The organism is Albimonas donghaensis (genome assembly GCF_900106695.1).
Lineage (GTDB): Bacteria > Pseudomonadota > Alphaproteobacteria > Rhodobacterales > Rhodobacteraceae > Albimonas > Albimonas donghaensis.
In genome coordinates, this window is sequence record NZ_FNMZ01000008.1 from 1 (window position 1) to 182,535 (window position 182,535).

The 182,535-nt window shown below is 71.1% G+C and carries 150 protein-coding genes, 1 tRNA gene and 2 pseudogenes; 64 read left to right on the forward strand and 89 right to left on the reverse strand.

From position 1 onward, the window contains the following. On the reverse strand, positions 1-95 hold a 95-nt coding region (locus BLV24_RS22655; protein WP_018590913.1), incomplete at its 3' end, for a GTP-binding protein. A gap of 210 nt (positions 96-305) precedes the next feature. On the opposite strand from BLV24_RS22655, the gene BLV24_RS17055 reads away from it, so the two are divergent. Continuing rightward, entirely contained in the window at positions 306-716 is a 411-nt protein-coding gene (locus BLV24_RS17055) for a GFA family protein (protein WP_092684040.1), read from the forward strand. Positions 717-841: 125 nt separating this feature from the next. On the opposite strand, the gene BLV24_RS17060 is transcribed toward BLV24_RS17055, so the two are convergent. The 7 genes from BLV24_RS17060 to BLV24_RS17090 all read right to left on the reverse strand — a co-directional run bounded on the left by BLV24_RS17060 (position 842) and on the right by BLV24_RS17090 (position 9,348). Beyond that, a tRNA-Gly gene (locus BLV24_RS17060) sits at positions 842-915 on the reverse strand. A 96-nt stretch (positions 916-1,011) separates the two neighbouring features. Beyond that, complete coding sequence (locus BLV24_RS17065; RefSeq protein WP_092684042.1) at positions 1,012-1,713, reverse strand: orotate phosphoribosyltransferase; 702 nt, start codon at positions 1,711-1,713, stop codon at positions 1,012-1,014. Between the two features lie 216 nt (positions 1,714-1,929). Next, on the reverse strand, positions 1,930-2,922 hold the full coding sequence (locus tag BLV24_RS17070) for a FadR/GntR family transcriptional regulator (protein WP_092684044.1): 993 nt from the start codon (positions 2,920-2,922) through the stop codon (positions 1,930-1,932). Positions 2,923-3,186: 264 nt separating this feature from the next. Further along, positions 3,187-4,566, reverse strand: a complete 1,380-nt coding sequence (locus tag BLV24_RS17075; protein ID WP_092684046.1) for an aspartate aminotransferase family protein — start codon at positions 4,564-4,566, stop codon at positions 3,187-3,189. Positions 4,567-4,978: 412 nt separating this feature from the next. Further along, positions 4,979-6,361, reverse strand: coding sequence for a bifunctional enoyl-CoA hydratase/phosphate acetyltransferase (locus BLV24_RS17080; RefSeq protein ID WP_092684048.1), 1,383 nt, complete (start codon positions 6,359-6,361; stop codon positions 4,979-4,981). 274 nt (positions 6,362-6,635) lie between these two features. Then, complete coding sequence (locus BLV24_RS17085) at positions 6,636-8,171, reverse strand: class I adenylate-forming enzyme family protein (protein ID WP_092684050.1); 1,536 nt, start codon at positions 8,169-8,171, stop codon at positions 6,636-6,638. A 4-nt stretch (positions 8,172-8,175) separates the two neighbouring features. Next, a complete protein-coding gene (locus BLV24_RS17090) occupies positions 8,176-9,348 on the reverse strand; it encodes a thiolase domain-containing protein (protein WP_092684052.1) in 1,173 nt (390 codons plus the stop codon). Between the two features lie 121 nt (positions 9,349-9,469). Between BLV24_RS17090 and BLV24_RS17095 the strand changes: the two genes are divergently transcribed. From BLV24_RS17095 to BLV24_RS17120, 6 genes are all read left to right on the forward strand, one after another. Further along, the gene (locus BLV24_RS17095) at positions 9,470-10,027 is read left to right on the forward strand and encodes a LuxR family transcriptional regulator (RefSeq protein ID WP_092684054.1); all 558 of its coding nucleotides are present in this window, start codon (positions 9,470-9,472) and stop codon (positions 10,025-10,027) included. A 121-nt stretch (positions 10,028-10,148) separates the two neighbouring features. Beyond that, entirely contained in the window at positions 10,149-10,958 is an 810-nt protein-coding gene (locus BLV24_RS17100; RefSeq protein WP_092684055.1) for an enoyl-CoA hydratase, read from the forward strand. 196 nt (positions 10,959-11,154) lie between these two features. Then, a complete protein-coding gene (locus BLV24_RS17105; protein ID WP_092684057.1) occupies positions 11,155-11,898 on the forward strand; it encodes an SDR family NAD(P)-dependent oxidoreductase in 744 nt (247 codons plus the stop codon). 5 nt (positions 11,899-11,903) lie between these two features. Further along, on the forward strand, positions 11,904-12,506 hold the full coding sequence (locus BLV24_RS17110; protein WP_092684309.1) for a 2-hydroxychromene-2-carboxylate isomerase: 603 nt from the start codon (positions 11,904-11,906) through the stop codon (positions 12,504-12,506). Positions 12,507-13,047: 541 nt separating this feature from the next. Then, on the forward strand, positions 13,048-14,337 hold the full coding sequence (locus tag BLV24_RS17115) for an acyl-CoA dehydrogenase family protein (RefSeq protein WP_092684311.1): 1,290 nt from the start codon (positions 13,048-13,050) through the stop codon (positions 14,335-14,337). 290 nt (positions 14,338-14,627) lie between these two features. Further along, a complete protein-coding gene (locus tag BLV24_RS17120) occupies positions 14,628-16,964 on the forward strand; it encodes a CaiB/BaiF CoA-transferase family protein (RefSeq protein ID WP_092684059.1) in 2,337 nt (778 codons plus the stop codon). A 73-nt stretch (positions 16,965-17,037) separates the two neighbouring features. Here the strand turns inward: BLV24_RS17120 and BLV24_RS17125 are convergent, their stop codons facing one another. The 3 genes from BLV24_RS17125 to BLV24_RS17135 all read right to left on the reverse strand — a co-directional run bounded on the left by BLV24_RS17125 (position 17,038) and on the right by BLV24_RS17135 (position 20,045). After that, complete coding sequence (locus BLV24_RS17125) at positions 17,038-17,817, reverse strand: SDR family oxidoreductase (RefSeq protein WP_092684061.1); 780 nt, start codon at positions 17,815-17,817, stop codon at positions 17,038-17,040. Between the two features lie 28 nt (positions 17,818-17,845). Next, positions 17,846-18,625, reverse strand: a complete 780-nt coding sequence (locus BLV24_RS17130) for an SDR family NAD(P)-dependent oxidoreductase (protein ID WP_092684063.1) — start codon at positions 18,623-18,625, stop codon at positions 17,846-17,848. 121 nt (positions 18,626-18,746) lie between these two features. Continuing rightward, a complete protein-coding gene (locus BLV24_RS17135; RefSeq protein ID WP_092684065.1) occupies positions 18,747-20,045 on the reverse strand; it encodes a 3-hydroxyacyl-CoA dehydrogenase in 1,299 nt (432 codons plus the stop codon). 370 nt (positions 20,046-20,415) lie between these two features. On the opposite strand from BLV24_RS17135, the gene BLV24_RS17140 reads away from it, so the two are divergent. Next, entirely contained in the window at positions 20,416-21,510 is a 1,095-nt protein-coding gene (locus BLV24_RS17140; RefSeq protein WP_092684067.1) for a phosphotransferase family protein, read from the forward strand. Positions 21,511-21,556: 46 nt separating this feature from the next. Here the strand turns inward: BLV24_RS17140 and BLV24_RS17145 are convergent, their stop codons facing one another. Next, positions 21,557-22,240: a TetR/AcrR family transcriptional regulator gene (locus BLV24_RS17145; RefSeq protein ID WP_092684069.1), complete on the reverse strand. Its 684-nt coding sequence runs from the start codon at positions 22,238-22,240 to the stop codon at positions 21,557-21,559. 244 nt (positions 22,241-22,484) lie between these two features. Here BLV24_RS17145 and BLV24_RS17150 point away from each other — a divergent pair, with 244 nt between their 5' ends. The 12 genes from BLV24_RS17150 (at position 22,485) to BLV24_RS17205 (ending at position 38,828) form a co-directional block, all read left to right on the forward strand. Further along, positions 22,485-25,841, forward strand: coding sequence for an acetyl-CoA carboxylase family protein (locus tag BLV24_RS17150; protein WP_218133459.1), 3,357 nt, complete (start codon positions 22,485-22,487; stop codon positions 25,839-25,841). A 30-nt stretch (positions 25,842-25,871) separates the two neighbouring features. Beyond that, positions 25,872-26,795 carry an SMP-30/gluconolactonase/LRE family protein gene (locus tag BLV24_RS17155; RefSeq protein ID WP_092684071.1) on the forward strand — a complete coding sequence of 308 codons (924 nt, stop codon included), beginning with the start codon at positions 25,872-25,874 and terminating at the stop codon, positions 26,793-26,795. A gap of 73 nt (positions 26,796-26,868) precedes the next feature. Next, positions 26,869-27,651 (forward strand): SDR family NAD(P)-dependent oxidoreductase, encoded by a 783-nt coding sequence (locus BLV24_RS17160; protein WP_176954795.1) that lies wholly within the window; start codon positions 26,869-26,871, stop codon positions 27,649-27,651. 267 nt (positions 27,652-27,918) lie between these two features. Then, a complete protein-coding gene (locus BLV24_RS17165; RefSeq protein WP_092684075.1) occupies positions 27,919-28,368 on the forward strand; it encodes a (2Fe-2S)-binding protein in 450 nt (149 codons plus the stop codon). A gap of 14 nt (positions 28,369-28,382) precedes the next feature. Next, positions 28,383-30,659, forward strand: a complete 2,277-nt coding sequence (locus BLV24_RS17170; protein WP_092684077.1) for a xanthine dehydrogenase family protein molybdopterin-binding subunit — start codon at positions 28,383-28,385, stop codon at positions 30,657-30,659. Between the two features lie 319 nt (positions 30,660-30,978). Beyond that, positions 30,979-31,374, forward strand: a complete 396-nt coding sequence (locus BLV24_RS17175; RefSeq protein WP_092684079.1) for a (R)-mandelonitrile lyase — start codon at positions 30,979-30,981, stop codon at positions 31,372-31,374. 185 nt (positions 31,375-31,559) lie between these two features. Then, positions 31,560-32,081 carry a nucleoside deaminase gene (locus BLV24_RS17180; RefSeq protein WP_092684081.1) on the forward strand — a complete coding sequence of 174 codons (522 nt, stop codon included), beginning with the start codon at positions 31,560-31,562 and terminating at the stop codon, positions 32,079-32,081. Positions 32,082-32,362: 281 nt separating this feature from the next. After that, entirely contained in the window at positions 32,363-34,816 is a 2,454-nt protein-coding gene (locus tag BLV24_RS17185) for a fatty acid cis/trans isomerase (protein ID WP_245710632.1), read from the forward strand. A gap of 86 nt (positions 34,817-34,902) precedes the next feature. Continuing rightward, entirely contained in the window at positions 34,903-35,949 is a 1,047-nt protein-coding gene (locus tag BLV24_RS17190) for an MlaD family protein (RefSeq protein WP_092684083.1), read from the forward strand. Further along, positions 35,946-36,590, forward strand: a complete 645-nt coding sequence (locus BLV24_RS17195) for a PqiC family protein (RefSeq protein WP_092684086.1) — start codon at positions 35,946-35,948, stop codon at positions 36,588-36,590. The genes BLV24_RS17190 and BLV24_RS17195 overlap by 4 nt, the downstream gene beginning before the upstream one ends. A 260-nt stretch (positions 36,591-36,850) precedes the next feature. Next, positions 36,851-37,975, forward strand: a complete 1,125-nt coding sequence (locus BLV24_RS17200; protein ID WP_176954796.1) for an AI-2E family transporter — start codon at positions 36,851-36,853, stop codon at positions 37,973-37,975. A gap of 121 nt (positions 37,976-38,096) precedes the next feature. Further along, positions 38,097-38,828, forward strand: a complete 732-nt coding sequence (locus BLV24_RS17205) for a potassium channel family protein (RefSeq protein WP_092684090.1) — start codon at positions 38,097-38,099, stop codon at positions 38,826-38,828. Here BLV24_RS17205 and BLV24_RS17210 read toward each other — a convergent pair. The 5 genes from BLV24_RS17210 to BLV24_RS17230 form a co-directional block, all read right to left on the reverse strand. Continuing rightward, a complete protein-coding gene (locus BLV24_RS17210) occupies positions 38,743-39,771 on the reverse strand; it encodes an FUSC family protein (RefSeq protein ID WP_176954797.1) in 1,029 nt (342 codons plus the stop codon). The two genes, BLV24_RS17205 and BLV24_RS17210, sit on opposite strands and share 86 nt — an antisense overlap. Before the next feature lie 55 nt (positions 39,772-39,826). Then, entirely contained in the window at positions 39,827-40,990 is a 1,164-nt protein-coding gene (locus BLV24_RS17215) for an HlyD family secretion protein (RefSeq protein ID WP_092684317.1), read from the reverse strand. Between the two features lie 181 nt (positions 40,991-41,171). Next, entirely contained in the window at positions 41,172-42,764 is a 1,593-nt protein-coding gene (locus BLV24_RS17220) for a xanthine/uracil/vitamin C permease (RefSeq protein WP_092684094.1), read from the reverse strand. A 147-nt stretch (positions 42,765-42,911) separates the two neighbouring features. After that, a complete protein-coding gene (locus tag BLV24_RS17225) occupies positions 42,912-45,743 on the reverse strand; it encodes a molybdopterin-dependent oxidoreductase (protein ID WP_092684096.1) in 2,832 nt (943 codons plus the stop codon). Then, positions 45,740-46,576 carry an FAD binding domain-containing protein gene (locus BLV24_RS17230; protein ID WP_092684099.1) on the reverse strand — a complete coding sequence of 279 codons (837 nt, stop codon included), beginning with the start codon at positions 46,574-46,576 and terminating at the stop codon, positions 45,740-45,742. The genes BLV24_RS17225 and BLV24_RS17230 overlap by 4 nt, the downstream gene beginning before the upstream one ends. Positions 46,577-46,805: 229 nt before the next feature. Between BLV24_RS17230 and BLV24_RS17235 the strand changes: the two genes are divergently transcribed. Then, on the forward strand, positions 46,806-47,831 hold the full coding sequence (locus tag BLV24_RS17235) for a LysR family transcriptional regulator (RefSeq protein WP_176954798.1): 1,026 nt from the start codon (positions 46,806-46,808) through the stop codon (positions 47,829-47,831). A 140-nt stretch (positions 47,832-47,971) separates the two neighbouring features. Here BLV24_RS17235 and BLV24_RS17240 read toward each other — a convergent pair whose 3' ends face one another. From BLV24_RS17240 to BLV24_RS17260, 5 genes are all read right to left on the reverse strand, one after another. Continuing rightward, the gene (locus BLV24_RS17240) at positions 47,972-49,192 is read right to left on the reverse strand and encodes a M20/M25/M40 family metallo-hydrolase (RefSeq protein ID WP_092684103.1); all 1,221 of its coding nucleotides are present in this window, start codon (positions 49,190-49,192) and stop codon (positions 47,972-47,974) included. Continuing rightward, positions 49,189-50,184 (reverse strand): arginase family protein, encoded by a 996-nt coding sequence (locus BLV24_RS17245; protein ID WP_218133460.1) that lies wholly within the window; start codon positions 50,182-50,184, stop codon positions 49,189-49,191. Before BLV24_RS17245 ends, BLV24_RS17240 begins: the two co-directional genes overlap by 4 nt. A 41-nt stretch (positions 50,185-50,225) precedes the next feature. Then, positions 50,226-50,891 (reverse strand): amino acid ABC transporter permease, encoded by a 666-nt coding sequence (locus tag BLV24_RS17250; protein ID WP_092684105.1) that lies wholly within the window; start codon positions 50,889-50,891, stop codon positions 50,226-50,228. A 117-nt stretch (positions 50,892-51,008) separates the two neighbouring features. Beyond that, positions 51,009-51,827 (reverse strand): transporter substrate-binding domain-containing protein, encoded by an 819-nt coding sequence (locus BLV24_RS17255; RefSeq protein ID WP_218133461.1) that lies wholly within the window; start codon positions 51,825-51,827, stop codon positions 51,009-51,011. A 60-nt stretch (positions 51,828-51,887) separates the two neighbouring features. Further along, complete coding sequence (locus BLV24_RS17260; protein WP_092684107.1) at positions 51,888-52,661, reverse strand: amino acid ABC transporter ATP-binding protein; 774 nt, start codon at positions 52,659-52,661, stop codon at positions 51,888-51,890. A 120-nt stretch (positions 52,662-52,781) separates the two neighbouring features. On the opposite strand from BLV24_RS17260, the gene BLV24_RS17265 reads away from it, so the two are divergent. Together BLV24_RS17265 and BLV24_RS17270 are read left to right on the forward strand one after the other, a co-directional pair. Then, a complete protein-coding gene (locus tag BLV24_RS17265; RefSeq protein ID WP_092684109.1) occupies positions 52,782-53,708 on the forward strand; it encodes a LysR family transcriptional regulator in 927 nt (308 codons plus the stop codon). Then, positions 53,705-54,955 (forward strand): M28 family peptidase, encoded by a 1,251-nt coding sequence (locus BLV24_RS17270; RefSeq protein ID WP_092684111.1) that lies wholly within the window; start codon positions 53,705-53,707, stop codon positions 54,953-54,955. The genes BLV24_RS17265 and BLV24_RS17270 overlap by 4 nt, the downstream gene beginning before the upstream one ends. Before the next feature lie 54 nt (positions 54,956-55,009). On the opposite strand, the gene BLV24_RS17275 is transcribed toward BLV24_RS17270, so the two are convergent. The 10 genes from BLV24_RS17275 to BLV24_RS17320 form a co-directional block, all read right to left on the reverse strand. After that, positions 55,010-55,978 (reverse strand): Bug family tripartite tricarboxylate transporter substrate binding protein, encoded by a 969-nt coding sequence (locus tag BLV24_RS17275; RefSeq protein WP_176954799.1) that lies wholly within the window; start codon positions 55,976-55,978, stop codon positions 55,010-55,012. A 124-nt stretch (positions 55,979-56,102) separates the two neighbouring features. Then, a complete protein-coding gene (locus BLV24_RS17280) occupies positions 56,103-57,620 on the reverse strand; it encodes a tripartite tricarboxylate transporter permease (protein WP_092684115.1) in 1,518 nt (505 codons plus the stop codon). Positions 57,621-57,627: 7 nt separating this feature from the next. Beyond that, positions 57,628-58,122, reverse strand: coding sequence for a tripartite tricarboxylate transporter TctB family protein (locus tag BLV24_RS17285; RefSeq protein WP_176954800.1), 495 nt, complete (start codon positions 58,120-58,122; stop codon positions 57,628-57,630). Between the two features lie 746 nt (positions 58,123-58,868). Beyond that, entirely contained in the window at positions 58,869-60,080 is a 1,212-nt protein-coding gene (locus BLV24_RS17290) for a cytochrome P450 (protein WP_092684119.1), read from the reverse strand. A 37-nt stretch (positions 60,081-60,117) separates the two neighbouring features. Further along, entirely contained in the window at positions 60,118-60,882 is a 765-nt protein-coding gene (locus BLV24_RS17295) for an SDR family NAD(P)-dependent oxidoreductase (protein ID WP_092684121.1), read from the reverse strand. Beyond that, positions 60,882-61,595, reverse strand: a complete 714-nt coding sequence (locus BLV24_RS17300; RefSeq protein ID WP_092684123.1) for an ABC transporter ATP-binding protein — start codon at positions 61,593-61,595, stop codon at positions 60,882-60,884. Before BLV24_RS17300 ends, BLV24_RS17295 begins: the two co-directional genes overlap by 1 nt. Next, positions 61,582-62,370, reverse strand: coding sequence for an ABC transporter ATP-binding protein (locus BLV24_RS17305; protein WP_092684125.1), 789 nt, complete (start codon positions 62,368-62,370; stop codon positions 61,582-61,584). Before BLV24_RS17305 ends, BLV24_RS17300 begins: the two co-directional genes overlap by 14 nt. Then, positions 62,367-63,365, reverse strand: coding sequence for a branched-chain amino acid ABC transporter permease (locus BLV24_RS17310; protein ID WP_092684127.1), 999 nt, complete (start codon positions 63,363-63,365; stop codon positions 62,367-62,369). Before BLV24_RS17310 ends, BLV24_RS17305 begins: the two co-directional genes overlap by 4 nt. After that, on the reverse strand, positions 63,362-64,234 hold the full coding sequence (locus tag BLV24_RS17315; protein ID WP_092684129.1) for a branched-chain amino acid ABC transporter permease: 873 nt from the start codon (positions 64,232-64,234) through the stop codon (positions 63,362-63,364). The genes BLV24_RS17310 and BLV24_RS17315 overlap by 4 nt, the downstream gene beginning before the upstream one ends. 5 nt (positions 64,235-64,239) lie before the next feature. Continuing rightward, positions 64,240-65,394, reverse strand: a complete 1,155-nt coding sequence (locus tag BLV24_RS17320) for an ABC transporter substrate-binding protein (RefSeq protein ID WP_176954801.1) — start codon at positions 65,392-65,394, stop codon at positions 64,240-64,242. Between the two features lie 444 nt (positions 65,395-65,838). Between BLV24_RS17320 and BLV24_RS17325 the strand changes: the two genes are divergently transcribed. From BLV24_RS17325 to BLV24_RS17350, 6 genes are all read left to right on the forward strand, one after another. Further along, a complete protein-coding gene (locus BLV24_RS17325; RefSeq protein WP_092684133.1) occupies positions 65,839-66,615 on the forward strand; it encodes an ABC transporter ATP-binding protein in 777 nt (258 codons plus the stop codon). A 115-nt stretch (positions 66,616-66,730) separates the two neighbouring features. Further along, positions 66,731-67,960, forward strand: coding sequence for an amino acid ABC transporter substrate-binding protein (locus BLV24_RS17330; protein WP_092684323.1), 1,230 nt, complete (start codon positions 66,731-66,733; stop codon positions 67,958-67,960). Between the two features lie 120 nt (positions 67,961-68,080). Further along, positions 68,081-68,959: a branched-chain amino acid ABC transporter permease gene (locus BLV24_RS17335; RefSeq protein ID WP_176954802.1), complete on the forward strand. Its 879-nt coding sequence runs from the start codon at positions 68,081-68,083 to the stop codon at positions 68,957-68,959. Next, a complete protein-coding gene (locus tag BLV24_RS17340; RefSeq protein WP_092684137.1) occupies positions 68,956-69,921 on the forward strand; it encodes a branched-chain amino acid ABC transporter permease in 966 nt (321 codons plus the stop codon). The genes BLV24_RS17335 and BLV24_RS17340 overlap by 4 nt, the downstream gene beginning before the upstream one ends. Beyond that, positions 69,918-70,664: an ABC transporter ATP-binding protein gene (locus BLV24_RS17345; RefSeq protein ID WP_092684139.1), complete on the forward strand. Its 747-nt coding sequence runs from the start codon at positions 69,918-69,920 to the stop codon at positions 70,662-70,664. Before BLV24_RS17340 ends, BLV24_RS17345 begins: the two co-directional genes overlap by 4 nt. Further along, positions 70,661-71,515, forward strand: coding sequence for an IclR family transcriptional regulator (locus BLV24_RS17350; RefSeq protein WP_092684141.1), 855 nt, complete (start codon positions 70,661-70,663; stop codon positions 71,513-71,515). The genes BLV24_RS17345 and BLV24_RS17350 overlap by 4 nt, the downstream gene beginning before the upstream one ends. A 112-nt stretch (positions 71,516-71,627) precedes the next feature. Here the strand turns inward: BLV24_RS17350 and BLV24_RS17355 are convergent, their stop codons facing one another. Then, positions 71,628-72,461, reverse strand: coding sequence for a polysaccharide deacetylase family protein (locus BLV24_RS17355; RefSeq protein ID WP_092684143.1), 834 nt, complete (start codon positions 72,459-72,461; stop codon positions 71,628-71,630). Positions 72,462-72,641: 180 nt separating this feature from the next. Between BLV24_RS17355 and BLV24_RS17360 the strand changes: the two genes are divergently transcribed. The 6 genes from BLV24_RS17360 to BLV24_RS17385 all read left to right on the forward strand — a co-directional run bounded on the left by BLV24_RS17360 (position 72,642) and on the right by BLV24_RS17385 (position 90,899). Then, on the forward strand, positions 72,642-74,990 hold the full coding sequence (locus BLV24_RS17360; RefSeq protein WP_245710634.1) for a penicillin acylase family protein: 2,349 nt from the start codon (positions 72,642-72,644) through the stop codon (positions 74,988-74,990). A gap of 6 nt (positions 74,991-74,996) precedes the next feature. Beyond that, complete coding sequence (locus tag BLV24_RS17365) at positions 74,997-77,018, forward strand: hydantoinase/oxoprolinase family protein (protein WP_092684145.1); 2,022 nt, start codon at positions 74,997-74,999, stop codon at positions 77,016-77,018. Further along, positions 77,015-78,694, forward strand: coding sequence for a hydantoinase B/oxoprolinase family protein (locus BLV24_RS17370; RefSeq protein WP_176954803.1), 1,680 nt, complete (start codon positions 77,015-77,017; stop codon positions 78,692-78,694). Before BLV24_RS17365 ends, BLV24_RS17370 begins: the two co-directional genes overlap by 4 nt. A 15-nt stretch (positions 78,695-78,709) precedes the next feature. Continuing rightward, positions 78,710-79,870: a M20 family metallopeptidase gene (locus BLV24_RS17375; protein WP_092684149.1), complete on the forward strand. Its 1,161-nt coding sequence runs from the start codon at positions 78,710-78,712 to the stop codon at positions 79,868-79,870. 65 nt (positions 79,871-79,935) lie between these two features. Further along, positions 79,936-80,700, forward strand: a complete 765-nt coding sequence (locus BLV24_RS17380; protein ID WP_092684151.1) for an SDR family NAD(P)-dependent oxidoreductase — start codon at positions 79,936-79,938, stop codon at positions 80,698-80,700. Positions 80,701-80,942: 242 nt separating this feature from the next. After that, positions 80,943-90,899, forward strand: coding sequence for an autotransporter outer membrane beta-barrel domain-containing protein (locus BLV24_RS17385; protein ID WP_092684153.1), 9,957 nt, complete (start codon positions 80,943-80,945; stop codon positions 90,897-90,899). Between the two features lie 292 nt (positions 90,900-91,191). Here BLV24_RS17385 and BLV24_RS17390 read toward each other — a convergent pair whose 3' ends face one another. The 5 genes from BLV24_RS17390 to BLV24_RS17410 form a co-directional block, all read right to left on the reverse strand. Further along, positions 91,192-92,163 carry an ABC transporter substrate-binding protein gene (locus BLV24_RS17390; protein ID WP_176954804.1) on the reverse strand — a complete coding sequence of 324 codons (972 nt, stop codon included), beginning with the start codon at positions 92,161-92,163 and terminating at the stop codon, positions 91,192-91,194. A 64-nt stretch (positions 92,164-92,227) separates the two neighbouring features. Further along, positions 92,228-93,157, reverse strand: coding sequence for an ABC transporter permease (locus BLV24_RS17395; protein ID WP_245710644.1), 930 nt, complete (start codon positions 93,155-93,157; stop codon positions 92,228-92,230). Positions 93,158-93,279: 122 nt separating this feature from the next. Beyond that, positions 93,280-94,815 carry a sugar ABC transporter ATP-binding protein gene (locus BLV24_RS17400; protein WP_092684159.1) on the reverse strand — a complete coding sequence of 512 codons (1,536 nt, stop codon included), beginning with the start codon at positions 94,813-94,815 and terminating at the stop codon, positions 93,280-93,282. Continuing rightward, the gene (locus BLV24_RS17405) at positions 94,812-95,969 is read right to left on the reverse strand and encodes a Gfo/Idh/MocA family protein (protein WP_092684161.1); all 1,158 of its coding nucleotides are present in this window, start codon (positions 95,967-95,969) and stop codon (positions 94,812-94,814) included. Before BLV24_RS17405 ends, BLV24_RS17400 begins: the two co-directional genes overlap by 4 nt. Continuing rightward, positions 95,966-97,024: a sugar phosphate isomerase/epimerase family protein gene (locus tag BLV24_RS17410; protein ID WP_092684163.1), complete on the reverse strand. Its 1,059-nt coding sequence runs from the start codon at positions 97,022-97,024 to the stop codon at positions 95,966-95,968. The genes BLV24_RS17405 and BLV24_RS17410 overlap by 4 nt, the downstream gene beginning before the upstream one ends. A 170-nt stretch (positions 97,025-97,194) precedes the next feature. Between BLV24_RS17410 and BLV24_RS17415 the strand changes: the two genes are divergently transcribed. After that, positions 97,195-98,247: a LacI family DNA-binding transcriptional regulator gene (locus BLV24_RS17415; protein WP_092684165.1), complete on the forward strand. Its 1,053-nt coding sequence runs from the start codon at positions 97,195-97,197 to the stop codon at positions 98,245-98,247. Positions 98,248-98,352: 105 nt separating this feature from the next. On the opposite strand, the gene BLV24_RS17420 is transcribed toward BLV24_RS17415, so the two are convergent. From BLV24_RS17420 to BLV24_RS17450, 7 genes are all read right to left on the reverse strand, one after another. Beyond that, the gene (locus BLV24_RS17420; RefSeq protein WP_092684167.1) at positions 98,353-99,108 is read right to left on the reverse strand and encodes an ABC transporter ATP-binding protein; all 756 of its coding nucleotides are present in this window, start codon (positions 99,106-99,108) and stop codon (positions 98,353-98,355) included. After that, a complete protein-coding gene (locus BLV24_RS17425) occupies positions 99,105-99,872 on the reverse strand; it encodes an ABC transporter ATP-binding protein (protein ID WP_092684169.1) in 768 nt (255 codons plus the stop codon). Before BLV24_RS17425 ends, BLV24_RS17420 begins: the two co-directional genes overlap by 4 nt. Continuing rightward, entirely contained in the window at positions 99,872-100,666 is a 795-nt protein-coding gene (locus tag BLV24_RS17430; RefSeq protein WP_092684172.1) for an SDR family NAD(P)-dependent oxidoreductase, read from the reverse strand. The genes BLV24_RS17425 and BLV24_RS17430 overlap by 1 nt, the downstream gene beginning before the upstream one ends. Beyond that, complete coding sequence (locus tag BLV24_RS17435) at positions 100,663-101,664, reverse strand: branched-chain amino acid ABC transporter permease (RefSeq protein WP_092684174.1); 1,002 nt, start codon at positions 101,662-101,664, stop codon at positions 100,663-100,665. The genes BLV24_RS17430 and BLV24_RS17435 overlap by 4 nt, the downstream gene beginning before the upstream one ends. Before the next feature lie 2 nt (positions 101,665-101,666). Then, positions 101,667-102,566, reverse strand: a complete 900-nt coding sequence (locus tag BLV24_RS17440; protein ID WP_092684176.1) for a branched-chain amino acid ABC transporter permease — start codon at positions 102,564-102,566, stop codon at positions 101,667-101,669. Positions 102,567-102,706: 140 nt separating this feature from the next. Next, on the reverse strand, positions 102,707-104,005 hold the full coding sequence (locus BLV24_RS17445; protein WP_092684178.1) for an ABC transporter substrate-binding protein: 1,299 nt from the start codon (positions 104,003-104,005) through the stop codon (positions 102,707-102,709). Between the two features lie 246 nt (positions 104,006-104,251). Then, positions 104,252-105,976 (reverse strand): flavin-containing monooxygenase, encoded by a 1,725-nt coding sequence (locus BLV24_RS17450; protein ID WP_143040345.1) that lies wholly within the window; start codon positions 105,974-105,976, stop codon positions 104,252-104,254. 238 nt (positions 105,977-106,214) lie between these two features. Between BLV24_RS17450 and BLV24_RS17455 the strand changes: the two genes are divergently transcribed. The 6 genes from BLV24_RS17455 (at position 106,215) to BLV24_RS17480 (ending at position 115,353) form a co-directional block, all read left to right on the forward strand. Further along, the gene (locus BLV24_RS17455; RefSeq protein WP_092684182.1) at positions 106,215-107,843 is read left to right on the forward strand and encodes an AMP-binding protein; all 1,629 of its coding nucleotides are present in this window, start codon (positions 106,215-106,217) and stop codon (positions 107,841-107,843) included. Beyond that, on the forward strand, positions 107,840-108,436 hold the full coding sequence (locus BLV24_RS17460; RefSeq protein ID WP_092684184.1) for a DsbA family protein: 597 nt from the start codon (positions 107,840-107,842) through the stop codon (positions 108,434-108,436). The genes BLV24_RS17455 and BLV24_RS17460 overlap by 4 nt, the downstream gene beginning before the upstream one ends. A 259-nt stretch (positions 108,437-108,695) precedes the next feature. Next, positions 108,696-109,703, forward strand: coding sequence for a glutathione S-transferase N-terminal domain-containing protein (locus tag BLV24_RS17465; protein ID WP_092684186.1), 1,008 nt, complete (start codon positions 108,696-108,698; stop codon positions 109,701-109,703). A gap of 1,017 nt (positions 109,704-110,720) precedes the next feature. After that, complete coding sequence (locus tag BLV24_RS17470; protein ID WP_092684188.1) at positions 110,721-112,178, forward strand: sigma-54-dependent transcriptional regulator; 1,458 nt, start codon at positions 110,721-110,723, stop codon at positions 112,176-112,178. Positions 112,179-112,211: 33 nt separating this feature from the next. Beyond that, entirely contained in the window at positions 112,212-112,760 is a 549-nt protein-coding gene (locus tag BLV24_RS17475; RefSeq protein ID WP_092684190.1) for a putative pterin-binding protein, read from the forward strand. Positions 112,761-112,839: 79 nt separating this feature from the next. Then, positions 112,840-115,353, forward strand: a complete 2,514-nt coding sequence (locus BLV24_RS17480; RefSeq protein ID WP_143040346.1) for a hybrid sensor histidine kinase/response regulator — start codon at positions 112,840-112,842, stop codon at positions 115,351-115,353. 471 nt (positions 115,354-115,824) lie between these two features. On the opposite strand, the gene BLV24_RS17485 is transcribed toward BLV24_RS17480, so the two are convergent. From BLV24_RS17485 to BLV24_RS17500, 4 genes are all read right to left on the reverse strand, one after another. Further along, positions 115,825-116,592 carry a hypothetical protein gene (locus tag BLV24_RS17485; RefSeq protein WP_143040347.1) on the reverse strand — a complete coding sequence of 256 codons (768 nt, stop codon included), beginning with the start codon at positions 116,590-116,592 and terminating at the stop codon, positions 115,825-115,827. Positions 116,593-117,296: 704 nt separating this feature from the next. Then, entirely contained in the window at positions 117,297-118,040 is a 744-nt protein-coding gene (locus BLV24_RS17490; RefSeq protein WP_092684196.1) for a ribonuclease activity regulator RraA, read from the reverse strand. 18 nt (positions 118,041-118,058) lie between these two features. After that, positions 118,059-118,979 (reverse strand): sugar kinase, encoded by a 921-nt coding sequence (locus tag BLV24_RS17495; protein WP_092684198.1) that lies wholly within the window; start codon positions 118,977-118,979, stop codon positions 118,059-118,061. A gap of 54 nt (positions 118,980-119,033) precedes the next feature. Beyond that, positions 119,034-119,777 (reverse strand): SDR family NAD(P)-dependent oxidoreductase, encoded by a 744-nt coding sequence (locus BLV24_RS17500; RefSeq protein WP_092684327.1) that lies wholly within the window; start codon positions 119,775-119,777, stop codon positions 119,034-119,036. Between the two features lie 232 nt (positions 119,778-120,009). On the opposite strand from BLV24_RS17500, the gene BLV24_RS17505 reads away from it, so the two are divergent. From BLV24_RS17505 to BLV24_RS21720, 5 genes are all read left to right on the forward strand, one after another. Further along, positions 120,010-120,699 carry a GntR family transcriptional regulator gene (locus tag BLV24_RS17505; protein ID WP_092684200.1) on the forward strand — a complete coding sequence of 230 codons (690 nt, stop codon included), beginning with the start codon at positions 120,010-120,012 and terminating at the stop codon, positions 120,697-120,699. A 165-nt stretch (positions 120,700-120,864) separates the two neighbouring features. Beyond that, positions 120,865-121,854 (forward strand): TRAP transporter substrate-binding protein, encoded by a 990-nt coding sequence (locus BLV24_RS17510; RefSeq protein ID WP_092684202.1) that lies wholly within the window; start codon positions 120,865-120,867, stop codon positions 121,852-121,854. 85 nt (positions 121,855-121,939) lie between these two features. After that, entirely contained in the window at positions 121,940-122,482 is a 543-nt protein-coding gene (locus BLV24_RS17515) for a TRAP transporter small permease (protein ID WP_092684204.1), read from the forward strand. Position 122,483: 1 nt separating this feature from the next. Continuing rightward, positions 122,484-123,764 carry a TRAP transporter large permease gene (locus BLV24_RS17520; RefSeq protein WP_092684206.1) on the forward strand — a complete coding sequence of 427 codons (1,281 nt, stop codon included), beginning with the start codon at positions 122,484-122,486 and terminating at the stop codon, positions 123,762-123,764. A gap of 510 nt (positions 123,765-124,274) precedes the next feature. Further along, on the forward strand, positions 124,275-124,622 hold the full coding sequence (locus BLV24_RS21720; RefSeq protein WP_143040348.1) for a hypothetical protein: 348 nt from the start codon (positions 124,275-124,277) through the stop codon (positions 124,620-124,622). A 1,332-nt stretch (positions 124,623-125,954) separates the two neighbouring features. Here the strand turns inward: BLV24_RS21720 and BLV24_RS17530 are convergent. The 20 genes and pseudogenes from BLV24_RS17530 to BLV24_RS17615 all read right to left on the reverse strand — a co-directional run bounded on the left by BLV24_RS17530 (position 125,955) and on the right by BLV24_RS17615 (position 145,651). Continuing rightward, a complete protein-coding gene (locus BLV24_RS17530) occupies positions 125,955-127,472 on the reverse strand; it encodes a tripartite tricarboxylate transporter permease (RefSeq protein ID WP_092684210.1) in 1,518 nt (505 codons plus the stop codon). 65 nt (positions 127,473-127,537) lie between these two features. Beyond that, positions 127,538-128,011, reverse strand: a complete 474-nt coding sequence (locus tag BLV24_RS17535; RefSeq protein ID WP_092684212.1) for a hypothetical protein — start codon at positions 128,009-128,011, stop codon at positions 127,538-127,540. Positions 128,012-128,094: 83 nt separating this feature from the next. Beyond that, positions 128,095-129,090 carry a tripartite tricarboxylate transporter substrate-binding protein gene (locus BLV24_RS17540; protein WP_092684214.1) on the reverse strand — a complete coding sequence of 332 codons (996 nt, stop codon included), beginning with the start codon at positions 129,088-129,090 and terminating at the stop codon, positions 128,095-128,097. 78 nt (positions 129,091-129,168) lie between these two features. Then, complete coding sequence (locus BLV24_RS17545) at positions 129,169-130,059, reverse strand: isocitrate lyase/PEP mutase family protein (RefSeq protein WP_092684216.1); 891 nt, start codon at positions 130,057-130,059, stop codon at positions 129,169-129,171. Between the two features lie 460 nt (positions 130,060-130,519). After that, positions 130,520-131,323 (reverse strand): GntR family transcriptional regulator, encoded by an 804-nt coding sequence (locus BLV24_RS17550; RefSeq protein ID WP_176954805.1) that lies wholly within the window; start codon positions 131,321-131,323, stop codon positions 130,520-130,522. A gap of 255 nt (positions 131,324-131,578) precedes the next feature. After that, the gene (locus BLV24_RS17555) at positions 131,579-132,301 is read right to left on the reverse strand and encodes a transporter substrate-binding domain-containing protein (RefSeq protein WP_092684220.1); all 723 of its coding nucleotides are present in this window, start codon (positions 132,299-132,301) and stop codon (positions 131,579-131,581) included. Between the two features lie 235 nt (positions 132,302-132,536). After that, complete coding sequence (locus tag BLV24_RS17560) at positions 132,537-133,376, reverse strand: nitroreductase family protein (RefSeq protein WP_092684222.1); 840 nt, start codon at positions 133,374-133,376, stop codon at positions 132,537-132,539. After that, entirely contained in the window at positions 133,373-133,771 is a 399-nt protein-coding gene (locus BLV24_RS21725) for a hypothetical protein (protein WP_143040349.1), read from the reverse strand. The genes BLV24_RS17560 and BLV24_RS21725 overlap by 4 nt, the downstream gene beginning before the upstream one ends. An 86-nt stretch (positions 133,772-133,857) precedes the next feature. Next, positions 133,858-134,478: a 3-isopropylmalate dehydratase small subunit gene (gene leuD, locus BLV24_RS17565; RefSeq protein ID WP_092684224.1), complete on the reverse strand. Its 621-nt coding sequence runs from the start codon at positions 134,476-134,478 to the stop codon at positions 133,858-133,860. Positions 134,479-134,492: 14 nt separating this feature from the next. Beyond that, positions 134,493-135,887, reverse strand: coding sequence for a 3-isopropylmalate dehydratase large subunit (gene leuC, locus BLV24_RS17570; RefSeq protein ID WP_092684226.1), 1,395 nt, complete (start codon positions 135,885-135,887; stop codon positions 134,493-134,495). An 86-nt stretch (positions 135,888-135,973) separates the two neighbouring features. After that, complete coding sequence (locus tag BLV24_RS17575) at positions 135,974-136,861, reverse strand: isocitrate lyase/PEP mutase family protein (RefSeq protein WP_092684228.1); 888 nt, start codon at positions 136,859-136,861, stop codon at positions 135,974-135,976. Positions 136,862-136,865: 4 nt separating this feature from the next. Further along, positions 136,866-137,693, reverse strand: coding sequence for a GntR family transcriptional regulator (locus BLV24_RS17580; protein ID WP_092684230.1), 828 nt, complete (start codon positions 137,691-137,693; stop codon positions 136,866-136,868). Further along, entirely contained in the window at positions 137,690-138,481 is a 792-nt protein-coding gene (locus BLV24_RS17585) for an ABC transporter permease (protein WP_092684232.1), read from the reverse strand. Before BLV24_RS17585 ends, BLV24_RS17580 begins: the two co-directional genes overlap by 4 nt. Then, a complete protein-coding gene (locus tag BLV24_RS17590; protein ID WP_092684233.1) occupies positions 138,478-139,227 on the reverse strand; it encodes an ABC transporter permease in 750 nt (249 codons plus the stop codon). Before BLV24_RS17590 ends, BLV24_RS17585 begins: the two co-directional genes overlap by 4 nt. Beyond that, positions 139,224-140,090 carry an ABC transporter ATP-binding protein gene (locus tag BLV24_RS17595; RefSeq protein WP_092684234.1) on the reverse strand — a complete coding sequence of 289 codons (867 nt, stop codon included), beginning with the start codon at positions 140,088-140,090 and terminating at the stop codon, positions 139,224-139,226. The genes BLV24_RS17590 and BLV24_RS17595 overlap by 4 nt, the downstream gene beginning before the upstream one ends. After that, positions 140,087-141,070 (reverse strand): ABC transporter substrate-binding protein, encoded by a 984-nt coding sequence (locus BLV24_RS17600; protein WP_092684236.1) that lies wholly within the window; start codon positions 141,068-141,070, stop codon positions 140,087-140,089. The genes BLV24_RS17595 and BLV24_RS17600 overlap by 4 nt, the downstream gene beginning before the upstream one ends. Before the next feature lie 195 nt (positions 141,071-141,265). After that, on the reverse strand, positions 141,266-141,592 hold the full coding sequence (locus tag BLV24_RS23065; protein WP_483860476.1) for an alpha-amylase family glycosyl hydrolase: 327 nt from the start codon (positions 141,590-141,592) through the stop codon (positions 141,266-141,268). Positions 141,593-141,714: 122 nt separating this feature from the next. Then, positions 141,715-142,367, reverse strand: a pseudogene (locus BLV24_RS22660) (alpha-amylase family glycosyl hydrolase); the annotation flags it as partial. A gap of 108 nt (positions 142,368-142,475) precedes the next feature. Then, positions 142,476-143,210, reverse strand: coding sequence for a dimethylsulfonioproprionate lyase family protein (locus BLV24_RS17610; RefSeq protein ID WP_092684238.1), 735 nt, complete (start codon positions 143,208-143,210; stop codon positions 142,476-142,478). 365 nt (positions 143,211-143,575) lie between these two features. Continuing rightward, on the reverse strand, positions 143,576-145,651 hold the full coding sequence (locus tag BLV24_RS17615; RefSeq protein ID WP_092684240.1) for a catalase: 2,076 nt from the start codon (positions 145,649-145,651) through the stop codon (positions 143,576-143,578). Positions 145,652-146,076: 425 nt separating this feature from the next. Between BLV24_RS17615 and BLV24_RS17620 the strand changes: the two genes are divergently transcribed. Further along, positions 146,077-146,664 carry an exopolysaccharide biosynthesis protein gene (locus tag BLV24_RS17620; RefSeq protein WP_245710638.1) on the forward strand — a complete coding sequence of 196 codons (588 nt, stop codon included), beginning with the start codon at positions 146,077-146,079 and terminating at the stop codon, positions 146,662-146,664. 36 nt (positions 146,665-146,700) lie between these two features. On the opposite strand, the gene BLV24_RS17625 is transcribed toward BLV24_RS17620, so the two are convergent. The 6 genes from BLV24_RS17625 to BLV24_RS17655 form a co-directional block, all read right to left on the reverse strand. Then, entirely contained in the window at positions 146,701-147,822 is a 1,122-nt protein-coding gene (locus BLV24_RS17625; RefSeq protein ID WP_092684242.1) for a c-type cytochrome, read from the reverse strand. After that, the gene (locus tag BLV24_RS17630; protein WP_092684244.1) at positions 147,819-148,478 is read right to left on the reverse strand and encodes a cytochrome c oxidase assembly protein; all 660 of its coding nucleotides are present in this window, start codon (positions 148,476-148,478) and stop codon (positions 147,819-147,821) included. Before BLV24_RS17630 ends, BLV24_RS17625 begins: the two co-directional genes overlap by 4 nt. Next, complete coding sequence (locus tag BLV24_RS17635; RefSeq protein ID WP_092684246.1) at positions 148,475-148,912, reverse strand: hypothetical protein; 438 nt, start codon at positions 148,910-148,912, stop codon at positions 148,475-148,477. Before BLV24_RS17635 ends, BLV24_RS17630 begins: the two co-directional genes overlap by 4 nt. Next, positions 148,909-151,476 carry a cytochrome c oxidase subunit I gene (ctaD, locus tag BLV24_RS17640; RefSeq protein ID WP_092684248.1) on the reverse strand — a complete coding sequence of 856 codons (2,568 nt, stop codon included), beginning with the start codon at positions 151,474-151,476 and terminating at the stop codon, positions 148,909-148,911. The genes BLV24_RS17635 and ctaD overlap by 4 nt, the downstream gene beginning before the upstream one ends. Before the next feature lie 5 nt (positions 151,477-151,481). Then, complete coding sequence (gene coxB, locus BLV24_RS17645) at positions 151,482-152,606, reverse strand: cytochrome c oxidase subunit II (protein ID WP_245710640.1); 1,125 nt, start codon at positions 152,604-152,606, stop codon at positions 151,482-151,484. Between the two features lie 685 nt (positions 152,607-153,291). Next, the gene (locus BLV24_RS17655; protein ID WP_176954806.1) at positions 153,292-154,551 is read right to left on the reverse strand and encodes a cytochrome P450; all 1,260 of its coding nucleotides are present in this window, start codon (positions 154,549-154,551) and stop codon (positions 153,292-153,294) included. 309 nt (positions 154,552-154,860) lie between these two features. On the opposite strand from BLV24_RS17655, the gene BLV24_RS17660 reads away from it, so the two are divergent. Then, positions 154,861-155,904: an SDR family oxidoreductase gene (locus BLV24_RS17660; RefSeq protein WP_092684254.1), complete on the forward strand. Its 1,044-nt coding sequence runs from the start codon at positions 154,861-154,863 to the stop codon at positions 155,902-155,904. Between the two features lie 134 nt (positions 155,905-156,038). Here BLV24_RS17660 and BLV24_RS17665 read toward each other — a convergent pair whose 3' ends face one another. Beyond that, positions 156,039-156,518: a sigma-70 family RNA polymerase sigma factor gene (locus BLV24_RS17665; protein WP_245710642.1), complete on the reverse strand. Its 480-nt coding sequence runs from the start codon at positions 156,516-156,518 to the stop codon at positions 156,039-156,041. 709 nt (positions 156,519-157,227) lie between these two features. Further along, positions 157,228-157,353: a hypothetical protein gene (locus BLV24_RS22915; protein ID WP_281242938.1), complete on the reverse strand. Its 126-nt coding sequence runs from the start codon at positions 157,351-157,353 to the stop codon at positions 157,228-157,230. Positions 157,354-157,649: 296 nt separating this feature from the next. On the opposite strand from BLV24_RS22915, the gene BLV24_RS17670 reads away from it, so the two are divergent. The 3 genes from BLV24_RS17670 to BLV24_RS17680 are packed head-to-tail and all read left to right on the forward strand — an operon-like array spanning position 157,650 to position 161,433. Continuing rightward, complete coding sequence (locus BLV24_RS17670; RefSeq protein ID WP_176954807.1) at positions 157,650-158,378, forward strand: gluconate 2-dehydrogenase subunit 3 family protein; 729 nt, start codon at positions 157,650-157,652, stop codon at positions 158,376-158,378. 44 nt (positions 158,379-158,422) lie between these two features. Continuing rightward, a complete protein-coding gene (locus BLV24_RS17675; RefSeq protein WP_092684260.1) occupies positions 158,423-160,183 on the forward strand; it encodes a GMC family oxidoreductase in 1,761 nt (586 codons plus the stop codon). Next, a complete protein-coding gene (locus BLV24_RS17680; protein WP_092684262.1) occupies positions 160,180-161,433 on the forward strand; it encodes a c-type cytochrome in 1,254 nt (417 codons plus the stop codon). Before BLV24_RS17675 ends, BLV24_RS17680 begins: the two co-directional genes overlap by 4 nt. Before the next feature lie 151 nt (positions 161,434-161,584). On the opposite strand, the gene BLV24_RS17685 is transcribed toward BLV24_RS17680, so the two are convergent. From BLV24_RS17685 to BLV24_RS17730, 11 genes are all read right to left on the reverse strand, one after another. Next, on the reverse strand, positions 161,585-161,821 hold the full coding sequence (locus BLV24_RS17685) for a hypothetical protein (RefSeq protein ID WP_092684265.1): 237 nt from the start codon (positions 161,819-161,821) through the stop codon (positions 161,585-161,587). A gap of 209 nt (positions 161,822-162,030) precedes the next feature. Further along, positions 162,031-162,759 (reverse strand): IS21-like element helper ATPase IstB, encoded by a 729-nt coding sequence (gene istB, locus BLV24_RS17690; RefSeq protein WP_092684267.1) that lies wholly within the window; start codon positions 162,757-162,759, stop codon positions 162,031-162,033. Continuing rightward, entirely contained in the window at positions 162,759-164,258 is a 1,500-nt protein-coding gene (gene istA / locus BLV24_RS17695) for an IS21 family transposase (RefSeq protein WP_092684269.1), read from the reverse strand. The genes istB and istA overlap by 1 nt, the downstream gene beginning before the upstream one ends. Further along, positions 164,153-164,701 carry a Rha family transcriptional regulator gene (locus BLV24_RS17700; protein ID WP_092684271.1) on the reverse strand — a complete coding sequence of 183 codons (549 nt, stop codon included), beginning with the start codon at positions 164,699-164,701 and terminating at the stop codon, positions 164,153-164,155. Before BLV24_RS17700 ends, istA begins: the two co-directional genes overlap by 106 nt. A gap of 438 nt (positions 164,702-165,139) precedes the next feature. Next, complete coding sequence (locus tag BLV24_RS17705; RefSeq protein WP_176954808.1) at positions 165,140-165,988, reverse strand: helix-turn-helix domain-containing protein; 849 nt, start codon at positions 165,986-165,988, stop codon at positions 165,140-165,142. Continuing rightward, entirely contained in the window at positions 165,972-166,103 is a 132-nt protein-coding gene (locus tag BLV24_RS22920) for a hypothetical protein (RefSeq protein WP_281242939.1), read from the reverse strand. Before BLV24_RS22920 ends, BLV24_RS17705 begins: the two co-directional genes overlap by 17 nt. A gap of 215 nt (positions 166,104-166,318) precedes the next feature. Further along, on the reverse strand, positions 166,319-166,513 hold the full coding sequence (locus BLV24_RS17710; protein WP_092684275.1) for a helix-turn-helix transcriptional regulator: 195 nt from the start codon (positions 166,511-166,513) through the stop codon (positions 166,319-166,321). A gap of 442 nt (positions 166,514-166,955) precedes the next feature. Beyond that, positions 166,956-168,410, reverse strand: a complete 1,455-nt coding sequence (locus BLV24_RS17715; RefSeq protein WP_245710643.1) for an aldehyde dehydrogenase family protein — start codon at positions 168,408-168,410, stop codon at positions 166,956-166,958. 2 nt (positions 168,411-168,412) lie between these two features. Continuing rightward, on the reverse strand, positions 168,413-168,781 hold the full coding sequence (locus BLV24_RS17720; RefSeq protein ID WP_092684277.1) for a RidA family protein: 369 nt from the start codon (positions 168,779-168,781) through the stop codon (positions 168,413-168,415). Positions 168,782-168,895: 114 nt separating this feature from the next. Beyond that, entirely contained in the window at positions 168,896-170,284 is a 1,389-nt protein-coding gene (locus tag BLV24_RS17725) for an acetyl-CoA carboxylase biotin carboxylase subunit (protein WP_092684279.1), read from the reverse strand. 179 nt (positions 170,285-170,463) lie between these two features. Then, positions 170,464-171,207, reverse strand: a complete 744-nt coding sequence (locus BLV24_RS17730; RefSeq protein WP_092684281.1) for a helix-turn-helix domain-containing protein — start codon at positions 171,205-171,207, stop codon at positions 170,464-170,466. A gap of 282 nt (positions 171,208-171,489) precedes the next feature. Here BLV24_RS17730 and BLV24_RS17735 point away from each other — a divergent pair, with 282 nt between their 5' ends. The 12 genes and pseudogenes from BLV24_RS17735 to BLV24_RS17790 all read left to right on the forward strand — a co-directional run bounded on the left by BLV24_RS17735 (position 171,490) and on the right by BLV24_RS17790 (position 182,124). Continuing rightward, complete coding sequence (locus BLV24_RS17735) at positions 171,490-172,008, forward strand: MaoC family dehydratase (RefSeq protein ID WP_092684284.1); 519 nt, start codon at positions 171,490-171,492, stop codon at positions 172,006-172,008. Then, positions 172,005-173,171 (forward strand): acyl-CoA dehydrogenase family protein, encoded by a 1,167-nt coding sequence (locus tag BLV24_RS17740; RefSeq protein ID WP_092684286.1) that lies wholly within the window; start codon positions 172,005-172,007, stop codon positions 173,169-173,171. The genes BLV24_RS17735 and BLV24_RS17740 overlap by 4 nt, the downstream gene beginning before the upstream one ends. Before the next feature lie 2 nt (positions 173,172-173,173). Beyond that, positions 173,174-173,665, forward strand: a complete 492-nt coding sequence (locus BLV24_RS17745) for a MaoC family dehydratase (protein ID WP_092684289.1) — start codon at positions 173,174-173,176, stop codon at positions 173,663-173,665. Further along, complete coding sequence (locus BLV24_RS17750; RefSeq protein WP_092684291.1) at positions 173,662-174,927, forward strand: CaiB/BaiF CoA transferase family protein; 1,266 nt, start codon at positions 173,662-173,664, stop codon at positions 174,925-174,927. Before BLV24_RS17745 ends, BLV24_RS17750 begins: the two co-directional genes overlap by 4 nt. Then, positions 174,924-175,859 carry an HpcH/HpaI aldolase/citrate lyase family protein gene (locus BLV24_RS17755; RefSeq protein ID WP_092684293.1) on the forward strand — a complete coding sequence of 312 codons (936 nt, stop codon included), beginning with the start codon at positions 174,924-174,926 and terminating at the stop codon, positions 175,857-175,859. The genes BLV24_RS17750 and BLV24_RS17755 overlap by 4 nt, the downstream gene beginning before the upstream one ends. Positions 175,860-176,029: 170 nt before the next feature. Continuing rightward, on the forward strand, positions 176,030-177,040 hold the full coding sequence (gene dctP / locus BLV24_RS17760; protein ID WP_092684295.1) for a TRAP transporter substrate-binding protein DctP: 1,011 nt from the start codon (positions 176,030-176,032) through the stop codon (positions 177,038-177,040). Between the two features lie 136 nt (positions 177,041-177,176). After that, a complete protein-coding gene (locus tag BLV24_RS17765) occupies positions 177,177-177,674 on the forward strand; it encodes a TRAP transporter small permease (protein ID WP_092684297.1) in 498 nt (165 codons plus the stop codon). After that, a complete protein-coding gene (locus tag BLV24_RS17770) occupies positions 177,674-178,954 on the forward strand; it encodes a TRAP transporter large permease (RefSeq protein WP_092684299.1) in 1,281 nt (426 codons plus the stop codon). The genes BLV24_RS17765 and BLV24_RS17770 overlap by 1 nt, the downstream gene beginning before the upstream one ends. A gap of 43 nt (positions 178,955-178,997) precedes the next feature. After that, complete coding sequence (locus tag BLV24_RS17775) at positions 178,998-179,219, forward strand: acyl-CoA carboxylase biotin carboxyl carrier protein subunit (protein WP_092684301.1); 222 nt, start codon at positions 178,998-179,000, stop codon at positions 179,217-179,219. Further along, on the forward strand, positions 179,216-180,742 hold the full coding sequence (locus BLV24_RS17780; RefSeq protein WP_092684303.1) for an acyl-CoA carboxylase subunit beta: 1,527 nt from the start codon (positions 179,216-179,218) through the stop codon (positions 180,740-180,742). Before BLV24_RS17775 ends, BLV24_RS17780 begins: the two co-directional genes overlap by 4 nt. A 5-nt stretch (positions 180,743-180,747) precedes the next feature. Continuing rightward, entirely contained in the window at positions 180,748-181,176 is a 429-nt protein-coding gene (locus tag BLV24_RS17785) for an acyl-CoA thioesterase (protein ID WP_176954809.1), read from the forward strand. A gap of 175 nt (positions 181,177-181,351) precedes the next feature. Continuing rightward, positions 181,352-182,124 (forward strand): annotated as a pseudogene (locus tag BLV24_RS17790) (IS5 family transposase). A gap of 52 nt (positions 182,125-182,176) precedes the next feature. Here BLV24_RS17790 and BLV24_RS17795 read toward each other — a convergent pair. Then, positions 182,177-182,386 (reverse strand): hypothetical protein, encoded by a 210-nt coding sequence (locus BLV24_RS17795; protein ID WP_092684307.1) that lies wholly within the window; start codon positions 182,384-182,386, stop codon positions 182,177-182,179. Between the last annotated feature and the right edge of the window lie 149 nt (positions 182,387-182,535).

Here is a 182,535-nt window from a genome sequence, read left to right on the forward strand (position 1 = left end):
ATCGCCGCCGTCAGCGTCGTCTTGCCGTGGTCGACGTGACCGATCGTGCCGATGTTCACGTGCGGCTTGTTGCGCTCGAATTTCGCCTTGGCCATCGCGGGTGTCCTCAGTCGTGGCGGGTCTCGCGGCGGACCCTCAGGATTTGACCGCGCCCGCATAGTGCGATTTCGCGGGAGGCGCAACAGGCGCCGGCGCCTCGGGGCGAAATCGCACGCGCGAATTGCGCGCGGCGCGGCGTCATGGTCCGATGCGAAGCGCCGGTATGGCGGACCGCGAAACGCGGCAATGACGGGAGGAGCGACGAAATGACGATTCAGGGCGGATGCTATTGCGGCGCGACGCGCTATGAGGCGGCGGGCGACCCGGTGATGAAGGCGCAGTGCCATTGCCGGGAGTGCCAGTACATCTCGGGCGGCGGGCCGAACTACTTCATGATGATGCCGGAAGACGGATTCTCCTGGACGCAGGGGACGCCGGCGACGTTCACCCGCACGGATATCGAGGGCGCGCGCACCCGCGAATACTGCCCGACCTGCGGCACGCACATGACCACGCGCCTGCCGGGGCGGCCGCTGGTGGTGGTGAAGGTGGGCACGCTGGACGATCCCGCAGGGGCCTATGGCGGGCCGGATCTCGCGATCTTCACCTGCGACTCCCAGCCCTTCCACCAGGCGCCCGAGGGCAAGCCCAGCTTCGACAAGCTGCCGCCCCGCTGAGCGAGCGGGGGCCGGGCGGGCCGGGGGGGGGCGAATGCGCGCGCCTCCGCCCGTCCGGCGAATCGCCGGCCCGCAAGCGCGTTTCGAAATCGATGATGCGCCGAGACCCTCGACGCCGGGGGGGGTGGAGCGGGCGGCGGGAATCGAACCCGCACGTTCAGCTTGGAAGGCTGACAGGCTACCACTACATCACGCCCGCCTCGCGCCCGGACCTACGGCGCGGCGAGGGCTCCGTCAAGAACCCCCGCGCGCCGCGCAGGCCCCCGCCGGACCCGCGACGGGGATCAGTCGGGGTTCAGTCGGGGCCGGCCTTGCCGCCATGGGCCGCCGACCAGGCGTAGGGATCGGCCAGGAACGCGCCGACCTGATCCAGCGTCGCCCGGTCGAACTTGCGCCCCAGGTGATCGCCCGAGCGCGCCAGCGCCAGCACGTCCCGCCAGGAGGCGAGGTTGTGGAGCGTCAGCCCCTCCTTCGCCAGCCCGTCCCGCGCGCCGGGGAAAACGTCGTAGAAGAACAGCACCAGCGTGTCGGTGCACGCGGCCCCGGCCTTCCTCAGCGCCTCGGCGAAGACCAGCTTGGAGCCGCCGTCGGTGGTCAGATCCTCGACCAGCAGCACGTTGGCGCCTTCCTCGAAATAGCCCTCGATCTGGGCGCCCTTGCCGAACCCCTTGGGCTTCTTGCGCACATAGAGCATCGGCAGGCCCATGCGCTCGGCGATCCAGGCGGCGAAGGGGATGCCGGCGGTCTCGCCGCCCGCCACCGCGTCGAACTTCTCCATGCCCGCGTCGCGCATCACCCGCGCGGTGGCGAGATCCATCAGGGTCGAGCGCACCCGGGGGAAGGAGATCAGCTTGCGGCAGTCGATATAGACCGGCGAGGCGAGCCCCGAGGTGAGCTTGAAGGGCTCGTCGGCGCGGAAGTTCACCGCCTCGACCTCCAGCAGCGCGCGCGCGGTCAGCTCGGCGGCGAGTTCGGGGTCGTGGTAGGCGAAGGACATGGCGCGTCTCCGGGGCAGCGGCGCCGGGCGCGGGACCAGGGGCCGGGCCGGGCGGAGGAACGGGGCGGGGGCGGACGGGTCCGCGCCCCTCGGCGTTCCGATTAGCCGTTGAGAGGGGCGGAGGGAAGCCCGTCGGGCCTCCCTTCGGCCGGGAATGGCGCGCCCGGCCCGGTCGCGGGGCGGCGCCCGCGCCGGCGGTCGGCGGGGCGCGGAGCGTCAGCGATCGGGGTCGCCTTCGGAGCCGCCCCCGGCGTCATGGTCCGAGCCGGGGTCCGAGCCGGGGTTCGAGCGGGGCCGGGCGCCCCGGCGCGACGCGTCGTCGGAACCCGCCGAAGGGCCGCTTGCGTCCCTTGAGGAGGGCGGGAGCGAGGACGGGGATAGGGGCGGGGACGGGAATGGGGGCGCGCGCCGGCGGCCCTTCGGAGCGGCGGGCTTGCGCGGCGCGCGGCGCGGCCCGGGCCCGTCCCCCGGCCGCTTGCCGCGGCCGTCGGCGTCGGCGTCGGCGTCGCGCAGCGCGCTTTCCCGCGAGATGGCGTCGAGCTCCCATTCCATCCGCTCGGCCATGTGCAGGAGATGGCCGCGCATGGCGTTGGCGGCGTCCTCGGGATCGCCGGCGGCGATGGCCTCGATCAGCGCGCCGTGATCGGCCGCGCCCAGGGGCCGGCCCTCGTAGCGCGACCATTCGGTGCGCTCGGCGAGGTCGCGCCACTCCGGCGACTCCCGGTGGTCGTCGATGCTCTCGAACGCCGCCAGCAGCGCGGGATTGCGCGCGACGGTCGCCACGGCCCGATGCAGAGCGCCCGACCACAGCTCGGCGTCCTCGCTGTCCGAGGACGCGACCTCGCGCGCGGCCAGCCGGCGCAGCAGGCGCAGATCCCCGGGCGTGGCCCGCATGGCGGCGAGGGCGGCGATTTCGGGCTCCAGCCGCAACCGCGCCTCCAGCTGGGACATGGCGGGGCCGAGCGCCGCGGCGCGGCGCACCGAGTGGATGCCATAGGCGACACCCTGCTTGTTGAGCCAGATCAGGGCTTCGAACTCCAGCACCGCCTGCGCCCGAAGCAACGCGCGCGGCGTCACATGGAGGCGGCGGGCCAGGACCTCGGTCGGCGGCAGGCGCGCGTCGGACCGTTCGGGCGGCGCGCGCAGCACGTCGCGAAGGGCCCGAAGGGCGGTCTGGGCGCTGTCGTCCGGTTTCGGCGTGTCGTTCAATCCAGACCTCCGGCCCCGAGGGCGCAGGAGGATCCCGGCGCGGCCGCGCCCGGGATTCGCGAGCCGCGGCGCGGGGGCCTGCCGGCTCGGTCAGCCCCTGCCCGAACCGGAGCGGTTTCGCGACGGCGCGATTCGAGACTGACGTAGCGCGCAGCCTAGATCAGTTTGACAGGAAATCAATTCTCTCATGAAACTTACGCGCCCGGCCGGCGCGGCGACGGGCGCGGGCCCCGCTTCGGTCCGCTCCCCCCGGTCGGCGGACCGTCACGCGCGCCCTCGGACCCGCCCCAGCGCCCGGCGAACGGCGCCGACGGCGCGCTCGGCGGCCTGCTCGATCTCGGCCTCGGTGCTGATGAAGGCGGGGGCCAGCAACAGGTGATCGCCGCAGCGCGCGGGCGTTCCGTCGGGTTCGATCCATTCCGCGCCGGGCGACGGATAGCAGATCAGCCCGCCCGCCATGCCCTCTGCCCGCACCCGGTCGGCGAGTCCGTCCGAGGCCGGGAACGGCGCCCCCGTGTCCCGGTCGGCGACCAGCTCCACCGCCCGGAACAGGCCGCGCCCGCGGATGTCGCCGACATTGCGGTCCTCGCCCAGCAGGTCGCGCAGCGCGGCGTCGAGATGCGCGCCCAGCGGCGTCACGCGGGCCAGCAGGTCCTCGGCCTCGATGGTCTCCAGCACCGCGAGCGCCCCGGCGCAGGCGAGCGCGTGGGACATGTAGGTGTGGCCATTGGCGAGCCGGGCCGAGCCCGCCCGCATCGCCCCCGCCACCCGGCCGGAGACCAGCACCGCGGAGACCGGCATGAACCCCGCCCCCAGCCCCTTGGCGATGACGATCAGGTCGGGGGCGACGCCCTCCTGCTCGAAGGCGAAATACGTCCCGCAGCGGCCCATGCCGCACATGACCTCGTCGGCGATGAACAGGGCGCCGTCGGCGTCGCAGATCTCGCGGATGCGGGCGAAGTAGCCCGCGGGGGCCGGCGCCGCGCCCAGCGAGGCGCCCGACACCGTCTCCGCCGCGAAGGCCGCGGTGCGGCCGGGGCCGTTGGCGTCGAGCGCGGCCTGCAGGCCCGCGGCGGCGCGGGCGGCGTAGGCGGTCTCGGTCTCTCCCGCCCGGGCGAGCCGATGGGCGAAGGCGGCGGGGGCGCGGGCCACGTCCATCAGCAGCGGCGCGTAGGGCGCGCGGCGCGACGGATGCCCGCCCAGCGCCAGCGCGCCCAGGGTGTTGCCGTGATAGGCCATGTCGCGGGCGACGAAGCGGTCGCGGCCGGGCTCGCCGACCTCCAGCCAGTATTGCCGGGCGAGCTTGATCGCGGCCTCCATCGCCTCGGATCCGGAGCCCAGGAACAGCACCGCGCCGCCGCGGAAGGTTTCTGGCGCGCGGGCCAGCAGCTTTTCGGCCAGCGCCTCGGAGGGGGCGTTGGCGAAGAAGCCGGAATGGGCGTAGGCGAGCCGGCCGGCCTGGTCGCGGATGGCCTCCAGGACGCGGGGATGGTTGTGGCCGAGGCAGGACACCGCCGCCCCGCCCGAGGCGTCGAGCCAGCGCCGTCCGGAGGCGTCGGCGATCCACACGCCCTCGCCGGCCTCGGCGAGCGGCAGGGAGGCGTCGAGCACCCGGTGCATGACCGGGGAGAGGGAGGCGTTCATGGGCGGGCTCCGGGCGCGGTTGAGGGCGCGGCTACGGGCGCAGCCTGCGGCGCGTCTCCCTGCGGGTCAACGGGGCGCCGCGGCAGGGGGCGGGGCCGGAGCCGGGGTCGGGACTCGCGCCCCGAGGGCGCCTCGCCCGCCCGCCGGCCCCGTCGGAATCAGGGCTCGACGGCCTGCGAAAGCGACCACGCCATGCGCCTCGATCAGACTGCGAAGGTGAATGAGCGGAAAGCGCGCCCCGGGGGACACCGATCATCCGGCATTCCGGACCTGCATCCCCGCCATGCCCTCCCCCGTCCGACATGGCGCGCGCCCGGGCCAGCGTCCAGGCCGACGGGCGGGCCGGCGGGCGGGCGATGCGGCCCGCAGGGACGCGAGTCCCGACCCCGGCCCGCCCCCCCGGCCCCTCAACTCACCGGTTCCCCGCCGACCAGGCCCGGCACAAGGCCGCCACCGCGCAGCTCGCCAGCCGCGCCTCCGGCCCGTCGGCCCTGGAGGTCAGCACCACCGGCGCCCGCGCCCCGAGCACCACCCCCGCCGCCTCGGCATGGGCGATATAGGCCAGCTCCTTGGCGATCATGTTGCCCGCATCGAGATTCGGCGCGATCAGCGCATCCGCCCGCCCCGCCACCATCGACTTGATCCCCTTGGTCCGCGCAGCCCCCAGATCCACCGCGTTGTCCATCGCCAGCGGTCCGTCCACCAGCCCGCCGGTGATCTGCCCCCGCTCCGCCATCTTCGACAGCAGCGCCGCATCCATGCTCGACGGGATCGCCGGGTTCACCAGCTCCACCGCCGAGAGCACGCCGACCTTGGGAACCTCGATCCCGATGGCCCGCGCGCAGTCGATGGCGTTGCGCACGATGTCGGCCTTGGTCTCCAGGTCCGGCGCGATGTTGATCGCCGCGTCCGAGATCAGCAGCGGGCGCCCCAGCCCCGGCACGTCCATCACGAACACATGGGTCAGCCGGCGCCCCGCCCGCAGCCCGTGGGTCCGGTCGAGAATCGCCCGGAGCAGGTGATCGGTATGCAGGTTCCCCTTCATCAGCGCCTCGGCCCGGCCCTCGCGCACCAGGGCCACGGCGGCTTCGGCCGCATGCTCCTCGGTGTCGGCGGCCACGATCTCGTAGGCGCCGAGATCCGCGCCCAGCTCCGAGGCCGCCTCGGCGATCTTCGTCGGGTCGCCCACCAGGATCGGGCGGATCAGCCCGGCCTCCGCCGCCTCCAGCGCGCCGGCCAGCGCCGACACGCCCCCCGCCGCCGCCACCGCGATGGAGACCGAGCCCAGCGCCCGCGCCTGCGCGATAAGCCGGTCGAAATGCATATGGCGCTGCACGGTGAGGCCGGGGATCTCGGTCTCCGCGAAGCGCAGCTTCTTCAACGGCGCGCGGGCCACCGCCTCGCCGGTCAGCAGGCGGGCCCCGTCGGCGGGACGCGACACCGAGACCGCGAAGCGCACCCGGCCCTCGCCCAGTTTCTCCAGCACCTCGACCTCGGCGCGCAGCTCCTCTCCGGCGCAGGCCCGGCCCTCGAAGCGCAGGTCCAGCCGCTCCAGCGCCACACCGGGCCCCGGCAGCCGCCAGCCCAGCAGGGCCGAGATCAGCGAGGCCACCCAGAGGCTCGGCGCCTCCGCCTCCGCCACCCCGTCGCCATCCCCGTCCCGGTCGGCGAGATGCAGCGGATTGTGGTTGCCCGAGCAATGGGCGAAGGCGAAGAGGTCGTCCGCGGCGCAGAGCCGGGTCAGCCCGGCGGTCGCGCCCGGCTCGATCTCGTCATAGGTCAGGTTCTCGCGCATCGCGCCGGTCCCTCGCGTCCAGAACGCCGTCTAGCGGCGCCGCGGCGCAGACTGCCGCATCGCCGCGCGGGACGCGATGACCAAGGTCGGGCCGCGACGATTCAGGCGACCCGGCGGGCGTGGGCACGGGGTGGGGAAGCGGGCCTTCCGGTCGCCTTCGACCCTCAGCGCCGCGTCTCTCGCCCGGCCCGCCTTCGGGGCGGAGAGGCGTCAGGCCGCCTCGACGATGTCCTCCGGCGTTCCGAGGCGCCGGGCGCGCAGCCCCTCCGCCGCGTCATGACGTGTCACCATCTTCCGCAGCCAGCAGGGCGCGCAGTTCGGTCTTCAGCACCTTGCCGTAGCTGTTCTTGGGCAGCGCCTCGACCAGCCGATACGCCTTCGGGCGCTTGAACCCGGCGATACGGCCGCGGCACCAGGCGTCCAGAGCCTCGGAGGCGCAGGCCGCTCCCGGAACGGGCGCGACGAACGCCACCACCGCCTCCCCCCATTCGGGGTCGGGGCGGCCGACGACGGCGACCTCGAACACCTCCGGATGGGTCAGCAGCGCCTCCTCCACCTCGCGCGGGTAGATGTTGGTCCCGCCCGAGATGATCACGTCCTTCGAGCGGTCGGTCAGCGTCAGGAACCCGTCGGCCGAGAGCCGCCCGAGATCCCCGGTCATCAGCCAGCCGTCGCGCAGGGTCTCGGCGGTCGCCTCCGGGTTCCGCCAGTAGCCGAGCATGACGGTGGGCGCGCGCACGGCGATCTCCCCGGCCTCGCCGGGCGGCAGGGGGCGGCGGTCCGGGCCGAGGATCGCCAGTTCGGCGCAGGCCTGCGCCTGCCCCACCGAATCCCGGCGCGCCCGCCAGTCCGGATGGGTTTCGTCCGCCACCAGGTCCCGCGACAGGGCGGTGATGGTCATCGGGCTTTCGCCCTGGCCGTAGATCTGCACGAAGCGGGGGCCGAGGACGTCCAGCGCCTCGTCGATATCGGCGCCGTACATCGGGCCGCCGCCATAGACCACGGTGCGCAGGCCGGTTCCGTCCCAGCCCTGCGCCCGCGCCGCGGCGGTCAGGCGCTTGATCATCGTCGGCGCCGCGAAGAAGCACAGGTTCCCGGGGGCGCCCGCCAGCCGGATGATCTCCGCCGGATCGAAGCCGCGGCTGTCGGGGACCAGATGCGCCGCCGCCGCCCGGATATAGGCCAGCGCGTAGAGCCCCGCCCCATGGGACATCGGCGCGGCGTAGAGCGACACGTCCCCGGGCAGGATGCGGTCCACGTCGGTCCCGAAGCACAGGGTCATGTGCATCAGGTTGGCATGCGAAAGCATCACCCCCTTGGGCCGCCCCGTGGTGCCCGACGTGTAGAACAGCCAGGCCAGCGCCTCGCCCGGCAAGGCCTCGGGCGCGGGGAGGGGGGCGTCCGGGGCCAGTCCCGGCGCGATCATCGACGCGTAGTCCGGGCCGTCGACGGCGAGTTCCGGACAGGGCGCGTCGGGCACGGAGGCGCCGTCATCCGTAAGCGCCAGCGCCGCGCCGGAATGATCGAGGATCCACGCGGCCTCGGCCGGGTGCAGCTTGCAGTTGACCGGCACGGCCGCCGCGCCGATCCACCAGCAGGCGTGAAGGATCTCGAGGTATTCCGGCCGGTTGGCGAGGAAGATCGCCACGCGGTCCCCCTTGCCTACGCCGCGCGCGGCCAGCCCCGCGCCCAGCGCCGCCGCCCGCGCCGTCAGTCCGCGGTAATCCGAGAACAGCCGGTCGCCCGCATGGATCGCCGGGCGACCCGGCCAGGCCAGCGCCGACTGGCGCAGCCAGGTCGCGAGGTTCATCGGCTCAGGCCCGGTCGGCGGCCAGCACGGTGGCGTAATTGGCCACCGCCGCCCCGCCCATGTTGAACAGCAGGCCGGTCTCGGCGCCCTTGCGCTGCATGTCGCCGGCCCGCCCGGTCAACTGCCGGAAACCCAGCGCGTGCATCGACACGCCCGTCGCCCCCACCGGGTGCCCCTTGGCCTTCAGCCCGCCGGAGAGGTTCACGGGCGTCGCCCCCACCGCCATCACCACGCCCTCGGCCAGCGCGTCGCCGCCCCGACCCGCGGGGGCGAGGCCCATGGCCTCGTAGATCAGCAGCTCGGCGATGGTGAAGCAGTCATGCACCTCGGCGAAGTCGAGATCCGCCACGGTGATCCCCGCCGCCGCATAGGCCTGGGCGATGGCGCGGGCCGGGCCCTCGAATTTCAGGAAATCGCGGCGCGACATGGGCAGGAAGTCCGAGACATGCTCGGCCGCCGCCACCCGAACCCGGCGCGGCGCGTCGGCGGCCGCATCCTCGGCCTGCAGCACGATCGCCGCCGCCCCGTCGGTGATCAGCGAGCAGTCCGACAGCCGCAGCGGCGGCGCGATCAGCGGATTCTTGTCGGTCACCGTGGCGCAGGCCTCGACGCTCATCTCCCGGTGCATCTGGGCGAGCGGGTTCCTCATCGCGTTGCCGTGGTTCTTCGAGGCGATGCGCGCCATGTCCCCCAGCGGATCGCGATGCCGGTCCGCGTAGCCCTGCGCGGCCAGACCGAAGACCTGAGGGAAGCTCAGCGCGGCCTCGGCGGGGTCGTTCTGGTAGCCGGCGCCGGCCAGCGCCGCGGTCACGTCGGGCGTGGGCCGGTGGGTCATCTTCTCGGCCCCCACCACCAGCACCGTGCGCGCCCGCCCGGCCCGGATCGCGTTCATGCCCGCATGGATCGCCGCGGCGCCCGAGGCGCAGGCGTTCTCGCAGCGCGCCGCCGGGGTGAAGCGCAGGTCCGGATGCGCCTGGTGGATCAGCGAGGAGGCGAAGCCGTCCGAGGCCAGCCCCGAATTGAAATGCCCGAGAAACACCGCGTCGATCTCCGAGGGGGGGACCTGCGCCTCCTCCATCGCCTCGCGGGCGGCCTCGACGATCAGGTCTTCGAGGCTGTCGGGCAGGCGCCCGAATTTCGTGTGGCCGCTGCCGGTGATGTGGATCGCGTCGCCCATGGCGTTTCTCCCTCCGCCGCGCCCTCCCGGCGCGTTTCGGCAGCGAATGTCGCGCCTCTGGCGCGCCACCGCCATGCGTGGGACTACGTAGAGACCTACGCGTTCGTCACGGAGCCCCGATATGGCCGATCCCGAGCTCGCCGCCCTCGCCTTCCGCGCCGCGCCGCTGGCGATGATGGCGCTGGGGGACCGCCGCATCCTCGCCGCCAACGCCGCCGCCGCGCGGCTGTTCGGCTGGCCGGAGGCGGAGCTGACCGGGCGGTCGGTGCGCCTGCTCTACCCCTCCGCCGGCGACTTCCGCGCGACGGGGGAGCGCTGGCTGAGCGTCCTGCGCTCCCGCCCCGATCACGTCGACGAACGCTTCATGCAGGCCCGCGACGGAGAGGTGTTCTGGACCCGCGTGCGCGGCCGCACCCTGACGCCGGAGAACCCGTTCGAACGCTCGGTCTGGACCTTCGAGCGGCTGGAGACCGGCGGCGCAGGCGGCGGCCCCTCGACCCTCACCGCGCGGGAGCGCGAGATCGCCGCCCATGTCGTCAACGGCCGCACCAGCAAGGAGATCGCCCGCGCGCTCGCCATCTCTCACCGCACGGTGGAGGTTCACCGGGCCGCCATCCTGCGCAAGCTGGACGCCAGGAACGCCGCCGAACTGGTGACGCGGATCGTCGTCGCCGGGTAGGCCGCCCGCCCGCCGCTCCGCCTGCCGTGGACGTCACGTCCCGACTTGACCGCCCCGCGCCGCCCCCCGAGGGTGAGCGCGGAAACGGGGCCGCGCGCCCCGGCGACAGGAGGAGCCCCCGATGACCACCCCCGAGACCCCCGCCGAGACCCCCGAGACCCCGCAGGCGATCGTCGAACGCGACGGCGCGGTGATGTGGATCACCCTGTCCAACCCGGCGAAGAAAAACGCCATCAACGGCGCCATGTACAAGGGCGTGGCCGACGCGCTGGCCTCCGCCGACGCCGACCCGGCCATCGCCGTGGCCGTCATCAAGGGCGCGGGCGAGGTGTTCACGTCGGGCAACGACGTCTCCGACTTCACCGCCCGCAAGCCGGGCGAGCCGTCGCCGGCCTTCGTCTTCCTCGACGCCATCTCGACCTTCGGCAAGCCGCTGATCGCGCAGGTCGACGGGCTGGCCATCGGGGTCGGCTGCACCATGCTGCTGCATTGCGACCTGGTCTACGCCTCGGACCGGGCGCGGCTGCAGCTGCCCTTCGTCAATCTCGGGCTGGTGCCGGAGGCCGCGTCCTCGCTGCTGCTGCCCCGTCTCGCGGGCCATGCCAAGGCCGCCGAACTGATGATGTTCGGGGAGATGTTCCCGGCCTCCGAGGGCAAGGAGGTCGGCATCGTCAACGCGGTCCTGCCCGCCGAGGCGCTCGCCGCCCATGTGGCCGAGCGCGCCGCGGCGCTCGCCGCCCGTCCGCGGGCCGCGATGAAGCTGACCAAGGCCCTGCTGCGCGATCTGCCCGCCGACCGGATCAAGGCCCGCATGGCGGAGGAAGGCGCGATCTTCGCCAAGTGCATCGCCGGGCCGGAATTCCGCGAGGCCGCCACGGCGTTCCGCGAAAAGCGCGCGCCCGACTTCAGCCGGATCGCGGCGGAGAGCTGAGGGGCGGACGGCTGAGGGACGGGGGGCTGAGGGGCGGGCGCCCCGGCGCCCTTTCCCTCCGCCGCCTTTCCTTTTCTTTGCATTCCATTTCGGAACGCTCTACCCGTTGGAAAAGCCGCCCGCCCCGCGCGGGCGGCGTCCATATCGAACCGGAGGCCGGCCCCGCGTCGCGACCCCCGGCGCAAAGGGGAGAGTCATGCAGCCTCGCAACGCCTCCGTCGCCGTCGTCGGCGCCGGCAGCTTCATCGGCGCCGCCATCGCCCGGCGCTTCGCCCAAGAGGGATTCGCCGTGCATCTGGGCCGGCGCGGCGGCGACAAGCTCGCCCCCCTGATCGCCGAGATCGAGGCCGAGGGCGGCCGCGCCACCGGCCGCAGCCTGGACGCCCGCGACCCCGAGGACCTCGCCGCCTTCCTGGACGAGGCCGAAGCCATCGCCCCGCTGGAGGTCTGCATCTTCAACATCGGCGGCAATGTCAGCTTCCCGCTGACCGAGACCACCGACCGCGTGTTCCGCAAGGTCTGGGAAATGGGCTGCTTCGCCGGCTTCGTCACGGCGCGGGAGGCTGCGCGGATCATGGTCCCGCGCGAACGCGGCGCGATCTTCTTCACCGGGGCCACGGCGTCCCGGCGCGGGGGCTCGGGCTTTTCGGCCTTCGCCGCCGCGAAGTTCGGCCTGCGCGCCGTCGCCCAGTCCGCGGCGCGGGAGCTGGGGCCGAAGCATATCCACGTCGCTCACCTGGTCATCGACGCCGGCGTGGACACCGATTTCGTGCGGGAGCGCATCGCCGCCCGCGAGGGGCGGGAGGCGCTCGCCGCCCTGCCGCCGGGACGGCTGATGAACCCCGCCTCGGTCGCCGAGACCTACTGGGCCCTCTATTCCCAGTCCGAGGACGCCTGGTCCTTCGAGACCGAGATCCGTCCCTTCGCGGAGAAATGGTGACCCCCATGACACCCATCGAGTTCCTGTTCGATTTCGGCAGCCCCAACGCCTATTTCTGCCACCGCGTCATCCCCGGCCTCGCGGCGCGGGAGGGGGCGCGCTTCGACTACGTTCCGATCCTGCTCGGGGGCGTGTTCAAGGCCACCGGCAACGTCTCGCCGATGCAGGCCTTCGCCGGCGTTCCGGCCAAGCTCGCCTATTCGAGCCGCGAGATGGAGCGTTTCGCGCGCCTTCACGGCCTGACCGCGTATCGCCGCAACCCGCATTTCCCGGTCAACACGCTGGGCGTCATGCGCGGGGCCTTCGCGGCCCGCCGGACGGGCGTGTTCGAGGCCTATGTCGACGCGGTCTACGCCGCGATGTGGGAGCAGGGGCTGAAGATGGACGATCCGGACGTGGTCGTCGCGGCGCTCGACGCGGCGGGGCTGGACGGGGCCGGGCTGATGACGCTGGCCCAGACGCCGGAAGTGAAGGCCGAACTGGTCGCCAGCACCACGGCGGCGGTGGAGCGGGGCTGCTTCGGCTCCCCCACCTTCTTCGTGGGCGAGGAGATGTGGTTCGGCAAGGAGCACCTGCCCGACGTCGTCCGCTTCGCCCGCGAGGCCTGACGCCGACGGCGACGGCGACGGCCCTGACCCGGCGCCCGATCCCGGGCGGGCGGACGGGAGGGCAGGCGGGCGGACGGGCGGGCGGGCAGGCGGTGACATTCCCGCGCGTATGTCCCGCTTGCGCGACTCCCCGGGATCAAGCAGGGTTCCCCCACGATCCGCGCCCGCGGACCGACGCTCGCGCCTCGACGCAAGCAATGGCGCCCGCGGGACCGCTTATGGTCGAAACGCCCCCCAGCCGTCCCGGCCGCTTGACCGGAGGGCCGCTTGGGCTTAACAATCCTGACAACAGTCAGGTCAAGCGCGGCGCACCCAACGACGCCGCGTGATCGGGAGGATTGGGAATGTCGCTCGGGTTCGGCCTGCAAGGTCCGACCATCTCCGCCGCGCGCGCCGCCATGACGGCGCGCGCCGGCCGGCCGAGCCGCCGTTCCCCCTGCGCCTTCCGGTCCAAGCCGAATTCGACCTTCGCCGCCCCCACGCGGGCGCCCCGCCGTTCACCCTGGAAGGACCGCACATGACGATGTCGCCGCATGACGAAATGAACAACCTGACGATGTCCGAGAAGGCCAAGCCGCTTCTCGACGCCGTGGTCAAGCATATCCGTGACAATTGCGACCCGGCGCTGGAGGAATACGAGCGCCTGGGCGCCAACCGCGCCGAGCGCTGGGGTTATGGCGAAGGCCAGCTCGAGATCCTCGAGGGTCTGAAGAACAAGGCCAAGGAAGCCGGCCTGTGGAACTTCTTCCTGCCCAACGCCGAAACCGGCGAGGGCCTGTCCAACCTCGACTACGCCTTCATCGCCGCCGAGCTGGGCAAGAACCCGCTGGCCTCGCAGTCGATGAACTGCTCCGCCCCCGACACCGGCAACATGGAAGTGCTGGAGCGGGTCGGCACCCCCGAGCAGAAAGAGCAGTGGCTCAAGCCCCTGCTGGCCGGCGAGATCCGCTCGGCCTTCGCGATGACCGAGCCCGACGTCGCCTCCTCGGACGCCCGCAATGTCGGCACCCGCGCGGTGCTGGAGAACGGCGAGTGGGTGATCAACGGCGAGAAGTATTACATCTCCGGCGCCGGCGACCCGCGCTGCAAGATCATGATCACCATGGTCAAGACCTCGCCCGACGCCGAGCCGTTCCGCCAGCAGTCCCAGATCCTGGTGCCCATCGACACCCCCGGCGTCGAGATCGTCGGCCCGATGTGCGTGTTCGGCCATGACGACGCGCCCCACGGCCACATGCAGATCCGCTTCAAGGACGTCCGCGTGCCGGAGAGCAACATGCTCTGGGGCGAGGGCCGCGGCTTCGAGATCTCGCAGCTTCGCCTCGGCCCGGGCCGCATCCATCACTGCATGCGCTCGATCGGGGCCGCCGAGAAGGCGCTCGACCTGATGATCGCCCGCGGTCTGTCCCGCGAGGCCTTCGGCAAGAAGATCATCGACCTGGGCAAGAACATGGAGACCATCTCCCGTTCGCGCATCGAGATCGAGGCCTGCCGCCTGATGGTGCTCAAGGCCGCCAAGGCCATGGACGTGCTGGGCAACAAGGAGGCCCGCGTCTGGGTGTCGATGGTCAAGGCCATGGTGCCCGAGAAGGCGTGCAAGATCATCGACGACGCCATGCAGGTCCACGGCGCCACCGGCGTGTCGCAGTGGTCGCCGCTGTCGGGGATGTACACCAAGCAGCGCACCCTGCGCCTGGCCGACGGCCCGGACGAGGTGCATCACGCGGTGGTCGCGCGCGCCGAGGTCAAGGACTTCCGGAACTCCAACGACCGCCAGGCGGCGATGGCCGACGCCACCAACCGCGGCTCGCGGATGTTCGACGGGCCGTGATTTCGGCCTCCGGCGAATGAGACGACGGGGCGCCCCACCGGGCGCCCCGTTCGCGTTTCGGGCCGCGTCGGCGGGCGCCGGCGGGCCTCGGCGCCGGGAGCGCGAAAAGCGCGACGTCCTACGCAACCCTTATTGTCCTTGCGTCCTGACAACCGTCAGAGCACCATGCCCCTGCGCGAAAAGCGCCCGCCGGACGCAAGCGACAGGCGACCGGAAAGGCATGCAACGACGAATGGGAGGGCCGGCGCCTTGCGGGAACGCCGCGGCGCGCGGGCCGGAAAGGTGACGACATGACGGACGCGACCGGACCGCTCGCGGGGTATCGCGCGACCGAGATCGCCGGCGGCGTCGGCGGCGCCTGGACGGGACGGCTGCTGGCCGCGCTCGGCGCCGACGTGGCGCGGCTGGAGCCCGAAGGCGGCGACCCGCTGCGCCGACGGCGCGAGGACCCGGACGCCCCGGAAACCGAAGGCCTGCTCCACGCCTGGCTCTCGCAAGGCAAACGGTCGCTGGACGCGGCCGGGCTCGATGAGGCCGTCGCCGCTTCCGACCTGCTGATCCTGGGCGAGGACGCCCCCCGCGCGCCGATCAACGCCCGCCCGCGTCACGCCACGCTGGACCTGAGCTGGTTCGGCCCCCGCGGCCCCCGCGGGGCCTGGCGGGGCGCGGATCTCGCCGTCCAGGCGCTGACCGGCATGATCCACCCCTGCGGCCCGGAGGACGGCCCGCCCCTGCCGCTCGGCGACCTTCAGGCGGCGATGATCGGCGGGGTGGCGGCCGCCACGGCGGGGCTCGCCGCGCTCTACGCCGGGCGGACGCACAGGCTTTGCGAGGTCTCGATCCTCGAATCCTGCCTGGTGCTCTCGGATCTTCAGATCAACGACGCCCAGTCGCTCGACCGCCCCTGCCCGCGCAACGGGGTCAACCGCTTCCACCCGACCTGCCCGGTCTCGATCCACCGCTGCAAGACCGGCTGGCTGGGCGTGACCTGCATCACCGCCGCGCAATGGGCGGGCCTGTGCGAGATGCTGGAACGCCCCGACCTGGCCACCGACCCGCGCATGGCGACGATCCACACCCGGTCCGAGCATTCGGACGAGATCGAGGCCGCCATCGACGCCGTGCTTCCCGGCAGGTCCGCCGAGGACTGGGCCGCGCTGGGCCGCGAGCTGAAAGTCCCCTGCGTGGTGGTGCCCGACGCCGGCGGCCTGCTGAGCCATCCGGTCTTCGCCACGCGCGGCACGTTCGCCAGGATCGACGGGCGCGAGGACGCGACCGGCCCGGCCTCTCCCTTGCGGGTCGAGGCGCCGGGCGGGCCGGGAACGGGAACCCCGCCGCAGGGCGCCGCGGACCCTCTGGCGCCGCTCTCGGGCCTGCGGATCGCGGATTTCTCCATGGGCTGGGCGGGGCCGCTGGCCACGAGGATCCTCGCGGATCTCGGGGCCGAGGTCATCAAGATCGAGGCCGGACGCTATCCCGACTGGTGGCGCGGCACGCTGTGGGACGCGGACTCCATCGCCGCCGCGCAATACGAGACCTCGCGCCGCTTCTCCGCGGTGAACCGCAACAAGGCCAGCGTCTCCTTCGACCTGACGACGGAAGAGGGCAAGGCCCTGGCCCGGGCGCTGGTCGCGGCCTCCGACGCGGTGGTGGAGAACCACGCCGCCGGGGTCATGCCGCGGCTGGGCATGGGCTGGGAGCAGCTGAGCGCCGGGCGCGAGGATCTGGTGATGCTGTCGATGTCGGCCTTCGGGTCCGGCAACCTGTGGTCCGACACGCGGGCCTATGGCTCGACCCTTGAACAGGGCTCGGGCCTGCCGAGCTTCCGCGGCGCGCCGGACGGGCCGCCGACCATGGGCCATATCGCCTATGGCGACCCGGTCGGGGGCATTCACGGGGCGGCCTGCCTCCTGGCGGCGCTGATCCATCGCAAGCGCACGGGCCTGGGCCAGTGGATGAATGTCAGCCAGTGCGAATGCCTGCTGCCCTTCACCGCGCCGGCGGTGCTGTCGCGCTCGGTCACCGGGCGGGAGCCGCCGAGGCCCGGCATGCGTCATGCCGCGATGGCGCCGCACGGGATCTATCCGGCCGCCGGCGAGGACGCCTGGATCGCCATCGCCGCGCCCGACGACGCCGCATGGCGGGCGCTGGCGAAGGCCATCGGGCGCCCGGACCTGGCCGAGGCGCATCCCGATTTCGCCGCGCGCCGCCGGGCAACGGCGGAGATCGACGCGGCGATTGCGGCGGCCTCCGCCGGGCGGGAGGCCGAGGCGATGGCCGTCGCCCTGCAAGCCGCCGGCGTGGTCGCGGCGCCGGTTCTGAAGCCCGAGCAGGTGATCGAGGACCCGCATCTCGACGCCTGCGGGACCTATGTGGACGTGCTCCGCGCCCATGTCGCGCCGCAGCGGCAGTTCGCGCTGTCCTGGACGGTGGACGGAGCGCGGACCCGGCTGCGCGGACCCGCGCCCCTGCTGGGGGCCGACACGCAGGATGTGCTGACCCGCGTGCTGGGCCGCGATCCGGGCGACTACGATGCGCTGACCGCCAGCGGCGTCATCAGCCTGCGTCCCACCGCCCTGCGCAGCGCCGCGCCGGCCAGGACCCCCGAGCCGGCCGCCGGAGGCTGAGCCCCGCCCGAAACGCGACCGCCCGCCGCCGGGAGCTCCGGCGGCGGGCGGCGCGCAGGTCGGCGATGTCGGCTCAGCCGGCCCTGGCCAGCGGGTTGAATCGCCGGTTCAGCTTGCGCATCCCGCCCAGCCAGCGGTCGTAATCCGCGGTCTTGCGGCGCATGTATTCCAGCACCTCCGGATGCGGGAGCACGAGGAACGTCTCCGCCTCGATCGCCTTGAGGCAGGCCTCCGCCACCGGCTCGGGCTCGATCAGACCGTTGACCGCGGCGACCCCGTCCTCCTTGCCCTTGATCATGTTGGTGTTCACCGCCTGCGGGCACAGGACCGAGACCTTGATCCCCTGATCCCCATAGGTCAGCGAGATCCATTCCGCGAAGGCCACCGCGGCATGTTTGGTCACGGCGTAGGGGGCCGAGCCGACCTGGCTCAGCAGACCCGCCGCCGAGGCGGTGTTGAGGAAATAGCCCCCGCCCCGCGCGATCATCCGCGGCGCCAGGTGACGCGCGGCCCAAATATGGGCCATCACGTTGATCTCCCAGATCTTCTGCCAGGCGGCATCCTCCACTTCCGGGCCGCCGCGCATGGAGATGCCGGCATTGCAGCAATAGAGGTCGATGGGGCCGATCTCGGTCTCCACCTTCTCGATCAGGGCGCCGGTCGCGGCCTCGTCGGCCACGTCGAGCCGCAGGCCCACGCCCCCGACCTCGGCCGCGGTCTGCTTCGCGCCCAGCTCGTCGAGATCCACGCAGACGACGGTTTTCGCCCCCGCCTGCGCGAAACGCTGCGCCAGCGCCCGCCCGATGCCTCCGGCCGCGCCGGTGACCACGACGATCCTGTCTTTCACGTCCATGACGGTCTCCTCCCGTGTCGCGGGGCCTTCAGGCCCACATGTTGGTGCCGCCGCAGACGGTCAGCGCCTGCCCGGTCATGTATTTGCTGGCGTCCGAGGCGAGGAACACCGCCACGCCGCCGAAATCGTCCGCCTGGCCCAGCCGGCGCAGGGGGATCTGGGAATTGGCGCGGGCCTCGGCCTCCGGGTTGTCCCACAGGGCCTTGGCGAAGTCGGTGCGGATCAGGCCCGGACAGATGGCGTTGGCGCGCACGCCCTGCGGCCCGAATTCATCCGCCAGGTTCCGCACCAGCCCGATCAGCGCCAGCTTGGAGATGCCGTAGAGCCCCAGCGTCGAGGACGGCTTGAACGCCCCCACGGAGGAGGTGAACATCATCGAGCCCCCCCCGCGCGCGATCATGTCGCCCACCACCAGCCGCGCCAGCCACAGGTTGGACTGCACGTTGGTGGCCATGGTCTTCTCATAGGCCACGTCGGGGATCTCGGAGATCTTGCCGTAGTGGATGTTCACCCCGGCGTTGCCGACCACGATGTCCACCGGGCCGGAAAGCTCCCGCGTCTTCGCGACCAGCGCCTCAAGCTCCGCGTGCCGGCCGGCGTTCGCGGCCACCGCATGAACCCGGTCGGCGCCGATATCGGCGTTGATCTCGGCCGCCGCGGCGTCGAGCTGGTCCTGCTTGCGCGAGCTGATCACCACCGTCGCGCCATGGGCGGCGAGCGCGTGCGCCATCGCCCGGCCCATGCCCTTGGAGGCGCCGGTCAGCAGCGCGGTCTTGCCGGTGAGATCGAAAAGGGTCGTGTCGACCATGAGCATTCCTCCCATATGGCCCGCGACCCGCCGCGTTTCGCGGTCGCTCCCCGTGCGGCGGGGAGGGGTCGTCGGGGAGCCGGGAGGGGACGGCGCGCCCCCTCCCCGTGTCTTCAGGCGATCACTTGCCGCCGGTCTTCAGCCCGCCGAGGTCGAGATCCACGAAGCGCCCGCCCTCGGCGGCCAGCTTCTTCAGGGTCTCGGCCGGGGCGAAATCGGGATCGTCGGCGCCCAGCTTCTCCATCCGGGCCAGCACCGCCTTGGGGCCGACCATGTCGCCGTACCAGATCGGGCCGCCCTTGTCGGAGGGCCAGCCGTAGCCCGACAGCCAGATCACATCGATGTCGGACGGCCGCTGGGCCTTGTTGTCCTCCAGGATCTTCACCGCCTCGTTGATCATCGGGAAGATGCAGGTCTCGGTGATCTCGTCGCGGGACATGGAGGACGGCTCGGCCCCGGTGACCTCGGCGATCACCTTGGCGGTGACGTCGGAGGGGCTGCCCTTGCGGGCCTCGTCATAGTCGTAATAGCCGGCGCCGGTCTTCTGCCCGCGGCGGTCCATCTCGCACAGCGCGTCGCGGATCGGGTTGGCGGTGGTCGCGCCCTTGGACCAGCCGATATCGAGCCCCGCGAGGTCCGACATCTGGTAGGGCCCCATCTTGAACCCGAACGCGTTCAGCGCCGCGTCCACGTCCCAGGGCATGACGCCCTTCCAGACCAGCTTGTTGGCCTGCACCTGGCGGGCGCGCAGGATGCGGTTGCCCACGAAGCCGGGGCAGACGCCGACCAGGGCGGCGACCTTGTTGATCTTCTTCGCCAGTTCCATGGACGTGGCCACGACCTCGTCCGAGGTCTCGTCCGCGCGCACGATCTCCAGCAGTTTCATGACGTTGGCGGGGGAGAAGAAGTGCAGCCCGATGACGTCGCCGGGGCGCGAGGTGACGGCCGCGATGGCGTCGATGTCCAGGCCCGACGTGTTGGTGGCCAGGATCGCGCCGGGTTTGCAGATCCGGTCGAGGTCCTTGAAGATGGTCTTCTTCAGTTCGAGATCCTCGAACACCGCCTCGATCACCAGATCCACCTCGCCCAGCGCCTCGAGCCCGAGCGCCCCGGTGAAGCGGTCCATGCGGGCGTCGACCTCCTCGGGCGGGAAACGGCCGCGATCGGCGGAGCGCTGGTAGTTGGTCCGCACCACCTTGAGGCCGCGGTCCAGCGCCTCCTGCTTCTGCTCGACGATGGTGACGGGGATGCCGGCGGTGGCGAAGTTCATGGCGATGCCGCCGCCCATGGTGCCCGCCCCGATGATCCCGACCGAGCGGATCGGGCGCAGGGACTGGTCATCGGCCAGGCCGGGGGCCACCCAGGCCATGCGGCCGGCCTCGGCGATATAGGCGGCGGTTTGTTCTGCGCTGGCGGTCATCGAACCTCTCCGAATGTCGCGTGGCCCGGGCGGGGCGCGGAGGTGGATCCTCCTTCGGCTCCCGTCGCGGGCTCCTCCCGTACTGACAGTTGTCAGCCCTACGTCAAGCACAGGTCACGGGCAAGACGCTTGCGCGGATCGGAGGCGAGCGGCGCGAGCGGCGAGGCCCCCGGCGCGAGCGATTGACGCAACCGGCGGGCGTGGCTACCGTCCGTCCTGACATTCGTCAGCACGACGAGCGTCAGCACGACGTCCGCAAGCCCGGCGCGCCTCAGACGCCGGCGGCGGGTCGCGGTCCGGTCCGGGCCGCAAGGGAGGAACGACCGATGACCATGACCGCCGCGGCGCCGCGCCGCCGGGGAGGGGCCGCATGAGCGGTTCGCCCTACGCCATCACCGACACGCCCGTGGTGATCGAGCCGCTGCCCGTCCACCGCTTCGACGAGGCCGCGCTGCAGGCCTGGCTGGACCCGCGCCTGCCGGACGGCGCCGCGGGGCTGGAGGTGCGCCAGTTCCAGGGCGGGATGTCGAACCCCACCTTCCTGCTGACCCTGCCGGACGGGACGCGCTATGTGCTGCGCAAGAAACCCCCCGGAAAGCTGCTGCCCCGCGCCCATGCGGTGGACCGCGAATACCGGGTGATGGACGCCCTGCGCGACACGCCGGTCCCGGCGCCGCGCATGGTCGCCTATTGCGACGATCCGGACGTGATCGGCGCCGAGTTCTACGTCATGGCGCATCTTGCGGGCCGCATCATCCCGCCCCCCGCCATGGACCCGGTGGCCCGCGCCGACCGCCCGGCGCTGGCCCACGCGCTGATCGACACGCTGGCCGACCTGCATGGGGTGGATCAGACGGCCGTGGGGCTGGCGGATTTCGGCCGGCCCGAAGGCTATCTCGGCCGCCAGACCGCCCGCTGGGCCACGCAATACGAAGGCGCCAAGTCCGCCCTGCCCGCGGATTTCGACTACGCCCGCTTCGACTGGCTGCGCGACTGGCTGATGGAGCGCGCGCCCGCCGCGGCGGACGAGACCTCGATCGTCCACGGCGATTTCCGGCTGGGCAACATGGTGGTCCACCCGACCGAGCCGCGGATCATCGGCGTGCTGGACTGGGAGCTGGCGACGCTGGGCCATCCGCTGGCCGACCTCGCCTATCTGTGCCTGCCCTGGCGCACGCCGAAGGACCTGCCCGGCGGGGCCGACATGGCGGCGGCGGGCCTGCCCTCGGAGGCGGAGATGGTGGCCCGCTACTGCGCGCGGTCCGGCCGCGCGGGCATTCCGGAATGGCCGCTGTTCCTCGCCTTCGCCTGCTTCCGCTCGGCCGCGATCATCCAGGGCGTGGCGGCGCGGGCGGCGATGGGCAACGTGTCCTCGGCCTCGGCCGACCCGGTGGCGTTCGGCTATCGCGCGCGGCGCATCGCCGAATGCGGCGCCGCGATCGCGCAGGAATTCGACGCCGGCTAAGAACCCGGGAGACGGCGCGCGCCGGGGCGGGGGCGCGCGCCGTCCGTCAGCCGTCCTCGCCCGCGCTTTCGGCCAGCCGGGCCACCATCGCGGCGACGCCCGCGGCGACGACGTCGAGCATCACCTCGTCCTCCACGTCGCGGGTCAGCCAGTCCCGCATCGGGCCGAAGGCGGTCATGAAGATGATCATGTTGGCCATGACCTCGGTGCGCGGATCGCGCTCGGGCAGGCCCACGCGCTCCGCCAGCTCCCCCGACAGGTCCGCGAGCAGCGCCTTGTCGCGCACCCGCATGGCGCGGCGGTCCTCCTCCAACATGTGGGGGACCGAGCGGTAGACCAGCAGCGTGCCCTTGCGCTTCTTCTCCCACGCCTCGCGCAGGTAGCGGCGCAGCACCTCCTCGAACCCGGCCTCGGGCGCGGCGCGCAGCATCTCGGGCAGGGTCGGCACGTCGGGGTTGAACCACAGCTGGTTCAGCAGCCGGCGCAGGATATCGTTCTTGTTGGCGATGTAGTCGTAGATGCTGGCCTGGTTGACCCCGGACTTCGCGCAGATGTCGCGAATCGTGGTCGAGGCGAAGCCCTTCTCAAGGAACAGCTCCAGCGCCGCCTGGCAGATCTGCTCCCGCCGTCGGTGGATGAGGGATTCGTTCTGCACGACCGTCAGCTCGGCTTCCGACAGCGTCGCCGCCGCCGGATCGGGTGTCTCGCCGTCGCCCTGTCCCCTGGCCAATGATCCGCTCCCCTTGTCTGCATCGCCGCGCCCGGCATGACGCCCGACACGCCCGCGGCCGGTTGACCGATCCGCGAGCCGCCCCTACGGTATCCCAAATCCTGACGAATGTCAGCCCGCGTATCATCCGGCGCAAGTCCGGAACCGCGCGAGGATCTCTTGGGAGGAGAAGCGCCATGCATGCGCCCTGTGTCAACCGTTCGACGCCCGTCGGGCGCGAGTTCCCCAGCCCGGCGCTCGCCCTATGAGCGACGCCGCGCAGATGGCCGCGGGAACCGGCCCCGCCTTCGCCCCGCCCCGCCGCCTGCTGATCGCCAATCGCGGCGAGATCGCGCTGCGCATCGCGCGCACGGCGCTCGATCTGGGCGTCACGCCCATCGCCATCGGGCCGCAGGATGACGCGGAAAGCCTGCACATGCTCCGCGCTCCGACGCGCGAAACCCTGCCCGGCCGCGGCGCGCGGGCCTATCTGGACGTGGCGGAGGTGGTCGAGGCCGCCCGCCGCGCCGGCGCCGACGCGGTGCATCCCGGCTACGGCTTCCTGTCGGAGAACGCCGAGTTCGCCGCCGCCGTCGAAGCCGCCGGCATGACCTTCGTCGGCCCCACCCCCGCCGCGCTGGCGCTGCTGGGCGACAAGCTCGCCGCCCGCAGGCGCGCCGCGGAACTGGGCGTGCCGATCCTCGCCGGCGGCGATCTCGCCAATGCGGGAAGCGCCAGCCTCGACGAGGCCCGCGCCTTCTTCGCCGCCCTCCCCCCCGGCGCCGCCATGCTGGTCAAGGCCGTCGCCGGCGGCGGCGGGCGCGGCATGCGCGTGGTCCGCGCCGAGACGGAGGTCGAGGACGCCTGGACCCGCTGCCGCTCCGAGGCCGAGGCCGCTTTCGGGCGCGCCGACGTCTATGTGGAGCGGTTCCTGCCCGCAGCCCGGCATCTCGAAGTCCAGGTGCTCGGCGACGGCACCGGCGCCTGCATCCATTACGGCGAGCGGGAATGCACGCTTCAGCGCCGTCACCAGAAGGTGGTGGAGATCGCGCCCTCCCCCTCGATCACCGAGGACCAGCGCGCCCGCCTCTGCGCCCATGCGCTGAGGCTGGCGCGTTCGGCCGACTATCGCAGCCTGGGCACGTTCGAATTCCTGGTGGCGGCGGAGCCGACCGAAGGCGAGGACGTCTTCTTCATCGAGGCCAACCCCCGCATCCAGGTCGAGCACACGGTGACGGAGGAGATCCACGGCGACGACCTCGTGGCCCGCCAGCTCCGCATCGCCGGCGGCGAGACGCTCGCCGGCATGGGCCTCGCCGACGGCCCCCGCGCGCCGGAGGGCTGCGCCGTGCAGCTTCGCGTGAACATGGAGCGGATGGACGAGACCGCGCAGGCCCTGCCCGCCGGTGGCCGGGTCGCGGTCTATGAGCCGCCTTCGGGCGCCGGGGTGCGGGTGGACGGCTTCGCCTATGCCGGCTACCGGACCTCGCCGCACTATGACAGCCTGCTCGCCAAGGTGATCGTCCATGCGCGCGCCGGCGGCTGGACCGCGGCGCTGGCCCGCGCCGAACGGGCCTTGTCCGAATTCCGGATCGAGGGGGTGGACACCAACCTGCCCTGGCTGCGCGCCCTGCTCGCCCGGCCGGAGGTCGCCGCGGCCTCCGTCACCACCACCTTCATCGAGGCCGAGGCCAGGGCGTTGTTCGACGCCGCCGCCGCCTTCGCCCCCGCCGCCCTGCCCGGCGCCGAGATCGGCGGGCCCCAGGCCGCCGCCGCCGCCGCGGCCATCCCCGAGGGCGCGGTCCCCGTGCCCGCGCCGATGCAGGCGACTGTGGTCACGCTGTCGGTCTCGCCCGGCGATGTCGTGGCCGCGGGTCAGCAGCTCGCCATCCTCGAAGCGATGAAGATGGAGCATGTCGTCTCCGCCCCCGTCGGCGGGGTGGTGCGCGCCATCTTCGGCGCGCCCGGCCAGACCCTGATGGACGCCGAGCCCCTGCTGGCCATCGAGCCCGATCCCGGCGCCGCCGCCGGCGCCGCCGCGGAGGCCGAGATCGACCTCGACCGCATCCGCCCCGACCTGGCCGAAGTCACCGCCCGCCGGGCCTTCGGACAGGACGAAAACCGCCCCGAGGCCGTCGCCAAGCGCCATGGCCGCGGCCATCGCACGGCGCGGGAGAACCTCGCCTCGGTCTGCGATCCGGGCACGTTCCGGGAGTTCGGCGAATTCGCCATCGCCGCCCAGCGCCAGCGCCGCTCGGAAGAGGATCTGATCGCGAACACCACCGGCGACGGGATGCTGACCGGCATCGGCCATGTGAACGGCGCGCAGTTCGGCCCGGAGCTGACGCGCTGCGCCTTCGCGGTGGGCGACTACATGGTGCTGGCCGGCACCCAGGGCCAGCGCCACCACCGCCGGCTGGACCGCATCTGCTCCACCGCCAAGGAGTGGAACCTGCCGCTGGTGTTCTTCGCCGAAGGCGGCGGCGGGCGCCCCGGCGACACCGAGCGCGCCACCTATGCCGGCATCTCCAACGGCACCTTCTCCAAGTTCGCGGAACTGTCGGGACAGGTGCCGGTGGTGGGCATCGTCTCGGGCCGCTGCTTCGCGGGCAACGCCGCCCTGCTGGGCTGCTGCGACGTGATCATCGCGGACGAGTCCTCCAATATCGGCATGGCCGGCCCCGCCATGATCGAGGGCGGGGGCCTGGGCATCTACAAACCAGAGGAGATCGGGCCGATCGACGACCAGTGCGCCAACGGCGTCGTCGACATCCGCGTGAAGGACGAGGAAGAGGCCTGCGAGGTCGCGAAGAAATACCTCTCCTATTTCCAGGGCCCGATCACGGACTGGACCGCCCCCGATCCGCGCCGCGCCCGCCACGTCATCCCCGAGAACCGCCTGCGGGTCTATTCCCCGCAGGACGTGGTGGAGTCGATCGCCGACGAGGGCTCGGTGCTGGAGCTGCGCCGCGAATTCGGCATCGGCATCGTCACCGCCTTCATCCGGATCGAGGGCAAGCCCTTCGGGATCATGGCCAACAATCCCCGCCATATCGGCGGCGCCATCGACGGGCCGGCGGCGGACAAGGCCAGCCGCTTCATGCAGCTCTGCGACGCCTTCGACATCCCGCTGATCTCGCTGTGCGACACGCCCGGCTTCATGGTCGGGCCGGAGGCGGAGCGGACCGGACTGGTGCGCCATGTCTGCCGGATGTTCGTCACGGCGCGGTCCATCTCGGTGCCCCTCTTCGCCGTGGTGCTGCGCAAGTGTTACGGGCTCGGCGCGCAGGGCATGGTCGGGGGCGGGACCTACGACAACTTCTTCACCGTCTCCTGGCCCACCGGCGAATTCGGCCCCATGGGGCTGGAGGGCGCGGTGACGCTGGGCTATCGGCGCGAACTGGACGCGGTCGAGGACCCGGTGGAGAAGAAGGCGCTCTATGACCGGCTGCTCGACGAATATTACCAGCAGGGCAAGGCCATCCGCGTCGCCTCGACGCTGGAGATCGACGCGGTGATCGACCCGGCGGAGACTCGGGCCTGGGTGCTTTCGGGCCTCGGCTCGGTCCGCCTGCGCCCGCCGCTCTCCGGACGCAAGCGGCCCTTCGTGGACACCTGGTAAGCTGGGCGCCGAACAAGGAAGAGGGTGACAATGAACTTCGAGATCGTGACCGAGGGGCTGGAGTTCCCCGAGGGGCCGGTGGCCATGGATGACGGCTCGGTCGTGCTGGTGGAGATCCGGCGCGGCGCCCTCACCCGGGTGCGCCCGGACGGGAGCAAGGAGATCGTGGCGGAGCTGGGCGGAGGGCCGAACGGCGCCGCCATCGGTCCGGACGGCCGGGTCTATGTCTGCAACAACGGCGGCTTCGTGTGGGCCGAGCGCGGGGGGATCAAGGTCCCCGCCGGCACGCCGGACGACTACGCCTCCGGCTCCATCCAGGCGGTGGACCTGGCGACCGGGGCGGTGGAGACGCTCTACACCGAATGCGACGGCATCCCCCTGCGCGGGCCCAACGACATCGTCTTCGATGCGCAGGGCGGCATGTGGTTCACCGATCTCGGCAAGACCATGGCCGAGACCATGCACCACGGCGCGGTCTACCACGCCAAGGCCGACGGCTCCGCCATCAGCCGCCAGCGCTTCCCGCTGATCACCGCCAATGGCTGCGGGCTGTCGCCGGACGGCAAGGTCCTGCATGTGGCGGAGACCCGGACCTCCCGCGTGTGGTCCTTCGACATCACCTCCCCCGGCGTGCTGGCCCCGCCCGAGGGCTTCCGGCCGGGCCGCCTGCTGGCGACGCTGCCGGATTACCAGCTGCTCGACAGTCTCGCGGTCCAGGCGGACGGGGCGGTCTGCGTCGCCACCCTGATGCGCGGCGGGATCAGCATCGTCGACGCGGACACGGGCGAGGTCGAGTTCATCCCGGTCCCGTTCGACCCCCACGACCCCTACATCACCAACATCTGCTTCGGCGGCGCGGACATGCGGGATGCGTGGATCACCTGTTCGGCCTCGGGGCGGCTGGTGAAGACCCGCTGGGCGAAGCCGGGGCTGAGGCTGAACTTCAACGCCTGAGCCGTCCCCCCCGTTGCGCCCGCCCCCGAGCCGTCGCAGGGTCGGGGGCGGTTGCATGACAGGAGGTCAGGGCATGGGCGACAGGCTTGCGGGGCGCAGGGCGCTGATCACCGGCGGCAGCCGCGGCATCGGACTGGCCATCGCCGAGGCCTATGCGGCCGAGGGCGCGGACGTGGTCCTCGCCGCCACCAATCCCGCGAAACTGGAGGAAGCCCGCGCCGCCGTCGCCCCCCATGGCGGTCGGGTCGAGGCGATGGTCTGCGACGTGACCGACCGCGCCGCCTGTTTCGCGCTGGTCGCGAAAGCCGAGACCGCGCTGGGCGGGCTCGACATCCTGGTGAACAGCGCGGGCGTGCATATCCCCAGCGGGTTCCTCGACCAGACGCCCGAAGACTTCTCCCGCACCTTCACGGTCAACGTGGACGGCCCCTTCCACCTGATGCAGGCGGCGCTGCCCGGCATGATCGCGGCGGGCTACGGCAAGATCGTCAACATCGCCTCGACCGCGGGCAAATGGGCCTCGGCCAATCAGGCGGCCTACAACGCCTCCAAGCACGCGGTGGTGGGGCTGACCCGCTGCCTGGCGGTGGAGATGGGCCCGAAGGGCGTGCGGGTGAACGCCATCTGCCCCGGCATCGTGACCACCGACATGGGCGACGCCTTCCTGCCCGCCCATGCCAAAGCCGCCGGAACCACGCCCGAGGCGATCCGCGACGCCGCGCTGAAGCGCGCCGCGCTGGGCCGCTTCATGGGGGCCGACGACGTGGCGCCGCTCGCGGTCTATCTGGCGGCGGCGGAGTCCGACGGGATGACCGGCCAGTCCATCGCGCTCGACGGGGGCATGGTCTTCGTCTGACCCCGCCCGCGCCCGCCCGCGCCCGCCCGCCCCCGCCGAGCCCCGCCGGGGGCGTCGCGCCGGGCCGATCACGATCCGCCGCGGCGGGTGGTTATCCGGCGCGGCCGTGTTATCCTTTCGGTTGAGCCGCGCCGCCTCTTGCGCCGCCGCAGCCAGCCTTCGGCCCCGGCTCACGCTCCGGGACCGCGCCAGCCACGCACAAGAAGCCCCGCGCCCGCGCCTTCGAGCCGGACCGTCCCGACGGGGCCCGCAGGAAGGAGCCCCCAGATGAAGCTGACCGTCAACGGAGAGACCCGCGACCTCGACATCGAGCCCGACACCCCCCTGCTCTGGGCCATTCGCGAGGAGCTGGAGCTGCAAGGCACGAAATACGGCTGCGGCATCGGCATGTGCGGCGCCTGCACGGTGATGATCGACGGGGTCGCGACGCGATCCTGCGTCACCCCGGTCGACGGGCTGGAAAGCGCCGAGATCACCACCATCGAGGCGATCGAGACCGATCCGGTCGGCGCCCGCGTGGTCGAGGCCTGGGTGAAGCACGAGGTCGCCCAGTGCGGCTACTGCCAGTCCGGCCAGGTGATGGCGACCGTGGCGATGCTCAGGGAAAACCCCCGGGCCACCGCCGAGGACGCGGCCTACGCGATCTCCAATCTCTGCCGCTGCGGGACCTACAACGCCATCGACGCGGCGCTCGCCGACCTGACGTCGAAAGCCTGAGGGAGGAGCCCGCCATGCACGATCACGCCCGCCCGACCCCCGACACGCCCTTTCCCGCGGCCCGGACGTCCGACCTGTCCCGGCTCGCCGCCGCCGAAACCGCCCGGATCGAGGCCGCCGCCGGCGCCCCGGTCAAGCTCTCGCGCCGCCTGTTCATGGGCGCCGCCGGCCTGACGCTGGCGGTGGCGCTGGCGCCCCGCGCGTCGCGCGCGCAGGACGCCGCCGGGGCCGCGCCGGGGGCCTCGCTCTCGGCTTTCCTCGACATCCGGCCCGACGGCACGGTCGAACTGCGCTCCCCCTTCGTGGAGGGCGGCCAGGGCATCCACACCGCCATGGCGCAGCTGGTGGCGGAGGAGCTCGACCTCGACATCGCCGCGATGGAGGTGGTCACCGCCCCCGCCGGGACCGACTACCAGATCCTCGGCGGCATGCGCATGACCGGGGGCAGCAGCTCGGTCCGCGGCGGCCACATGACCATGCGCCGTCTGGGCGCCGCCGCCCGGTCCATGCTGATCGACGCCGCCGCCGAAAAACTCGGCGTGCCGGCGGGGGAACTGACCACCCGCCCCGGCGAAGTGGCGCACGAGGCCTCCGGCCGCGCCCTGCCCTATGGCGAACTTGCCGGGGCCGCATCCCTGGGCGAGGTTCCCGCCGACGTGACGCTCAAGCAGGACGGGTTCCGCTATATCGGCGCGCGGGTTCCGCGCATGGACCTGCGCGACAAGTCCACCGGCAAGGCCCGCTACGGCATCGACTCGACCGTGCCCGACATGCTCCACGCCGCCGTGCGCCACGCCCCGCGGCGCGGCATGGCGCCCGAGGCGCCGGCCAACCAGGCCGAGGTCGAGGCCATGCGCGGCGTGCATTCGGTCCATCTCCTGCCCGACGCCGTCGCGGTCTGCGCGGAGCGCTGGTATCTCGCCCGCCGCGCGGTCGAGGCGCTGGAGATCTCCTGGACCGAGGGCGAGGCCGAACGCCCGATGCCCGCGGATTTCTCCTCCGCCGCCTTCCGTCAGGCGCTGGACGCCGCGGATGGCGAAAGCGCCGAGGCGGAGGCGAAAGGCGACGCCCTCGGCGCCCTGGCCGGGGCCGGGACGGTGATCGAGGCCACTTACACCGCCCCGATGCTGGTCCACGGCCAGCTTGAGCCGCCCTCGGCCATCGCCAGCTTCGACGCCGATGGCGGGCTGGAGCTGAACATGCCCAACCAGGCGCCCGAGATGTTCCAGGCCGCCGCCGCCGCCATGACCGGGCTGGCGCCGGAAAAGATCACGGTGGTCTCGCCGGGGCTGGGCGGCTTCTTCGGGCGCCATTTCCCCTATGCCGATTCCAACCCCTGGCCGCAGGCGGTGACGCTGGCCCGGGCCACGGGCCGGCCGGTGAAGGTGCTGTGGACGCGGGAGGAGGAGTTCCTGCGCGACGCCATGCGCCCGGTCGGCCACGCCAAGTTCCGCGCCGCGCTGGATGCGGACGGGATGCCGGTGGCGCTGGCCGCGGACCTGGTGGGCGAGGGGCCGACGGGCCGCTGGTGGGGCGCGCCTCCGGGCAAGGACGGCTCGGCGGTGGAGGGCGTGACGGGCAAGCCCTACGCCATCCCCAACGTGCGGGTCGGGCAGCGTTTCGTCGCGAACCCGGCGGCCATCGGCTACTGGCGTTCGGTCGGGCATTCGATGCACGACTATTTCTACGAGAGCTTCCTCGATGAGCTCGCCCTCGCCGGGGGCAAGGACCCGATGGCCCTGCGCCGGGCGCTTCTGGCCGACAATCCGCGCCTGATCGCCCTGCTCGACGCGGTGGAGACCCTGTCGGGCGGCTGGCGCCCCGGCCCCTACGAGATGGAGGGGACCACGCGGGCCCGCGGGCTGGCCATGGCCTCGCCCTTCGGCTCGGAAGTCGCGACCATCGCCGAGGTCTCGCTCGACGCGGGCCAGGTGCGGGCGCACCGGATCTGGGTGGCGATCGACCCGGGCTCGGCGGTGAACCCCTCGACCATCGAGGCGCAGGTTCGCGGCGCGGTGGCGCTGGGACTGAGCCAGACCCTGCTTGAGGAAGTGGTCTACGAGGGGGGCGAGCCGCTGGCCCGCAACTTCGACATGTACCAGATCCTGAGCCGGGACATGATGCCGGCGGTCGAGGTGGCGATCGTGGAGAGCGGCGCCCCCATGGGCGGGATCGGAGAGCCCGGCCTGCCCGGCGTCGGCGGCGCGGTGGCCAACGCCGCGGCGACGCTGACCGGGGTGCGGGCGCGCGCGACGCCGCTCATCAACGTGGATTTCACGTCGCAGGGCTGACCATCGCCCGGAAGCGGGACCTCGATGGCGAAACCCGGACGGGGCGCGTTCTCCGACGCGCCCCGTGTCATGTCCCGCCGTGTCATGTCCCGCCGTGTCATGTCCCGCCGTGTCATGTCCCGCCGTGTCATGTCCCGCCGTGTCATGTCCCCCCGTGTCATGTCCCCGCGGCGTGTTCCCGTGTCATGTCGAAGATTGCGGGCTGACGCGGGCCCCGGCCGGCGCCATGCTCGGCGCCGATGTCGGCGCGCCCGGCGCGCGCCCAGCCCGACCCCGCCGACGCCCGACCCGAGGCGCCGGCGCCCTGAAAGGACCCCCCATGAAAATCACCCGCGCGGGCGACACGCCCTCCGCCCCCGGCCCGGCCGACTATTTCACCGGAACCGTGCGCGTCGACCGCCTGTTCCAGGCCGAGGAGCCGGGCCGCGCCGGCGGCGCCCATGTCACCTTCGAGCCCGGCGCCCGCACCGCCTGGCACACCCATCCCGCCGGCCAGACCCTGATCGTCACTTTCGGCCGCGGCCGGGTCCAGCGCGAGGGCGGCCCGGTCGAGGAGATCCGGCAGGGCGACGTGGTCTGGTTCCCCGCCGGGGAAAAGCACTGGCACGGCGCCTCTCCCGACACCGCGATGAGCCATATCGCGATCCAGGAGAGCCTCGACGGCGCCGCCGTCACCTGGCTGGAGCAGGTCTCGGACGCCGATTACGGCGCCTGAGCCCCCCGCGAACCCGCATCGGACTGCGGCCCGCGCTTTCCGGCGTTCGCTCGCCCTGCGCGCCCGCGGGCGATCCCGCGGATCGTCAGCCCCGTCGCCGCCCGTTTCTCGAATGCCGGTAGGCGCCGCGCCCGCCCGCCTCGCCGCCCCGCCCGCCTCGCCGCCCCAACCGCTGGAGATGCCGAATGACCGACGCCACGCCCGACGCCGCCCCGAAAACGGAAGCCGACTGGATCGCGGAGGCCGTCGCCCTCTCCGCCACCGCGCTGGATCGACCGGGGACCGAGCCCTTCGGCGCGCTGGTCGTGCGCGACGGCGAGGTCGTGGGCCGCGGGCTGAACCACTCCCGCGCCAACATGGACCCGACCTCGCACGGGGAGACGGAGGCGATCCGCGACGCCTGCCGCAATCTCGGCCGGCTCGACCTGTCGGATTGCGCGCTGTATTCGAGCTGCGAGCCCTGCCCGCTCTGCGTCGCCGCCGCCGGGATCGCGGGGATCGAGCGGATCGGCTTCGCGCTGGGGCTGGGAGAGGCCAACGCGGTGCTCTCCGCCATCCCGCCCTCCATCCGCCCGACCAAGAACGCGGCGAAGCTGCGCGCGATGGCCGGGCGTCCCGCGGGCGAGGGCCCGGGCGGGTTCCAGTCGCCGGTGACCGGCGCGCTGGACATCCTCGAACGCTGGGCGGCCGAACGCGCCAAGGGTTGAGGGCGAGCCCCGGATCGCCGGGGGGGGGAGGGGGGGCGGCGCCTCAAGGGGGGAGGGGGGCGACGCCTCAAGGCGCGCGCTCGACCTGATCGCCTTCGTTCGCCGCGCCTTGACCAGACCTGCGATTTCGCCCTCCGGCAGGCCGATATGGCCGAACCCGCAGGGCTGGCCCCGCCCCCGCCCCTGCCCCCGCCCCCGCCCCGCCCCCGCCGCGCCTTGCTTTTCCGCCGGGCCGCGGTCGATGATGCCGGCCGTTGAGACCCATATGCGGAGCGGCGCGAATGCGGATCCTGCTGGCCCTGTCCACCCTCGCGCTCGTCGCCTGCTCTCCCGACGGCGGCCTCCGCCTGCCGGCCTCCGACCCGCCGCCCCCGCCGCCCGACCTGGCCGCGATGCTGCCGGCCGAGGCCATGTCCCGCCCCGACCCGCAGACCGTCCAGCGCATCGTCGACCGCCGCTGCGTGGTCTGCCATGGCTGCTACGACGCGCCCTGCCAGCTGAAGCTCGCCTCGGCCGAGGGGCTGGTCCGCGGCGCCTCCTCCGAAGACGTCTACGACACCGAGCGGCTGCGCGACGCGCCCCCCACCCGGCTGGGCGTCGACGCGACGGACGAGGCCGGCTGGCGGGCGCTCGGCTTCCATTCGGTGCTGGCGCGGGCCGAGGCCGGGGACCCCGCCTCCTCTCTCATGGCGCGGATGCTGGCGCTGGGGCGGGCGCGGCCCTTCGCGATGAACGCGCCCCTGCCGGACACGGCGGAGATCGGCCGCGACCGCGCCCAGGTCTGCCCGACGCCCGAGACCTTCGCCCGCTACGCCGAGGACAGGCCCTGGGCCGGCATGCCCTTCGCCACCGCGCCCCTGCCCGAGGACGAGTTCGCCGCGCTGGGCGCCTGGTCGCTGGCCGGCGATCCCCTGCCCCCGCGCGCCGGGGCCGTCCCGCCCGCCGCCGCCGCACGGCGCATCGCGGACTGGGAGACGTTCCTCAACGCCCCCGACCCGCGCGCCCGGCTGGTGGCGCGCTATGTGTTCGAGCACCTGTTCCTCGCCCATCTGCATCTGGAGGGCGACGCGCCCGACCGCTTCTTCCGGCTGATCCGGTCCTCGACCCCGCCGGGCGAGCCGCCGCGCCCGATCGCCACCCGCCGCCCCTATGACGACCCCGGCCCGGCCTTCTTCTACCGCATCGTCCCCATCGCCGAGGCGATCACCCACAAGGACCACCTGGTCTACGAGATCGGGCCCGGGCGCATGGACCGCCTGCGCGCCCTGTTCCTCGCCCCCGACTGGCAGGCCGGCCCGGCGCCGGGCTGGGGGGCGAAGGCCGGCGGCGCCCCTTTCGTCACCTTCGCCGCGATCCCGGCCGAGGCGCGCTACCGCTTCCTGCTCGACGACGCGCTGTTCTTCGTGCGCAGCTTCATCCGCGGGCCGGTCTGTCGCGGACAGGTGGCGACCGACGTGATCGAGGACCGCTTCTGGGTGACCTTCCTCGCGCCCGAAGCCGACCTTTCGGTCGCCGATCCGGGCTTTCTGGCGGAGGGGGCGCCGCTGCTCACCGTGCCCGCCGCGGCCAACGACGCGCCGAACTTCCTGCGCCTGCAGCCGCTGCTGCTGAACGGTCATGCCGAATGGCTCGCCTTCCGCGACGCCCGCTACGAAGCCAGCCCCGCGCATGCCGGAGGTTTCGGGCTGGGCGACATCTGGGACGGCGCCGGCGCCGGCGGGCGCGACGGCCCTCCGACCGAGCGGCTGACCGTGTTCCGCAATCACGACAACGCCTCGGTCCTGCCCGGCTTCGTGGGGACCCCGCCCGAGACCGCCTGGGTGCTCGACTACCCGACCTTCGAGCGCATCGTCTACGACCTGGTGACGGGCTACGACGTCTTCGGCTCGGTCGAGACGCAGCTGACCACCCGGCTCTACATGGACCACCTGCGGCGGGAGGCGGAGAACCTGTTCCTCGCCTTCATGCCGGCGGACGCGCGGCGCGGGATCCATGCGGAGTGGTATCGCGGCCCGCTCTCGGACCTGCACGCCTCGGGGCGCGAGCGGCGGCCCGCCGAACGCCTCCCCACCGCGGTGCGCTACGCCACGGACGCCCCCAAGGACGAGCTTCTGGCGCGAATCGAGGCCAGGGGGGAGACGCGGGGGGAAGCGCGGGACGAGGCCGGGGCGCCCGCCGCCCGCCGCGGCGATCCGCTGAACCGTTGCCAGGGCGCGGCCTGCGCCGGCCTGCCGGAGGTCGAGCGGGCGCTGGCCCGCATCGCCGGCGAGGGCGGGGACTGGGTGCGCTGGCTGCCCGACCTGTCGGTGCTGCGGGTTACCGGGGCGCCCAGCGCTCCCGGCGCGCCCGACGCGCCTGACGGGGCGCGGGTCTTCACCCTGTTCCACGACAAGGCCCATACGAATGTCGGCCTGATGCTTGCCGAGACCCTGCGCCGGGAACCGGAGCGCGACCGGCTGACGATCATCGCGGGCCAGGTGGGAAGCTATCCCAACCTGTTCTTCGAGGTCGACGCCGCGGATCTGGGCGGCTTCGTCGCCGAGCTCTCCGCCATGCGGAGCGAGGCCGACTGGCTGGAGGTCGTCGCCCGCCACGGCGTCCGCCGCATGTCGGAAAGGTTCTGGGCGGTCGCCGACGCCCTCACCGACGACATGCTGCGGCGCGATCCGCTCCAGGCCGGGCTGCTGGACCTCAACCGCTATCTGGACCCGAAACCCGCCGCCCTGATCGACTGAGCCGCGCGGCGGCGCCGGCGGGGGTTGGGAAATCGGCGCCGGCTGTGGCATCTTCCGCGGATGTCCGCTCCAGGGGGTCCGCCGCCATGCCGCTCATGTTCCGGGGGATCCGCCGCTCCGCGCCGCCGCCATCGTCCCTGGCCGCGGGTCTCGCGCTGACCGTCGCCGCGCTGGCGGCGCCGGCCGCCCTCGCCCAGGGGACGGGCCCCGACCCGCTGCGCGAGGCGCTGGAGCGTCTGGCGACCAGGGCCGCCGAACCGCTGCTGGACCGCGCCAGCGCCTCCGCCGCGCCGGACCCCGACGCGGCCTTCCCCGAAGGCGTGCCCTTCCTGATCCGGTTCGAGGGCGATCTGCGCGGGCTGGAGGCGGGGGCCCCGGTCACCATCCTAGGCCGCCGCGTCGGCACGGTGCGCGCGGTGGCGCTGGACTACGACCCCGAGGGCGGCGTCTTCGTGGCGCCGGTGCTGATCGACCTCGCCCCCGCCCGCGTCTCCGTCGCCGGCCGCCAGCCGACCACGCCGGAGGCGACGGAGGAGATGGTGGACCTGCTGGTCGCCCGCGGCCTGCGCGCCCGTGTGGCGCCGGCGGGGCTGATGGACCGCACGCCGCGCGTCGAGCTCGCCATCGTCGAGGGCCTGCCCGCCCGCGCCCTGCTTCACGACGGCCCCGCCGCCGAGATCCCCGCCGCCCCGGACCCCGAAGCCGCCCTGCGCGCCGCGCTTGCGGATCTTCTGGAACGGGTGCAGGCCCTGCCGCTGGAGGCCTTCGTGGCCGAGGGGCGCGAGACCCTGGCCGAGGCCCGCGCCCTGCTCACCGGCCCCGAGATCCGCGGCGCCCTGGCCGAGATCGGAACCGCGACGGAGGCCTTCGCGCTCACCGTCGCGGGGCTGGAGGCGCGGCTCGACCCCGCCTTCGAGGAACTGACCGGCGCCGCCCGCGAGGCCCGCGCCGCCGCCGCCCGCGCCGGGGCCACCGCGGCCTCGCTGGACCGCACGGTGGGCGCGCGGGCGCCGATCTGGACCGATGTGGACCAGCTGATGCGGGAGCTGACCGCCTCGGCCCGCGCGATGCGCCAGTTCGCGGAATATCTCGAACGCCACCCCGAGGCGCTGATCACAGGCAAGTCGCAATGACCCGCATGACCTCTTTCCGCTCCCGTTCCGGCCTCCGCCTCGGCGCGCTCGGCCTCGCGCTGATCCTCGCGGGCTGCGGCGCCTCGCCGGAGGCGAAGCGCTACCTGCTGACCTCCGCCGCCGCGCCGGCCCCGGCGGCCGTGGCCTCCGGCCCGCGGGTGATGGTGGCCGAGGCGACGGTGGCGCCCTATTTCGACCGCTCGCAGCTCGTCTCCCGGCCCGACGATTTCCGCGTCGAGTGGGACGAGTTCGAGGTCTGGGCCGAGCCCATCGGCCGCCTGGTCACCGCCAAGCTGGTCGACGATCTCGCCGCGCGCTACGGCCGCGCGCGGGTGATGGCGGCGCGGACGGGACGGGCGCTGGACGCGGATTTCACCGTCGGCGCGGATGTGCTGCGCTTCGACTCGGACGCCGGCGGCGCGGCGGTGGTGGAACTGCGCTGGACCCTCGCCTCCGAACGGCGCGGCTGCCTGGTCGCCACCGACCGGATGCGGGTTTCGCGCGCCTTCGACGCCTCGGACGCGGCCGACGAGACCGCCCCCGACCCCCGCGTGCAGGCCTACAGCGAGGCGATGGAGGAGATCTCCGCCCGCATCGCCGAGGCGATCGAGGCGGCGCGGACCGGCGCCGCCTGCCTCTGACCTCGCAACCCCGGCCCCGCCCCCCCGGCCCCGCAACACCGGCCCCGCAACTCCGACCCCGCACCCCTGGCCCTCCGGCCCCGGTTCCGATCCCGTTCCGCATGGCCCTGTGTCCGCGCGCGCACGGCGATGCGGAACGGCGCCGGCGGATCGTCCCATGCGGACGCGCCGCGCTTCCCAAGCGGCGCCTTACGCGCGATGATGCGCCCGCCGGCCGCGCGACCCAGCGGCTCCTGCGTCAGTCCAGAAGGGCCCGAGTCATGTCCACTCCCGCCGATCCCACCCGCCAGCGCGTCGTCACGCTATCGGTCGACGTGTTCGTCACCCTCGGCGTGCTGGCCCTGTTCATGACCTTCAGCTTCCGGCTGATCGCGCCCTTCGCCTCGATCCTGATCTGGTCGGTGATCCTGGCCGTGGCGCTGGCCCCCGCCTTCGACTGGCTGAACGCCAGGATGGGCGGCAAGCGCGGCCGCACAGCCACCGTGATGGCGCTGGTCGGTCTGGTCATCGTCATCGGCCCGACGGTGATGATCGCCAATTCGCTGATCGACTCGGTCGGCCAGATGGTCGCCCACCTGTCGGACGGCGCGCTGCGCCTGCCGGCCCCGCCCGAGACGGTGCGCGACTGGCCGCTGATCGGCGCCAAGCTGTTCGACATCTGGCGCCAGGCCAGCGTCGACCTGCTGTCGCTGTCGGCGCAGTATGGCCCCAAGATCCGGGATTTCGCCGCCACCCTCGCCGGCGCCGGGGCCGGCGTGATGATCGGCGTGCTGCAATTCGCCGTTTCGGTGATCTTCGCCGCGGTCTTCCTGGCCTGGGCCGGACCGCTGGGCGAAGCCACCGACCGGGTGGCGGGGCGCATCTCGGGGCGCGGGCGGACGATGACCGCCATGGCCTCCAAGACCATTCAGAACGTGTCGCGCGGGGTGATCGGCGTGGCCATCGTGCAGGGCGGGCTCGCGGCCATCGGGATCATCGTGGCGGGGCTGCCGCTGGGCGGCTTCCTCGCCGCGGCGGCGGTGCTGGCCTGCGTCATCCAGATGCCGCCGCTGGTCATCATCCCGCTGATCATCCTGGACTGGGCGATCAACCCGACCCTGCACGCGGTGCTGTTCACCGCCTTCATGCTGCCGGTGCTGTTCCTCGACAACGTGCTCAAGCCGATCCTGATGGCCCGCGGCCTGACCACGCCCATGGTGGTGATCATGATCGGCGTGATCGGCGGCACGCTTTCCATGGGCCTGCTGGGCCTGTTCATCGGTCCGGTGATCCTCGCCCTGTTCTACGAGATGGTGCAGACGTGGATCGCCTATGAGAGCGAGGGGCTCGACCCGGTGGACGAAACCCTGCCCGGCGCCGACGCGCCCCCCACGCAGGCCGGCTGAGCGGCGGCTCCGACGCGCCGGGCGCGGGCTGAGGCCGCGCCCCGGCGCGTCCGCCCGTCTGCTCGTCTCCCCCTCCGCGCCGCCGCCCTGCGCCCGCCTCCCGCGCCCGAGGACCGTCCCCATGATCGCCATCGTCGAGAAGAGCGTCGAGCGCTTCCGCTACCGTCTGCTGCTGGGGCTGGCGGTGGCGCTGCTGCTGGGCCAGCCGCTGCTGCAGGGAACCGAAGCCGGGATGATCGCGCTGGACGCGCTGTTCGCGCTCACCGCCGCGGCGACCGGACTGGTCACCCGCTCGGCCAGCGTGGCGCGGCCGCTGAAAGTCGCCACGCCGGCGCTGTGGCTGGCGCTGCACCTGCTGGCCCGCTTCACCGAGGCCTCCGCGATCGAGGCCATCGCCTTCCTCGCCACCCTGTGGCTGGTGTTCCAGACCGTGTGGCTGACCGTCGAGGCCCTGGTGCGCGAGCGCAAGGCGGATGGCGATGCGCTGGCCGGCGCGGTGTTCGGCTATTTCATGCTGGCGCTGACCTGGTCGCAGCTCTACGCCGCGGCGCTGCTGGTCGATCCCGGCGCGCTGTCGGCGCCCGGCCTGGCGGAAGGGGCCCGGCCGCTGGGCTCGGATCTCGTCTATTACAGCCTGGTGACCCTCACCACGCTGGGCTATGGCGACGTGCTGCCGGTCACGCCGCTGGCGCGCATCCTGGCGGCGGCCGAGGCGGTGCTCGGCGCGCTCTATATCGCGGTGCTGATCGGGCGCATCGCCTCCGATCTCAAGCCTCGCGGGGGGCGGGGCCGGGACGCGTCCGGTCCCGGTGACGACGGATCAGCCGCCGGCCCAGAGGCGCCAGCAGACTGACCGCGCAGAGCGTGTAGAGCGCCCCGACCGCCACCTGCCCCAGCCGCGACAGCGCCGCCACGTCGCCGCCGCCCAGCGTCGGCGACAGGGTCATGCCGTAAAGCACCACGAAGGTGATGAAGCCCGGCATCCACACCGCGGCGAAGCGCGGCCCGCGGCAGACCTGCCAGGCGAAGGCCAGCGAGGCCGCGGCGATCAGCGCGAAGATCAGCACCCCCTGCCCGTGCAGCGAGGCGATGCCGTTCACCGCCACCGCCGCCGCTCCGCCCGCCGCGGTGCCCGCGAGCCGGTCGAAGCTGTCGCGCATCGACGCCTCGATCCCCGGTTGGCGCAGCATGGCCGAGCAGGTGAACAGAACCGGCATCGCCGCCACCCCGTCCGAAGTCAGCCACATATGCACCGGCAGCATGACCAGCGTGGCCAGCGCCGCGCGCCAGGCCAGCGGCAGCCGCTCGACCCCGCTTGCGGGCGGGGGCGGCGGCGCCTTGGCGGCGGCCCCGGCGGGCGCGGGCGGCGGCGGGAACAGCGCGAAGGCCAGGTAGACCATGGCCCCGCCCGACAGGATCGACAGCAGCAGCGACAGCGCGATCCCCGCCGCCGCCACCGTGGACGCCGCCGACAACGAGCCCACCACGATGGTCATGGTCAGCGCCATCGCGCCCAGCGGCGCGGTCTTCGGGTTCAGCGACAGCGCGAAGCACCACAGGTAGAGCACGCCCATCCCCAGCGGATAGGCGCCGGGAATGGAGACGGTGACCGCCGCGATCACCCAGGCCGCGAGCGACGACGCCGCCGCCGCCCCGAACAGCATCCCCACCATCTTCGCCCCCGGCGGGCGCGGCGACAGCGCCAGAAGCTGCAACGCGATCATGGGCGCGAGCGTGGGCAGGTCCGCGCCCCGCAGCGCCTCGATCGCCAGGGAGACGGTGACCCCGAAGGCCATCCGATAGCCGCGCGCGGTCAGCGTCGCGTCGGCGCCTCCCGCAGGCTTCCCCGCCTCACGAGACATAGGTGAGCAGCGCGATCAGCCGGATCCGCGCCCAGGCGATGGCGTCCATCACCGGATTGCCGGCGGCGTAGACGATCACCGCCGCCCGACTGCCGTATCGCGCGCCGCGGGGCAGCTGGTCCTCGTCGAAGCTCAGGATCACCGGGAACCGCTGCGGATCGGTCAGCCAGCCCTGCGAGGCGGTGGACTTGGGCAGCCCCGTCGCCGGGTCCACCGCGTCCGGCGCCACGCCCCAGCCGACCGAGCGCACGGTCGCGCCGAAGATCCGGCCCGGCAGCGCGTCGAGCACCACCTCCGCCCGCTGCCCCTGCTCCAGCACGCCGAGGCTGTTCTCACGCAGGGCGGCGCGCAGCCAGATGTCCTCGGCCGAGATGAAGGTCATCGCGGAGGCGCCGGCCGTCACCGTCTGCCCGATGGCGAGCTGAAGGTTGGTCACCACGCCCATGCCCGGCGCCGTCATCTCGGTGCGCGCGAGGTTGTAGCGCGCGGTCTCCAGGGCGGCGAGCGCGTCCTGGACGGCGGGGTTGCTCTCGCCCTCCGGCCCCAGCTGCTCCTGGGCGCGGCGCAGATCGGCTTCGGCGGCCTGCACGGCGGCCTCGGCCTGTTCGATGGCCGACACCGCCTGGTCCTCGCGGGCCTGCGCATAGACGCCCTTGCGCACCAGTTCCATGATGCGGGCGGTCTGGGCGCGGACGTTCTCGGCATTGGCGCGCGCGCGGTCGAGCTGGGCCTGTGCCGCGTCCACGGCCGCGGTGTTGGCGCCGACCGACTGGCCGGCCTGCTCCAGCCGCGCCTGGGCCTGGGAGACCGCGATCTCGAAGGGCTCCGGGTCGATGGCGAACAGCGCGTCGCCCTGCTGCACGACCTGGTTGTCGACCACGCCGACCCTGTCGACATGGCCGGTCACCTCGGGCGCCACGCGCAGGACGAAGGCCTGCACCTGCGCGTCGCCGGAGAACGGCGTGGTGCGGTCGGCGATGACGAAGTAGAGGAACAGCGCCGCCGCCACGCCCAGCGCCCAGAGCGTCGCGCGGCGCAGCCCGGCGAGCCCTCCGCCGGACTTCTCGGCCGGCGCCTCCGGCCGCCCGTCCGGCCCGGTTCCGCCGCCCGTCGTCTCTCCTCCCGCCGACGCGCCGCCATCGAGCTCGCTCATGCAGGTCCCCTCCTTCGCCGTTTCCATGCCCGCGCCGTCCCGGCGTTCCGCGCCGGCACGATAGCCCAGCGGACGGCGCCCCGAAACGGCATTCGGCCGGCCTCGCCCCCCGCAACGACGAGAGGCCGCGCCGGGGGGACCGGCGCGGCCTCTCTTCAACGGCGCGGCTTGCGCGTCCGGCTTACTCCGCCGGGGCGCGGGAGGGGGCGGGCGCGGGCTCGTCCACCACCGGGTCCCCCCGCTCCCCGGCCCTGTCGCCGAGGACCATCGGATAGATCAGGAAGAACGCCCCGGCGATCAGGTAGCCGCCCGTCGGCCCCTCCAGCGAGGGAAACTGCAGGCTCGCCCCGTGGATGATCCCCACCGAGGACATCGCCGCCCCGGCCAGCGTGAAGCCTGCGGCGACCTTGAACCGGCCGTCGATCAGCGAGGCCACGATCGCCCCCCAGATCAGCCCGGTCAGGATCGCCCCCTGGCTCAGCGCCAGATGCCCCGAGTAATGCGCCCCCTGCTGGAGCAGCGCCGCGGTCAGCGCCGGATCGCCGAGCGAGGGCAGCCCCTCGACCCCCGTCGCCCCCAGCGCGCCGATCAGCGAGCCCCATTTGACGATCAGGAAGTCCGAGACATGCGGCAGCATGGCGAACCCGACCGCCGCCATGTGCTCGGGCCGCACCGACTGGGCGGTGTTGGCGACCAGCGACAGCGCCACGAAGACCAGCACCGGCGCCGCGGCCGCCACCGGCATCAGGTCGCCCAGGAAGGCGAGCAGCCCGAAGATCGCCGCCAGCGGGATCACCACGCCGACCCCGATGATATAGCCCGCATGGGCGCCCATCCGCTTGTAGGCCGGGTGGCCGATATAGGCGGTGGTCGGGAAGGGCGAGCCGAAGAGCGCGCCGATCATGGTGCCGGCGCCGTCGGTCACCTGGCAGAGGGCGACGGGATATTCGTCGCCCGCGGCCTCGGCGCTCTCGACGTTGTTCATGGTCTCGATGAAATTGTAGATCTGCACCGGGATCAGCACCAGGAACAGCTCCGGATTGGCCCAGAGATGCTGGATGCCCGCCACCAGGTCCCCGAAATAGGGCATGGGCGGGTAGAAGCCGAGCCCGTCCGCGCTGATCCTCGACTCGCCCAGGATCATGGCGATGACCACGCCGACCGCCAGCGCCACCAGGCCCGCCGGCATGTCGAAGGGCAGCTTGAACCGCCCCACCAGCCCCCACAGGATGATGGCGAGCGAGGCGAAGCCGATCAGCGGCTGCTCGAACACTTCGGCCAGCGGCACGGCGCCGATATAGACCAGCGCGATCCCGCAGAGCGTGCCGAGCATCCCCGCCCGCGGCGTCACCGCCTTGAGCATCGGGCCGACGATGGCCCCCAGCCCCGCCACGATGCCGCCGATGAAGCCGGCGCCGATGCCCACCTGCCAGGCCAGCATCGGGTCCGAGGTCGCCCAGTAGATCGGGCCGATGACCCCGAAGAGATAGACGAACATCACCGGGGTGGAGATGCCGTAGGGCAGCGCGGTGACATCCCGCCCCGCCCTGGCCGCGGCGCGTCTGGCCAGCAGCGTGTAGATCACGATGCCGAAGACGATGGCCACCGCGGCGCCGGGCAGGATGCGTCCGAAGACGATCTCGGCCGGCATCCCGAACACGAACCGGCAGACGCCCGAAAGCACCAGAAGATTGATCAGGTTGTCGGTGAACAGGGCCCAGAAGGCGCTGTAATCGCTCTTCTCGAACAGCTTGTAGCTATAGCTCGGGGTCAAGTCGGGTCTCCTCGGTCTTCAGGGGGCGGGGCCGTTGGCCGGCCTGTCATTGTCATGCCTGGCGGGTCGGGGTCATGCCTGGCGGGTCGGGGTCATGCCCGGCGGGTCGGGTCGACCGGCGCGCGGCGTTGCGCGCGCCGGGGAAGCTCACTGCGCCGCGACGGCGTCCGCCCCGATCTCCGCCTCCGCCTCCGCCGCCCTCAGCCGCGCGTGCAGCGCATCGGCGAGGAACGGGGTCGCGGTCAGCCGCAGCCCGGTCGCGTCGCGGATGGCGGAGCCGAGCGCGGCGGCGACGGGGTTGTAGGGGCTCTCGGACATCGACTTGGCGCCGAGCGGGCCGATGCGGTCATGGGTGTCGGCGAAATGCACCTCCGTCACCGGCAGGTCGCCCATCGCCGGCAGGTGATAGCCGCGGAAGGCGGGATTGGCGACATGGCCCGCGTCGTCGATCAGCACCCGCTCCCACAGGGCCGCGCCCAGCGCCTGGGCGACCCCGCCCTCGACCTGGCCGCGGCACTGGCGCGGGTTCACCACGAAGCCCGCATCCGCCGCGTGGACCGAGCGCAGGATCCGGATCTCGCCATGGCGCCGATGCACCGCGACCTCGAACCCCTGCACGTTGAAGGCGACGGAACGGGGCGTGCCGTCGGAGCGGCCCTCGGCCGCGAGCCCCTCGAAGACGGAAAGCGGCAGGCTGCGCCCCGCCCCGGTCACGCCATCGGGACCGAGCGCGCAGGCCTCCGGGGCGATCCCCAGCCGGTCCGCCGCGGCCTCGCGCAGGTCCGCGGCCAGCGCCCGGGCGGCGCGCAGGGTGGCGGCGCCGGCGACCACCGTGCCGGTGGAGCCGAAGGCCCCCGAGTCATGCCCCGACGCGTCGGTATCGGACTGGCGCAGGCGGATGCGGTCGGGCGCGGTCCCCAGCGCCTGCGCCGCCACCTGAGCATGGACGGTGGTGGTTCCGTTGCCGAACTCGGCGGTGCCGAAGGCGAGGACATAGTCCCCGTCCTCCACCGCGATCCGGCTTTCGGCGACATGGCCGCGGGGCGGGATGGTGTCGATCATCCCCACCGCCACGCCCCGGCCGATCAGCCAGTCCGCTCCCAACGTGCCCTTGATAAGGTCGCGGGAGGAGCCCTCCCCAGACGGCGCCTCCCGCGTGAGCCCGGCCGCGCTGCAAGCGCCGTTGCCGGACCCCTTGCCGGAGACCCGCTCCCCAGCGGGCGCCCCTCCGGCTGTCTCTTCGGCCACGCCGTCGGCCAGCGCGCGCTCGACGATGTCGAGGCACTGCGCGAGCCCGTAGCTGCCGTATTCCACGTCATGCGGTCCGTCATCCCAGGACGTCATCGCGTCCCCCGGGACCACCACGTTGCGGCGCCGGAAGGCGATGGGGTCGATGCCCAGCGCGCGCGCCAGCTCGTCCATCGCGCTTTCCACCGCGAAATTGGTCTGCGACAGCCCGTAGCCCCGGAACGCGCCCGAGGGCAGCTGGTTGGTGTAGACCGCGAAACCGTCCACCCGCTTGTTGGGGCAGCGATAGAGCGACACCGCCTCCCCCGCCCCGTGGAACAGCACGCCGGGACCATGGTTCCCGTAGGCGCCGGTATTGGAGAGCATCCGCATCTGGATGGCTGTGAGCGTCCCGTCGGACCTCGCGCCCACCTTCACCGTCACCTTCATCGGGTGACGGGTGGAGGTCAGGGTGAACTGCTCGGCCCTCGTCAGCTCCAGCTTCACCGCGCGCCCGGTGCGCAGGACGGCGAGGGCCACGATGTCCTCGACCATCATCTCCTGCTTGCCGCCGAAGCCGCCGCCGACCCGCTCGCAGAACACCCGCACGCCGTCGCGCGGCAGATCGTAAAGCGCGGCCAGCGCGTCGCGGGTCAGGAACGGGGTCTGCGAGGAGGTGCGCAGGACCAGCCGCCCGGCCTCGTCCCGCCAGCCGATGCAGCCATGGGTCTCCAGCTGACCATGGCTGACGCGCTGGCTTTCATAGACGCCTTCGTGGATGGCGTCGGCCTCGGCGAAACCGGCGGCGACGTCGCCGCAGCCGCCATGCAGCTCCGCCACGATGTTGCGGGCGGGGTCGGCGATGCGCGAGGACGCGGGCTTGTCATGGATCACCGGGGCGCCGGGGGCCATGGCGGCCTCCGGGTCGAAGACGGCGGGCAGGATCTCGTAATCCACCGCGATCAGGGCGCGGGCGGCCTCGGCGGCGGCCTCGGTCTCGGCCACCACGGCGGCCACGCGCTGGCCGGCGAAACGGATCACCGGGTCGAGCACGCGGGTGTCGTCCACATCGTCCAGCGGGTTCTCGTGCCGGGCGGTGGAGAAAAGGCGGTCCGGCGCGTCGGCATGGGTGAGGATCGCGATCACGCCCGGCACGGCGGCGGCGGCGGTCGCGTCGATGGCGCGGATCCAGGCCGAGGCGTGAGGGCTCTGCAGGATCTTCATATGGGCGAGGTTCTCGATGGCCGCGTCCATGGTGAAACGCGCCCGCCCGGTCACGATCTCCGGTCCGGCGGGGGCGGGGGCGTCGCGCTCGCAGGTCGGCGCGGGCGCTCCCCGGATCGCGTCGCGAATGGCGCGGTAGCCGGTGCAGCGGCACAGATTGCCCTTGAACAGCCGGTCCGGGTCCGCCCGCTGGCCCTGGTCGAGCGCGGCGGCGGTCATCACCATCCCCGCGGTGCAGAAACCGCACTGGAAGCCCTGCGCGTCGAGGAAACGCTGCTGGGCGGGGTGCAGGTCGTCGCCCTCGGCGAGCCCTTCGATGGTGGTGATCTCCCGCCCCTCGGCGCGGGCGGCGGGCATCAGGCAGGAATGCACGGGCTTGCCGTCCACATGCACGGTGCAGGCGCCGCAATCGCCGGAATCGCAGCCCTTCTTCACTCCGAACCAGCCCTGGTCGCGCAGGAAGGTGCGCAGGCACTGGCCGGGGCGCGGGGTCGCCTCGGCGTCGAGACCGTTGACGCGGAAGGTCATGGGGCGGGCTCCCCCAGCTCGGCCGCGATCTCGGCGGCGAAGTCGAGCGTGACGGCGCGCCGCCAGGCGGGAGCCCCGTGGAGGTCGTCGAACCAGAGACCGGCGGGGATGGCGGCGTCGAGCGCCGCGGCCGCCCGTTCCGGAGCGGGGAGGGTCGGGAAGGCGATCCGGACCGGGCGGCGGACGCCCCCGGTGACGGTCAGGTCGAGCCCGCCGCCGGGCGTGAGCGCGCCGATGGCCAGCGCACCGGTCCGCCCCATCGGTGACAACGAGATCCGCCGGAACGCCGTCCGCCGCCGCAGCCGGTCGGCGGGGATGCGGATGGCGCGCAGCAACTCCCCCCGCGCCAGCGCGTTGGCGCCGGCGTCGCGCACGAAGTCCAGCGCCGCGACCTCCCGCGTCGCGCCATCGCGCCCGAGGATCCGGCAGGTTCCGTCCAGCGCGGCGGTCAGCGAGATCATCGGCCCCGCCGGCAGCGCCAGGCACAGGTTCCCCCCCACCGTCGCCACGTTCCAGATCTTGAAGGAGGCGAGGAAGGCCCGGCAGCATCGCCCGATCAGCGGCGCGGCGGCCCAGTCCGCCGGCGTCTCCAGCGCGTCGAGCTCGGCGATGGTGCAGGTGGCGGCGATCTCCAGGCCGTCGGCATCGATCGTCAGCGGCGTCCAGCCGGCGGCCTCGAGGTCCACCAGGCGGCGCAGGCCCGGTTGCGGTTCGGAGAACAGCCAGGTGCCCCCGGCCAGCCACGCCTCGCCCGCCGCAAGCCGCCCCGCGCGGGCCGCCGCCGCCGCCTCGCCCCGGGGCCGCTCCAAAGCCTCGACGCCGTTCAGATCCATGCGCGCACGTCTCCGTCCTGCGAAAGGCCGGAGCCTTCGCCGTATGGTTTTCAACCGCTTGTTGCGTCAGTCAGGGCCTTCGGACAGAAATGCCCGGAGACCGGCGACGAGACCCGCCGCCTTGAAAAAGACAATAAGCAAGCCTCACGAATTTGAAACATTCAATAAGAGAGCACTATGATGCCGAACCCGCAACACCTGCGCCGCCATGTCCCCAGCGAGAGACGCCATGCACGATAACGACGCCGACCCGGCGCCCGGCCCCGACATCTCGCCGACGGGTCACGATGATGACGGCCGCCCGCGCAAGTCGCCGCTGTCGCCGCTGCTGCTGGCGCGGGTGTTCCACCAGCCGGCCCTGATCTATTTCAACGCGGTCGCCGAACATCTGTCGATCCGCGAGGCGGCGCGGCGGCTCAACGTCTCGTCCTCGGCGGTGTCGCGCCAGATCACCCAGATGGAGGACGCGCTGGGCATCGCCCTGTTCGAACGCGAAACCCGCCGCCTGAAGCTCGCCCCCGCCGGCGAGATCCTGTTCCGCCACACCACCCGCGTCTCCGCCCCGCTGGAATCCGCGGTGGCGGAGCTGGACATGCTCCGCGGGTTGCGCACCGGGCGCGTGCGCATCGCCACGATCGAGAGCGTCGGGCTGTCCTTTCTCCCCGGCCTGATCGCGGATTTCGGGCGACGCCACCCGCGCATCCACCTCGACGTCGCGGTGCTGCCGGGCTCGGAGGTGATCTCGCGCCTCGCGGCGGGGGAGGTGGACGTGGGTTTCGGCTTCATCGCCTCGCCCCCGGCCAAGATCGAGGTGGCGCTGCGCCGCGACGTGCGCATCGGCGCGCTGATGCGGCCGGACCACCCGCTGGCCGACACGCCCCATCTGACCATCGCCGATTGCATTTCGCATCCGCTGGCGGTGGCCAAGCCCGAGATCTCCTTCCGCTCGGTGATCGAGCCGTTCCTGGTGCGGGCCGCCCCCGCCCTGCCCCCGATGGTGGAGGCGGACTCGATCCGGATGCTGGTGGAACTGGCGCGCACCGGCCGCTACGCCTCGGTGATGACCCCGATCGGGGCGCAGGGGGAGATCGCCTCGGGCGCCCTGCGGTTCAGGCGGCTGGAGGATGCGGGCCTGCCGACCAACCGCTTCGCGTTGATGGTCGGGGCGGGCGGCGGGCTGCGTTTCGCCCCGGCCGCGTTCTTCGAACACGCCAAGCTTTTCCTCTCGACCATCGAGCTGCCCGGCGCGGTCTGAGGGGCGGAGCCGCCGTTTTCACGGACGCAGGCAGGGAAAGCCGGCGCGGCGCCGGGTTTCCCGCGGTGATGCCGAGGGCCGCCGCCGCGCCACGCCCCGCCGCGTGACCGCGGTCGGCGCCGGCCCGGCGGGGCCCGCGATCAGTCGCGCAGGAAGCCGGCGGCGGAAGCGGCGATGGCGGCGGCGAGCGCGGGAAGCTCGTCCACCGCCAGCGCCTCGTCCGGGGCGCCGAGATTGCGCGGGGTCAGGCCCATCGCCACCGTGTCGAACCCCGCGCGCCGCCACAGCCGCGCGTCGGAGCCGCCGATCCGCCCGTCGAACCAGGCGGCGCCCAGCTCCTCCCACGCCCCCGTCAGGCAGGCCGAGGCGACGGCGCTCGTCGACGGGGTCCAGGTCGGCTCATAGCGGCGCACGATCTCCAGCCCCAGCCGATGCGGCGCGAGCAGGCGGCGCGCCTCGGCCTCCACCTCCGCGCAGGTCAGCCCCACGGGGATGCGCACGTCGCAGGCGGCGCGGGCGGTCTCGGGCACCAGGTTGGCGGAGACCCCGGCCTCGATCCGCCCGAGATTGACCGTCAGGCGGCGCAGGGTCCGGCGCGGCTCGGCCCCGTCGGCGCCGGGGACCGCCGCGGCGGCGTCCAGCACGCGGGCGGCCTCCTCCGGCTCCCGCGGGGGCATCGCCTCCAGTCCGCGCAGGGCCCGCAGCCCGTCCAGCAGCCGGTCCGCGGCGTTGTCGCCGGCATGGACATGCGCGCCATGGGCGGCCCGGCCCTCGGCCGAAAGCTCCAGCCACAGCATCCCCTTTTCGCCGATCCGCACGGCGGAGGCGCCGCCGACATCGGCCACGATCACCCCGTCGCCGCGGGCGCGGGGCAGGTCGTCGATCATCGCCTGGGTTCCCAGCTCGCCCATCCGCTCCTCGTCCCCGCCGAAGACCAGGGCGATCTCGCCGGCGAAAGGGGTGGCGGCGACGGCGCGGGCGGCCTCGATCAGCGCCACCAGCCCACCCTTCATGTCCGCCGAGCCGCGGCCGTAGAGCATCCCGTCCGCGATCTCCCCGCCCAGCGGGTCGAAGCGCCAGCCGGCGCGGTCGCCGATGGGATAGGTGTCGAGATGCCCGTTCAGCACCAGCCGCCGCCCCGGGCGGGCGCCGCGGATGACGGCGAGCAGGTTGGCGACCGGGGCGGTGCGTTCGTGGAACGCGATCTCCACCCCCGGCAGGTCGCCCATCATCTCCGCGCAGGCCCGCGCCATGGGAGCGGTGGCCGAGGGCGGGGTCTGGCTGTCGATGCGCACCAGCGCCTGCGTGGCCTCGGCCATCAGCCCGGCGCGCGCGCGCATTCGGGGGAGAAAGCGGGTCATGCGTCCGCCCCCGAAGCACGCCCCGCGGGCGCGTGGGAGAGCGGCGCGCCGTGCATCCGCCGGGCCTCGCGGATCGCCATCAGGATCTCGAACGTGGTAGCGGCGGCGAGAAAGGCGGTCATGCCGTTCACGTCATGGGGCGGGCTGACGGTGTTGACGTCCGCCGCCACGATGTTCAGGCCCCAGAGCCCGCGGATCAGCGCGAAACCTTCCCGCGCGCTGAGCCCGCCCCAGACCGGCGTGCAGACCCCCGGCGCGCAGGACGGGTCGAAGACGTCCATGTCCCAGCTCAGATAGACCGGGCGGTTCCCCAGCCGGTCCTTCAGCTCGGCGATCACATCCGCCTGCCCGCGCTCCAGAAACTCGGCCAGCGTCAGGGTGTTGTAGCCCAGCGCCCGCGCGTGGTCATGGGCGCCCGCGCAGATGGTCGTGCCCCGCAGGCCGAGATGCCAGGACAGGCCCGGCACGGTCCGCTGCTCCTGCGCCGCATGGGTGAACTGGGTCGAGGGGTCGATGGGATGCGCCGGGTTCACCGGATAGGCGTCGGTATGGCTGTCGACATGCAGCACCGCGATGCCCGGATGCACCCGGCTGACCCCGCGCAGCAGCGGCAGCGAAATCGAGCCGTCGCCGCCGAAGCCCACCGGCGCCGTTCCCTGCCGGGTCAGGCGAAAGACGGCTTCCTCGATGGCGGCGAAGCTTTCCTCGATGCGCGAGGGGGTGCAGATCACGTCGCCCGCGTCGATCACCCCCATCTCGGCGATCACGTCGAGATCGGCGCGCTCGCTGTCATAGCGGCGCACGAGACCGGATTGCGCGCGGATCGCCTCCGGACCCTGCCGCGACCCGATGCGGAAGGCGTGGATCCCGCAGTCGAAGGGACAGCCCAGGATCGCCGCCTGCGCGCGGGAGGCGTCCTGCGAAAAGGGCGCGGACATGAAGGTCTGCGGGCCGCGCAGCAGCGCCGCGTCGGGAAGCTCGGCGAGGGACATGGAGGGCATCCGGCAGGGGAAGACAGGGGGACGGGCGGGGCTCAGCGGCTGGAGAGCCGGCGCTCCCACACCCGGATGGCCATGGCGAGCGGCCAGCAGATCAGGAAATACACCACCGCGATGAAGGTGAAGATCTCCAGCGGCCGGAACATCGAGGACGACAGCTCCATCCCCCGCCGCGTGATCTCGCCGACCGAGATCACCGAGCCCAGCGAGGAATACTTGATCAGCTGCACGAAATTCGCGGCCAGCGGCGGCAGCGTCATGCGCACCGCCTGGGGCAGCGTGACCCGCGTGAAGGTCTGGAAGGGCGACATGCCCAGCACCTGCGCCGCCTCCCGCTGGCCCAGCGGCACGGACTGGATGCCGGCCCGATAGGCCTCGGCGATGAAGGCGGAGGAATAGAGCGACAGCCCGATCACCAGCGCCGTCCAGGCGTCGAGATTGATGCCGAGCGTGATCGGCATGACGTAATAGACCCAGAGCAGCTGCACCAGGATCGGCGTGTTGCGGATGATCTCGCCCACGGTCAGGCCGATCATGCGCAGCGCCCGCCAGCGCGACAGGTCGAGCAGCGCGATGATCAGCCCGCCGACCAGCGCCAGCGCCAGGGTGATGGCCGAAATCAGCAGCGTCTGCTGCAGGCCGCTCATCAGGAAGTCGAAATGGGTGGGGATGACGTCCCACCGGAACTTGTAGTCGCCCATCGTGGCGGGACTCCGTGGCCGGTATGCCGAAGGCGCGGAACCCGCGCGTCAGGGGAGGCGCGGGCCGCCGCCGCGCGGATGGCGCGACGGCGGCCCGCAGGCGTCAGGCGGTCGCGATCAGGGGGCCACGATCGGGCCGAGCGCGTTCTTCTCGGCGAATTTCTCCAGCCGGCCGTCCAGCTTGATGGTCGACACGAAGAGGTTGACGTAGTTCAGCCAGATCTGGTCGCCCTGCGGCACCACGTAGGAATAGGGGGTGGGGCGCAGGTCGCCGTCGGGCTCGATGGTCTGGGCCCAGTCGAACAGCGAGCCGAGCTTCACCGAGGTCGGGTAGTCGGTCATCAGCACCTCGGCCCGGCCGGCGACGACCTCGCCCTCGCGCGAGGCGGGGGGGGCCACGGTGACCAGCTCGGCCTTCTTGAGATAGTCGCGCATGAACGGCTCGATATAGGAGCCGAGGGTCACGACGACGCGCACGCCCTCCTGGTCGATGTCGTCCCAGGTCTGGACCGGGCCGCCGGCCTTCACCACCGCGTAGATCGACGAGATCAGGTAGGGGTCCGAGAACGCCACCGCCTGCGCGCGGGTCAGGGTGGCGCCGATGCCGAACATGCCGATCTCGCATTTGTCGGCCTGCAGGTCGGCGATGAAGGTGCCGAAGGAGCTCTCGACGATCTCCAGCTCGACGCCCAGCTCCCTGGCGAGCTCCTTGGACAGGTCGGCGTCGATGCCCTCGATCTCGCCCGAGGTCGGGCTGCGATAGCTGATCGCGTAGTAGTTCGGATACTGGCAGACGCGCAGCTTGCCCGAGGAGGTCACGCGGTAGAGCCGGCTGTCCTGGCTCTGCGCCTCGGCGGGGGCGGGGACGGACGCGAGGCCGGCGGCGGCGATGGCGCCCGCGAGCGCCGCTTTCGAAAGGGTTTTCATCGTCTTCATGGTCGATCTCCTCTGGGAGGGGGGGAGGGGGGGAGTGCGGCGGTCGGTCTACGGGGGAATTCAGTCCTCGAGCCGCGCGAGAAAGCGGCGCGCGCGTTCGGTCGTCGGCGCGTCGAAGAAGGCGGCCGGGGCGCCTTCCTCCACGATCTCGCCGCCGTCCATGAACACCAGGCGGGTGCAGGCGCGGCGGGCGAAGTTCATCTCGTGGGTGACGGCGAGCATGGTCATGCCCTCCTCCGCCAGCGCGCGCATGACGGCGAGCACCTCGGCCTTCAGCTCGGGGTCGAGCGCCGAGGTCGCCTCGTCGAACAGCATCAGCCGGGGCTTCATGGCCAGCGCGCGGGCGATGGCGACGCGCTGCTGCTGACCGCCCGAGAGCCGGCCGGGGGAGGCGTCGCGCTTCTCGGCCAGGCCGACCTTCTCCAGCAGCGCCTCGGCCTCGGCCACCGCCTGGTCGCGGCCCAGGCCGCGCACCCGCATCGGGGCTTCGATGACGTTGCCCAGCACCGACATGTGCGGCCAGAGATTGAAGTGCTGGAACACCATGCCGATGTCCGAGCGCACCGCGCGGGCGGCCTTGCGCACGGCGCGGCCGTTCTCGCCATCGGCGATCACCGTCCCGTCCATCAGCACCTGGCCGCCGCTCGGCGCCTCCAGCAGCGCCATGGAGCGCAGGAGCGTGGTCTTGCCCGAGCCGGACGGCCCGATCACGCAGACCACTTCGCCGCTGGCGACCCCCATCGAGACGTCGCGCAGCACGGTGTTGTCGCCGAACCGCTTGGAAAGCGCCTTCGTTTCGATCAGAGGCGCGCCGGTTGGCTGGTCGAAAGGCATCCGCGTCATTCCTGCTGGTGATTCCTTACTCATTAACAATCGTTATGCCTTGACCCCACATTGCGATCAAGGATAAAAATTTGGCCTATAGACATGGGCTTAAGTCCATAAGGAGTTGGAATGGTCTTCGATCCCCGCCTGCTGGAGGCGTTTCGCACCGTGGTCGAGGCCGGCTCGGTCACCGCCGCCGCGAAGATGCTCGGCGTCACCCAGCCCGCCGTCAGCGCCCAGATCGCGCGGCTCGAAACCCAGGCCGGGTTCGAGCTGTTCGAGCGCGCCAGCGGCCGGCTGGTCATCACCTTCCGCGGCCGACGCTTCTACGAGGAGATCCGCACCGCGCTCGACGCGCTGGAGCGGCTGGGTCAGGCCGCCCGCGGCATCCGCTCCGGCGAAACCGAGAGCCTGGCGGTGGCGGGCCATCCCTCCGCCTCGATCTCGCTGCTGCCCGAGGTGGTGGCGGAGCTGCGGCGGCGCCGGCCGGACGCGCGGATTTCGCTGATCAACCGCTCGTCGGAAGAAGTCGCCGCGGCTTTCGAGGCCGGCGCCGTGGACCTCGCGGTGGCCGAATGGCCGATCCATGTGCAGGGGGTGGAGCTGCGCCGCCACGCCGCCGATTGCGTGGCCATCGTGCCCGCCGGCCACCCGCTGGCGGCGCGGGACGCGCTGACGCCCGCCGATCTTGCAGCCCATCCGATCGTCGGCATGTCCGACCGCCGACTGATCGGGCACCGGGTGCGGGAACTGTTCCTGGAGGACGGGCTCGGCTACGACCCGGTGATCGTAAGCGAGTTCTTCTCGGCCATCTGCGGACTGGTCGCGGCCGGCGCCGGGGTGGCGATCGTCGACGCCTGGTCGGCGCGCACCTTCGCGCCCATGGGCATCGTCGCCCGCCCCTTCCGCCCTGCCCTGCGCTACGAGATCGGCGTGTTCCGCCGCGCCTCCGCCTCCCCCACGCCGCTGGCCGAAGAGCTGATGGCGCTGATCGAGACGCGGCTCGCCGCGCCCCTCTCTTCCCAATCCGCCCCCGCTCCGGAGACCGACCGATGACCGACGCCCGCTTTATCACCCGCGCTTTCGAGGCGATCTGCGACTGCGGGGGCCGGCTGTGCGGCACGGAGTCGGAGCGCGCGGCGACCGCCCTGCTGCACGACCTGGGGGCCGAGGCCGCCGGCGCCCCGGTCCGGGCCGAGCCCTTCGCCTATCGCGGCTGGCGCCCGCTGTCCTGCGCGCTGGAAACCCCCGCCGGCCCCGTCCCCGCCCATCCGCTGGTGCGCAGCGCGGGCGGCGAGGTGGAGGCCGAAGTCATCGACCTGGGCCGGGGGGAGCCCGAGTCCTTCGCCGCCCATGCCGACGAGATCCGCGGCCGCATCGCGCTGGTCCGGCACGAGCTGATGTTCAACCCCGGCACCCTCCATCGCCGGATCAAGTACCGCGCGGCGGTGGAGGCGGGGGCGGTCGGCTTCCTGATCGCCGGCCCCGCCGCGGGGGGCATGGTCGCCGGCTCCTCCGGCCGCGGCGACGAGCCCGGGATCCCCGCCTTCGGCATCTCTCCCGAGACCGCGGCCGCCTTCGCCCGCACCTCCGCCGGGCGTCCCGTGGCGCGGATGTCGCTGGAGACCGAGGAATTCGACGCGACCGCCGACAACCTGTTCGTCGACCTGCCCGGCGCGGGGCCGGAGACCGTGGTGCTCTGCGCCCATATCGACGGGCACGACCTGGGCGAAAGCGCCATCGACAACGCCGCCGGTCTCGCGGTGGCGCTGGAGGCGGCGCGGCGCATCGCGGCGGACCGGCCCGCGGGCGGGTGGCGGCGCGGGCTGCGGCTCGCCTTCTTCAACGCCGAGGAATGGGCGCTGACCGGCTCGGCGCGCCATCTGGATGGCCTGACGGCGGCGGAGCGGGCGGGGATCTCGCTTTGCGTGAACATCGACTCGCCGGTGGGCGGGGCGGGGCTGGCGGCCCTGACCTGCGGCGCGGCGGGGATCGAGCCGATGCTGCTGCGCGCCGCGGAGGCGCGGGGCGAGACGCTGCGCCTGCACCGCCCCTTCCAGGCCAATTCCGACCACGCCAATTTCGCGCGCGCCGGCATTCCCGGCTTCCGCCTTGTGGCCGGCTTCGGCGAGCATGACGCGGCCGCCCGGCTGGTGCTGACCCCGTTCGACCGTCGCGACCTCGTCTCCGACGCCGCCCTCCGGCGCGCCGCCGACCTGGCCGAGACCATCACCCGCGCCGCCCTCGACGCCAACGACGCCGAGGCCGCGTCCTGGCGGGCCGGGATGATCGAAGCGGACTGACGGGGGGAGACGGGGAAAACAGGGAAGACGGGAGCCCGAAGGCTCCCGCCGGTTTCACTGCTTGGGCACGCCCGCGGTCGCGATCACGTCGGCCCAGCGGTCGATCTCCGCCTCGATGAAGTCGGTCGCCGCGTCGCCCTTCACCAGCAGCAGCGTCGAGCCGTATTTCTCGTAGTAGTTCTTCACCGTGTCCGACCGGATCGCCTTCTCGGCCGCATCCGTGAGGATCTTCATCCGGTCCTCCGGCACCCCGGCGGGAACCATGATCATCGACCATGACCCGGCGGTGGCGTCCGGATACCCGGATTCCGCCAGCGTCGGCGCGTCGGGCAGAATGGCGATCCGCTCCGGCGAGTTCACCGCCAGCACCTTCAGCGTCCCCGCCTCCGCATGCCCCAGCGACGACACCGGATAGTCGAACAGCACGTCCACACGCCCGGCCAGCAGGTCGTTCATCGCGGGCGCCGAGCCCTTGTAGGGCACGTGCAGCCCCTCGATCCCGGCGATGGTCTTGAACAGCTCCATCGACAGATGGGTCGAGGTGCCGACCCCGGCGGAGCCGAAGTTGAGCTCGCCCGGATGGGCCTTGCCGTAGTCCACCAGCTCCTGGATCGTGCTGTAGGGCGCGTCGGCGTAGGTGACCACGGTGTTGACCGAGGCGCCCATGCCGTGCACCGGGGCGAAGTCGGTCAGCGGGTCGTATTTCAGCGCCTTGCGCAGCGACACGTTGGCCGCCATCGTCCCCTGCGTGCCGTAGAGGATGGTGTAGCCGTCGGGCTCGGCGCGGGCCACGTATTCCGTGCCCACCATGCCGCCGGCGCCGGGGCGGTTCTCCACCACCACGGTCTGCCCGAGCTCCTTGCCCAGCACCTCCGCGATGATGCGCGAGCCGGTGTCGGTGATGCCGCCCGGCGTATAGGGCACGACCCAGGTGATCGGCCGATCCGGGAACTGCGCCGCCGCCGGGACGGCCGTCAGACCCGCGACGACGCCGGCCGCGGCAAGTGTTGCGATGATCTTCATGGTCGGTTTCCTCCGCATCGGACCCTTGAGGTCCCTTTCAGGGAGCGGGGCGCCGCGCGGCCTGCGCGCGACTCTCTCCGCTTCGGGGCCCCGCCTTCTGCCGGGCGGGGACTCCAGGCCGCGCTCAGGCGGCGGCCGTCGGCTCCGCGGCCCGCCGGCGCTTCTTCCACGAAGACCGGACGGTGGAGACGACGAGGATCACGGACAGCAGCAGCAGCCCCGCGCTGATCGGCTGGGTGAGGAACACGGTCGCGTCCCCCCGCGCGATCAGCAGCGCGCGGCGGAAATGTTCCTCCATCATCGGGCCGAGCACGAGACCCAGCAGCGCCGGCGCCGCCGGCAGCTGCAGCACCCGCATGCCGTAGCCGATCACGCCGAAGGCGATCACCAGGAACACGTCGAAGGGATTGTTCTGGCTGGAATAGGCGCCGAGGCAGATGAAGAACAGGATGCCGGGATAGAGCACGTGATAGGGGATGGTCAGCATCCGCACCCAGACCCCGATCAGCGGCAGGTTCAGGACCAGCAGCAGCGCGTTGCCGATCCAGAAGCTGGCGATCAGGCCCCAGAACAGCTCGGGGTTGGTGGTCATCACCAGCGGCCCCGGCTGGACCCCGTGGATCAGCAGCGCGCCGAGGATCAGCGCCATGGTGACCGAGCCCGGAATGCCCAGCGCCATGGTCGGGATGAAGGCCGCCTGCGCCGCCGAATTGTTGGCGGATTCCGCCGCGGCCACGCCCTCGATGACGCCCGTGCCGAACTTCTCCGGGTGCTTCGAGACCCGCTTCTCCACCGAATAGGCGATGAAGGACGCGATGGCCGCCCCGGCGCCCGGCAGGATGCCGATCACCGCGCCCAGCCCCGCGCCCCGCCCGATGGGAAAGGCGCTGTCCTTCCAGTCCCTGCGGCTCGGCATCAGCGCCTTCCAGGACACGTCCACCTTCTCGACCTGGGCGCTCTTCTGGCCTTCGGTGAAGTTCCAGAAGATCTCGCCCACGCCGAACATGCCCATGGCCAGCACCACGATGTTCACGCCGTCGAGGAACTCGTCCACCCCGAAGGTGAAGCGGTCATAGCCGGAATTGACGTCGGTCCCCGCCATCCCCACCAGCAGCCCCACCACCACCATGGCGATCCCCTTGATCGGAGAGCCCGCCGACAGGGTCGAGGCCGCGAGCAGCCCCAGGATGGTCATGGAGAAATATTCCGGGCTTCCGAAGGAGGAGGCCACCGCCACCAGCGGCGGCGCGAAGGCCATCATCAGCACGATCGAGAAACAGCCGCCGATGAAGCTGGCGAAGGTGGTCATGGCCAGGGCCACGCCGGCCCTTCCCTGCTTGGCCATCGGGTAGCCGTCGAAGCACACCACAGCCGAGGTCACCGTGCCCGGCAGGTTCAGCAGGATGGCGGCGGTCGAGGACCCGTACATGGTCCCGTAATAGATCCCCGCGAGCATGACGATGGCGTCCACCGGGGTCTGGGTGAAGGTCAGCGGCAGCAGCAGCGAGATCCCGGCCAGCGGCCCGATCCCCGGCAGCACGCCGATGAAGGTGCCGACGGTGACGCCGATCAGGCAGGCGAGCAGGCTGGACCACGACAGGGCGACGCCGAAGCCCAGCGCCATGTTGTCAAGCAGTTCCATTGAAACGTCACTCCGGGAGAAGCTGGATATTGACGGCGCCGTAGAACGCCCAGGCGAGCACGGACATGAAGGCGATGGCGGCGAGCGCGATCCCGGCCAGCGTCTTCGGGCGGAATTTCGGCTCGGCGAAGCCCACCAGCACCACCAGACCGACGATGGCCGCGATGGCGCCCATGCGCTCGACCAGCAGGCCGAAGGCCGCCAGCCCGGCGCAGATCGCGAGGATCGGGCGCCACGGCGCCCTTGGCGCGACGCTCATCGACCGCCGTCCGTCGAAGATCACCGCCACGCCCATCAGCGCCAGGACGATGCCGAGGCACATCGGGAACATGCCCGGCCCCACCTGCCGCAGCGTGCCCAGGCCATAATTGGCCGAGGCGATGGCCGCCGCGATCCCCACCGCGGAGAGCACGCCCCCTCCGACCAGCTCCACCACGTTGAAACCGGCGATCCTCACCGGCTTTCCGTCAGGCTCGCCCATTGCGTCAGGTTCGTCCGTCATCCGTTCCGCTCCCCGAGTTCGGGCGCCTTGCGCGGCGCCGCGTTCTTGCCGGCCTTGCGCGCGCGGCGCGGGATCTTCCGCATCGCGCGCGGTTGCGTGGACCGCCTGGGCGCCGCCTCGCGCCCGGACGCCGAGGCATCTGCGCCGACGCCGGCGCGAACCGGACGCGCTTGTCCGGGAGGGCATGTCCGGGCGGGAATGATCGGGCGAGGGGTCCATGCGGTCATCGGGAGACGGACCGCGTCAGCGCCGCGCGTCCACGCGCGGAACGGCTTCCCATCCGCATGGCATGACGTCCTCCCCTGGCATCGGGCGCCTTCCCGGCCGCTCCGCTTGATTGGTCTCTTTAAAATCCATTTCTACCATTCAGACAACGATTCTACTTAACGGTCAAAACCATTGTCTCGAATTCCGCCCACGCCCGGCGATCGCGCGACGCGCCGTCGCCATGGCGACGGCGCCGCGAGGGCGCGGGAGCGGGGGTTGGGGGCGGGGTGGGGGCGGGCAGGCGCCCGAACGGACGCGGGCGAAACCGCGGGAGAGCGGCGCGCGCACCCGAAGACGCCTCCGCCCGCCACGGGGCCGGCGGCGGGAGAGGGCGCGGACGACTGCGCCGGCTGGACATGGCTGCGGGCCCGCGGGACAGGCGCGGGGACGGCGCCGGACATTTCAAGCGACGGCGGCGTTCGAACCCAGACCGCTCGCGCCCCGACGCATAGGCGCCGGGGCGGCGGCGGGCGGCGGGATCAGGCGGCGTGCAGGCGCAGCGGGAGCGAGGCCAGGGACCGCAGGTTGTTGTTCAACCGCCGCTCCGGCGCGCCGGCGGGCTCGATCCGCGCGACATGGCGGGCGACGGCGCGCAGGGCGGCCTCGCCCTCGGCCTTGGCGATCATCTGCCCGATGCAGCGATGCACGCCCTCGCCCAGCGCCAGGTGAGCGCGGTTGTCCCGGGTCATGTCGAAATCGTCGGGATGCGCGAACGCGGTCTCGTCGCGGTTGGCGCAGGCCAGGATCACCAGGATCTTGGCGTCGGCCTCCAGATCCACGTCGCCGATCCGGACCTCGGCCATGGTCAGGCGGCAGACATTGGGGATCGGCGTCTCGATCCGCATCGCCTCGTCGAAGGCCCCGCGCGCAAGCCTGGGATCGGCGCGCAGCATGTCGAACTGGCCGGGGCGCGCGGACAGGTGCATCAGCGTCGCCGAGATCGTGGCCGCGGTGGTGTCGAGCCCGCCGCGGATGAAGCTGCGGGCCAGCAGGGGGGCGACCTCGGGCTCGATCTCGCCCCGATCGGCGGCCTCGAAGATCTGGGCGCCGAAACCGCCCTCCACCATCGCCTCGCGGGTCATCGACCACTTGAACCAGGCGTCGATTTCGTCGGCGCGGGCCTGGGTGGCGCGATAGCGGGCGTTGAAGGGGCCCTGCCCGTCGAAATTCAGCTCGCCCAGCAGATACAGGTTCTCGGTCCGCTCCGGGCTGTCCTTCAGACCCAGCGCGTCGGGGAAGGTGGAGGCGACGAAGTCCTCCGAGAAATCCTTGACCCCGTCGATCTCGCCGCCCCGCTCCAGCAGGGCGCGCACCTTCTCGTCGGCCACGCGGTCGAACGTCTCCTGCCACGAGCGGATCATGCCGGGCGACAGGATCTTCTGCAGCACCCGGCGCACATGGGAATGCCGGGGCGGGTCGACCTCCACGATGGGCGAGGCGGGGCGCCAGGCCTCGGGGCTGCGGATGTCGCCGAGTCCCGAGCCGCCGGTGGAGGAGAACGTCTCCCAGTCCTTCAGCAGCGGGCGGATCGAGGCGTGACGGCCCATGCAATAGACCCCGTAGCGGGGCAGCCACACCACGTCGCCGGCGGCGCGCAGGGCCTTCCACGTCTCGTGCGGGTCGGCCAGGACCGCGTCCGCATAGGGGTCGATGTCGAGGACGGGCGCGCCGCGTTCCCGGATCTCGGTCATGGGAGCCTCGCTGGGGGTTGGAGGAGCGGTGGAGCGTTCAGAGCAGCCGGCCGCCGTCCACCGGCAGGGCGATGCCGGTGGTGAAGGCGGCGTCGTCGGACAGAAGATAGGTCACCGCGGCCGCGATCTCGACCGGCTTGCCGAAGCGGCCAAGCGGGATGCCCGACAGCATGAACTTCGCGCGCTCCAGCTGCGCGGCCTCGTCGCCGACGATGCGGAAGCTTTCGTCGGTCATCGGGCCTTCGATGGTGCCGGGCGCGATGCAGTTGACCCGGATGTTGTCGGGCGCATGGTTCAGCGCCATGGCCTTGGTCATCAGCGTGATCGCCCCCTTGGAGGCGGAATAGAGCGACAGCGTCGGCGACCCCGCCAGCCCGGCGGTGGAGGAGAACAGCACGATCGCCCCGCCCCCGAGTTCGCGAAGCTGGGGCACGAAGGTCTTGCAGGCCAGCCACGGCCCCTTGACGTTGACCGCGAAGAGCCGGTCGAAATCGGCCTCCTCGTTGTCGATGGCGGCGCCGGCCTTGCCGAGGATGCCGGCGGCGGGCAGCAGGAACTCGGCCGGGCCGAAGGCGGTCCTGGTCTCGTCGGCGAAGCGCGCCAGGTCGGCGGCGGAGGTCGAATTCCCCACCACCTGGATCGCGCCCGGACACAGGGCGGCGGTGTCCGCCAGCCGGTCCGGGTCCATGTCGAACAGCGCCAGCCTGGCGCCCTCGGCCGCCATCTTCGCGGCGATGGCCCGGCCCAGCCCGCCGCCGGCGCCGGTGATCGCCGCCACGCGGCCCTCGAAACGGTCGGTCATCAGTGCGCTCCGCTCAGATAGAAGTCCCGAAGTTCGTCCATTCCCACGCCGTCGTCCACCGCGCGTTCGAAGGCGATGCGGCCGCCGCGGATCACGTAGAGATAATCCGCCACCTCCAGCGCCATGCCCACGTTCTGCTCGACCAGCAGCAGGGTCAGGCCCAGGTCGCGCAGGCTCAGGATCGCCTCGGCGATCTCCTCGACCACACGGGGGGCGAGCGCGGCGGAGGGCTCGTCGAGCAGCAGCATCGTCGGCCGGCTCATCAGCGCGCGGCCGATGGACAGCATCTGCCGCTCGCCCCCCGACAGCATCCCGGCGAGAACCCTGCGGCGCTCCTTCAGGCGGGGAAAGCGGGTGTAGACGCCCTCCAGGTCCGCGGCGACGCCGGCCTTGTCCCGGCGCCGGTGATAGGCGCCCATCATCAGGTTCTCGGCCACCGACATGCCGCCGAAGATCTCCTTGCCCTGCGGGACCAGGGACAGGCCCATGGCGGTGCGATCCTCGGCGGCGACGTCGTTGATGACGCGGCCGTCGAGCGCGACGGTCCCGTCCTGCGGCGTCACCAGCCCGGCGATGGCCTTCAGGCAGGTCGACTTGCCGGTCCCGTTGCCGCCCAGCAGGGCGACCAGACCACCCCTGGGGACCTCCAGCGACAGGCCGTGCAGGATGCGGGTGCGGCCATATCCGGCCACCACGTTCTCAAGCTTGAGCACGGCGCTTCCACCCCCTGCCGATATAGGCCTCGACCACCACCGGATCCTGGGTCACCGCCGCGGGCGGGCCCTCGGCGATCTTCGTGCCGGAGTCCAGCACCACCACCCTGTCGCACAGGTCGCGCACCACGCGCATGTCGTGCTCGACCAGCAGGATCGAGATCCCGAACTCGTCGCGCATCCGGCGGATCAGGGCGATCAGCCGGTCGACATTGGGCGGCGACAGGCCGGCGGCGGGCTCGTCCAGCACGAACAGGCGCGGGTCGGCGATGACCCCGCGAGCCAGCTCCACCATGCGCTGCTGGCCGATGGACAGCGCCGTGACCTTGCGGTCGGCGAACGGGGCGAGGTCGAACCAGCCCAGCAGTTCGCGGGCGCGGGCGCGGACGGCCTCCTCCTCCTCCCGCGCGGGGCGGGCGCCGAGCACGCTTTCCCACATGCTGCGCTTCATCGAGATATGGCGGGCCAGCAGCAGGTTGTCCTCGACCGAGAGCGAGCCGAACAGCCGCAGCATCTGGAAGCTGCGCGCCATGCCCAGCCGCGCGCGGCGCCAGGCGGGCAGCGCGGTGATGTCCCGGCCGTCGAAGCGGAAGGTTCCGGAATCGGCCGGCATCTCCCCCGTCACCATGTTGACCATGGTCGACTTGCCCGAGCCGTTGGGCCCGATCAGCCCCACGATCTCGCCCGCCCCGACGCTAAGGCCGGCGCCGTCGACGGCGGTGACGCCGGCGAAGCGCTTGACCACGCCTTCGACCGACAGGATCGGATCGCTCATGCGCTCGCCTCCGAGGGGTCTTTCGCCGGCGCGCGGCCGGAGGCCGCCTGGTCCCGGCTCTCCCGCGCCTTGCGGATGCGGCCGAGCGCGCCCTCGGGCGCCACGGTCACGCAGACCACCAGCAGCACGCCGAAGATCAGCATCTTGTAGCGCGCAAGCTCTCCGGTCAGTTCGGGCAGGATGGTCAGGGCGATGGCGCCGAGGATCGGGCCCATGAAGGTCCCGCGCCCGCCGACCACCATCATCGCCACCACCATGCACGAGATCCAGATCTGGAAGTCGTCCGGCGTGACCCCCTGCATGGCATGGGCGTTCAGCACCCCCGCCCCGCCCGCGAAGGCCGCCGAGGCGACGAAGGCGGTCAGTTTGGCGAATGTGGTGTTCAGGCCGACGGCGCCGGCCAGCGTCTCGTCCTCGCGCACCGCGACCCATTCGCGGCCCAGGCGCGAATGCACCAGCCGCCAGGCGATGAACACGAAGACCGCCGCCATGACCAGCGCGACCCAGTAGAGATCCCGAAGGCTGGTGACCTCGAACAGGCGGACGCCGAACAGCGTGGTCTCGCCGATCGGCGGCACGGCGAGGCCGTTCTGCCCCCCGGTCAGCGAGTTCCACTGCACCAGGCCGAGATAGACCAGCGTCTGCACGGCGATGGTGACGATGGCCAGGAAGTGCCCCTTGAGCCGCAGCGCCGGCAGCCCCAGCGCGAGGCCGAACAGGCCGGTGACGACGATGCCCGCCGGCAGGTTCATCCAGAAACCGGTTCCGACGTCCCGCGACAGGATGCCGGCGGTGTAGCCGCCGATGCCGTAGAAGGCGCCCTGGGCGAAGCTGAACTGGCCGCAATAGCCGGTGGCGAGGTTCAGCCCCACCGCGAGGATGACGTAGAGCAGCGCCACCATCAGCACGTTGAGCTCATAGCCCCCCAGCAGGAAGGGGGCGGCGACGAAGCCGACCGCGAGGATCGCGAGGGTGATCAGCGCGGCCCGGGTCATGACCGCTCCAGCGACCGGCCGAACAGGCCCTGGGGCCGGAACAGCAGCACCGCGATCACCAGGAGGAAGCCGACGACGTCGCGCAGCCCGTTGGTGAGATAGGCCGAGGTCATCGACTCGATGACCCCCAGCAGCAGCCCGGCGGCGGCCGCGCCCAGCGGGCTGCCCATGCCGCCGATGATGACCACGATGAACGCCTTGAGCACGATCATGTTCCCCACCAGCGGGTGAACCATGTAGACCGCCGACATCATGAAGCCGGCCACGCCCGCCAGCGTCGCGCCCAGCATGAAGGTGATCACCGCGACGCGGCGCACCTTCACGCCGCACAGACGGGCGACGGTCTCGTGCTGGGCCATGGCGCGCAGGGACCGCCCGGTCCAGGTCCAGCGCAGCGCCGCGAACAGCGCGCCGACGATGATCAGCATCGCCGGCGGGATCAGCGCGCGCGGGGCCGGCAGGAACACCGGCCCCAGCTCGATGGCCTTGTAGGCCAGCTCGGTATGCATCAGCTCCGGCTGCGGACCCATGGTCACCATGACCGCGTTCTGCAGCGCCACGGCCAGACCGAAGCTCGCGATGATCGAACTGGTCTGGTCCTGGTTCTTCAGCCCCCGGTGCAGCAGCGCCTCGGCCCCGAGCCCGAGCAGGCAGGACACCGCCGCCACCACCGCCAGCGACGCCGGCAGCGGCAGCCCGAAGGCCGTGCTGGCGGTGATGCCCGCATAGCCGCCCAGCATGTAGAACTCGCCATGGGCGAAGTTGACCACATGCAGGATGCCGAAGATCAGCGTCAGGCCGACGGCCACCAGCACATAGCTGCTGCCGACCACCACGCCGTTCGCGAGATACTGCAGAAACAGGTCCATGGCGATCAGGCGCCCGACAGCGTGCGCTTGCCGTCCTTGATCACCGCGATGAAGTTCTTGAAGTCGACGGACCCGATCTCGTTGTAATCGGCGGTGGTTCCGGCCGGCCCCATGGCGATGGGGAAATCGGCCATGCCGTTGTTCAGGACCTCCTGCACCTTGCGCCCGTCGGACTCGCCCGCCCGCCGCAGCGCCTCGATCCCGATGGAGGTGGAGTCGTAGCCCAGCGCGTTCAGCGTGCCGGCGGAGTGGCCGTATTCGGCCTCGAACGCCTCGCCGAAGGCCTTGCCCTTCTCGTTGGGGGTGGAGGGTTCGTAGAGGGTGGCGACCGCGAAGCCCTCGGAGGCCGGCCCGGCGAGCTTGATGAAGTCGTCCGACACCATCGAGCCCGAGCCCACGAACTGCGTGCGCAGCCCCACGCCCGCCGCCTGGCGCACGATGGTCGCGCCGTCGCCGGCCCAGCCGCCGATATAGACCGCGTCCGGCTTCAGGGTGCGGATGCGGGTCAGCATGGTGGAGAAGTCGGCCTCGCCGACGTTGAAGCTGTCGTTCGACACGATCTCGCCGCCCGCGTCGCTGACGATCCGGGTGACCTGCGCGGCCAGCGTGGTCCCGTAGTTGGAGCTGTCGTGGATGATCGCCACCTTCTTCGCGCCGAAGGTGTTGACGATGGCCATGGCGGTGTCGTGGCCCTGGCCGTTCGAATCCGGCCAGCAGCGGAAGAACCAGGGATCGCCGGGGGTGTTGGCCTCGGTGCCCGCGGCGCCGGTGGAGCCGCCTGACAGCATCGGCACGCCATATTCCTTGGACACCTTGTTCGCCGCCACCACGACCGCGGTCGGGTAGGTGCCGACGATGAAGGGCACGTTCTCGCTTTCGATCAGCTTGCGGACGGCGGTGACGCCCCGGGTGGAGTTGGCCTCGTCATCCTCGATGGCGAGCTCGACGGGCTTGCCGAAGACGCCCCCGGCCGCGTTGGCCTGCTTGATGGCGAATTCGACGCCCTTGAGCACCTGGTGGCCCTCGATAGAGGCGGGGCCGGACAGGGGCAGCATGGCGCCGATCTTCACCGTCCCGCCGCTTTGGGCGCGCAGCAGGGACGGCGTGGCGAGAGCGGCGCCGGTCATGGCGAGGACGGTGCGGCGGGAGAAGTTTGTCATGCGGAAGGCTCCGGCAATTTGCGCCAAGTGCATTTGTGAGCGATGCGACGATATTGAAATAATCTTTTGCGGCCCCGGACGAATGTCAAAGGCGGAGTTGGCTCCAATGTTGAAAAGCGAACATCGCGATCCGGTTCGCCTATTTTTTATCCAATCTTGCCCCGCATTTCGGGCGCAATGCGCATTTTGACTCCATTCACGCCGCTAACGCGCCACGCGGGCGAAAGCCACCTCACGACCACCGGCGCCCCTGGCGCGCGCATCGGGGCGATTCCATCGCCGGCCAGGCCGCGCCTGTTTCGCTGCGCAAGGAGACGGCGAGGAGCCTGCGCGGCGGGCGAGTCGACGCAGCGTTCATCTCGCGCGCTTGACAGGATGGCCTCATCATGGTCGTCTTTTCCGAGACGATCGCATCGAACCGCGATATGACTCCGGAGCATGCCGATGACCGCCGCCTCTTCCTCCAGCGCCCCCGAGACCGAAGCCGCGACCGAAGCGGCGACCGGAGCGCCCCTGCTGGAAGTCCGGGGGCTCGCCTATGATTACGGCCGCGTGACCGCGGTGCAGGACTGCGGCTTCGAGGCCGCCGCCGGGGGCGTCGTGGCGCTGATCGGCGGCAACGGCGCCGGCAAGACCACCACCGTGCAATGCGTCGCCGGCGCCCTGCGCCCGCGCGCCGGAACCATCCGTTTCGACGGCCGCGACATCACCGGCCTGCCCGCCCATGAGGCGGTGGAGCTGGGGCTGGCGCTGGTGCCCGAGGGGCGGCAGGTGTTCCAGCAGCTCACCGTGCACGAGAACCTTCTGGTCGCCGGCCGCGTGCAGCGGGCGCGCGCCGACCTCTCGGCCAATCTCGACAAGGTCTACACGCTGTTCCCGCGGCTGAAGGAACGCCGCGCCCAGAACGCCGGCTCGCTGTCGGGGGGTGAACAGCAGATGCTCGCCATCGGCCGCGGGCTGATGACCGGCCCGCGCCTGCTGATCCTGGACGAGCCGTCGCTGGGCCTGTCCCCGATCCTGGTGACCACGATCTTCCGCCTGATCGGCGCGCTGAACGCCGAGGGCATCACCATCCTGATCGTGGAGCAGAACCTCCACCAGACGCTGACCATGGCGGACCACGCCTACGTGCTGGAGAAGGGCCGCGTCGTCCGCTCCGGCGGCGGGCGCGAGCTGCTGGACGATCCCGCCGTGAAGGCGGCCTATCTGGGCGTCGCCTGAGGCGCCGGCACGCGCCGGCCGGGCGGTTCTCGTCCCGGCCGGCTTTCATCGACCCGGACCAGACCGCTCGCGCCGACGCGGATCGGCGACGCGGCCCCCAACAAGGAGGCGACCCATGGACAGACGCACGCTGCTCAAGACCGGCGCGGCCCTCGCCGCGACCACCGCCCTCGGCGCCCCGCTGGTGGCGCGGGCGCAGGCGAAGACCATCACCTTCGGCGGCTCGATCCCGATGACCGGCAAGGCCGCCGAGACCGGCCTGAACGTGCTGCGCGGCTACGAAGCGGCCGTGAAATACGTCAACGAGGAGATGGGCGGCGTCGAGATCGGCGGCGAGACCTCGATGCTGGAGCTGTCGCTGTTCGACGACGCCTCCGACCCGTCGCGCGCCGCCACGCTGATCCAGCGTCAGGTGGACGAGGGCGTGGGCTTCTTCCTCGGCTCCTTCGGGTCGTCGATCGTGCTGCCCACCTGCTCGATCACCGAAGCCGCGGGCCGGCTGATGGTGCAGGCCGGCGGCGGCTCGGACCAGATCTTCACCCAGGGCCGCAAGCGGGTGTTCGGGATCTTCCCGCGGGCCTCGCGCCAGTTCGTGTCCTCGGTCGACATGCTCAAGGGCCTGTCGCCGGAGGTCGCCACGGTGTCGGTGATCTACACCAACGACCCGTTCTCCAAGTTCCAGGCCGACGGCGCCAAGAAGGAGCTGGAAGCGCGGGGGGTCGAGGTGCTCGACTTCATCGACCTGCCGGCCGAGGTCTCGGACGTCACCAACGTGCTGACCACCATCCGCCAGTCGAATCCCGACGTGCTGATCTGCACCACGCATGACCAGACCTCGATCCTGATCGCGCGGCAGATGGTGTCGACCGACACCAACGTGAAGATGCTCTACCAGACGCTCGGGCCGCAGACCGAGGCCTATGGCAAGGCGCTGGGCAAATACGCCTCCGCCGCCGTGACGCAGGCCTACTGGGACGCCTCCGCGCCCTATGAGGGCGACTATTTCGGCTCGGCCCAGAAGTTCGCGGATTACTATTCCGCCAATTTCGAGCGGCCCATGGCCTATCACATGGCCTCGGGCGCGAGCTGCATCGTCACCTATCTGGAGGCCGCCAAGCAGGCCGGGACGCTGGAGCTGAACGCGGTGCGCGACGCGCTGGCGGCGATCGACTTCGAGTGCTTCTACGGGCGCATCAAGTTCACCGAGGACGGCGACGGCGACCCGTCGCTGCTCGGCCCGATGCTGATGCAGCGGCAGGGCGAGTCCATGGCGATCATCTCGCCCCAGGACGCCGCCACGGCCGAGGCGATCTACCCCGCCCCGGCCTGGTCCGAGCGCGGCTGATCCCGCGCGGGCGGCGGCGCGCGCGCCGCCGCCCGCGCCTCCCCCCCCCCGACCCCGGCGGTTCCCCCCCCGGTCATTCCCCTCGGTCACCCCCCCGGCCATTCCCAACGAAAGCGACCCGTGCTTCTATTCCTGCAGACCACGATCAACGGCCTGGTGCTGGGCGGGATCTATTCGCTCGCCGCGGTCGGGTTCTCGTTGATCTTCGGCGTTATCGGCATCGTGAACCTGACCCACGGGATCTTCGTCATCGCCGGCGCCTATATGGCCATGGCGCTGTTCGCGGCCGCCGGGGTCGATCCGCTGCTCGCCATCCCGCTCATCGGGGCGGTCCTGTTCGCGGTGGGCTACGCCTATCAGCGCACCATCATCGACTGGGCGATTTCGCGCGCTTCGGTCGAGGCGTCGCTGGTGGTGACGTTCGGCATGGCCATGGTGTTCCGCAACCTGCTGCAGCTGTGGTTCGGGCCGGACGTGCAGACCATCACGCCCTCCTACAGCTTCGACAGCGTCGCCATCGGCCCGATCCGGGTGGACATGGTGCGGCTGGCGGCGCTGGGGGCCTCGATGGCGCTGCTGACCGGGCTGACGCTGATGCTTGCGCGCACCCATTTCGGCCGGGCGATGCGGGCCGTCGCCCAGCAACCGCTGGCCGCGTCCCTGTCGGGGCTGAACGTGCGGCGCATCCACGGGCTGACCTTCGGGGTGTCGGCGGCGCTGGCCGGCGCTTCGGGCGCGATCATCGGCATCGTGCAGCCGTTCTCGGCCAGTTCCGAGGTCGCCTGGACGCTCAACGCCTTCATCGTGGTGGTGCTGGGGGGCATCGGCTCGCCCGCCGGGGCGCTGGCGGGGGGGCTCGTGCTCGGGCTGATCAACGCCTACACGGCCACCTATGTCAGCCCGGCGCTGACGCAGGCGATGATGTTCCTGGTGCTGGTCCTGATGCTGCTGCTGCGTCCGCAGGGCATCCTGGGCGCCGCTTACGGAGAATCCCGATGACCCGGCCCCTGGCGCTCCTGCTTCTGGCGGCGGCCGCGGTCGCGACCGCGCTCCTGCCCCAGGCGCTCAGCCCGTTCCATATCCGGGTGCTGCAGTTCTTCTTCTTCGCCGCCGCCACCGCGGTCGCGTGGAACATCCTGGGCGGCTACGCCGGATACTGGAGCTTCGGGCACACGGTCTCGATCGGCATCGGCGCGTTCTCCGCCGCCCATTTCGGGCTGATCTTCGGCCATGGCGCGGGCCCGGCGGGGATGATCCTGCCGGTGCTGGCGGGCGGGGCGATCGCCGGCCTCTTCGCGCTGGTCATCGCCTATCCGCTGCTGCGCCTGCGCGGCACCTATTTCGCCATCGCCATGCTCGGCGTCGGCCAGGTGGTGGCCGAGCTGGCCAACAACCTGCCGGTGTTCCAGGGCGGGATCGGGCTGTTCCTGCCCTCGCCCGTCCCCGATGGCATGGCGCCGGAGCGGTTCTATTACTACGCCTTCGCGGCGCTGCTGGCCCTGTGCCTGGTCATCTCCTGGGCGGTGAAGCGGTCCAAGTTCGGCTACGCCCTGCTGGCGATCCGCGAGGACGAGGACACCGCCCAGATGCTGGGCGTGGCGACGGAGCGCTACAAGATCGCCGCCTTCGTGCTGTCGGCGACGCTGGTCGGGCTGCTGGGGGCGGTCTACGGCTATTCGCTGGGCTATTTCACCACGCCCTCGGTGTTCCGCCTTGATTTCTCGCTGAACATGATCGTATTCGCGCTGATCGGCGGGATCGGCACGCTGTTCGGCCCGGTGATCGGGGCGGCGCTGCTGCTGTTCCTGACGAACGTTCTGCTGTCGGGCTTTCTCGACATCCACCTGATGATCACCGGCGCGCTGGTGGTGGCGGTGATCCTGCTGATGCCGGGCGGGATCCTGCGGGCGGGCGCCACGCTGCCCTGGAAACGCCGCGCCAAGAAGGAGGCCAGCGGATGAGCGAGATCATCCTCGAAGGCGTGGGCGTCACCAAGCGCTTCCGCGGCCTCACCGCCACCGACCATGTGGATTTCGCGGTCCCCAAGGGGTCGATCTACGGGCTGATCGGGCCGAACGGGGCAGGCAAGTCCACCCTGTTCAACCTGGTCACCGGCTACCATCCGCTGAGCGAGGGCAGGATCGTCTTCAAGGGCCGCGACCTGGCCGGGATGCCGATCTACCGGCGCAACCAGTTCGGCATGGCGCGGGCCTTCCAGATCTCCAAGCCCTTCCCCGCCCTGACGGTGCGCGAGAATGTCGGCGTCGGCGCCATGTTCGGCCGCCCCGACCGCGGCGCCCAGGCGGGGCGGGAGACGGACCGCGCGATGGAGATCGCCGGGATCACGCATCTCGCCGCCCGCCGCGCCGACGCGCTGACCGTGGGCGAGCTGCGCAAGCTGGAGATCGCGCGCGCCGTCGCCACCGGCCCCGACCTGCTGCTGGCCGACGAGCCCTGCGCCGGGCTCAACCCGTTCGAAACCGACGAGATGGCGCAATGCCTGCGCAACGTGCGCGACGCCGGCGCGACCGTCTGGCTGGTCGAACATGACATGAAGGCGGTCACGGCGCTGTGCGACCGCATCCTGGTGATCGACGCGGGCAAGCGCCTGGCCGAGGGCACGCCCAGCGAAGTGGTGAATGACCCGGCGGTGATTTCGGCGTATCTGGGCGTTCCCATGGATGAGGACGTCGCGCACGCATGACGAGCCGCCCCAGGTCGACGATCTCCGCTCCGCCGCCGCCCGACCCGGCGCCGCCGGTTTCGGCCGGCCAGCCGCGACGCTTCCCCGAGATCGACGAGCGGCTGCTGCTGCAATCCGTGTCGCGCGCGCTGGACGTGATCGAGGCCTACGCCGCCGCGCCCCGCCCGATGTCGCTGGGCGAGATCGCCGAGGCCTCCGGCATCAACAAGAGCGCGGCCCAGCGCATCGGCCAGACCCTGCTGTCGCGCGGCTATCTCGAGCAGACCGAGCATGGGCGGCTGAAGCTGGGGCGGCAGTTCCTGGACCGCAGCTTCGACTACCTGCGTTCCAACGCGCTGATCGAGCGGGCGACGCCGGTGCTGATCGACCTGCGCAAGACGACCGAGGAGCGGGTGGACCTGTCGCTGTTCGACGCCGACAGCGACAATCTCTCGATCGTCTACGCCGCCCGGATGCAGTCCAAGCGCGAGACCTTCTACGCCACCCTGCCCGGCCGCCGTCAGCCGACCTTCGCCAGTTCCGGGGGGCGGGCCTGTCTTGCGCTGATGAGCGACGCGGAGATCGAGGACGTGCTCGACCGCACCCGGTTCGAGCCGCTGACCCCGCGCACCGAGATCGACCGCGCCCGCGTGCGCGAAGGGATCGAGGCCGCGCGACGCGCAGGCTATGCGCTGATGCTCGAACAGGCGCTGCTGGGGGAGATCGTGCTCGCCGCCGCGATCCGCGACCGCGCGGGCCGCCCTGTCGGGGCGATCCATATCGCCGGCTCGCTGTCGGAATGGACGGAGGAGGCGTTCAGCCGCCGCTTCGCGCCGCTGGCCATGTCGGCGGCGGCGTCCCTGTCCGGCTGACCGGCCGACCGGCTGCCCAGTTTCGGGGCGACCGGGGCGGGCCGTCGGGCGCCCGCCCCGGTCCTGGTTCCAGTCCCGGTCCCGGTCGCGGTCCCGGTCCCGGTCCCGGTCCTCAGACCTTGCCTTCGGCTTCCAGCGCGGCCCAGGCCTCGGCCACTTCGGCGCCGGTGGCGAACCACACGTCGGGGAAGCTGCGCATGAAGGCGATCATCTCGCGCAGCAGCGCGATGCGCGACGGACGCCCGGTGATCTGCGGATGCATCACCAGGTCGAACAGCCCGCCCCAGCGATAGATCTCGCGGAACTCCTCCTTCCACACTTCGAGGATGTGGGAGTTGGTGAAGATCGGCCGCGGGCTGGCGATGGAGAACAGCGCGAAGGGCGCGTCGTCCAGCGACCAGTGCCAGGGCAGTTCGATCGGACCCTTGGAGCCGTCGGGCAGAATGTGCCGATACGGGTTGATGTCATCCATCAGCGAGGTGTCGTAGAGCAGCCCCGCCTTGGCCTGCGTGGTCAGCAGCCCGGACGAGACCTCGCCGGCCGGCGACCGGAAGCCCTTGGGCTTGACCCCGACCTTCTCCAGCGAGGCGAGACCCTTCTCGAACTCCTCGGCCTCCGCGGCCGGATCGTCCGACACCCAGATATGGGAATAGGAGTGGTGGCCGACCTCGTGCCCTTCCTTGAGGATCATCTCGACCTTGTCGGTGTGGTTCTCCACCGTCCAGCCGGGCACGAAGAAGGTGGCGGGGGCCTCTTCCTCGGACAGCATCTCCAGGATCTTGGGCACGCCGACCGTGGCGCCGTATCGGCCCTGGGACAGGACGCCCGGGCGCTGCTTGTTGCGCGCGTCGCGACCGGTCCAGAGCGTTTCGGCATCGAAGTCGAAGGTCAGCATGACGGCGCATTTCGCGCCGCCGGGCCAGGCGATGCTCTTGTCGTGCTTCATGGCGGGCAAGCTCCTTGCATCCTGCCTCGGCGCGCGCAGCAGGTCGGTGCGCGCCGCGGAAACGTCGCGCGGAGCAGGGACCGCGCGGCAGACCGGAATCACGCTAATTCAATTCATTCGTATTGCCTACCACCATATCCGCCTCTAACCTCCCGCCCCATGCGAACGTGAGAGGTCCCCTTGAACAGCCACCATGACCTGCCCGGCCTCGCCGCCGCGGCCGAGATCCGCGTCGACCCCTGGGGGATTCCTCACATCAAGGCCGAGAGCCTGGACGACCTGTTCTTCGCGCAGGGCTTCAACGCCGCGCGGGACCGGCTCTGGCAGATCGACCTCGGCCGCAAGCGCGGGCTGGGGCGGCTGGCGGCCTCCTTCGGTCCCGGCTTCCTGGAGCAGGACAAGGCCGCGCGCGCCTTCCTCTACCGGGGCGACATGGCGGCGGAATGGGCGGCCTATGGCGAGGACGCGCAGCGGATCTGCACCCGCTTCGCGGCCGGCATCAACGCCTATGTCGACGCCGCCCTGGCCGGCGACGCCCCCCTGCCCCCCGAATTCGCGCTGACCGGGACGCGCCCCGAGCGCTGGGACCCGGAGGACGTGGTCCGCATCCGCACCCACGCCCTGACCCGCAACGCCTTGTCGGAGATCCTGCGCGCGCAGGTGCTGGCCAGGTCCGGCGCCGCCGCGGACCTGCTGCGCAAGAACCTCGAACCGCCGGTGGACGCGGGCGAGGCCGGCGCCCCGCTGGAGGAGATCCCGCTGGCGGCGCTGGACCTGTTCCGGCTCGCCGTCGCTCCGGTGACCTTCCCCGAGGCGCGCATGGACTGCCCCCTGGAAGAGGCCGGGCGCTGGCGCCAGGTCGACGAGCTCGAAGGCGTGGTGGCCGACGCCAGCTGGACCGGCTCCAACAACTGGGCGATCTCGGCCGCGCGCACCGCGACCGGGCGGCCGATCATGGCGGGCGATCCGCATCGCGCGCACGGTCTGCCCTCGCTGCGCTACCTGGTGCATCTGACCGCGCCGGGGCTGGACGTGATCGGGGCGGGAGAGCCCTCGATGCCCGGCATCTCCATGGGCCATAACGGCCACGGCGCCTTCACCCAGACCATCTTCGGCACCGATCAGGAGGACGTCTACGTCTACGAGATGGACGCGGACGGCCGTTATCTCGGCCCCGACGGCTGGACCGGGATCCTGCGCGAGGAGGCGACCTTCGAGATCGCCGGCCACGCTCCCCAGACCCACGCGATGGACTACACCGTCCACGGCCCCGTGCTGCTGCGCGACGCGGCCCATGGCCGGCTCTACGCCCTGCGCTCGGTCTGGTTCGAGCCGGGCGCCTGCGCCTATTTCGGCGGGCTGACCACCATGCGCGCCAAGTCGCCCGCCGCGTTCCGCGAGGGGCTGCGCCGCTTCGCGACCCCGTCGCTGAACCACCTGTGGGCCGATGTCGACGGCGCCATCGCCTGGCAGCCGGCCGGCATGGCGCCGGTGCGGCGCAACTGGACCGGGCTGCTGCCCGCCAGGGGCGACGGCTCCAACGAATGGGACGGGTTCCACCCGCTGGAGGCGCTGCCTCATGTGGAGAACCCGGCCAAGGGTTTCCTGCATTCGGCCAACGAATGGAACCTGCCCGAGGACTTCGACCAGTCCGAGACCCAGATCGGGTTCGAATGGCTGGAGAAGGGCCGCGCCACGCGGATCGAGGCGGTGCTCTCGGCCGACGAGGCGCATAGCCTCGCCGCCTCCCGCGCCCTGCAGACCGACGTGGTCTCGCTGCCCAATCTGCGGCTCGCGGCGCTGGCGGCGGGCCTGCCGGAGGACACGCCGGGGCGAGCGCTGCTGGCGGGCTGGGACGGCGCGATGACCATCGACTCGGCCCCCGCGCTGCTGTGCGAATGGTGGTTCGCCAAGCACCTCAAGGCCGGCCTTTTCGCGCTGGTCGCGCCCGACACGCCCCCCGCCCTGTTCGCCCCCGGCGACGTGGAGGGGATCGTCACGCTGCTGGAGACGCCGGACGCGCAGTTCGGCCCCGATCCCGTCGCGGCCCGCGACGCGTTGCTGGCCCGGACGCTGGCGGCCGCCTACGCCTCGGCGCAGGCGGCGTTCGGCGCGGATCCCGCCGGCTGGGAATGGGGGGCGCTGCACCACGCGCTGTTCCCGCATCCCCTGTCGCGGCTGGACGCGTCGCTGGACATCGGGCCGCTGCCCAAGCCCGGCTCGGGGACCACGGTGATGCACGCGGCCTATCGGGCGACGGATTTCCGGGTGATCGGCGGCGCCTCGGTCCGCTTCGTGCTGGATGTCGGCGACTGGGACAACTCGGTCTGCATCAACGCGCCGGGACAGTCGGGGGATCCGGGCTCGCCCCATTACCGCGACCTGACCGGGCCGTGGTCCAGGGGGGATTACGTGCCGTTCCTCTATTCCGACGCCGCGGTGGAGGCGGTGGTCGAAACCCGCATCGCCCTGCGCCCCGCCCCCGCCGCGGGGCCGACCCCGGGCCCGACCCCGCATCCGGAGGCCTGAGCCGCCATGACCGCCGCCCCCACGCCCGCCCCTGACCGCGTGGGGGTCGAGATCGGCGGCACCTTCACCGACCTGGTGATGGCCGCCCCGGACGGGACGCTGTTCACCGGCAAGATCCCCTCCACCCCCGCCGCCCCGGAGACGGCGGTGCTGGGCGTGCTGGAGGCCTCGGGCGTGGACCTGGGCGGGGTGGCGCGGCTCGGCCACGGCTCCACCGTCGCCACCAACGCCCTGCTGACCCGGCGCGGCGCCAAGGCCGGACTGCTGACCACCGCCGGCTTCCGCGACGTGGTGATCATGGGCCGGGCCGACCGCGACCACCACATCTTCGACATGCGCTTCCGCCACCCCGCGCCGCCGATCCGCCGCGCCATGATCCGCGAGGCGCCCGAGCGCATCGGCGTCGACGGCGCGATCCTGGAGCCGCTGGACCTCGAGGCCGCATGGACCGAGGCGCAGGCCCTGATCGACGCCGGGGCCGAGGGCCTGGCCATCTGCCTCCTGCACAGCTGGCGGAATCCGGTCCATGAACAGGCGCTCGCCGACCTGATCCGCGCCCGCGCGCCGGGGATCGCCCTGTCGCTCAGCCACGAGGTCTCGCCCGAGTTCCGCGAATACGAACGCAGCCTGACCACCACGGTCAACGCCTTCGTGGGGCCGGTGGTGGCGCGCTATGTCGACCGGCTGGACGCGGGGCTGAAGGCGCGCGGACATGGCGGCGTGCTGCGCATCATGCAGTCCAACGGCGCGATGATGCCGGCGGCGCTGGCCGGGGCCAACGCGGTGCGGATGCTGCTGTCGGGGCCGGCCGCGGGGATGCGGGCGGCGATGTGGTTCGCGGCGCGCAACGGGATCGCAGACGCGATCACGCTGGACATGGGCGGCACTTCGACCGACGTGGCGCTGGCGCCCGGCCTGACCCCGGCGGTGACGCCCGAAATGAGGATCGACGGCCTGCCGGTGCGCGTGCCCGCGCTCGACATGGCGACGATCGGGGCGGGGGGCGGCTCGGTCGTCTCCGTCGATCCGGGCGGGTTCCTCGCCGTCGGCCCCGACAGCGCCGGCGCCGATCCCGGACCCGCCTGCTACGGCCGCGGCGGAACCCGCCCGACCGTGACCGACGCGCAGGTGGTCGCCGGCGTCCTGCGCCCCGCGCGCTTTTTCGGCGGGCGGATGGACCTGCGCGCGGACCTGGCGTGCGACGCGCTGGGCGCGCTCGGCCTCGGCCCGCCCGAGCATGCGGCGGACATGGCGCTGAGCATGGTCAACGGCGCCATGGCGGCGGCGGTCCGGCTCGTCTCCACCGCACGGGGCGTCGATCCGCGCGGCTTCGCGCTGGTCGCCTATGGCGGGGGCGGACCGCTGCACGCGGCCTCGGTCGCCGAGGAACTGGGCATGGACCGCGTGCTGATCCCGTGGTCGCCGGGCCTCGCCTCCGCCTTCGGGCTGCTGATCGCCGACGTGGCGCTCGATGCCGCGCAAAGCGATCTCGCGCCGCTTTCGGACCGCACGCTGGATGCGGACCGCGCGGCGGCGCTGACCGCCCGCGCCCGGAGGCTGGCGGCGGATGGCGGGCTGGACCCCGACGATTGCGAGATCGAGCTGGGCGTCGACCTGCGCTATCGCGGCCAGGCCTTCGAGCTGACCGTGCGCACCCCGCCCGCCCCGATGGACGCGGACGCCCTGCGCGCCGCCTTCGAGGCGCAGCACCGCCAGCGCTACGGCTACGCCCGCGCGGACCTGGACGTGGAATGCGCCGGCTGGCGGGTGTCGGCGCGGCGCCGCTCCGCCGGGCTGGTGCGCCCGCCCCTGCCCTCCGGCGAGGGCCCGTCGGCCGAGCTGCGCGACGCGACCATCGCCGGCCGGCGCCTGAAGGCCAGCTTCCTGGCGCGCGAGGCGCTGGCCCCCGGCGCGCGGATCGACGGGCCGGCGGTGCTGGAGGAGCCCAGCGCCACCACCCTCGTCCCGCCCGGCTGGTTCGCCCTGTGCCTGCCCACCGGCGACCTGATGCTGGAGCGTCTGCCATGACCACGGGCCATGATCTTTCGCCCGCCCGCCTGATGATCCTCGCCCGCGGGTTGCAGGCGGCGGCGGACGAGATGGGGGCGAACCTGGTCCGCTCCGCCTTCTCGGCGGTGGTGCGCGAGGCGCGGGACTGCTCCTGCGCGCTGCTGGACGCGACCGGGCAGGTGGCCGCGCAGGCGGAGATGATCCCGCTGCAATGCGCCGCCCTCACTTATTCCTTCCGCGCCGCGGCCGAGCAGCTCGACCTGTCCTCCCCGCGCGAGGGGCAGGCGGTGATCCTCAACGATCCCTATTCCGGCGGCCAGCACCTGAACGACATCATCGTCTTCACTCCGATCCTGCATGCGGGGGAGCTGGTGGGCTGGGCGGGCAGCACCGCGCATCACCTCGACATCGGCGGCGGCGCGTCGGGGGTGAACGCCGGGGTGAAGGACCTGATCGGCGAGGGGCTGGTGATCCCGCCCCTGCTGATCGACATGGCGCGCGACTGGAACGGCGGCATGATCGAACGGCTGATCTTCGCCAATATCCGCACCCCCGCCATCGGGCGCGGCGACATGGACGCCCAGTTCGCCGCCAATCATGTGGGCGCGCGCCGGGTGCGCGAGATGGCGGAGCGGTTCGGCGCGGCCGCCGTCCACGCGGCGATGGCGGCCGCGCTCGACTATTCCGAACGGCGGATGCGGGCCGGCATCGCCGCGCTTCCCGACGGCGAGTGGGAGGGCGAGGCCTGGCTGGATTCCGACGGCGCGACCCCCGACGCGCCGCCCGCGAAGATCAAGGCGCGGGTGCGCATCGACGGCGACAGGGCCGAGATCGACTTCGCCGGCTCGGCGCCCGAGGCGCGCTCGATGTTCAACTCCACCTTCGCCTCCTCGATGGCCGCGGCGGTCGCCGCGCTGCGCTCGGCGCTGGGCGATCTGGAAATGCCGGCCAATGACGGCTGCGACCGGCCGGTGACGGTGCGGCTGCCCGAAGGCTCGCTGCTCCACCCTTCGCCGGGCCTGCCGGTGCGGGCGCGGGCGACGGCGGCGTGCCGGGCGCTCGACGCGGTGCATGACGCGCTGGGCAAGGCGGCGCCCGACCGGATCCCCGCCCAGGGCATGAACGCCACCACCGGCTTTTTCCTGTCCCGGCGCAGGCCGGGCGGGGTGGACCTGCATCTCGACATCGTGGGGGGCGGCTGGGGGGCGGCGAAGGACTACGACGCCATCCACGCCACCGACCATGTGCTGTCCTCCTGCCGCCTGACGCCGGTCGAGGCGATCGAACAGGTCGCGCCCTTCCTGCGCATGGAGGCCACGGGCCTGATCCCCGAAAGCTTCGGGGCCGGCCGCTTCATCGGCGGCATGGGGATCTTCCGCCGCTACCGGGTGCTGACCGACGACGTGACGCTCTCGATCTATTCCGACCGCTTCGTCCTGCCGCCGCAGGGCCGCGAGGGCGGTCGCGACGGCGCCCTCGCCCGCCTGACCGTCACCCGCGACGGCGAGGAGACCGCCCTGCCCGGCTTCGGAACCTTCGAGCTGCGCGCCGGCGACGTGGTGGAGCTGCGCCTGCCCGGCGGCGGCGGCTGGGGCGACCCGCGCGACCGCGACCCCGCGGCGCTGGCGCGCGACCTCGCCGACGGGACGATCCTCGACCCCGCGCCCTATCTTCCCCCCGAAACCTCCCCCTGAAGCGGAGCCCGCGCCATGACCCTCCAGCGCCCCGAGACCATCGACCCCGCGCCGCTCATCGCCGGCATCCGCGACTGGGTGGCGATCGAGACCCCGTCCGAACGCCCCGACCTGATCGACCGGCTGCTGGACCTCGTGGAAGCCGGGTTCGAGGGCCTGCCCGTCGAACGCACCCGCTTCCCCGCGACGGAGCGCGGCGGCCAGCTTCTGCTGCGCTACGCCCCGCCGGGCTGCGAGGGCGCGCCGATCACCGTCATGGGCCATGTGGACACGGTCTGGGCGGTGGGAACCCTCGCGCGGCGCCCGATGGAGGAACGCGACGGGCGCCTGCACGGCCCCGGCGTCTTCGACATGAAGGCGGGCAGCTATCTGGGCGCCGAGACCCTGCGCCGGATCGCGGCCGAGGGGCTGGTCCCGCCCCGCCCCCTTCAGGTGCTGCTGACCGGGGACGAGGAGATCGGCTCCCACGCCTCGCGCCCGCTGATCGAGCGTCTGGCGACGGATTCCGCCCTGGTGCTGATCCCCGAGCCCTCCTTCGGCCCGGACATCGCCGTGGTCACCGCCCGCAAGGGCTGGGGGCGGTTCGAGATGCGCGCCCATGGCAGGGCGGCCCATGCGGGGGGGAACCTGTTCGACGGCCGCTCCGCGATCCGCGAGATCGCGCGCCAGATCCTCGACATCGAGGCGCTGACCGACCGCGACGGCGGGCTCAGCTTCAATGTCGGCGTGGTGTCGGGCGGGACCCGTCCCAACGTGGTGCCGGCCGAGGCCGAGGCGCTGATCGACATGCGCGCCGCGACCGTGGCGGATGCCGAGGCCGCCGCCGCGGCGATGCTGGCCCGCGCGCCCTTCGACCCGGACATCCGGCTGGAGGTGACCGGCGGCGTCGACCGCCCGCCCTATGAGCGGACAGAGGCGGTCGCGCGGCTCTACGGCGCGGCGAAGACCCTCGCCGCCTCGCTGGGGATGGGGCTGGGAGAGACCGCCCGCGGCGGCGTGTCGGACGGCAACATCGCCGCCTCCATGGGGGCGCCGGTGCTCGACGGGCTGGGCTGCGGCGGGGCCGGCGCCCATGCCGAGGACGAGCATATCGACCTCGCCACCGTCGCGCCGCGGGCGGCGCTGATGCGCGCCATGATGCTTTCGCCCGACTTCCTCGCCGACGCGGTCGGCTGACGCCCGCCGCTTTCGCCCCGCCCCCGTTCCGCCGCCCTTTCGCCGCCCGATCAAGGAGACCTCCGATGCAGATCCCCCGCAGACTGGACGGCCGCGTGGCCATCGTCACCGGCGCGGCCGGCGGCATCGGGGCGGCGACCGCGGCCCGCCTGATCGCCGAGGGCGCGCAGGTGCTGATCGCCGACCGGCAGGACCAGGTGGCCGAGACCGCCGCGCGCATCGGCGCCCGGTCCCTGACGCTGGACGTCACCGACAAGGACGCGGGCGCGCGGCTCGCCACCGCGGCGCTGGAGGCCTTCGGGCGGATCGACATCCTGTTCAACAACGCCGGCATCGGCGGCTCGAAGCGGCTGGAGGAGTCCGACGACGCGCATCTGGAGCGGTTCCTGGCGGTCAACCTGCTGGCGGTGCTGCGGGTGACGCGCGACGTGCTCCCCCACCTGACCCGGCCCGGCGGCGCGATCATCTCGACCTCCTCGACGCTCGCCTATGTGGGCTATCCGGGCACGGCGGCCTACGCCCCGACCAAGGCGGCGGTGCGCCAGATGACCAACCAGCTCGCGGCCGAGTTGGGGCCCGAGGGGATCCGGGTCAACGCCGTGGCGCCGGGCTGCATCGAAACGCCGATGACGTGGAAGAACGTGCACGAGAACCCGCTTTACCAGCGCAACTTCATCGCCAACGCGCCGCTGCGCCGCTACGGCTCGCCGGACGAGATCGCGTCGGTCGTGGCCTTCCTCGCCTCCGACGACGCGTCCTTCGTCACCGGGCAGACCCTCCTGGTCGACGGCGGCTGGAGCGGCGGGCGCAACCTGCCGCTCGACGGCTGAACGGCCGAGACGCGACAAGTCTTTCCCAGCGCAGCCCGACGAAATCCAAGTTGCGGATCGCAATGCACGATGGATTTCCTCCCGACGCATCGCGCTCTTGTTGCCGAATCGTTGATCCTGCCCAATCGTAAGCGGCGTGCGAGTCTCGAATATCTTGGGGAGTTCGAGGGCTTTCGCGTCGACGCCGCCGCCGCCGCCAAGGCCGCGGGCGCGTCGAGGCGAGCATGGGGGGGAGACATTCGATGCGGTCCAATCATCCGGGCGCCGTGCGCGGCGCGCATGCGCAGACGATCCGCAACCTGCTGATGGGGTCCTGCGCGGCGCCGGCGCTGGCGCTGGCCGCCGCGCCCGCGCTGGCCCAGCAGCCCTCGCCATACGCTTGCACCCCGATCAGCAGCGGCGGCGCCAGCTGCTCGATCCCCGAGGGCGCCTCGACCTCGGGGTTCCAGGAGCTCTACACCGGCGCCGACGGCGTCGACAACCACGACCCCGACGCGCCCACGGCCGCGGGCTATTCGCTGTCCAGCATGGCGACGATCAACCTCTCCGCGGGCCAGTTCGCCACGCTGGGCATCCGGTCCCGCGGCGGGCTGGGCAGCACCGATCCCGACGATGCGGGGCAAAGCGGCGACGGCGGCGCCGTCACGGTGACCAACGCGGCCGAGGGCGTGATCTCGGTCGCGGACCTCACCTTCAACGCGGATGCGGGCGACAGTCTCTCGGTCGGCCTGTGGGATGACGGCGGCGTGATCCACGGCATCTACGCCGCCAGCGTCGGCGGCAACGGCGCCGACGCGCGCGAGCAGACCATCGGCGGCGGCGACGGCGGCCGGGGCGGCGACGGCGGCGAGGCGACGGCGGTCAACCAGGGCTTCGTGGAAGTCGCGCCCTTCGGCGCGCTCGAAGGCGGCGCCGGCCGGGTCGGCGCGATCGCGATGACGGTCACCAGCGCCTCGGGCACCGGCGGGCAGCGCGACGGCACCGACGGCGAGGACCCCCAGGGCGGCGGCGCCGGCGACGCGAAGGCCGTCTACGCGACCAACAGCGGCGTGCTCCAGGTCTGCAGCCCGGCGGGCTGCGCGGGCGACCCGTCGGGGACCGCGCTGAGCACGCTGGCGGCGGGCATCTACGCGGAAAGCATCTCCGGCCACGGCGCCGATCCGACCTCCAGCGGCGGCAATGGCGGCTCGGTCAGCGTGACCAATTCCGGCGAGATCGACGTGGTGACCCCGGTCGATCCCGCCGGGGCGGCCTGGGGCATCCATGCGGCCAGCCATGCGGGCTACGCGGCGATCGACTCCAAGTCCGGCAACGTGCCCGGCGGACCGGGCGGCAGCTCCAAGCATCTGGAGATCGTCCACAGCGGCGCGATCACCGTCAACGCCGGCGATTTCGACACCCCCGTGGCGGACCAGATCGAACGGGTCTGCGCCGACGGCTCCACCTGCCTGGTGGACGAGACCCCAGCGCTGGCCAACCAGTCGGCCGGCATCCTTGCGGTGTCGCTGGGCGCCTGGGCGGGCGCGGGCAAGCTGGGCGCGGATGGCGAGGACGGCGGCGACGGCGGCGACGCCTCCACCAACGCCGACAGCTCCGGCCTGCAGACCACGACCCTCGATCTCCAGGCCGGGTCGAGCGTCGACGTGACCGGCGACAACGTGCTGGGCGTGGCGGTGCTGCTGCAGGGCGGCGGCGGCGGGCGCAGCCAGGCCAACGGCACGAACGGCGGCGACGGCGGCGACACGGCGGGGATCGAGGTGAACGCCCGCGCCACCGGCGCGATCTCCACCGACGGCGACGGCGCCATCGGGCTGATCGCGCGCACGCAGGGCGGCCCCGGCGGACCGGCGCGCAATCCCAGCGGCATTGTCGACTTCACCAACGACGCCGCCGGCCAGGGCGGCGACGCCGGCGACATCGTCCTCTATGGCGACAACCCCGGCAGCCAGAACTTCGCCATCACCACCCGCGGCGACCGCGCCATCGGCGTGGCGCTGCAGAGCCTGTCGGGCAGCGGCGGCGGCGGGTCCGAGGGCTATTCCATCATCTCGACCGGAGAGCTGGACGGCGGGCGCGGCGGCGCGGCCGGGACGGTCAACTTCTCCAACGCCATCTCCATCGACACCGACGGGCGCGGCGCCCATGGCATGGTCCTGCAATCCATCGCCGGCGGCGGCGGCGACCTGAGCGACCAGGGCGGGCTGATCTCGGTCGCCGGGTCGGGCGGCACGGGCGAGCCCGGCGGCGGGGCCCAGTTCTACGCCTATGGCAGCGCGATCCGGACCGCGGGCGACGCCTCCGCGGGGCTGGTGGCGCAGTCCATCGGCGGCGGCGGCGGCGACGTGGTGGGCAGCCTCGCGGGCGACGGCGACCAGGGCGCGTCCTTCGGCGTGTTCTCGGTCGGGGGCCAGGGCGGCGACGGCGGGGCGGGCGGCGAGGTCATCGCGCAGATCAACAGCGAAACCTCGATCACCACGACCGGGCGCTACGCCTATGGCGCGCTGCTGCAATCCGTCGGCGGCGGCGGCGGCAACGGCGGCGATGTGTTCGCGCTGTCCACGCGGCTGCCGGTGGCGGCCGTCGGCGGCGACGGCGCGGTTGCGGGGGACGGCGGATCGGTGTCGTTCTGGTCCGGCGATGACGGCACGGGGACCCAGAGGATCTCCACCGCCGGCGACAACGCGCATGGGCTGCTGGCGCAGTCCATCGGCGGCGGCGGCGGCGCGGGCGGCGACGCGCGGGCGGACAGCTTCGGGCTGGGCGCGCTGTCGGCGGTGGCCATCGCGGGAGGCGGCGAAAGCGGCGGCGCAGGCGGCGCCGTCACGATCCAGGCCGAGGACCTCGCCATCGTCACGCAGGGCATGCACGCCCGGGGCCTGGTCGCCCATTCCCTCGGCGGCGGCGGCGGGGCCGGCGGCTCGGCCAGCGCGGTCGATGTCAGCTTCGGGCTGGCCACCTCGGTCGGGGTCGGCGGCAAGGGCGGGGAAGGCGGCGGCGGCGGGGTCGCCTATCTCAGCCTCGACCAGACCTCGATCACCACCGGCGCGGCCAACGACCCCGAAGGCTCGGTCAACGCCCATGGCCTCGTCGCCCAGTCCATCGGCGGCGGCGGGGGCCTCGGCGGCTCGGGCGCGGCGCTGTCCTATGCCGCGGACCTGCCGATCCCCGAGACCGACGCCAACATCGCCATCGCGGGCGCCGCGGGCGTCGGCGGCGCCGGCGGCTCCGGCGGGGCGGGCGATACGGTCGAGGTCGCCCTGACCGCCGCAGCCATCACCACCCATGGCGACGGCGCGCATGGCGTGCTGGCCCATTCCATCGGCGGCGGCGGCGGCGACGGCGGCGACGGGTCGTCGATGGCCGCGGCCTCCCTCCTGCTCGACAAGATCAAGGAGACCGTCGGCGGCGTCCTGCCCGATAGCGGCGAAAGCGGCGAAGGCGGCGAAGGCGGCGAAGAGGAGGCCGGCGGAGTCAGCATCAACGCCTCGGTCTCGGTGTCGGTCGGCGGCACGGGGGGCTACGGCGGCGCGGGCGGGCTGGTGGATCTCGCCTTCAACTCCGGAACCCTGATCGAGACCTTCGGCCCCAGCGCCGACGCCGCGCTCGGCCAGTCGGTGGGCGGCGGCGGCGGCAATGGCGGCATCGCCTCCCCCAGCACCAAGAAATTCGGCGAGGGCGCGGGCGTGAAGACGTCCATCGCGGTGGGCGGCCGCGGCGCGCTTATCGGCGCCAATGGCGGCGCCCTCTACGCCGACGTCGCCGAAGGGGCCACGCTGCGCACCCATGGCGAAGGCTCGCGCGGGCTGGTCCTGCAGTCCATCGGCGGCGGCGGCGGAACCTCGCAGACCACCTCGGTGTCCTTCACCTCCAAGCTGACCGACGCCATCGTCGCCCAGCTCGGCGGGCTCAAGGCCCCGCGCCTGACGGTCGGCGTGGGCATGACCGGCGGCGCGGGCGGCGCCGGCGGCGTGGTCAGCTGGGCCGACGTGGACGGCGTGATCGAAACCTTCGGCGCCGACGCCGACGGCGTGCTGGCGCAGAGCATCGGCGGCGGCGGCGGGCTCGGCGGCTCCTTCGGCGGCAATGGCGAGGACGAGGAGGGCGAGCGCACGCCCCTGGAATTCGGCCTGGAGCTGCAGGAGATCAAGGAGCAGATCGAGCGTCCCTGGGCGCTGAACGTCAATGTCGGCGGGACCGGCGGGACCGGCGGGCCGGGCGCGAACTTCGCGGTCGACGGCGCCGAAACCAGCAGCCTGAAAATGCCGACCGTCACCGGCTCGGTCATCACCCATGGCGATTTCTCCGACGGGATCGTGCTGCAATCCATCGGCGGCGGCGGCGGCGCGGGCGGCGCGGCGGTCCCGCATGATTCCATCGGCATCCTCGATCTGTCGCTGCGGGTCGGCGGAACCGGCGGTTCCGGCGGCGCCGGCGGCCAGGTGGGGATCCGGCTGGACCAGACCGCGCAGATCTCCACCGACGGGTTCGGCGCGCATGGCGTGCTTCTGCAATCCATTGGCGGCGGCGGCGGCATGGGCGGCTCCGGCTCGCGGCTGATCGCCAACCTGGGCATCGAGGCCGACACCCCGGAGCCGGCCGAGGAGAACACCTCGGAGGTCACCGGCGCGGTCCCCACCAACGACGACGCGGCCTTCGACCTGCTGGACCCCGAAACGCTTTACGGCGACGGGAACGCCTCCCTGCCCGCCGCCGTGGTGCGGCTGGGCATCGGCGCCAGCGGGGCCGGGGGCGCCGGCGCCTCCGCGGCGCGGGCCGAGGCCAACGGCACGGCGGGGAACCTGATCCGCACCGCCGGCTTCAACGCCTTCGGGCTGACCGCGCAGTCGGTCGGCGGCGGCGGCGGCATGGGCGGCGTCGGCACGGCGCCCCTGACCGCGGCCGAAGTCGGGGTCGAGACCATCGACCCCGACGACCGCCAGGCCTTCGCCGACACCTTCAACGCGCTGTTCCGCGGCGCGCATCTCGACTTCATCGCCGGCGGCGACGGGGGCCGCGGCGGGAACGGCTCCTCGGCGGTGGCGCAGGGGGTGTTCGACGTGGCGACCCTCGGCCCGCGCAGCCTCGGCGTGCTGGTGCAATCGGTGGGCGGCGGCGGCGGGGCCGCGGGGATCGAGGGCGCGCGCCTGCTGCGCCAGGGCTCCGACGGGACCAACGGTTCGGGCGGGGCGGTGCGCGCGACGCTCGACGCCGGCGGCGCGGTGTCCACCGCCGGCATCGGTTCGCACGCGGTGGTCACGCAGTCGGTGGCGGGCGGCGGCGGCACGACGCTGGCCTCGCTGGCCTATGGCGCGGCGGTGCGCCGCTACGACCCCGACCTGCCGCCCAGCGAGGCGCTGGATCTGGCCTTCGAGCTCGGCCTCGGCTCCGGCGCCACGGCGGGGAATGGGGTCGGCGGGGTGGCGACGCTCGATCTTTCGGCGGCGATCAACACCACGGGAGACCACGCCTACGGCGCCATCGTGCAATCCATCGGCGCCGGCGGCGGCGTGGTGTCCCTGACGCCCGCCGAGATCGACCGCGAGACGACCACCGCGGTCTCCTCCGGCACGGTGACGCTGGGCACGCATACCGGCTGCGCGAACGTTCCCGATTGCTCGGGCGCCTCGCAGGTCGCGGCGACCCTGCGCGGCGCGGCCCGGATCCAGACCACCGGCGCGGGGTCCCGCGGCGCGGTGGCCCAGACGGTGCAGAGCGGCGGCGGCGTCGCCACGGGCTTCGAGCTTCTGCAGCGCCCCAGCGCGGGCGAGGGCGATGCGGTCTCGGTGACCGTCGGGGTGCAGGGCGGCTTCCCGTTGCGCTACTCCGCCACGCCCTCGACGCTGACCCAGTCGGGAACCGTGACCACGCTGGGCGCGGATGCGGACGGCGTGCTGTTTCAGGTGATCGGCGGCGGCGGCGGGGTGCTCGGCTCCTCGGGCGGCGGCTCCGCCACGGTGGACGGCAACGGCATGGCCGCGGCGCCCGCCGCGATCGACCGGACCGCCGACGCGACGGACTACGAGATGACCATCTCGCTGGGCCACCAGGGCGCCGACGGCGGCGCGCAGGACAACATGGCCGAGGCCACGCTGGGCGGGACGATCACCACCTATGGCGACTTCGCCGAGGCCGCGATCGCGCAGTCGATCAGCGGCGGCGGCGGCGTGGCGGGGCTGTCGCATGACCCGACTTCGGCCGCGCAGGCGGACCTGTCGATCCGGGTCGGGGCCGACGGCATCACCGACGGCGTCAACTCGCTCATGCAGGCCGCGGTGAACTCCAGCGTCCTGACGCCCTTCCTCGACAGCGACCGGCCGGGGGGCGTGCTGACCGCGACCGTGTCCGGGGCGACCTACGCCACCGCCGGCCTCGGCGCCAACGGCGTCGTGGTCCAGCAGCTTCAGGGCGGCGGCGGCATCGCGGCCAGCGGCAGCCGCAGCGTGCGCGCGGTGAAGGAAACCAACGCCCAGGGCGAGGCCCGCCTCGGTCTGACCGTCGGGGGCGACTACGGCGGGGTCGACGGGGGGGCGGATGTGTCGCTGAACGTGGGCGGCGGCGCGACGATCAGCACCGCGGGCGACGCGGCCCTCGGCGTGATCGTGCAGAACATCGTCGGCGGCGGCGGCATCGGCGCCATCGGAAGCTCGGTCCGCGACTCCGACGGCTCGGCCGGCGCCAACCTGATCGACGTGTCGGTGGGCGGGTCCAACACGACCGGCGCGTCCAACAAGGAGACCTTCCAGCAGGGCACGCCGAGCGAATACGACTACCTGCCCCTGTCCGGGGCGACCGAGGTCACCTTCTCGGACGCGGTCATCGTCACCGCCGGAGACCTGTCGACCGGCCTGCTGGCGCAGTCCATCGGCGGCGGCGGCGGCGTGGCGGTCGCGCCGTCCAGCGGGCTGCGCAGCGTGTCGGTGGGCACGACCGGCGGGCAGTTCGGCTATGGCGGCCGGATCGACTTCACGCTGGGCGGCGACGCGGCGGCCGAGACCGCGGTCAGCACCTCCGGCTTCGCCGCGCGCGGGATCGTGGTGCAGTCGATCTCCAACGGCGGCGGCCTGTTCGCGGGCGCCGCGGCCGGGGACGACTGGGCGGTCGACGCGGCCCCGGTGCGGCTGGGAGCCACCGGCGCCACCGAGGGCTATGGCGACATGGTGATCGGCACGGTCTCCGCCCGCGTGTCGACGCAGGGCATGTTCGCCGACGGCGTGGTGATCCAGTCCATCGGCGGCGGCGGCGGGATCGCGGATCTCGCCTCCGACGGGGACGCGCCGGGCGGCGTGAACCTCGCGCTGGGCCAGTCCGCGGGCCAGGGAAATTCGGGCGCGGTCTCCGTGACCCCGACCGCGGACGGGCTGAACAACGGCATCGACACCTCCGGCGACGGCGCCTACGGGCTGGTGGCGCAGTCCATCGGCGGCGGCGGCGGCATCGCCGGGCATCAGGGGTCGACGGCCTCCACCACGCTGACCCTGGGCGCGAGCGCGTCCAGCGGGCCGCAGAACGCCGAGGTCGCGGCGGTCCGCTTCAGCATCGCCAGTCAGCATCCGCTGGTCGGGAACAGCATCGACCATGTGATCACGCTCGGCGACGACGCGCATGGCATCGTCGCGCAATCCATCGGCGGCGGCGGCGGCATCGCGCGCACCGTCGGCGTGGCGAGCGGAGGCGACGCGGCGCTGACGCTGGGCGGAACCGCGCAGGGTCAGCCCGCCAGCGCCGGCGCCGCGGTGGTCGACACCTTCGCCCGCGTGGTCACCGGCGGCGACCGGGCCTTCGGCATCGTGGCCCAGTCCATCGGCGGCGGCGGCGGCATCGCCTCGGCCGGCGCGGCGTCGGAGATCGCCAGCGTGTCGCTCGGCGCCTCGGCGACGGGAAGCGGCGCGCTCGACGGCGGCGACGTGGTGGTGGAGATGGGCAATCCCGACGGCTGCGGCTTCGACGATCTCAGCGCCTGCAGCGGCACCCTGGGCAGGGGCGCGCATGGCGTGATCGCCCAGTCCATCGGCGGCGGCGGCGGCATCGGCGGCGACCTCACCTTCATCAACAGCGTGGCGCTGACCTATGACGACGGAGACGGCTATCTCCCCGATTTCGTGGGCAAGGGCGGCCGCGGCGCATCCGGCGAGGTGGACATCTACATCGGGACCGTCCTGACGACCGACGGCGAGGCCGCATTCGGGGTCATCGCCCAGTCCATCGCCGGCGGCGGCGGGCTGGCGGGATCGCGCCAGGGCTTCTACGCGGGCAAGTCGAGCAGCGCCGACCCCGCCAACAAGGCCGGCCTTGTCAGCGTCCAGGTCGACACGGATTCGGGCGTCATCACCAACGGCGCCACCAGCGTCGCCATCCTGGCCCAGAGCCTGGGCGACGACTTCGCCACCCAGTCCCTGGATATCTATCTGGATGGCATGGTCTCCGGCGGGTCCGGAGATTTCGCGGTCGGCGTGCTCGCCCATGGCGGCAACAGCGACAACCGGATGCATGTCGACGACGACGGCCTGCTGACCGCGCTGTCGGGGTCCGCGTTCAACTATCGCGGCGCCTCCAACGACGCGAACAGCGCCTTCACCATCGTCAATGACGGCACGATCGATGGCCTGGTCGGCGCGCGCTACGCCAACGGAGAGATCTACTACACGGCCGACGGATCGACCCTGACGCAGCTCGCCGGCCCCGCCTCCGCCCGGCTCAGCGCGCCGGCGGCGACGCTGATCAACCGCCGCAGCGGCGTCATCACCGGGGCGACGCGCTACGAAGCCGATGTGACCAACCGCGGCACGCTGATCGTGGGCGACGCGGGGCGGATGGACCGGCTGGCCATCGCCGGCCATTTCGAACAGTCCGACAGCGGCGTGATCCTGGCCGACATCAACCCCACCGCCGGCAAGGGCGACGTGCTCGCCGTGGCGGGGGACGTCCGGCTCGACGGCGCGCTGCGGGTGTCGCCCAGGACGCTGACCGCGGGGGCCGAGCACCGGATCCTCGAGGTCGAGGGCGCCGTGACCGGGCGCTTCGACAGCGTGAGCTCGAACCTGTTCTCCTTCGCGCAGACGGCGGACGAGGACGGCCTGATCCTGCGCGCGGACTCGGCGCGGATCGCCGATGTCGAGGGGCTCGGCGCGTCGGAAGCCGCGGCCGCCGGCTACCTGGAGGACCTGTTCTCGGCCGGCGACGCCGCCTTCGCGCGGTTCTTCGGCCAGCTGGACGAAGCGGCGGGAACCGGCGACCTGGGGTCGGTGCTGAGCGGCATGACCCTGGGCGCGTCCCTGGCCGGCGAGGCCGCGACCTTCGAGCTGGCCCGCGACCGCTTCGACGCCCTTCTGGGCTTCGACGCGCCGGGGGTCCGCGCGGTCGGCGACGCGCGCGGGCGCCTGCGGATGCTGGCCTCGGGCCGCAATCTCGATCAGGACGCCGACGGCGCCGGGGCCGGCTACGAGGGCGAGATCCACACCACCGGCTTCGCGGCCGAGCAGCGGATCTCCGCCGACTGGTCGATCAGCGGCGCGGTGGGCTACGAGAGCACCAATCTCGGCTCCGGCGTCGGGCGCGGATCGGTCGACGGCGGGGCCGGGTTCCTCGGCCTCGGGGCGACGCGGGACATGGGCGCGTTCTCGTTCAGCGCCGCGGCGACGCTGGGCTATGCGGAATTCGACACCGACCGCATGGCCGGGCAGTTCTCCCCCGGCGTGGCAAAGGCGGAGCATTCGGCCCTGAGCCTGGGCGCCCGGCTGCGGGCGTCCTGGACCCGCGACTTCGCCGGCGGCTATCTGCGCCCGATGGTGGACCTCGACCTGATCCATGTCAGTTCCGACGGCTATGTCGAAACCGGGGCCGGCCTGCAGTCCCTGCGCGTGGCGGGAAGCGAGGCCACCGCCTTCGTGGCGACCCCGGCGATCGAGGCCGGGACGACGCGGGCGCTGGGCGAGGGGCTGGGCCTGCGCGCCTGGGCGCGGGCGGGGGTGAGCCTGTCGACGCTCGACGCCTACGACGCCTCGGCGCGGTTCGCCGCGGACGCGTCGGGCCAGCCCGGCTTCTCCAACGCCGTGGCGACGTCGCAGGCGGTGGGCCGGATCGGCGCCGGCGTGTCGCTGCTGCGCGGCGAGACGATGGATGTGGGCCTGCGCTACGAAGGGGCCTTCGCCGACGGCTACGCGGGCCATACCGGCGGGATCAACCTCACGATCCGCTTCTGAGCGCCCGCCCTGCCCTGCCCTGCCCCCGACGGCGGGCGGGGCGGGCGAACCCCGCCGAGACCGGCCGGGCCGCGAACCTCAGGCGGGTTCGGCGGCGGCTCGGGATCCGCGTGTTCGGCGGAGCGTGCGGGCGCGGGCGGAGGATCTCCGGCCCTGCCCTGCCCCGGTCCCCGGTCCCCGGTCCTGAGACGGCCGGGCCCGCGGACCATGCGCCGTCATCGGCCGTCTTGTCGCGCCCGCCCCGTCGACGCGGCGACGGGGCGACGGGGCGGGCGCCGGCTTCGCCCTGCGATCAGAACGGGCTGTCGGGGAAGTAGAACTGCTCCGCGTTCTCGGGCGTGATCCGCTGCGAGCCGATGATGAACCGGCCCGAGACCGGCGTCGCCGACACCAGACCCAGCGCCGTCAGCTCGATCGCCGTGGCGATCTGGGCGGGGGGATAGGTCACGTTCACCGGCAGCATCGGGTCGCCGTCCATGATCCGCTTCACGATCTCCTTCATGCCGGCGCCGCCGACCACCCACATCTCGTCATTGCGGCCGGCCTGGTTGATCGCCTCCAGCACGCCGACGGCCATGTCGTCGTCAGCCGCCCAGACCGCGTCGATGTCCTCGTGCTTGCTCAGGAAATCCTGCATCACGTCGAAGGCGTCGTCGCGGTTCCAGTTGCCGTGCTGCATGTCCAGCACGTTGATGCCGGAGCCCGCGATGGCGGCCTCGAAGGCCTCGACCCGCTCGTTGTCCAGCGTGGTGGGGATGCCGCGCAGGACCACGACGTTGTCGCCCTCGCCCAGGTTCTCGGCGAAATACTCGCCCGCGACGCGGCCGAAACCCGTGTTGTCGCCGGCGACGTAGAGATCCTCGATCCCCGGCACGGACAGGCCGCGGTCAACGACGGTGACCCAGATGCCCTGCGCCTTCACCGCCTGCACGGGGGCGGTCAGGGGCTCGGATTCGAAGGGCAGCACCACCAGCGCGTCGATGTCGCGGGTGGCGACCATGTCCTCGATGTCGTTGACCATCTTGCCGGCGTCGCCGGAAGTGGCGAGCACGAAGCTCAGCGACGGGTAGGTCGTCTCCAGCCGCTTGATCGCCTCGCGGGCGTGGAAGTTCAGCCCGCCCATGAAGCCGTGCGTGGCCGAGGGGATGGCGACCCCGATCACCTGCTTGTCCTGCGCCAGCGCGGCGCCCGCGCCCGCGCCCAGCGTCAAGGCGCCCGCGACGGCGAGGCCCATGCCCGCCTTGAACATATCCCTGCGTAGCATCCGAAATTCCTCCCTGGTGATGGGTCCGGGAGGGTCACCCTCCCGGCGGCCCGTTCGCGACCGATCAGCTGTCGGCCTTCCGCTCCCGCTGCAACACGACGGCGAGAATGACGATCACGCCCTGGATCGCGCCGTTCAGATACGGGCTGACGATCGAGGCGAGGTTCAGGATGTTGTCGATCAGGCTCAGGATCAGCACGCCGACCACCGCGCCCCAGACCCGGCCGAAACCGCCCTTGAGCACGGTGCCGCCGATGATCACCGCGGCGATCGCCTCCAGCTCCCACAACATGCCGGTGCCGCCGGAGGCCGAGCCGAGCCGGGGCACGTACATGATGGTCGCGACGCCCACCAGCAGGCCCAGCAGGGCGTAGGTGGCCATGCGCGTGCCATCCACCCGCACCGCGGACCAGCGCGCCACCTGCTCGTTGGCGCCGATGGCCGCGCAGTGCCGCCCGAACGGGGCGGAGCGCATGGCGAGCTCGCCCAGGATGGCGACCAGCGCGAAGACGATGATCGGCCAGCTGATCCCGAAGGGCCCGTCGTAATAGACCGGGCGGTAGAGCGTGCGCAGCTCGTAGTTCAGCGACAGCGTGCCCCCGTCCGCCAGCCAGGTGGTCAGCGAGCGATAGACGCCCATCGCCCCCAGCGTGACGATGAAGGGCTCGATCCGCACGCGGGCGACCAGCGCGCCGTTGACCAGCCCCGCGGCGAGCCCCGCCAGCAGCGCGACGCCCATGCCCAGCGCGATGGTCAGCACGGAGACGCCCAGCGGCGCCACCAGCGCGTTCATCGCGAGAATGGTGATCGCGGCCGTGAAGGCGGCCATCGAGCCGACCGACAGGTCGATCCCCCCCGCGGTGATGACGAAGGTCATGCCCACCGCGATGATCCCGATGAAGGCCGAACGGGCGAGCACGTTCTGCACGTTGGCCGCCGACAGGAAATTGTCGTTGAGGAACGCCCCCAGCACGATCAGCGCGACCAGCGCCATCAGCGGGCCCAGCACATGCAGACCGAAGCGCCGGCGGGGCTTTCGCACGGGTGCGGTCTCGGCGGGCGCGGTTCCGGAGGGCGTTTCGGCGGTGGGGGGAACGGACGGGGTGGCGGAGGAGGTCATGCGGGCTCGGGCTCCTTTTCGTCGAGGCCCATGGCGAGACGCACGATCGCGTTCTCGGTCGCGGCGTCGCCTTCCAGGGCGCCGGCGATGCGGCCGCGATGCATCACGATCACGCGGCCCGCGAGGCCGATCACCTCGGGCAGTTCGGACGACACCACGATCACGCTCTTGCCCGCGGCGGCGAGCGCGGCGATGAAGGCGTAGATCTGGGCCTTGGCGCCGATGTCGACGCCGCGGGTCGGCTCGTCGATGATCACCACGCCGGGCTCGGCCAGCAGGGTCTTGGCGAGCAGCAGCTTCTGCTGGTTCCCGCCCGAGAGCCCGCCCGCGGTCATGCGCAGGTCGCGCGCGGCGATGGCGAAATCCTCCACCGCCTGCGCCAGCGCCCGCGCCTCGGCGGGCTTGTCGATGCGCAGCCCGGCGCGGGTGAATTTCTCCAGCGCCAGCAGGGTCAGGTTCTCGGCCAGCGGAAAGCCGAGCAGCAGGCCCTTCTCCTTGCGGTCCTCGGTCAGGTAGACCAGCCCCGCCTCGCGCATGGCCCGAGGGTCATCGGGGCGCACGGAGCGGCCGAAAAGCCTGATCTCGCCCGAGGCGGGGCGGAGCCCCGCGAGCCCCTCCATCAATTCCGTGCGCCCGGCGCCGACGAGGCCGGCGAAGCCCAGCACCTCCCCGCGCCGCAGCTCGAAGCTCGCGCCCCTTGCATGGCCGGGCACGTCGAGATCGCGGACCGAAAGCACCACCTCGTCCTGCGGGGCGGCCTTGGGGGGGAACAGGTCCGACAGCTCGCGGCCCACCATCGCCTCGGCCATGGCGTGTTCGGTGAAGCCCGCCGCCGGACGGCTCGCGACCCGGGCGCCGTCGCGCAGCACGGTCACGCGATCGGCGATGCGCGCCACCTCGTCCAGCTTGTGCGAGGTGTAGAGGATCGCGGTCCCCGCCGCGCGCAGCCGGTCGATCTGGGCCAGCAGCAGGTCGGTCTCGCGCGCCGTCAGCACCGCCGTCGGCTCATCCATGATCAGCACGCGGGCGTCGCGGCCCAGCGCCTTGGCGATCTCGACCATCTGGCGTTCGGGCGCGGACAGGTCGCGGCAGCGCAGCCGGGGGTCGACGTCGCAATCGAGCCGGGCCAGCAGGCGGCGGCATTCCTCCTGCATCTCGGCCGCGCGCAGGAAGGGGCCGCGCCGCAGCTCCCGGCCGAGGAAGATGTTCTCCTCCACCGTCAGCGGCATGGCGAGGTTGAATTCCTGGTGGATCAGCACCACGCCCTGCGCCTCGGCCTCGCGATGCGAGGCGAAGACGGTCGGGCGCCCGTCAGCCTCCACCCCGCCGAAGGAAGGGGCGAGGTAGCCCGACAGGATCTTCATCAGCGTGGACTTGCCGGCCCCGTTCTCGCCGATCAGGGCGTGAACCTCGCCGGGGCGCAGGTCGAAATCCACGTCGAACAGCACCTGGTTCGGCCCGAACAGGCGCGAGACCCCGCGGGCCGCGAGCACCGGCACGGCGCCGTCCGACAGGCGCGCGCCCTCGGTCATGACAGGGCCGTCCAGCGGCCGCCCTGCGCCGCGGAGGCGACGCAGGCCTCCACGAAGCGCACGCCGGCGAGCCCGTCGGCCACGTCCGGGAACAGCGTGCCGGCGGGCGGCGCGGCCCCCTCGCGCGCCGCGCGGATGGCGGCGGCGGCCTCGACATAGAGGTTGGCGAAAGCTTCCAGATAGCCCTCCGGATGACCCGGGGGGATGCGTTGCAGCCGGGTCCCGGCCGCGCCGGCGGTGGCGCGGGTCATGAGCCGCGGCGCCTCGCCCAGCCGGGTCGCGGTCAGACGCTCGGGCGTCTCCTGCGACCATTCCAGCCCGCCGGCCTCGCCATAGAGGCGCAGGGTCAGCCGGTTCTCGTTGCCCGGCGCGACCTGGCTGCACCACAGCGCGCCCCGGGCGCCGGAGGCGTAGCGCAGCAGCGCGCGCGCGTCGTCGTCCAGCCGGCGGCCCGGCACGAAGCTGGCGATCTCGGCCGAGACCTCCGACGGCGCCTCGCCCGAAACGAAAGCGGCGAGCTGGAAGGCATGGGTGCCGATGTCGCCCAGCGCGCCGCCGGCGCCGGAGCGGGCGGGATCGGTGCGCCATTCGGCCTGCTTCGAACCCGTTTCCTCCACCGCCGTGGCCAGCCAGTCCTGCACGTATTCCACCTGCACCCCCCGCAGGCGGCCCAGAAAGCCGTCGGCGACCATGGCGCGGGCCTCCCGGATCATCGGGTAGCCGGAATAGTTGTGGGTCAGCACGAAGAGCGCGTCGGAGCTGTCGGCCTCGGCCGCGAGCGTCCCGGCTTCGGCCCCGGTCGCGGTCATCGGCTTGTCGCAGATCACGTGGATGCCGCGGCGCAGGAAGGCGCGGGCGGGGGCGAAATGCAGGTGGTTTGGGGTGACGATGGCCACCGCCTCGATCCCGTCCTCCAGCCGCGCCTCGCGCGTCGCCATCGCCTCGAAGTCGTCGTAGACCCGGTCGGGGGCGAGCCCCAGCGCGGCGCCGCTTTCGCGCGCCCGCTCGGGCGTGGACGAGAGCGCGCCGGCGACCAGCTCGAACTCCCCGTCCATGCGCGCGGCGATGCGATGCACGGCGCCGATGAAGGCGTCCTTGCCGCCGCCGACCATGCCCAGCCGGATCGGCCCGGCGCGTCCGGCGAAACGGCTCATCGGTCGAGCCCCAGCATGGTCCGGTTGGCCTGCGCGTCGGCGCCGCCATCGGCGAAATCGTCGAAGGCGCGGTCGGTGACGCGGATGATGTGGTCGCGCACGAACTGCGCGCCCTCGCGTGCGCCGTCCTCGGGGTGCTTCAGGCAGCACTCCCATTCGACCACCGCCCAGCCATCGAAATCCATCGCCGCGAGCTTCGAGAAGATCGCCCCGAAATCCACCTGCCCGTCGCCCGGCGACCGGAACCGCCCGGCCCGGTCGACCCAGGACTGGAAGCCGCCATAGACGCCCTGCCGGCCGGTCGGATTGAACTCGGCGTCCTTGACGTGAAACATCCCGATGCGTTCGGCGTAGATGTCCAGATGCGCGAGATAGTCCAGGCATTGCAGGATGTAATGGCTCGGATCGTAGAGCATCTTCGCGCGGGGATGCGCGTCGACCCGGTCGAGGAACATCTCGAAGCTGGCGCCGTCATGCAGATCCTCGCCGGGGTGGATCTCGTAGCAGATGTCGACGCCATGCGCCTCGGCATGGTCGAGGATCGGGCGCCAGCGGGCGGCGAGCTCGTCGAAGGCGGCCTCGACCAGCCCCGCCGGGCGCTGCGGCCAGGGGTAGAGATAGGGCCAGGCCAGCGCGCCTGAAAACGCCGCCATCCGGTCGAGCCCGAAATTGCGCGAGGCCTCGATGGTCAGCTTCACCTGGTCCACAGCCCATTCCTGCCGGGCCCTGGGGTTTCCGCGCAGCGCGGCGGGGGCGAAGCCGTCGAAGGCGAGGTCGTAGGCCGGGTGCACGGCGACGAGCTGCCCCTGGATATGGGCCGAAAGCTCGGTGATCGCGACGCCCGCCTCGGCGGCCTGGCCGGCGATCTCGTCGCAATAGTCCCGCGAGGCCGCGGCGCGGGCGAGGTCGAGGAACCGCGCCTCGCCGCTGGGGACCTGCACGCCAGCATAGCCGCAGCCGGCCGCCCAGCGCGTGATCGCGCGCCAGTCGTCGAAAGGCGCCTGCTCGCCGGCGAACTGCGCCAGGAACAGGCCGGGGCCCTGGATGGTCTTCACAAAGCGCCTCCCTGCGCTGAGCGCCGTGCTTCGCGGGGCGATCGTCCCGTGGAATCGACGCTGCAATCGTTTGCACGGGAAGGTCGCCGATCCTGCAAACGATTGCAACACTGGTGTTGGCCGGGCATTGTCCGGAAAGATCAGCGAAAAGGGGGGGCGCGCAGCGGCGGATGGACAGGAAACAGGTCACGATCCAGGACGTCGCGCGGGAGGCGGGCGTCTCCACCGCCACGGTCAGCCGCACGCTCTCCAAGCCGACGGTCGTCGCGAAGCCCACCCGGCAGGCGGTGCTGCGGGCGGTGCAGAAAACCGGCTACCAGGTCAATCACCTGGCCCGGAACCTGCGGCGGGGACGGACCGGCAGCGTGATCGCGCTGGCGCCGAACCTGGCCAACCCGTTCTTCAGCCAGATCCTCGCGGGCATGTCCGAAGTGCTCAGCGCGCGCAATTACGGCCTGCTGATCGCCGACACCCAGATGGGCCCCGATCCGGACGAGCGCCTGCGCCGCTATCTCGCCGCCGGCGCCGCGGACGGGCTGGTCCTGTTCGACGGCAGCCTGTCGCCCGCCGCGCTGGACGTGCCCGGGCGCCCGCCGGTGGTCGCGGCCTGCGAATGGCTGAAGGTGGACCTGCCCTCGATCCGCGTCGACAACGCGATGGGGGCCGAACTGGCGGTGGCGCATCTCGCGGACCTCGGGCACAGCCGGATCGGGCATGTCACCGGCCCCCGCCGCAACGTGCTGGCGCGCACCCGGCTGGCCGGCTGGCGGGACGCGATGACCCGCCGCGGGCTGGACCCGCGCGAGGGCTGGGTCTTCGAGGGCGACTTCTCCATGGACAGCGGGGCGATGGCCGCGCGGCGCTGGCTGGCGGCGCCGGATCGGCCGACGGCGCTGTTCTTCGCCTCCGACGAAATGGCGGTCGGCTTCCTGGGCGAGGCCCGCCGGGCCGACATCCGGGCGCCGCGCGACGTCTCGGTGGTCGGCTTCGACAATATCGAGGTGGCGGCCCATCTGGACCCGCCGCTGACCACGATCCGCCAGCCCCGCACGCTGATCGGCCAGCGCGCCGCGGCCCTGCTGATGGACCTGATCGAAGGCGGCGACGGCGCGGCGTTCGAAAGCATGGTCGAGGTCGATCTCATTCTGCGCGACAGCACCGCCCCGCCGCCGCCGCCCGCCCCGGCCGGGCAGGCGTCCTCGAAAGCCGCCGGCGCGGCCTGAGCGGCGGCGCGTTCGGCGCCGCCATCCCGGCTTCCGCGCCTCCGCGCGGCGCCTTCCCGGTCGCCGGGATCGAGGTTCGCCCGGGGCGCCGGGGCTGCGGGCCGCTCAGATGGACAGGTAGCGGTCGGTGATCTCGCGGTTGGCGCGCAGGCCGTCGATGGTGTCGCGATAGACCACCACGCCCTTGTCGATCACCGCGGCATGGGTGGCGACGTCGAGGCAGAAATGCATGTTCTGCTCCGCCATCAGGATGGTCACGCCCATTTCACGCAGGGTGGCGATCAGCTTGGCGATCTCCACCACGATGATCGGGGCGAGGCCCTCGGAGGGTTCATCCAGCAGCACCAGGTCGGGATTGCCCATCAGGGTGCGGGCGATGGTGAGCATCTGCTGCTCGCCGCCCGAGAGCCGCCCCGCCATGCGGGTTCTCATGCCCGCGAGGATGGGAAAGACGTCGTAGATCCGCTCCAGCGTCCAGTCGCGGGCGCCCTTGGGGCCCGCCTTGGCGCCGATGGTCAGGTTGTCCTCGACCGAGTGCTCCGGGAACACCTGCCGGTCCTCGGGCACATAGCCGATGCCGGCGCGGGCGATGTGATGGGTGGCGACGCCGACAAGTTCGCGCCCCGCCAGCCGGACCGCGCCGCGACGGGGCGGCGCAAGCCCGGCGATGGCCTTGAAGGTGGTGGATTTGCCGGCGCCGTTGCGGCCGAGAAGGGCGACGGTCTCGCCCTCGCCCACCGTCAGCCCGAGACCGAAGAGAACCTGGCTGGCGCCGTAATAGACGTCCAGCGCCTCAACTTCGAGCAGGGCGCGGGTGGTTGCGTCGGCGGGGGCGGGGGCGTGGGGTTCGGTCAGGGTCATCGCGCGTCCTCCGCCACGGCATGGTGGTGGTCTTTTCCGAGATAGGCGTCGATCACGTCCTGGTTGCGCTTGATCTCCTCGGGCGTCCCCTGGGCCAGCACCTTGCCGTAGCTCAGCACGTTGATCTGCTGGGCGATCTGGAAAACGATGTCCATGTCATGCTCGATGAAGATCATGGTGAGGTCCGAGCCCTCCCACAACGCGTGCACCTTCTCGATCATCCGCCAGCGCTCCTCCGCCCCCATCCCGGCGGTGGGCTCGTCGAGCAGCAGCACCTTGGGATCGACCGCCAGCGCCAGCCCGATATCGAGCAGTTTCTGCTCCCCATGCGAGAGATTGCGCGACAGGGCCCCGGCGCGGGACGACAGCCCCAGCGTATCGAGGATCTCGCGCGCGCGGTCGCGGGCGGCGGGCAGCGGGGCGCGGCGGCGCAGGGTGAAAAGCTCGCCCCGGCGCGCGGTGACGGCGGCGATCAGGCTGTCTTCCATGGTCATGTCGGGGAAGATGCTGGCCACCTGGAAGGCCCGGGCCATGCCGCGACGGACGATTTCGAGGCTCGACCGCCCCATCACGTCCTCGCCGTTGAGCACCACGCGGCCGCGGTCGGCGCGGATATGGCCGGAGATCAGGTTGAAGAACGTGGTCTTGCCGGCGCCGTTGGGCCCGATGATCGCGGTCAGCGAACTGGCGGGGAAATCCAGCGTGACGCCGCGCATCGCCTCGACGCCGCCGAAGGACTTGGCGAGATCTTCGATATCGAGCATCAGTTGCCCCGCGCCTCCGGGATCGCCCCATAGGTGGACCAAGACGGGCCGGACAGCCAGCCGCCATCCACCGGAAGCGTCGCCCCGCTGATCGCGGAGGCCGCGTCGGAGCACAGGAACGCCACCGCGGAGGCGATCTCCTCCGGGCGCACCAGACGGCCCATCGGGGTCGCGGTCTCGATCCGCGAGACGTCGCGCTCGCCCTTGTCGATGGCGTCGGCGAGCGCGGGGGTGAGCGTGTAGCCGGGCGAGACCGCGTTGACCCGCACGCCAGAGCGGCCCCATTCGGTGGCGAGGCATTCGGTCATCGAGATCACCGCCGCCTTGGCCGGGGAATAGGCGTGCAGCGGCATCGACCTCATGCCCGCGACCGAGGCGATATTGACGATCGCCCCCGCCCCGCGCACCGACATCCGCCGCCCCCAGGCGACGCAGCAGACCCAGACGCCGCGCTGGTCGACATCCACCACCCGGTCCCATTCGGCCATGGTCAGCGCTTCGGGCGACTGGGGGACCTGGATGACGCCGGCGGAGGTGACGAGAGCCGCCGCCGGCCCCATCTCGGCGTCGAGGCGGGCGGCCAGCGCTTCCACCGCATCCGCGTCGCGCACGTCGAGCGGGGCCGCGACATGGCCCGAGCCGGGGAGGCCGGCCGCCGCCGCCTCGGCGCCGGGGAGGTTCACGTCGACCACCGCGACGCGCGCGCCCTGCTGCGCGAGCAGCGTGCAGCAGGCGGCGCCGATGCCGCTGGCGCCGCCGGTGACGACCACGACGCGGCCCTGGAAATCGTTCATGCTTTCTCTCCCGAAACGGCGGGGGCGGGGTCGGCGGGGGCGTCCCGACGCTCGCGCCGCGACTGGGCCCAGTCGAGCGCGAAATCCGCGATCCCCCGGCGCAGGCCGAGCACGGCGACGACGATGACGATGCCCAGCACCAGCCCGTGATGCTCGGTCCAGCCGGTGATGTAGTGGTTGAGGCCCTGCAGCAGCGCCGCCCCCAGCAGCGGGCCGAGGAACACCCGGCTGCCGCCCAGCATGATCATGAAGATCGCCTGACCCGACATGGTCCAGTAGGCGAATTCCGGATAGGCGCCCGACGCGAAGAGCGCCAGCAGGATCCCCCCGACGGACGCGATGGCGCCGGCCAGCACGAAGGCCAGCAGCTTCGCCCAATAGGTGTTCACCCCGAGAAACACCGCGCGCTCCGGGTTGTCGCGGATCATGCGGAGCGTATGGCCGAAGGGGCTTTGCACGATCTGGCGCAGGATCAGCGCGCAAATCACGAAGACCACCATGCAGAAGGCGTAGAAGGACTCGGGCCCCGAAAGGTCGATCCCCCAGAACACCGGCCGCGGAATGCCGCCCATCAGCCCCTGGTCGCCGCCGGTCAGCGACACCCAGGTCAGGATGATGGAATGGAACATCATCTGGAAGGCCAGCGTCAGGAAGGCGAAGTAGATCTCCTTCAACCTTACGCAGATCGCCCCGATCACCAGCGCCATCAGCGCGGTGAACCCGACCGAGAGCACGAAGGCGACGGGGACCGAGACCTCGCCCGACTGCATCAGGAGCCCGAAGGAATAGGCGCCCGACGCGAAATAGGCGGCGTGTCCGAAACTGACCAGGCCGGTATAGCCGGTCAGCAGGTTCAGCGACAACGCCAGCAGCCCGTAGGCCGCGACGTAGATCAGAAAGTCGTTCAGCCCCGCCCCGCCGCCGAAGGCGGGGATGAGCAGCAGGAACACCAGCGCCGCGGCGCCGAATCCCAGATCGCGGATCAGACCGGCGCCCATGCTCACACCTGCCTCCCGAACAGACCGGAGGGCCGCAGGATCAGCACCAGCGCCATCATCACGAACATCGCCCCGTCGACGAAGAGCGGAAAGCCCAGCGACCCGAAGGACCGCGTCAGCCCGATCAGCAGCGAGGCGACGAAGGCCCCGACGATGGAGCCCATGCCGCCGATGACGGTGACGATGAAGCTCTCGATCAGGATCGACAGCCCCATGCCGGGGGTCAGGGAGCGCACCGGGGCGGCCAGCGCGCCGGCGAGCCCGGCCAGCAGCGACCCGACCCCGAAGACCGAAGCGTAGAGCAGCGAGGTGTTCACCCCCAGCGCCCCCACCATCTGCGGGTTATGCGCCGCGGCCCGCACCAGCTTGCCGAAGCGGGTGCGCGCGATGCCGAGCCACAGGAGCCCGCCGACCACGACCGAAATCCCGATCATGAAGAGGTAATAGGGCGGCACCGGCCCCCCCGCGATGAAGAGCGGGGGCACAGCGAAGCTCTGCGGCATGCCCATCATCCGGTATTCGGCCCCCCAGATGATCTTCACCATGTCGTCGAGGATCAGCACGAAGGCGTAGCAGAGCAGCAGCTGCATCAGCACGTCGCGGCCGTAGATGCGGCTGACGAACAATCGCTCGAATATCGCGCCGAACAGCGCCATGCCCAGCGCCCCGGCGCCCAGCGCGGCGAGGAAGTTGCCAGTCAGCTGATAGGCGGCCAGCGCGAAATAGGCGCCCAGCATGTAGAAGGCGCCATGGGCGAAGTTGATCACCCCCAGCACGCCGAAGATCAGCGACAGGCCCGAGGCGACCAGGAACAGAAGCATCCCGATGATCAGTCCCGTGGACACCTGCGTGACCGCGCAGGCGGGCACGGAGAGACAGCCGAACAGCGCGTCGAGGTCCATGAATTCTTCCCGATGTGGATCTGGCCGATGAGGATCCGGCCGACGAGGGACGAAGCCCCCTGCCCGCCCCGGCGCTCACGGCCGGGACGGGTGGAACAGCGGAAGCGCCGGACCCCGCGAAGGGTCCGGAGGCGGTCAGGTCAAAGGTAGCCCTGACGCTGCTTCCACTCCTTCTCCATGGTCAGGATCTGCTCCCAGTCGCCGCGCTCCCAGTCCTGGAAGCCCTTGGGCTCGGGCCGCGAACGGCCCCAGGCGACGGGGTAGTCGATGATCGTGTGATCCTCGGCCCGCATGGTGATGGTCCCGCTCTCGGTGAACGGGCTGTCGACCGTGGCGCCCGCGACCTCCTGCGCCAGCGCCATGCCGTCGGTGTTCCCGGCCGTCGCGGCCAGCGCCTGGTTGATGAACTGCACGGCGGTGTAAGTCTGCCAGGACCAGTTGGTCGGCTCCGTCTCCGAAATCGCGTCGAAGTCCTTGTAGAAGGCCTTGTTCGCGGCGCTGTCCGGGTAATCGGGGTCGTAGCGGAACACCGAATGCAGACCCTCGGGCAGCTGCTTGAGCGCGTTGACGATCGGCGGATCGGCGAGCCCGCCGGAGAACCACTGCAGCCCGCCGGCGAAGATCTGGTAGAGGTTCGCCTGTTCGAGGAACGACACCAGGTCGCCGCCCCAGAGCGCGGAATAGATCGCATCCGGCTGCACCTGCAGGACGCGGGTGACATAGGCGGTGTAGTCCGGCTCGAACAGCTTGGGCCAGGCTTCGTTGACCACTTCGACGTCCGGGGCGAAGATCGTCAGGTATTCGACGAACTGCGCGGTGTTGTCCCGGCCATAGGCGTAGTCGGGCGAGCAGGTCATCCACTTCATCAGGCCGTTGGCCTTGGCGAGCTCGGCGGCGTATTTGCCGCCCGCGACCGCGTCATGGATGCCCTGGCGAGCGGAGCGGAACGCCGTGGGCTTGCGCAGCTTGGGGTCGGCGGTGAGCGCCGAGGTCTCCGAGCAGGTGTGCAGGCAGAGCACGCCCAGGTCGCCCACCACCTCGTTGACCGCGAAGGAGCCGGACGAGGCCTCGGCGTCGATGATGATCTCGCAGCCCTCGGTGTTGACCAGGTCGCGGGTGACGCGGGCGGCCTCGTCGGGCTGGCCCTTGGAGTCGCGGACCACCAGTTCCACTTCGCGGCCGCCGAAGCCGCCCGACGCGTTGAACTGGTTGACGGCGAGCGTGGCGGCGTCGCGGCTGGACGTGCCGAGGATGGCGACGCGGCCCGACAGGATGGTGGGCATGCCGATGCGCAGCTTGGCGCCGGCGCCGCGGGCGACGAAGGGCGCGCCAAGCGCGGAAACCGCGACGCCGGCCCCGGCGGCGACCAGCAGCTGGCGCCGGGACGGGGTGAGCGATGACTTGGCGAGAGACGGATTCGGGGCGTTGCTTCGGGTCATGAAATCGTTTCCTCCCTGAGGCCGGGCCCGTCGTTATCGCGGTCCCTGGCGCTGCCGCGGAAAGGTTCCGCGGGTCGATCGTTCGGTATCCTGAGCGTTCGAATGCCGCCGGGTCAAGGGTTTATGTGGCGGGTCGCCGCAACCTCCCAACCCATGGAAACCCCGGCGCGCCGCCCATGCCGAAACGGCGCGGCCCCCTTGCGGAGGCCGCGCCGGGCCAGGCGCGATCCGGTCGCCGCGGGGCGGTCAGATGCCCTGGGCGAGCGCCTCGGCGCGGCCGGCTCCGGTCTCGGCGCCGCCGACCATGGCGGTCAGCACCTCGGGCGGCGCGGCCTCGGGATCGGCCGGGCGGTTGCGCGCGAAACCGGCATAACCGGCGGCGGAGACCGCATCGCAGATCTCGCGGAAACGGACCATGCCGCCCGCATAGGGCATGAACACCCGCGGCTTGCCCGGCACGTTGGCGCCCAGATACCACGAATGCCCGGCCTCCGGCAGCAGCGTGGCGTTGGCGGCGTCGTTGACATGGCCCATCCAGGCCTCGGCGGCGGCGGGCTCGGCCTCGATCCGCTCCACGCCCTCGGCGCGCATCGTCTCGATGCAATCCGCGATCCATTCGACATGCTGCTCGATCGGCACGATCATGTTGGCGAGGACCGAGGGGCTGCCCGGCCCGGTGACGGTGAACAGGTTCGGATAGCCCGGAACCGCCACCCCCATCCACGTCCGCGGTCCCGCCGCCCAGTCGTCCTTCAGACGCCGCCCGCCGACGCCCTCGAAGTCGATGGCCAGAAGCGGCCCGGTCATCGCGTCGAAGCCGGTGGCGAAGACGATGACGTCGAGTTCATGGACCTTGCCGGACTCCAGCTCGATCCCCTCCGGAACGATCCGCTTGATCGGGTCGGCGCGCACGTCGATCACCGCGACATGGGGCTTGTTGAAGGTGTCGAAATAGTTGGTGTCGATGGGCGGTCGCTTGGCCGCATAGGGGTGGTCGATGTTCGACAGGACCGCGGCCGTGGCCGGGTCCTTCACGATCTCGCGGATCTTGCCCTTGAGGAACGTCGCCGCGGTGTCGTTGGCGCCCTTGTCGACCAGCAGGTCCCCGAACACCGCCCGGAACCGCAGGCCCCCGATCTCCCACGCCTTTTCATAGCGCTGGGCCAGCGTCTCCGCGTCCTGCTCCGCGGCCTTGTCGGCGGAGATGCGGAACGGATGCGCGTTGGGGGTCGAGCGGACGAGATCCCGGATCTCCTCGAACCGTTCGGTCAGCTCCCGCTTGCGCTCGGGCGACAGCGGGTGGTTGCGGGCGGGGACGGAGTAGTTGGCGGTGCGCTGGAAGACGGTCAGCGTCTTCGCCGTCTCCGCGATCACCGGGGCGGCCTGGATGCCGGTCGACCCGGTGCCGACCTGCCCCACGCGCTTGCCGGCGAAGTCCACGCCCTCATGCGGCCAGCGGCCGGTATGGCGCCATTCGCCCTTGAAGGTCTCCAACCCCGGAATGTCGGGCACGTTGGCCGAGCTGAGGCAGCCGACCGCGGTGATCAGCCACCGGCAGGTCAGCCGCTCGCCCGCCTTCGTGGTCACCGTCCAGAGGTTGGTTTTCTCGTCGAAGGCAGCGGCGGCGACGCGCGTTTCCAGCTGGATGTCCCGGCGCAGGTCGAGATGGTCGGCGACATGGTTGAGATAGGCGCGGATCTCCTCCTGCCCCGGATAGCGCTCGGAATAATCCCAGCTGTCGTGCAGTTCGCGCGAGAAGAAGTAGCGGTAGGAATGGCTTTCGGAATCGCAGCGCGCGCCCGGGTAGCGGTTCCAGTACCAGGTCCCGCCCACGCCGTCGGCGGCCTCCAGCACGCGGGTCTTCAGTCCCAGCCGGTCGCGCAGCAGGTGGAGCTGGTAGAGCCCGGCGAACCCGGCCCCCACGATCAGGGCGTCATAGGACGCGGGCGTTCCGTTGGACGCGGTCTCCATCGGCATTTCCTCCCCATCGCGCCTTTGCGGCGGCTAGTTGCGGTCCCGGCGCGCGGGACTCGCCGCGGAGTGTCGGACAACACCGGCCCGAATTGCAAGTCTCGCTTACGATCCTCCGCGCCGTCCCCCCGGCGCTCGCCCCCCCGCCCCCTCCGGCGTCGCCCATTGCCTCGGGCCGCGCGCGGGGGCAGGCTGGCCGCCTGAAGAGCCCGCGATCAGACGGGCCGGGGAGGAAACGATGGTGGAGCGGCGCGATGCGGCGCTGTCCGCGCCTTGCGTGCTGCGCGAGGCGCTGGAGCGGCGAGCGGGCGCGGAGCCCGATGCGGTCTGCGCGGTGTTCGAGGACGGCGCGGTCTGGACCTGCGCCGGGGCGCTGAGGAAGATCCGCAGGGCGGCGGCGGGATTGCAGCGGCTGGGCGTGCGCCAGGACGACCGGGTTCTGGTGATGATGCCCAATGGCGAGACCGGGCTGCTGGCGATGTTCGCGGCCAACTACATCGGCGCGGTCTCGGCCCCGGTGAACACCGCCTATCGGGGCGGGCTTCTGGCGCATGTGGTGGGCGACGCGGGGGCGGTCGTGGCGGTGGTCCATCCGGCGCTGCTCGACCGGCTGACCACGGAGACGCGCGGGGGGCTCGAAAAGATCATCGTGGCGGGAGAGGCGCCGGCGGGGGTCACGGTCCCCGGGGCGGCGTTGTTCGACCTCTCGGTGTTCGACGCCGACGAGGACCCCGCGCCGCCCCCGCGCCCCATCGCGGCTTGGGACGTGCAGTCGATCATCTACACTTCCGGCACCACCGGCCCGTCGAAAGGCGTGCTCGCCACCTACATGCAGGCCTACACCGCCACCTGCCCGGAGACGTGGAGCTTCAGCCGCCCCGACGACCGCCACCTGCTCCACATGCCGATCTTTCATATCGGCGGGGCGTTTCTGGCGCATATGGCGCTGTGTTCGGGCGGCTCCATCGCGGTGGTCGAGTCGTTCCGCACCGACGATTTCTGGGACGTGATCCGGCGGCTGGAAGTGACCAACGCCTTCCTGCTGGGCGCGATGGCGACGTTCCTGCTCAAACGCCCGCCGGCCCCCGACGACCGCGAGCATCGCCTGCGCGTCGCGGCGATCGTGCCGCTGGGCCAGTCGGGGCCGGCCTTTCACGAACGCTTCGGATGCGACGTCCACACGCTCTTCAACATGACCGAGATCTGCTCGCCCCTGATCTCCGGCCCCAACCCGGCGAAACCGGGGATCTGCGGGCGGCCCCGCCCCGGCGTCGAGATCCGACTGGTCGACTCCCACGACATCGAGGTCCCCGACGGGACGCCGGGCGAGATGATGCTGCGCGCCGATCAGGTCTGGGCGATCACGCCCGGCTATCACAACCGCCCGGAGGCCACCGTCGCCGCCTGGCGCAACGGCTGGTTTCACACCGGCGACGTGTTCGTGAAGGACGCGGACGGCGACTTCCGCTTCGTCGACCGCATCAAGGACGCGATTCGGCGGCGGGGCGAGAACATCTCCTCCTACGAGGTGGAGGTGGAGATCCTCGCCCATCCCGATGTGCGCGAGGCGGCGGTGGTCGCCGTGCCCTCCGAACATGGCGAGGACGAGGTGCTCGCCGTCATCGCCCCCGTCGCCGGGCGGGCGCTGGAGCCGGAGGCGCTGATCGCGTTCCTGCGCCCGCGCCTCGCGCATTTCATGATCCCGCGCTTCGTGCGGGTGCTCGACGCCCTCCCCAAGACCCCGACCGAGAAGGTGGAGAAGCACCGCCTCCGCGCCGAGGGCCTGACCCCCGACTGCTGGGACCGCGAGGCCGCCGGCATCGTCATCCGCCGCGACCGTCTCGCCCCCCCGAGGAGCCCCCAATGAGCCGCCCCGTCATCCGCGCCTACACCGACTACAAAAGCCCCTACGCCTTCGTGGCGCTGGGCCCGACGCTGGAGTTCGCCGCCCGCTGGAACGCGAAGCTGGAATGGCTGCCCTACACGCTGCGCATCGCCGAATATCTCGATGCGGTGGACACGCGCAGCCCGCATAACTGGCGCAAGGTCCGCTACGCCTACATGGACGCGCGGCGCTATGCGAACCTTCAGGGGCTGACGCTGAAGGGGCCGCGCAGGATCTACGACGGCTATTATGCGAATGCCGGGATGCTTTTCACCCAGCGCGCCGGCGGGTTCGACGCCTACCACCGCACGGTCTTCGAAAAGTTCTGGAAGCATGAGCTCGACGTGGACTCCCTCGACGACATCCGCGCCGAGATCGCGGCCGTGGGCGCCGACGCGGACGCCTTCGCGGCCTATGCCGAAGGCCCGGGGCGGGAGGAGCAGTCCCGCATCGTCGCCGAGGCCGAGGACGCCGGCATCTTCGGCGTGCCGAGCTTCGTCCATGAGAGCGAGCTGTTCTGGGGCGGCGACCGGATCTGGATGCTCGAAGACCGGCTGCGCGCCCGGGCCGGCTGACCCCGCCCGACCGCGCGGCGCCTCGCCCCCGCAGGTTGACCCCCGCAGGTTGACCCCTGACAAGCGTCAGGGTATCGATCGGGCTCGGGCTGCGGCGCCGTGCCGGGCGCCGGGCAAGGGGGCGCGCTCGCAGCGCAAGGGCCGGGCGGCGCCCGATGAGCGAGCCGAAGCCGAAGGCGCTCGGCGTCGGGCGCCCGCCCTCTCCCCCGGCGGCGGGGACCGACCCGCCGCCGTCGACCAGACCTGACAGGAGCGTGCCATGACGCTGGAACTGCTGGGAGCGCCCGGCTCCCCCTACACCCGCAAGATGCTGGCGCTGCTGCGCTATCGGCGCATCCCCTACGCGGTGCGCTGGGGCAGCCACCGCCAGCCTTCGCCCGGTCTGCCCGATCCGAAGGTGAAGCTGCTGCCCACGGTCTATTTCCCGACCGCCGACGGTCTGGAGGCGGTCACCGACTCGACCCCCATTCTCCGCCGCCTGGAAGCCGAGCATGACGGACGCTCCGCCCTGCCCGCCGATCCCGCGCTCGCCTTCTTCGACGCGCTCATCGAGGACTACGCGGACGAGTGGCTGACCAAGCCGATGTTCCACTTCCGCTGGGCGCACGAAGCCGACGCGCGCAACGCAGGGCCGCTGCTGGCGTTCTGGCAGGACACGACCCTGTCCGACGCGGAGGGCGAGCGGATCTCCTCCGAACTGACCCGCCGCCAGATCGACCGGCTTCACGTCGTGGGCTCGAACCCGGAGACGGCGGAAACCATCGAGCGGAGCTTCGAGCGGCTGGTGGACCTGCTCGACCGGCGCCTTTCGGTTCAGGGCTTCGTGCTCGGCGCCCGTCCGGCCGCTTCGGATTTCGCGATATTCGGTCAGCTGACCCAGCTGGGCGTGGTCGAGCCGACCTCCGCCGCGATCCTGGGCGCGCGCTCCGGGCGGCTGCGCGCCTGGATCGACCGGGTCGAGGACCTCTCCGGCCTCGCGCCCGCGCCCGACGGATGGCTGAGCGACCTGTCCGCGCTCCGGCCGCTGCTGTCTGAGATCGGGCGGACCTACGCGCCCTTCCTCCTGGCCAACGCCGCGGCGGTGACGGAGGGCGCGGCGGAGGTCCGCGCGGAGATCGACGGGCGCCCCTGGGTGCAGCCCCCCTTCCCCTACCAGGCCAAGTGCCTCGCCACCCTCCGCGAGGCGCACCGCTCCCTTCCGCCCGCCTCGCGCGACGCTGCGGATGCGGCGATGGACGGGACGGGCTGCGAGACCCTTTTCCGTTGATCCAGGCGCCGGCCGGGAGCGGTCGGCGCCCTGCCCCCCCTCAAGGCCTCGCCCATGGAAATCGCGCGGAGCTCCTGTTCGGCGCGGCTTCCGCGGTTCGCCAAGGGGGGGGCGTCACCCGCACGCCTTCAGAACCCGGGCGCATCGGGGAAAACCGGCATGGCTCCGGGTTTCTCTCGGAACGAGACTTCCGATGACCCCGCGTCTCGAAACGAGAAGGCCCCTCGTGCCAGGTTGATTTCTCGACCGGGCGACGCACTCCCCCATTGCATTGAAAAGATACAGAAAAATTTCTTTCCCAATCCCGGCGCCAAGGTTGGCACGAAGGCTGCAATTACTTGGTCAGGCGGGTCGACGGCCGGCCGGCCAGATCGGGAGGGAAGCGGAATAGTTGGAACGATAGCTGCCAGTCACCTGGAAAGCGCGAACGGCGAGACGGTCGGCTTCGCCGCTATCGGCGACAGGTCGGGCGACAGGAACGTCGCCGGAGCGCGCTGACCCAAGGCATCAGGCTGTCCCCGCCGGCGCGCGGGGCGGTCAAACAGGAAAGGCGACTCCGGACCTTACCCCCCCAGCGTCGCCCAGCCCCGGCGTCCCGAAATTCGAAGCGTAGCGTAGTTCTTCTCAGCGTGTGCAGTCAGTATCAGCGTAGCGTCTTGAAACCTGGAGAAGTTCGATTTTCGGAGACGCCGGTTGGCGCCCCGAGGCCCCAGCGTCGCATCGCTCCCCCCCAAGGGCGACGCGCGCCGGGGCCTCACCCCATCGTCAAACGCGCGGCGGGGCCCGGAAGCCATGGCGCCGCGAAGACAGAGTTGCGGGCGACAAGAATACGATGCTCTTATTATAAGAGTTGCTTAAATTGCCGACCGGACGGAGACGCCTGATCGCGAACACTTTCGAAGCATGGAGTTTACTTTCAAGATAATTTGAAAGAGAACTTCATCATTGCGCACAGCCCTTGCGTGAGGCGGCCCGGGCGGGCGCGCGCTTGTCCGACCTGAGCTGAGTGGAGCGGCCATGATCTCCGTTGAACCGCCGTGTCGACGAATACTGGTGGTCGAAGACAGTCCCACCGTCGCCATGCTGTGCCGGGAGCATCTGAGCCGGGCCGGCTACGACGTAACCGTCGTGGAAACCGGGGCGGACTGCCTTGACGCGCTTGAGGCGGCGACTCCCGCGGCGATGCTGCTGGACCTCGGCCTGCCCGACATGAACGGCATCGATCTGCTGCGCGAGGTGAAGCGCCGGGACCTGCGGACAAGCGTGGTGGTCATCACCTCCAACGCGTCGCTGACAAGCGCCGTGGATGCGATGCGATGCGGCGCCTTCGACTACATCGTCAAGCCCTTCGCCGGCGAGCGGATCGTCACCACGGTGCGCAACGCGGCGGAGAAATTCGCGCTTTCCGAAGAGGTCAGAACCTACCGCCAGCAGAAGCCTCGCACAGACTTCGCCGGCATGATCGGCTCCTCCGTGGCGATGCAGTCCGTGTACCGGGTGATTGAAAGCGCCGCCGCGTCGCGCGCCACGGTCTTCATCACCGGGGAAAGCGGGACCGGCAAGGAACTCTGCGCTCACGCGGTCCACAGCGAAAGCCCGCGGGCGAAAGGGCCGTTCGTGGCGATCAACTGCGCCGCGATCCCGCGGGAGCTCATGGAATCCGAGATCTTCGGCCACATGAAGGGCGCCTTCACCAATGCCGGCGCGGACCGGGCCGGCGCGGCGATGCGCGCGGATGGCGGCACGCTGTTCCTGGACGAGATCTGCGAAATGGACCTGGATCTCCAGGCCAAGATCCTGCGGCTGACGCAGAGCGGCACGTTCGAGCGGGTGGGCGCCTCCCGGACCGAATCCGTCGATATCCGCATCGTCTGCGCGACCAATCGCGACCCGTGGGCCGAGGTTCAGGCCGGCCGTTTCCGCGAGGATCTGTTCTACCGCCTGCACGTCCTGCCGCTCGAACTGCCTGCGCTGCGGGACCGGGGCGACGACATCCTCCAGCTCGCCCGCTTCTTCCTTTCGACCATTTCCGGGCAGGAAGGCGCCGCCTGCGAAAGCTTCGCGCCCGACGCCATAGCGCGGCTGCTTTCCCATTCATGGCCCGGCAATGTGCGCGAGCTTGAGAACGCGCTGCATAACGCCGTGGTCCTGAACGCCGCCGAAAAGGAGCTTTCGGCGGCCATGCTGCCCCGTCGCCTGGGCGGATCCGGCGATGGCGCGGCGATCGGCGTTTCGCCCGCGCCCGCCAGGCCGAAAACGGGAGGCGACGCCCCGACCGGGCGTTTGAGTTTCGACTCCGAAACGGAGGTCGTCCCGATGTGGGCCGTCGAACGCGACGCGATCGAACACGCCCTGCGCCTTTGCGACGGCAACGTCCCGCTGGCCGCGGCCCGTCTGCAGATCGGCGTCTCGACGATCTACCGCAAGAAATCCGAATGGGCCAAGTCGAAGGCGCCGCTCGGCGCCGCCGACTGAACCCAGCCCTCTTTCAGACCGGGAGCCGTCTCCATGCCCCAGCCCATCGCAAGCCGCGCCCGCCCCTCCCGTCCGGTCCTGCAGGCCATCGCGGCGATCGCCTTCTTCCTCGCCGGCCCTGCGACGCTCCGGGCGGATGAGGTCTTGCCGGAGCCCGCGGGCGCGGTGCTTCTCACGGTCAGCGGCGTCGCGGCCCGCTCGGCGGGCGAGGACGTGGCGAAGCTGGATCTGGCGATGCTCGAAGCCCTTCCGGTCACCCGCTTCCGAACCTCGACGATCTGGACCGAAGGCGTTTCGGAATTCACCGGAGTCGCGCTTGGCGATCTGCTCACCTACCTGGGCGCCGAGGGGACCCGCATCGAAGCCGTCGCGCTCAACGACTACAAGGTGACGATCCCGTTCTCCGACGCAGTGAAGGAGGGGCCGATCGTCGCCTACCGCGTGGATGGCGCGTTGCTGAAGCGGCGGGAGAAGGGACCGCTCTGGGTCGTCTATCCCTATGACGCGAACCCTGATTACCAGACCGAAGTGATCTATTCGCGCAGCATCTGGCAGCTTGACCGCATCGTGGTCGGCGAGTGAGGGCGCGGAGCGAGCCGACGGCATGAAACGGCGAGGATCGCAGACGCCAGGCCGAAGTCGACGCAACATCGCATTGTCGATGCTGATGGGCGCCGCGATCCTTGTCGGCGCGGCGTTGAGCATCATGCTCGGCGTCCGGGTCTATGCGGAGCTCGCCTACCTCCAGCGGGCGCCGCATGACAACATCCAGTGGACCGTCGCGCAACTCGAGACCGAGATTCTTCGCCTGCGCGTCGCGGCCGGAGAAGCGCTGGCCGGGGACGACGCCCGCCTGGAGGCGCTGCGAAAGCGCTTCGACATCTTCTACAGCCGGGTGACGCTTATCCGGTCCGGGAGCGTCTTCGCGCCTCTGCGGGAAGACGCTGCGGTGTCCGATGCGCTGAACGCGCTGCATGCGTTCCTGATCGAAACGGCGCCGCTGATCGATGGTCCCGACGAGGCCCTGCGCGCCGGCGTGCCCGACCTGATGGCCCAGAGCGACGCGCATCACGCGAAGGTGCGCAGGCTGGCCCTGGCCGGGTTGGAGATGTTCGCGCGCAGTTCCGACGCGTTTCGGCGCGAGTTCGCGTCTCTCGTCCGCCTCACCGCGTTCGCCGCGCTGGTGGTGTTCGTGCTGCTGCTGATCGCGGGGGCGGGGCTGGCCTGGCAGATGCGGCGTTCTCAAAGACGTGCGATCCGGCTTCGCAGCAGCGAAAGGCGGCTCGCCGCCATGGTGAATTCGGCGCTGGACGCGGTGATCATGATCAACCAGCGCGCTGAGATCATCGAGTACAATCCGGCGGCGGAGACGACATTCGGCTTTCGGCGCGACGCGGCCATCGGCCGGTCGCTGATCGATCTGATCATGCCCGAAAGGGATCGCCCCCTGCATCAGGCGCGGATCAGGCGGTTCATCGAGACGGGGGTCAACGAGGTGGTCAACGCCGGCCGGCTGGAGCTGACCGCGCTGAATGCGACGGGCGAGGAGTTCCCCATCGAATACGCCGTCGGCAGTTCCGAGGGCGAGGACGGCCCGATCTTCGTCGTCTATCTTCGCGACGTGACCCGGCAGCGCAGCGCCGAGCAGGATCTGCGCGACGCGCTCGCCCGGGCCGAGGGGGCGGATCGGGCGAAGTCGCATTTCATCTCGGTGATGAGTCACGAGATGCGCACGCCGCTCAACGGGATTCTCGGCGCCGTCGACATGATGCGCGCCTCTTCGCTCGACGAAGGTCAGTCGCGCTATCTGGATCTGATCCTGATGTCCGGCGAGATCCTGCAGCGGCATGTCGAAACGGTGCTCGATATCGGGAGCATCGAGGCCGGAAAGATGCGGATCATCGCCGAGCCTTTCGACCCCGCGGCGCTGGCGCGCGACCTGGCCGAACTGATGTCGGAAGATGCGGGCAAGCGGAACAACAGGCTCACGCTCGACATCGATCCGCAGGTGGAACGGTTGTTCCTGGGGGATTCCCATCGGGTGCGCCAGATCCTGCTCAACATTCTGTCCAACGGCAACAAGTTCACGTCCGGCGGGCAGGTCGCCATCGAGGTCCGGCTGGCCGGCGGGACCGAGGAGGCGCCGGTGATCGAATTCGGCGTGCGCGACGAGGGGATCGGCATCGCCCGGGCGGATCTGCCCAGGCTGTTCGAGGATTTCGTGGTCCTCAGCCCGGCCTACAGCCGCGAGGTCGGGGGCGCCGGTCTCGGCCTCGCCATATGTCGCCGCGTGGTCCATGCGCTTGGGGGCGAGATCGGCGTGGAGACGAACGAGGGCCATGGGAGCCATTTCTGGTTCCGGATCCCCGTATCGCCGGCCGGGCTCCCGCCCTCGGCGCTGGAACCCGCCCGCCCGGTCCTCGCCGCGACCACCGATGGGCTCGCGTCGGTCCTCCTGGTCGAAGACAACGCGATCAGCCGAACCATCGCGGAGGAGATGCTGCGCGCTGCGGGCTGTGAGGTCGTGACCGCGAGAAACGGCCTTGAGGCGATCGGGCAGGCCGAACGGAGGGCATTCGATCTCATCCTCATGGACATCTCGATGCCGGGCATGGACGGGGTGGAGGCCACCCGTCGGATCCGCGAGGGCGAAGGCGCCTCGAAGCGCTCGAAAATCGTGGCGCTGACGGCGCATGCGCTGCCCGAGGAGGTGGAGCGATTCCTGCGCGCCGGAATGCAGGACTGCCTCGTGAAACCTTTGCGGCAGGCGGATCTGCGCAGGTTTCTGGTCAAGCTCGCCTCCGAGGACTTCGACGACCTCCCGACCGCCGACGGCATGGATCAGCGCACGGACATGCCGATGGCAACCGCTCCGTCTCCAAAGCTGGACGCCTCGGCCTTCGCCGCGCTTCAGTCCGAACTTGGCGCCGGAGTCGCCGCTGCTGTCGTAGAGGCGTTCCGCAAGGAACTGGCCGACGCCTATGCCGAGATCCAGGCCGCGATGGCGGCCGGCGACATCGCCACGATGCAACGTCTCGCTCACCAACTGCACGGAGGCGCCGCGTCCATCGGCGCGACGGATCTCGCGATGACGCTGGAAGAGGTGGAGTTGCGCTGCAAGCGAGGCGAGTTGGAGCACGCGCGACGGGCGCTGGGCGCGGTCGGCGGCCTTTGACCTGCGCGCCGGACCGTCCTCGCTTCGGGCTCGCGTTCGACCGTGCCTTCTTCGTGATGGCAGTGGGTTGAACGTGGTGGATCGACAGCGCGGGGGGTGAAGCGCCAACCCGCCCATTGCGGCTGCGGTTCGTCCGCCCCGCCAGGCTGGCGTTCCGCGGCTCCTCGATCCGCTCCGGCGGCGTCCTGCGCCTGCATCGGGCGTTGGACGACGCCCTCGCCTGACCGACGCGGCCGCGAGGCCGATCGGCGATCCGCGCATCGGAAAGGACGGCCGGCGCATCATGTCCTACGGCGCTACAGCGGTTCGCGGCCCACGCCGTCCGGCTTCGGCTCCCCGCGCTGGCCTGCGACCTGACGCGCTTCCGGCGATGCTGGCGACGAAGGCGCCGGCATTCGGCTCGCCACGTTCCAGCGCACCGACAAGGGGGGAGACACAGCCTGGGCTGCGCTCCCCCCTCTGGTTGACCCGCTACGAGGTCCGCCGCCGTTTCGCGAAGCCCAGAAGCCCGAGCGCCGCGACAAGACCCAGCGCGCTGGGCGGAAGCGGCACCGCGGCGCCCATCGCCTCCTCGTTCACATTGAGATACCGCAGCACCGGCCCCGTGACGCTGGTGGTGAGGGACGTGTTGTAGGTGATGCTCGTCACGCCGGAAAAGCCCGTCCCGTCGAAGCGGTATGCCGCGTCGAGACCGTTTGCCACGCCGATGTCGAGGAAGAGCGCATCCAATGCGACCAGCGCGCCGGCGGCGCCCGACTGGGAGGAGGCGTCGCCGTAGATGACCGTGAAGGTCATGCCCGCCAGAACGGTGAGCGCGTTGTCGAACACCAGCTCGACCGTATCGACCGGCGTGTCGAAGCTCAGCGTGAGCGGCGCGCTGCAATCGGTGACGACGAGGGCGGGAGCGTTGCTCCCCGCGCAGACGCCGTCCGCGCCGAGAAGGTTGTTGAGTATGTTCGCGTGTTTGAGCGTATTCTGATAGCTCTCGTCGAAGGGAGGGGCGCCGATCACGACGTCGCCGCCCGAGGTGGACATGGTCACCGTGTTCGAATCCGCGGCGAAAGTCGTGGACTGAACGCCTCCGCCGCCGGTGACCGGAACCGGATCCGCGAAAGCGATCGAAGCCAGATCCAGCTGCGCAGCCGTCGCGTGACCGGCGCTCAGCGCCAGCAACGATGCCGGCAGAACAAGGCTTGAACGCATGGCATTCAAGCAGCTTTCCCAAAATTTCTTACGCACGGACGACTCCTCCGCAGATTTACGCATACTTGAGAACGCTGCCTGTGGTTGCGATCCGGCACAAGCGGAAACTCAACTTATTGGCGATTAAGGGCAATCCTGCGCACAACCCTGACCGTTCGCGCGGGCTGTGTCGGAGAAAGCTTTGTGTATCAATGAAATAATCTGAAAATAAATGCTGAAACGTTACTATTTCGCATGGGTCATTTCGGATGCTGCTCGGGATCCGCGTCGGGTGACGTTTCGAACCTGTCGACGGCGAGGTGAAGAAGGGCGTGAAGCCTGCCGAAAGCCGACGCCCTGACTTCGCGAGGACGCTCCGGGTGAAGTCGGCATGCAGGAACCTCCCACGTCATGAGCGCCATGAGCCGGAACGAACCTGGTGACGGTCGCGGAGACGTCGACGATCCCGCCAGGGCGCGGACGCGCAGGCTTGCGATCCAGAAGCGGCTGGCGGCGAGCTTGAGGGCTGCGAGGCAGGCGCCCGGCCAGACAGGCCGGAGAGCCCCCGCCCGACGCGGACCCGGAGCGGCCCATCCGCCGCTGCCGGACCGAGATCCCGGCGTTGCGTCTGGAAGCGCATCGCGGCGGAGACCCCGCGGCGCTGGCCGAGCTGGCCGACGCCCCGGCCCGCGGCGTGCAGGCATCGGGCCGCCCGGAGACCGGCGCCGCCCGCCTCCGCTGAAGCGGACGGACGGGGCGGATCAGCCCCGGCGCGCCGCCACCCAGGCCTCGAACCGCGCCTGGTTCCCGGGGTCGGTCAGCGGGTAGAGGCCGATCACCGGGCGACCGGCGCGCACCTCTTCGAGGACGAAATCCTCGTAGCTCTCCATCGACACGGCCTCGCGGGCGATGTCGTCGGCCAGCGCGCGGGGGATCACCATCACCCCGTCGCCGTCGCCCACCACGATGTCGCCGGGATAGACCGCCACGCCGCCGCAGCCAATGGGCACGTCGATGTCGATGGCGTGGTGCCGGGTCAGGTTGGTCGGCGCCGACGGACCCGCGGCGAAGACGGGAAGCGACAGCGCCGCCGCCTCCCCCGCATCGCGCACGCCGCCATCGGTGACCACGCCCTCCGCGCCGCGAACCTCCAGCCGGGTCAGCAGGATCGAGCCGGCCGAGGCCGCCGAGGCGTCGCGGCGGCAGTCCATGACCAGGACATGCCCTTCCGGGCAGGTCTCCACCGCCACGCGCTGGGGATGGTCCCGCTCCCGGAAGGCGTCGAGCGGGTCGGTATCCTCACGCGCGGGGATGTGGCGCAGGGTGAAGGCCGGCCCGACCATCCGCGGCCCGCCCGCGCGCAGCGGGCCGACGCCCTGCACATAGGCGTTGCGGAAGCCGCGCTTGAACAGAAGCGTCGCGAGCGAGGCGGTGCTGACCCGCCGAAGCTGGTCCAGCGTCTCGGGCGCCAGCGGGATCTCGGCTGCGGGCTTGGGGTCGGGCATGTCGGGCGAACCTCGTGTTCAGGAGAGCAAGGCGGCGTCGGGCGGCGGCGCGAGCGCCCCGCGCACCGAAATGACGTGACGCGCGAGGGACGAGGCGCGGGCGATCCGCCCGGCCATGTCCTCGCCGGAGTCGAAGCGCGACAGGAACCCGGCGTTGAACGCATCGCCCGCCGCCGTGGTATCGACGACGGAGTCGGCGGGGGGCGTCTCGACCGCCCCGATCTCCTCCCCCGCGGCGTAGAGCACCGGGCCCGGGCCGTCCTTGACCACCACGCACCGCGCGCCCGCGCTCCGGTAACGGTCGAGCACCGCCTGGCCGTCGCGATCGCCGAAATGGGCCGCGTCGTCCTCACGCGATGGCAGGGCGATGTCGCAGACCTGCGCGCCGCGCATGATCCAGGCGCGCATCTCGTCGGCGTCGGACCACAGGGCCGGGCGCAGGTTGGGGTCGAAGGCGACGGTGCGGCCGCGGGCGCGGGCGCGGGACAGCGCGTCGAGCAACGCCTGCCGTCCGGCGCGCGGCAGGATGCCCAGGGTTATGCCCGAGAAGAACAGGAGGTCCGAGGCCTCCATCGCGGCGTCGAGCCGGGCGGGATCCTCGGCGAGGTTCCGCGCGGCGGAGGCCGAGCGCCAGTAGCAGAACCGCCGCTCCGCCCCGTCGAGCACGATCATGTAGAGCCCGATGGACTCCCCCGCCCGGCGCTGGATGAACCTGGTGTCGACGCCGGCCGACCCGATCGCCGAGACCATCGCGTCCGAGGGCGCGTCGTCCCCCGCCGCCGACAGGTAGGCGCAGCCGGCGTCGGGGCGCAGGCGCCGGAAATACCAGGCCGTGTTGTAGGTGTCGCCTGCGTAGTCGAGCCGATAGGCCCTCGGGTCGCGCGGGTCGCCGGCAGGCGACATCTCGGCCATGCATTCGCCGATGGACAGGAAGCGCATAGGGGTCCCTCCGCGCTCGGCCGGCGGCGCGCGCGGCGCCGCCGGCCGAGGAGCTCAGCTGAACAGCGTGCCGCCGTTGATGTCGACATTGGTCCCGGTCATGAACGCCGCGTCCGGGCCGGCGAGGAAGGCGACCAGGCGGGCCACGTCCTCGGACGTGCCTTCGCGGCGCATCGGCGTGGCGCCGGCGACCTTGGCGCGCACCTCGTCGGGGGTGAAGGTGTTGTGGAAGTCGGTGTCGATCATGCCCGGGCACAGCGCGTTGACGCGGATGTCGGGGCCGAGCTCCTTGGCCAGGCCGCGCGTCATCGTCATCACCGCGCCTTTCGAGGCGCCGTAGGCCACCGCGCCGCCGCCGCCGCCGTCGCGCCCGGCCTGACTGGCGATGTTGACGATCGCGCCGGAGGTCATGTGGCGCAGGCAGGCCCGGATCATCAGGAAGGCGCTGGTCACGTTCAGCGCCAGCACCGCGTTCCAATGCTCGGGCTCCATCTCGGCGATGGTCTTGCGCGCGATCAGGCCGCCGGTGTTGTTGACCAGCACGTGAACGCCGCCGAAGGCCTCCGCGGTCGCGTCGGCCAGCGCCTGGGCGTCCTCGGGGCGGGTCAGGTCGCCCCGCATCGCGAAGGCGCGGCCGCCAGCCGCCTTGATCGCCTCGACCGTCGCCTCGGCGCCTTCGGCGCTGGAGTGGTAGTTGATGGCCACGTCGGCGCCGTCGGCGGCCAGCGCCAGCGCGCAGGCCCGCCCGATGTCGCGTCCGCCGCCGGTGACGATCGCCGCTTTGCCGCTCAGTCTCATGTCCTGCTCCCGCATGCTTCTCGGCCCTCGTCGATGCGACGGCCGCTTGGCCGGTCCGTCGGCCGGGTGAGGTCATGGGTGGCCCGAAACCGGGCGCGCGGTCAAGTCTTGAATACAAGATTGAATACAACTAGCCTGAGGCCCGCAGGCGCCGCGGCTCGCGGGCCGGCCCGCGCGCTCTGGAAAACTCCGGCGCCGCCGGCTATCACGCGAGACGATGGGAGACCGCAGCATGGAACGATCGTCCGAGCCCAATGGCCGCAGGAGCAGCGTCGACATGATCGTCGAGCGGCTGCAGGAGGACATATCCTCGATGCGGCTGATGCCGGGCTCGCGCATTTCCGAACCGGACATCGCCGCCCGGTTCGGGGTCTCGCGCCAGCCCGTGCGCGACGCGTTCAGCCGCCTGGAGAGCATGGGCCTGCTGCGCATCCGCCCCCGCAAGGCGACCGAGGTGAAACGCTTTTCGCGCGGCGAGATCGAGAAGTCCCGCTTCGTGCGCGCCGCCGTCGAGATGGAAGTGCTGCGCCGCGCCGCGCGACGCTGCGTTGCGGCGGACGGTCATGAGCTGGACGCCTGCCTGGCCCTGCAGAGAAAGGCCCTGGCGAAGGGCGATCAGCTTGCCTTCGCGCAGCTCGACTACGACTTCCACCGCGCCGTCTGCGGCATCGCCGGCGTCCCGTTCGCCTTCGACGTGATCCACGCGGAGAAGAAGAAGGTGGATCGGCTGTGCATGCTCGCCCTGTCGCGGGAGGACCGGATGCCCCAGCTGATCGACGACCACGCCCGGATCGCCGAAGCGGTCAAGGCCGGCCGCGAAGAAGAGGCGGTCGAGGCGGGGACCGTGCATCTCTCCCGCCTCGACGCCACCATCGAGGCCATCAAGGTCGCCAGCGCCGCCTATTTCGAGGACGAGGACTGAGGCGGACCGACCGGCGCGCGCCGCGCCGCCCCGCCCTTCGCCCGGCAATCTCACGCCGCCGCAAAATTATTCTTGGATACAAGTTGGGATACATGCATGCTGCGGGAGTCGGCGACCACGGGAGGTGGGCGTTTCGCCGGCGGAACATTCGCAGGGAGGAAGACGATGACCGCACTGAATCATGTGAAAGGCGTCGCGGCCGCGACGTTGCTGGCCCTTGGGCTGGCGCCGGTATCCGCATCCGCGCTGGAGCTGCGCGGGTGGAACATCCATGTCGAGGATTACCCCGTCTCCATCGCGATGGAGGCGTTCCTCGCCGAGGTCGAGGAGAAGACCGACGGAGAGATCTCGGGCAAGGTCTACCACAATGGCGTTCTGGGCTCGCAGCCCGACGCGATCGAGCAGATGCGCCTGGGGGTGATCGACTTCGGCGAATTCAACCTCGGCCCGATGGGCCAGGCGGTTCCTGAGGCCAACGTCACCGCGCTGCCCTTCATCTTCAAGAGCGTGCCGCAGATGTACGCGCTGATGGACGGCGCCGCCGGCGAGGCCATCGGCGAGGGCATGAAGGCCAAGGGCATCGTGCCGCTGGGCTGGTACGCCGCCGGCGCGCGGTCCTTCTACAACTCGGTGCGCCCGATCAACACGCCCGCCGACGTGGAGGGGCTCAAGGTCCGCGTGATGAGCAACGACCTGTTCGTGAAGATGGTCGAGGCGATGGACGGCAACGCCACGCCGATGGCCTTCGCCGAAGTCTACCAGTCGATCAAGACCGGCGTCGTGGACGGGGCGGAGAACAACCCCCCCTCCTATGAATCGACCAATCACTACGAGGTCGCGCAGTATTACTCGCTGACCGAGCATCTGATCATCCCCGAGTGCCTGTGCATGAGCCTCAAGAGCTGGAACAAGCTCTCGCCCGAGCAGCAGGAGATCGTGATGGCGGCCGGCCGCGCCAGCGCCGAGATGCAGCGCGAGCTGTGGGCCGAGCGCGAAGCCGCGAGCATGGAGAAGGTCGAGGCCGGCGGCGTGACGGTCAACACCGTCGCCGACAAGGCGCCGTTCCAGGACGCGATGACCCCGGTCTACGACGCCTTCCTGGAGAGCAACCCCAAGCTCGCCGACCTGGTCTCGCTGATCCGCGACGCCGACTGATCGGACCCGCCGCGGGACGCCGGCCGCGCCGGCGCCCCGCGGCGCCTTTCCTTCTAGCCCGAGTCCTTCAAGCCCGAGGGGACGCATGTCCATCGAACCGCTTCCGTTCCGGCGCGTCGAGCAGGCTCTCGACCTGATCCGCGGCCTCTGCATGGTCGTCGCCTCGATCGCCCTGGTCGTGCTGATCGTCGCGTTCGGCTGGCTGGTGTTCGGCCGCTACGTCCTGAACGCCACGCCCACCTGGGTCGAGCAGCTGGCGCTGCTGCTGATCTGCTGGATCGCCTTCCTGGGCGCCGCGGTCGGCGTGCGCGACGACACCCATATCGGCGTGCTGCTGTTCCGGGACATGGCGCCGATGTCGGTGCGCAAGGCGCTGATGATCGCGGTGGACGTGATGCTGGCGGCGTTCGGGGCCGTCATGCTTTCGGCGGGTCTCGAACTGGCGGCGTTCGGCTGGGACACGATGCTGCCGATGCTCGACGTGCCGGAAAGCATCCGGACCATGGCCATCACCTCGCTCGGCGGCCTCATGCTGCTGTTCTCGGGAATCCGCGCGCTGCTGCGCATGCTTCGGTTCCGCAGCTGGACGCCCGACGCGTTCCCGCATGACGACATCAAGGACGCCTGACGTGGGTCTCTTCATTCTGCTCGGCGCCTTCGCCTTCGGGGTGGTCATCGGCATGCCCGTGGCCTTCGCCATGGGCATCGCCGCCGCCGCCGCCTTCCTGTTCGAGGGCTTCCCCAGCCTGATCACCTTCCAGCGGGCCACGGCCGGGGTCTCGGTGTTCTCGCTGCTGGCGATCCCGTTCTTCATCTTCGCGGGCGAGATCATGCTGCATGGCGGCATCGCCCAGCGGCTGGTCAAGCTCGCCTCCGCCCTCGTGGGTCACCTCAAGGGGGGGCTGGCGATGGTGAACATCTTCTCCTCGATGCTGTTCGGCGGCATCTCCGGTTCGGCGGTGGCCGACATCTCGGCGCTCGGCTCCCTGCTGGTCCCGGTGATGAAGGAGCGGGGCTACCGCCCGGACTTCGCGGTCAACGTGACCGTCACCTCCTCGATCGCGGGCATCGTGATCCCGCCCAGCCACAACATGATCATCTTCGCGGTGGCCGCGGGGGGCGGGATCTCGGTCTCCAAGCTGTTTCTGGCCGGCGTGATCCCCGGCATGCTGATGTGCGTCAGCCTGGCGGTCGCGGCCTGGGTCCTGTCGATCCGCCACAACTACCCCGCCGAGCCCTTCCCCGGCTGGCGCGTGGTCGGCCGGGCGGCGATGGACGCGATCCCCGGCTTCATGACGGCGGTGATCATCGTCGGCGGCACGCTGTCGGGGGTGTTCACCGTCACCGAGTCCGGCGCGTTCGGCGCGATCTACGCGGTGCTGCTGACCGCCTTCTACTACCGCACGCTGACATGGGATGCGTTCCGCAGGTCGGTGGTCGGCGCGGTGCGCACCACGGCGATGGTGATGATCCTGATCGCCTTCGCCAGCTCCTTCGCCTATCTGCTGGCGCTCTATCAGGTGCCGGCCGCGCTCAGCGGGCTGCTGGTGTCCATCTCTGACAACCCGATCGTCATCCTGCTGATGATCAACGTGATCCTGCTGATGCTGGGCGCCATCATGGACATGGCGGCGCTGATCCTGATCTGCACGCCGATCTTCCTGCCCATCGCGACCGGCCTCGGCATGGACCCGGTTCAGTTCGGGATCATGCTGCTTATCAATCTCGGGATCGGACTGTGCACGCCGCCGGTGGGCACCTGCCTGTTCGTCGGCTGCGCCGTGGGCAAGATCCGGATCGAGCAGGCGATGCGCTCGATCTGGCCGTTTTACCTGGCGATCTTCGTCGCGCTGATGCTGGTGACCTACGTCCCGGGCGTTTCGCTCTGGCTGCCCTCGATCCTTGAGTAGAGCCCGGATCGAGGGCGGCGCCCGCCGCTTCCTCGCGCATCGACCAACCCGCCGTCTCGCCTCGACCCGCTGCGCCTGGACGATGCGTCGAGCCGCCCCTGTCAGCGAGCCCGGCCTCGGACGGGGACGAGGAACGACCGACCCGGATGCCAGGTCCGGCCGGATGACGTCGAAGACTGGCGCTGCGGCCCCGCCCCCGGCGAACTTCGCCCCCCCCCGGAGCAGGCGGTTCGCGTGCGCATGGCATCGGACGTCGTTCACCCGTGCTGCGTGACAGGCTGGCGGCAACTGGCCCGCGCCTCGCAGGAAACCGGCATGCCCTTGGACGTGCACTGGCATCCCTTCGAGCCGAACCTCCGACATGGGACCCCACGCGTCGGAGCGGCAGGCGCAGCTTGGCCGGCAGAGATGTCGCGATCGCCATCACCGTTGCGTCTTCCGCCGCGTTCCGCGGAGCCGCTATCGACGGCCTGACGACCTGACCGAAGAGGTCAGGACGCCCGCCATTGGATGCGCGAGCGGCTCACGGGCGCCGCCGCCTCGGTCGGGAGATCGCGCGGCGCGAGGGCGCGCGCTAGGGAACGGTCCGCCGGATTTCGCCGCTGGCCTTCCTCGCCGGACCTTGCCGGGAGGATCATGAACGGTCGGCGGCCCGAGACGCTGACCGCCGGCGCGCTGCGACGTCTCCCTGAGCTACTGCTCGACCGGGCTGAACAGCGTCGCGACCCGGGCTTCGATCATCGTCCGAAACCGTCGACCGCCGAGCGCAACGCCTCCGCCAAGGCCTCACCCCAAACGCGCCCGCTGAGCAAACGCCCCCATGAGGAGCGTTTCCGCTCCGATTTCGTGCTCTGGTGAGGTTCCGACACCGCCATACGCGTCTAATCCACGCAAATCGCGCGGACTTCCGAACCGGCGCAGCGACCACGGTTCGTCAGGGGGGGGCGTGGTGGCGGAACAGGCGCCCCCGAACCCTGCTTCGCTCCCAGAACCGGGAACGAACAGGGAAATCCACACGTTTTGAGCATGCGCACGGCGAATCCACCGCTGAATTCGCCGTGAAGATGTCGAGCGCGCCGCCGACGGCCTCGACCGCCGGGAACCCGAAGATCCGTTCAGCCGCGTCATCCCAACCCCGGACCGCCCTCGGGGCCTGATACCACCAGCGCATCCGGCATGTCAGCGCGGGGGGAGGCGCCCGAGCCGGTCAAGATCCAGCGCGCCGGCTTCCGCGGCCTGGCTCTATTGCGGCCCCTCGGTCATGTTCGACGATCCTCGCACCTGGTTTCCGCCGGCGAGCCTCCGCCGACCGCAATCCGATCCATCGGAACGTCATGCGGCTGGGGATAGATCGTCGCGATGGCGGCGCTCGGCGCGCCGATGCGCATCGCGAAGCCAGGCGCCTGCGATCCGTGGGGGAAAGCCGGCGACGGGCGGAGAGGCGACGGCGGCCCGAGGCCGCGCAACGAGATCGGACGAAAGGTCCCGATACCGCGGAGCGAGGCCGACGAGGCGCCTCGCGACGGAGGAGATAGGCGCTGACGGGGCTTCGGGTCGGCTCCGCGCGCAGCAACACCTCAGCCCATTTGAACGGGATGATGGGACGGCCGAAACGCCCAGCCATGGCTTCCGCCGGTGTCGTCCGGATCGAAGGCGCCGATTTCGGACTCGCGCCGCCATCATGCGCCGTGATCGCCCGCGTCTCCAGAATGCCGGTCAACTCCGTCCCGGGCGTCGCGCGCAGCGCATCGCGTGGTTCGCTGCGAACCGCATCATCCACCGTGACCGTGAGCCCGCCATGCCTGGCGCAGTTGGCGTGGAAGATGCCGCCGACACCGCTGGCGACGATGGTCGGCGCCGCCGCCCTGCCCCGTCCCGACACGGCCGCCGCGGCGCGCAGCTGCGCCATGCTCCGCTGCGCTGGACACCAGCGCCCTGCCCTCGGACCCGGTCGGGATCGGTCAGGCGGCCATGTCATGGCTCTTCGTCAGCGCCCCGTGACCGGGCGTGGCGGGATCTGATCCGGCCGGCGAGGTTTCGGTCCCGCGCGCTCAGGACGTCGAAGGCGCGGCGGGCGCCGGCATGCGCGAGATGGCGCGAGACGCAAAGCAGCGAGACGCCGTCCTCCTCCTGCCGATTTTCGCGCTCGCCCCTGGTCTTGTCGGTGATCGTTCGGTTGGGACACCTGGATCATGGAGCCGCTCGGCTCGCCGCTGCGGCACGCGCCGCCCGCCCCTTTCGGACAAGTGGAACCAGAAGCGACGCCAGCAGCAGCGTCGCCAGCACCAGGGCGACGGGCCGTGAGAGGAAATAGGACACTTCCCCGCCCGAGATCTGGTAGGAGCGCAGCAGCTCCCCCTCGGCCATGCCGCCCAGCAGCAGGCCGATCACCACCGCGGCCACCGGGTAGCCGTGGCGGCGCAGGAACCAGCCGAGCACGGCGAAGACCATCACCGTCACCGGCCCGCTGATATTGCCGACGAGCGAATAGGCCCCGAAAACGGCGAGCGCCAGCACCGAGGGCGCGAGGTATCGGACCGGCACCCGCACCACCGAAGACGCCACGAAGACAAAGCCGAGCCCGACCGCCATCAGCAGGAACACCTGGGCGAAGTTGCCGAGGATGATGCCGTAGATGATGTTCATGTTCTCGCTGATGAAGCGCGGCCCGCCGGTGACGTCATGCATCGCGAAAGCCGAAAGCATCACGGCGGTGGCGCCGCCGCCGGGGATCCCCAGCGCGAGCAGCGTCGCCATGGAGCCGCCCTCGGACGAGGAGTTCGCGGATTCCGAGGCGGTGACGCCCCTGGGGTCGCCGTGCCCGAACCGGCTGGAATCCTTCGCACGACGCTTGGTCTCGGAATAGGAGACGAGATTGGCGACCGCCGATCCGACGCCGGGGATCGCGCCGATCACCACGCCGAGCAGGCCGCCGCGGATCCACACGAAGGGGTGCCGGACGATGAGCGCGACCCCCTGCAGGATCGCGCGGAAGGAGATCGCCCGACTGGCCTCCTCCTCCACGATGTAGTTGGAGCGGATGAGCCGAAAAAGCTCGGACGCGGCGAACAGGCCGATGAGCGCGGGCGTGGTGGCGACGCCGTCGAGCAGCGCCATCTGCCCCATCGTGCCGCGCATGTCGCCCAGCGCCGAAAAGCCGATGAGGCCGAGCAGGACGCCGAGCGTTCCGGCCAGCAGACCCTTGGAGAACCGGCCGCCGCCCAGCGCCGCGATCAGGGTCAGCCCCCAGATGGCGATAATGAACATCTCGACCGGCCCCAGCTTGAGAACGGCCTCGGCGATCGGGCTCACGAACAGCAGCAGCACGACGTAGCCGATGGCCGTGCCCATGGTGGAGGCCGCCAGCGCGAGACCGAGCGCCTGGCTGTGGCGCCCCGCCTGCGCCATCGGGTAGCCGTCGAAGGCGGTCGCCACGGCCGCCGCCGTGCCGGGGACGTTGACCAGGATCGCCGGAATCGCGCCCCCGAAGGAGCCGGCGGTGAAGATCGCGGTGAGGAACAGGATCGCCGGCAGGAAATCCATGTAGGCGGTGAGCGGCAGGAAGATCGCCATCGCGACCGGCACGCTCAGCCCCGGGACCGCGCCGAAGATCAGACCGATCAGAAGCCCCGGCGGCACGACGAGCCAGGGCTGCCAGCTCTGCGTCAGCAGATCGAGCGCCGAGGCGAAAGCGGTGGCATCGATCATCGGGCCGCACCCCGACGAAGGCGCTCATGCGGAGGGAGACGGCGCGCGAACATCTGCGTCATGCCCTAGAACAGCAGCGTGGGAACGGGATAGGGTGCCATTTCGCTCAGCGCATAGGTGGTCAGCCCGGCGAAGGCGGCCGAGTAGCCGATCGCGACGGGGATGTTCCGCTCGCCCAGCAGCAGCAGCGAGGCCAGCACGAACCCGAAGGCCGACAGGTCGAACCAGCCCCAGGCGAGCCCGGCGATGAAGGCGGCGAAGAGACCGATGAAGGCGAGGGTGCGAAGATCTCCGGCCATCGGCGTGAAGGTCCCGGCGGCCCGCGCCTCGCGACCGGGATCGAGCGCGGCGCGGATGCCGATATAGACGCAAAGCGCCAATGTCAGCGCCGCCCCCGGCGCGATCAGCATCAGGTTCTCAAGCTTGTCCGAAACGGTCCAGGCGTCTCGGAGAAACCAGAGGGTCCAGCCGGCGATGGCCAGAAGCAGCAGGGCATGCTCGATCAGCCGCCCACGGCGTGCGGCGGGATGGTTCGTCATGGGTCGTATCCGATCCTGTTGCGGGAAACTCGCGGGTCGAGGCGGGGCGGCCGCGGGTCGTGGACGGCCGCCCCCGTCGCGGCTCACTTGTCCTTCAGGTCCGCGTACTGCTTGAGCCCCTCGAAACCCTCGGTCGTGAGCTTCTGGCTCATCTCGGGCCCCATCCAGCGGCCGCCGACACGGTTCTCCTTCAGCCAGGCCTTGTAGTCCTCCCGCTCGAGCGTCGCCTTCAGGACCTCGACGAACCGCGCATAGCGGTCGGGATGCTCCTTCTTGAACGCGCTGTTGGCGATGACGGAGGTCGTGTATTCGCTGAACAGCGGCATCTTCACGTCATACTTGGCCAGCGCGTCGTTGATCTTCGGGCCGTCCCAGTTGTCGATGTCGTCGGCCGTGACGACCGCGATCGAGCGGATCCGGTCGCGGATCGACTCCGATCCGTTGGCGGCGACGAAGGTGAAATCCACCTGCCCCCCGGCGATGGCGGTGCGCAGCGGCGCGCCGCCGTCATAGGTCACGATGCGGACGTTCTCGCGCGGGATGCCCAGCATGTCGAACATCAGGAGCATCTGCAGGTAGGAGGCCCCGCTGGACATGCCCGCGGCCGTCACCGCGCCCTTCCCCTCCTTGGCCTTTGCGATGAGGTCGTCGAAGTCCTTGAGGCGCCCGTCGGCCGGCACCGCGACGATGGGGAAGTCGGTCCACTGGGTGTTGATGACCGTGAAGTCGCTCCATTCGGCCGGCACATCCGTCTGCAGGATGACGTTGGCAAGGAACGGCGTCGCCTGCATCACCAGGAAATGGCTGCCGTCCGTCGGAAGCTGGGTGTAGTAGGCCACGCCCATCGCGCCTGCCCCGCCGGGCTGGTTCATGACCGTCACCGCGGCGCCGTCCAACTCCTTCTCCATGTGGTTGGCCAGCCCGCGCGCAAGCCGGTCGGCGCTGCCGCCGGTGTTGAACGGCACCACGAAGGTGATGCGGTCGCCCGAGCTCGGCCAGTCCTCTTCGGCGACGGTCGGGGCGGCGGCGAAAGCGGCCATCGCGAGGGCGGCGAGCGTCGTCAATCCGTAGCGTTTCATGTCGTTCTCTCCCTGATGTCGTCGCTTCGAGGCGACTTTTGGTCTTTCACCCCGCCCGAGGGCGCGGCACGGCGCGGCCTAGTAGCCGGCGCGGGCGTCTTCGGAGATCTGGTAGCGCTCCTCCAGTTCCCGGACCTCGGGCATGCCCATCAGGTCGAAGAAGTCCGTGAACTTGGTCAGCTCGTTGGTCATGCCCTTGATCGAGCCTTCGGACTTCAGCCGCCGCAGCGCGCCCGTCGCAGCGGGGATCGCGGCCATCAGCATCAGGTTGGGATAGATCGCCAGCTTGAAGCCGAGCGCCTCGATCTCCTCAACCGAGAGGAACGGCGTCTTGCCGCTCATCGCCATGTTGAACAGACACGGCGCCGAAACTGCGCGCGGGATCGCTTCGAGCTGCTCCATCGAGGTCGGCGCCTCGACGAAGAGCACGTCGGCGCCCGCCTGCTCGTAGCGCTTCGCCCGGTCGAGCGCCTTGTCGAAGCCTTCCACGGCGATGGCGTCCGTGCGGGCGATGACGACGAAGTCGGGATCCTCGCGCGCGTCGCAGGCGGCGCGGATCTTCGCCGCCATGTCCTCGGCCGGGATCAGCGTCTTGCCGGCCATGTGGCCGCATCGCTTGGGCCAGCTCTGGTCCTCCATGTGCAACGCGGCGACGCCGGCGCTTTCGTAGCACTGGACGGTCCGGCGCACGTTGAGCGGGCCGCCATAGCCGGTATCGGCGTCCGCGATCGTCGGCAGCCCGCTGGCGCCGGCGATGCGGCCGGCGTTGTCCGCCATCTCCGTCATCGTCATCAGCCCGACATCCGGCCAGCCGAGGCGGGTCGCCGCGGTGCCGGCGCCGGTCATGTAGATGGCGCTGAAGCCTTCGCGGGCGACGATGCGGGCCATGACGCCATCGGCGACGCCGGGCGCCGTCAGGACCCCGGGAGCCTTGAGAAGGGCGCGGAGCTTTCCTGCGGATCTACCCATGGGTCGTCCTTTCGTGAGCGGCCGCCGCGCGACCCTGGAGGTTCGGGAAAGTCATGGGGAACGGCGACGGGGCTACCGAACGCTGCAGGCGCGCACCCCGCCCAAAAGCGCAGGTATTCCTGGGCCTGCGTTCGGCATGGGCGTCGTCTCCCCTCCCTGCCGGCCTCGATGCGGGCCGATCGCTTCGCCGACCGACCGCGCGTCTCGGGCCGACCGGACGTTTCGTGACCGGAGGCCGTTTCATCGGACCTTCCGATCCGCCGCAGGCGCGAACCGGCGGCTGGTTGTCATATAACTATGACAACCAGTTTACGCTATGTCAAACCCTCCGAGCCGCAGCGTTGTCGAACGGCCGGATCGCGCCACGGGGGGAGTAGCGGGGGGGTGTGGGGGGGTGTCGGTGGGCGGATCGACAGCGGGCCGGTCGCTCGGGGCCGCGCCGGACATCGGGACCGAGCGGTCAGATGCGGGTCGAATAGGCGACGGACCCGCTCTTCATGGTTCCGTGCTCGTCGTCGATGCTCCACGACATCGCGATCTCATAGCGCAAGGGACAGGTGCGCAGTTCGAGATACTCGACCGGCCGTTCGGGCGTCGACAGCAGCCGGCGGATGAAGGTCAGCGCCGAGCCCACATCCACGTCGAGCGCCTCCGCCGTCGCCGGATCCGCAAGGCAGGCGCCGATCGCCTGCGTGACGCGATCATACCGATTGCCCGTTTCGGTGAGCAGCGCATGGAGCGGGCGGGTTTCGAAGTCGCGGCGGGTGAAGCCGCCGGCGATATCGTTGGGCACCCAGGCCACGAAATGCGTCAGCGGCGCGCCCTCGCTGAAGCGCACGCGCACGACGCGCAGCACGTCCGCCCCCTCCGCGATCTTCAGCGCATCGGCCACCAGCGCCGGGGCGGCGACCCGGTCGAATTCGAGGACCTTCACCGGAAGCTCGCCGGCGCGCACGATCTCACCGCGCAGCGTGCCGATGGGCGCCCATCTGGGGCTTGGGGGCGGCGCCGCAGTCACGAAACTGCCGAGCCCCTTGCGGCTTTCCACGAGGTTTTCGGCGGCCAGGTCATGCAGGGCGCGGCGCACGGTGATGCGCGAGACGCCGAACATCTCGGACAGGGCCGCCTCGGTCGGCAGCGCGTCGCCGGGCGCATAACGCCCTGAGCGGATGCCATCCAACAGGATCAGGAACACGCGCCGATGGCGCGTCGTGCCCAGATCCACGTTCCGCGTCGGACCAGTCCCCCGGGATTTGCCATCCATCGGTGCAGCGACTCCCTCGCTCATGGGCGCGCGTCGATCGCCCGCCAAGGTCGCGGAGGCCAGCGATCTCGTTCCGCCGGCTCGGAGGCGATCACGCCCGGACAGGTTCCGGAACGGGATATTTAGGCCATGCCGAACCTGCGGTCGATGGCGATGACGGCCTTCGCCGATCCCGGCGTCGCCAGCGGACGGCGATGAGCCCTGCGGACGCTCCCGACCGCCCGGGGGACGCCGGCCGTGGAGCGTGGAAGGTTTTCAGGGCGCGACCAACAGCTTTCCACGCTGGCCGAAGGACTCGATGATCCGCGCCAGCTCGCCTCCCCGCTTCATCTGCGCGATGAAGTCCGAGAGCAGACGCATCCCCTCGCCGCGTTCCCGGAACGTGCAGGCGGCCTGCTGGACCGCCATGAAGCGCCCGGGCAGAACGCGGGCGCCGGGAAGCCGACCGGCGTCGTGTTCGAGCCGCGTCCGAAGGCCCGCGAGGGCGTCCAGCTTCTCATCCGCGAAGCGGCGGAAGGAGGCCTCGAGCCCCTGCGCCGTCCGCAGTTCGGCATGGCTGAAATTCGCCATCAGCCACAGATGATAGGCCGAGCGGCTGGACGCGGAGATGGTCACGCCTGACGCGTCGAGCTCCGCGCAGGTCCTCGCCGGGGACTCGCCGGGGACGAGGAACGTGGCCTCGATCTCCACATAGGGTTCGGTGAAGGCGAGCACGCCCGTCCGGGCCGGGTCGGCTCCAACGAACCCCACGTCCCATTGGCGCGCGGGGGCGCTGTCGACCAGTTCGCCCGGACTTGCGTATTCCACGAATTGCAGCGGCAGGCCGAGCCTGCGGGCAAGCGCGGCGCCCAGGGCGGGCGCCACGCCCTCGGGTCGACCTTCGGCGTCCCGGCCGCTGACGAGCAGGAAGTTCCCGGTGTTCAGGGCGACCCTGAGGACGCCCTCCGGCGCGAGATCGTCCACCGTCGCATCGGTCATGAGGGCCTTCCTCCAGCGTTCCAGGGGGTCGCGTCGCATCCCGTCTGCGGACGGATTCTCACGCCCTCGCAGCGGATCCCGGCGCCTGCCGCCCGGCCGGCTTCCCGTTTCTCCACCAGATCCGACACGGTGGAGAAGGATCGCCGAAGGCCATCGGCGGCATCTCCCCCCGTTTTCACCGCGTCATGCGCAGGCGCTTCGTCAACCGGCGCGCCTCGGCGACCGCGGCCGGGCGTCAGCGCAGTTCGAAGCCCATCGCCTTGAGCACTTCCACCAGCTTGTGGCGGCCGCTCATCGCCGCGATCCCGCCCATGCGCTTGATGACGCGCGCGGTCCAGGTCTCGTCACCCATGCCGTTGCGCCGTGAAAACGCGCTCATCGTGGCGTCGTAGCCGGCCCGGAGCGCGCGCTCGTTCGTGGAACCGTAGGTCTCGTGATGAAGCACGGCCGCCTGAGGCAGGCGGGGTTTGATGTTGTCGGCGGCGTCGGCGGAGGCGTGACCGACGCACAGTCCGAACACCGCGAACGCCCCGTCAGGCAAGCCGAGCAGCTCCTTCACCTTGATGGGGTCATTGCGCAGGGCGCCGATGTAAACGGTCGAAAGACCCAGGGATTCCGCCGCCGTCACCGCATTCTGCGCCGCCAGCGCCGCGTCGATCGCGGCCACCAGGAACGTTTCGAGGTAGGCGGTGACGGGCAGATCGGCCCGCTCCTCGGCGCCGAGCCTCCGGTGACGGGAGAGGTCGGCGAGCCATACGAGAAACAGCGGGCACTGCTCGATATGCTTCTGATGGCTCGCAACCCCGGCAAGCGCCGCCTTGGCCGCGGGGTCCGTCACCGCCACCACGGACCAGGTCTGGAGACTGGAGCTCGTCGCAGCCGACTGCGCGGCGGCGACCAGGGTCTCGAGCGTGCCGTCCGGCAGCGGATCCGGCCGGAAGCCGCGGATGGACCGGTGCGAAAGGAGCAGATCGATATGGGCGTTCCAAGGACCGGCGGCCGGCGCCGCATCCGGACCGTAGCGACGCCCCAGAGCCTCGGTCTGCGACCCGTCGATCCGGTTTGTGGTGTTCATCGATGAGCTCCGCCTGACGCAGCCTCGAAACCTGTGTCCTTGGACAGGATCAGGTCCGCTTGCAGGGGCGGGCCGCTCGGCGCGAGGTTATCCGGGGCCGGGCCTCTTCGGCAAGCGTCGCCCTTGCGATCGCGGGAAAGCCATTTCCGAGCCGTCCCGGCGGAGACGCCGAGCCCCTCGACGACCTCACAGGCCGGGCTGCGCTCGGCGCGACGGGCGATGATCAAGGCCCGACCGCCCACGCATTCGGGTGCGGCCTGTTCATTTGAGGCGATCCAGACTGGAGGCGCGGCGATCACGGCCTTTCCCAGCCGCGGACGAACAACCTCCCAGGGTTTCACCTTCAGCCTGCGCATCCCCTCATCAAGCGCCCCCGTCCACGAGAACACGCCCATAGGCAACGAGCGCCGGAGGCCGAAGACGGCTCGCGATCGCAAGCCTGCTCCCGCATGAGCTCCGAAGGGAGCCCACCACGGCTCGGTCACGCGGTCGGCAGGCGGTCGAGCCAGCCGACCTCCTGCGACTGGCGCGCCTCGAATGCGGCGATCTGCGCGGCATGGCTCAGGGTCAGGTCGATCACGTCGACCCCGCGCAGCAGGCAGTCCTTGCGGAAGCCGTCGATCTCGAAGCCATCCTCGACCCCGTCGGGCCCGGTCACGGTCTGGGATGGCAGATCGACGGACAGCTCCGCCCCGGGGGAGGCTTCGAGGGCGGCGAGCAGCGCCTCGACCCGCTCGGTCGGCAGACGCACCGGCAGGGCGCCGTTCTGAAAGCAGTTGTTGAGGAAGATGTCGCCGAAGCTCGGCGCGACGAAGGCGCGGAAACCGTTGTCGACCAGCGTGGTCACAGCCGATTCCCGCGAAGAGCCGCAGCCGAAGTTGCGCCCCGCGACCAGGATGCGGGCGTCCGCGTAGACCGGGCGGTTCATCGGAAAATCGGGGCGAAGCGTGCCGTCGCGGTCGAAGCGCAGGTCGTGGAAGCAGGCCTCGCGCTGCGCCTCCCGCCCGCGGGCGAGGTAGCGGGCGGGGATGATCTGGTCCGTGTCGACATTCGCGGCGTTGATCGGCATCGCCGGCGCGCGCAGGGTGGTGAAGGCGTCCATGGTTATCCCCTCTATCAGGCCAGCAGGCGGCGGACGTCGGTGAAGCGACCCTCGACCGCGGCGGCGGCGGCCATGGCGGGGCTGACCAGATGCGTGCGCACCCCCTGCCCCTGCCGTCCCTGGAAATTGCGGTTGGTGGTGGAGGCGATCCGCTCCCCCGGCCGGCCGGTGTCGCCGTTCATGCCCACGCACATCGAGCATCCGGGCTCGCGCCATTCGAACCCCGCCTCGCGGAACACGGCATCGAGCCCTTCAGCCTCGGCCTGGCGCTTCACAAGACCCGAGCCGGGGACGACCCAGGCCGGGCGCACGGTCTTGCGGCCCTTGGCGACGAGGGCAGCGGCGCGCAGATCCTCGATCCGGGAGTTGGTGCACGAACCGATGAAAACCCGGTCGACCTCGATGGATTCGATGGCCTCGCCCGGCGTCAGGCCCATGTAGTCGAGCGTGCGCCGCATGCCGTCGCCCGCGGCCTGATCGGCGGCGGCGGCAGGGTCGGGAATGCGGCCGTCGACGGGCAGCGCATCCTCGGGCGAGACGCCCCAGGTGACCATCGGGGCGAGCGCGGCGGCGTCCAGCGTCACCTCCCGGTCGAAGACGGCGCCCTCGTCGGTGACGAGCGCCCTCCAGTGCGCCTCGGCCTTCTCCAGATCGGCGCCCTGCGGCGCGTAGGGGCGGCCTCGGAGGTAGTCGATGGTGATCTCGTCCGGCGCGACCATGCCGGCGCGGGCGCCCGCCTCGATCGACATGTTGCAGAGCGTCAGGCGACCCTCGATGGTCAGCGCCCGCACCGCCTCGCCGGCGTATTCGATGACATGGCCCGTGGCCCCGCCGGCGCCGATGCGCGCGATGAGCGCGAGCGCCATGTCCTTGGCCACGACCCCTGCCGGGGCCCGTCCCTCGATGCGGATCCGCATGGATTTCGGGCGGCGTTGCCACAGGCATTGCGTCGCCATCACATGCGCCACCTCGGACTGGCCGATGCCGAAGGCCAGCGCTCCCAGCGCCCCATGGGTGGAGGTGTGGCTGTCGCCGCAGACCATCGTGAGCCCCGGCTGGGTCACGCCCTGCTCCGGCCCCACCACATGCGCGATGCCCTGCCGCGCATCGCCCAGGTCGAACATGGTGAAGCCGTGGCGGGCGGCGTTGTCGGTCATCTGCTCCAGCGCCCGCCGGCGCAGCGGCTCCAGCGGGCCCGCGCCGCCGGACGCGACGAAATGGTCAGGCGTGCCGAAGGACCGGTCGGGGCGGCGCAACGGCAGGCCCCGTTCGTGCAGCAGCCCGAAGCAGCCGGCCGATCCGTCATGCATCAGGTGACGGTCGATGTAGAGCAGGGTGTAGCCGTCGTCGCGCTCCACCACGGCGTGGCTCGCCCAGATGCGGTCGAAGAGGGTGCGAGGGGTCGTCATCGGAGGCCTCCCGGAAGGCGCCTCGGGGCGCTCGTGGTCATTGGACCGAAGGCGGCGCGGGCCGCCCTCGGGGACGATCATGCGTTCTATTCGGCGGCGGCGCAGGACGACGGCGTCCCATCCGACGAGTCGCGATAGGCGGTGCGCCGCTCATCCCACTCGGCCGCGTCGAAGCGGGCGAAGAGCGCGCCGGGCGAAGAACGGTCGGGCGGAAAGCGATCCTCGCGCAGGTCGGAGAGCAGCGCGTCGCAGGTCTCCACGATCCCGCGCAGCAGCAAGCCCGGCACGATGGAGACGGCGAAGCCCATCTGACGGGCCTCGGCGATCGACACGTCCGGGCTCTTGCCGCCGCGCACCATGTTGAACAGGCACGGGCCCTTGATCAGGCGGGGGACGGCGGCGACTTCCTCCATGCTCTGCGGCGCTTCGACGAAAATCATGTCGGCCCCGGCGGCGAGCGCGAGGTTGCCCCGCGCGATGGCCTCATCCAGCCCCGCCGGTCCGCGGGCGTCGGTGCGCGCGATGATGGTGAAGTCGGGCGAGCGGCGCGCGGCGGCGGCGGCGCGGATCTTGGCGGCGAAGTCCTCGCGGCTCGCCAGCTCCTTGTCGTCGAGATGCCCGCATTTCTTGGGAAACGCCTGATCCTCGATATGGATCGCGGCGACGCCGGCGCGCTCGAATTCCTGCACCGTGCGCCAGACGTTGAGCTCGTTGCCGTAGCCGGTGTCGGCGTCCGAGATCAGCGGCAGGTCCGAGGCGTGGACGATGCGCTGGGCGTTGGCCACCATCTCGGTCATCGTGATCAGCCCGTAATCGGGATAGCCGAGCGTCATCGAGGTGCCGGCCCCGGTCATGTAGACGGCCGGGAATCCCGCCGACGCCACCATACGGCCGGTGATGCCGTCGAAGGCGCCCGGGGCGACGACCATTTCGCCCGTTTTCAGAAGCGTGCGCAGGGAAGCTGCGTGGGTCATGAAATCATTCCTCTTGCTTCGGGCCGGCTTTCGCCGGGATGACGGGCCCTTCCAGCGTTTCCAGGCCGAAATCGTAGCGCATGCGCATCCGGTCGGGGGGCGCGAGGATCTCGACATATTCCACCACACGGCCGTCCCGCGCGATCATCAGACAGCGCAGGTCGATGAGCGCCGCGCCCACATGCACGCCCAGTCGAGAGGCCACGAGCGGTTCGGCAAGCGCCGCCGACGCGAGCTGACGGGTGGCGGTCACATCCGCGCCGGCGCGCGCCAGCAGCGCGTGCAGAGGTTGAGCGCCCAGCTCCTCCTCAGTCCATGTGCGGCCCAGAACCTCGGGGACATAGCTGGTCAGCAGCCCCATCGGCGCGCCGTCGATGGACCGCAGTCGGACCGCGCGTTGCACCGGGGCCTGATCGCCCATCCACAGGCGCTGGCGCGCGAACCCGCGGGCCTCGACATACTCGAACTCCAGCACCCGGGCGACGGTCTCGGCGCCCATGGCGATGATGTTGCTGACGATGGAGCCGCCGGCCCCGCGCACCGGATCCCCGAGGCCCCGGACCCGGGTGCGCTTGCCCGACCCGCGATCGATCAGCCCGTTCTCATGCAGTGAGCTCATGGCCCGGCGCACGGTGATGCGCGACACGCCATAGATCTCGGTCAGCCGCTCCTCGGTCGGCAGGGCGTCGCCCTCCTCGTAGCGGCCCGAGGCGATGGCGTCGGACAGCACCAGGTAGAGCTGATGATGCAGCGGCGCGCCCCGCTCGCGGTCAAGCGCCACCGGCTCGATCCCCTGCTCCCCGTCGCGACGTCGATCCCGCCGACCGGTCATGCGCCGTGCCCCGCGGGGGCGGCGCCGCGCCTGAGCCTGCGATCGACGGCCAGAAGCGCCATGTTGGCGGACACCGCAAAGGCCGAGATCAGCACGGCGATGGCCAGGATGGTCTCCACGTCATGCAGGTCGATGGCCTTCATCAGCAGGAAGCCGAGGCCGCGCTGCGAGGCGAAAAGCTCCCCCAGCATGGTTCCGAGCAGGGTCAGCGAGAAGCCCAGCCGCAAACCGGCGAAGACCTCCGGCAGGGCCGCGGGCAACAGGATATGGCGGGCCTGCTGGACGCCGCTCAGGCGCATCGCCCGTCCGGCGCGCAATTGCGCCGCGGGCACGTTGCGCACGGCGTTGAGCGTGAAAAGCGCCACCGGGATGATGCCGTGAAAGGCGCCGAACGCGACCTTCGCCTGCATTCCCAGCCCGAACAGCAGCAGGATCACCGGGTAAAGCGTCACCTTGGGCAGCGAATAGAGGGTCACCAGGACCGGCTCGGCCACCTCTCCGGTCAGCTTGTGGCCCCCGAGCAGCAAGCCGATCACCACCCCCCCGATCCACGAGATGGCGAGCGCCTGCCCGAAGGCCATGGCGGTTTCGCCCAGATGCGGCAGGAAGCGGGCCTGCCCGACCATGTGCAGCAGATGCGACAGCGTCGGCAGCGGCGCGGTGATCGCCACGTCGCCGGCGAGCTCGTGCAACAGCTGCCACCCGATCACGATGGCGGCGCAGACCAGCACCGGGTCGCGCGCGTTGCGCACGGAGATGGAGGCGCGGGGGGGGGCGGCGGCGGTCACAGGCCTCTCCGTTTCAGCATCCGGCGCTCCCAGGCGAAAACGCTCATGTTGAAGCTCGTCACCAGGGTCAGCACGATCAGGATCAGCGCGTACATGCGCTGGTTATTGAAATTGTCGTAGGCGTAGGCGATTTCGTGCCCGATGCCCTCGGTCGACATGATGAACTCGCCCGCGATGACGCCGATGAACGAATAGGCCACCGCCAGCTTCAGCCCCGACAGGATATGCGGCGCGGCGGCGGGCAGGCGCACGCGCAGGATCTCGTCGACCAGGCCGAGCCGATGCACCCGCGCGGTCTTGGCCAGCACCGCGGGCACCCGGTCGAGCCCGGCCATGGTGGCGAGGATCATCGCCACCATGGCGAACATCGTCGCCAGAAAGATCAGCGGCGTCCGGCCAAGCCCGAAGATCACGATCAGCAGCGGATAGAAGGCGATGTGCGGGATCGAGTAGTAGGAGGCGAGGAACGGCGACACTGCGCGGCGCAGCGGCGGCACGCGGGTGAGCATGAAGCCGATGCAGAACCCGCCGGTGACGGCGATGACCATGGCGATGGCCACCGCCTGCACGCTCACGCCGAAATGGCGCCAGAACTCGGGATCGCGCAGCGCCTCGACGACGCCCAGCGCCATCGCCGAGGGCGCGACCACCATGGTCGGCTTGATCGCGCCGGTGCGGCAGGCGATTTCCAGCGCCGCGACGGCGCCTACGATCAGGAGGGTGCGAAGGAATCCCGCAAGGCTCATGCCCTCTTCTCCGCCGCCTGGCCTTGCCCCATCGCGCGCAGGGACTCGCCCCGCAGCAGCGACCAGAGACGGGACGTCACGGCCCCGAATTCCGAACGCTCGGCGAGGCTGGAATCGCGCTCCCGGTCCCAGCCGGTCTCCACCACCTCGATGAAGCGTCCCGGACGCGCGGACATGACGCCGATGCGATCCGAGAGCAGGTTCGCCTCGTCAAGCGCATGGGTGATCAGCATCACGGTCGCCCCGGTCTCGCGCCACAGGCGCAGAAGCTCATCCCCCATCAGCAGCCGGGTCTGCTGGTCGAGCGCGCCGAACGGTTCGTCCAGCAGGATCAGCCGGGGCTGCATCACCAGGGTGCGCGCGATGCACACCCGCTGGCGCATGCCGCCCGAGAGCTGGCTGGGATAGGCCCGGCGGAAATCGCGCAGGCCCATGAAGCCGATGGCGAACTCCACGCGGCGGCGGGTCTCGGCCGCGTCGGTTCCCGCGCGGCGCAGGCCGAAGGCGACGTTGTCCTCCACGCTCAGCCAGGGGAAGCTCGCGTCCTCCTGGAACACCACGCCGACGCCGTCGGGGACCTTGCCGTCGACCGGCGCGCCCTCGAAGGTCACCGTCCCCTCTGTCGGCTTCGCAAGCCCCGACAGCACGTCGAGCAGGGTCGACTTCCCGCAGCCCGAAGGGCCGACGACCGAGAAGAACTCCCCCTGCCGCAGATCGAAGCTGATGGGGCCGAGCGCGTGGACCTCGTCCCCGCCCGAGCGGGCGGGGTAGACGCGCGTCACCCCCTCCAGCCGGGCATGGGGCGCGGGCGCCGCCGCCGAGGCGGGCGTGACAGGCGTCGCGAAGGCGGCGGCGGTCCTCATTGCGTGGCCTTCGCGTCGAGCACGCTTTCGTCGACATAGGCGGTCCAGTCGATCGGCAGGTCGACCAGGCCGACGCTCGCCATCATGTTGGCCATGCCGTCCATCGCCTTGTAATCGATGTCGCCCGCGCCCCACCAATGATCCGTCATGGCACGGATGTTGGAGATGGCGGCCGAGATGATGGCCGGCTCCATGTCGTAGACCCTGGCGATGATCGCCGCGGCTTCTTCGGGCTGATCGTACATGAACCGCACGGCCTTGGCGCGTCCGGCGATGATCGCGCGGATCTGATCGGGTTGGGCGGCGAGCATCTCTTCGGTCACGATCCCGACGGTGCCGGCGGAGTAGGGGGTCAGCGCGCTCAGCCAGGGCAGGACCTGGTAGTCGGCGCCGGCGGCCTTCTTGCGGGAGTAGATCGGCTCGGGGATGATCGCCACGTCGATCTCGTTGTGCTCCAGCGCCGTCAGGCCCGCGCCGAAGTCGCCGATCGCCACCATCTTCACGTCTTCGGGCTTGAGACCGGCGGCCTCGACGATGCCGAGGAAGATCGCCTCGCTGACCGATTTGGGGCGCGAGTAGACCAGGCGCTTGCCCTTCAGGTCCTCGGCGTTCTCCAGCTTCTCGCCCGGGCGGGTGACCAGCAGGGCGGAGCTTCCGGCCGTCGACATCGAGACGATGCGGATCGGGAAGCCTTCCTTGATGGCCGAGATCGCGGCCGGCAGGGCCACTTCCGCGAAGGGCGTGTCGCCGGCCATCATGTTGCGCACCGAGGTGCCGCCGCCCTTGGAGGTGAGGATGCCGGTCACGTCGGCGCCGGCCTCCGTGAAGTATCCCTTCTCCATGGCGATGGCGTAGGGCGCGCCATACATCAACGACCCGTAGTGGGTGACGACGATGTCCGCGGCCTTGGCCGGCGAGACCGCGCTCATGGCGGCCCAGGCCAGCACGGCCGCGCCGGCCAGATGCTTCGTCAGCTTCATCTTTTCCTCCCGAGGGCGAGTCCGACCGTCTTGCGCGGTCGAATCATTATAGTGTTATGACATTATGTTTTAGGTTGTTTTCATGTCAACGGAGTTGCGCCCCGGCGGACGCGCCGTCCGACGCGCTGTCCGGCACGGTGTCGCCGTCCTCCTCAAACGGCGTCAGGGCCAAGACGCCGCCGCGGAACATGCGGATCAGCGGATCGGCGCATGATGCCGACAGCAGGCGGTCGACCGCGGCGCCCTTCCCGGCCGAGGTCCGGGGAAAGGCCTCGCTCCTGTCGAGGTCTGGCGCCTCGGCAGCCAGGGCTCGGCCTTGGAGACGCCGCAATGGGGGGCCTCGGCTTCCCACGGGATCGGGATGCGGGCGCCGTCGCGACCCCGGAAGGCGGGCCAGACCTCACGTCCGCAGGGGTCGACCAGCCGCTCATGGGGCGCATCGGCCTGGGGCAGTCCCAGCTCCAGGCCCTGATGGAGGCGCGAGGCCCCGCGTAGGCAGGTCAGCGCCGCGGTCAGCGCCAGCGGCGGCCCCTATCGCCCCAGCCGCGTGGCGGGGCGCGGAAAGTCATGATTGTCGAGCGCCCAGCAGCCAGCAGCCAGCAGCCAGCAGCCAGCAGCCATAGGCGAGCCCCCGTCGGCCGCGTCGGGTTCGGCGGATTGTCGCGCAGCCGGGCATCGTGGAAGCAGACGGCGCGGACGTCGGGCCGGAAGCCGTCGCCCCCCATGTCGAGCCAATGCCGGCGGACATCGAGGATGGCGTCCTGGACCTGCGGGCAATGGTAATTCAGGTCCGGCCGCTCGCGCAGGACGTTGTGCGGACGATACTGGCCGCGCCGCGGCTCCCACTGCCAGGACGAGCCGCCGAACACCGACAGCCAGTTGTCGGGCCGCGAGCCATCGGGCTTCCCCGGCTTTCCAGGAACCACGGATGCTCGTTCGAACTATGCGAGCGCACCTGATCCATCAGGACCTTGAGGCCACGGGCGTGGGCCGCCTCGACCAGCGCGCGCAAATCCTCGAGCGTGCCGAACATCGGATCGACCGAGAGGTAGTCGGAGACGTCGTAGCCGAAGTCGCGCATCGGCGAGGCGACGAAGGGCGACAGCCAGATAGCGTCGACCCCCGGATCGGCGATGTGGTCGAGCCGGCGCAGCACGCCGGGCAGGTCGCCGACGCCGTTGCCGATGGTGTCCTGATAGCTGCGCGGATAGATCCGGCAGATCACCGCGCCTTTCCACCACGACGCATCGGACGACGCGGCGGAGGCGGGGCCGGAGTCGTTCCGGGCGTCGCTCAGGGGGGCGCCCCGAGGGACGCCCCGCGTCGCGGCGCGGGGCGTCGGGGCGCAAGGCCTCGGCGAGAACGGTCGGAGTCGAGCGGTCGGTCATGGGCGATCCTTTCCGGGTCAGGCGCCGTCGCGCCGGCGGCAGGGCGTGGCGCGCACGAAGCGCGTGGCGGCGCGGGCGAGACGGGGCGCAGGGCCGAGCCACGCATAGGCGAGCAGGCTCGGACCGCCCGTCTCCGCGCGCAGGCGGTGCACGCGGTCCGGCCGGTTGAGGATCAGGGCTCCAGGCGTCAGGCGCCCCGCCTCGTTCTGCGAAACCGCTCCGGCAAGGCAGACGTAGCTTTCCTCGATGCCGGGATGGGCATGGGCGGGATAAACGCAGCCGGGGGCGAAAAGGATCAGCCCCAGGCGCATGTCGCGGCAATGGACCGGGCCTCCCGGGGCCGCGACTTCGCATTGGGCGAAGCGGCCGTGAAGGCCGGCGGGCGGGCGCATGTAGCCCTCGCGCCAGACCAGCGCGCGGGCGAGGGGCTCGATCGCCCTGATCGCCGGCGCCTCCGGGCCGCGCCTGCCGCGCGCCAGCGCCTGGTCCAGCCGCCCCGCCGCGGCAGGCCGGCGCGCCGGGGTCGGCGCGCGCAGGCTGAGCACGCCCTCGGCCAGATCCCTGGCCACTGCGGCGACCCGCGCCTGATGCTCGCGAACGTTGCCGGACCCGCCGGCGCCGACATGCGAACCGCCCTGGGCGATCCGCTCGCCCAGGCGCGCGACCACACGGCGCCAGGCCGGCGCCGGATCCGGGGTCCAACTGCGTCCGACCGCCGAAGCGGCTGCATCGGGTGAGGTGGGTGAATCCATGGGTTCCTCAGGCGGCTGGCCTTCAAGAAGCTTGAGGACGGGCGCGCCGCCGCGTCAGGCGACGAGGCGGCCGGATCGGCAAGGCGAAGGGCCCGGCCCCGGACGCCATCGCAACAGGTCCGGGACGCGCGGCCGCAGTCGTTCAGTCGCCGACCGGCGGGGCGCCGACAGGGGTCGGAGCGACGGCCTTGAGCATCCGGAATTCCGCGACCTTCATCTCGTCCTCCCTGTTCCGATGCGGCCTTCGATCCGCCTGGAAAGGGTGGAGGCCGCCCTGCGTCCCCCGATCAACCGCGGCGGCGGGGCCGATGTTCCCGCCGCCGCCAAACCAGACCGCCCGATCCGGCCGGAGGCCGTGCGGCCGATCAGGGCGCGCGGTCCCAGACCCGTAGCTGGCTGCAGGCGTCCAGGAAGTCGGGGGCGGTGTCCTTCTCCAGCTCGAACACCCCTTCGCCGGGCGCGTCGGGCAGGCCGGCCGCCATCAGGAAGGGCGCGGCCTCGATCGAATGGGCGATGAACTTGCCATGCGCCCAGGCGTCGGCGGCCCAGACCCGCGCGGGATGCATGGCGGAGAGCATCCGCGCCCCGTCTTCCGAGAGCACGATCGCCACCGCGTCGTAGAGAACGGAGGGGCCGCCGTCGATCCTCTGGTCCGCGGGCAACACGCTGCCGTCCGAAAGCCGCACGCCGCCGACCTTCAGCGCCACCAGCTCGACCATGGCGCCGACATCCTCGGCCGCGCTCTTCAGACCGGCCACCGCCTTCGCATCCGCGCCGTCAGCCAACAGGATCCCCAGCTTGCGCCCGTGGAAATTGAGAGGCCCGTTCTTGAGAATGCTGAGCGCGGACGAGCTCGGCAGGTCCGTCAGCGTCTCGCGCGCCGCGGGCGCGGGGTCGGGCAGATCCATGCCCAGTCCCTCGCCGACCGCCGAGGCGAGGTCCTCGTGCACGTTGCGCAGATGCGCCAGCAGGCGGGTGCGGATCTGGGGCGTCTCGACCTTGCTCAGCTCGAAGACGAGGGCGTCGGCCATGTGCCGCCGCTCGACCTCGGTCTGGCTGACATAGAACTGGCGGGCCTGGGAGTAGTGGTCGGCGAAGGTCTCCGACCGCGCCCGGCGCCTGGGCCCCTGCGCCTCGGCGGGATGGCTCCTGAAGCCGCGTTCGGGGTCCTCGCGCGGGCCGCCCGCCTTCGAACCCCAGCCGTTGGGTTCGTAATTGGCGCGCCCCTTGGGATTGGTCATCGCCATGTGACCGTCCTGCTGGAAGGAATGGAACGGGCATTTGGGCGCGTTGATCGGCAGATGGGTGAAGTTGGGCCCGCCCAGCCGGCTGATCTGCGTGTCGAGATATGAGAAGTTGCGCCCCTGCAGCAGCGGATCGTCCGAAAAATCCACCCCCGGCGGCACGTTGCCGGTGTGGAACGCGACCTGCTCGGTCTCGGCGAAGAAGTTGTCGACCATGCGGTCCAGCACCAGCCGGCCGACGCGGCGCACGGGGACCAGTTCCTCGGGGATCAGCTTGGTGGCGTCGAGAATGTCGAAGGGGAAGCCCTCGGCGACCTCCTCGTCGAAGACCTGGATGCCGAGCTCCCATTCCGGGAAGTCGCCGGAGTTGATCGCGTCCCACAGGTCGCGGCGGTGGAAGTCGGGATCGGCGCCGTTGATCGTCACCGCCTCGGGCCAGGTGACCGATTGCAGGCCCTGCTTCGGCTTCCAGTGGAACTTCACGAAGCTGGATTTCCCCTCGGCCGTGACCAGCCGGAAGGTGTGGACGCCGAAGCCTTCCATGAAGCGGAAGGAGCGCGGTATGGCGCGGTCGGACATGGTCCACATGACCATGTTCATCGCCTCGGGCATCCAGGAGATGAAGTCCCAGAAGTTGTCATGCGCCGTCTGCGCCTGCGGAAAGCCGCGGTCGGGCTCCTGCTTGGCGGCGTGGATCAGGTCGGGGAACTTCATCGCGTCCTGGATGAAGAACACGGGGATGTTGTTGCCCACGATGTCCCAGTTGCCCTCGGCGGTGTAGAGCTTCACCGCGAAGCCGCGCACATCGCGCGCCAGGTCGGCCGAGCCCTTGTTCCCCGCCACCGTCGAGAACCGCACGAAGGCCGGGATCCTCTCGCCCGGATGGGTCAACGCGTGGGCGCAGGTCAGGTCCGAGAGGTCTTCATACGCTTCGAAGAAGCCGTGGGCGCCGTAGCCGCGCGCGTGGACCACGCGTTCGGGGATGCGCTCGTGGTCGAAGTGGAAGATCTTCTCGCGGAAATGGAAGTCCTCCATCAGCGCCGGGCCGCGCGCGCCTTGCCGGAGCGTGTTCTGATCGTCCGCGACCGGGATGCCCTGCTGCGTGGTCATCCGCGCGCCGCCGTCGTCGACGGTCTGGTGCAGCTCTCCGCCCTCGCCTGCGCGGGTCCCTTGGGGCGCCGTGGGGTCGATGGTCATGCGCTGGTCTCCTGCTTCGCCTGTAACGCCGGTCGGATCCTGGGCGACGGCCGGCGTGGTCCGCCGTCGATGAAACAACCCGCTTTCGGCGCGAATGTTCCCGAGACGCCGAGCGCCCCATTCAGCGCCCCCGGCCGGCGGGACCTTTCGCCTGCGCGCCGGCGAGGAGGACGGGCCGGCGCGGGATGGCGCGCCTTCCCTTTGGAACATTTCCCGTCCTCGCGCATTATGCAGCGGGCCGGTCTCGCCGGCGCCTCCAGCAGGGAGAGACGCTTGCCAATGAATCTCGTTTCGCCGCCCGCCGACGCGACGCCGACGCCGCGGGCGGGCGGACCTTCGGCCGCCGTCGCGTTCGGCCGCCCAACCGCGCCCGCCGCTTCCCGTCCTGCGGGGCCGGGCGCGCGCGACGCCGAGGCGGGCCGCTGATGGCCGGACAAGCCCCTCACGCCCCCATCGGAGAGGTGCTCGACCGTCTGGATGAGGCGGCCCGACGGGACACCCTCTCGGTCGGCGACGTGGTCGCGGCGCTGGGCGACCGGTCGATGCCGGCGCTGCTCCTGGCGCCGGCGCTGGTGGTGGTCACGCCCGCCTCGGGCATTCCGCTGCTGTCCTCGATCTGCGGGCTGAGCATCGCGCTGATTGCGGCGAGCGCCCTGCTGGCGCGGCCCCGCGTCTGGCTGCCGCGCTGGATTCTGAACCGGCGGACCGAAGGGCGACATCTGCGCGAGGCGGTGGCCTGGTTGCGCCGACCGGCGGGCTGGGTCGACCGGCGCACGCGGCCCCGGTTCCCCTGGCTGTTCCGCTGGCCGCTCGACCGGCTGCCGCTGGCGTTGTGCCTGTTGTGCGGGCTGGCGATGCCGATGCTGGAACTGGTGCCGTTCACCTCGTCGGCGCTGGGGCTGGCGACGGCGTTGCTGGCGATCTCGGTGCTGGTGCGCGACGGGCTGTTCGCGTCGCTGGGCATCGCGGTGGTGCTGACGGCCGCCTGCGTGCCGCTGTTCGTCGCCGCCTGAGCCGGCGGGGCGCGCCCCGGTCCGCTGCGAGCGGGATCAGCGCGGAGCCGGCGCGCGCGAGGCATACCAGGCCGAAACCGCCGCCGCGTCCGCGGCCGGCAGGTGGCGGGCGGCCTGGATCATCAGCTCGGCCCGGGGCCCGCCGGCGACCGGGGGATCGGCGGTGTAGAGGCGCAGCTGCGCTTCCAGATAGCTCCGGCGCTGTCCGGCGAGGCGGGGAAAGACGTCGCGCACCCGCTCGCCCCGCGGCGAATGGCAGGCGTCGCAGGCGGCGACGTCGCGCGCGGGCAGGCCCCTGCGGGCGATCTCCCGGCCTCGCGCCAGCAGCGTCTCATCCACGCCGGCGGGGTCGAGCGCGGCGGCTGGATCGCGCGGGGCGGCGGCGAAACGCGCGGCGAGCCCGGCCAGCGTCGCCGCATCCAGCCCGGCGGCCGCGTGGCGCATCACGCCGCTGGGCCGCGCCTCCGCGGCGTAGCTCTTCAGCGCCGCCTCCAGCGCCGCGCGCGGCTGGATGTCGAGCCGCGGGATCGGTCCCGGCGCTGTGGCGTCGTCATCCGGCCCGCGTCCCCCGGTCCCATGACAACGCACGCAGTCCGCGAAGGGCGGATCGGCCGGCAACGCCAGCCCGCGGGACGAGCCTTCGGGTCCGCCATGCGCCAGCGCCCGGTAGCCTTCGGCGTCAAGCTCGGGCAGCTTCCGCAGGAAGGCCACCACCGCCCAGACCTCGTCCTCGCGGCCGCGGGCGGGCCAGGCGGGCATGCCGGTCATCATCACGCCCTCGTCGACGATCCGGTGCAATTCGGCCGGCGTCCACAGCGGGATCCTCGCCGCGAGGTCGGGCGGCGGCGGCAGCATCGCCTGCGCCGCCCCTCCCGTCGGCGCCGCGGGGCTGCCATGACAGGGGGCGCAGCCGCTCTCGAAATGCGCGGCGCCAAGACGGGCGAGGCCGGGGGCGGAGAGGTCGGGGACCTCGGTCCCCATCGCGTGAAAGGCGACCGAGCGGCGCATGGCCGTGTGCAGGATCCAGCGGGCCGCGGCGCTATGCCCGCCCGCGGCGCCGATGGGCGACAACCCGGCCGCGAAGACGACGACGGCCAGCACGGCGAGCCCGGCCAGGATCCAGGCCAGCGTGCGGATGCGGATCGGTCCGCGGATCATGCGTTCGTCTCCTCGCCCCGGATCGCGCGGCCGGCCAGCGCCAGCCCGCCGGCCAGATAAATCGCGCCGCCCGCGCCCAGCATCAGCACGCCGCCCGCCTCCTGATCGCCCAGCGCGTCGAGGCCGAACAGCGTCGGCCCCTCGGTCGGCGCCCGGCACAGCAGCCGCGGCGAAAGCGCGACCACCACGCCCAGCATGGTCATGTGCATGGCGGTGAACAGCAGCGCCCCCGCCCCCGCCAGCCCCCCGGCGCGGCTGGCCCGTTCCTCCGCCCCGTCCCCGCCCCGCGCCGCGGCCAGCGCCGTGATCCAGACCGCGAGCGAAGCGCCGAGAAAGCACGCCTGCTCCGCCGCGAGCCCGACGGCGGAGGTGCGCGCCAGCGTGTGCAGCGCCGGCGCATGCCAGGCCCATATCGCCGCGAGGTCGACCAGCGAGGCCGCCACAGGCGCCCAGAGCGGCATGGGGACCGCGCCGCGCGTGAGGCTCAGCGCCAGCAACGGCGCGGCGATCGCCACGACGGTCATGTGCAGGGCCATATGGGCCGCGAAACTCCCCCCGCTCAGCCGCGGCAGCGGCCCCGCCCAGGCGAGCGCCAGCACCCCCAGCCCGGCGACCAGCGCCAGGTCCGCGCGACGAAGAAGCCCCGGCGCGGTCATCGACAGGTCTCCAGCATCACCGCCGGCAGCGCCGTGTAGAGGATCGCCACGAAGCTCACCACGCACAGCAGCGTGGCGACATGGGCGAGGAAGCGGCGCCGCTCCTCCGGGTCGTCGGCTTCGTAAACCAGATCGTCGTCGGTGAGGCTGAGGCCGCGAACCCGGCGCAGGGCGCGGAACGCGAAGCCCAGCGCGACAAGCGCCGCCAGCGTCGCCGCCGCCACGCCCCAGGACGCCGGGCCGAGCCCGGCCCCGGGGCCTGCATGGGCGCACCAGCTCGCGCCGATCCAGTAGCAGACGAGGAAATGCCCCCCCCAGATCAGAGGTCCGGTCGCGATCCGCCACAGGCCCCGCGTCTGTCGCGGGCCCTCGCCGTGAAAGCGCCGGTCACGGCGGGCGGCCTCCTGCGGCTCGCGTCGCGCTGGGCGGGTCATGGCGCGACCTCCCGGACCTCGGGGAAGGCGGCGAAGGCGACGGCGGTGACGATGGCGGCGAAGGCGTGGAAATGGGCGAAGACCTCGGTGTTGCGGATGTCGGCGTCGTAGGCGGGCGTCAGACGGCCGGCGAAGCTCGCGACCAGGCAGAAGCCCTGCATGATCGCGCCGACCCCGGCATGGGCCGCGGACCACAGGACCAGCGCCCACACGATCGCCGGCCAGGAATGGGCGGTCGGGTCCATCCCCGCCGCCCACGGCCCCCAGGCCAGCGCCGCCGCCGCCGCAAGGCCCGTCGCCAGCGCCAGCGCCAGCAGCGCCCGGAACGCCCCGACCCGTCCGGCCGCGTTGGCCCGTCGCCCGCCCCAGGTGGCGAGCCACGAGACCGCCGCCAGCCCCAGCGACGCCATCGGCCAGACCACGCCGGGGACCGGCAGGCCGAGGGGCGGGAACGCCTCATGCACGGTCAGAAAGAAGAACAGCCCGAAGAACAGCCCGAGAAAGGCTGTGAGGTCGCCCAGCATGGTGATGAACATCGCCCACCACCCCGTCGACTTCGGCCCCGAGACGTAAAGCGCCGCCTCGCGCCCCAGCCCGATGGACTTCGAGGGCTTCTCGGGATGCTCGCCGGTTCCCGTCCACACCCAGCGCAGGATCAGGACCAGCGCCCCCAACCCGGATATCGCCGTCAGCCACCACCAGTGGAACGTCGCGAAAATGAAGACGCCGCCCAGCGCCGCGGCCCCGCCCAACGGCAGGACCGAGGGGCCGCCGATGCGCAGCACCTGTTCGGGCTCGGCGTCGAGCACCGAGGTCACCAGCCCCTCGCGCCGGCCTTCCTCGGCGTCGGGCAAGTAGAAGCGGCCCGCGTCGTAGTCGCGCACGAAGTCCGGATCGTCCCACAGCGGATAGCGCGACGAGACCTGGGGGACGCAGCGCACGCCCCAGCTGCGGGGGGGCTGCTCCTGCAGCCATTCCAGCGCCCCGCCCTTCCACGGATTGCGCGGGGCGCGGTCGGCCTCGCCCTTGGGACGGATGAGGTCCCAGATGAACACCAGGAAGCCCGCGGCGAACACGAACGCGCCCAGCGAGGACACCAGATTCAGCGTGTCCCAGCCCAGGCCTTCGGAATAGGTCCACACCCGCCGCGGCATCCCGCGCATGCCGGTCAGGTGCATCGGCAGAAAGCAGATCACGAAGCCGGGGAAACACAGCCAGAAGGACCAGACGCCCAGCCGGCGCGACAGCATGCGCCCGGTCACCAGCGGATAGTAGTAGTGAATGCCGGCCACCAGCGGGAACAGCATCCCCCCGAAGAGGGTGAAGTGCAGGTGCGCGACGATGAAATAGCTGTCATGCGCCTGGAAATCGAAAGGCGCGATCGCGAGCATCACGCCGGTAAGCCCGCCGGCCACGAAGATCGCCAGCGCGCCCATGCTCCACAACATCGGGACCGAGCGGCGCACGGTCCCGAGCATCAGCGTCGCGATGAACACGAAGATCTGGATGCCGGTCGGGATCGCCACCGCCTCGGACGCGGCCGCGAAGAAGCCGAGACTGAGCGAGGGCAACCCGGTCGTGAACATGTGGTGGACCCACAGCCCGAAGCTGATGAAGCCGGTGCCCATGGCCGAGAGCACGATCCACGAATAGCCCGCGATGGGGCGTCCCGCGAAGGTCGGGATCATCATCGCCAGCAGCGCGATCGAGGGCAGGAAGATGATGTAGACCTCCGGGTGGCCGAAGATCCAGAACAGATGCTGCCACAGCAGCGGATCGCCGCCGCGCGTCGGATCGAAGAACGGCCAGTCGAGCAACCGCTCCAGTTCGAACAACAGGTCGCCGGCGATCAGCGGCGGGAAGGCGAACAGGATCATCGCCCCCACGATCAGCACATACCAGGCGTAGAGCGGGATCAGGTTCAACCGCATGCCGGGCGGTCTGCATTTCAGGACGCCCACGATCAGCTCGACCGCAGCGGCGATCGAGGCGACTTCGATGAAGCTCAGCCCCAGCAACCAGATGTCGGCGCCGATGCCGCCCTGCTCGGTGGCGAGCGGAGGATACATGAACCAGCCCGCGTCGGGCGCCGCGTCGAAGAGGATCGAGCCGCAGACGAACACGCCCCCGATCAGATAGCACCAGAAGCCGAAAGCCGAGAGCCGGGGGAACGGCAGCTCGCGCGCGCCCAGCAGGGCGGGCAGGATCAGGATCGCCACCGCCTCGAAGATCGGCACGGCGAAAAGGAACATCATCGCGGTGCCGTGCAGGGTGAAGGCCTGATTGTAGAAATCCGGCCCCACCAGGTCGTTCTCGGGCACGGCCAGCTGCGCGCGCATGATCAGCGCCAGCGCGCCCGCGAACAGCATGAAAGCCAGCGCCGAGCCCGCGTACCACAGCCCCACCTCGGTGTTGTTCACCGCGGTCAGATAGCGCCAGCCCTTCGGCGTGGCCCAGGCCGCGCGCAGCCGCGCCTCCTGCGCCGCGCGAAGGTCCGGATCGTCCTGGCATTCGGGATGGGCGCGCTCGGCCTGGGGAAGCGCGGGAGCCTGGGGTTCGGTCATCGGCGTCACCTCAATTCAAGAAGCCAGTCGGCGAGCGTCTCCAGCTCGGCTTCCGACATCAGCGCCCCGTAGCCCGGCATCCGCGCCCCGGGCTTCAGCGCCTGAGGGTCGCGCAGCCAGTCCGCCACCGTCTCCCGCGAGATCGGCGCCAGCCCGGCGCCCAGGGTGGCGCGGGCCGCGAAATGGGTCAGATCCGGACCCACATCGCCGGCCTCGACCAGGCCGCGGACCGGGTGGCAGGCGCCGCAGCCGTGGTCGAGGAACAGCCGCCGCCCCTCCGCCGCGGCGTCCGGGGGACCCTCCCGCAGGGCTTCGGGCGCCGCGGGACGAGCCTCCGCCGCCAGCCAGGCCTCGAACGACTCCGGCGGATGGACGACGACGGTGAAGGCCATGAGCGCATGGCCGGTCCCGCAGAACTCGGCGCAGACGCCCCTATAGACGCCGGGCTGCGGGTCCTCGACCAGAAGGCGGTTCACGCGGCCGGGGATCATGTCCATCTTGCCCGCCAGCGAGGGGATCCAGAACGAATGGATCACGTCGCGGGCGCTGAGCACGAACTCCACCGGCTCCCCCGCCGGCAGGTGGATCTCGTTGGCCGTGCGCACCGGGACCGCGAGGTCGTCGCGCGCATAGGCGACGCGCCACCAGAACTGCTCGCCCCCGACCTCGACCCGCAGCCGCGCGGGCGAGTCGCCCCAGTCCGGCAGCAGCCGCAGGCCCGCGGCCAGCAGCACCGCCAGCACAACGGTCGGGAACACCACGCCGCCGAAAATGATCAGCCGGTCCGCGCGGCGGCTCCCGCCCCGCATCGCCGGGCGCAGCACCGCCAGGATCGCGGCCAGCATCACCGCCGCCCAGATCGCGACGGCGCCCCACGCCATCCACTCGAACAACGCCGCCACTTCGACCGCCTGCCGCGCCCGCGGGACGAGCGCCGACTGCGGCCCGTCGCAGGAAGCGACGAGACCCGCCGCCGGCAGGATCAAGGCGATCGGCGCGAGGCGGTCGAGCTTGCGGTCTCCGTCGATGGGCTCTCTCCTTGGTCTTCCGCCGGCGCGCCGGGTCTCCTGTCCGCGAGCGATCTCGATCTCCGCCTTCTTCGACCTAGGGCCGGGCCGGCGGCCTGCCACTCCTGCGGCCGCTCCCGCGGACCGGGAGGGCCATGCGCAAGGCGCGGAAATCCATGTTCAGCCCGGGATTTCCGCGGGTCCGTGAACGGGACGCGAATTCGAACCCGCCCTCGTCGGGCGCCGCGCCGGCCAGAAAGTTCGCGGGGCCAGAAAGCTCGCGGGGCCAGAAAAGCGGATCCGGGAGGCGAGACAGTCCCATCCCGCAAACCCGTCGCGCCGCGGGCCGGCCAGGTCGCGCGCGCGTGGCGGAAGCGGCACGAGAGGACTCGCGCCCGGATCGCGGGTTTCGAGCCCCGGCGGCGTCGCCGCGAGGGCATCGGGGCGGGCGGCGTCCGTCACGGGCGTCCCTTCATCGTCCGCCGTTCCTCCCGAACCGCGTTCCAGCGTCGGCAGCCGGTCGCGCAAGGCGGCGATTTCGGACCCGGTCAGGCCGGGCGTCGGCTTCCGGACATCGAAGGGGAGGATGCCGCCGGGGCCCTCGCGGTCGATCCTCACGGGACGGCCGCCATGGGACTCCGCCCGGCGGCGGGTGACGTGACGATCGGTTTCGGGGGAGGTGACGGACATTGCGGGGATCCTTCGATAGGGCCGGACGCGGGGGACGCGCCCCGGCAAGGGACGACCGGCAGGCGGATTTCGGCCGCATCACCGATCGTCTCGCGACGCGCGGCGCATGGCGCGCGGGTCAAGGCGCGCGAGGCCGGCCGCGGCCTCCCCCCGCGAAGCGCATCTCGAAGCCGCCGCGCGGGACCGGAGGCATGTCGTTCGAGAGCTCCAGCGACCCGGGCGCCGCCTCCCAGTCCGCGGCGCGGAGCCGGGCGGTCGCGACCTTCATCAGCGCCACCGTCGCCGCCTCGCCCGGACAGCGATGGGTCCGCGCCGCGTCGCCGGCGCCCTGAGGGACGAAGCGGTGGTCCTGATCGCGCCAGGAGGGGGCGCGGCCGGGGTCGAAACGTTCGGGGTCGGGAAAAGCGCCCGGATCGCGGTTCGTGCCATGCAGGTCCAGAAGCGCCCAGCGTCCGGCGGCCACCGTCTCTCCCCGCCAGACCAGATTGCGCGCGGCGCGACCGGCGATCAGCGGGAAAAACGGGGCGAGGCGGCGGACCTCCTCGACGAAGGGCTCCAGCATCGCGGGGTCGTCGCGCAGGCGGGTCCGCCAGGCGGGCTCGCGCGCCAGCGCCAGAGCGGCATGGGCGATGAAGCGATTCACCGCGACGACCGGGCGGAGAAGGTTGAGCAGTTCGTCCACCGCCGCGGCTTCGGACATCGCCCCGTCCTCCGGGTCCTCGAAGAAGGCGATGCGCGCCAGCGGCGTCTCCGCCGAAAGCACGAGGTCGCCACGACGGACCCGGCGGATCAGCTTCGCCGCGCGCCGCTCCACCCGTCCGCGACGCCAGCGGGCGCGCCAGTTGCGCGGCCCCAGCCGGCCCGCATTGGCCACCATCGCCTCCAGATCGCGCGCGAGCCGTCGCCCGCCCAGCGCCGATATCGGCGCTCCGGTCCAGCCGCAAGCGGCCGCGGCCAGCAGCGGCGTCACCTCCTCCAGCAAGGCGATCCGCCCCCGCCGCCGCCATTCCGGCTCCGCCTCCCGCCAGAGCGCGTCGAAGCGATCGGCCAGGTCGGCGACCCGCGCCTCGGGCAGCAGCAGGTCGAGGAACAGCGCCTTGCGCCGCCGGTGCGCCGGGCCGTCGAGGCTCTGCACGCTGCGCCGGTCCTGCAGCAGACGCGACACGCTGCGGGGCATGGCGCCGACGCGGGTGAAACGGTCGTCGTCGTAGAAGAACGCCGCCGCCTCGGACCCGTGCAGGCACAGAACCGTGCGGCCGGCGAGCCGCGCCTCGAAAGCGTCGGTCTCGAGCTTCGCCGCCTTGCCGGCGATCAGGCCGAACGGGTCGCGCAAGAGCCTGAGAACGAGGTCTCGGCCGGGATCTCGGGGAAAGGTCATCGCGGCGCCCCCGGCGCGACGGGCGCCCGCCTCGCGGGCCGGCGGCGTGCGGCCCCGGCTTCGTCGAGCCCGCGGGGACGGCGGGTCGCGCGGGGGCCGCGGCCGGGCGCGGCGGGCGGAAAATCTGCAGCGGTCACGGCCATGCGGCATCTCCTCATGCGGCGGGCTCGGGACGCATGAAACCCGCGAGACGCGCGAATGTTCCCGCCCCGGCCGCTCCCCCGCCGGCGGGAGGGTCCGCCGATCGCCCGGAACATCCGCGGCGCTGCGCGGTTGCGCAGGGGAACACCGCCATCAGGAGGAAACGGAATGACCGAACACCGCAGAGCCGAAGGCAAGGGCGCAGGCGAGGGCGAGGGCGGGCGCCAGGGCCGCGACGTCCACCGGGGGAAGCCCCGCGAGACGGCCGCGCGCCAGCGCGGCATCCAGGACGAGATCGCCGGGCGCGACGGCTCCGAACCCGGCGCCCGGGCTCGGTTGCGCCGTCCGCCGCAGACCGGCGCGCGCGACTATCCCGTCGCCCCGCAGCCCGCCCAGCATCAGGCCAAGCCGGGCTCGGAGGCCGAGCTCGACCCGCAACCGATGTGCGATGCGCCCTACTGGCGCGGCTCCGGCAAGCTGCAGGGGATGTCCACGCTCATCACCGGCGCCGATTCCGGGATCGGGCGGGCCGTGGCGGTTCTGTTCGCGCGCGAAGGCGCCGATGTCGCGGCGGTCTATCTTGACGAACACGACGACGCCGAGGAGACCCGCCGCCTGGTCGAGGCCGAGCGCCGCCGCTGCCTGCTGATCCCCGGCGACATCGGCGACCCGGCCTTTTGCGAGGACGCGGTCGCGCGCACCGCGCAGGCTCACGGCGGGCTCGACGTGCTGGTTAACAACGCCGCCTTCCAGCTGCATTCCGCCGAATTCGAGGATCTGACGCCCGACCATGTCGACGAGACGCTGCGCACCAATCTGGCGGGCCTTTTTCACATGAGCCGCGCGGCGACGCGCCGCCTGCCCGAGGGGGGCGCGATCGTCAATTCGGGCTCGGTCGCCGGCCTGCGCGGTTCGGGGTGCGCGGTCGACTACGCGACCACGAAAGGCGGGATCCATTCCTTCACGCTCTCGCTGGCGCAGAGCCTGCTGCCGCGCGGCATCCGGGTGAACGCGGTGGCGCCTGGGCCGGTATGGACGCCGTTGAACCCGGCCGACCGCCCGGCCGAGGGCGTGGCCCATTTCGGCGAGAACAACCCGATGGGCCGCCCGGCCCAGCCCGAGGAACTGGCGCCGGCCTACCTGTTCCTCGCCTCGCCGCAGATGTCGAGCTATGTGACCGGAACCATCCTGCCGGTCACGGGCGGCGGGTGACGCCGCCGACCGCAGGTTCAGTCATGATATGGCGGCCGCGGCCGTCGAGCGGAGGACGACGCTTTCGAACGGAGCGGGCAAGGCGCAGCTCCGTTGCGAAAGGCGAGAGAGAGAGGGCGGGACGGGGCGGCCCGTCAGCGGAGCGCGGGGCCCAGCTTCTCGACCACCATCTCGCGGCCCCGTGCGACGCGGCTCTTCACCGTGCCGATCTTGCAGTTGCAGATGCGGGCGCTGTCCTCGTAGCTCTCGCCCATCACCACCACCAACAGCAGGACCGCCCGGTAATGCGGCGGCAGGCCGAGGATCGCGTCCATCGCCTCCCCCCCCTGCAGCGTCCATTCCTGGGTCGGCTGCGAGACCACATCCAGCGAAACGCAGTCGGCGTCACCGGTCCGCTCCCGCGCGGCCTTCATCACCGAGGTGAGGAAGGTATTGCGCATGATCGTGAACATCCAGGCGCGGAGGTTGGTGCCCGGGTGAAACTGGCGGCGCCGGGACAGCGCCTTCAGCAATGTCTCCTGCAACAGGTCGTCCGCATCGACCCGGCGCCGGGCGAGCGAGCCCGCATAGGCCCGCAGCGCGGGGGTCTGATCAAGGATTTCCGCGGTGGACACGCGGGCCGGCGCCGGGGGCGGCGGGGTGGAGCGGATCGAAGAAATCGGGGCGCGGGGGATCCGGGTCGGGGCGATCGAAGACGGGGGGATCGAAGACGGGGGGAAGGTATCGTCGAGCATCGTTTCGGAACCTGTTCGCGGGAGAGCGAGGGTCAGCACGAGGCGAGGGGCGCCGCGCCGCCGCCGGTCTCCGGTCAACGGGGGGCGGCCGCGGGAGGGCGGCCGTCGGCTCAGCTTGAGGGAAGGTTCGCTCCCGGCAGGGCCCGGGTCGGAGGCCCGACGGGGAAGAGCGCGCCGGCGAGCCAGCCGCGCCTTGTCGGGCTCGGCGCCGGCGAGCCGCCGCGTCCGTCCGGATCGGACGAGGCCGGCCTCAGGACCCTCGGCGGCGCGGCGGCCGGCCCGGGCTCGGCAAGCGCCGGACCGGACAATCGCGGGCGCTGCGCGCCCCGTAGACCGGAGCGCCCGTCCTGTCGCCGCAGAGCATGCGCGCGCGGTCTGATACGGTCATCTCTGTCATGGCTCATGTCGGATCTCCGGCATCGGCTGTTTCGATCAAGTTAGATCACGCCAATTTTAATCAAGTCGCCGAGCAATATTGCAGGAAAGTTTTCTATTGAGAAATTGCCGCCCGACTCTTATGAGATTTTCATAATATGTTCTTCCGGCGGCGAGAACATGTCGCCTGCGCCACAGATCGGATCGCCGCCGTTCAGGTCCGCCGACAGCGCGAGGCGCGCGAGGTGATGCGCCGGCGCACGGGGTCGACGACGATCGCCGCGCCGATGCGGCTTTCGGGGAAACGGACCTGCTCGATGGCGCGATTCAGGCGCTCCATCGTTATCCGCGGGGACGGGATCCCCGGCGAGATACCGTCGCGAAGCAGGTCCGCGTTCTCCTGCGGCCGCGCGGCCGGACAGGGGTTGCGGCTGGCGGAACAAGGGGTGGGGGGGCCGATCCGGCGGGGGGGCGCCTGACGATACACGTTCGCTCAGCCGAATGCGTCAGCAATGGCGCCTTCTCGTCTCATTGGCGCCGAAAGGCCGGCGTTTGCTGCGTCCCATGACTTGCCGATCCCACGACACCCGCAGGGGAGGCGATCCCCGGCCCGGGCTGCGGCCCAGCCGCCGGAGCGTGATCACGCTGGCCGCCGCGGCCGCCGCCACCGCCTGGGCGGGACGCGCCTCCGCCGAGACCCATCGCGGCGGCGTGCCCTGGAGCCCATCCGCCGACGACGCGCCCTTCCACGGGACCCGCGAGGCGCATTTCCTCACCGATGCCGAATTCGCCGTGGTGGACGCGATGTGCGCGCGCATCCTGCCCGGCGACGAGAACGACCCCGGCGCGCGGGAGGCGGGGGCGGCCGTGTTCATCGACCGACAGCTCGCCTCGCCCTGGGGACGGGGGGAGCTTTGGTACATGCAGGGCCCCTTCTCCGAAGGGCTGCCGACGCAGGGCTACCAGGCCGACTTCACGCCCGCCGCGCTTTACCGCGCCGCCATCGCGGCGGTGGAGGGACATTGCGCGACGGCCTTCGACGGCCGCGGCTTCGCGGATCTCGCCGAGGACGAGCAGGACCAGGTCCTGACCGCGATGGACGAAGAGACGCTGACCTTCGACCACGTGCCCGCCAAGTCCTTTTTCGACATGATGCGCGAGAACACCATCGAGGGGTTCTTCTGCGACCCGATCTACGGGGGCAACGCCGACATGGTCGGCTGGCGGCTCGTCGGCTTTCCCGGCGCCCGCTACGACTACCGCCCGTGGCTCGACCATGGCGGCCGCAGGCTCGACCTGCCCCCGGTCGGCATCGCCGGCCGTCCCGCCTGGCGCCGGGCCGGGACACCCGCCCCCCGCAGGTGACGGCCGGCGAGCGATCGCCCGCAAAGGATGAAAGGAGGCCGCCGATGGTCACCCGACTGCCCCCCGTCGACGCCGTCATGGTCGGGTTCGGCTGGACTGGCGCGATCATGGCCCAGGAGCTGACCGACGCCGGCCTCGACGTGCTGGCGCTGGAGCGCGGAGGCTGGCGCGACACGCCCACCGACTTCCCCACCACCCATGCCCAGGACGAGCTGCGCTATTACTGGCGGCACGAGGGGTTCCAGGCCGAGAACCGCGCCACCGTCACCCTGCGCAACAAGGAGGGCCAGACCGCGCGGCCCATGCGCCGCTGGGGCAGCTTCCTGCCGGGCACGGGGGTCGGCGGCTCGGGCGTTCACTGGAACGGCATCACCTACCGCTTCCTGCCCTCCGATTTCCGCACCCGCTCCCACAACGAGGAACGCTACGGTCCGCTGCCGGAGGACATGACCGTCCAGGACTGGCCCGTCTCCTACGACGAGCTGGAACCGCACTACGACCGCTTCGAGAAGCTGTGCGGCGTCGGCGGCGTGGCCGGCAACGTCAACGGGGAGATCCGCCCCGGCGGCAACCCGTTCGAGGGCCCCCGCAGCGACGACTACCCCAACCCGCCCATGCATATGACCTTCGCCCAGCACCGCTTCCGCGAAGCGGCCGAGGGGCTGGGCCTGAACCCCTTCCCCGTGCCCTCGGCCAATATGAGCCGGGCCTACACAAACCCGCTGGGCTGCCAGCTCGCGCCCTGCACCTATTGCGGGTTTTGCGAGAAATACGGCTGCGGCAACTACTCCAAGGCCTCGGCGCAGACCACGATCCTGCCGGTGCTGATGCGCAAGCCCAACTTCCGCCTGCGCACCGAGGCCGAGGTGCTGCGCGTCGAGCGGTCGCGCGACGGCGGTCGGGCCACCGGCGTCACCTTCATCGACGCGCTGGGCGAGGAATTCTTCCAGCCCGCCGAGATGGTGTTCCTGTGCGCCTACCCGCTGGAGAACGTGCGCCTGATGCTGCTCTCGGGCATCGGCGAGCCCTACGACCCCGCCACCGGCCGCGGGCAGCTGGGGCGCAACTACTGCTATCAGGTGATGTCGGGGGCGGACGTGTTCTATGAGGACGAGCACGTCAACGGCTTCGTCGGGGCCGGCGCGCTGGGCATGGTGGTCGACGACTACAACGGCGACAATTTCGACCATTCGGGGCTGGGCTTTATCCACGGCGGCTACATCTCCTGCACCACCACCAACGCCCGGCCGATCGAATCCCACCCCACGCCCGAAGGCACGCCGAAATGGGGCGCCGCGTTCAAGGCGGCGGTGAAGGAGAACTTCCTCAAGAAGACCTCCGTGGGCGTGCATGGCGGATCGATGGCCTGGCGGAGCAACCGCCTTGACCTGGATCCGACCTACAAGGACCATCTCGGCCGGCCGATCCTGCGCATGACTTACGATTTCACCCCCCAGGACCTGGCGATGTCGAGCTACGTCACCGACAAGGCCATGCGGATCGCCGAGGGCATGGGCGGCAAGACCGTGAACCGCAACAAGCGCGACGCGCCCTACGACTCGATGCCCTACCAGACCACCCACAACACCGGCGGCACGATCATGGGCGCCTCGCCCGGCGACAGCGTCGTCAACCGCTATCTGCAAAGCTGGGATGTCTCGAACCTGTTCCTGATGGGGGCAGGCGCCTTCCCGCAGAACGCCGGCTACAATCCCACCGACACGGTCGGCGCGCTGACCTACTGGTCCGCCCGACACATCGTCGCCGACTATCTGCGCAACCCCGGCCCGATGGTGCAGGCATGAGACGCAGGCCCCCGCTGCTCGCCCTCGCCGCGCTCGCCGCCGCCCCGGCCGTCGCCGTCGCCGACCAAACCCAGTTCGGAGAGGTCGAGCGTGGCCGCTACCTCGCCACCGTCGGCAACTGCATCAGCTGCCATACCGACGCCGAACACGGCGGCGCCCCCTTGGCCGGCGGCCGGGCGATGGAGACGCCCTTCGGCACGATCTTCACGCCCAACATCACCTTCGACGACGAGACCGGCATCGGGCGCTGGAGCCGCGACGACTTCTGGCGCGCCATGCGCAGGGGCGAAAGGCCGGACGGCGCGCAGCTCTACCCCGCCTTCCCCTACCCGTGGTTCACCCGCATGCCGCGCGAGGACGTGGACGCGATCTACGCCTATCTCTCCACCCTGCCCACCGAGACCAGGCCGAAGCCCGAGAACGCGCTGCCTTTCCCACTGACGGTGCGCGAGACGGTGGTCGCGTGGAACGCGCTTTATTTCGAAGAGGGGCCGTTGCCTCCCGCCCCCGACCGCTCCGACGCATGGCTTCGCGGGCGCTATCTGGTCGAGGGGCCGGGGCATTGCGGCGCCTGCCACAGCGACAAGAACATCGCCGGAGCCAGCGCCGAGACCCTGCTGGGGACCGTGAAGCCAGACGCCCACCTGACCGGCGGCGTGCTGGAGAACTGGCTCGCGCCGGAAATCCGCGGCGGGGAGGGCGGCCTGCTGTCGGACTGGACCGCGGAGGATATCGCAGCGTTCCTTGGCGAGGGGCGCAATCGCCATAGCTCCGCGCTGACCCGGATGGGCGAAGTGGTGACCAACTCCACGTCCCGGATGACACGGGACGACCTTCTGGCGATCGCCACCTATCTGAAATCGCTCAAAGGCCCGGCGCGCGACACGGTCGAGGCGGCCGAGCCCGCGGCGATGAAAGCCGGCGAGGCGATCTACATGGACGCCTGCTCGGCCTGCCATGGCCGCGACGGCGGCGGCGTGGAGGGGATGTTCGGCCGGCTCGACGGCTCGGCCAAGGCGAATTCCGCGGATCCGACCACGCTGATCCGCATCGTGCTGGAGGGCGCGCGCTCCCAGCCTTCGGACCGCTATCCCTCGCCGATCTCGATGCCGGCCTTCGACTGGAAGCTCTCCGACCAGGAGGTCGCCGATGTGCTGACCTATGTCCGCCAGAGCTGGGGCAACTCCGCCGCCTCGGTCGCGGCGGAGGAGGTCGGGGACCTGCGGGACAAGCTAACCGCCTCGCATTGACCGGGTGGGGGCGGGCCCGCCCCGCTCTTCGCCGGCCCCCGAGGGGGAAGCACGACTTCCTGAAGCGGGCGGAGGCGCAGGTCCGCGTCTTGCTCTTCGCCACGCCCCGCTCCGGACGTGACCAGGGGCTCGCTCGGAGCCCCCGCCCTGGCTACCGCTCCCCGCCTTCCGGCTCTGCGAGCATGAGCGTTATGGCGTAGCCGTCCTCCTGGAACAGGGTCTGGGCGAAGACGGCGCCGCGGAACCGGCCGGCGAGCCAGTCCTCGGGGCGGGCCTCCTCCATGCAGCTCAGCCGGTCGGCGCCTGACGCCGGCAGCAGATGGCCGATCGCGTCGCCCCTCCATGCCGCGGTCCGGGAAAAGGTCTCGCTCTTGTCGAGGTAGAGCACCTCGCCATTGCGCGTGAAGAGGATGGTCAGCGCGTGCTCGAGGTCGGCTGAGCGTTTCAGGTGTCAAACGGCACGCAATCAGGACCCCCTATCGGCGTGCAAAAAGGACCCCTCTGATGAGCATGGCGGCTGACCTGCCGGATCGACGCGGAGCCGTAGGCGGAGCGTCGATCCGGCAGGTGGGGGCGTGTTTGGATCTGCGTCCTGGGTCAGGCTCGGTTCTTGAAGCGCCAGCTCTCGTTGCCGGTCTCGACGATGTCGCAATGGTGGGTGAGCCGGTCGAGGAGGGCGGTGGTCATCTTGGCGTCGCCGAAGACGGTGGGCCATTCGCCGAAGGCGAGGTTCGTGGTCACGATGACTGAGGTGCGCTCGTAGAGTCTGCTCACGAGGTGGAAGAGCAGCTGCCCGCCAGACTGGGCGAAGGGGAGATAGCCGAGCTCGTCGAGCACAACGAAGTCCAGACGGCACAGGTGGTCGGCGATACGGCCCTGCCGGCTGGCACGGGCTTCGGCGTCGAGCCGGTTGACGAGGTCGACGACGTTGAAGAAGCGGCCGCGGGCGCCGCGGCGGATGCAGGCGCGAGCAATCGAGATGGCGGCATGGGTCTTGCCGGTGCCGGTCCCACCAACCAGCACGACATTGCGCTGCTGCTCGATGAAGCCCCCCGCGGCGAGATCGCGGACCAGCGTCTCGTTGATGTCCGCGGCGTCGAAGTCAAAGTCCTCGAGGTCCTTGGCCAGCGGCAGCTTGGCGACCGTCATCTGATACTTGATGGAGCGCGCCTGCTTCTCGTCGATCTCGGCCTTCGGCAAGTCGCCGACGACCTGCTGCGGCTCGTGCTGGCGCTTCACCGCCGTGGTCAGGACGCCGTCGTAGGCGCCGCGCATGCCGTAGAGTTTGAGTTCGCCCATGGCGGCGAGGATGTCTGATCGTTCCATCAACGGGCTCTCCTGAGGCTGTCGTAGCGGGCGCAGTCAGCGACGGGCGGGCGCCGCAGCCGCAGCGCCTCGGGCGTGGCGATCGTCGGCGGCGGGCCGGTGTCGCGGCTGCGGGCGAGGATGTTCAGCATGACGTCGGCGGAGTGCACGCCCTGCTCCAACGCTTCCGCGCAGGCGGCCTCCACGGCGGGCAGCCCGTCGGTCAGCGCCGCGCTGAGGATTCGCACCATCTGCCGGTCGCCGTCCGGCGCCGCCTTCAGCTTGCGCCGGATGCTCTGGATCGAGGCCGGCAGCTCCCAGTCCTTGAACGGAACGCCGTTGCGCAGGGCCCCGGGCTTGCGCGCCAACACCGGCACGTAATGCCAGGGGTCGTAGACCGTGCCGCCGCGGCCGAAGGCGCGGGCGTGCTCGCCAACGATGCGGCCCTCCTGTCGGAGCTCGATGCGCTGGGCGTAGGCGCGGATCTCCACCGGTCGGCCGACGGCGCTCGCATCGACCGAGTACTTGTTGTTGTCGAACCGCACGAGGCACGTCTTGGAGACCGCCGCCGGGATCGCGTGGAAGCCGTCGAAGGGACCGCGATACGGTACGAGGTTGGCCTGTTCCTCCTGGAAGACCTCCCAGATCGTCTTGTCGGCGATCTCGGGATGTGGCCGCGCCTTCGCCCACTCGGTGCAGCGGTCGGCAAGCCAGTCGTTGAGCTCCTGCAGGCTCTTCACCCGCACCCGCGGCGCGAAGAAGTTCTGCCGTACCGTGCCGACCTGGTTCTCGACCTGGCCCTTCTCCCAACCGGAGGCCGGGGTGCAAGCCACCGGCTCGACCAGATAATGGCCGCACATCTGCTGGAAGCGGCGATTATAGGCGCGCTCCCTGCCGACGAAGATCGCGTCCACCGCCGTCTTCATGTTGTCGTAGATGCCTCTGGTGCAGGCGCCGCCGAAGAACGCGAACGCCTTGTCGTGCGCGTCGAACACCATCTCCTGGGTCTCGCGAGGATAGGCCCGCACGAACGGCATCCGGCTATGGCAGAGCCGCATGTGCGCCACCTTGATCGTGACCGTCGCCCCGGCGATCAGCACGATCTCGTGGCTCCAGTCGAACTGATACGCCTCGCCCGGATCGAAGCTCAGCGGCACGAAAGCCGCTGCCGTGACCGCGCTCTCGCGTCGGCGCCATGATGCGGCGTAGCGCCGGACGGCGTCGTAGCCGCCCTCGTAGCCCAGCCCACGCAGGTCCTCGAAGATCCGTGTCAGCGTGACCCGCTCGCGGGCGCTCCGCCCCACGTTCGCAGCAAGAAGGCGGTCGAGCTCGTCCGTCCATGGCCCGAGCTTCGGTTGTGGCTGCACGCTGCGCTGATAGCTGAACGCGGTCTCGTCCGACCGCGGCGCCTTCCTCACAACCTTCCGAGACAGCCGCAGCTCCCGGCAGATCTCTTTGATGCCCTTGCCCTGAACGAAATACGCCCGGCGGATCTTGGCGACCGTCTCCACAACCAGCATCCCAATCTCGGCTCCCAGATCAGACCTGGAAGCACTGTGGACCACTGTCTCGGAGGGGGCCCTTTTGGAAGCCGATCAGCCCCGAAAAGGGGGCCTTTTTCCACGCCTATCCACACCCGGGCTTCCATCGCGCTAAACGCCGCGATATAGCGCTCCTTCCAGCGGGCAGATTCAGCGCCGGTGAAGCCCATCGCGAGGAAGGGGAAGCCGTCGCGGATCATGTTGACGGCGGGCATGTCGCGCTCGGTTGCGCCGCCCCTCTCCCGAATTTTCGTGGGCGCAAATTTGCGTTCACGGAACTCGGGGCTGCAATCGAGCCCCTTGACCGCCCGCAGCACGTCGGCGTGCCGCTTCTCGAACCGATCGGCCGCGTCCAGGCTGGACACCACCGCCACGCCGTCGACCTCGATGACCTCGGGGAGGCCCATGTTCGCGTCGGCCACAGCCCATCCCTCCCCGTTTCCCCATCGCGCCCGACCTCGGCCGCGAGTTTCCGCAGATCCTCCAGCGCCTTGAGCTTCTCCGGCGAGAACCGCCGCGGGGGGGCGGGGCGCTTGGCCCAGTCGATCTCCTCCATCGGCTCGATCCGCTGCCGCGCGGCGGCGAGCGGGTGGAGAGCAGGGTCTCGACAGCCTCGACGTGGATCATTTCGTCGACCCGATCATCCGGCGCCCAATCGCCCCATTGAGCCAAAGCGAACGCGTCCAGACAGCCGCCGATCTTCTCAGAAATCCCTGGGAGCACGCGGACCAGAGCCCTCCATCGGTAAGCCACCTCCATCGCCGCCCTCGAAAGCTTTGACTGCTGAAAATCGACCGTCAACTCGGCTGACGCCCCGCTCCTGGGCTCGTTTAGCCGCGTAGGGGTGGCGGGGGCGGTGCTTAATCAGAGGTGAATCCTGCCCTGGGGGCGATAGGGGCGAGGGGGGTGGCCGCGGCTTCCCGCTCGCCGGCGAGGCGGCGCAGCGGCTCGTTGAAATACGACGGGGATGCGGGCGGCTTCCCTCTGCGGCTGGCCGTGACCAAGGCGATGCATTCCACGATAACGTCATCCGAAAGCCCAAGGCTGCGCCATGACATCAGACGAGTGGCCAGATGGAAACTGGCGAATGCCATGCCGAGGCTGGCTTGCCGGGCAGGGTCGGTCTCGTTCGGCACGCCGGCGGCGTCTCGGATTTGGTAGTAGATCGCGGTGGGGTCCACGCCGGCCTCGCGCGCGCCCGCGCTACCATCGCCAACCAGCTCGCCTTGAGCGCGTGAGCATTGGTGGTGGTGGTGGACGACGTCATGGTAGTTACCACCTTCTCCTCTAGATGGTTCTTTACGGTTCCTCGGAAGTGGGTTTCCGCCTTTAGCGTCGCTAACTTCCGCCTTTGGAGCGAGCCCATACTCGGTAGTAATCTTCCGGGTTCCCAGGTTTGAACGGCCGTAATTTTTGGAAGTCGGCTTCCGTGTTTCAGTCCCTCCGATTGTAAGACGGTAGCGGTTGGATACGGACTTCCCGCCCTTGGTCGACGGGCATTCGATCAGGCCCTTTTTCTCCAGCCCGCGAACGTGTGTGCGCGCTTGACGCTCGCTGAGGCGGGCTCTGACGGCCAGCGTCGCCATGCTTGGCCAGCACCAACCGTCGCCTCCGGCCATATCCGCAAGCGCCAGGAGGACGAGTAGCTCGCCTCCCGAAACCCTCGGTCTGACCAGGGTCCACACTGCTTCGCTAATCCGAACGTTCATTCCAGGCTCCGATCTCGTCGGCGAAGAGACCTTGGGTGTTGCGTGTGAACGCATCCACCCAGAGCGGCGGGGGGCGCTCGCCGCGGGCGCGGCTCAGGTCATCATTGTTGGTCATGCTGTCCAGTCATCCAAGATGACGTTGGTCCCGAGGCTGGCTCGCAGCGTCCGCGCGCCTCGCTGGCCGAAGCGGGCCAGCTGCCGGGAGTCGACGATCAAGAACCCTGTGCGGGACGCCACCCGGGCGTTCTCCAGCGGCAGTCGGCGTCTGCCACCGGGAAGCATGCCTCGGGCGCGTATCTCGGCGCGCCCAGGCCACACAAGGTCGTCACCCTATTCCGCCTGGGAGGACTTGCGGCTCTCGAGCCAGGCGAGAACGATGCTCTCGCGCCAACCGACGGCGCGCTTGCCCAGCCGGATGGGGCGGGGAAAGCTGCCGTCGGCGATCATCATGTAGATGGTGGAGCGGCTGAGGCTGATGAGAGTCTCAACCTCGCGACGACGGAGGATGCGGTCAATATGCGCCATGCTGGTCCCTGCTGATCGGGGACCTGCGCTCAAGAAAGCGCAAACCCCCAATACGATTTGGAGATCAGAGGGCGCTTCCTGCGTCGGCTCTTCAGAGAGATTGCCGGATGTTGTGTTCCGACGCAAGCCGGCACGCAACATTTGGAGCCGAGCGCGTCTTTCGCCCTGCGGCGCCCGTTGGCGGTGTCGACGGGGAATTGAAACTTCGGCGTCAACTCGCCAGCGCGACGACCTTCGCCGGCGGCCCGGCCACGAACTCCGCCCAACGGCCGAGCAAGGCGCGCCGATGCTCGAGGTGGTCGGTGCGGTTGTAGCTCCGCTCCACCTGCGTGCCGTGCGCATGAGACGATCAAGTTGATATCGAGACGACGCGGCATCCGAACGGAAAACCCGTCGTTCGATCGTGCGGGGGACCGTCGAAGCCAGTCCCCCGCGCCGTCGCTCAGGTCGCGCCGAACAGGCTGCGCGGGATGAGATAGGCTTCGAGCCCGCGTCGCCCCCATTCCTCGCCATTGCCCGACGCGCCCCAGCCTCCGAACGGCGCAGCGAAATCAGACGCCGCGCCGTTGATGTGCACCATGCCGGTCCGCATCCGCCGGGCGAACGCGAGCGCGCGCGACGAATCCGCCGAGGAGACATAGCCCGACAACCCGTAGCGCGTGGCATGAACCAACCGCAGGGCGTCCGCCTCGTCGCCATAGGCAAGAATCGCGAGCACCGGGCCGAAGACCTCCTCGCGGGCCAAAGCCATGTCGGGCGTGACCCCCGAGAACACGGTGGGGCGAATGTAGAACCCCTCCGCCGCCGATCCGGGCAGGTCCGAGGGGCGGTCCGGCCCGCCGCAAAGCAGACGCGCCCCGCCCTCGGCCGCCTCACGGATCATCATCCGCACCCGGTCGAACTGCGCGCGATTGGCCAGCGGTCCGAGGAACACGCCCTCCGCATCCGGCGGGCCGACCTTGAGGGACTCGGCGGCCCCGGCGGCCAGGGCCTCCACATCGGCCAACCGGTCCGCGGGGACAAGCAACCGGGTCGGCGCGTCGCAGCTCTGACCGGAATTGGCCATGCAGGCGCGCACCGCCGCGGGCACGGCCCTGTCGAAGTCGACATCGGGAAGCAGCACGTTCGCCGACTTGCCCCCCAGCTCCTGATGCACGCGCTTGACCGAGGGCGCCGCCGCCAACGCCACGGCCACCCCGCCCCGGTTCGACCCGGTGAAGGAGACCATGTCCACGTCAGGATGCGCGCTGAGCGTCGCGCCCGCGGTGCGCCCCTCCCCGATCACGAGGTTGAACACGCCTGCGGGAAGCTCCGCCTCCTCGAGGATCTCGGCGAAGAGCAGGGCCGACAGCGGCGCCAGCTCCGAGGGCTTCAGGATCATCGTGCAGCCCGCCGCCAGCGCCGGGGCGACCTTGCAGGCGATCTGGTTCATCGGCCAGTTCCACGGCGTGATCAGCGCGCATACGCCGAGCGGCTCATGGGTGACCAGCGCCGTGCCCATGGTCTCTTCGAACATATAGTCCTCGAGAACGCGGATCGCCTCTTTCAGGTGGCCATAACCGGCGCCGGCCTGGGCGCGTAGGGCGAGGCGGGCAGGGGCGCCCATCTCGGTGGAGATCGCGGCGGCCATCTCCTCCATCCGCCGCTTGTAGATCGTGGCGACGCGGGTCAGGGCGTCGATCCGGTCCTGGCGTGTGGTGGCGGACCAGGCGGGGAAGGCGGCGGCGGCGGCCCGGGCGGCGGCATCGGCTTCGGCGGCGCCGGCCAGGTCGAACCGGGCGTAGGGCCGACCGGTCGCCGGGTTGAGCGCCTCGAAGGGCGCGGGGGTGACGGGCGCGATCCAGCGCCCGTCGATGAAGCTTTCGCCCAGATGGGGCGAAGATGTGCAACCGCTCACGCTCAGCGCGCCGCGGTGACGATGAACTCGACGTCCAGCCCGGCGCGGTTCAGGTCGCCGGTATAGCAGGCCCGGCCCGGCGCGCAGCCCTCGGGCAGCCAGGCGTCCCAAGCTTCGTTCATGCCGTCGAAATGCTTCATGTCGGTCAGAATGATCTGAACCATCAGCAGGTTGGCCTTCGAAGTTCCGGCCTCGGCGAGGCGGGCGTCGATGGCGGCGAGGATCTCTTCGGTCTGCGCTTTGGCGGAGGCGCCGGGATTGGCCTTGGCCACCTGGCCGGCGAGGTAGACCGTGCCGTTGTGGATCGAGATCTGGGTCATGCGGGGGCCGACGCCGATGCGCTCGACGGTCGACTGGATCGTGGTGGTCATGCTTGGGAGGCCTTTGTTCGGAGCTTGGACAAGAAGGGATCGTTCGGCCCGGAAAGGTCCGGCCCGCTCGGGTCAGTTCGGCGCTGCGCGGGATGCAGGCGAGGTTGGACGGGATCAGGCGATCGCGACGTCCAATGACGCGGCCGCAGCGACCAGTGCCGTGCGGCGGCGTTCCAGGAGGCCGGTGTCGAGGCGGCCCGCGATGATGTCGGGGTCCTCGAGGCAGGCGATCAGAAAACGCAGATTGGTAGCGACCCCCTCGATTTCGACCGCGCGCAGGGTGGCCAGCGCGGCGCGGCGCGCGGCGTCGCGATCGGCGCCGCGCAGGATGATCTTGGCGATCATCGGGTCGTAGTAGGGGGTGATCTCGTCACCCTCGGCATAGGCGGTCTCGATGCGGAGATCCGGGCCCGGGGCTAGGGTGCGGAAGCGGCTCAGCTTGCCGGGAGAGGGCAGGAAGCCCTTGGCCGGGTCCTCGGCGTAGAGCCGGCATTCGATCGCATGGCCGGTCAGCATCGCCTGGGGCCCCGGCGCTGGCGAGCGCCCGGCCGCGTAGTCGAGTTGCATGCGCACCAGATCCACGCCTGCGGCCATCTCGGTCACCGGATGCTCGACCTGGATGCGGGTGTTCATCTCGAGGAAGAAGAACGCGGAGGTGGCGGCGTCGTAGACGTATTCCACCGTCCCCGCGCCCTCGTAGTCCACCGCCCTGCACAGGGCGACCGCAGCGTCGGCCATCGCCGCGCGCGTGGTGTCGGAGAGGCCGGGGGCCGGCGCTTCCTCGACCACCTTCTGGAACCGCCGCTGCAGAGAGCAGTCGCGTTCGCCGAAGGCCTGCGCGCCGGCGGCGCCCCAGCCGAAGACCTGCACTTCGACATGGCGGGCGTCGGGGACGAATTTCTCAAGATAAACGGTGGCGTCGCCGAAGGCCTTGCCGGCGGTGGCGCGGGCGGAGGCGAGCACCGCGGCCAGCCGCTCGGGCCGGTCCACCCGTCGCATGCCTATGCCGCCGCCGCCGGAAGCGGCCTTGATCAGCAGCGGGTAGCCCACGGCTGCTGCGGCGGCGCGGACCTGGTCCTCGGGGGCGTCTTCGGCGAACCGCGGGCTGCCGGGTGCGACGGGGACGCCGGCGGCGGCAGCGGCCTCGCGGGCGCGCTGCTTGTCGCCCATGCGCGCGATGGTGGCGGGAGCCGGGCCGATCCAGGTTAGCCCCGCCGCCTGCACGGCGGCGGCGAACTCGGCGCTTTCGGACAGGAAGCCGTAGCCCGGGTGCACCGCGTCGGCGCCGGACCGCGCCGCTGCCTCGAGGATCGCGTCGACGCGAAGGTAGCTGGCGCGGGCCGGCGCGGGGCCGACGATCACGCATTCGTCCGCATCCCGCGCATGCAACGACCCGGCATCGGCCTCGGACGCGATCGCGACCGTGGCCAGCCCGGCCTCGCGGCAGGCCCGGATCACGCGGCGGGCGATTTCGCCGCGATTGGCGACCAGCACTTTCTTCATGCGGGAGAGCTCCTTGAAATGGGCGCGGGGGGAAGACCGAGCGCACGGCCGCCGCGCAGAGCGCTTGCGGGTGCAGCGCGCAGGTCTCCGTTCGCCGCCCACAGGGCGCAGGCGGCGGGAGGAAAGGAGGCGGAAGCGGCGCCCGGCGCCGCGTCGCGGTATCGAAAAGCTACCCCGCGCTACTGGCGCGAGGGCGCGCGTCCGCCAGAGGCGGGCGGCGTGAGAACCCAGAGCACCCGGGCCTCCTCGTCGGTTTCGTTGTCGACCCGATGCCGAAGCATCGATGAGAATCGGAAGCTGTCTCCTTCGGAAAGCTCGTAGACGTCGTCTCCGATCAACAGCTTGATACGTCCCTTGATCACCACCCCGGCCTTCTCGCCCTGGTGGTTGTAGAGCGCCCCGCCGGAGGTGCCGCCGGGGGCGAACACGAACTCCCACATCTCCAGCAGGCTCGCGCCTGGGGGCATGAGGAACTGCTTGTCTATGCCTGTGGGCTTGAGCGTGAGGCGCCGGCGCTGATCGGCGCGCACGATATAGGGATTCGCACCCTCCTCCTGCGCATCGTCTCGGAAGAACTCGGTGATCGGCACCTCCAGCGCGCCGGCCAGAAGGCGCAGCGTGCGCAAGGAGGGCGTCGCCTGCCCCCGCTCGATCTGGCTGAGCATGGGCACCGAGATCATCGCCTGTTCCGCCAGCACGCCCAGAGACCACCCGCGACGTTGGCGCTCGAAGCGCACCACGGCGCCCACTTTCGCATCAGCGTCGGCATAGGCCTCCGGCTCGCCCCCGGAATCCGCTGTCCGAGCCGCCTCCCTGGCCTTCTTCGGGCCGGCCGGTCCGGGCGCCTTGGCGCTCGTTGTGCTCTTGCGCGGAGACGAGGCGCCAACTCCCTCTGCGTCCTTCTCGTTTTTTTTCAATGACATTCTTTTCCACCCTAGGCTTCAGCGGCTCTCCTCGGGCCTCGCCGGACGGGGCGGGGCTCGGCGAGATCACGCCGACATTAGTGTGGTGAAATTAGAGGCGTCAAGTTTTGATGTGAGCAAAAATTGGCTTGACAGAACTTATTCCGTGACGAAACTTCAAGGCACCGGATTTGATCAGATCGAACTGATTGAGCCCGCCGAAGCCCGTCCGCCTCTTCCCGCCCGGCGTGCGGCCGGCGTCAAGCGCCGCCCTCTTTTCCTTGCTGACGGAACCTGCCGCGCATGCTTCCCCCCCCGCTTTCCGATGCTCCGCTGATCCCGAAAGGGAACTGGTTCGAAGCGCATGCGCTTGGCCGGAGCTTCGACCATCACTGGGGCCGCACGATCCGCGCCTCCGAGGCCACGCTGTTCGCGGCCCTGACGCTCAACTTCAATCCGCTGCACTTCAACCGGGAAGCCGCGGCGGCCGACGGCCATCCCGACGCGCCGCTGCCCTCGACCTTGGTCTTCGCGACGGTTCAAGGCCTTTCGGTGGAGGATCTGTCCGAAGTCGGAGGCGCCTTCCTCGGCATTGACGACATGGCGTTCGAGCGCCCGGTCTATCCCGAAGACACCCTTACCGCCCGCTCCGAGGTGATCGGCCTGCGCGACAGCCGCTCGAACCCCGAGATGGGCATCGTCACCTGGCTTACCGAAGGCTTCAACCAGCGCGGCGAGCGCGTGGTGTCGTTCAAGCGCACCAATCTGGTCCCTCGCGCGCCCCGCACCCAAGACACCGCCGCCCAAGGAGTTCCGGCATGACCGTTCACGCCACCGGCCTTACCCCGGACCGCGCCGCGATCCGCGATCACGCCCGCGAATTCGTGCGCCGCGAGATCCTGCCCCAGGTCCGCGCGCTGGATAACGCCCAGGCCGACATTCCGATGGCGATGCGCGAGAAGCTTGCCGAGATGGGCTATTTCGGACTGCTTATCCCGGAGGAGTACGGTGGCCTCGGGCTGGGCTGCTACGAATACTGTCTCGTCTCCGAGGAGCTGTCGCGGGCCTGGATGTCGGTGGGCTCGATCATCGTGCGCGGCAACCTGCTGATCGGCGCCCAGGCGATGAGCGAGGAGATGCGCCGCCGCTACCTGCCCAGGATGGCGACCGGCGAGATGGTCGGCGCCTTCGCCATGTCCGAACCCGATGCAGGTTCCGACGTGGCGGGTCTGAAGACTCGGGCGGTGAAGGACGGCGACAGCTACCGGATCACTGGAAACAAGTACTGGTGCACCTTCGCCAGGGAGGCCGATTTCCTGATCGTGGTCGCCCGCACCTCTCCGGCGCCCGAAGGCAAGCGGCACCGGGGCTTGTCGATGTTCATGATCGAGAAGCCCCGCGGCGAATTCCCCGAGGGCATCTCCGGAGCCCCAATCCCCAAGATCGGCTACTTCGGGATGAAAACCTACGAGCTCGCCTTCGACGAATTCGTGGTCGGCGCCGACCAGATGATCGGCGAGGAGGGGCAGGGCTTCTACTACGCGACCCAGGGGCTCGAATGCGCCCGCGCTCAGACCGGTGCGCGCTCGGTCGGCGTCGCCCGGGGCGCGCTGGAGGACGCCGTCGCCTACAGCCAGGAACGGGTGCAGTTCGGCAACCCGATCTCGGCCTTTCAAGAGACCCGTTTCAAGATCGCCCGCATGGCCAGCGATATCGAGGCGGGCCGCGCGCTGGTCTACGACGTGGCCGACAAGATCGACACCGGCACGCGCTGCGACCGCGAGGCGGCGATGGCCAAGTACTTCTGCACGGAGATGTCCGAGCGGGTGGCCTCGGACGCGCTCCAGATCCATGGCGGCGCCGGCTACACCAAGCTGCATGACGTGGAGCGGCACTGGCGCGACGCGCGTCTGACCAAACTGTTTGAGGGCACGTCCGAAATCCAGCTTCGGGTCATCTCCGACAGCATCCTGGGGAGGGGCTGAGCATGGCGCCTGACGCAGCCTCCATCCCCGCGCTGACCGGCCCGCGGGGCTATTTCGAGGACTTCGCCCCCGGCGCCCTGATGCGCCACGCCCGCGGCAAGACCATCGAGCCGTTGGAAAACGTGCTCATCACCAACATGACGCTGAACACCGCGGCGGTGCATTTCGACAAGGCCCTGATGAAGGACACGCCCTCCGGCAGGCGGGTGGTCTATGGCGGCGTCACCGCCTCGCTGGTGGTGGGGCTGTCGAGCCAGGACTGCTCGGAAAAGGCGCTGGCCGACCTGGAGATCACCGGGCTGCGGCTCAAGTCGCCGGTCTATCACGGCGACACGATCTACGCTTTCTCCGAGGTGCTGGAGACCGCCGAGGCCGACCGCGCGGACGCGGGCGTCGTCTCTTTCCGTCATTGGGGCGTGAACCAGGACGACGTGGTGGTGTGCGAGATGGTGCGCCGCTGCCTGATCCGTCGCCGTCTTGGAGCCGAGGCATGACCGGGGCGGTTCCCACGGGCGCGCTGCGCGACCTCAAGGTCGTGGACATGACCCATTTCCTGGCCGGCCCCTTCTGCACCATGATGCTTGCTGACCAGGGCGCGGACGTGCTGAAGGTCGAGCCGCCGTCGGGGGACGTCACCCGCACCTTCGGGCCGTTCCTGGAGGGCGATGAGGAGAAAGCCTTCGCGGGCTATTTCCACTCGGTCAACCGCAACAAGCGCTCGGTGACTGTCGATCTCAAGACCGACGCGGGGCGCGAGGCGCTGCTGGCCCTGATCGACGACGCCGACGTGATCGTCGAGAACTACCGCGCCGGGGTCATGGAGCGGTTCGGCCTGGGGTGGGAGGCGCTGCACGCCCGCAACCCCCGTCTCGTCTACGCGGCGATCCGCGGTTTCGGCGACGCCCGCACCCTGCCCAGCCCCTATGCGGACTGGCCCGCCTACGACGTGGTCGCCCAGGCCTTCGGCGGGGTGATGGCGATCACTGGCGAGCGCGGGGGCGCGCCGACCAAGGTCGGGCCCGGCATCGGCGACATCCTGCCGGCCATGCATTGCGCCTTCGGGATCATGTGCGCCGTGCACCACGCCCGCAACAGCGGAGAAGGCCAGTTCGTCGATATCTCGATGGCGGATTCGATCCTCGCGCTCTGCGAGCGCTCGATCCACCAGCACGCCTATTCGGGCATGGTCGCGGGGCCGGAGGGCAATCACCAGCCCTTCCTGTGCCCGTTCGGAACCTTCCCCACCGCCGACGGCGCCTGCACCATCACCGCCTATGACGACCGCATGTTCGCGCTGATGTGCCGGCTCTGCGGGCTGGAGGCGCTGGCCGCCGATCCCCGTTTCGGCAGCGTTGAGGGCCGGTTCGAGCATCGAGACGCGCTGATCGAGGCGATCTCGGCCTTCACCGCGACGAAAACCAAGGCCGAGATGATGGAGATCCTGGGCGGCCATGTGCCCTTCGGTCCTGTCTACAACACGGCCGAGATCTTCGTCGATCCGCACTTCCGGGCCCGCGAGATGCTGGTGGATCTGCCCCAGCCGGGCACGGACCGGACAGTCACCCTGGCCGGCACGCCGGTCAAGCTGGCCGCCACCCCAGGCGGCGTGCGCCAGCGTGCGCCCCGGCTCGGAGAACACACCTCGGCCGCGATGCAGGAGACGGGGCTCGACCCCGCCCGCATCGAGGCGCTGCGCGCGGCGGGCGCCTTCGGTCCCGTCGCCGCCGTCCCTACCCAGCAGAAGGCATCCGCATGACCTCCCCTTCCTCCCATCCCCTCGGCCTGCGTCCCGCCCGCCTGCGCCGCGTTCAGCTCGCCGTGCCCGGCTCCTCAGAGAAGATGATGGCCAAGGCCGCCGCCTCGGCCGCCGATCATGTCTTCCTGGACCTCGAGGACGCCGTCGCCCCCAACCGAAAGATCGAGGCCCGCGACCTGATCGTGAACGCGCTCAACACGCTCGACTGGGGGAAGAAGACCCGCTGCGTGCGCATCAACGCGCTGGATACCCCCTTCACCACCGAGGATGTGATCTCCTTGGTCAAGGGCGCGGGCGAGAACCTCGACACCCTGATGCTGACCAAGGTGAAGACCCCGCATGACATCCTCTATGTCGACACCATGCTGCGGCAGCTCGAGGAAAGCCTCGGCCTGAACAAGCGCATCGGGCTGGAAGCGCTGATCGAGGAGGTCGAGGGCCTGCAGAATGTCGATGCCATCGCGTCGAGCTGCGACCGGCTGGAGGCGCTGGTCTTCGGGATGGGCGATTTCTCGGCCTCGATGGGCACGCTGATCACGCCCGATGGCAAGGTCGGCCCCTATCCGGGGGACCTCTGGCACTACGCTCGATTCCGCATGACCATGGCCTGCCGCGCTGCGGGCATCGACGCGCTGGACGGCCCTTACGCCGATTTCCGCGACGAGGCCGGCTTCCGCGAGGAATGCTCGCGCTCGCTGACCATCGGGATGGTCGGGAAATGGGCGATCCACCCCAACCAGATCGCCTGGGCGCAGGATGTGTTCACGCCGGATGCCGAGGTCGTGGCGCATATGCGCAAGCTCGCGACCGCCTACGAAAAGGCCCAGGAAGATGGGCTCGGGGCGATCGCTGTGGACGGCGCGCTGGTCGACGCCGCCTCTATCCGGATGTTCGGCGCCACCCTGCGCGCGGCCGACCTGATCGGCATGTAAGCCGCGCTTGGCCCCGGCGCCGTGCCCCCGAGGCCACCCAGCCTTTCGCGTGACCCAGCCGGCGGCAAGACCGGCCGCGCCTTCTCGTCGGACGAGGCCCTGCGCTTCGTCCGGGAGTCCGCTCTTTGACTTCTCCTCTCACCTCAAGCTCCAACCGGGAACTTCTGACCATGCGCAATACCGTCAAGACACTGCTCGCGGCCGCCGCCGCCTTTGCTTTCGCCGCCCCGGCGGCTGCGGCCGACTACACGCTCAAGATGTCGATCGATGGGGGCCCCTCGCATCACCGCACCAAGGTCGCCGAACAGTGGGTCAAGGACGTGGCGGCGGCCACGGATGGCAAGCTCGAGATCGAGCTGTTCCACTCCGCCCAGCTGTTCAAGGACCGCGACGTGCCGCGCGCTCTGCGCCAGGGCGCGCTCGACATCGGCATGCCCGGGAACTGGGTGCTCGGCGGGCTCGACCCCAACAACGACATCTTCCTGCTGCCGATGTTCTACGGCATCCCGATCGAGGAGATGCACAAGATCTCCGACGGGCCCGTCGGCGAGGTGCTGGGCCAGACGCTGGCCGAGAAGCTGAACATCCGCATCATCGGCAAATGGCTCGACCACGGCTACTCGGACCTGCACGCGACGTACCCGGTGGAAAGCTCCGCCGACCTGGCCGGCAAGCGGGTGCGCAGCTTCGGCGGCGCCGGCACCGAGGCCCGGATCCGCGCCTTTGACGGCGACCCGGTGCTCATCCCCTGGGCGGATGTGCCGCTCGCGCTGAGCCAGGGCAATTTCGACGCGATGTACTCGGTCTCGGCCTCGGTGTCCTCGGCGAAGCTTTGGGACGCGGGCATCACCTATACCGTCGCCGAGAACGCCTTCTTCCACCAGTATCTGCCGATGATCTCGGAAAGCGCGCTTGAGGGTCTTCCCGAAGCGCTCGCCGCCGCGATCTTCGATACCTGGGCGGAGAACGTCGAGGCCTATCGCGCGATGACCGCCGCCGCGTCGGAGGACGCGCTGTCGGTGCTCGAGGCCAACGGCATCACCGTGGTCCGCCCGGCTCCGGCCGATCTGGCCGCCTCCCGCGAGATGCTGATGGAGACGCAGCCCGCCCTGGTGGAGCAGCTCAACATCGACCCCGCGCTGGTCGAGCAGGCGATCAAGGACATCTCGGCCGTGAACTGAGCCGGGCTCGCGCCGGAAGCCGCGTGCGGGCGGGAGCCTCGTCTCCCCGCCCGCACGCGGTCCCGGCCGCCGGCCTTGCCCAGGGTCGGCGCCCGCCTTCTCCCGCCGCCTCCCTTGCCCCACGGGACATGACCAAATGTCGAAATTCATCCGCGGCCTGATCGGCGCCATCGGCCTGTTCGCGCTGCTGACCTATTTCTACCAGATCGTCTCGACCTGGCTATTTCACGACTACGCGGTGATCTGGTTTTCGGAGGTCGCGGTCTACGGCCTGATGTGGGCGATGCTGGTCGCCGCCTCGGAGCTGGTCCGCGTCGACGGTCATATCCGCGCCGACTTCCTCGTTTCCCGGCTGTCCGCCGCGGCCCAGCGCCGGCTCGAGATATTCAATTGCTCGGTGGGCGTGGTGTTCGGGCTGCTGATGCTGTGGCACGGGACGTTTCTGACCCTGGACGCGTGGGAGCTGAACGAGCGTTCGCCCACCACGCTCGCCTTCCCGCTCTGGGTCTACTACAGCGCCATCCCCGTTTCGGGCGCGTTGCTGGCTCCACGTTTCGCGATCCGTCTGTGGCGTTGGAGCTTCCGATACGATCCCGGCGCGATGCGGCTCTCCCACCCGGCGGAGGTTTCCTGATGCCCATCCAGCTTTTCGGCGCGATGTTCTTCGTGCTGCTCGCCATCGGCATGCCGCTGTTCCTGGTGCTCGGGACCACCGGCGTTACCATGTACTGGCTCAACGACACGCCGCTGATCTCCGCCTTCCAGAAGATGCTCGACAGTCTGGAAAGCGAGACCCTGCTGGCGGTGCCCTTCTTCATGATGGCCGCCTCCTTCATGGAGAAGGGCGGCGTGGCCAAAGCGCTGATCGACTTCGTCAGCCTCGGGGTCGGGCGCGTGCCCGGCGGGCTCGCCATCGCGGCGGTCGCGGGCTGCACGCTGTTCTCGGCGATCTGCGGGTCCTCAGTGGCCACCGCCATGGCGATGGGCGCGATCCTCGCCCCGGCGATGCAGCGGCGCGGCTACCCGGCGGATTTCTCGCTCGGCATTCTCGCGGCCTCGGGCACGCTGGGGATTCTGGTGCCGCCGTCGCTGTCGATGATCCTGTTCGCGCTGATCGCCGACGAGAGCGTCCCGCAGCTGTTCCTCGCCGGCGTCGTGCCCGGCGCGCTGCAGGCGGGGATCTTTGTGGTCTACGCCATGGTCTACGCTCGCCGACACAACCTCCCGCGGGAGAAGCCTAAGTCCCGCGCCGAGAAATGGCGGATCGTGCGCGACGCGCTGCCGGCACTGTCGCTGCCCGCGATCATCGGGGTCGGCATCTACGGCGGCCTGACCACGGTGACCGAGGCCTCGGTGCTGGCGGCGATGGTCGCGCTGGTGATCTCGATCTTCTTCTACAAGGGTTTCCGCCTGCGCGACGCGATCTGGGAGATCTCGGACGCGCTGCGCGCCGCGGCGGCGATCGTGATCATCATCGCCACCGCGCTGGTGCTGGCGCAGTGGCTGACCGCCTCCGGCATCCCCACCGACATTGTCCGCGCGATGACCGATGCCGACCTGAAGCCCTGGCAGTTCCTGCTGATCGTCAACGTGATCCTGTTCGCCATGGGCATGTTCCTCGAAACCGTGTCGATCATGCTGATCACCCTGCCCATCCTGGTCCCGCTGCTGGCGCCGCTGGGCATCAACCCGGTGCATTTCGCAGTGGTGATGGTGATCAACATGGAGATGGCGCTTCTGACCCCGCCGGTGGGGCTGAACCTCTTCGTGCTAAGCAACGTCGCGAAGGCGCCGCTGTCCACCGTCAGCCGGGGGGTGACGCCGCTGCTTCTGATGATGCTCGTCCTGCTGATGCTCGTCACTTACCTGCCGGAGATTTCGCTCTGGCTTCCCGAACTCGTCTACGGGCGCTGAGCGGGGCCATCCCCCTCTCGCCGTCTCCAGGAAAGACCTGACCATGACCAGAACACCCGTGATCTCCGAAGTCTCCGGCACGGTCTGGGAGCTGCTCGCAGCCCCGGGCGACGTCGTCGAGGAAGGGCAGGAGCTGATGCTGATCGAATCCATGAAGATGGAGCTTGGGGTGATGTCCCCCGCCTCCGGGACCCTCGTCGAGATCCTGGTGGCCAAGGACGATCCCGTCGCCGCCGACCAGACCGTGATGGTGATCGCGTCATGAGCTTCGAGGACCAGATCTCCGACCTCGCGGCCCGGCGCGAGACCGCCCTCGCCATGGGGCCCGCGCCCCGCCACGAGAAGCGCCGCGAGGCCGGCGTGCTCAGCGCGCGGGAACGGGTGGCCCTGATGGTCGACCCCGACAGCTTCGCCGAATGGGGGCTGCTGGCCCGGTCCATGCACCCGGCCGACGCGGACCGATCCCCCGCCGACGGCTATGTCAGCGGCGCGGCCCGCATCGACGGGCGCGAAGCGGTGATCCACGCCGCTGACTTCACCACGCTGGGCGCCTCGACCTCCGCCATCGGCGACAAGAAGTTCCACCACGCCAAGGCCAACGCGAAGAAGAACGGCGTGCCGCTCGTGCTGCTCAACGAATGCGCCGGCTCCCGCATTCCCGACATTATGGGAGCGCAGGGTCTGCACCGCGCCGGCGAGCATTCGGAGCTCTGGCGCGACCGCTCCTCCCCCTGGGCCGCCGCGGTGCTGGGACTGACCTATGGCGACGGCTCGTTCTACGCCGCCATGTCGGACTTCGTGGTGATGCGGAAGGGCGCGGTGTTCGCGGTGTCCTCGGAGCATGTAACATCGGTGGCTCTGGCAGAGGAGGAGGACCCGAAGGTCTTCGGAGGCTGGGAGAGCCAGAGCAAGGTCACCGGGCTGGTAGACCGGGTGGTGGACACGGATGAGGAGGCGATCGCCGAGATCCGCAGGTTCCTGTCCTACATGCCCTCCCATGCCGGAGAGACGCCGCCGCGCACGGCGCCCGGCGCGCCGGGCGGCGACAAGGAGGACCTGCTCAAGCTCCTGCCCGAGAGCCCCCGGCGCGGTTACGACGTGCGCAGGATCCTGTCGGTGATCTTCGATGCGGACACGCTGTTCCCGCTGAAGGAGCATTTCGCGCCCACCGCCTTCACCGGGCTGGCGCGGCTGAACGGCGAGACGGTGGGCGTGATCGCCATCAACCCGATGCACAAGGCCGGGGCGCTGGACGCGGATTGCTGCGACAAGATCATTTCGCTGATCGTGCTCTGCGATAGCTTCAACATCCCGCTGATCACCTTCGCGGACACGCCCGGCTTCATGGTCGGCGCGGCGGGCGAGAAGAAGAAGATGCCCGGAAAGATCATGAACTACCTTCAGGCGCTGGGGGCCTCGACCGTTCCCAAGCTGTCGGTGATCATGCGCAAGTCCTACGGTCAGGCGCATCTGAACATGGGCGCCGGCTATTGCGACGAGATGGCCGCCTGGGTCACCGCCGAGGTCAGCCTGATGGGCCGCGGCCCGGCGATGAACGTGATCCATCGGCTCAAGCCTGGTCAGTCGCCCGAGACCTACGCCGACCTCGAGGCGCAGGTGGCCCGCGACACCTCGGCCTATGCGCTGGCGGACGCTTTCATGGCCCAGACGGTGATCGACCCGCGCGAGACTCGCGACTGGCTGATCCGCATGCGCGAGCTGCACCAGCGTCGTCCGGGCGGGGGGATCGGCAAACGCCGGCTCGCCGACTGGCCGACGACATGGTGAGCGTGATGGAGAGCCTCGATCTCGCCGACCGGGCCAGCTTCGATCTCTTCACCGAGGAGCGGCTGCGTATCGCCGATCTGGACATGAACGGCCATGTCAACAATGTCGCCGTGATCCAACTTATGGAAAACGCTCGCAATCTGTTGCTGGCGACCCGCACTCCTCTGACGCGAGGGCCGAAGCGGACCTTCATGCTGGTGCGGTTCGAGGTGGATTTCCGCGGCGAGTTGTTCCACCCCGGCGCGCCGGAGGCGGCGTGTCGCCTGCTGAAGCTGGGTTCGAAGTCGCTCACGCTCGGCCAGGCGGTGTTCGACGGAGCGCGTGCGACGGCCACCGGGCAGGCCGTGATCGTGAATGTCGATCGTATCACGGGCCGCGCGACGCCGTTCTCGGTCGAGGCCCGCGCCGCGCTGGAGGCCCTGTTGCCCTCATAGGCGCCCGAGGCCCCGAGGCTCGCGGAGGCAGGTTCTCATGCCCTGTTGCCGCGGGCCCGCTCTCCTTGCCGCCTTCTGCGAACAGTCCATGCCTCTTCCATTAGGACGCGTCCCCATAAACGGGATTCCCATGACCTCGCATCTTTGATTCAACCTCCGAAAGGAGGAGGTATCGATGCGCCGTCACGAACTGACCGACCGGGAATGGGCGATCATCCAGCCGCTGCTGCCGCAGAAGTCGCGGGGCGTGCCGCGGGTGGACGACCGCCGTGTGATCAACGGCATCCTCTGGCGGTTCCGCACCGGGACGCCCTGGCGCGACGTGCCCGAGCGCTATGGCCCGCGCACCACGCTGTACAACCGCTTCACCCGATGGCGTGCGGCCGGGGTCTGGGACCGCATTCTGGAAGCGATCTCAGAGGCCTATGACGGCGACATCGTGATGATCGACAGCTCCTGCGTCCGCGTCCACCAGCACGGGGCCGCGGTAAAAAGGGGGGTCCCGCCGAGGACGACGGCGGGCATGGCTGCATGGGACATTCCCGCGGGGGGCTGACCACGACGATCCACGCCCTGGTCGATGCCGAGGGCCGCCCCATCCGCTTGAAGCTGACGCCCGGCCAGGCGGGCGACGCGCCGGTGGGAACGGCGTTCGTCGCCGGGCTCGACGAGGGCGCGACCCTGATCGCGGACCGCGCCTACGACACAAACCCGATCCGCGAGGGCGCGGCGGCCCGCGGCGTTTGGGCGAACATCCCGCCCCGCGTGATCCGAAAGCAAGCCTTCAGCTTCAGCCCCTGAGCCTATCGTCAGCGCAACCTCGTCGAGCGCTTCTTCAACCGCATCAAACAGTTCCGCGGTCTTGCCACCCGATACGACCGCAGGCCCGACAATTACCTCGCCGCCCTCAAGCTCGCAGCCATCCGCTTCTGGATCGCGAAGATATGAGTCCGCGCCATAGGTCCGGCGGTTCGCCTTCGGCCCAGACACAGCTGAAGTTCTAGACCGGGCCATCGCACACGGCCACCGCGAAGTGGGCGAAGTAGGAGAACTCAGTGGACTCCATCTTGCCGCCGCCGCCCTTGATTCCGCCGGTGGACTGGGTGGTGGTGTTCTGCACCTCCTCCAGCTGGACGGCCGAGATGACTTCCCCCGACGAACGCGCGCGCGCCTCCACATAGGCCAGCGCCGTGCCTTCGTTGGACGTCATCACATCCAGGGACTGGAGACGCGGGCTGGTCACCTGCTGGATGGCCGCACTGCCCTAGAGCGGAATCCTACCAGTCTGGATCGTATCGGCATGCGCTGAAGCAGTCGGCGCATTCGGCGGGGGTGTAGGCGTCTGCGATGCGGCCGATG

What these genes read in the sequence shown, in the direction of transcription:
- ctaD (WP_092684248.1), bottom strand. Translation starts at nt 151,476, where the DNA reads ATGACCGAACCCCAGGCTCCCGCGCTTCCCCAGGCCGAGCGCGCCCAT.
- BLV24_RS17385 (WP_092684153.1), top strand. Translation starts at nt 80,943, where the DNA reads ATGCGGTCCAATCATCCGGGCGCCGTGCGCGGCGCGCATGCGCAGACG.
- BLV24_RS17075 (WP_092684046.1), bottom strand. Translation starts at nt 4,566, where the DNA reads ATGAACGCCTCCCTCTCCCCGGTCATGCACCGGGTGCTCGACGCCTCC.
- BLV24_RS17215 (WP_092684317.1), bottom strand. Translation starts at nt 40,990, where the DNA reads ATGAGCGAGCTCGATGGCGGCGCGTCGGCGGGAGGAGAGACGACGGGC.
- BLV24_RS17680 (WP_092684262.1), top strand. Translation starts at nt 160,180, where the DNA reads ATGAGACGCAGGCCCCCGCTGCTCGCCCTCGCCGCGCTCGCCGCCGCC.
- BLV24_RS17600 (WP_092684236.1), bottom strand. Translation starts at nt 141,070, where the DNA reads ATGAAGCTGACGAAGCATCTGGCCGGCGCGGCCGTGCTGGCCTGGGCC.
- BLV24_RS17725 (WP_092684279.1), bottom strand. Translation starts at nt 170,284, where the DNA reads ATGAAGAAAGTGCTGGTCGCCAATCGCGGCGAAATCGCCCGCCGCGTG.
- BLV24_RS17245 (WP_218133460.1), bottom strand. Translation starts at nt 50,184, where the DNA reads ATGTCCCTCGCCGAGCTTCCCGACGCGGCGCTGCTGCGCGGCCCGCAG.
- BLV24_RS17085 (WP_092684050.1), bottom strand. Translation starts at nt 8,171, where the DNA reads ATGAACCTCGCGACCTGGCTGCGCCAGTCGGCGCTGGCCTGGCCGGGT.
- BLV24_RS17535 (WP_092684212.1), bottom strand. Translation starts at nt 128,011, where the DNA reads ATGACGAACCATCCCGCCGCACGCCGTGGGCGGCTGATCGAGCATGCC.
- BLV24_RS17575 (WP_092684228.1), bottom strand. Translation starts at nt 136,861, where the DNA reads ATGACCCACGCAGCTTCCCTGCGCACGCTTCTGAAAACGGGCGAAATG.
- BLV24_RS17405 (WP_092684161.1), bottom strand. Translation starts at nt 95,969, where the DNA reads ATGAGCCGTTTCGCCGGACGCGCCGGGCCGATCCGGCTGGGCATGGTC.
- BLV24_RS17730 (WP_092684281.1), bottom strand. Translation starts at nt 171,207, where the DNA reads ATGTCATTGAAAAAAAACGAGAAGGACGCAGAGGGAGTTGGCGCCTCG.
- BLV24_RS17430 (WP_092684172.1), bottom strand. Translation starts at nt 100,666, where the DNA reads ATGAACGATTTCCAGGGCCGCGTCGTGGTCGTCACCGGCGGCGCCAGC.
- BLV24_RS17265 (WP_092684109.1), top strand. Translation starts at nt 52,782, where the DNA reads ATGGTCTTCGATCCCCGCCTGCTGGAGGCGTTTCGCACCGTGGTCGAG.
- BLV24_RS17675 (WP_092684260.1), top strand. Translation starts at nt 158,423, where the DNA reads ATGGTCACCCGACTGCCCCCCGTCGACGCCGTCATGGTCGGGTTCGGC.
- BLV24_RS17515 (WP_092684204.1), top strand. Translation starts at nt 121,940, where the DNA reads ATGTCCATCGAACCGCTTCCGTTCCGGCGCGTCGAGCAGGCTCTCGAC.
- BLV24_RS17255 (WP_218133461.1), bottom strand. Translation starts at nt 51,827, where the DNA reads ATGAAGACGATGAAAACCCTTTCGAAAGCGGCGCTCGCGGGCGCCATC.
- BLV24_RS17065 (WP_092684042.1), bottom strand. Translation starts at nt 1,713, where the DNA reads ATGTCCTTCGCCTACCACGACCCCGAACTCGCCGCCGAGCTGACCGCG.
- BLV24_RS17490 (WP_092684196.1), bottom strand. Translation starts at nt 118,040, where the DNA reads ATGCCCGACCCCAAGCCCGCAGCCGAGATCCCGCTGGCGCCCGAGACG.
- BLV24_RS17115 (WP_092684311.1), top strand. Translation starts at nt 13,048, where the DNA reads ATGAACAACCTGACGATGTCCGAGAAGGCCAAGCCGCTTCTCGACGCC.
- BLV24_RS17425 (WP_092684169.1), bottom strand. Translation starts at nt 99,872, where the DNA reads ATGCTCGATATCGAAGATCTCGCCAAGTCCTTCGGCGGCGTCGAGGCG.
- BLV24_RS17655 (WP_176954806.1), bottom strand. Translation starts at nt 154,551, where the DNA reads ATGACCTTTCCCCGAGATCCCGGCCGAGACCTCGTTCTCAGGCTCTTG.
- BLV24_RS17620 (WP_245710638.1), top strand. Translation starts at nt 146,077, where the DNA reads ATGGCCGGACAAGCCCCTCACGCCCCCATCGGAGAGGTGCTCGACCGT.
- BLV24_RS17465 (WP_092684186.1), top strand. Translation starts at nt 108,696, where the DNA reads ATGACGCTGGAACTGCTGGGAGCGCCCGGCTCCCCCTACACCCGCAAG.
- BLV24_RS17105 (WP_092684057.1), top strand. Translation starts at nt 11,155, where the DNA reads ATGCAGCCTCGCAACGCCTCCGTCGCCGTCGTCGGCGCCGGCAGCTTC.
- BLV24_RS17750 (WP_092684291.1), top strand. Translation starts at nt 173,662, where the DNA reads ATGACCGGGGCGGTTCCCACGGGCGCGCTGCGCGACCTCAAGGTCGTG.
- BLV24_RS17455 (WP_092684182.1), top strand. Translation starts at nt 106,215, where the DNA reads ATGGTGGAGCGGCGCGATGCGGCGCTGTCCGCGCCTTGCGTGCTGCGC.
- BLV24_RS17555 (WP_092684220.1), bottom strand. Translation starts at nt 132,301, where the DNA reads ATGACCGATGCGACGGTGGACGATCTCGCGCCGGAGGGCGTCCTCAGG.
- BLV24_RS17180 (WP_092684081.1), top strand. Translation starts at nt 31,560, where the DNA reads ATGACCGACGCCACGCCCGACGCCGCCCCGAAAACGGAAGCCGACTGG.
- BLV24_RS17595 (WP_092684234.1), bottom strand. Translation starts at nt 140,090, where the DNA reads ATGAGGACCGCCGCCGCCTTCGCGACGCCTGTCACGCCCGCCTCGGCG.
- istA (WP_092684269.1), bottom strand. Translation starts at nt 164,258, where the DNA reads ATGCTGGTTGTGGAGACGGTCGCCAAGATCCGCCGGGCGTATTTCGTT.
- BLV24_RS17705 (WP_176954808.1), bottom strand. Translation starts at nt 165,988, where the DNA reads ATGAACGTTCGGATTAGCGAAGCAGTGTGGACCCTGGTCAGACCGAGG.
- BLV24_RS17355 (WP_092684143.1), bottom strand. Translation starts at nt 72,461, where the DNA reads ATGAAGCACGACAAGAGCATCGCCTGGCCCGGCGGCGCGAAATGCGCC.
- BLV24_RS17610 (WP_092684238.1), bottom strand. Translation starts at nt 143,210, where the DNA reads ATGGATTCACCCACCTCACCCGATGCAGCCGCTTCGGCGGTCGGACGC.
- BLV24_RS17560 (WP_092684222.1), bottom strand. Translation starts at nt 133,376, where the DNA reads ATGAACACCACAAACCGGATCGACGGGTCGCAGACCGAGGCTCTGGGG.
- BLV24_RS17400 (WP_092684159.1), bottom strand. Translation starts at nt 94,815, where the DNA reads ATGACCGAGGGCGCGCGCCTGTCGGACGGCGCCGTGCCGGTGCTCGCG.
- BLV24_RS17770 (WP_092684299.1), top strand. Translation starts at nt 177,674, where the DNA reads ATGCCCATCCAGCTTTTCGGCGCGATGTTCTTCGTGCTGCTCGCCATC.
- BLV24_RS17305 (WP_092684125.1), bottom strand. Translation starts at nt 62,370, where the DNA reads ATGAGCGATCCGATCCTGTCGGTCGAAGGCGTGGTCAAGCGCTTCGCC.
- BLV24_RS17205 (WP_092684090.1), top strand. Translation starts at nt 38,097, where the DNA reads ATGATCGCCATCGTCGAGAAGAGCGTCGAGCGCTTCCGCTACCGTCTG.
- BLV24_RS17130 (WP_092684063.1), bottom strand. Translation starts at nt 18,625, where the DNA reads ATGGTCGACACGACCCTTTTCGATCTCACCGGCAAGACCGCGCTGCTG.
- BLV24_RS17090 (WP_092684052.1), bottom strand. Translation starts at nt 9,348, where the DNA reads ATGGGCGACGCGATCCACATCACCGGCAGCGGCCACACGAAATTCGGG.
- BLV24_RS17095 (WP_092684054.1), top strand. Translation starts at nt 9,470, where the DNA reads ATGGCCGATCCCGAGCTCGCCGCCCTCGCCTTCCGCGCCGCGCCGCTG.
- BLV24_RS17080 (WP_092684048.1), bottom strand. Translation starts at nt 6,361, where the DNA reads ATGCGCGAGAACCTGACCTATGACGAGATCGAGCCGGGCGCGACCGCC.
- BLV24_RS17315 (WP_092684129.1), bottom strand. Translation starts at nt 64,234, where the DNA reads ATGGACCTGTTTCTGCAGTATCTCGCGAACGGCGTGGTGGTCGGCAGC.
- BLV24_RS17165 (WP_092684075.1), top strand. Translation starts at nt 27,919, where the DNA reads ATGAAGCTGACCGTCAACGGAGAGACCCGCGACCTCGACATCGAGCCC.
- BLV24_RS17630 (WP_092684244.1), bottom strand. Translation starts at nt 148,478, where the DNA reads ATGACCGCGCCGGGGCTTCTTCGTCGCGCGGACCTGGCGCTGGTCGCC.
- BLV24_RS17285 (WP_176954800.1), bottom strand. Translation starts at nt 58,122, where the DNA reads ATGACGGACGAACCTGACGCAATGGGCGAGCCTGACGGAAAGCCGGTG.
- BLV24_RS17615 (WP_092684240.1), bottom strand. Translation starts at nt 145,651, where the DNA reads ATGACCATCGACCCCACGGCGCCCCAAGGGACCCGCGCAGGCGAGGGC.
- BLV24_RS17480 (WP_143040346.1), top strand. Translation starts at nt 112,840, where the DNA reads ATGCTGATGGGCGCCGCGATCCTTGTCGGCGCGGCGTTGAGCATCATG.
- BLV24_RS17785 (WP_176954809.1), top strand. Translation starts at nt 180,748, where the DNA reads ATGGAGAGCCTCGATCTCGCCGACCGGGCCAGCTTCGATCTCTTCACC.
- BLV24_RS17345 (WP_092684139.1), top strand. Translation starts at nt 69,918, where the DNA reads ATGAGCGAGATCATCCTCGAAGGCGTGGGCGTCACCAAGCGCTTCCGC.
- BLV24_RS17435 (WP_092684174.1), bottom strand. Translation starts at nt 101,664, where the DNA reads ATGGGCGCCGGTCTGATCCGCGATCTGGGATTCGGCGCCGCGGCGCTG.
- BLV24_RS17500 (WP_092684327.1), bottom strand. Translation starts at nt 119,777, where the DNA reads ATGAGACTGAGCGGCAAAGCGGCGATCGTCACCGGCGGCGGACGCGAC.
- BLV24_RS17375 (WP_092684149.1), top strand. Translation starts at nt 78,710, where the DNA reads ATGACCCTCCAGCGCCCCGAGACCATCGACCCCGCGCCGCTCATCGCC.
- BLV24_RS17660 (WP_092684254.1), top strand. Translation starts at nt 154,861, where the DNA reads ATGACCGAACACCGCAGAGCCGAAGGCAAGGGCGCAGGCGAGGGCGAG.
- BLV24_RS17795 (WP_092684307.1), bottom strand. Translation starts at nt 182,386, where the DNA reads ATGACGTCCAACGAAGGCACGGCGCTGGCCTATGTGGAGGCGCGCGCG.
- BLV24_RS17765 (WP_092684297.1), top strand. Translation starts at nt 177,177, where the DNA reads ATGTCGAAATTCATCCGCGGCCTGATCGGCGCCATCGGCCTGTTCGCG.
- BLV24_RS17590 (WP_092684233.1), bottom strand. Translation starts at nt 139,227, where the DNA reads ATGAGCCTTGCGGGATTCCTTCGCACCCTCCTGATCGTAGGCGCCGTC.
- BLV24_RS17580 (WP_092684230.1), bottom strand. Translation starts at nt 137,693, where the DNA reads ATGACCGGTCGGCGGGATCGACGTCGCGACGGGGAGCAGGGGATCGAG.
- BLV24_RS17170 (WP_092684077.1), top strand. Translation starts at nt 28,383, where the DNA reads ATGCACGATCACGCCCGCCCGACCCCCGACACGCCCTTTCCCGCGGCC.
- BLV24_RS17155 (WP_092684071.1), top strand. Translation starts at nt 25,872, where the DNA reads ATGAACTTCGAGATCGTGACCGAGGGGCTGGAGTTCCCCGAGGGGCCG.
- BLV24_RS17320 (WP_176954801.1), bottom strand. Translation starts at nt 65,394, where the DNA reads ATGACAAACTTCTCCCGCCGCACCGTCCTCGCCATGACCGGCGCCGCT.
- BLV24_RS17550 (WP_176954805.1), bottom strand. Translation starts at nt 131,323, where the DNA reads ATGGATGGCAAATCCCGGGGGACTGGTCCGACGCGGAACGTGGATCTG.
- BLV24_RS17740 (WP_092684286.1), top strand. Translation starts at nt 172,005, where the DNA reads ATGACCGTTCACGCCACCGGCCTTACCCCGGACCGCGCCGCGATCCGC.
- BLV24_RS17370 (WP_176954803.1), top strand. Translation starts at nt 77,015, where the DNA reads ATGACCACGGGCCATGATCTTTCGCCCGCCCGCCTGATGATCCTCGCC.
- BLV24_RS17100 (WP_092684055.1), top strand. Translation starts at nt 10,149, where the DNA reads ATGACCACCCCCGAGACCCCCGCCGAGACCCCCGAGACCCCGCAGGCG.
- BLV24_RS17365 (WP_092684145.1), top strand. Translation starts at nt 74,997, where the DNA reads ATGACCGCCGCCCCCACGCCCGCCCCTGACCGCGTGGGGGTCGAGATC.
- BLV24_RS17440 (WP_092684176.1), bottom strand. Translation starts at nt 102,566, where the DNA reads ATGGACCTCGACGCGCTGTTCGGCTGTCTCTCCGTGCCCGCCTGCGCG.
- BLV24_RS21720 (WP_143040348.1), top strand. Translation starts at nt 124,275, where the DNA reads ATGCGCGAGCGGCTCACGGGCGCCGCCGCCTCGGTCGGGAGATCGCGC.
- BLV24_RS17445 (WP_092684178.1), bottom strand. Translation starts at nt 104,005, where the DNA reads ATGACCCGAAGCAACGCCCCGAATCCGTCTCTCGCCAAGTCATCGCTC.
- BLV24_RS17275 (WP_176954799.1), bottom strand. Translation starts at nt 55,978, where the DNA reads ATGAAGATCATCGCAACACTTGCCGCGGCCGGCGTCGTCGCGGGTCTG.
- BLV24_RS17210 (WP_176954797.1), bottom strand. Translation starts at nt 39,771, where the DNA reads ATGGCCTTCGGGGTCACCGTCTCCCTGGCGATCGAGGCGCTGCGGGGC.
- istB (WP_092684267.1), bottom strand. Translation starts at nt 162,759, where the DNA reads ATGGAACGATCAGACATCCTCGCCGCCATGGGCGAACTCAAACTCTAC.
- BLV24_RS17475 (WP_092684190.1), top strand. Translation starts at nt 112,212, where the DNA reads ATGCCCCAGCCCATCGCAAGCCGCGCCCGCCCCTCCCGTCCGGTCCTG.
- BLV24_RS22915 (WP_281242938.1), bottom strand. Translation starts at nt 157,353, where the DNA reads ATGGAGCGCCTGAATCGCGCCATCGAGCAGGTCCGTTTCCCCGAAAGC.
- BLV24_RS17140 (WP_092684067.1), top strand. Translation starts at nt 20,416, where the DNA reads ATGAGCGGTTCGCCCTACGCCATCACCGACACGCCCGTGGTGATCGAG.
- BLV24_RS17250 (WP_092684105.1), bottom strand. Translation starts at nt 50,891, where the DNA reads ATGGGCGACTACAAGTTCCGGTGGGACGTCATCCCCACCCATTTCGAC.
- BLV24_RS17390 (WP_176954804.1), bottom strand. Translation starts at nt 92,163, where the DNA reads ATGCTACGCAGGGATATGTTCAAGGCGGGCATGGGCCTCGCCGTCGCG.
- leuD (WP_092684224.1), bottom strand. Translation starts at nt 134,478, where the DNA reads ATGGACGCCTTCACCACCCTGCGCGCGCCGGCGATGCCGATCAACGCC.
- BLV24_RS17240 (WP_092684103.1), bottom strand. Translation starts at nt 49,192, where the DNA reads ATGACCCGCTTTCTCCCCCGAATGCGCGCGCGCGCCGGGCTGATGGCC.
- BLV24_RS17415 (WP_092684165.1), top strand. Translation starts at nt 97,195, where the DNA reads ATGGACAGGAAACAGGTCACGATCCAGGACGTCGCGCGGGAGGCGGGC.
- BLV24_RS17160 (WP_176954795.1), top strand. Translation starts at nt 26,869, where the DNA reads ATGGGCGACAGGCTTGCGGGGCGCAGGGCGCTGATCACCGGCGGCAGC.
- BLV24_RS17635 (WP_092684246.1), bottom strand. Translation starts at nt 148,912, where the DNA reads ATGACCCGCCCAGCGCGACGCGAGCCGCAGGAGGCCGCCCGCCGTGAC.
- BLV24_RS17780 (WP_092684303.1), top strand. Translation starts at nt 179,216, where the DNA reads ATGAGCTTCGAGGACCAGATCTCCGACCTCGCGGCCCGGCGCGAGACC.
- BLV24_RS17280 (WP_092684115.1), bottom strand. Translation starts at nt 57,620, where the DNA reads ATGGAACTGCTTGACAACATGGCGCTGGGCTTCGGCGTCGCCCTGTCG.
- BLV24_RS17110 (WP_092684309.1), top strand. Translation starts at nt 11,904, where the DNA reads ATGACACCCATCGAGTTCCTGTTCGATTTCGGCAGCCCCAACGCCTAT.
- BLV24_RS17530 (WP_092684210.1), bottom strand. Translation starts at nt 127,472, where the DNA reads ATGATCGATGCCACCGCTTTCGCCTCGGCGCTCGATCTGCTGACGCAG.
- BLV24_RS17190 (WP_092684083.1), top strand. Translation starts at nt 34,903, where the DNA reads ATGCCGCTCATGTTCCGGGGGATCCGCCGCTCCGCGCCGCCGCCATCG.
- BLV24_RS17185 (WP_245710632.1), top strand. Translation starts at nt 32,363, where the DNA reads ATGCGGATCCTGCTGGCCCTGTCCACCCTCGCGCTCGTCGCCTGCTCT.
- BLV24_RS17290 (WP_092684119.1), bottom strand. Translation starts at nt 60,080, where the DNA reads ATGACCGAGATCCGGGAACGCGGCGCGCCCGTCCTCGACATCGACCCC.
- BLV24_RS17775 (WP_092684301.1), top strand. Translation starts at nt 178,998, where the DNA reads ATGACCAGAACACCCGTGATCTCCGAAGTCTCCGGCACGGTCTGGGAG.
- BLV24_RS17120 (WP_092684059.1), top strand. Translation starts at nt 14,628, where the DNA reads ATGACGGACGCGACCGGACCGCTCGCGGGGTATCGCGCGACCGAGATC.
- BLV24_RS17350 (WP_092684141.1), top strand. Translation starts at nt 70,661, where the DNA reads ATGACGAGCCGCCCCAGGTCGACGATCTCCGCTCCGCCGCCGCCCGAC.
- BLV24_RS17745 (WP_092684289.1), top strand. Translation starts at nt 173,174, where the DNA reads ATGGCGCCTGACGCAGCCTCCATCCCCGCGCTGACCGGCCCGCGGGGC.
- BLV24_RS17135 (WP_092684065.1), bottom strand. Translation starts at nt 20,045, where the DNA reads ATGACCGCCAGCGCAGAACAAACCGCCGCCTATATCGCCGAGGCCGGC.
- BLV24_RS17720 (WP_092684277.1), bottom strand. Translation starts at nt 168,781, where the DNA reads ATGACCACCACGATCCAGTCGACCGTCGAGCGCATCGGCGTCGGCCCC.
- BLV24_RS17195 (WP_092684086.1), top strand. Translation starts at nt 35,946, where the DNA reads ATGACCCGCATGACCTCTTTCCGCTCCCGTTCCGGCCTCCGCCTCGGC.
- BLV24_RS17175 (WP_092684079.1), top strand. Translation starts at nt 30,979, where the DNA reads ATGAAAATCACCCGCGCGGGCGACACGCCCTCCGCCCCCGGCCCGGCC.
- BLV24_RS17510 (WP_092684202.1), top strand. Translation starts at nt 120,865, where the DNA reads ATGACCGCACTGAATCATGTGAAAGGCGTCGCGGCCGCGACGTTGCTG.
- BLV24_RS17450 (WP_143040345.1), bottom strand. Translation starts at nt 105,976, where the DNA reads ATGGAGACCGCGTCCAACGGAACGCCCGCGTCCTATGACGCCCTGATC.
- BLV24_RS17460 (WP_092684184.1), top strand. Translation starts at nt 107,840, where the DNA reads ATGAGCCGCCCCGTCATCCGCGCCTACACCGACTACAAAAGCCCCTAC.
- BLV24_RS17755 (WP_092684293.1), top strand. Translation starts at nt 174,924, where the DNA reads ATGACCTCCCCTTCCTCCCATCCCCTCGGCCTGCGTCCCGCCCGCCTG.
- BLV24_RS21725 (WP_143040349.1), bottom strand. Translation starts at nt 133,771, where the DNA reads ATGGGCGTGTTCTCGTGGACGGGGGCGCTTGATGAGGGGATGCGCAGG.
- BLV24_RS17710 (WP_092684275.1), bottom strand. Translation starts at nt 166,513, where the DNA reads ATGGCGCATATTGACCGCATCCTCCGTCGTCGCGAGGTTGAGACTCTC.
- BLV24_RS17395 (WP_245710644.1), bottom strand. Translation starts at nt 93,157, where the DNA reads ATGGCGCTGGTCGCGCTGATCGTGCTGGGGGCGTTCCTCAACGACAAT.
- BLV24_RS17325 (WP_092684133.1), top strand. Translation starts at nt 65,839, where the DNA reads ATGACCGCCGCCTCTTCCTCCAGCGCCCCCGAGACCGAAGCCGCGACC.
- BLV24_RS17470 (WP_092684188.1), top strand. Translation starts at nt 110,721, where the DNA reads ATGATCTCCGTTGAACCGCCGTGTCGACGAATACTGGTGGTCGAAGAC.
- BLV24_RS17310 (WP_092684127.1), bottom strand. Translation starts at nt 63,365, where the DNA reads ATGACCCGGGCCGCGCTGATCACCCTCGCGATCCTCGCGGTCGGCTTC.
- BLV24_RS17735 (WP_092684284.1), top strand. Translation starts at nt 171,490, where the DNA reads ATGCTTCCCCCCCCGCTTTCCGATGCTCCGCTGATCCCGAAAGGGAAC.
- BLV24_RS22920 (WP_281242939.1), bottom strand. Translation starts at nt 166,103, where the DNA reads ATGACCAACAATGATGACCTGAGCCGCGCCCGCGGCGAGCGCCCCCCG.
- BLV24_RS17420 (WP_092684167.1), bottom strand. Translation starts at nt 99,108, where the DNA reads ATGACCCTGACCGAACCCCACGCCCCCGCCCCCGCCGACGCAACCACC.
- BLV24_RS17235 (WP_176954798.1), top strand. Translation starts at nt 46,806, where the DNA reads ATGCACGATAACGACGCCGACCCGGCGCCCGGCCCCGACATCTCGCCG.
- BLV24_RS17340 (WP_092684137.1), top strand. Translation starts at nt 68,956, where the DNA reads ATGACCCGGCCCCTGGCGCTCCTGCTTCTGGCGGCGGCCGCGGTCGCG.
- BLV24_RS17200 (WP_176954796.1), top strand. Translation starts at nt 36,851, where the DNA reads ATGTCCACTCCCGCCGATCCCACCCGCCAGCGCGTCGTCACGCTATCG.
- dctP (WP_092684295.1), top strand. Translation starts at nt 176,030, where the DNA reads ATGCGCAATACCGTCAAGACACTGCTCGCGGCCGCCGCCGCCTTTGCT.
- BLV24_RS17225 (WP_092684096.1), bottom strand. Translation starts at nt 45,743, where the DNA reads ATGACCTTCCGCGTCAACGGTCTCGACGCCGAGGCGACCCCGCGCCCC.
- BLV24_RS17540 (WP_092684214.1), bottom strand. Translation starts at nt 129,090, where the DNA reads ATGAAACGCTACGGATTGACGACGCTCGCCGCCCTCGCGATGGCCGCT.
- BLV24_RS17295 (WP_092684121.1), bottom strand. Translation starts at nt 60,882, where the DNA reads ATGACCGACCGTTTCGAGGGCCGCGTGGCGGCGATCACCGGCGCCGGC.
- BLV24_RS17380 (WP_092684151.1), top strand. Translation starts at nt 79,936, where the DNA reads ATGCAGATCCCCCGCAGACTGGACGGCCGCGTGGCCATCGTCACCGGC.
- BLV24_RS17270 (WP_092684111.1), top strand. Translation starts at nt 53,705, where the DNA reads ATGACCGACGCCCGCTTTATCACCCGCGCTTTCGAGGCGATCTGCGAC.
- BLV24_RS17625 (WP_092684242.1), bottom strand. Translation starts at nt 147,822, where the DNA reads ATGATCCGCGGACCGATCCGCATCCGCACGCTGGCCTGGATCCTGGCC.
- BLV24_RS17230 (WP_092684099.1), bottom strand. Translation starts at nt 46,576, where the DNA reads ATGGATCTGAACGGCGTCGAGGCTTTGGAGCGGCCCCGGGGCGAGGCG.
- BLV24_RS17545 (WP_092684216.1), bottom strand. Translation starts at nt 130,059, where the DNA reads ATGGGTAGATCCGCAGGAAAGCTCCGCGCCCTTCTCAAGGCTCCCGGG.
- BLV24_RS17505 (WP_092684200.1), top strand. Translation starts at nt 120,010, where the DNA reads ATGGAACGATCGTCCGAGCCCAATGGCCGCAGGAGCAGCGTCGACATG.
- BLV24_RS17495 (WP_092684198.1), bottom strand. Translation starts at nt 118,979, where the DNA reads ATGCGCTTCCTGTCCATCGGCGAATGCATGGCCGAGATGTCGCCTGCC.
- leuC (WP_092684226.1), bottom strand. Translation starts at nt 135,887, where the DNA reads ATGACGACCCCTCGCACCCTCTTCGACCGCATCTGGGCGAGCCACGCC.
- BLV24_RS17330 (WP_092684323.1), top strand. Translation starts at nt 66,731, where the DNA reads ATGGACAGACGCACGCTGCTCAAGACCGGCGCGGCCCTCGCCGCGACC.
- BLV24_RS17055 (WP_092684040.1), top strand. Translation starts at nt 306, where the DNA reads ATGACGATTCAGGGCGGATGCTATTGCGGCGCGACGCGCTATGAGGCG.
- BLV24_RS17150 (WP_218133459.1), top strand. Translation starts at nt 22,485, where the DNA reads ATGAGCGACGCCGCGCAGATGGCCGCGGGAACCGGCCCCGCCTTCGCC.
- BLV24_RS17125 (WP_092684061.1), bottom strand. Translation starts at nt 17,817, where the DNA reads ATGGACGTGAAAGACAGGATCGTCGTGGTCACCGGCGCGGCCGGAGGC.
- BLV24_RS17260 (WP_092684107.1), bottom strand. Translation starts at nt 52,661, where the DNA reads ATGCCTTTCGACCAGCCAACCGGCGCGCCTCTGATCGAAACGAAGGCG.